Origin of the sequence: Streptomyces glaucus (genome assembly GCF_039533365.1) — a bacterium.
GTDB lineage: Bacteria > Actinomycetota > Actinomycetes > Streptomycetales > Streptomycetaceae > Streptomyces > Streptomyces glaucus.
In genome coordinates this window covers 130,660-319,929 of sequence record NZ_BAAATK010000001.1, presented here as the reverse complement: position 1 = coordinate 319,929, position 189,270 = coordinate 130,660, and the positions used below count along the sequence as shown (strand labels likewise).

The window sequence follows — 189,270 nt, the reverse complement described above, 5'->3', positions numbered from 1 at the left end:
CCGCCCGGCGCGGCGCCGGGCGCCCCCGCCGCGGGGCCGGTCCCCGGCGCGGCGCGCCGGCCCGTGCCGCCCGGCGGAACGCGGGTTCATCCCCCCACGTGCGCCGTGACCGCCCGCTCGACCGCCGCCGGGTCGGCGGCGTCGGCCGCCCAGGCCACGTAGCCGTCGGGCCGCACCAGCACGGTCGTACGGCGGCCGCTCGCCCAGCGCTCCACGGCCAGCCGGTCCCCGCGGCCGTCGCCGCCCGGGTACGCCTCCGGGGTGATCAGGACGAACCGGCCGCCGCGCAGGGCCTCGTGCAGGCGTTTGCCCGCGAGGGCGACGTCGGGGACGCGGGTGCCGGTCAGGCGGTGGGCGCCGCGGGGAGCGGGATACCGGTAGCCGACGCCGGTGATCCGGGCGACCACCGCGCGGTGGGCCGGGCCGACGTGGTCGAGGACGGTGGTGAGCGCCGCCCGCAGCGCCCGCGTCCAGGGGCGCGCGGCCATGGCGAGGCGGACGATGGCGCCGCTGCTGCGCAGGACGGAGCGGCCCACGGGGTGGCGCTCGGCCTGGTAGGTGTCGAGCAGCTCCGGGCGCGCGTGCCCGCGGAGGACGGCCGCCAGCTTCCAGCTCAGGTTCGCCGCGTCCTGCAGTCCGGTGTTCATGCCCTGTCCGCCGGCCGGGGTGTGCACGTGCGCGGCGTCGCCGGCGAGGAAGACCCGGCCCGCGCGGTAGGCGGGCGCCTGCCGTTCGTCGCTGTGGAAGCGGGACGTCCAGCGGGCGTCGTGCATCCCGAAGTCACGGCCGAGGGCGAGCCGGGCGATCTCCCTGACCTCGTCCAGGTCGACGGGCCGGTCGTCGGGGACGTCGCGCCCGCGGTGCCAGGCGATCACCCGGTGGTAGCCGTCGCCGAAGGGCGCGAGGAAGGCGAAGGCGTCCCCGGCGGCGTCGGCGGTGAGCAGGTCCTCGGGTTCCTCGGCGAGCCGCACGTCCGCGAGGACGACGGACCGGATGACGGAGCGGCCGGGGAAGGGCAGTCCGACGGCCCGCCGCACGGTGCTGCGCATGCCGTCGGCGCCGACCGCGTACGCCGCGCGCAGCGTCCCCGGCGCGCCGTCCGGTCCGCGCACCTCGACGGTCACGCCGTCCGCGTCCTGGGTCAGGCCGGTCACCTCGGTCTCGTGGCGGAAGACGGCGCCCGCCTCGACGGCCCGCCGCTCCAGGATCCTCTCCACCTCGTACTGCGGGACGACGAGCAGGTGGCGGAAGCGGGAGGGGAGGCCGGCCAGGTCGACGGTGAGCCGCCCGAAGAGGCGGAGCCGGTCCAGGGGGCGGCCGACGGCCTCCAGCGCGTCGGCGAGGCCGCGGGCGTCGAGCTGTTCGAGGGTGCGGGCGTGCACGACGAAGGCCCGGGAGAGGTTGCTGATCCGGTGCGGGCGCTTTTCGAGGACGGTGACCGGGACACCGGCGGTGGCGAGGTCACCGGCCAGGAGGAGCCCGGTGGGGCCGGAGCCGACGACGATCACGGAGGACGGGGTGCCGTTCATTGCGGCCTCCTCTTGCCGACGATCGTAGGCCAACACTTGTTGGCCAACACTTGTTGGCCAACGCTTGTTGTCCAGCGTAGGAGGGGCCGCGGAAGGAGTCAACGGGTGTTGGCCAACCGATGTTGGCTTACGGTCGACGGGCCAACGCTGGTTGGCCCACACGTGTGGGCCTACGCTCGTCGCCATGAACCGCCCCCACACCGGCACCCCCGGCACCCCCGGCACCGGCAGCACCGGCGCCCCCGCCCCCCGCCGCCGCTCCGCGGCCACCCGCGACGCGATCCTCGCCGCGGCCCGCGAGCGCTTCGCCGCGGACGGCTACGAGCGGGCCACCATCCGCGCCATCGCCAAGGACGCCGACATCGACCCGTCGATGGTGATGCGCTACTACGGCAGCAAGGAGGGCCTGTTCGCGGCGGCCGTCGCCGTCGACCTGAAACTGCCCGACCTGGGCGCGCTGCCCCGCGCCGAGGTCGGGCACGCGCTCGTGACGCACTTCCTCGCCCTGTGGGAGCAGAACGAGGTGCTCACGGCCCTGCTGCGGGTCGGCGCCGCCGGCGGGGCCGGGGCCGAGCGCATGCAGGGCGTCTTCCGGGACCAGCTGCTGCCGGTGGCCCGGCAGGTGTGCCCGGACCCGGAGCAGGTCCCGGTGCGGGCCGCGCTCGTCGCTGCGCAGCTGCTCGGGGTGGCGCTCACCCGGTACGTCCTGCGCCTCCCGCCGGCCGTCGCGCTGGCCCGCGAGGACCTCGTGGCCTGGCTGGCCCCCACGCTCCAGCGCTACCTCACGGCGCCGGGTCCGTGATCCGCCGCCGGAACGCCCCCGAGGACGCGCCGAGGGCGCCGGCCACGCCCACGTACGGCGGATGCGCGTACGTGCGGCGGGGCCGGCGCCCTCGGGGAGCGTGCGGGAGGAGCCCGGCGCGGGCGGTCCCGGTCAGGCCTTGACGTCGGCCTTGGTCGCGACGTTCCGGCTGGTCACCCGGTGCTTCTCGTGGGACTTGTCCAGGACCATCACCAGGCCGGCGATGACCGCGAACAGCACGATCGGGGCCACGACGAACTGACCCAGCGTCTCGATGACGCTCAGGCCCGTGCCGGGGTCGTCGCCGTCGTCGCGGGTGAGCGCGAGCGCGGGGGACGACATGAGCAGCATCATCAGCGTCGTACCGGCGGCCAGGGTGCCGGCGCGCAGGGCGTTCTTCTTGTCCACGGTGTCAAACGTAGCGAACGCCGATTCCGGGTGCGCGTCCGGGGTGCCGTACGGGTCCGCTACGGCGCCGGGCCGTCCCCGTCGGAATCGCCGCCGGGACGGCCGGCGGCCGCCCGCACCGCCTCCATCAGCGCCCGCAGCCTCGGCGAGTCCGCCAGCTCCTCCAGCGTCATCGGCCGCCCCTCGGCGTCGGCGACCGGCAGCCGCCAGTTCGGGTACTGGTCCCAGGTCCCCGGCAGGTTCTGCGGGCGGCGGTCGCCCACACCGTCGGGGAGCCACACGCCGACCATGCGGGCCGGGGTGCGCAGCAGGAAGCGGTGGACGGCCTGGATCCCGGCCTCCTCGGCGGCGGCGCCGGCGTCGCCGCCCGGGCCGGGCAGCAGGCCGAGCCGGGCGAGGAGTTCCAGCCACTCCGCCGTGTCCGCCGCCGCCTCGGCCCGTTCCTCCCGGAGCGGGCGGGTGAGCAGGCCAAGGCCGTGCCGGAGCTCGACGTGCTCGCCGGTGAGGCGGGCCGCGGTGGGCGGCAGGTCGTGGGTGGTGGCGGTGGCCAGGCAGTCGGCGCGCCAGCGGTCGGGGGGCAGGGGGCGGCCGTCGCCCTCCCAGTCCCGTTCGAACCACAGCACCGAGGTGCCGAGCACCCCGCGTTCGCGCAGCCGCTCGCGCACGCCGGGCTCGACGGTGCCCAGGTCCTCGCCGATCACCACGGCGCCGGCCCGGGAGGCCTCCAGCACCAGCACGGCGAGCATGGCCTCGGCGTCGTAGCGGACGTAGGTGCCCTCGGTCGGGGGGTGGCCCTGCGGGACCCACCACAGCCGGAACAGGCCCATCACGTGGTCGATGCGCAGCGCGCCGGCGTAGCGGAACAGGGCGCGCAGCAGGCTGCGGAACGGGGCGTAGCCGGACGCGGCGAGCCGGTCCGGGCGCCACGGCGGCAGGCCCCAGTCCTGGCCACGGGCGTTGAAGGCGTCCGGGGGCGCGCCCACCGACATCCCGGCCGCGAAGAACTCCTGCTGGGCCCAGGCGTCGGCGCCGCCGGGGTGCACCCCGACCGCCAGGTCGTGCACCACCCCGACCGGCATCCCGGCCTCGCGCGCGGCGCGCTGGGCGGCGGTGAGCTGGGCGTCGGTGAGCCAGGCGAGCCGGCGGTGGAAGTCCACCCGGTGCGTCAGCCCGGACCGGGCGCGGGCCACCTCCTGCGAGCGCGGATCGCGCAGGCCCTCGGGCCACCGGTGCCAGTCCGGGCCGTGCGCCTCGGCGAGCGCGCACCAGGTGGCGTGGTCCTCCAGGGCCTGGCCCTGCTCGGCGAGGAAGTCGCGGTAGGCGGCGCGCCGGCCGGGCCCGAGCGGCACCTCGGCGACCGCCTCCAGCGCCTGGCGCTTCAGCTCCCACACCGCGTCCCGGTCGATCAGCTCCCCCTTCTCCAGCACCGCCGCGCGCAGCCGCCCGGCCCGCTCCAGCAGGGAGCGGACGCGGTCGGGGTCCGTGACGTACGCGAACTCGGGGACGTCCTCGATCCGCAGGTGCACCGGGTCGGGGAAGCGGCGGGAGGAGGGCCGGTACGGGGAGGGGTCGGTGGGCGTGCCGGGCACGGCCGCGTGCAACGGGTTGACCTGCACGAACCCGGCGCCGAGCGCCCGCCCGGCCCACGCGGTCAGCTCACCGAGGTCACCGAGGTCGCCCATGCCCCAGGAGCGCCGCGACAGCAGGGAGTAGAGCTGGACGAGCAGGCCGTACGAGCGGCCCCGCGGGGCGGGCAGCCGGGGCGGGGCGGCGATCAGGTGCGCGGCGGCCGTGCGTCCGTCGGGGGCGGTGGCGGTCAGGCGGTGCACGCCGGGCGGGAGTCCGCGGGCGTCGGCGCGGGTCTCGCCCTGCTCGGTCTCGACGCGCAGCCGGGTGCCCGCGGGCAGCGCGGCCAGCGCCTCGGGCGTGCCGCCGCCCCAGCACACCACCGTCGGCGGCAGCAGCCGCTCGCGCAGTTCCCGCTCCCGGGCGGCGAGCGCGGCGCGCACGGCGCCGGGGCCGCTCGCGTCGACGCCGAGGGCGGCGAGGGCGCGGACGACGGCGGTGGCCGAGGCCGCGACCGTACGGTCCGGGGACGGCTGGTAGGAGGTGGCCACGCCGTGCAGTTCGGCGAGCCGGGACAGGTCCTCGGCGGGGGGCTCGGCCGGTCCGGTCATCTACGGCCTCGTGAAGTCCGCGGCGGCCACGGCGGGCTCGCTGGTCAGCGGCGCGGCGTCGGCGAGCGGTGGCTCGCTGGTCAGGGGCTCGGCGTCGGCGAGGGGCGGCTCGCTGGTCAGCGGGGCCTCGGCGCGGGCGCCCTCGGCGCTGAAGACGCGCGGCCGGGGGCGGCCGGGGGCGGCGGACGGCTCCGCCCCGGGTTCGGGCGGGGCCGGGAACGGGGGATGCGCGGGTGCAGCCACGGGGGCCTCCTCGTCGGGCACGGCGGCGGGGTCCCCCCGCCCGGCCTGCGCCGGGAGCGGAGAGAGGGTTACCGCAGCCCTACCCAGCGGGCGCGGCGGCAGACGCGCGAAAAAAGAATCAGGCACCCCTTCGTCACATTCCGCCCGTCCGGACGCCCCCGGGATTCCGGCAATTCCGTCACTTGGGCCACGGCCGTTGACATGTTCCTCGCACCGGTGGTGGGCTCGATGCCGCTGTGAGAGCCGGACACGGACATCGACCGACGGGGAGGGGGCCTGTGCAGCCACGGCGTGGGAGGAGGGCGGCCGCCCTCGCGTTCGCCGTCGTCGCCGGCACCCTGGGCGCCGCCCCCGCCTCCGTGGCGGCCCCGCCGCCCCCCGGTACGGCCCCGGCCCCCTCCGGCACGGCCGCGGCGGCCCCCGAGGCGGCCGGCCCGGGGACCTCCGTCTGGCCCCGCCCGCAGTCCCTGCGCCCGAACGGCGCCCCGGTCCCGGTCACCGGCCAGGTCGCGCTGCGCGCGGACCCGGCCGCCGACCCGTACGCCCTGGACGCTTTGCGCGCGCTGCTGCGGCGGGCGGGGGCGCACCGGATCACCCCGCTCGCCGCCGGCGATCCGCCGCCCGCGGGCGCGCTGGTGGTGCGCGCGCGGACCGAACCGCCCCGGCGGGACACCCGCCACGGCCTGCCGTCCGGCGGCTACCGGCTGACCGTCGCCCCCGGCGCCGTGACCCTCGCCGGCAGCGGCCCGGACGGCCTGTTCCACGCCGTGCAGACCCTGCGCCGGCTCGTCCGCCCCGACGGGCGGATCACCGCCGTCGACGTCCGCGACTGGCCCGGCACCGCCGTGCGCGGCATCACCGAGGGCTTCTACGGCACCCCGTGGACGCACCGGCAGCGGCTCGCCCAGCTGGACTTCATGGGCCGCACCAAGCAGAACCGCTACCTGTACGCCCCCGGCGACGACCTCCACCGGCAGGCCCGCTGGCGCGAGCCGTACCCCGCCGGGCAGCGCGCGCGGTTCCGGGAGCTGGCCGAGCGGGCCCGCCGCAACCATGTGACGCTCGGCTGGGCGGTGGCCCCGGGCCAGGCGATGTGCTTCGCCTCGGACGCCGACGTACGGGCGCTGACGCGCAAGCTCGACGCGATGTGGGCGCTGGGCTTCCGCGCCTTCCAGCTGCAGTTCCAGGACGTCAGCTACAGCGAGTGGCACTGCGCCGCGGACGCGGACCGCTTCGGCTCCGGGCCCGGGGCGGCGGCGCGGGCGCAGGCGCGCGTGGCGAACGCGGTCGCCCGGCACCTGGCGGAACGCCGTCCCGGCGCGGCGGCCCTGTCGCTGATGCCGACCGAGTTCTACGAGGACGGGCCGACCGCGTACCGGCGGGCGCTGGCGCACGCCCTGGACGAGGACGTCGAGGTGGCCTGGACCGGGGTCGGCGTCGTGCCGCGGACCATCACCGGGAGCGAACTGGCCGGGCTGCGGTCGGTGTTCGCCGGCCACCCGCTGGTCACCATGGACAACTACCCCGTCAACGACTACGCGCCCGGCCGGGTCTTCCTCGGCCCCTACCAGGGCCGCGAACCGGCCGTCGCCACCGGCTCGGCCGCCGTGCTGGCCAACGCGATGGCGCAGGCCGAGGCCTCCCGCATCCCCCTGTTCACGGCCGCGGACTACGCCTGGAACCCGCGCGCCTACCGCCCCGAGGAGTCCTGGCGCGCCGCGATCGACGACCTGGCGGGCGGCGACGCGCACCGCGAGGAGGCGCTGACCGCGCTGGCGGGCAACGACGCCTCGTCGGTCCTCGACCCCGAGGAGTCGGCGTATCTGCGCCCGCTGCTGGAGGAGTTCTGGCGCGGCCGGACGGGGGCGGCGCGGGGGACGGCCGAGGAGAGCGGGGCGCGGCGGCTGCGGGAGGCGTTCGCCGTCCTGCGCGCGGTGCCGGACCGGCTCGCGGGCAGCGGGCTCGGCGCCGAGGTCGCCCCCTGGTCCGAGCAGCTGGCCCGCTACGGCGAGGCGGGCACCGCCGCGCTCGACATGCTGCGCGCGCAGGACGCCGGGGACGCGGCGGCGGCCTGGACGGCGTACCGCACGCTCGGCCGGCTGCGCGCCCGGCTCGCGGACGCGCCGGTGACCGTCGGCAAGGGCGTGCTGGACCCCTTCCTGCGGCGGGCGCAGCGGGCGTACGAGGCGTGGGCGGGAGCCGACCGCGCGCCGGCCGTGACCGCCGGCGGCGCGGACGGCGGCCGCACGGTCCGCTTCCCGCACGCCCGCCCCCTGGCCGCCGTGACGGTCCTGGCCGACCCCGGCACCGAGGGCGAGGTGGAGGCCCACGTCCCCGGCGAGGGCTGGGTCCGCGTCGGCGCCCTGGCCGCGGCGGCCGGCGCCACCGAGTTCACGCCCCGCCGCCCCGCCGGCGGCCCCTCCGCCGGTCTCCGCGCCGACGCCCTCCGGGTCACCGGCCCGAACCCCGCCGGCGTGCGGCACCTCGTCCCGTGGTTCGGCGACTCCCCGGACGCCTCCCTGGAGCCGGCCCGCGAGCGGGTGGACGCCGAGATCGGGAGCACGCTGCGGACGACGGCCCGGCTGCGGTCGCTGCGGCCCGCCGACGTCCGCGGCAGGCTCACCGTCCAGGCGCCCGAGGGCGTCCGGGTGCGCGTCCCGGCGGCCCCGCTGACGCTCCCGCGCGGCACGGCGGTGGAGGTTCCCGTCGAGGTGACCGTCGCGCCGGGCACGCCGGTACGGCCGTACGACGTCCGGCTCTCGTTCGGCGGGGCCACCCGCACGCTGACGGTCCGGGCCTTCCCCCGCACCGCCGGGCCCGACCTGGCCCGCGCCGGCACCGCGCGTTCCTCGGCCGACGAGACCCCCGACTTCCCGGCCGCGGCGGCCAACGACGGCGACCCCGGCACCCGCTGGTCCTCCCCCGTCGACGACGGCGCCTGGTGGCAGGTGGAGCTGGCCCGTCCGGCCCGCCTCGGCCGCGTCGTGCTGCGCTGGCAGGACGCGCACCCGTCCGCGTACCGCGTCCAGGTCTCCGCCGACGGCCGCCGCTGGCGCACGGCGGCCGCGGTGCGGGACGGCCGCGGCGGCCGGGAGGAGCTGCGCATGGACGAGCGGGACGTGCGGTTCCTGCGGATGCAGGGCGAGAGGCGGGCCACGCCGTACGGCTACTCGCTGTGGTCGGTGGAGGCGTACGCCGTCGCGGAGTGAGCGCGGCCCCCGCCCGCTCCCCCGGGTTTTTCCCGGCCGACTATTCACTCAGTACATGTACTCAGTACATAATGATCGCCATGAGCACCCGCCACATCCTGCTGGGGCTGCTCGCCTCGGGGCCGAGCCACGGCTACGACCTGAAGCGACGCCACGACGAGCGTTTCCCGCAGGCGCGCCCCCTGGCCTACGGGCAGGTCTACACGACCCTGCAGCGCCTGGTCCGCGACGGCCTCGCCGAGATCGAGGGCACCGACTCGGACGGCGGCCCGGAGCGGACGACGTACCGCGCCACGGACGAGGGGACGCGCGAGCTGGCCCGGTGGGCCGGCGAGATCGCCCCGCCGGCGCCGTTCGTGACGAACGAGATCTTCGCCAAGGTCGTCGTCTCCATCCTGGCCGGCGGCGACCCGGCCGCCTACCTGCGGGCCCAGCGCGCCGCCCACATGGCGCGGATGCGGGAGCTCACGGCCGTGAAGTCGGCCCGGGGCGCGGACCTGGCGACCGTGCTCTCGGCGGACTACGCCCTCAACCACCTCGACGCCGACCTCCGCTGGATGACCACGACGGCGGCCCGGCTGACCCCCCTGACCGCGGAGGTCGACGCGACATGAGCACACCAAAGGGACCGGACGAGGCGGTGCCGCTGCTGGCGGCCCGCGACCTCGTCAAGGCGTACGGCGGGACCCGGGCCCTGCGCGGCGCCTCGGTCGAACTGCGCGCCGGCGAGATCCTCGCCGTCACCGGCGCCAGCGGCAGCGGGAAGTCGACGCTGCTGCACTGCCTGGCCGGGATCGTCCGCCCGGACTCCGGGTCGGTGACGTACCGCGGGGAGCGGCTGGACCGGCTGCCGGAGAAGCGGCTGAGCGAGCTGCGCCGCACCGACTTCGGCGTGGTGTTCCAGTTCGGGCAGCTGATCCCCGAGCTGACGGCCCTCGACAACGTCGCCCTGCCGCTGATGCTGGCCGGCACCGCCCGGGCCACGGCCCGGGCGCGGGCCGCTGAGTGGCTGGAGCGGTTCGGGGTGCGCGGCCAGGGGGAGCTGCGGCCGGGCGAGATGAGCGGCGGCCAGGCGCAGCGCGCCGCGCTGGCCCGGGCCCTGGTCACCGGCGCCCGGGTGGTCTTCGCCGACGAGCCGACCGGCGCGCTGGACTCCCTGGCGGGCGAGCAGGTGATGGCGGCCCTGGCGCACACGGCCCGCGAGTCGTCCACGGCGGTGCTGCTCGTCACGCACGACGCCCGGGTGGCGGCCTACGCCGACCGCGAGGTGCAGCTGCGGGACGGCTCCGTGACGCCGCTGGAGGTGCCCGCGTGAGACCCGGCACCCCCACGGCCCCGGCGGCACGCCCCGGCGGCGGCCGCGCGAACCCGTGCCCGCCCACCGCCCCGCGCCCCGCCCCGGAGGTCACCGCATGATGTCCGACCTGCGCCTCGCCTGGGCGCTCACCCGCGGTTCCGACCGCCGGGAGTGGTGGCGGATCCTCCTCACGGCGGCCGGCGCGGCGCTCGCCACCGGGTGCGCGCTCGCGGCCGCCGTCCTCGCCTCCCTCCGGGGCGCCTACCGCGTCCCCGTCGGCCACGGCCTGCTGGACCAGCCCGGTACCCGCGCCGGGGTGATCACCGGCCTGCTGCTCCTGCTGGTTCCGGTGCTGGGCTTCCTCGGCCAGTGCGCCCGGATCGGCGCCGTGCACCGCGACCGGCGGCTGGCCGGGCTGCGGCTGGCCGGGGCGACACCCCGGCAGGTGCGGCGGATCGCCGCGCTGGAGACCGGTCTGGCCTGCCTGCTCGGCTCGGCGGTCACGGCCGCCGTCTGCGTGCCGCTCCTGCTGCGCCTGTGGGACCGGCCGGCCGCGTCCGCGTGGGCGGGGATCGCGCTGGTGGCCGTCGGCGTGCCGGTGCTGGGCGCGGCGGCGGGCGCGCTGGCGCTGCGCCGGGTGGCGGCCTCGCCGCTCGGCCGGGTGCGCCGGACGCGTCCGCGCCCGGGACGGGGGCCCGCGCCGGCGTTCCTGGCGGGGGCGCTGCTGGTGGGCGTGGCGGCGCTGCTCGCGGTGGCCGCCACGTCCGCGGGCCCCGCCGGACGGTCCGACGGGAGACCGGCGCTGACGCTGCTGGGGGTGCTCCTCGCGGGCGGCGCGGGCGCGGTCTGGCTCTCCGGGGCCGCGGCGCGGCTCACCGGGCGGCTGCTCGCGGACCGGGCCCGGTCGGCGGCGACGCTGATCGCGGCGGAACGGCTGCGCGACGATCCCTGGGCGGCGGCCCGCACGCACGCGGCGGTGCTGCTGGTGACGCTGGCCGGCACCGCGTTCGTGGGCGTCCGGCACGCGTTCCTGGAGGCGCTGCGCTCGAACCGGCCCCTGGCCGGGGACCCCTCGTACTACACCACCGGTCTCGACCTGACGGCCGCGGCCGTCACGGCCGGCCTGCTGATCGCCCTGTCCGGTCTCGCCGTCGGCGCCGCCGAGTCCCTGGCCGCCCGCCGCCGGGCCCTGGCCGCGCAGGCCGCCGCCGGGGTGCCGCGCGCGGTGCTCGGCCGGGCGCTGCTGCTGGAGACCGCGCTCCCGCTGGCCCCGGCGGTGCTGCTCGCGGGCGTCGCGGGCGCGGCGATCGGCACGGGGTACGCCGTCCTCACCGGCGACGGCGGCCGGCCGGTGCCGTGGACGTCGCTGCTCGTGCCCCTCGCCGTCTACGCCGCCTGCCTGGCGGCGGCGGCCACCGCGCTGCCCCTGCTGCGCCGCTCGCTGCACCCGGCGGAGCTGCGCCACGCATGACCGCCGGCCCCGGGGCACGGGGGTCCCCGGGGCCGGCGGCGGCCGTGCGCGGCAAGACGAGGGCCCGGATCGTCGTCAGGCGGAAACGCCGTCGATCCGGGCCAGGACGTCGTCCGCGCCGTACGGCTGCAAGTACGGCAGCCAGCGCGGGTCCCGGTGGCCGGTCCCGATGATGCGCCAGGCCAGGCCGGTGGGAGGGGCGGGTTTGTGCCGCAGCCGCCAGCCCAGTTCGAACAGGTGACGGTCGGCCTTGACGTGGTTGCAGCGGCGGCAGGAGGCCACCACGTTGTCCCAGACGTGCTTGCCCCCGCGGCTGCGCGGGACGACGTGGTCGACGCTGGTTGCGACGCCACCGCAGTACATGCACCGGCCCCCGTCGCGGGCGAACAGCGCCCGGCGGGTCAGGGGGACGGGTCCCCGATAGGGAACCCGGACGAATCGCTTGAGCCGGACCACGCTGGGTGCGGGGACTGTGACGGTCGCGCTGTGCAGATAGGCGCCGGACTCCTCGAGGCACACGGCCTTGTTTTCCAGGACGAGGACGAGCGCGCGGCGGAGCGGTACGACGCCGAGGGGCTCGTACGACGCGTTGAGGACCAGGACATGCGGCACGGATGCCTCCTTGTACGCCGGCGGCGCGTGGCTCGCGCCGGGACGATGCGTAGTCAGTCTCCCCTCATGCCAGGCGGAAACGCCACCACGTCCGGATAACGGGCCGGGAGTGTTTTCGACCACACCCGATGCATCCCCGGAATCCGGGCGGGTTCATCCCACCAGTTCGTTTCGAGGATGCGCGCGGTCCCTCCTTCGAACTTCGCGCGAATCCACACACACTGCCCCGTTAGTGTGGTGGAGCTGCCCGTCCGGTGACCTTTCCGTGATCTCACCGTGAGCGACCCCCGTGCCGGAGGGCGGCCCGCTGCACCTGGAGGTACCTGCCGTGTCCCTGTCCGCCGTCCTACCGGCCGCCGGAGCCTCGCCGTCGCCGTCCCCCTCGGAGACGGCCCCGGCCGTGCCGACGCTCCAGGACGCCCAGGAGAGCGCGACCAACGCCGCCGGCTGGGTCGAGGAGAACTGGTCCACGTGGCTCGCGATCGGGCTCAGGGTCCTGCTGATCCTGGTGATCGCGACGGTGCTGAGAGTGGCCGTGCGGCGGGCCATCACCAAGCTGATAGACCGTATGAACCGCACCGCGCAGGCGGTCGACGGGACGGCGCTGGGCGGCCTGCTGGTCAACGCCGAGCGCCGCCGCCAGCGCTCGCAGGCCATCGGCTCGGTGCTGCGCTCGGTCGCGTCCTTCCTGATCATGGGGACGGCCGCGCTGATGGTGCTGGCCACGTTCCAGATCAACCTGGCGCCGCTGCTGGCGTCCGCCGGTGTCGCCGGCGTCGCCATCGGTTTCGGCGCCCGCAACCTGGTCACGGACTTCCTCTCCGGCGTCTTCATGATCCTGGAGGACCAGTACGGCGTCGGCGACACCATCGACGCGGGCGTGGCCTCCGGCGAGGTCATCGAGGTCGGCCTGCGCGTGACCAAGCTGCGCGGCGAGAACGGCGAGATCTGGTACGTCCGCAACGGCGAGGTCAAGCGGATCGGCAACCTCTCGCAGGGCTGGTCGACGGCCGGGGTGGACGTGACGGTCCGCGCCGACGAGGACCTCGACAGGGTGCGGGCCACCCTCGACGCGGTCGCCGAGCGGATGAGCAGGCAGGAGCCCTGGAACGAGCTCCTGTGGGGCCCGATCGAGGTGCTGGGCCTGGAGAGCGTCCTCCTGGACTCGATGGTGGTCCGCGTCTCCGCCAAGACCATGCCGGGCAAGTCCCTGCCGGTGGAACGCGAGCTGCGCTGGCGCATCAAGCGCGCCTTCGACGCCGCCGCCATCCCGATCGTGGGCGGCGCCACGGCCGCGGTCCCGGAGGAGCCCCCCGCCGACCCGACGGCGAACACGGCGCCCCCGTCGGCGTACGCCAACGCCTCGTCCCCGCAGGCCCAGGCGGCCACGCCGCTGACGCCGCCGAGCGTGTCGAAGTAGGACCGCGGCCCCGCCCCCGGAGGCGGTCCGGCGGGCGGCCACGGCCCGGCCGCGGACCGTCGCGGGCGTCCGCCCGACGCCCCGCGCGGGCCGCCGCGGGCGCACGCCCCGGCGCCCGCCCGCCCGTTCCCCCCGGCCGCTTCCCGGGAACCGAACCGGTTCCACCGGCGTGTCGATGGGCGGGGGGTGGTGCGAGACGTCGCGGTCCGACCAGGATCCGGCCAAGGCCGGTGCGGATGCCGGTCCCGCCAGCGATACTTGCGGCGACGGACGACCACGGGGGGAGGTCAGCAGTGGCTCGGCAGCCGAGGAGCAACGCGGCACCCCACCCCGGCCCGTCCACGCCGCCGGCCGTGCCGTCCCGGCCCCCCGGCGCCGGGGCGGGCCCCCTCGTTCCCGGCCCGCCCCGCCGCACCGCCTTCGCCGAGGGCGCGGACCGCCTGCGCGCGGCCGCCACCACCGAACCCGGCCGCCTCCGCCTCATCGGCGCCCTCCTCGCCCTCCTCGTCGTCTCGTTCGGCGCCGTCGCCGCCTGGCAGACCACCACCCGCGCCGCCGCGGCCGGCGACGTCCTCGACAGCAGCCAGCCCCTCAGTTCCGACGCGGCCGACATCTACCGCTCGCTCGCCGACGCCAACACCGCCGCCTCCAGCGGCTTCCTCGTCGGCGGTCAGGGGACCAGGGCCTCCGACGACCGGTACGAGGAGGACCTGCGCACGGCCGCCGCCAAACTCGTCAAGGCCGCCGCCGGCTCCGATCCCGGCTCCCCCTCCGCCGAGACGATCACCAGGCTCAACCGCCTGCTGCTGGAGTACAAGGGCCTGGTGGAGCGCGCCCGCACCTACAACCGTCAGGGCTTCCCCGTCGGCGGCGCCTACCTCCGCTACGCCGACGAGACCATGCGCAAGGACATGCTCCCGGCGGCGGAGGACCTCCACCGGAGGGAGAACCAGCGCCTGCGCGCCGACTACGCCGACGCCACCGCCCGCCCGCGGGCCGCCCTCGCCCTCGGCGTCCTCGCCCTCGCGGCCCTGGCCTGGGCCCAGCACCGCACCTACCGGCGCACCAACCGCGTCCTGAACCCCGGCCTGGTCGCGGCGACGGCGGCGACGGCGGCGGCCCTGCTGTGGCTCGCCGCCGGTCACGGCGTCGCCCGCGCCGGCCTCGACGACTCGTACGACCACGCCGTCCGCTCCCTGGACGTCCTGCACGACGCCCGCGTCGCCTCCCTCAGGGCCCGCGGCAACGAGAACCTGACCCTCGTGGCCCGCGGCGCGGAGACGGTGAAGGTGGGCGGCGAGACCGTCGACGCGTACGACCACGAGTTCCGCAAGGACATGGACGCCCTCGGCAGGGGCCTGGCCCGGGCCCGGGAACTGGCCGACGACCAGGCCGGCGAACAGCCGGTCGCACGGGCCCTCGGCGATGTGACGGAGTGGCGGGAACGCCACGCGTCGGCCCGCGCGGAGGACGAGAACGGCAACTACCGGCAGGCCTTGGACAGGGTGATCGGCGCCGAGGGGACCACGGGCGAGTGCTTCGACAGCGTCGACGGCCGTCTCGCCCAGGCCCTGGAACACGAGGAGAACGAGTTCGAGCAGGCGGCCGGCGACGGCCGGGACGCGATGGCGGGGCTGCCGGCCGGCGTCGCCGCCCTCACCGTCCTGGGCGCGGCCGGCGCGGTGCTGGGCATCGGACGCAGGCTGTCGGAGTACCGGTGAGACCGGCGTACCGGAGGCGGGGATGCCGGTGAGAGGGGGCGTGACGATGCGTGCGCGGCGGCTGCGGGCCGGCCTCAGGGGCTGGGGCGGTGTGGGTGCGATGGCGGTCGTCTGCGCCCTGGCGGCGCTCCTCGCGCTGCTGCTGCCGGCGGCCCGCTCGCACCACGACGGCGGCACGGGCGGCCGGGGCGCCGCCCGGGGCGGCCAGGCCCGGGCCGGGGAGGAGTGCGCGGACCCGGAGAAGCAGACCCTGTCCCCGTCCGGCGCGGACGGCCCCACGATCGAGGCGATCAGGAACCGCGAGGGCGGGAAGCGCAAACTGGTCGTCGGCGTCGACCAGAACAGCTACCGCTGGGGCTACCGCGACCCCAACGGCGGCACCAGCGGGAAGCTGGAGGGCTTCGACATCGACCTGGTGCACCGGATCGCCGAGGACATCCTCGGCGACCCGGACGCGGTGCAGTTCAAGGCGATCCCCACCGACCAGCGCATCCCGGCGATCCGGCAGGGCCGGGTCGACATGGTCGTGCGCACGATGACGATCAGCTGCGACCGCCTGCGGGACGTCGCCTTCTCCGCACCGTACTTCCGGACGGGCCAGCAGGTCCTCGCCCCCAAGTCCTCGCCCGTCACGGGCTACGACGACACCCTCGCCGGCAAGAGGGTCTGCACGGCGGAGGGTTCCACGGCGAACGCCGTGCTGACCGCCGCCAGGAAGGCGAACGAGTTGCCCGCCTCCACCGACATCTCCACCACCGTCCCCAACCAGCTCGACTGCCTGGTGCGGCTGCAGCTCGGCCGGGTCGACGCGGTGGTCACCGACGGCGCGCTCGCGGCCAGCCAGGCCGCGCAGGACCCGACGGTCGAACTCAAGGGCGAGCCCTTCACCACCGATTTCTACGGTGTGGCGATGCACAGGGACGCCGACGACCTGGTCCGCCGGGTCAACCGGATCCTGGTGGACTACCACGAGGACACCGCGAACGGCTGGCAGAGGTCGTACGGCAGGTGGCTGTCGGCGACACTGGGCAGGGACCCGGCGGCCTCGAAACCGCCGACACCCCTTTACCTGCGCGAGAACTGACTATCCGTCAAGGACACCGCCGGGAAACACGACCGGGAACCAGCCGGGACCCGGCACCCGGTGGACCAGCCGACAACCCCCCGGAGAAGACCAGCCGACAACCCCGGAGAGGACCAGCCGACAGCCCCCGGAGAAGACCACCGGGCACCCTTTCGGAAGACCGCCGAACCGAATCCGCACCCACCCCCACACGACACAACACGCAGCGAGAGGTGATCGATGGGCGTCACGGGGCCCGCCGGGCCGGTGATGGACCGGGACGAGGTGGACCGTGCGCTGGCGCGGCTCGGCGCGGAGCACGAGGCGATCGAGACCTCGCTCCTCGCGCTGCAGGACCACGCGGGCCGCAGGCTCCTGGAGGGCGCCGAGCTCACGGGCGTCACCGAGGAACGCTGGGCGGCCGCGGAGGCGTCCATCACGCTGCTGTGGACGTACTTCGACGCCTACACGCAGACCCTGCGCACCGCCCGCCGGATCCGCGCCCGCCGCCGCTGGTCCAGCCACGAGGACCTGGTGGAGCTGACGGAGCTGCTGCGCGGCGAGTCCGTCACGGTGGCCGGCTCCGCGCACGCGGGCGCACCCGCCCTGAGCGCCGTCCCGGGCGGACTGAGCGAGCGTTTCTCGCTCACCGCCCTCGTCGACCGGATGAACGAGCTGTACGCGTCGTCGCTCGACGTGGTCGTCGCCGCCGACGCGGTCTGGTCGGCGCTGCCCGCCCGCATCGATCTGCTCGCCGCCGAGCTCCGGCGCACCCGCCGGCTCGCGCACTCCGTCGGCGTGCGCCCCGGCGAGCACCCGGCGGGCGACGACCTGGAGCGGATCACCTGCACGCTGACCCGGCTGCGCGAGCAGGTGGTGTCCGACCCGCTGGCGTTCTGGATCCCGGCCGAGGGCAGCGCGGCCCCGGGCGGCGGCAGGCCGGACACCACGGTGTACGACCGTGAGGCGCGCGCCCTGGAGGACGTGCGCCGGGAGATCGACGCCGTCCTCGCCGTCCGCAAGGACGCCGAGCAGCGGATCGTCCGGCTGCGGGACGTCCTCAACCGCGCGGACCGCACCCTGGCCGAGGCGCGGACCGCGCGCGGCGAGGTGCTGGCGAAGATCGCCGCGACGGAGGTGCCGGTGGTCAGCGGGCCGCCGACCGCGCTGCAGGAGCAGCTGGCGACGGCCGCCGAGTACCGCCGGCAGGCCCAGTGGCACCGCCTGTCGCCGCTCCTGGAGTCCCTGGAGCAGAAGGCGGAGGACGAGCTGATGCGCGCCCGCGAGTCGCTGACCGCGGTCACCGCGCCCCTGGCGATCCGCGCCGAACTGCGCGGCCGGCTCGACGCGTACCGGGCGAAGGTGGCCCGGCACGGTCTGGCGGAGGATCCCGAACTGGTCGAGAGGTACGAGAAGGCGCGGCGGATGCTGTGGAGCGCGCCCTGCGACCTGCGCGTCGCCGAACAGGCCGTGCTGCGCTACCAGCGGGCGGCGGCCGAGCTGCTGGGCCCCGCTCCGGGGGCGCCGGGACCGGGCGGCGGTCCCGGGGACCGCAGGGAGGCCGACGCGTGAGCGACGAGGGGGAGGCGGCCGCATGAGCCAGGCGGAGGGTCCCGCGCGGCACACCTGTCAGCGGCCCGGCTGCGCGGGGACGTACGAGGACGTGGGCGGCGGCGAGCTGTACTGCGACACCTGCGGTCTCGCCCCGGTCGTGTCGGCGCGGGGCCTGGCCGGCTCGGCGCCGACCGGCGTGGCGGGCGGCGGGGGCTCGGCGGGCAGCGGCGGTTCCCGTTCCGGCAGCCGCGGTGCGCGTACGTCGTCGCAGTCGTCGAGGTCGCGGCGTTCGGTGTCGGGACGGCTGTCGCGCTCGCGGTCGGGCCGGTCCGCGGGCCGCTCGGTGTCGGTGCGCAGCTCGGGTTCCGCCACCGGCTCCTCCGGCCGCGGCCGGCTCGGCGCCGGCCTGGTGGAGGTGCCCCCGGTCCCGCGGCCCGACCCGCGCGCGATGGTGCTGCGGGACCCGCGGGTGCCGGAGCGGAAGCGGTTCTGCTCGCGGTCGGACTGCGGGGCGCCGGTGGGCCGGGCCCGCGCGGGCCGCCCGGGCCGCACGGAGGGCTTCTGCACCAAGTGCGGGCACCCGTACTCGTTCGTGCCGAAGCTGAGGGCCGGCGACGTGGTGCACGGCCAGTACGAGGTGGCCGGCTGCCTGGCGCACGGCGGCCTGGGCTGGATCTACCTCGCCGTGGACCGGGCGGTCTCCGACCGCTGGGTGGTGCTCAAGGGCCTGCTGGACACCGGCGACCAGGACGCGATGGCCGCCGCGATCTCCGAGCGGCGCTTCCTCGCGGAGATCGAGCACGCCAACATCGTGCGGATCTACAACTTCGTCGAGCACCTCGACCAGCGCACCGGCTCCCTCGACGGCTACATCGTCATGGAGTACGTCGGCGGCAGGTCGCTGAAGGAGATCGCCGACGCCCGCCGCGCCCCGGACGGCCGGCGGGACCCGCTGCCGGTGGAGCAGGCGTGCGCGTACGGCATCGAGGCGCTGGAGGCGCTCGGTCACCTGCACAGCCGCAACCTGCTGTACTGCGACTTCAAGGTCGACAACGCCATCCAGACCGAGGACCAGCTCAAGCTGATCGACATGGGCGCGGTGCGCCGGATGGACGACGAGGAGTCGGCCGTCTACGGCACGATCGGCTACCAGGCGCCGGAGGTCGCCGGGGCCGGCCCGTCGGTGGCGAGCGACCTGTACACGGTCGGCCGGACGCTCGCGGTGCTGACCTTCGACTTCCAGGGCTACACCAACGTCTACGCCGACTCGCTGCCCGACCCCGACACCATCGAGGTGTTCCGCCGGTACGAGTCGTTCTACCGTCTGCTGGTCCGCGCCACCGATCCGGACCCGGCCCGCCGGTTCGCCTCCGCGCAGGAGATGAGCGAGCAGCTGACGGGCGTGCTGCGCGAGGTGGTGTCGCTCCGGACGGGCCGCGCCCGGCCCGCCCTGTCCACGCTGTTCGGGCCCGAACTGAGGGTGCCGGACACGGAGTTGTTCCCGGAACCGGACGGCGAGGTGTCGCGGCTGGGCGCGCGGACGGCGCCGCCGGGGCGGTGGCGCCGCAGGGCCGCCGTCGCCCCGCCGCCCCCCGCCGCGTCCCCGGCGCTCCCCGCGGGCGCCGGACGGCCGCACGCGCCCGCCGGCCCGCCGGGCCTGGTCCGGCCCGTCCCCGCCCCCGCGGCCGCGCTCGCCCTGCCCGTCCCGCACGTCGACCCGGCCGACCCGCACGCCGGTTTCCTCGCGGGCCTGCTGACGTCCGCGCCGGGGGAGCTGCTCGGGGCGCTGGCCGCCGTGCCGGCGCCGTCGACCGAGACCCGGCTGCGGCAGATCCGGGCCCTGCTGGAGAGCGGCGACCCGCCCGCCGCGCTGCGGGTCCTGGAGACGGTGGAGGCGCGGCAGCCCGACGACTGGCGGGTCGTGTGGTACCGGGGCGTGGCCGCGCTGGTCACCGGCGACCACGAGGGCGCGGCGCTCGCCTTCGACGCGGTCTACGACGCCTTCCCCGGCGAGATCGCCCCCAAGCTGGCGCTCGGGCTGTGCGCGGAGGTGCTGGGGCAGCTCGACAACGCCGCCGAGTACTACCGGCTGGTGTGGTCGACCGACCCGAGCCAGGTGAGCGCCGCGTTCGGGCTGGCCCGTGTCCGGCTGGCGACCGGGGACCGGCACGGTGCGGTGCGCACGCTGGAGTCGGTTCCGGAGTCGTCCGTCCACTGCACGGCCGCGCGGGTGGCGGCCGTGCGGGCCCGGCTGAGACAGCGCGCGGCCGCCGCGGCCGATCCCCTGTTCCTGGACGACCTGACCGCCGCCGCCCGGCAGGTCGAGGCGCTGGAGGCGTACGGTCTCGATCCGGCGCGCCGCGAGCAGTTGTCCGCCGAAGTCCTCGGCTGCGCCCTGGACTGGGTACTCTCCGGGGGCCGGGGTTCTGTCCCCTACGCCTCCGGGGGACGGACTCTGCTCGGCAGCGGACTGGACGAACGGGACCTGCGGTTCGGCCTGGAGCGTTCGTACCGCACGCTGGCCCGGCTGGCGCGGGGCGGCGAGGAGAGGATCGATCTGGTGGAACGTGCCAACCGTTACCGCCCTCGGACGTGGGTGTGATTGATGTCGCAGATGTCCCGGTTGTCCGCCTGCCCGAGCTGCGAGGAACCCCTCGAGTCGGGTGACCGTTTCTGCGGGGCGTGCGGATACGACCTGTCCGCCGTGCCCGCCCGGCCGGAGGACTGCCCGACGATCGCCCCGAACGGCTCGGTGCCCGCGCCGGCGGCGGGGCGTCCCGCCCCCGCGGCGCCGCCCGCCGGCGCGGGCGGCCTCCCTCTGCCGCCGCAGCCACCGTCGCCGCCGCCCCTGCCGCCGCAGCCGCCTCAGGCCCCGGCCCCGGAAGGCCCCGCGGCCCCCGAGGCCGCCGCCTCCGGTGTCCGCTTCGACCGTCCCGCGGAGCCCGACGAGTACCTCCTGCAGGCACCCGACCCGCGCGTGGCCGCCGACCTGGCGGCACCGGCCGCGGGCGCCCGGGTGTGCGTGGCCTGCCGCGCGGGCCGGGTCGACGGCGACGGCTACTGCGAGCACTGCGGGCACGCCCAGCCCCGCGAACGCGACCACCTGGAACAGGAGTCCGGCCCGGTCGCCGCGGTCAGCGACCGGGGTCTGCGCCACCACCGCAACGAGGACGCCTTCGCCGTCGGCCACACGGTCCTGCCCGACGGCTCCCCCGCGGCCGTGGCGGTCGTCTGCGACGGCGTGTCCTCCGCGACCCGCCCGGACGACGCCTCGCTCGCGGCGTCGAGGGCGGCGAGCGCGACGCTGCTCGCCGCTCTCCCGCGGGGCGTCCACCCGCAGCAGGCCATGCACGACGCGATCGTCGCCGCCGCGCGGGCCGTCGACGCGCTGGCGGACGAGCCCGCCACGGCCCGCGAGCACGCCCCGCACCAGAACGCCCCGGCCTGCACGCTGGTCGGCGCGGTGGTGACCAGCGGCCTGCTGGTCGTCGGCTGGGTCGGCGACAGCCGCGTCTACTGGATCCCGGTGGACCGGAGCGCGCCCCCGGCCCGGCTCACCGAGGACGACTCGTGGGCGGCGCAGATGGTCGCCGCGGGCCTGATGAGCGAGGCCGAGGCGTACGCCGACGAACGCGCCCACGCGATCACCGGCTGGCTCGGCGCGGACGCCTACGAACTGGAGCCGCACACCGCCTCCTTCGAGCCGGACCGGCCGGGTGTGGTGGTGGTGTGCACGGACGGCCTGTGGAACTACGCCGAGACGGCCGAGGAGATGGCCGGGGTCGTGCCCCTCGACGCCGCGGTGCGCCCGCTGCACAGCGCCCGGGTCCTGGTCGGCCACGCCCTGGACGGCGGGGGCCACGACAACGTAACAGTGGCCGTCCTGCCGTTCCCCGCCCCGCCGCAGGGGGCAGGATCGGCCTGAGGCCGCGTGCGGGGAGGCCTCGACGGACCGCAGGGGGCGGTCCGCAGGGGGGCCGTCCCGGCACCGGGCGGTCCGCGCCGTCGTCTCCTCACCTCGTGAGGACGCCAAGGGGGATCGATCGGGCATGGCCAATTTCTCGAAGCCGAACGTGCCGCAGTTCTCGGTGGACGTGTACCAGAACGAGTACCTGCCGGAGGGCGGCCGCGAGGTCGACGCCATCGTCACCGTGACCGCGACCGGGGGCGGCACGATCGGGGGCGCGGTCGCGGCGCCCCACCCGTACGCGCCGGGCCGGGGCCCGTCCGCCGCCGTGGCGGTCATGGTGGACTGCTCGGGGTCGATGGACCACCCGCCGGCCAAGATGCGCAACGCCCGCGACGCGACGGCCGCCGCGATCGACACCCTGCGCGACGGCGTGCACTTCGCGGTGATCGGCGGGACGCACGTGGCCCAGGAGGTCTACCCGGGCGGCGGCCGCCTCGCGGTCGCCGACGCCACCACCCGCGACCAGGCCAAGCGGGCCCTGCGCAGGCTCGGCGCGGGCGGCGGCACGGCCATCGGCACCTGGCTGAGGCTCGCCGACCGCCTGCTGTCCTCCGCGGACGTCGCCATCCGGCACGGCATCCTGCTCACCGACGGCCGCAACGAGCACGAGTCGCCCGGGGACCTGAAGGCCGCCCTCGACGCCTGCGCCGGGCGCTTCACCTGCGACGCCCGCGGCGTGGGCACCGACTGGGAAGTGAAAGAAGTCACAGGGATCGCCTCCGCCCTGCTCGGCACCGCCGACATCGTCGCCGACCCGGCCGGCCTCGCCGCGGACTTCACGCGGATGATGGAGACGGCGATGGGCAAGGAGGTAGCGGACGTCGCCCTGCGCCTGTGGACCCCCGTCGGCGCCACGGTGAAGTTCGTCAAGCAGGTCGCGCCCACCGTCGAGGACCTGACCGGCCGCCGCGCCGAGGCGGGCCCGCGCGTCGGCGACTACCCCACCGGTTCCTGGGGCGACGAGTCCCGTGACTACCACGTCCGCGTGGAGGTGCCGCCCGCGGACATCGGCCGGGAGATGCTGGCCGCCCGGGTCTCCCTGGTGATCCCGCAGCCCGGGGACGCCGCCCGCCCGGGCCCGGCCGAAAGCAGGGCGGGCAGCGCGCAGGACCTCGGCGCCCAGGGCCTGGTACGGGCCGTGTGGACCGACGACACGGCCGCCTCCACCTCGATCGACCCCCAGGTCGCCCACTACACCGGGCAGGCCGAACTGGCCCAGGCCATCCGGCAAGGACTCGATCTTCGCAAAGCGGGCGACATCGATGGAGCAACGGCCGAACTGGGCCGGGCCGTTCAGCTCGCCGGCGCCTCCGGAAACGCGGATACTGCGAAACTGCTTGCGAAGGTGGTGGACGTGGTCGACGCCGCGACAGGTACTGTGCGACTGAAGGCGAAGGTCGAGGAGGCCGACGAGATGACGCTGGAGACCCGGTCGACGAAGACCGTTCGTGTAAAGAAGTGACCTGAGCACGACCCGCACGACCCACCGCACAACACTCTGACGAACAGCGAGCCTGACCCCTTGGGGTTGGAGAAATCCGGCCGGACCGGCCGGAAAAGGAAAGGGGGAAGCGCCGACATGCCGACCTGCCCGAACGGACACCAGTCGGGTTCCGACGACTGGTGCGAGGTCTGCGGTCACCGCATGGCCGGTGCCGTGCCGCCGCCCCCGCCCCCGCCGCCCCCCGTCGGCGGATACGGCTTCCCGCCGCCCGGCGGCTCCGGCGGTCCCGGCGGCTCCGGCGGTCCCGGCGGTCCCGGCGGGCGCCCGCATCCGTCCGCCGCTCCGGAGCCGGAGCTGTGTCCGCAGTGCCGCACGCCGCGCGAGGGCGGCGCGCCGTTCTGCGAGGAGTGCCGGTGGAACTTCCTGACCAACACGGCGACCTCGTACACCCCGGCCGCCCCGCGCCCGCCCGCGCCCGGTCCGGGCGCCCGCTTCCCGCAGCCGCCCGGACCGTCGTACGGCGGTGACGCGTACGAGTACCAGAGCTCGCGCCCGTCGCAGGTGAACCGGCCCGCCGAACCGATTCCGCCGAACCCGTCCTTCGGCGGCGGACCGTCCGGCCCGCCGAGCCCGCCCGGCTTCGGCGCCGCCCCCTCGCGGCCGGTTCCGCCGCCGCCCGGCCCCACCCCGCCCGGTCCCGGCGCGCCGGGGGGCGCCCCGCAGGCGTTCCGGCAGTCCGGCCCGCCGGCTCCGCCCGCGTTCCCGCAGGAGACGAACCGGCCGCAGCCGGGCGGCCCGTCCTTCGGCGGCGACGACGACTGGGTGATCTCCCCGCCGTCGGCGGGCCCCGGCGGCCCCGGCGGCCGGCCGGAGGGCTACGGTCCTCCGCAGTCCGGCGGAACCCAGGCCCCGCCTCCGCCTCCGCCCGCCCCCGGCTTCCCGCAGTCGCCGCAGCAGCCCCAGCAGCCCCAGACGCCGCAGCGGCCCGCGACCTGGACGGCGACCATCGGCCCGGACCGCGAGTACTTCATGGCGATGATGCAGCGCTCCGGCCCGGAGGCCGCGGGCCTGAACCTGCCCGCGTACTCACCGGAGCAGCAGCGCACCCTCACGGGCAACCAGGTCACGATCGGGCGCCGCCGGCACTCCACCGGCGACACCCCCGACATCGACCTGTCGGTGCCGCCGGAGGACCCGGGCGTCTCGCACCAGCACGCGGTGCTGGTCCAGCAGCCGGACGGCGGCTGGGCGATCGTCGACCAGAACTCGACGAACGGCACCACGGTCAACGGCTCGGAGGAGCCGATCCAGCCGTTCGTGCCGGTGCCGCTGCAGGACGGGGACCGGGTGCACGTCGGCGCCTGGACCACGATCACGATCCGCCGGGGCTGAGGCCGGAGCGGGATCAGGACGGCAGGGGCCAGGCGTACGGCCCCTCCGGATCGTCCAGCCACGCCCACTCGCGCCCGTCGCTGACGGTGATGCCGTACCGCTCGCGTCCGGGCATGCCCTCGCGCTCCCACAGCGCGTACGCCTCCTCGGGGTCGAGGCGGCCGCGGGTCAGGGCCAGCAGGAACCGGAACAGCTCGTGCTGCCTGGCCCGCTGCGGCACCCCGCCCAGCGGCACCGGCCCGGCCGCGGGACCGCCCTGGCCGCGCAGCGGCACGAAGTAGGCGGGCGTGTCCAGGAACCGCCCCTCGGCGTGCCCGGCGTCGCGCACCTCCAGGACGACCAGGCCGGTGGCGAGCGGGGTGAGGATCCGGCCGCCGGGGCGGGTCTGGGCGAGCCAGGCGGGCGGGATCGAGGGCAGGGCGCAGGTCGCGATGATCCGGTCGAAGGGGGCGCGTTGCGGCACGCCGCGCGCCCCGTCCCCGGTGACGACGACCGGGTGGTACCCGGCGGCGGCCAGGTGCCGGCGGGCCGACTCGGTGATCTCCGGATCCAGGTCGATGGTGGTGACCAGGTCGTCGTCGCCGAGCCGGTGGGCGAGCAGGGCCGCGTTGTAGCCGCTGCCGGCGCCGATCTCCAGGACCCGGTCGCCGTCCTCGACCCCCAGCTCGGCCAGCATCGTCGCCATCAGCGAGGGCTGACTGGAGGAGGAGACCAGCTCGCCGTCGCGCAGCCGGGTGGCCAGCGGGGCGTCGGCGTAGGCGCCGCGCAGCCAGCGCTCGCGGGCCACCGGGTCGGGGTGCTCGCCCCAGCGGCGTTCGTAGCCGCCGAGGACGCCGACGTAGTAGTACGGCACGAAGAGGTGGCGCGGGACCGCCGCGAAGGACTCCCGCCACACCGGGTCGGCCGCCCAGGCCCCGCTCAGCTCGATCTCCCGCACCAGCGCGGCACGCGCCGCCGCGGCCGCCTCGTCGAGACCGCCGCCGTCGCCTTCGTCACCTTTGCCGTCCTTGTACAGGAAGCGCCCGCCCATGGGTCCAGGGTGCTGCGGCCGGGGCCGCGAGGCGAGTACCCCGGCCCGCGGGAGCCGGGTCGTACGTCCCGAGTCCTCCGTCCCCCGGTCTGAGACCATGGAGGGCGTACTGCGTTTCCCGGGGACCATCCCCGGGCCCCCGGCCGAACAGCCTCGGGGCGGACCGGCATGAGATTGGTGAGGCAGACCCACGTGACGGAGATTCGGCGCGGCACGCTTCAGGAGCAGTCCTTCTACGAGCAGGTCGGCGGGGAGGAGACCTTCCGCCGGCTCGTGCACCGCTTCTACCAGGGCGTCGCCGAGGACCCGCTCCTGCGGCCCATGTACCCGGAGGAGGACCTGGGACCGGCGGAGGAGCGGCTGACGCTGTTCCTGATCCAGTACTGGGGCGGCCCGACCACGTACAGCGCCAACCGCGGCCACCCCCGGCTGCGCATGCGCCACGCCCCGTTCCAGGTCGACCGGGCGGCGCACGACGCCTGGCTGAAGCACATGCGGGTCGCCGTCGACGAGCTCGGCCTGTCCGAGGAGCACGAGCGGACCCTGTGGAACTACCTGACGTACGCGGCGGCCTCGATGGTGAACACCCCGGGCTGACGGCCCGTTCGGACCCCCTCGGCATCGGTCCGCCGCCGGCGGCGTCGCCCGCGCTCGCCCCGCCGTACCGGACCGCGCGGGCCGTCCCCGGCACCCGCCGGGCGCACCCGGCCCCCGGGCACGCGCGCCCACTGGCGCCGGAACCGGAACGGGCCCCTCACCGGGCGGCCGGACGGCAGCCGGAACGACGGGGGAAGGAACCCGGCCGACGGGGCGCGGACGACAGGGGAGAAACCGGCCGACGAGGTGAGAACGACAGGCGGAGGAGCCGGCCGACGCGGCGCGGACGACAGGCGGAGGAGCCGGCCGACGGGGCCGGGCGGAGCCGGGCGGGGCTCAGCGCACGCTGAGCCCCAGCGCTCCGACGCCGCCCTGCCGGACCGCCACCGACCCGTACGGCGTGCGCAGCCGCAGCCACGCCCCCGAGGAGAACAGCCCGATCTCCCGCTCACCGGGCCGCAGGAACCCCAGCGACTGCGCCGCGTGCACGGCCCGCACCGGAAGCCGGGCTTCCCCGACCGTCCGGGACCAGATCTCCCGGCCGATCCGGTCCAGCTCGGCCCGCGTACGCCCCTCGGGCGGCAGTTCCTGCGTCCGGGACCGGAACTCGCCGACCGCGGCGGCGACGAGCGCCCGCAGCGCGTCCGGCGCCGGCAGCCCCGGCTCGGCCCGCCAGCCGCCCCGCGGCGGCAGCAGGCCCGCCCACGGCGGGCCGGTCACCGAGGCCGGCACGGCCGCGGTGACCGCCGCCTCGTCCACCGTCTCCAGCAGTTCCCCGGCGGACACGGTCACGTCCAGCGTGACGTCGAGCCCGTTCTCGTACGGCTTCGCCAGCCGTACCGCGCGGATCGCCAGCACCTCGAAGGACGGCGGCCGCCCGAAGACGGCGAGCGCCGTGCCGGCCGCCTGCAGGCGCACCGCGGCCGAACGGTCGTAGTGGAGCAGCCGGGAGAGGAAGGCCGCGAGATCCGCCGCCTCCCCCTCGTCGGCGAGGTGGAGCACCGTCATGCGGCGACGGCCCCCTGCTCCGAGGCGTCGTCCATGTACTCCTTGAGGAACGCGCGTTCCTCGTCGGTGATCCGGCGCGGCCGCTGCTGCTCGAAGTCGAACGGCACGATGACGGTCTTCGCGCGGACGTAGATCCGGTCGTCGTCCTTCACCTCGTAGGCGAGGGTGAAGGACGCCGCCCGGATCTCCGTGACCCACAGTTCGATGTCCACGGGCGCGTGCCGGTGGACCAGCTGCCGCTTGTAGTCGATCTCGTGGCGCGCCACCACGGACCCCTGCTGGAAGTCCTTGTCCGGGCGGAACAGGAAGTCGATACGGGCCTCCTCCAGGTAGCGGAGGAACACCACGTTGTTGACGTGGCCGTACGCGTCCATGTCCGCCCAGCGCAGCGGGCAGCGGTAGAGGTGCCGCAAGATCAGCCCCGGGTCAGCTTCTTGTAGGTGGCGCGGTGCGGACGCGCCGCGTCCGGGCCGAGCCGCTCGATCTTGTTCTTCTCGTACGACTCGAAGTTGCCCTCGAACCAGAACCACTTGGAGTCGCCCTCGTAGGCGAGGATGTGCGTGGCGACGCGGTCCAGGAACCACCGGTCGTGGGAGACGACCACGGCGCAGCCGGGGAACTCCAGCAGCGCGTTCTCCAGGCTGGAGAGGGTCTCGACGTCGAGGTCGTTGGTCGGCTCGTCGAGCAGCAGCAGGTTGCCGCCCTGCTTCAGGGTCAGCGCCAGGTTCAGCCGGTTGCGCTCACCGCCGGAGAGCACGCCCGCCGGCTTCTGCTGGTCCGGACCCTTGAACCCGAAGGCCGACACGTACGCCCGGGACGGCATCTCGACCTGGCCGACGTTGATGTAGTCGAGCCCGTCGGAGACGACCTCCCACAGCGTCTTCTTCGGGTCGATGTTCTCGCGGCTCTGGTCGACGTAGGAGATCTTGACCGTGTCGCCGACCTTGATGGTGCCGGAGTCCGGGGTCTCCAGGCCCTGGATCATCTTGAACAGCGTGGTCTTGCCCGCGCCGTTCGGACCGATGACGCCGACGATGCCGTTGCGCGGCAGCGTGAACGACAGATCGTCGATCAGCACCTTCTCGCCGAAGGCCTTGTGGAGGTTCTCCACCTCGACGACCACGTTGCCCAGCCGCGGCCCCGGCGGGATCTGGATCTCCTCGAAGTCCAGCTTCCGCATCTTGTCGGCCTCGGCGGCCATCTCCTCGTAGCGGGCCAGACGCGCCTTGGACTTGGCCTGCCGCCCCTTGGCGTTGGACCGCACCCACTCCAGCTCTTCCTTGAGCCGCTTCTGCCGCTTGGCGTCCTTCTGGCCCTCGACCTTCAGACGGGCGGCCTTGGTCTCCAGGTACTTGGAGTAGTTGCCCTCGTAGCCGTGCAGCCGGCCGCGGTCGACCTCGCAGATCCAGCCGGCGACGTTGTCGAGGAAGTACCGGTCGTGGGTGACGGCCACGACGGTGCCGGGGTACTTGGCCAGGTGCTGCTCCAGCCAGTTCACCGACTCGGCGTCGAGGTGGTTGGTGGGCTCGTCGAGCAGCAGCAGGTCGGGCTGCTCCAGGAGCAGCTTGCACAGCGCGACGCGGCGGCGCTCACCACCGGAGAGGTTGGTGACGGGCCAGTCGCCGGGCGGGCAGCCGAGGGCGTCCATGGCCTGCTCCAGCTGGGCGTCGAGGTCCCAGGCCTCGGCGTGGTCCAGCTCCTCCTGGAGCTTGCCCATCTCCTCCAGCAGGGCGTCCGAGTAGTCGGTCGCCATCAGCTCGGCGATCTCGTTGAACCGGTCGAGCTTGCCCTTGATCTCGGCGACACCCTCCTGCACGTTCTCCAGGACGGTCTTCTCCTCGTTCAGCGGCGGCTCCTGCAGCAGGATGCCGACGCTGTAGCCGGGGGACAGGAAGGCGTCGCCGTTGGACGGCTGCTCCAGCCCGGCCATGATCTTGAGGACGGTGGACTTACCGGCACCGTTCGGACCGACGACGCCGATCTTGGCACCCGGCAGGAAGTTCAGGGTGACGTCGTCGAGAATCACCTTGTCGCCGTGCGCCTTGCGCGCCTTGCGCATGGTGTAAATGAACTCAGCCAAGAGAAACCGTCCGGCAGCTTGAAATCTGGCAGTGGGCAGATACACCCCATCTTGCCGTACGGCCACCCCTGGGCGGAAACGCGTGCGGTCGGTGGGCTCTGACCTGGGGATTCGTGGTTGAGGCCGGGACTCGTTCGTCACCGCCGGTCATCGACGGTCGGCCTCGGGCGCCCTCGCACGGCCCGGAGACGGCCCAGAGACGATCATTCGGCAGCCCGCACCGGAGGGAGCTCCGCCACTACCACGCGTGATCGCAGGGATGACCACCGTCGCCGCTCGAGGACGCCGCCGCACTCAGCGGACTGCCGTAGCCCGCACTCGAAAGACGTGCGCCTACCGGTTGACCGGGATCTCGTAGACGATCTCGCAGCGGGCCGCGGGCACCACGATGTCCGCCGTCTCCACGGGCCGCCCGTCGTCGCTGTAGTACGTCCGCCGGATGTGCGTGACGAGCGCCGCCTTCTGGATGCCCGGAAGCGAGGCCTCTTCGGCGGCCGCCTGTCGCGGCTCCGGCTCCGGCGTGCGGCCCTCCTTCAGGGAGGACGACGAGAGTGCCGGCGGTGAGGTCGTACGGCTCCCAGCTCGTCGACAGTTGCACCGGCCTGCCGCCGGCCAGGAACTCGTACGTCGTCCTGACACACGGGTCACCCTCGGCGATGCCCAGCCGGGCCGCGATGCCGGCCGGGGCCGGCACCTTGGCGTCGGTCCCGCTCTCCCAGTCGCCTTGCTTGCCCACGGCCTTCATGTCCGCACGGAAGGGCGGCCCGTCGGGCTGCTCGCGCGCCGACGACCGGACGATCCGCACCCGCTGCCGGGGTTCGGCGACATACGTGAGCGACAGGAGCTGACCAGCGTGTCCAACCGTATCCGCCGTGCCGTGGCTCTCACCAGAGCACGGCATCTCCCCAAGGGCAGGCACCGCCACACCTCAAGGCTCTCCCGGCCGCCGATCACCCCCACTGGCTCGGCATCCGTCGACGAGCCGACAGACGTTCTGCCGCGAGTCGTCGACAAGGCAAGTCACCCGCACTCGTCCAGGGGCGAGGAAGTTGCACTCGTCCGTACGTACCGGTGCATGAAGAGCGTGCCCGACGGCACCCGACGGCCGTCGTTGCTCCCTGCCTGCCGACCGACACCTGGTCGGCTCTCCTGGGGGTTCACTGATGTCCTCGCGGCGGCAGACTCTTGGCCCGGACACTTCAGCCACCTCGTACCGCTCGGCTGCTTGCCAGATCGGCACGCACCACGCCTGCGTGGAGTCCACTCCGGATTTGGCGCCGGTCGACCTCCCCTCGATCTACGAGGCTTGCGGTTGCCTGTGCCACTCGGTATCCGACCAGTCAGAGCTCGGAGGTGACGACACAGGATGAGCTGGGACTTCTCCATGGGTGGGGCCGGACGGCAAACCGTGCTACCTGAGCACCGACGACCAAGGCGGCTGCGTGTCCCGTCTGGCGGACCACATCGAGGCGTTCCAGCTCGGGACGGCATCCCGACTGCTGGAGCATGCACGTCGGATACTCGACAACAACACCAAAGATTTAAAGGGCTTGCACCTTCTTGCCGCCCAGTTGACCAGCGCTTTGCGGGATGTGCTGCGTGCAGCGAAGAGCCGCGGAGGCAGGCCAGCTGCCCCTGGGCACCCGTGAGGGGTCTGAGCAGCAACCATGTGTAGTACGGCAGGGAGCCTCGGAGCCGGTCCGGGACTCCCTGTTCCCGTCCGGCGTGCACTTGGCACGCCCGCGGTAAGGCTGAGCTTGTGGCCACTGCTTTAGGAGTTCGATCAACAGGTGCCGCTGCATGCCCCGGTGAAGGGTGCGGTGACACGGCGGACCGTTGAGGGCCGTGGTCGTGCACCGTCGTTGATGTCAGGTGCGGATGTCGGACAGGCTTGGGCAGGACGCTCACCGCGCGGTGATCATGCCCATCCTGCTTGGAGTCGGGGACTTCCCGAGCGAGATCAACCTGCTGCCCGAGCGGCAGGGTGCGGAAGCCGGCCATCTGGATGCCGGTGCAACAGCCGAAGCAGATGCCGGGGGCCTCAGAGGAGTCGAGCGCTCTCCACCTTTCCTCGCCGCTCCACTCGTGGACGATCACAGTCACCATGGGGGGACCCTGCGGGCTCCGTATGTGACGACGGGCTGTCGACGCTTGCCGACACTTAAGGAGAACCTTAAGGTCGGTATCGGTGTCGAAGGGAGTCCTCTTGAGCTGGGCGATCAAGGTCACCGATGAGTACGCGGAGTGGTTCAGGCTTCTGATCAAGGAGGATCTGAGCTCGGCCTCTCAAGTCGCGCAGGCTGTGGCTGCCCTGCGCGAAGCGGGACCGGCCTTGGGACGCCCTCTCGTGGACCGGTTGAAGGGCTCGGAGCTGCATCATTTGAAAGAGCTGAGGCCGGGATCGGGCGGGCGTACTGAAATCCGAATCATCTTCGCTTTTGATCCGACACGCTCGGCCCTGCTGCTCCTGGGTGGTGACAAGGCCGGAAACTGGGATCGCTGGTACCGCGACCACATTCCACTGGCCGAGCAGCTCTACCACGATTACGTCGGCGACGAGGACTGAGGGAGTAGTCATGCCCAAGAAGGCTGCGCAGGACTGGGAAACTCTGGAGCAGGAGCTGTACGCGGCTGGTGTGGAGCCCGCCGAGGTGGAGGCAGGTTCTCGCCGGCTTCTCGCCGAGGCGCGTGGCCACCAGCTCGCCGAGGCGCGCAAGCAGTCAGGGCTGACCCAGCGGGACGTGGCGACTCGGATGGGAGTCAGCGTCGCCCGGATCTCCCAGATCGAACACGGTGAGGGGGCCACTCTGGATGTCATCGCCCGCTACGTGGAGGCGCTCGGGGGAAGGCTCGATCTGGTCGCGGACTTCGGCGACCACACCCTACGCATGCCGGCCAGTGGCCATCAGGGCAGTGCGGCGGCGTAGTCGTCTCCGGGCGGCGGGTCTGGCGCGACCGTGAGCGCCCGGAGTCGGGACGGTCAGGGGTTTCTCCCGGGCTGCTCTTGCTCTGCCCCGTACCGGGCCGGGCGAGGGGCTCGGTGCCTGGGCACGACAAAGGGCCAGCCTGAGAGGAAACCTTTCCTGAGCCGGCCCTTTTCCTGTGCCCTCGGCAGGATTCGAACCTGCGACACCCGCTTTAGAAGTTCGATCCGAGCGCGGTTCGGAGCTGTCGTCGACTGGTACGACGGTTGGGCAGGGGCGCTTGCGTACGCTCCCGTCCAGCGTCGTGGATGTCAGAAGCCTTCTGATCCGTAGCTGTACGGAGACCGGTCGGGGACGGTCATACCGGTTGCTCGGGAGTGTCTGAGGGAGGTTGAGGGTCGGGGGCGGTGGCTGGAGTTGCTGTATCCGGTTGCTGTACAGCTGCCGCAGCCTCACGGGCGCGGGTGAGGCTGTTGCGGGCTCTGAGGGTGGCGGGGTGGTCGGGGCCCAGGAGCCGCTCCCGATCGGCCAGGACCCGCTCGCGCAGATCGAGGGCTTCCTGGACCCGCCCGGCAGCACCGTAGGAGACGGCGAGGTTGTGGCGGGCAGTGAGGGTGTCGGGGTGGTCGGGGCCCAGGACCCGCTCGCAGTCGGCCAGGACCCGCTCGCGCAGATCGAGGGCGTCCTGGACCCGCCCGGCAGCACCGTAGGAGACGGCGAGGTTGTGGCGGGCTCTGAGGGTGTCGGGGTGGTCGGGGCCCAGGACCCGCTCCCGGTCGGCCAGGACCCGCTCACCGAGGTCGAGGGCGTCGTGAATGCACCCGGCATCGCTGTAGGAGGCGGCGAGGTTGTTACGGGCTTTAAGGGTGTCGGGGTGGTCAGGGCCCAGGACCCGCTCCCGATCGGCCAGGACCCGCTCGCGCAGATCGAGGGCGTCCTGGACCCGCCCGGCATCGCCGTAGGAGGTGGCGAGGTTGTGGCGGGCAGTGAGGGTGTCGGGATGGTCGAGACCCAGGACCCGCTCCCGATCGGCCAGGACCCGCTCACCGAGGTCGAGGGCTTCCTGGGCCCGCCCGGCAACACTGTAGGAAGCGGCGAGGTTGTGGCGGGCACTGAGGGTGTCGGGATGGTCGGGACCCAGGACCCGCTCCCGGTCGGCCAGGACCCGCTCGCGCAGGTCGAGGGCGTCCTGGACGCGCCCGGCAGCACTGTAGGAGACGGCGAGGTTGTGGCGGGCACTGAGGGTGTCGGGGTGGTCGGGGCCGTGAATGCGGCTGCTGAGGCGGAGGACGGTTTCGTCGTACTCGATCGCCTGGTGGTACAGGCCCGCTTCGATGAGGCCGCTGCTGACCTTGTAGATGCATGGGTGGATGGTGGGCTGCCACAGGGCCGGGCGGGTGAGCTGGTCGAGGTGGACCACGTTGGCGCGCAGCAGGGCGGCCAGTTCCCGGTTTTCGTGGTCGTGGCGGGGCCACAGGCGGGTGAGGGCGTCGGCGGCGGTGCGGGCGGTGGCGGGCAGTAGGCCGGTTGGGATGGTTTCCCGGACGGCGCGGGCGGTCAGGGCGTGCATGCGCAGGGGGGCGGTGGCGGTGTCCTGGGTGATCAGGGCGTAGGTGCGCAGGTGTTCCAGGGCGTTGTGTACTTCCGTTTCGGTGACGGGCGGGTGGTGTTTGCGCAGCCGGCGGCGCTGTGGGGGGCGTGCGGTGCGCAGGTGGTCCAGGGCTTGGGGTGTGGTCCATGCGGTGGCGGGGTGGCCGAGGGGGTCCATGAGGGAGGCGAGGTGGAGCAGGGGCCGGGCCAGGTGGCTGGTGTCGGCTTCCTCGACGGCGTCGAGGGAGAGCAGCAGGGAGGCGGTGACGGGCCGGCCGTAGCCTTCGGTGTCCGCGCTCGCCGGCAGCAGCTCGCCCAGCCGGCTGCCGGTGTCGCGCAGCAGGGCGAGGTAGTCGGCCATCGTGCACCGCTTGTTGATCAGGTACGCGGCGGCGTGGCCGAGCGCGAGAGGGAGGTGGCCGAGTTCGGCCGCTATCTCGTCCGCCCGGTCGGGGTCGTGCAGGTGGGCGTGGCTGGCATCGGTGAGCCGACGCTTCAGATAGGCGCGGGCCTCGGCATCGGTGTAGAGGCCGATCCGGACCAGGGCGCGGCCCTGGCCGCTGAGCTGGGCGTCCTCACGGCGGCTGGTGGCCAGGACCCAGCCGCGGCCGCTCCCGCTGTCGGGCCACCACTGCCGGACGGCAACCGGGTCGCTGATGTCGTCCAGCACCACCAGCCACCGCCGCCCGGTCGCCGCAAGCCACCGCAGAAACCGCCGCGCCGCCTCGTCCTCGTCGTCCGGGACCGCTCCGGGAAGCTGCAACCGGCCGGCCGCTTCCGCATACGCGCTGATGACCTGATCAATGCTGGTGGCGCGCACCCACACCAGCACGTCCAGCCCGGCCTCACCGGAACGCTCCTGATCCCGCAGCTCCCGCGCCAGCGACGCCGCGAGCTGGCTCTTGCCCACCCCGCCAAGGCCGGACAGCACCACATCACGGCCCTCGCCACGAGCCGCCTTCACCTTCTTGCGCACCTGGGTACGCGGCTGGAAAGCCGCGGCCGGACGCGGCACATCCCCCACCCACACCGGCCACTCGGCCGACGAACCCCGCACCGGCGCGGGATACACATGCATATCCCCCGCCACCTGCATCACATCCCCGTGGGCCCGCGCCGTCTGCCGCGTACGCCGCTGACCCGAGCCAGCCGACACCATCCCCGCCCCCTTGCCTCAAACCCGGTCCCCGCCGACCTGATCGATGTCCCCCGCACCCTCGGAACGGGCCTTTTGCCGCACGTCCTCCCGCACCGCGCCACCCGGCACCCGGGCCCCTGCGCCCTGGCTGCCGCCCGTCTGCCGAATGCGGCCCCCGCCGCGGGCGTACTGCCGCACCCGGCGCGTCCCGGCCCCGCCGGCCTGCGACGCCCACCAGCCCAGAGCCGCCAGCACCCCCGCCGCCACCACACCCGCCACCGGACCGATCACATCCCACGGATCATCACCCCCCTCGGCCAGCACCGCCCACGGCACCGCCACCCCGGCGAACGCCAGCGCCGAACCCACCACCGCCACCAGCCACCGCACAGCAGCCCGCACAACCCACCCCCGAGAAAGATCCGCCATGAGCCTCCGGACCGACCATGCTGGCACGCACAGCCCCCCGCCCACCGTACGAACCCACAAACCCCGGCCAACACGCGACACCACGTCACCCCGAGCGGCGAAGCATCAAAAGACGAGTGACGACCCGTCTTCTTGCCCCAGGTCTTGTCGGGGATCTTGATGACCTGCGTTTTTCCTGCTCAGGGACAGTGGTCCCATGCGCCTGGTGGTCGTCGTCGGCCGTCATCGACCACTGTCGAGCGACCCCGGACGGCCCAGGGACGGCCCAGCTCCGCCGCACTCGGCTGATGGCCAGCGCCCTCGATGCGCCCGGTCCGAACCTCAGCCGACGACAGCCCGTCACGACGGCGGATGCGCCGACCGACCACGCACGCGTGTGCCTCGCTGCACCCTCGCCGGCCTCAGCCACGCTGCCTGTTTCGACGGCCAGCGCCCGACGGCGGCAACCGGCCGAGCCCTCAGCTTGGGAAGCTCGGTTTCCTTGACGGCGGTTGCTGCGCTGACCTGCGGCGAAGCGGCGGGAAGGCCAGCCTGGTCGCTGCCCAGCGAGCGATCCAGGGTGCTGATCACTCGGCCCAGCCGCTCGCTGGCCTTCGTAGGGGGTGGGGCCCCGCCAAGGCGTCGGCGTGTCGCTTCGCCGGCTCCGCGTGCAAGGATCACCTCGTGGTCATGTGCGAGTACTTTTCGGCCTCCGACGACGATGCCGCCGTCCGAGTGCTGGACCAGCCCGGTGGCCCTCACCGGTCTGCGTTTGATGTGGTCCCGCTCAAAGGGTTCGATCCGGTGGTGGTGATGGCTCGCCTGGAAGCGATCCTCACCGGGTGCACTTACGAGGAGGCCTCGGAGCGGCCTCGCTCTGGACAGGTGCTGTCGTCCCCGGAAGCCGAGAGCGCGTTCGTCCTCAGCGTTTCCGACAGTCTGCAGGAGGCGCTGGCGTCGGCCTCGCACACATCCCTGATCGACGCCGCTGGGCGGTGGGCCGAAACCGATGAACTGCGGCAGTCCGGAGTCGCCCCTGAGACCGCGCTGGAAGCACTGGTCCAACTTGGCGGGCTGGCCGACCGGGCGCGGTCGGCAGGGTTCCGGTTGTTCTGCTGGTGGGCGCTCTGAGATTCGCGGGCCGCAGCGTTTGTGGCACGACTCGCACTGCCGGCGGGCATGAGGAAGCCCACGGTTCTGACCAGTTCAGATGCCGTGGGCTTCTGTCGGTGTCGGTCGGCGTTGGGCGGCCCGGTGGCGGATCCGCTCGCTCAAGAAGCCGGGTCGCCACCGCAGCTGTTCGCGGTAGAGCCAGGTGAAGGTGGGGTCCGGCTCGAGGTGCGCGTCTCCCCGACGGATCACGTGGATGCCGCTCTCCGGGTCGGCGGCGCAGGAGAGGCACACCACCAGCTTCGTGGAGGCGTCCGGCGCCTCGAAGGTCTCGTGCAGCTCCTCGTACTCCTCGGTCGTGTACTCGTCGCCCAGGGGAAAGCGGCCTTCCCGCGGCTCCGCCCCATGACTCAGGATGCGGCGGCGGGTAGCGGAAGAGCGCCTGGTCGTTGATGAGGGCGTACGCGCAGCCGCGTACGTCCGCCGGGAACGGATCTGCCGGGCTGTCCGGCGCAGACCGTGGTGGCCCGGCTCACCGCCGAGCAGGGGCCGGTGGCGCCCGGTCCGCCCGTGGTCGGGACGAGCTGCGGTTTCTTCGGCCCGCCGGACGCCAGGGACCCCGACGCCCTGGTGGTCACCGCGCTGCTGCCGCCGGCGAACTGGCGGCCACGCCCGCGACGGTCCTGGTCATGCGTCCGGGCAGCGCCCGGACCCGGCCGAAGCCGCCGTTCGGTGACACCGGAACCGGCGGTGCGGACGCGGCCGGCTCCGGCCGTGTGGCCCGGATGCGCGGCGTGACGGGCGCGGGCTTCGAGGTGCACGCGGGGCGGGACGTCCTGCTGGACACCGCCCGGGCCTTCGTCCGGGCGCGGGTGGCGCCCCACCCGGCCGGGGAGACCCTGGCCGGGTGCGTGCGGAACTGCGCCGGGCGGGTGAGGAGCCGTTCAGGGACGCGGAAGTGGCGGACGCCCGGAAGTTCTGCGCGGCCCAGGCGCCGGGTGCGTTCGACTCCCCGGCCGCCCAGGCCGATCTGCTGCGCCGGCCGACGGCCTCGGGGCGCGACCCGCTGGGGTTGCCGCGCCCTCCGCGGCTGCTGCACGAGGTGCCCGGCGAGACCGTGGCCCGGGCGGGCCGTGCGCTGTTCGCCGCCGCCATGGACACGGTCCTGCTCGGCGCCGACGCCCCGGGCGAGTTCACGAAGCCGGGGGTGCTCCCCGGAGCACGGGCGGGGGCGTCCGCTCGGCGGTGACGTCGAAGTATCACGCGACGAGGGCCGTGCCGTGCGGCCCTGCACCGCCCCGCTGTACGACCCCGGTGTGCCGCCGAGGAGCACACCGGGGTCGTACGGTCTCCCCTCCCCCGCGGCCACCGGGTCGCGCGGGAGTCCGGCTACTGCTGCGCCGGGTCGGCGAGTGCCGCGATGCGCCGCAGCTCTGCCAGGTGTCCGGCGAGAGCGGCGCGGCCCGCGTCGGTGAGGGCGAGCCAGGTGTGGGTCCGGGAGTTCATGGGCGCCTTCCTGACGGTGGCGTAGCCGGCCGTCTGCAGCACTTTCATCTGTTTGCTCAGGACGGAGTCGCTCACCCCCAGGGCGTCGCGCACCGCCGAGAACTCCATGGATTCCACCGCGGCGAGCATGGCGCAGATCCGCAGCCGGTGCGTCGGGTGGATCACCTCGTCGAGACCGGACGCGGTCATGGCCGGCGCAGGAGGTCGTGGCGCAGGGCGTCGTCGTTGCGCCTGCTGACGTGGATGGTGAAGGCCAGAGCCGCGAGGCCCGCCACCGACATGGCGCCCGGCAGGGCCGCGGCCAGCTTGAGGACCAGGCCCAGCCCGCCGAGGACGATGAGCGTGATCAGGTACAGGCCGTTGAGCTGACGGGTGCCCGGCGCGGACAGGGAGCGGTTGACGGAGACGCCCCGGGAGCGGGCGACGGTCAGGGTGAGCGCGGCGGGCAGCAGCACTCCGCCGACGAGGACGCCCGTGGGCACCATGCTTCCGCCGACGTCGATCGAGAGGAAGGCGAGGCCGACACCCAGGCCGAGCCCTGCGTGGTACCACCAGGGGGCGACGGCGCGGTCCGCGACCGCGGCACGGGCGTCGGCGGCGCTGTCGAGGGCGGCGCGGGCGTCGGCGGGCCCTTCGGGCCTGATGTTTTCCATGTTGGAAAGCCTACCCCGACTTTCCAACATGGAAAGTATCTCGGCGGGGTCGGATCCAGCCCCGCTCGCGGACCAGAAGCACGGCCCGCGGACGGCTCGCGGCATCGAGGATGTGCAGGATGCCGGCCGCGCCCGGCGGTCTCGGTGCAGGGGGCGGGGAAGGCCGGAAGGTCCTCGGGGCGCCGCGCGCGATCTTCACACCGGCCTGCTCCGCCTTCGTCACGTTGCGCCGCCACTGCCGGTTCGGGCCGCGGTGGACTTCCCCCAGGGTCCGCCCGGCAAGCGGCACCCGGAAGCGGAAACGCATGCGGTCGGGCGGCCCTGACCCGGAGTTCCGCCGGTGCGGCCGGGGCACTCGCCGATGCCGGCCGCGACCAGCGCGCGGACGCCCGCGATGCGGCCGCCCCCGCGGACTCGTACCCGGTCCTCCCTCCGGCGCCGGGGCGGACACCCGGACCGGGCGGGAGTCGTGCACCGCTTGCGGAATCGCAATCCCCCACCGCCGCCCCTGCGTGCGGACCCGCGCGGCGGGCCCACGGGCGGCCGCGCGGGGAGATGACGCCGGCCACCGGGGTCCCGCGTCGCTCGGAATGTCAGCGCACGGCCACGCGCCGTCGGCTCGGCAGGGGGCGGTGCCGTTCAGTCCTGGACCGGCGTGTCCTTGCGGCGGATGACGAGCAGGGTCGCGCCGCCGGTCACGACCAGGGCGAGGGCGATGCCGGCGATCAGGGGGGTGACGCCCGAGCCGCCGGTCTCGGCGAGGTTGGTGCCCGTGGGCGCGCCGCCCGCCGTGGCGGGGCTCGGCTCGCCGAGGGTCTGCGTGGACTCGCCGCCTCCGGCACCCTGCGTCCGGCAGTCGAGCACGCCGGTGAAACGTTTCTTGAAGCCGCTCGGCGCCTTGATCGTGAAGTCGTACGCCTGGTCCTCCGGCAACGGGACCGTCACCGTGCGGGACTCGCCCGCCGCGATGCCGTACCCGGCTCCCATCAGGTCGAAGGCGAACGCCTCGTCGCCCGCGTTGGCGACGGTGATGTCCAGGCCGCCCTCGGCGCAGTTCCGCACCGCGGACAGCGCGGGTATCGCGCCCGTCCCGGCCCAGGTCGCGCTCGCCGTGGCCGAGACCGTCGACTCGCTGGAGCCCGCCAGGATCTGGGTCTGGCTGCGGCTCTCGGAGGTGAAGGCCCGGCCGACCGGCACCGTGGTCGAGGCCTGCACGGTCAGCTCGGCCGTGCCGGCGGCGGCGTCCTCCGGCACCTCGAAGAACACCTGGCTGCCGTCCGCCGCGGACGTGACGGCCCTGCCGTTCGCGTCGACGATCCGCACACCGCTCGTGGCGGCGTCCGCCGGCGGCGTCAGGGTCACGCCGTCCGCGTTGGTGTGCACGGTCACCGGGCCGAGCCGCTCACCGGGGCGTCCGGAGACCGCGGGCGGGTCGAGGGTCAGCGACGCCTCCGGTTCGGCCAGGTCGCGGGCGCTCTTCTCCAGGTAGTCCGCGAGCTGCTCGGCCTGCGGGTCGACGGCGTCGACGTCCGCGTCGTCCGAGTGGCGCCAGATGGCCACCTGGGTGCCGGCCGCCGCGTCCTGCTCGGTGAGACCGCCGCGGACACCGGCCTTCTCGGCGAGCGCCGCGAGGTCGTTCACCTGCGGGTAGGAGTTCTGCAGGATCCAGCGGATCCGGCCGGCGTCCTTGTTCGAGCCCAGCGAGGTCCCGCTCCACGGGGTCTCGTGGTACCTGGCGTCCTTCTGCGTGGGGGTGTGGAGGTCGACGCAGTACGTCTGCAGCATGCCGCCGCCCTCGACCTCCATCTCGAACAGGCCGGCCGACACCTCCAGATCCCCGGAGTCGGTGTGCACCACGGCCGCGCCGTACGTCTTCAGGCCGCCGATGGTGGCGGTCGCCCCGCCCTGGCTCTGCGGAGTCCCGTCGGCGGCGGCGGTGCCGGCACCGGCCAGCACACCGGCGGCGACGAGTCCGGACACCAGCGTCGCGGCGGCGAGGCCGGCCGGCCCTCGCCCGCGCGCCGGGAGCGCAGAGAACGATGCAAACACCACATTCCCCTTCGAGCAGGACCCGTTGATGTGGGGGGTACGGTCCCACCAGCAGAATCTTCGGCCCGAGGGCCATGCCCGGCATCCTAGGGACGCGGCGTGCCCCGGCTTCCCGGTGGGGCTGTCCGGGCGATGATCCGACTCGGAATCGTTATCGCCAGGACCGCCCGCGAGCAGGACTTGTCGACAAATCCACCCGGCTCGCCCGGTGCGCGTGCGCCGACGAGCCGCGGTTCGCCCCGGTGCGCGCACCGGGTGACCTCACGTCACCACCGCGGAGAGGGACGGCTGTTGCGGCTCCGCCTCCCCGGTCTCCGCCTCCCCGGTCTCCTCCTCCGGTGTCCGCCAGTCGGGCTCCGGCCGCGGCGGGGAGGCGGCCGTCTCGGGCCTGCTGACGCGCCGGAACGCCGACGTGCCCCGCGCCAGGTCGTGGCCGATCGCCATCGCGTCGATCTCCGCCGACAGCCGGTTCTGCCCCTCACGGGCGTCCGTGCGCACCTTCAGCCTGCCCTGCACGACGACCGGGTCGCCGAGGTTCAGCGACGCCGCCGCGTTGACGGCGAGCTGCCGGCCGGCCCAGACCGTGAAGAAGTTGGTGTGCCCGTCCGTCCACACGTTCTTCTCCCGGTCCAGGTAGCGCGGGGTCACCGCCAGCCGGAACCGCGCGGACGGTCCGCCGGCCAGTTCCCGGTACACCGGCCGCGTCGCCACATTGCCCACCGCGCAGATGATCGTCTCGTTCATCCCGGAATCCCTCCCCTGCCCGGGCGCACGCCCCGGGCGGATGCGTGTACGGGCCCGTCCCGTACGGCTGTGTCCGCCGCGGCGAGCGCGTCCTTCGCGATCGCCGCGCAGCCAGACTGCCTCCGCCGGGCCGGACCCGCCGGGCGCTGTGGACCACCGCCCGCCTGTGGAGAACTCCGCCGCCCGTACGGGTGAGGCGGCCCGGGCCGCCTCAGCTCCCCCCGGCCTCCGCCCCCGTCCCCGTCCCCACGACCCTCCCGTACTGCTCCCGGACCTCCCGGTACCGCAGCAGCTCCGCCGCCACGGGGTCCAGGACGCGGGCCCGGCCGCATCCGGCGGCCGCCTCCCGCAAGCGGCGTTCCGCCTCCAGGCCGTATCTGCGGGCCGGGCCGCGCGCCGCCATCCGGCAGCTCCACTCGACCAGGGGGCCGCCGACGATCCCGATCACCATCAGCAGCACCGGCACGCCGAGGTTGGGCGACATCACCCCGACGATCTGGCCCAGCAGCCACAGTCCGCCCACGAACTGAAGGACCGTCATCGACGCCTGGGTCAGCACGGCCACCGGCCACCACCCCGGCCGCGGCGGCCGCCCGGGCGGCGGTCCGTGCCGCGCCGCCAGCTCGTCCAGCGCCTCGGGCAGCCCCTGCGCGCCGCGTGCGGCCGCCTCGCGCACCGCCTGCGCCCAGGGCGCGGGCAGCCCGGCCGACGCGCGGTCGGCCACCGTGCGCACCGCCTGTTCGACCCGTTGCCGGGCCGTGGTCTCCTCGTCCGCCCGGGCGCGCGCGGGGAGTCGTCCGGTGGGCGGCTCCCCCCGGTCCTGGTACCAGTGCCACAGCCGCAGCCAGGGCGTCCCGCAGGCGCGGTTGGCGTTGCGCAGCCACGCGCGTTCGGCCGCCTCGCCCGCCGCGGTGGCGCCGACCGCGTCCGCGAGGCGGGCCGCGAACTCCTCCCGCGCCTGCTCGCTCAGCCCGGTCCGCCGCCCGGTGACGTAGACGGGCCGCAGCCGCCACGCGGCGGCGTCCACGTCGGCCGAGATCCGGCGGGCCGGCGCCGTCCGCTGCGCCACGAACTGTCCGAGCGCCTCGCGCAGTTCGCCGACCCCGTCCCCGGTGAGCGCGGACAGCGCGAGCACGGTCGCGCCCGGTTCGCCGTACTCCCCCAGGGCGATCCCGTCCTCGTCGAGCAGGCGCCGCAGGTCGTCGAGGACCTGCTCGGCGGCCTCCCCGGGCAGCCGGTCGATCTGGTTGAGGACGACGAACATGACCTCCGCGTGGCCCGCCATGGGCCGCAGGTAGCGCTCGTGCAGGACGGCGTCGGCGTACTTCTCGGGGTCGACGACCCAGATCACCGCGTCGACGAGCCTGAGGATGCGGTCCACCTGCTCGCGGTGGTGCACGGCGGCCGAGTCGTGGTCGAGCAGGTCGACCAGGACGAGTCCGCGCAGCTGGGGGTCCGCGTCCCCGTTCTGCAGGGGGCGCCGCCGCAGGCGGGGCGGGATGCCGAGCCGCTCGATGAGGCTGGCCGCGCCGTCGCTCCAGCTGCACGCGATGGGCGCCGTGGTGGTCGGCCGGCGTACGCCCGTCTCCGAGATCGGCACGCCGGCGAGCATGTTGAACAGCTGCGACTTGCCGCTCCCGGTGGCGCCCGCGATGGCGACGACGGTGTGCTGCCCGGAGTGCCTGCGCCGCGCGGCGGCCTCGTCCAGCACCCGGCCCGCCTCGGCGAGGGTCCGGTTGTCCAGCCGGGCGCGGGAGAGCCCCACCAGTTCGCGCAGCGCGTCGAGCCGCGACCGCAGCGGCCTGTCGTACACCATCGGCGTCGTGGCCGGCCCACCGGGCGGCCGGTTCTCCACGGCGGTGAACTGCTCGGCGTTCTCCCCCTCGGCCACCCGCCGCGCGATCAGCCCGTCGTCCCAGGCGCCCGCGGGTCCCCCACGGCCGGGGGCGTCACCGGGCGGGGCGCCGGAGGGGCGGGGGGAGCCGCCGGGGGAGTCCTCGTCCGTACGGCCGGGCATGTCGGCCTCCTTCCCGTGCGTGTGGGGCGTCCGGCCCGTCTCCTTCTCCGCGCGCCCGGGCCCGGAGCCGTCCTGTGCGGGGGGCCGGTCCCCGGAGTGCTCGCCCGCGGGGGCCGCGGTCCCCGGGTGACCGGGGTGCTCGGTGTGGTCCTGGTCAGTGGCGGCGGTCACCGGTCACCTCTCCTTCAGCAGTACGGACAGCGCGGCGATGAGTCCGGCCTGGGACCCGGGGTGCACGTCGAGCGCGTCGAGCGGGGCGAGCCGGCGTTCGCGTTCGGCGCGCAGGACCCGGTCGACGAGCCCGGTCAGGAGCCGTCCGCCCCGGTCGCGCAGCCGCAGCGCCCCGTGCGCGCCGATCCGCTCGGCGAGCCGCTCGCCCGAGCCGCGCGCCCGCCGGCCGCCCAGCAGCGCGGTGGCGACCAGGGCGGTGACCGCCTCGGGATCCGGCGCGACGCTGCGGTCGAGCTCGCGCACCTCCTCCTCGGCGTACTCCTCCAGCTCCCGCCGCCACCGCCGTACGGCCAGCTCGACACGGTGCTCCAGGCCTTCCGCGGACCGCTCGGGCCGCGCCAGCTCCGGGGCGGCCGCGGCCGGTTCGCGCCGCCAGGCCTCGTCGACGCGTTCGTCGGCGGCGGTGACGGCGCACAGCAGCAGCGTGCTCAGGCTCTCCGTCAGCGAGTCGAGGAGTTCCCCGGCGGAGCAGTCCAGCGGGAAGGCCCGCCACCGCTTCAGGGCGTCCCCGGCGAGCACGGCCCCGCCCCGCAGCCGGCCCCGCACGCGCGCGTGCTCGGCGTCGTACGCCCCGTCGACGGCGGCGGTCAGGCGCAGCGCGGCCGCGTACTGGGCGGCGGCGGCGCCGGCCAGTTCGGGCGTCCGGGACCTGAGCGAGTCGAGGACTCCGCGGGCGGTACGGGCCATGACGTGCTGCCGGGCCGCGGGGTCCTGCGTCTGGTGGACGAGCCAGGTGCGCAGCGGCGCCACGGCGGTGGCCGGCAGCAGCCCGCCGCCCCAGGCGGACTCGGGCAGTTCGGGCACGGTGAAGCGGGGCACGTCGCCGAGCCCGGCCCTGGTGAGCAGTGCCCCGTACTGCCGCGCCACCTCGGTCACCACCTGGTGGGGCACCCGGTCGAGCACCGTGACCAGGGTGACGTCGTACTCCTTGGCGGCGCGCAGCAGGTGCCAGGGCACGGCGTCGGCGTAGCGGGCGGCGGTGGTCACCATCACCCAGATGTCGGCCGCGCAGATCAGTTCGGCGGCCAGGACGCGGCTGTCGGAGACCAGGGAGTCGACGTCGGGCGCGTCGAGCAGGGCGAGACCGGGCGGCAGCGTCTCGACGGTCTCGATCCGCAGCAGGCGCGCGGGGTCCTCGCCCGGCAGCAGCAGGTCGTCCGCGGGATCGCGCTGCGGCACCCACACGCGCGTGAGGCCGGGCAGCACCCTCATCCCGCTGAACCAGTGGTGGTCCTCCGGATGGCAGACCAGCACCGGAGTCCGGGTCGTCGGCCGCAGCACGCCCGCCTCGCTGACCCGCCGCCCCACGATCGAGTTCACCAGCGTCGACTTCCCGGCTCCGGTGGATCCCCCGACGACGGCCAGCAGCGGCGCTTCGGGCTCTTTCAGCCGGGGCACCAGGTAGTCGTCGAGCTGCGCGAGCAGTTCGTCACGGTCGGCACGCGCGCGTGGGGCCCCCGCCAGGGGCAGCGGGAAGCGTGCGGCCGCGACACGGTTGCGCAGGGTGAGGAGTGCGTCGAGCAGCTGAGGCCGTACGTCCAAGGTCACCACATGCGAAGAATGCCCAATTTTAGGGGAATTCTGAAGCATATGAGCATGTCTGCGCGCCGACAGAACAGAAGGGGCGGAAGGGGCGAGTCGGGCGCGGGCACAGCCCAGGCATAACGAGTGCACAACACCCGGGGCGGGAGGCGCCAAAAGCGGTGCGCGATTCGCACCTGCCTGCGATTATCAGGACCGCTTCACCGAACCTCCACATCGAGCCACGGAGGCGAAGCGGCAGGGACAAGGAGTCGGGAGCCCTATCCTTGTCCCCGGCAACGTCACGGATCGGCCCACACCCGGGCACCACGACAGAGGCCACCACACCAGGCCCCCGTAGCTCAGTGGATAGAGCAGGCGCCTTCTAAGCGCTTGGCCGCAGGTTCGAGTCCTGCCGGGGGCGCATACAGCCTCTCACCTGCGGAAACGCGTGAGGGGCTTTTTCGTGTCCGGATGCACATCGCTCCAGAGCAGGCGCCTTCGCCTGTCCGCAACCGCGGGAACGGCGTAGCACCGGGTAGCACACCTTCGCTATCGTGGACAGCATGACAGCGCAGCCGGAGATCACTCAGCGCGATCTGCGCACCCGCTCCAAAGAGATCATGGACGCCGTCCAGGGAGGACAGGCGTTCACCGTCACCCGCGACGGGCACCGTGTCGGCGAGCTGATCCCGCTCCGCCGCCGTCGCCGCTTCGTTCCCCGCGCCGAGTTCGCGGCCATGTCACGCACCGCCCCCGACATCTCGCTGGACGCCTTCCGCGACGACCAGGACGCCGTCGTCGAGCAGGAGTTGGACGACCCGTATGCCCGTTGAGCACGAGCAAGGCCTGCTCGACACCAACATCATGATCTTGCGCAAGTGGATCGACGCCGACGAGCTGCCCGCCGAGATGGCCATCAGCGCCATCACTCTCGCGGAACTCTCGGCAGGCCCCCACCAGGTACGCGGCAGCGACGAGCAGAGCGACTACGACGAACACGCCGAGCGGGCCCGCCGCACGGACGTCCTGCAGCGCGCCGAGAATGAATTCGACCCCATCCCCTTCGACGTGGAGGCCGCTCGTATCTACGGCAGAATCTGCGCCGCCGTCGTCTCCGCAGGCCGCAAGCCCCGCCGTCGTGTGGCCGACCTGATGATCGCCGCCGTCGCGGCCGCCGAGGGACTCCCCCTGTTCACTACCAACCCCGACGACTTCAAGGGCCTCGACGACTTGATCACCATCGTGCCCGTCACCCGGCCCGAGATCCTGCACGACCGGTAGTAACCGTCCGCCCCGCCCCGCCCCGCCCTGCGCCGGAAGCCAAGGTGGTTCCACTCCCGGTCGCGGACACCACCGCCCGTCACCAACTCACGTCACGCGGGAACTCGATATACACGGAGATGGCGCCCGGAGCCTCGGTGCCGGCACGTGCCCATACAGTTACCCGATGACGCCGATCAGGAAGTTCCAAGTCACCTTCGACTGCGCAGAACCCGAGCGGCTCGCTCGTTTCTGGTGCGAGGTGCTGGGGTACGTCATACCGCCGCCGCCCGCGGGTTTTGTCACTTGGAGCGACCGGCGAAGACGCAGGTGAGCCCATCGCTCGATCCTGACACCTTCTAGCCCCGATCTTGCATGAGGGTCCGTCAGCTTGCTGACGGACCCTTTCTGCTCGTTCAGGGCGGGGATTTCTGCTTGTGGGCAGGCTGCTGGCCCGGCTGTCGCGCCGGGTGGACGCCGGGTTCCACGGCTCCGGGGTGTGCTTGCTGCTCGTAGGGGCGGAACGCTGCTGGTCAGCCGGGGTTCGGGAGGGCTTCAAGCCGGGCGAGCGCGTTGGTGATCACGTCGGTCCAAGGCCAGTGGTGTGCCAGGCGGAGGATGCGGCGGCGGCCGGTGGTGACGAGCTGTGCGGCGGTGGTGAACAGCCGCAGGCGCAGGCGGCGGGGCTCCCGGAGCCGAGCTTTGGCGGTCAGGGCCAGAAGGGGCATCCAGGCCAGCAGGTCCAGGGCGATCTGGACGATCTCCAGCCAGATCTGGTTCTGTGCGCTGTCGTGCAGGGGCAGGTTGCGCAGGCCGGTGGCCCTCGCGGCGCGGATGCGGTCCTCGGCGCGGGCCCGCTGGCGGTGCCGCAGTTCCAGCTCGGCGATCGGGGTGTGCTTGGTGTTGGTGGCGAAGCAGGTCAGCCGCGTCCCGTCGGCGTCGGTGAACCGCAACTGGGCGCCCGGGTGCGGGCGTTCCTTGCGGGCGATCAGCCGTATCCCCTTCGGCCAGCCGGTCAGGCAGTCGCTGCTGGCGTCGATCTCGGCGACCCAGGCGCCGTCGCGGATCTCGCCGTCCGGCTCGACGGCGGGTGTCCACGCTGAGGCGGGGATCTGCAGAACTGCCTGGCGGATGGCGGCGGTGATGGTCACCCCGATCGTGCGGTGGCCGCGGGCCATAGCGCAGACCCTGCCCGGTGGCGGGCGATGTTCGACCAGGCTATGGCCCGAATCGCTGGCCGGTTCCGACGGGTGGAACCTCGGGCGACCGCCCGCGCGTACCTGCTCGGGCTGCTGTCCGGCGGCGAGCGCAAGAACTGCTGACGGCTGGCCGAACAGGCAGGTCACGCCCGTCCCGGGCCTATGCAGCGTCTGCTGTGAAGCGCCCGCTGGGACGCCGATGCCGTCCGCGACGAGGTCCGCGCCTAGGCCGTCGAGCACCTCGGCACCGAAGGTGGAGTACTGATCGTCGACGAGACCGGCTTCGTGAAGAAGGGCCGGTCCTCGGCGGGCGTGCAGCGGCAGTACACCGGCACCGCGGGACGCGTCGAGAACAGCCGGGTCGGCGTCTTCCTCGCTTACGCCACCAGCCGGGGGAGGGCACTGATCGACCGTCGGCTCTACCTGCCCGAGCATTCCTGGTGCGGTGACACCAAGCGCCGGGACGCGGCCGGAGTGCCCGGCGATGTGCAGTTCGCGACCAAGCCCCGGCTGGCCTGGGAGATGATCACCGCCGCACCGGACGCCGGGGTGGAGGCACCGTGGGTGACCGGCGACGAAGCATACGGGCAGGACCCGCAGCTTCGTGCCGCCCTGGAAGCACGCGGAACGGGTTATGTCCTGGCCGTCGCCTGCTCCGTCCGGGTCCGGATCAACTCCGGCCGCACCCCGATCCGCGCGGACACGGTCGCCGGCCGCCTGCCCGAGGCCGCTTGGCACCGGCAAAGCGCCGGAGCCGGGGCAAAGGGCCCGCGCCACTACGACTGGGCCTGGATCGGCATCAGCACCGACAAGCACCGCCACCCGCTGATCCGTCGCAACCCCACGGGGGGATTCACCTTCTGCCTGTGCTGGTCACCCACCGCAGCACCGCTGGCTGAACTCGTCCGTGTGGCCGGCACTCGCTGGAGCGTCGAAGAATGCTTCCAGGCCGCCAAGGGCCAAGTCGGCCTGGATCACTACCAGGTGAGGCACTGGAACGGCTGGCACCGGCACGTGACACTCGCCATGCTCGCGCTGGCCTTCCTCGTCGCTGTCACCGCCGACGCAGCTCCCAACCGGGCGGAAGAACCGCATCACGACACCCGCGGCAGCGACCCGATCGCCCTGACCGTCCCGGAAATCCGCCGTCTGTTCGCCGCCGCCCTCAACCCACCAGTCGTGGCCCCGGCCAGACTGCTGCACTGGTCAGACTGGCGCAGACGCCACCAGGCAACAGCCCGGCGCAGCCACTACCGACGACGGTCAGCCGACGAGACCAGCGGATAGATCACGAAACCGCACTGGAGCGCTAAGCGCTTGGCCGCAGGTTCGAGTCCTGCCGGGGGCGCCGCCTCCCGCCCTCCCGGGGAGGGCGTCTTCGCCGGAGGGCGTCCTCACCGTCCGCGACCGGTCCGGGTGAAGTGCGACTCGCGCGTACGAATACCTCGCCCGGCACGGCGCCCGCCGTATGATCAAGCAGGAAATCGGCCACCGTCCGAGGCGGTGCGCCACCGGTGCGATCCACCGTCCTCCGCCGCATGCGCCCCACCGTCGAGCCGCCCCCGGACGTTCGACGACCCGCCGAAAGTCCACAGCTCCCCTCCGCCCGGCACTCCGCGGAGCCGTCCGGGAACGCCGAATGGCCGGATCCGGGGGAACGGATCCGGCCATCTGGCCGTTCGAACAGCCGCCGTCCAGGGCGTCACGGCCGGGGGCACGTCGGCCGGGCAGGGGTCAGGACGGCTGCCGCGAGGAGGCGTCGGCGCCTCCGGTCGGATCAGGGGTGGTGATCGGATCAGGGGTGGTGAAGAGAGCAGTCCACGGTGCTGCCCTTGACCGCGCAGGCCTCTCGCCGGACCACGACGTGGACGCGCCGGCCGTTGTCGTCGACGTACCGGTACTCACGCTTCTGTCCGCAGTGCTTGTCGCCGGCCTTCTGGTCACAGGCGGGCAAGCCGGCCTCATGGGCCTGGGCGGTGCCGAGCCCCGCCAGAGCGGTCCCTCCCAGGATTCCCGCCACCACTGCGATCTTCTTCAAGTTGTGCATCCGCCAAGTCCTTTGCGGTAGATCCCCCAGGCGCTGTACGTCTCGAACCACGCGGCCACTGCGTGCAGGTCCCCGGAAGAGAGGGCGCGAGGTCAACGCTCGGGTTGTGAGGAGTGTCAGGGAGAGGTCCCGGGGCTCGCGCCCCGGGACCTGCCCTCAGTTGTCTGCTCGGCTATCAGCCGGTGAAGCCGCGGGTGGAGCAGTCAACGGTGTTGCCCTGGTCCAGCTTCTGGGCGCCGTCCTGGTCCTCACCGAAGTGCAGGATGCCGGAAACGATGCCACCGTTCAGAATGCCGACGTTGCTGAGGATGGCGATCGAGTCGCTCTCCACCTTGCAGCCGCCGCCCGAGACCTCGAAGCTGACGTCCTTGCCCTTGTCGGCCGCGAGAGCGGTCGGGGCACCCAGGGCGCCGACGCTGCCGACCATGGCCACAACGACAGCAGCCTTCTGGAACTTGCGCATTACTGCTCCGTTCTTGTACGAGTCGACACGGCCCGTAACGGGCCGGTCACTGACAGTTGAAAACTATAGGCGACCGTCACGGCCCATCGGCACACGAAACACCCAACTGCGAAATTTTCTTGAAAACTCTCTTCTGTGCTCCGTTGTGGATGAATCGGACGAATGCGTCTGGAGGCCCGGCGTGCCCGGAAACCGTTGCTGAGCAGCGGTTCCTCACAGGGGGGCGGCCGGTGGCGCACGCGGCCCGGCAGGCGTCGGAGCCGCTTCGGGCGGAACGGCGCGGCGTGTCGCCGGGGTGGCGGCGTCGCCGGGCGGTGGCGTCGTCGAGGTGGTGGTCGTCCGCCGTCTCCGGTGCCGGCGACACCGGAGACGGCGGGGGCCGCGGAGGGCGCCGGGCGGACGGCGGCGGGGGCGGCTACGGCGGCCGGCGCGTCGCCCCGGTCCGGGAGCCCCGGCGCCCTCCGGCGCCGGGGCTCTCCCCGCGCCCCGCGCCGCCTCACGCGTACCGGTAGATGTCGCTGACGTCCTCCAGCTCGTCCGGTGTCACGTCCCACGGCGGCAGCTTCTGGTGCCGTGCCACGATCCGGTCGCGCTGCTCGTCGCCGGGGCCCGGCGGTGCGGCGGGGAGGTAGCGGGCTCCTCGGTGCCGGCGCTGCCAGCGGTACCACTGCAGGTCCACGAAGGCGTGGTGCAGCCAGAAGACGGGGTCGTTGACGGAGGCGCCGCCGAGCATCGCCCCGCCGATCCAGCGGTGCACCCGGTTGTGGTTGCGCCAGGACGCGCTGCCCCGGCCGGTGCCCCAGCCCTCCAGCTTGTTGCGGAAACCCCGGGTGACCGTCGAGTCCCAGGGCGCCACGTCGTAGACGGGGTCCTGCAGCGCCCACTCCAGCTCGTTCCTCGTGGGCAGGTCGATCGGATCGCGCCGGCGGCCGAGGTCCCGGGTGAGGAACGCCTCGTCGGTCACCCCCACCCTGAGGGTCCAGTTGCCCTCCCCGTAGGCGAACGGGCCGGTCATGACCCGGTGGTCGGAGCGGCGCCCGTTGCCCCCGAGCAGGTCCGCCGTCCAGGGGACGGAAGCGGTCGTGCGATCGCGTGTCCAGTCCCAGTACGGCACGGTCACCGACGAGTCCACCCGGCGCAGCGCCTCCTCCAGATCGAGCAGGAAGCGGCGGTGCCAGGGCAGGAAGGAGGGCGCCATGTGCGCGGCGCGCAGTCCGCGTTCGCCGTCGGGGGAGAAGTACTCGACGTGCATCCGTACGAACTCGTCGTACTCGCCGCGCCGTTTGACCTCCAGCAGCGCGTTGACGAACCGGCGCTTCTCGGCCGCGGTGAGCGTGCGGGCGTCCTTACGCACGTACGCCATGCCGGCCTCCCGTGTGCGGGTGTGCCGTGCCGGCCGGTCCCGGGGCCAGGTCGCGCAGCCGCCGGCCGGGGCCGAGTTCGTCGACGGCGGCGCGGGCGGCCTCCAGCGGTGTCGGGTACGAGCAGTAGTGGTCGACCATGGTCAGCCAGGTGCCGTCGGCGCGGCGCATCAGATGCAGGGGCCGGCCGTCCACGGTGACGTGCCACCGGCCGTCCCCGGCGGTGCCGCACGCCGAGGTCCGCACACCGCGGATGCGGCGGCCGCGGTAGGTCTGGTCGAAGGCGGTGCCGCCCGCGGTGCTGCGGGGTCCGGGGCCGGGGCCGGGGCGCTGCGGCCGGGAGGCGGCGACCACCGGGGCCAGGGCGGCGGCGAGCGCGCAGGCGCCCAGGCCGCGCGCCACGTGCCGTCGCGTTCTGGCCTCCGGCCCGGGTCCCGCCGGGCGGTCCGGTGCTCCGTCCTCGGCACCCACCGGTGTCCCGCCTGCGCTGACGACCATGGTTTCCTCCTTCGTCCGGTTCGGTTGTCCGCAGCCGTAACCGCCGAGCGTCCCGTACGGTCACCGCCGCGCGGCCGGGACGGCGGCCGTCACCGGCCGCGCACCCGAGGAGGACAGGGGAAAGGCGCGAAAGGAGGGGCGGCCCCCGGCTCAGCCGGGGGCCGCCCCTCCTCGTGCGGCGTGGTCTCAGCCCCGCTGCCGCGGACCGCCCTGGGGCGCCCGGTGGTGGTCCAGCGCGGCCGGGGTCTTCCGCACCGTTTCGATCAGCGAGTTCTCGTCCGCGTAGAGCGCCTTCGCCCCGTCCGGCAGCGGCACGTCGAGAACGGTCACGTTCCTGAGCGGGCTGATGGCGTTGAGGCCGGCGGGCGCGGGCCCGGAGTGGGCGAACGCGGGCGCGGCGGCACCGGAGGCGATCAGGGACCCGGCGAGGACGGCGGCAGCCTTCAGGGGCTTCATCGTGTTCCTTTCTTCGGCACCGCGGGGTGCCGGAGGGGAATTGTGTCGCCGTGCCCAACGATTCCCTGCCGGGACGGAAACCGGAGGTACCGGAGATCGCCGATTGCTCATATGAGATTTCCGCGCACGAAATCTTTCCGCACGATTCTCCCCCTCATCGGATTTCCGCGTATGGAATTTCCGCATATGAGATGTTCAGGAAAAGGGGACCTCGGGGGGAGGAAGCCCGGGAGGGAACCGGAGGGGGCGGGAAGAACGACGGTCGTGGTGCCGGCCCTCGGGGGCCGGCACCACGACCGGACGGGCCGGCGCCGGGCCGTACGGCGCTCGCGCACCTCTCACGAGGCCGGCAGCAGTACCGCCGGCAGCGGCGTGGCGGCCGGCAGCGCCGGGAGCGTCACGGCCGGCAGCGAAGGCGCCGGTGCCGGGGCCGACGCGCCGGGCGACTCCTCCGGTTCGGGCAGGAGCAGCTTCGAGAGGTCGGCGCCGCCCAGCGCGTCGAGGAGGTCGTCCAGCTCGGTCAGCAGGTCGTCGACCGACGAAGTCACCTCGTCGACGCTGTCGGTGTCGTCGGTGTCGTCGACGTCGTCGGTGTCGGTGTCATCGGTGTCGGTGTCGTCGGCGTCATCGGTGTCGGTGTCGGTGTCGGTGTCAACGGCGTCATCAATGTCGTCGACGTCGTCGGTGTCGTCGGTGTCGGTGTCGGCGGTGCCGGCGACGTCCTCGGCGGTGGCCGCGTCCAGAAGGCCTTCGAGGGCTTCCTGGACGGCCTTCAGCACGTCCTCCAGCACATCGTCCGGGGCGATGGCGCGCCGCCCGGACTCCCCGGGCCCGGCAGTGGGTCCGGCGGTGGGCCCGGCGGTGGGTCCGGCGGTGGGCCGGGCGGGAGCCGGCGGCAGGGCGCCCGTCGCGGGGGCCGACGCCGTCGGCGCGGCCGAGCGCGCCCGGGCCTTCGCGACCGCGTCGGCCAGGGCGGCCCGTGCGGCGGCTCCCAGTTCCTCGGCCTCGCGGGGCGACAGCCGGCCGCCGTCCTCCTCGAGCACGGCGGTCAGCAGGTCGGCGACCGGGGCGAGACCGCTCCGGTCGAGTTCTCCGGTCACCGCCAGACGCGCGTCCGCGCCGGTGAGCCGGGTGCCGGCCGAGGCCGCGCGGCCGTGCTCCCGGGCCGAGTCGGCCGCCATGGCGGCGGGGCCGGTGATCCCGACCAGGAGGGCGGCGCACAATGCGCTGGACGCGATACGCCGGGCGGGCAGAGCACGCATGGGGATTCCTTTCGGCGGGCGTTGGATCTGAACCCACCGTGAAAGCACCCGCGGGCCCCCGCAACCGCTCGTAGGCCCTTCGTGACGCCTCCGCTTTCCCGTCCGCGCCGTCCGGCCGGCCGGACGGCGCGTCAGACGGAGCGGACATGGCGGCCGTCGGGGAGGGCGGCGGCGGTCACCCGTCGCGGCGGACCGCCGGGAGAGCGCCGGCGCCGGGCTGGACGCGCCGCACCGTTCGGCGGTGTCCGTACCTCCGAACGCGTGAAGCCGGAGAGGGAATCGGCTTCACCATTCCGACACACTTTCCATGTTTCGTCAGGTTTGTCCGTTTGGTGGCTAGAGTTGCGGACCTCCCACCCCTTCGCCCGGCGGACACCGCGCACGTGTGCCGCCCTCCGCCACCCCGAACCGTTTTCGAAAGGGCACCGACGGTCATGTGCCATTCCCTGGGTCCGCTGCTGCACCGCGCAACCGTGGGCGTCCTCGCCCTCGCCGCGATGTGGACGCCCGTCGGCGCCCCGGCCGCCGCGGCGGCCGCGCCCCCCGCGCCGGAGGCGGACGCCCTCGCGTTCACCCGGCGGTACCACGCGCTGCAGCACGGCGGCATCGTGCGCGCGGCCAACGCGTCCATCAGCTGCCGCACCGCCCCCCAGGCGCCGGACCCCGGGCGGGACACGGCGTCCGCGTGCTCGTCCGCGCGGGCGGGCGGAGCCGGCGCGAACGGCGACTTCGACATGTTCTACACCGATGTCGACCACGACCCGAACACCTACAACTCCTCCCGCGCGGAGGTCCGCCTGCCCGCCGGCGCGCGGGTGACGTACGCGCGCCTGTACTGGGGCGGCAACCTGCGCGTGGGCGAGCAGAAGCCGCCGGAGGACAACGGGCGGGTGCTGATCGCCGAACCCGGCGGGGCGTACAAGGAACTGCTCGCGGACACGGTCGTCGGACACCGCGTGGCGGACGGCGCGGACGCCTTCCAGGCCTCGGCGGACGTCACGCCGCTGGTGCGGGACAGCGGGCCGGGCCTGTACACCGTGGCGCAGGTCAACGTGGCCATGGGCAGGTCGGCGGCCGGCGCGTGGGGCGGCTGGACGCTGGTGGTGGCGTACGAGAACCCGGCGGAGCCGCTGCGGCACCTCGCGCTCTGGGACGGCTTCGCCCCGCTGCGGTCCGGCGGGGACCAGGAGGTCCGGCTCGACGGCGCGGGCTTCCCCGCGGGCGCGGGCGGCCGCGCGGGCCTGGTGGCGTACAACGGCGACCGCGGCACCGCCGGCGACTCGCTCACGCTGACGGCCGGATCCGCCTCCACCGCGCTCGCCGACTCCGCCAACCCCCGCGACGACGTGCTGAACTCCACCATCAGCGGACCCGGAGCCGATCCGGTGCGGGTGCCCGCGTACGCCAACACCCTGGGCTACGACTCCGACGTGTTCGACCTCGGGGGCGGGCTGCCGCACGCCGGGGACCGGCTGGCCCTCCGGCTCCGGTCCTCGCGGGACACGGCGTGGGCCGGCGTGCTCTTCGTGGCCGCCGACGCCCGGCAGTGAACCCGGTGCCGACCGCCCCGAGCATCCCCGTGAGCGAGGAGACCGCACCCGTGCACGCGTCGTCCGCCTCTTTTCGGCCCCGGGTCCTGCACGTCACCCAGCCGGTCGACGGCGGGGTCGCGCGCGTCGTGACGGACCTGGTCCGGGCGCAGCTGGCAGACGGCCTGGACGTCACCGTGGCCTGCCCCGGCGGCGCGTTCGCCGACGGGGTGCGGGCGCTCGGCGCGGCGGTGCGGCACTGGCCCGCGACGCGGTCGCCGGGCTCCTCCCTGGCCCGGGAGGTGCGGTGCCTGGCGCGCGTGGCCGGCGAGGTGCGCCCCGACCTGGTGCACGCGCACAGCGCGAAGGCCGGACTCGCCGGGCGGCTCGCGGTGCGCGGGCGGATCCCGACGGTCTTCCAGCCGCACGCCTGGTCGTTCGAGGCGGTCGGCGGGGGCACCGCCGCCCTGGCGCTGCGGTGGGAGCGATGGGGCGCGCGGTGGGCCGGGCGGGTGGTGTGCGTGAGCGAGGCCGAGCGCGCGACCGGCGTGCGCGCCGGGATCGCCGCCCGCTGGGCCGTCGTCCCCAACGGCATCGACCCCGAGCGCTTCCGCCCGGCCGCCGCCGGCACCGCACGGGCCGGGCTCGCGCCGCTCGCCGGCCTCGACCCGGCGGCGCCGCTCGCGGTCTGCGTGGGCCGGCTGTGCCGGCAGAAGGGACAGGACGTCCTGCTGCGGGCCTGGGAGGCGGTCGTGCGCCGGGTGCCCGGCGCCCGCCTGGTGCTGGTCGGCGACGGACCGGACCGCGACCGGCTGCGCGCGGACGCCCCCGGGTCCGTGCTGTTCGCGGGCGCCGTCCCCGACGCCACCGCGTGGTACCAGGCCGCCGACCTCGTCGTCCTGCCGTCCCGCTGGGAGGGCATGGCGCTGGCCCCGCTGGAGGCGATGGCCTGCGGGCGGGCCGTGGTGGTCACGGACGTCGACGGCGCCCGCGAGAGCCTGCCGCCCGCCCTCGCCGCCCGGTGCCTGGTCCCGCCGGAGCAGCCGGCCCGGCTGGCCGCGGCCGTCGCCGAGTTGCTGCTCGACCCGCCGCTGCGCGCGTCGCTCGGCGACCGGGGCCGCCGGCACGTGCTGTCCGCCCACGACGTGCGGCACGCCGCCGAGCGGATCGCGGACGTCTACCGCGACCTGCTCGACGCGGCGCCCGCCGGCCGAAGCCCGCGCCCGCCCCGGGCGGGGATCCCCCCGTTCGGGCGGAGCCGGGGGCGGGGGAGCACCGAGGCCCGCGGCGCCGCACCCGGCCGGCCGCTCGACACGGGCCGAGGCGTCCAAGCGCACCCGGCACCCCAGCACGCCGAGTCCGAGCACAGGGAGTCCATCCACTCGTGAGTGCCGAACGTACCGTCCCCTCCCCCGGCGTGCAGCCGTGGGACCGCGGGCCCTCCTCCGTCTCGGTCATGCCGCCGCGCGGCGCCGCCACCGGTCCCCGGTTCCCCGTCCCGCGGCGCCCGGCCCGGCCGGCCTCGCCGCTCCCGTTGCTCGTCGCGGACGGCGTCGCCGCCGTGGCGGGCACGCCGGCGCTGACCGAGGCGCAGCGCCAGCCGCTGCTCGTCACCCTGCTGATCGCCGTGTCGCTGCTGCTGCGCCCGCGCGGGGCCCGGCCGCCGGTGCCGGGGCTGCTGGACGAACTGCCCGCCGTGTGGAGCCGCGTCGTGGTCGCCTGGCTGGTGCTCGCGGTGGTGTGGACGGCCTGCCGGCCGGAGCACGCGCTGTCCGCCGGCACCGTGCTGGCGGGGCTCGCCCTGCAGGCGTCGGCGGCCTGCGCGCTGCGCGGGGCCGTGCACGGGCGGCGGCGCGCGGCGCTGCTGCGCCGTCCGCACACCGCGCTCGTCGTCGGCCCGGCGGCGACCGCGCAGCGCGTGGCCGCCGCCGTGCTGCGCCACCCGCGGTGCGGGGTGCGGCCGGTGGGGGTCGTCGCCGAGCAGCCGGACGGCGCCGAGGGTCTGCCGGTGCTGACGACCGGCGAGGAGGTCGAGCGCGCGGTCATCCAGAACGGGGTGCGGGCGGTGCTGACCGTGCACCCCTCCGTCCGCGCCGACCAGGGGCCGCTGCTGCGGGAGCTGGCCGAGTCGGGCTGCGTGGTCTGGGAGGTCGACGCCGACGCCCCGTCGTACGCGGCGCGGGAGCGGCTGGCCGGTTTCGCCTGCCGGCGGCTGGAGCTGGGCCCGCGGCGCCGGGGCGGCGCGGGCAAGCGGCTGCTCGACGTCCTCGTGTCGGGCACGCTGTTGCTGCTGGTGAGTCCGCTGATCCTGGCGTGCGCGCTGGTGCTGCGGGTCAGCGACGGGCCGGGCGTGGTGTTCCGGCAGGAGCGCATCGGCCGGGACGGGCGGCCGTTCACGCTGCTGAAGTTCCGCACCCACCGCCCGGCCGACGAGCACGAGTCGGCGACCCGGTGGAGCGTGGCGAACGAGAACGAGATGCGCTGGTTCTGCCGCATGCTGCGGCGCACCTCGCTGGACGAGCTGCTCCAGCTGTGGAACGTGCTCCGGGGCGACATGAGCCTGGTCGGGCCGCGGCCCGAACGCCCCTACTTCGTGGCGCAGTTCAGCCAGGCCTACCCCGGCTACGCGGCCCGCCACCGGATGCGGACCGGTGTCACCGGCCTCGCCCAGGTCCACGGGCTGCGCGGCGACACCTCGATCGAGGACCGCTGCCGGTTCGACAACGCCTACATCGACGACTGGTCGCTGTGGCAGGACGTGTGCATCCTGCTGCGCACCGCGGCCACGCTGGTGCGTCCGACGGGGAGCTGACCGACGTGAGCCACGTCCTGACCCCGCTCTCGCGCCGGGCCGCCGCCGCGGCGCCGGTCCTGCCCCTGGTGGCCGTGCCCGCCGTGCTGGCCCTGCCGCCGGCGTCGGACGGCGCGGGGCCCGCCGACGTGGTCTCGGGGCTGGCGGTGGGGTACTGCGTGCTCCTCGTCCTGCGCGAGCGGCGGGGGCGGCGCCCGCTCGCGCCCGCCGCGGCGGTGGTGCTGGGCCTGCCGGTCGTGGGGCTGGCGCTCGCCGCCATGGGGGCGTCCTCGCCCCAGGCCGGGCTGACCGGCCTGGGGCGCTATCTGCAGGTCTTCGTGCTCGTCCCGGCGGCGGTGCTGCTGCTGGTCCGCCGCCGGTCCGACTTCCGGCTGCTGGCCTGGTCGTTCGTCGGGCTCGGGCTGTGGCAGGGGGCCGTCGGCGTGCACCAGTACGTCACCCGGACCGGCGCCTCCTACCAGGGGGAGAACATCCGGGCGGTCGGCACCTTCGGGCCGCACGACGTGATGGGCATGGCGACGGCGGTCTCCCTCGGCCTGATGTGCGCGGCCGGGATCGCGCTGGGCCCGGCGTCCGTACGGCAGCGGACGCTGGCCGCCGGGTGCGCCGTGGCCCTGCTGCCGCCGCTCGCGCTCTCCTTCAGCCGGGGCGCCTGGATCGCGACCGCCGTGGCGGGCGCCGTGCAGCTGGTGCTGGCCGGGCCGCGGCGCGCGCTGAAGGTGGCCGCCGCCGCGGCCGCCGCCGGCGTGGTCCTGGTGGGCGGGTTCGGCGTGGGCACGGACTCGCTGCAGCAGCGCATCGACAGCATCGCGCGGGTCGCCGACGCCCCCGACCAGTCCGTCGTCGACCGGTACACCCTGTGGGGGGCCGCCGCCGGCATCTGGCGCGAGCATCCGCTGACCGGCGTCGGGCTGAAGGGCTTCCCCGAGCACCGGGACGGGCACGCCACGCTGGCGCTGTCGTCGGGCAGCGACATCGACGGCGCGGGGGTGACGTACCAGAGGCAGGCGCTGCTGTCGCCGCACAACATGTACCTGCTGGTGCTGAGCGAGCAGGGCCTGGTCGGGCTGCTCGCGCTCGCCGGGAGCTGGCTGGCGCTGCTGGTGCGCGGGGTGCGGCGGCTGGTGCGCGGCCGCCGCCGCGCCCGCGGTCCGGGGCCGGACTGCGGGCTCGTCGCCTGCGGGCTGCTGGTCTGGCTGCTGACCGACTTCGGGTACGGGGACATCGGCGGCCCCTCGACCGTGCTGACCGCCGTGGCCCTGGGGCTCGTGGCGTGGTGGGCGCTGGCCGGCGACGCGCGGGCGGACGGGGAGCGGACCGACGGGGAGCGGGCCGGGGCGCGCGGGCGCGTCGAGGAGGCCCCGGCGCGATGACGGTGGTGCCCCCACGATCCCCCGGTCCCGGCACGGACGGCACGGCGACCGTCCCCGCGGCACGGACCGCCGCCACCGCCGGGGCCGGCGCCGACCCGGCCCCCGCCTCCGGGCGGTTCCTCGCCCGGGCCGCGCTGGTGACGGCGGCGCTGTCCGTCGCCGGCTCCCTGCTCGGCCTGGTGCGCGACCAGGCGCTGGCGCGGCTGTTCGGGGCCGGGAGCGACACGGACGCCTTCCTGGTCGCGTGGACCGTGCCGGAGCTGGCCGCCACCCTCCTCATCGAGGACGGGCTGTCGATCGCGCTGATCCCGGCGTTCAGCATGGCGCTGGCCCGCCGTGCCCGGGGCGCCGCGGGCGACCCGGTGCGCGCCCTGGTCGCCGCCACGCTGCCCCGGCTGTGCCTCGCCTTCGCCGCGGTGGCCGCGCTGGTCGCCGGCACCGCCCCCCACCTGGTCCGGGTCCTCGCGCCCGGCCTGCCCGACCCCGGTCTGGCCGCCGACTGCACCCGGCTCACGGCGACCTGCGTGCTGGCCTTCGGGCTCGCCGGGTACTGCAGCGCCGCCCTGCGGGCGCACCGCCGCTTCGTGGCGCCCGCCGCGATCTACGTCGCCTACAACACCGGCATCATCACCGCGATGTTCCTGTTCGGCGAGCGCTGGGGCGTGCGCTCCGCCGCGGCCGGGGTCGCGGCGGGCGGCTGCCTGATGGTGGCGGTGCAGCTGCCGTCGCTGTGGCGGCAGCTGAGGTCGCGTACGCCGGCCCCGGGCGAGGCCGGCCCCGATGCCGGGGAGCGGCCGATGCGGCCGGCCCTGGTCGCCGCCGTGCTGCTGTTCGCGCTGTGCCGCCAGTCGCAGGTCCTCGTCGAACGCTTCCTCGCCTCCGACCTGCCCGCCGGGGCCATCTCGCACCTGAACTACGCGCAGAAGGTCGCCCAGATCCCGATGACGTTGTCGCTGATGCTGTGCACCGTCACCTTCCCCGTGGTGGCGCGGGCGCTCGCGGACGGCGACACCGAACGGGCGCGCAGCCGGGTGGAGCGGGACCTGGCGCTGGCCTCCGGCCTGGTGCTGCTGGGCATGTGCGCGGTGATCGCCTGTGCCCCGCAGATGATCGAACTGCTCTTCCAGCGGGGCGCGTTCACCGCGGACGACACCGCGGCGACGGCGGACGTCATGCGCGTGTACGCGCTCGGGCTGCTGGGCCAGACCCTGGTGGGTGCCCTGGTCCGCTCGTACTTCTCGGCGGGCCGGCCCAGCTGGTACCCCGTGGGCGTGATGGCCGTGGGCGTCGCGGTGACGTGCGCGCTCGGCGTCGTGACCGCGGGCGCCTGGGGCGTGGCGGGGATCGCCGCCGCCAACGCCCTCGGCATCACCGTCACGGCCGCCCTGCTGCTCACCGGCCTGCGCACCACGCGGCGCACCGGCCCCCGCGGCGTCTCGGTCCGTGTCCGGCCGGTGCTGGCCGAACTGGGCAGGCCCGGGTGCGCGGCGGTCGCCGCCACCCTCGCCGGGGCGTTCGCCGCCGGCCGGTTCGCCTCCCCGGCGGCGGGGCTGGCGGCCGGCTGCCTGACCGTGACCGCCGTGTTCGTCCCGCTCGCCTGGGCCCTGGGCGCCCAGGGCTCCGCATCCGCTGCGCGCTCCGTACGCGCCGTCACGAGAAGGCTCACCCATGGCTGCTTCCGTCGGTCCCGTTGACTCCGCCCCCGCCGGCGGGCTCCCCGCCCCGCGCCCGGGCCCGGTCCCGTGGGTGGCGATGTACCACTCGGTGGGCGACTGCTCGGACGACCCGTACCGCATCACGGTCACGCCCGAGCGGCTCGGCCGGCAGCTGGCCTGGCTGCGCCGGCGCGGGCTGCGCGGCGTGTCCGTGGCCGAGCTGCTCGCCGCCCGCGCCCGGGGCGCGGGGCGGGACCTGGTCGGGCTCACCTTCGACGACGGGTACGCCGACTTCGTCACCGCCGCCCTGCCGCTGCTGCGCCGCTGGGAGTGCACCGCCACCCTCTTCGTGCTGCCCGGGCGGCTCGGCGGCGACAACGCCTGGGACCCGCTCGGCCCGCGCAAGCCGCTGCTGGACGCGGACGGCGTCCGGCGGGCGGCCGCCGAGGGCGTGGAGATCGGCTCGCACGGGCTCACCCACGTCGACCTCACCGAGGCGGACGACCTCACCCTGAAGGCCGAGGTCGTCGAGAGCCGCGCCCGGCTCGCGGAGCTGACCGGCGCCCCGGTGGACGGCTTCTGCTACCCGTACGGCACGGTCGACGCCCGCGCCGTCGCGGCCGTGCGGGAGGCCGGGTACGCCTACGCCTGCGCCATCGACCCCGGCCCGCTGACCGGTCCGCACGCCCTGCCGCGGGTGCACGTCGGGCAGCACGACACGGCCTGGCGGCTGTACCTGAAGCACCGGCTGCACCGGCTGCGGCGGCGCCCGGTGGAGGGCCTGTGAGATGAGGGCCCTGCACATCATCACCGGTCTCGGCGTCGGCGGGGCCGAGCAGCAGCTGCGCCTGCTGCTGCGTCACCTGCCCGTCGACTGCGACGTCGTGACGCTCACCAACCCCGGTGCGGTCGCCGAGGGGCTGGCCGCCGACGGGGTGCGCGTCACGCACCTGGGCATGGGCGGCAACCGCGACCTGGCCGCGCTGCCGCGCCTGGTCCGGCTGATCCGCGCCGGCGGCTACGACCTGGTGCACACCCACCTGTACCGGGCCTGCGTCTACGGCCGGCTCGCCGCGCGGGCCGCCGGAGTCCGCGCGGTCGTCGCCACCGAGCACTCCCTGGGCGAGTCGCAGATGGAGGGCCGCAGGCTGACGGCGGGGGTGCGGGCGCTGTACCTCGCCAGCGAGCGGCTCGGCCGGACGACGGTCGCCGTCTCCCCGGCGGTGGCCGGCCGCCTCGAACGCTGGGGCGTGCCCGCGCCCCGCATCGAGGTCGTCCCGAACGGCATCGACCTGGACCGCTTCCGCTTCGACCCGGAGCGGCGCGAGCGCACCCGCCGGCGCCTCGGGCTGCCCGGGGACGCGTACGTCGTCGGCGGTGTCGGGCGGCTCGCCCCGGGCAAGCGGTTCGACGTCCTGGTCCGCGCGCTCGCCCGGCTCCCGGACGACCACTGGCTGCTGCTGGTGGGCGGCGGCCCCGAGGAGCACGTCCTGCGCCGCACCGCCCACGAGGCCGGTGTGGCCGGCCGTGTCCTGTTCACCGGCGAGCGCCCCTACGTCCCCGACGGCTCCCCGGGCCCCGACCTGCCCGCGCTCGCCTGCGCGATGGACCTGCTGGCGTCCCCGTCCGCGGAGGAGGCGTTCGGCCTGGCGGCCGTGGAGGCGCTGGCGTCCGGCCTGCCCGTGCTCTACGCCTCCTGCCCGGCGATCGAGGACCTGCCGCCGTCGGCCGTCACCGGGGCCCGGCGCGTGCGCGGCGGCCCGGAGGCGTACGCCCGTGCGATCGCCGGGGTCCGCGCGGCGGGTCCGGGGCCGCGCACGGCGCCGGAGGCCGCGCACCGCTACAGCATCACCCGCAGCGCGGCCCGCCTCATGGACGTGTACGCGGCAGCGGTCCGCAGTTCGTCGTCGTCCCTCTCACCTCTGGGAGTCAGTCCCTCATGACCGACACTCCGCCCCGTCAGCGCCGCCTGTCCCTTGACCGCGTCAGGGGGCTGCCGTCCTGGTCCGTGCTCGCGGCCGGCGTCTTCGCCGGGGGCCTGCTCGGCGGCGCGTACGGCGTGTTCACCCCCCCGGCGTACACGGCCACCAGCTACGTCGTCGCCGTGCCGACCGCCAGGTCCACCCCGGACGCCGCCCTCGGTTTCGCGCAGGCGTACGGCCGGGTCGCCACGCAGCTCGCGGTGCTCGGGGACGCGCAGGTGTGGGCGGGCGTGCCGGTGCGGACCCTGCAGCGCAGCGTGCGCACGGCGACCTCGCCGGACGCGCCGATGGTCGCCGTCTCGGCCACCTCCGAGCACCCCGGCCTCGCCGTCGACATGGCCAACGCCGTCTCCCGGGCGCTGACCCGGCACGCGGACGACAGCCGGAGCAGCACCCAGGTCCGGCTGGTGCAGTTCTCGCGGGCGGTCGAGCCGAGCGAGCCGGCGTCCGCGTCGTCGGGGGTGACCGCGCTGGTGGGCGCGAGCGCGGGCGGGCTGCTGGGCGGGCTGGCCCTGCTGGCGCGGCCGCGCGGGACCGGCCGGGACGGCGATCCCGGCCCCACCGCCTCGGTGCCCGGCCCGGCGGCCGCCGCCGACGCGCGGGGGCAGCGGTGACGCCGGCGGGCCCGGCCGGGCCCGCTCCCGCGGAGCGCGGCGCCCGTGCCGAGCCGGCCCCGGACCGGAAGCGGCCGTGCGGGCGGCGCCGCCCGGTGGTGACGGCGGGTTCCGGCACGGACCGGCCGCCGCAGGCCGGTCCGCTAGCGGTCACGCGACCACCAGTCGAAGCGGAGGCAGAGTTTCCCGCCGAGCCAGTGCTCCACCCAGCTGCCCAGGTCCAGCGGCGTGCAGCCCTCCGGGGGCGGCGGCACGGCGGGCCCGGCGGGTGCGGCGGGCCCGGGTGTGGGCGTGGATGCCGGGGCCGGGGTCGCCCCGTCGGCGCCGCCGGCGAGGAAGGACCGGTAGAGCTCGGCCGACCGCGGGTTGTCGGCGCACCGCCACACACCGTGCGGGCAGTAGTCGGTCAGCGTGTGGTAGAGCGGCCGGTGCTCGGCGATCCACGCGAGCATGCGCCGCATGTACTCGGGGTTGTCGCCGTTGCGGAAGAGTCCCCACTCGGGATACGAGACGGCCTTGCCGTGGGCCTTCGCGAACTCCACGTGCGCCCGCAGCCCGTAGGGCTCGTCCACCTGCCGGTCGAACGGCATTCCGGCCGGCTGGTCGTAGGAGTCCATGCCGATGATGTCGACCGTGTCGTCCCCCGGGTAGCACTCCGTCCAGGGAACGGCGTCCCTGCCGCGGCTCGGCGCGAAATCGAACCGGAACCTCTGCCCCGGCACCGACCGCATGGTGGTGACGATCCTGTTCCAGTACGTCTTCCAGGCCTGCGGGTCCGGCCCGCAGCGATGGGTGTACGTGGTGCCGTTCATCTCCCAGCCGAGCACGAGGACCGTGTCCGGCACCCCCAGGCCGACCAGCCGCTCGGCGAGGGCGCGGAAGTGGTGGTCGAACTCCCCGGCCGCGCCCTGCCGCAGCAGCCGCCGGACCTCGTCGTCGGAGACGCCCTCCTCGTTGCGCTCCTGCAGGGGGACGTTGAGGACGAGCATCCGGTCGGGATCCTGGTTGCGCCAGTGCGCCCACGCGTCGAGGAAGCCGGGGGCGCCCTCGATGTCGCGCCAGCGGTGGCCGGGCAGGTAGGTGTGGCCGACGCGGAGCTCGGCGCCGCCCAGCCAGTGGCTGAACAGCGGCATGCGGGCCACGCCGCGGGCGTCGGAGCCGAGGAAGGCGCCGAAGGCCGGGGGCCGCTCGCCCCCCGCCGGGGTGGTCGCCGGGGCCGGGACCGGTGCCGGGGTGGTCGCCGGGGCCGGGACCGGTGCCGGGGCGCGGGCGTCGTCGGCCGGTACCACCCCCACTCCGGCCCGGGGGCCGGACGCCAGGGCGGCCGACGCGGCGACCACCACCGCGCCCGCGGCCAGCCGGCCGGCCCGGACCCGCTTGTGGTGTGGAGCCATGCCTGCACCTCTCCTCTCTCTCGTCCGGCCCTCAGCCCTCGTCTCCCTGCTGACCAGCCGTCACAGGAAGTCAGACACAGGGGAACCGGCGGCGCCACCGCCGTTGGGGCTTTCGAGTGCCGCGCCCGCCCGTGCGGGTGAGCCGGCCCCGAAGAAACCCGCCAGGAAGGAACCGGCCCGGGAGAAGCCGGCCCGGCGGAAGCCGATCCGCGGGAAGCCGGCCCGGGAGAGGCGAAGCGAAGGAAGCCGGTCCGCCGGAAACAGGTCCGGCGGAGGCCGGTCCGGTGAATCCGCCCAGGAGAAAGAGAGAATCGTGTCGTTCCTCGACACCCGCGTCCCCGCCGTACTGCTGCGGATCGATCAGAATCCCTTCCACCACGGCACGCTGGGCGCCGTGCGCTCGCTCGGCCGGGCCGGGGTGGAGGTGCACGTCGTCGCCGACGCGGTGAGGAGTCCGGTCCACCGGTCGCGTTACGTGCACCGGATGCACCCGCCGCCGCTGCCGGGCGCGTCCCCCGACGACGTCCTCGCCGTGCTGCGCCGCGTGGCCGGCCTGATCGCGCGCCCCGCCGTCCTGGTCCCGATGGACGACGCCGGCGCCGTCGCCGTGGCCCGCCTGCGGGACGCGCTGACGCCCTCCTACCTGCTGCCGGCGATGCCGCCCGCGCTGCCCGAGCGCGTCGCGGACAAGGCGGAACTGGCCGCCGTGTGCGCGTCCGCGGACGTCCCGCACCCGCTGACGCTGGTCCCGGACAGCGCGGCGGAGGCCGCCGCCGACGCGCGGCGGCTCGGGCTGCCGCTGGTGGCGAAGTGGAGCCGGCCCTGGCTGCTGCCGGCCGGCAGCGGGCTGCGCAGCACGGTGCTGGTGCGCTCCGAGCAGCAGGCCCGGGAGCTGTGTCTGCGCACCGGGGAGGCGGGCAGCCGGCTGCTGCTGCAGGCGTACCTGCCGCCGGGGCCGGACCGGGACTGGTTCTTCCACGGCTACGCCGACCACGCGGGCACCGTGCGGGCGGGCGGCCCGGGCCGCAAGGAGCTGGCCTGGCCGCGCGGGGCGGGGCTGACCGCGGTGGGCCGCTGGACGCCCAACCCGCAGGTGCGGGCGGCGGCCGAGCGGCTCGTCGGCGCGCTGGGCTACCGCGGCGTCCTCGATCTCGACTTCCGCCGCTGCGGCACCACGGGCCGCTACCACCTGCTCGACTTCAACCCGCGCCCCGGCGCCCAGTTCCGGCTCTTCGCGGACGGCGCGGGCCTGGACGTCGTCCGGGCCCTGCACCTGGACCTGACGGGCCGCCCGCTGCCGGACGGCGTCCCGGTGCCGGGGCGGACGTTCGTGGTGGAGAACTACGCGCCGCTCGCCGCGCTGCGCACGGCGCCGGGCGGACGCGAACTGGCCTGGTACGCCCGGGACGACCGCGGCCCCGGATGGGCGATGTGGGCCCAGTGGTGCCGCCATGTGTCCCGCCGGCTGCGTGAGCGGATCGGCGCGGGCACGCCGGCGCCGGCGCCGGCGCCGATCCCCCGGGCGGCCTCGCCCTCCCTGACCGACGACGAGAAAGCGAGCAGTTGACGATGTACGACCTTCTGGTGGTGGGCGCAGGCCCGTACGGACTGTCGATCGCGTCCCACGCCGCGGCCGCCGGGCTGAACCTCCGGGTGTTCGGCCGGCCCATGGCGTCCTGGCGGGACAACATGCCCCGCGGCATGTTCCTGAAGTCGGAGCCGTGGGCGTCCAACCTCTCCGATCCGGCCGGGCGCTGGCGCCTGGACGCGTACTGCGCGGAGCACGGCCTGACGGCGCGTCACGCGCGGCCGATCCCGGTGGAGGAGTTCGCGGCGTACGGCCTGTGGTTCGCGCGGCACGCCGTGCCGGAGGTGGACGAGCGCACGGTGACCCGGGTGGCGTCCGGCCCCGGCGGCTTCACGGCTCTCACCGAGGACGGGGAGGAGCTGCGCGCGCGGACGGTGGCGCTGGCGGTCGGGGTGATGCCGTTCGTCGAGGTGCCGCGGGCCCTGCGCGGACTGCACCCCGCCCTGGTGACGCACAGCAGCCACCACAGCGATCTCGACCGGTTCCGCGGCCGGGACGTCACGGTGATCGGCGGCGGCCAGGCGGCGCTGGAGACCGCGGCGCTGCTCGCCGAGCAGGGCACCCGCGTGCGGGTGCTGGCGCGGGCGGAGCGGCTGGTGTGGAACGACGTGCCGCCGCCCTGGGAGCGCCCCTGGTGGCAGTCGGTCCGCTCCCCGCACAGCGGTCTCGGCCCCGGCTGGCGGAACTGGTTCTACGCCGAGCGCCCCGGCCTGTTCCGGCGGCTGCCGGAGCCGACCCGGGCCCGCATCGCGACGACGGCGCTGGGGCCGGCGGGCGCCTGGTGGGTGCGGGGCCGGGTGGAGGGCGTGGTGGAGCTGCTGCCGGGCCACGAGGTCGCCGCGGCCTGCGCGGTGCCGGACGGGGTGCGGCTGGAGACGGTGGACCGCGGGGGCGCCCTGCGCACTCTGGAGACCGAGCACGTCATCGCCGCCACCGGGTTCCGGCCGCGCTGCGACCGGCTCGGCCTGCTCGACGGCGGGCTGCGCGGGACGCTGGCGGCGCTGCCCGACGGCTCCCCGGCGGTCGGGCGGGACTTCGAGTCCTCCCACCCGGGCCTGTTCCTGGCGGGGCTGGTGACCGCCTCCGGTTTCGGCCCGGCCATGCGTTTCGTCCATGGCGCGACCTTCACGGCGGCGACCCTCGTCCGCGGGGTGCGCCGCCGGCTCGGGGCGCTCCCCGCGGGCCGGGCGGTCCCCGCGCCGGGTGGCAACAGCCGCAGCGAGTCGCCGTCGCCGGTGCGCGGCTGACCGGGCACCGCCCGGGGAGGGGGGCGGGTGCCGGGCGCGTCGCGTCCGGCACCCGGGAGCGGCTACCGGCGGGCGGCGGCGCGGCTGCGGCGGTAGAGCACCACACCGCCCGTGATCAGCGCGGCGCCGGCGGCCGAGGCCGTCAGGAGTTCCGCGCTGCCGGTCTTGGCCAGCTGGGGCGCGGCGGGCTGCCGCGCGCTGACGGTCGTGATCGTGGACGGCGTCTGGGCGGCCCGCGTGGGGGGAGGCGTGTGCCGCGGCGTCTTGCGCTCCGGCTCGGGGGACGGGGTGGGGGTGCCGGTGGCCGGCGGCGTGCTCGGCGCCGGGGGCGTGCTCGGCGCCGGCGTCTCGTCCTCGTCCCCGTAGCCGTATCCGTATCCGTAGCCGTCGTCGCCGTACGAGGACTCGGAGGAGTCGTCCGCCCCGTACGAGGCGTTGCCGCAGTGGTTGCCGACCGCGCGGCTGATGGCCGCGGCCGCGCCGACGCTGTTGCCGCACAGGTTCACCGGCACGGAGACGGGCACCTGCACGCTGTTCCCGGACAGCGCACCGGAGGATTCCTGGGCGACCGCGGTCGCTTCCGTGTCGGCGAGGGCGGGGCTGCCGGTCAGGGACAGAATGCCCGTGGCGGCGGCCGCCGCGAACACTCCCCTGCTCAGGGTCTGTCGCAATGTGGTTGTCTTCCTGCTTGGAGAAGTGGGAAAGCCGGCCCTGGAACGGAGATCGACGTCCAAGGCCGGCCATGACACAGCCGGAAGGCTGGTGCGTTGGGCGGTCAGTCGTTACATGAACTCGCTGCCGATCGCCGGGTTCAGCACGGTGATGAAATTGACCCGGCCACCGCACCCGTGGGTCGCACTGTGCGCGGGGACCCGGCTGACGTTCGCCCTGCTTCGGGCAGGCGCGTCTGCTTCATCAACCCGGCGCACGGGGATTGGTTGCGCGGGTTCACCCGATCGGCCCGCACCGCACCGCGAGGGGAGAGTCCCCGGAATTCACCGGGCCGGGCCGGTGCTGCCGGCGGGGCGCCGGGGGCGCCGCGCGATCACGACACCACGTCCTTGCGGGCGAAACCGCGGAAGGCCAGGGCGAACAGCACGAGCGCGTAGGTGACCGACAGGGACGTGCCCTGGATCATGTCGGTCCACTCCGGCCGCGGCCGGACGGCGTCGAGCCAGGCGTACTGCCAGTGCGCGGGCAGGACGCTGCGCCAGTCGCCGAGGGCGGTCACCTCGTCGAGGACGCTGCCGATGATGGTCAGGCCCACCGCGCCGCCGACCGCGCCGAGCGGGGCGTCCGTCCGGGTGGACAGCCAGAACGCCAGGGCGGCGGTGACCAGCTGGGACACGAAGAGGTACGCGGTGACGACCAGCAGGCGCCATACGGCGGTGCCGGTGGGCAGGGCGCCGCCGGTGGGCAGTTGCAGCGGGCCCGGGCCGTAGGCCGCCGTGCCGACGGCGTAGGCGACGAGCGGCAGCAGCACGATCGCCGCCAGGCTGAGGACGAGCCCGACGACGAGCTTGGACCACAGCAGGCGGGCCCGCGGCACGGGCGCCGCGAGCAGGTAGCGCAGGGACGACCAGCTCGCCTCCGAGGCGACGGTGTCCCCGCAGAACAGCGCGACGGGGACGACGAGCAGGAAGCCCGCGGCGGCGAAGAGGTTGACGGCGGCGAAGTTCGCCCCGGACACCGTGGCGGTGTCCATGAGGTTGATCCGGTCGTTGCCGCCGCCCGGTTCGCCGCCGACCTGGAAGGCGACGAGCAGGACGAACGGCAGGGCGAACAGGATGCCGCCCATGACGAGGGTGCGCCGCCGCTTCAGCTGCCGGACCAGTTCGACCCCGAGGGGCAGCGTACGGCCCGCCCGGTAGCCGTCGGCCGCCTCGGCGCGGTCGGCCAGCGTGCTCATGCGGGGTCTCCGATCAGGGTGAGGAAGGCGTCTTCGAGGCGGCGGTGGGGGCCCACCGATTCCACGGGCACGTCCAGCCGCACGAGGTCGGCGATCAGCCGCCGGGCGCTGCCGCCGGTGTCGAGCCGGACCACCAGGCCGTCGTCGGCGCGTACCGCCGAGGCCACGCCCGGCAGTGCGGCGATCTTCTCGACGACCGGCGCGTCCACCGGCCGGGCCGTGCCGACCAGCAGCGTGTCGCCGGAGCCGACGATCTCCCGGACCGGGCCCGCCTGGACGAGGCGGCCGTGGTCCATCACCACCAGGTGGGTGCAGGTCTGCTCGACCTCCGCCAGGAGGTGGCTGGAGACGATCACCGTGCGGCCGGCCGCCGCGTAGCGGATCATCACCTCGCGCATCTCGCGGATCTGGGGCGGGTCGAGGCCATTGGTCGGCTCGTCGAGGATGAGCAGGTCGGGCAGGCCGAGCATGGCCTGGGCGATGGCCAGGCGCTGGCGCATGCCCTGCGAGTAGGTGCGGACCGCGCGGGCGAGGGCGTCGCCGAGGCCGGCGATCTCCAGGGCCTCGTCGAGGCGGGCGTCCTCGGGCGGGCGGCCGGTGGCCCGCCAGTACAGCTGGAGGTTCTCGCGTCCGGACAGGTGCGGGAGGAAGCCCGCGCCCTCGACGAACGCGCCGACGCGGGAGAGCACCGGGGCGCCGGGCACGATCGCGTGGCCGAAGACGCGGATCTCGCCGCCGTCCGGTGCGATCAGGCCCATCAGCATGCGCAGGGTGGTCGTCTTCCCGGCGCCGTTCGGGCCGAGCAGGCCGAGCACCTGGCCCTTCTCCACGCGGAAGGACAGGTCCCGCACGGCGTACCGGTCGCTGGACTTCGCGTACCGCTTGGTCAGGCCGGTGATCTGCAGCGGGACGTCGGCCAGCGCGGGGTCGGGGGCGGGCGCCGCGGTGCGGCGGCGGGCGGTCAGCAGCAGGGCCAGGGCGGCGGCCGCGCCGGCGAGCGGGGCCCACCACACCCAGGCGGGCAGGGAGGCCGCCGGCTTCTCCGGGCCGAGGGCCGTCGGCACCGCCAGGTCGCCCTTGAGCGAGACCGTGTACGTGGCGGGGGCCGTCGGGGAGGCGTAGCCGAGGTCGGTGGAGGACAGCACCAGCCGCAGGCGGTGGCCGGCCTCGACCCGGTGGTCGACGGCGGGCAGGGCGATCGTGACGTCCTTGCCGGCCTTCGCGCCGGTCACGCGCAGGGGTTCGACCAGCTGGGCGGGCAGCACCGGCCGGGTGCCGTCCGGGCCGACGTCGTACACCTTGGCGAAGAGCACGGCGTCGTCGCTCGTCGACCGCACGTGGACGGTCACCCGGGGCGAGCCGGTGACCTGGAGGTCGTCCTCCAGGGGGGCCGAGTCGAACGCGGCGAACTGGCCCGGGAAGTCCAGGGAGACGCCGACGCCGAGCGAGGACAGCTGGGACAGGCCGGCCGAGGAGCCGAGGCCGGGCAGGGCGGAGACGGCGGGCGGGCTGGCGCCGGCCGGGTTGGCGAAGCTCTGCTCGCGGCCGGTGAGGGCGAGCGGGCGCGGGTCGCCGTGCAGGCCGGGGTAGGCGTCGGCGCCCGTCCCGGCGAGGCGGGGCTCGCCGTCGCCGGTGCCGGTGCCCAGGGTGCGGGTGACGCGGAAGGCGGGGCCGGTGCCGGCCGTCTCGTCGTCCTTCAGGTAGCGGTCGAACCAGGCCGCGACGCGGGACTGGACGCGGCCGCTCTCCAGGTCGCCGCCGTCGTGCCCGCCCGCGATCCAGTCGACGGCGACGGGGGCGCCGTTGGCGCGGATCGCGCGCGCGGCGGCGTCGGCCTGGCCGAGCGGGAAGAGGGAGTCGGTCTGGCCCTGCACCAGCAGGGTCGGCACCTCGATGCGGTCGCCGACGGCCGCCGGGGAGCGCTCCTGGAGCAGGGCGCGGGCCCGCGCGTCCGGCACGCCGGACGCGGCCACCCGCTCGTACATCCGGCACAGCAGCGGCTCGAACCTCGCGCAGCCGCCGCCGGAGTTGACGAAGATCCCGGCCCACAGCTTCTTGAAGACGCCGTTCGGGAACAGGGCGTCCGCGAGGTTCCAGTAGGTGATCGCCGGGGCGATGGCGTCCACCCGGTCGTCGTGCCCGGCCGCCAGCAGCGCGACCGCGCCGCCGTAGGAGGCGCCCGCCACGCCCACCCGCGGGTCGCCGGACCGGTCGAGGGCGACCTGCGGCTGCCGCGCCAGCCAGTCGATCAGCCTGGAGACGTCGGCGACCTCGCCGTCGGGGTCGTTCAGCCCGATCCGCCCGGTCGACTTCCCGAAGCCGCGCGCCGACCAGGTCAGCACCGCGTAGCCGTCCTCGGCGAGGCGCTCCGCCTGCTGCCGCACGTCGTCCTTGCTGCCGCCGAAGCCGTGCGCCAGCAGGACGGCCGGGCGCCGGCCGCCGGGGCCCGCGGTGAAGTACGAGGTGTCCAGGCGCACCCCGTCGCCCACGGTCACGACCCGGTCGGTGCGGTGCACCGCGGGCGCCTCGTCGGAGGCGGTGGCCGTCCACGTGCCGAAACCGGCGAGGACGGCCACCGCGGCCCCGGCGGCCAGCAGGCGCCGGGGCCCCCGCAGCCGTCCGGACAGACGTCCGGGCAGTCGAAGATCCATGCGTCAACGGTACGGGGTGAACCTGTCGGGAAGGTGTCGGCCGGGGGCCGGAGCCCGGACCCTCCCGCGGGCGTACCGGCTCCTGCCGCGTACTGCGCCCGCGGTACGCGGGCGGGCGAGGACGGGCGGACGGCGGGACGCACGCGGTCAGCTCCGGGCGTCCTCCGGGATCGTCACCAGCCAGCGGCTGCCGGGGCGGGGGCGCAGGTACAGGGCCCAGTAGAGGGTGGCCGCGGCCGTGATGCCGCCGGTCAGCAGCAGGTGGCCCGTCTCCTGCCGGCTCAGGACGTAGGCGAGCACCGCGATCAGCAGCACCGGCGTCGCGGGCCACAGCGGCATCCGCCAGGCGCGGGCGTGCCGGTGGGCGCCGCGCCGGGCGAGCAGGGCGGCGACCGCGACCAGCAGGTACATGCCGGTGACGGAGACGCCCGTGACGCCGTACAGGGTGTCCAGGTCCACGAAGCACAGGGCCGCGCCCGGCACGCCCACGGCGAGCGTGGAGACCCACGGGGAGCCGGACCGGCCGAGCCGGGAGAAGAGGGCGTTGACCGGCTCGGGCCAGGCCCTGTCGCGGGCCGAGGCGAACAGCACGCGCGAGTTCTGGATGACCATGACGATGCCCGCGTTGACGATCGCCAGGGCCACGCAGAGGCTGACGAAGGCGCCGACGGCGGAGCCGGACCAGGCGGTGACCATGCCGCTCAGGTCGCCGGCGGTCAGCTCCTCGACGCTGGACGCCCCCAGGGTGAGGGCGACGACCGGGACCAGGATGATCACGGTGGAGACGGCGAGGGTGGCCAGGACCGTGCGGGCGACGTCGGTGCGCGGGTTCCGCAGTTCCTCGGAGAGGTAGACGGCGGTGGAGAAGCCCTGGGTGACGAAGAGGGCGATGGCGAGCCCGGAGACCACCAGCAGGGCCGTCACGGGGTCCGTGCCGCCGCCCGTCCCGGCCACCTGCATCGAGACCAGGCTGCCGGGGCCGCGCTCGGCGTGGGCGAAGCCGAGCACCGCCACGACGGCCGCCGCGACGACCTCCAGGACCAGGAAGACGCCGGTGATCCAGGCGTTGGCGCGCAGGTCGAGCAGGCCGGCGAGGGTGGCGAGCAGCATCACCGAGGCGCCCGCGACGGCGGGGTCGAGGTGCACGACCGGCGCCAGGTAGTCGGCCGTGCCCATCGCGATCACCGGCGGGACGATCACGACGACCAGCAGGGACAGGACGAAGACCAGCCAGCCCGCCAGCCGCCCGGCCAGCGTCGACACCATGGCGTACTCGCCGCCCGCGCTGGGGACGAGGGTGCCCAGCTCCGCGTAGCAGAACGCGACGGCGACGCAGAGCAGCGAGCCGACGGCGATCGTCAGGGCGGTGGCGGTGCCGAGCGTGCCGAACAGGTCGGGGACGACCACGAAGAGGGTGGAGGCGGGGGTCACGCACGACAGCGTCAGCAGGGTGCCGCCGACGACCCCGATGGAACGTCTGAGTCTGCGGGAACCGTCCGGGGCCGGCGGGACTGGGGTCTCGGCAGGGCGGAGCGTGTCGGTCATGCGGCGGTTCCGATCGACTCGTGCGGCAGGAGATGACGGCCGGGAGCGCTATCGCCTCCGGTGGATCAGGTCGTACGGGTGGGGTCCGCTCCCGGTTGCGGAGAATGGAATCCGACGGAAACCGTGACGTCAATGGGTGTTCTTCTACGGAATTCGTTGCGTTCAAGCCGCCTCAGTGGCCATCCGGACACAACGCGGCATCAGGGAGGCCGTCATGCCCCCCTGCGGGAACCGCAGGGCCGGCCCGCAAAAAAAGGGGCCGTCCGCATGGCGGACGGCCCCTGGGGTGCTGCCGGGGTCAGTGGTTGCGCGGGAACCCGAGGTCGACGCCGGCCGGGGCCTCGGACGGGTCCGGCCAGCGGGTGGTGACGACCTTGCCGCGGGTGTAGAAGCGCGTGCCGTCGTTGCCGTAGACGTGGTGGTCGCCGAAGAGGGAGTCCTTCCAGCCGCCGAAGGAGTGGTAGCCGACCGGGACCGGGATCGGCACGTTCACGCCGACCATGCCGGCCTCGACCTCCAGCTGGAAGCGGCGGGCCGCGCCGCCGTCCCGGGTGAAGATCGCGGTGCCGTTGCCGAACGGGGAGGCGTTGACGAGGGCGACGCCCTCCTCGTAGGTGTCGACGCGCAGCACGCACAGCACCGGGCCGAAGATCTCGTCCCGGTACGCCTTGGCGCTGGTCGGCACCTTGTCGAGCAGCGAGACGCCGATCCAGTGGCCGTCCTCGTAGCCCTCGACGGTGTGGCCGGTGCCGTCCAGGACGACCTCGGCGCCCTCGGCCGCCGCGTTCGCCACGTACGAGGCCACCTTGTCGCGGTGGGCCTTGGTGATCAGCGGGCCCATCTCGCTCGCCGGGTCGTCGCCGGGACCGATCCTGATCTTCTCGGCGCGCTCGCGGATCTTCTCCACCAGCGTGTCGCCGATCGCGCCGACCGCGACGACGGCCGAGACGGCCATGCAGCGCTCGCCCGCGGAGCCGTAGGCCGCCGAGACGGCCGCGTCGGCCGCCGCGTCCAGGTCGGCGTCGGGCAGGACCAGCATGTGGTTCTTGGCGCCGCCGAGCGCCTGGACGCGCTTGCCGTTCGCGGAGGCGGTGGCGTGGACGTGTCGGGCGATCGGGGTGGAGCCGACGAAGGAGACGGCCTTGACGTCGGGGTGGGCGAGCAGGCGGTCCACGGCCACCTTGTCGCCGTGGACGACGTTGAACACCCCGTCCGGCAGGCCCGCCTCGGCCAGCAGTTCGGCCAGGCGGACGGAGGCCGACGGGTCCTTCTCGCTCGGCTTCAGCACGAAGGTGTTGCCGCACGCGATGGCGATCGGGAACATCCACATCGGCACCATCGCCGGGAAGTTGAACGGCGTGATGCCGGCGACCACGCCGAGCGGCTGCCGGATGGAGGCCACGTCGACCCGGCCGGCGACCTGCGTGGACAGCTCGCCCTTCAGCTGCACCGGGATGCCGCACGCCAGGTCGACGATCTCCAGGCCGCGCGCCACCTCGCCGAGCGCGTCGGAGTGCACCTTGCCGTGCTCGGCGGTGATCAGCCGGGCGAGTTCGTCGCGGTGCGCGTCGAGCAGCGCGCGGAACCTGAACAGGACGGACGTGCGCTGCGCCAGGGACGACTGCCCCCAGGCCGCGTACGCCTCCTTGGCCGCCGCGACCGCCGCGTCCACCTCCTCCACGGAGGCGAACGCCACCTTCGCGGTGACCGCGCCGGTCGCCGGGTCCGTCACCGGGCCGTAGGTGCCCGAGGCGCCTTCGGCGGTCCGCCCGCCGATCCAGTGGTGGACGATCTTCGTCATGACCGAGAACTCCTTCACAGAGGGCGGCGTCGGGTCGCCACGCGCCGTTCGTACAGCTCACCCGCCTCGACCGCCGACGGTCCCGTCGCGGTCTCGGCCCCGGGTCCATCCCACCAGTCCCGTCCCGCGGGCGCGCCCGACACAGTGTCTGCGGTTCGGGCCCCGGCGTAGACACCTGTGGGAGCGGCGGCGGCCCGCGGCCCCGGCGGAAACGGCCCGCGCGGTTCCGGCGGGGCGCCGGTGCCGGCGCCCGGACGGCGTACCGGCCGGGCGTACGCCTCGGCCCGCGCGGCCCGGGGCGGCGCGGACGTCCGCCACCGGGCGCCCCCGGACGTACGGACCTCCGGCGCGGGGCCGCGGCGGGCGGGGAGTCGTCGCTCGCACTTCGCTCCTGCCAGGGCGAAGAGGACTCCCGCGCCGGAGGCGCTCTCGGGCCGGACCCTGCGGCCCGGCGGGTGCGGGGACACGCCGGTCACGGGAGCGCCTTCACCGCGGTCCCCCGGCGGCGCCCGCGGCGCTTTCCGCATCCCCTCGGCATCGTCACCGGCTTCCCCTCGCGTCGGCTCTCCCGGCTTTGTAGTCCCGCGCGCGAACCCCTGTCAACGCTTTGTCCGGACATTCGGACGAGATCTTGACGGTGCCTCCGGGGGAAGCCGCAGGACGCAGGCACGGGGGCCACGGAGGCTGTCACCGCACGCCACCCTCCCCTCTCGCGCCACCCGCGCCGCCCTCCCCTCCCGCACCGCTCTCCCCTCCCGCGCCACCCGCGTCTGTCAACGCGCCACGCCCCGTGCCGGCGCCCGCCTGTGCGTCATCTGTGTCACAAACTCCCCCCTCATGTCACACATGTCGCACGGAGGTGGGCCTTCCGTCACACCCGCGCACGGCCCCTGTCCCGCTCCCGCTCCGCGTCGTTCACCGGGCACAGGCTTGTTGATCACCAGCGCAGCGCCCGGCTCCCCCGGACGGCCGTCCCCCGGCCGCCGCCGCGGCGCGCGCAGGAGAGGGGCACCTCGTGACCGACCGAAGGCTCTGGACCTACAAGGACATCGCCGCCCACATCCGGGTCCAGCCGGACACCGTGCGCTCGTACCGCAAGCACGGCCTGCTGCCCCCGCCCGACCTGGTGCAGGGCGGCAGGCCCTACTGGTACGCCGAGACGATCCGGGCGTGGGTGGCGTCCCGCCCGGGCAACCGGAACCGCCGGGGGGACTGACCGCCGGGTTCCGCCGCCCCGCCGCGGCACGTCCGCGGGGGCGGGCCGGTCAGCTCCACGGTTCGACGACCGTCACGCCCGCCCCCGGCGCGGCGCCCATCGCGGCCAGCGCGGCCGGGACCGCGTCCAGCGCGATCGTGGACGTCACCAGCAGGTCGGGCCGCAGCACGCCCGTCCGGACCAGTTCCAGCATCGGCGGATAGGTGTGCGCGGCCATGCCGTGACTGCCGAGGAGTTCCAGCTCCAGGGCGATGGCGCGGGCCATCGGGACGGGCGTCGTCCCGGCCGGCGAGGGCAGCAGCCCCACCTGGACGTGGCGGCCGCGGCGCCGCAGGCCGTTCACGGACGCGGCGCAGGTGGCGGGCGAGCCGAGGGCGTCGAGGGAGAGATGGGCGCCGCCGCCGGTGAGCTCGCGGACCGCCGCCGCGGTGTCCCGCGTGCGCGAGGCGTCCACGCACTCCGCCGCCCCGAACCTCCGTGCCAGGTCCAGCGCCCCGGCGGACACGTCGACGGCGACGACCCGCGCGCCCGAAGCGGCCGCGATCATCACCGCCGACAGGCCCACCCCGCCGCAGCCGTGCACCGCGACCCACTCCCCCGCCGCCACCCGGCCCTGCTGCACCACCGCCCGGAACGCCGTGGCGAACCGGCAGCCCAGCGAGGCCGCCGTCGGGAACGACATGTCGTCGGGCACGGCGACGAGGTTGACGTCGGCGTGGTCGAGCGCCACGTACTGGGCGAAGGAGCCCCAGTGGGTGAAGCCCGGCTGGGTCTGCCGCTCGCACACCTGCTGGTCGCCCGCCGCGCAGGCGGGGCAGCCGCCGCAGGCGCAGACGAAGGGCACGGTGACCCGGTCGCCGGGCCGCCAGCCGCTCACCCCGGCGCCGGTCTCCTCGACGATCCCGGCGAGTTCATGACCGGGTACGTGCGGCAGCGTGATGTCCGGGTCGTGCCCCTGCCATCCGTGCCAGTCGCTCCGGCACAGCCCGCTCGCCTCGACCCGCACCACGACCCCGTGCTCGGCGGGGCGGGGGTCCGGCACGTCCCGCACCTCGGCCGGCTCTCCGTACCGCTCGAACACGACCGCGCGCATCGTCGACTCCACCTTCCGGGCCGCCATGGTTTCCGGGGGAACGCTAGCCCGGCGGCCGGACCCGCGGTCGGCCGAGGGGTGCGTTCGGCGACGGCGGACCGGGACGGCCGGGGTCCTCCCCGGGAGGGGGAGGCGGGCGCCGGGGACGCGGACCGGGCCGCGCTCCGGGCCGTGGGCGTCGAGCGCGAGGCGTACGCCCAGAGCCGGGGAGCGTCCTCGTGCGCCGCCCCGGGTCACTGGCCGCCGGCCGGCCGGGTACCCGCACCGGCACCACCGCCCCGTCGGGCCCCTCCTGGATTAATACCCCCTAGGGGTATAGTCTGAGGACGGAAGGAGGGACCCGCCGGTCCCCCCTCGACCCACCCGCCTCGACGAGGAGCAACGACATGACCACCCAGACCGACACCCCGGGTTCCGTCACCACCGTCTACCGGGTGAGCGGGATGAGCTGCGGACACTGCGAGGGCGCCGTCTCCGGCGAGATCTCCCGGATCCCCGGCGTCAGCTCGGTGAAGGCCGTCGCCTCGACCGGCGAGGTCACCGTCGTGTCCGAGGCCCCGCTCGACGAGGAGGCCGTGCGCGCCGCCGTCGACGAGGCCGGTTTCGAACTCGCCGGCCAGGCCTGATCCCCCATCCCACGAGCCCTTCGCACGGGCCGCGCGGGCCCGCACCGGCCCGCGCGGCCCGGCCCGTCGCCCGGAGCCCGACCCATGACCAGCACCACCACAGACACCCCTACGGACACCGCGCCGGCGCTCTCCGAGGTCGAGCTGCTCATCGGCGGGATGACCTGCGCCTCCTGCGCGGCCCGCATCGAGAAGAAGCTCAACCGCATGGACGGCGTCACCGCCACGGTGAACTACGCGACGGAGAAGGCCCGGATCACCCATCCCGCGGGCATCGGGGTCGCGGACCTGATCGCCACCGTGGAGAGGACCGGGTACACCGCCCGGGAACCGGTCCGCGCGGAGGACGCCCCCCGGCAGGACGGCGGGGAGGACGCCCGGACGGCCACCGCGGACGACCCCGAGCTGTCCGCCCTGCGCCGGCGCCTCACCGTCTCCGCCCTCCTCGCCGCCCCCGTCGTGCTGCTCGCGATGGTCCCGGTACTGCAGTTCGACAACTGGCAGTGGCTCTCGCTCACCCTCGCCGCGCCGGTCGTCGTCTGGGGCGGGCTGCCCTTCCACCGGGCCGCCTGGACGAACGCCCGGCACGGCGCGGCCACCATGGACACGCTGGTCTCGATCGGCACCCTGGCCGCGTTCGGCTGGTCCCTGTGGGCGCTGTTCCTCGGCCACGCGGGCATGCCCGGCATGCGGCACCCCTTCGAGCTGACCGTCTCCCGCACGGACGGCGCCTCGACGATCTACCTGGAGGTCGCCGCCGGCGTCACCGCCTTCATCCTGCTGGGCCGCTACCTGGAGGCCCGCTCCAAGCGGCGCGCGGGAGCCGCGCTCAGGGCGCTGATGGAACTGGGCGCCAAGGACGTGGCGGTGCTGCGGGACGGCCGCGAGGTGCGGATACCGGCGGACCGGCTGGCCGTCGGCGACCGGTTCGTCGTACGGCCCGGCGAGAAGATCGCCACCGACGGCACCGTCGTCGAGGGCGCCTCCGCCGTGGACGTCTCCATGCTGACCGGCGAGTCCGTCCCGGTGGACGTGACCGTCGGCGACCCGGTCACCGGCGCCACCGTCAACACGGCCGGCCGGCTGGTCGTCGAGGCCACCCGGGTGGGGGCCGGCACCCGGCTCGCGCGGATGGCGAAGCTCGTGGAGGACGCCCAGAACGGCAAGGCCGAGGTGCAGCGGCTCGCCGACCGGATCGCCGGGGTCTTCGTGCCGGCGGTGCTGCTGATCGCGGTCGCCACCTTCGGGATCTGGCTCGCCGCCACCGGCGACACCGTCGCCGCGTTCACCGCCGCCGTCGCCGTGCTGATCATCGCCTGCCCGTGCGCGCTGGGGCTGGCCACGCCGACCGCGCTGCTGGTCGGCACCGGGCGGGGCGCCCAGCTCGGCATCCTGATCAAGGGCCCGGAGGTGCTGGAGTCCACCCGGCGCGTCGACACGGTCGTCCTGGACAAGACCGGCACCGTCACCACCGGACGCATGACCCTGCACGAGGTGTACGCCGCCCGCGGCACCGACGAGAAGCAGGTGCTGCGGCTCGCGGGCGCCGTCGAGCACGCCTCCGAGCACCCCGTCGCCCGGGCGGTCGCCGCCGGCGCCGCGGAGCAGGCCGGCCCGCTGCCGGCCGCCGAGGACTTCGAGAACGTGCCCGGGCGGGGCGCACGGGCACGCGTGGCGGGCCACCGGGTGGCCGTGGGGCGGCTCGCCGAGAACGCCGGGCTCCCCGAGGAACTGGCCCGGGCCAAGGAAGAGGCCGAGCGGGTCGGCCGCACGGCCGTCGTGGTCGGCTGGGACGGCGCGGCGCGGGGGGTCCTCGCCGTCGCGGACGCGGTGAAGGAGACCAGCGCCGAGGCGGTGCGCGAGCTGCGCGCGCTGGGACTCGCACCGGTGCTGCTGACCGGGGACAACCGGACGGTGGCCGAGGCGGTGGCGCACGCCGTGGGCATCGACCAGGTGATCGCGGAGGTCCTGCCCGAGGACAAGGTCGACGTCGTACGGCGGCTGCAGGCCGAGGGGCGGTGCGTCGCCATGGTCGGCGACGGCGTCAACGACGCCGCCGCGCTCGCCACCGCCGATCTGGGCCTGGCGATGGGCACGGGCACGGACGCGGCGATCGAGGCGGGCGACCTGACGCTGGTGCGCGGGGACCTGCGGGTGGCCGCGGACGCCATCCGGCTGTCCCGCAGGACCCTCGCGACGATCAAGGGCAACCTCGTGTGGGCCTTCGGCTACAACGTCGCCGCCCTGCCGCTGGCCGCCGCCGGGCTGCTGAACCCGATGATCGCGGGGGCCACGATGGCCTTCTCGTCGGTGTTCGTGGTGACGAACAGTCTCCGGCTGCGGGCCTTTCGCTGAGGTCTCGAAGCCCGAGCCCCCCCCTGGAGTCCGGCAGGAGCCTCACATAAGCTCTTCACAAGACTCACGCATCGTCCTTACGCTTGAGCCCCGTTCGACGTATCGGGGTTCTTGCGCATCTACCGGACATGTGCAAGAGACGCAGATCACAGTGATGCGAACGTAACCATCGAAGGGGCTCGAAGGTCTAAGTTGGCGATGTCGGGCAGCGTCTTGGGGGGCGCTTCCTGGCATCTGGGGATGTCTTGGGGGACTTCCTCAGTCGGAGGTACCTCCCTGCTCGCACATGGGTGAGAGCTCGGGGGAGCGTTGCCGGGACACGTGCACCGGGAAGCTTTGAGCGGCCCTCCCGGGCGTGCGCTGTCCCGGCAGACCGCACAACCACACAGGTGGGACGGGTTCTGCTCGTTCTGCTCGCACAGCACAGCGATTCAGGCGCTGTCCTCACAGACGCCCGGCCGGATCCCGTGGGGGGAATCCGCACCGGGACATGGGAAGGCGCCCTGGCCGCCGGCCCGTGGGGGGACCGGCGCACCGGGGCGCCTTCTGCTGTCCGCCCGCACCCGGACCTCCGCCCACGCACGGGACCTCCGGCACGCGCGCAAGGCTTCCGCACGCGGCCCTGGACCGGCGCCGCGGGCGCCCCGGAGGCGCGCACGGGGCGCCCTACGGGGCCGGCCACGGCCGTGCCGGCCGGGTCCGCGCGCACGAGGACGCCCGCAGGCCCCGCACGGCCTGTACGGCCCGTACGGCCGCACGGCGAGGCCCCGCACCGGCGGATCGGTGCGGGGCCCGGAAAGCGTCGGTCAGCGCTCCTCGACGGGAACGAAGTCGCGCTCGACCACGCCCGTGTAGATCTGGCGCGGACGGCCGATGCGGGAGCCCGGCTCCTTGATCATCTCCTGCCACTGGGCGATCCAGCCCGGCAGGCGGCCGAGGGCGAACAGGACCGTGAACATCTCGGTCGGGAAGCCCATGGCCCGGTAGATCAGACCGGTGTAGAAGTCGACGTTCGGGTAGAGCTTGCGCTCGGTGAAGTAGTCGTCGGAGAGCGCGTGCTCCTCCAGCTTCAGCGCGATGTCCAGCAGCTCGTCGGACTTGCCGAGGGCGGACAGCACGTCGTGCGCGGCAGCCTTGATGATCTTGGCGCGCGGGTCGAAGTTCTTGTAGACCCGGTGGCCGAAGCCCATCAGGCGGACGCCGTCCTCCTTGTTCTTCACCTTGCGGATGAAGGAGTCGACGTCGCCGCCGGCGTCGCGGATGCCCTCCAGCATCTCCAGCACGGACTGGTTGGCGCCGCCGTGCAGCGGACCCCACAGGGCGTTGATGCCGGCGGAGATCGAGGCGAACATGTTCGCCTGCGAGGAGCCGACCAGGCGGACCGTGGAGGTCGAACAGTTCTGCTCGTGGTCCGCGTGCAGGATCAGCAGCTTGTCCAGCGCGGAGACCACGATCGGGTCGAGCTCGTACTCCTGCGCGGGGACCGAGAAGGTCATGCGGAGGAAGTTCTCGACGTAGCCGAGGTCGTTGCGCGGGTAGACGAACGGGTGGCCGATCGACTTCTTGTACGCGTACGCCGCGATCGTCGGGAGCTTGGCGAGCAGACGGATGGTCGAGAGGTAGCGCTGCTCCTCGTCGAACGGGTTGTGGCTGTCCTGGTAGAAGGTGGACAGCGCCGAGACGACCGAGGACAGCATGGCCATCGGGTGGGCGTCGCGCGGGAAGCCCCGGTAGAAGTTCTTGACGTCCTCGTGCAGCAGGGTGTGCTGCGTGATGTCGTTGCGGAACGCGGTGAGCTGGTCGACGGTCGGCAGCTCGCCGTTGATCAGCAGGTAGGCGACCTCCAGGAAGGTGGAGCGCTCCGCCAGCTGCTCGATCGGGTAGCCGCGGTACCGGAGGATGCCCGCCTCACCGTCCAGGTAGGTGATCGCGGATTTGTAGGCGGCGGTGTTGCCGTAGCCGCTGTCCAGCGTCACCAGACCGGTCTGGGCGCGGAGCTTGCCGATGTCGAAGCCCTTGTCGCCGACGGTACTGTCGATCACCGGGTAGGTGTACTCGTTGCCGTCGTACCGCAGTACTACAGAGTTGTCGCTCACGTCTTCCCTCACCGACGTTGTGCCTCATCTTCGAGGTGCCCTGACTGTCTCTACCTTCCCCCAACCGGCTCAGGAGAGTGCACTCGGGGTCGACCATCGGGCCTAGTGGCGGCACTCAGTGCCGTCAACTTGCCCATCCTGCCCCCTCCGCCCCCCTTCGGGAAGGGCTCTGTGACCTTCACGACTCATTTGATCGATCATTTTCCGTGACGCCGGTCCCGGGGAGGCCGTGGGCCCCGTCCCCGCGGGCGCGCCCGGTCCTCGGGGTCCGGCTCCCGCGGCCTCAGCCCTCCAGAGGGCGGGGGGAGAGCCGGAAGTCCAGTGCCGTGCAGCGCCGGCCCGCCGACACGGTGCGCACCGCCTGTCCGATCGCCTTGCGCGAACCGACGAGGACGACCAGCTTCTTGGCCCGGGTGACCGCCGTGTAGAGCAGGTTGCGCTGGAGCATCATCCAGGCGCCCGTGGTGACCGGGATGACGACCGCCGGATACTCGCTGCCCTGGGAGCGGTGGATGGTCACCGCGTACGCGTGGGCCAGTTCGTCCAGTTCGTCGAATTCGTACGGAACCTCCTCGTCCTCGTCCGTCAGCACCGTCAGGCGCTGGTCGACCGGGTCGAGCGAGGTGACCACGCCCACGGTGCCGTTGAAGACGCCGTTCTCGCCCTTCTCGTAATTGTTGCGGATCTGGGTGACCTTGTCCCCGACGCGGAAGACCCGGCCGCCGAACCGCTTCTCGGGCAGGTCGGGACGGGCGGGGGTGATGGCCTGCTGGAGCAGGCCGTTCAGGGTGCCGGCGCCCGCGGGACCCCGGTGCATGGGGGCCAGGACCTGCACGTCGCGGCGCGGGTCGAGGCCGAACCGGGCCGGGATGCGGCGGGCCGCCACGTCCACGGTGAGCCGGCCGGCCGCCTCCGTGTCGTCCTCGACGAAGAGGAAGAAGTCCTTCATGCCGTCGGTGACGGGGTGCTGCCCGGCGTTGATGCGGTGCGCGTTGGTCACCACCCCGGACTGCTGGGCCTGGCGGAAGACCCGGGTGAGGCGCACGGCGGGCACCGGGCCGCCGTCGGCCAGGAGGTCCCTGAGCACCTCCCCCGCGCCGACGCTGGGCAGCTGGTCCACGTCCCCGACGAAGAGCAGGTGGGCGCCCGGGGGGACGGCCTTGACCAGCTTGTTGGCGAGCAGCAGGTCCAGCATGGAGGCCTCGTCGACCACCACCAGGTCGGCGTCCAGCGGCCGGTCCCGGTCGTAGGCGGCGTCGCCGCCGGGCCTGAGCTCCAGCAGGCGGTGCACGGTGGAGGCCTCGGCGCCGGTGAGCTCGGCGAGGCGCTTGGCGGCGCGGCCGGTGGGGGCGGCGAGCACCACCTTCGCCTTCTTGGCGCGGGCCAGCTCCACGATCGAGCGGACCGTGAAGGACTTGCCGCAGCCGGGGCCGCCGGTCAGCACGGCGACCTTCTCGGTGAGCGCCAGCTTGACGGCCGCCTCCTGCTCGGGCGCCAGATCGGCCCCCGTCCGCCCCTTGAGCCAGCCCAGCGCCTTGTCCCAGTCGACTTGGCGGAAGGCGGGCATCCGGTCCTCGTCCGTGCGCAGCAGGCGCAGCAGCTGGGCGGAGAGGGACAGCTCGGCCCGGTGGAAGGGGACCAGATAGACGGCCGTCACCGGCTCGCCGCCGTCCGGACCGGGTACCCGCTCCCGTACGACACCGGGGTCCCCGCCGTCCTCCGGGGGCTCCGCCAGCTCCGCGAGGCAGTCGATGACCAGGCCGGTGTCGACCTGGAGCAGCTTGACCGCGTCCTTGATCAGCTGTTCCTCGGGCAGGAAGCAGTGGCCCTGGTCGGCGGACTGGGACAGGGCGTACTGCAGGCCGGCCTTGACCCTGTCCGGGCTGTCGTGCGGGATGCCGACGGACTGCGCGATGCGGTCGGCGGTGAGGAAGCCGATGCCCCAGACGTCGGCGGCGAGCCGGTACGGCTGGTTCTTCACGACGGAGATGGAGGCGTCGCCGTACTTCTTGTAGATCCGCACGGCGATCGACGTGGACACCTCGACGGTCTGGAGGAAGAGCATGACCTCCTTGATCGCCTTCTGCTCCTCCCAGGCGTCGGCGATCTTCTTCGTCCGCTTCGGGCCGAGGCCGGGGACCTCGACGAGCCGCTCCGGCTCCTCCTCGATGATCTTCAGGGTGTCCAGGCCGAAGTGCTGCGTGATGCGGTCGGCGAAGACCGGGCCGATGCCCTTGACCAGGCCCGAGCCGAGGTAGCGGCGGATGCCCTGGATCGTGGCCGGCAGCACGGTCGTGTAGTTCTCGACGTGGAACTGCTTGCCGTACTGCGGGTGCGAGCCCCAGCGGCCCTCCATCCGCAGGGACTCCCCCACCTGGGCGCCGAGCAGCGCGCCGACCACCGTGAGCAGATCGCCGGCGCCTCTGCCGGTGTCGACGCGGGCGACGGTGTACCCGTTCTCCTCGTTGGCGTACGTGATGCGTTCCAGGACGCCTTCGAGGACGGCGAGCCGTCGTTCACCGGGGGCGGCCGCGGACTGGTTGGACATGGGTCCGACGGTACCGGGGGGCTGTGACACGGGTGGCCCTGCGGGCCCGGCCGCAGTCCCCGGTGCGCGGTCCCGGCGGCCCGGCGCCCGCTCCCGCGCCCTCCGCGGCGCCGGGCCGGCGAAGAACGCCGGGACGGGGGCCGTACCGTCCGGCGGCCGGCGCACCGGGGCGGACCCGGCCGGTGCCGGGCCGTGCCCGACGAGGACGACCCGCGCCGGGCGTCCCTGCGCCTACGAGGCCAGCCGCTCCCGCGCCGGCCGGCCGGCGCCGGCCGGGGCGAGGGCGGCGGGCTCCGGCCGGCTGATCTCGGCCCACACCGCATCGAGGGAGAGGCCGAGGACGTCGGCGATCGCCGCGATGGTCGGGAAGGCGGGGGTGGCCACGCGGCCCGTCTCGATCTTCCGGAGGGTCTCCGGCGAGACATGGGCGGCGAGCGCGACATCGAGCATCGAACGCTCCCCCCTGGCCCGTCGCAGGAGGGCGCCGAGGCGCTGTCCGCGTTCCACTTCGGCGGGGCTGAGCGGCAGTCTGACCATGGCGCCGATTCTAATACCGGTACAGTAAGGCCGGTATTGTTATTGGAAACCGGAGAAGGCCGCCGCATGATCGAGATCCTGAACCCCGCCCTGCTGGCCCGGGCGAGAGACACCGGCGCCCTGGTCGCCGACATCCTGCACACGCTGAAGGACCGCAGCGCGGTCGGCACCAACCTGCTGGACATCGACCGGTGGGCCAAGGCCATGATCGCCGAGGCCGGAGCCACCTCCTGCTACGTCGACTACGCGCCGTCCTTCGGACGCGGCCCGTTCGGCCACTACATCTGCACGGCCGTCAACGACGCCGTGCTCCACGGGCGGCCGTACGACTACCCGCTCGCCGACGGCGACCTGCTGACCCTCGACCTCGCCGTCTCCCGGGGCGGAGTCGCCGCCGACGCCGCCATCAGCTTCATCGTGGGCGACGCCAGGCCCCCGGAGAGCGTCGCGCTGATCAGCGCGACCGAACGCGCGCTGGCCGCGGGGATCGCCGCCGCCGGTCCCGGGGCCCGCATCGGCGACGTCTCCCACGCCATCGGCACCGTGCTCAGCGAGGCGGGGTACCCGATCAACACCGAGTTCGGAGGCCACGGCATCGGATCGACGATGCACCAGGACCCGCACGTCCCGAACACCGGACGGCCGGGCCGCGGTTACCGGCTGCGCCCCGGGCTGCTGCTGGCGCTGGAGCCGTGGGTCATGGCGGACACCGCCCGACTCGTCACCGACGCCGACGGATGGACGCTCCGCAGCGCCACGGGCTGCCGGACGGCCCACAGCGAGCACACCATCGCCATCACCGAGGACGGAGCCGAGATCCTCACCCTGCCGAAGGGGGCGCGGAGCGAGCAGGCGCTGCGGGGCGCGGCGATCTGACCGACTCGCCCCCACGCGCGCGCCGCGGGAGCACCGCGTCCAGGCGTTCGACCCGCTCCCCGAGTCCCGCCGCGGCCCTCGGCGGGAGCGTGCGCGGCACTTCCCGCCGCTCGTCCCGGGCCCGGCCCTCCCCCGCGGCGCGGGCCGGTGGACCCGGCCTCCCACCGCCTCCACCGGCGCTCGCCGCCGTGGACGCGCACGGACCACACGCCCGGCGCCATGGACACGCCCCCCGGGGCCGGCCGCTCCCGCGGCGAGGACGCGGACGGTGGCGTTCGCCGCTCCCGGGAGGCGCGGGGCGCCGCGGAACGGCTCCGGCGGCGCCGGGTCCGGGCCGGGCGTGGCGCCGGTCCCGGGCGGCCGGTCCGCGTGGCGGTGGCGGGCCGGGCCGAGCGGCGCCGTGACGGCTGCCGGGCCGTCGGTCCTGCGCGCCTTCGGCGGATCACGGCGTGTCACGCCACCGACCGCGCGATCTCGCCACGGTCACGATTGAGTTTCGGCCACTCCGGGGTCTTGTCACGCACCCGTGTAATCGTTTCCAATCCTCCGTGTAATCGATTCCACGAGGAGGTGGAAACGGCGATGGCGAGCATCAAGGACGTCGCCGCCGCGGCGGGGGTCTCCGTCGCGACGGTGTCACGCGCCCTGAACGGTCATCCGTCGGTCAGCGCCGCCGCGCGGGCGCGGGTGCTGGCCGCCGTCGAGGAGCTGGGGTACCGGCCGAACGCCGTCGCCCGGTCGCTGCGCACCGACACCACCCGCACCCTCGGGCTGGTCATCAGCGACGTCATGAACCCCTACTTCACCGAGCTGGCCCGGTCCGTGGAGGAAGAGGCCCGCGCGCTCGGGTACAGCGTGATCATCGGCAACGCCGACGAGCGGCCCGACCTGCAGGACCACCACGTCACGACGCTGCTGGACCGGCGGATCGACGGGCTGCTGGTCTCCCCCACCGACGGCGGCTCGCCGCGGATGCTGGAGGCCGCGCGGGCCGGGACGCCGATGGTGTTCGTGGACCGGTGGATCCCGGGCGTCGACGTGCCGGTGGTGCGGTCGGACGGGCGGGCGGCCGTGCGGGACCTCGTGGCGCATCTGCACGGGCTCGGGCACCGGCGGCTGGCGATCATCGCCGGGCCGGCGGCGACCACGACCGGGCGGGAGCGCGTGGACGCCTTCCGGGAGGCGCTCGGCGCGTTCGGGCTGGAGCTGCCCGCCGCCTACACCGGGCAGGGCGACTTCCGGGCGGCCAGCGGGCGCCGGGTCACCGAGGGCTTCCTCGACCTGCCCGAGCCGCCCGAGGTCGTCTTCGCCGCCGACAACCTGATGGCGCTCGGCGCCCTGGACGCCGTCCGCGCGCGCGGACTGCGGGTGCCCGACGACCTCGCCCTGGCCGCGTTCGACGACATCCCCTGGTTCGTGCACACCGACCCGCCCGTCACCGCCGTCGCCCAGCCCACGGGCGAGCTGGGCCGCGCCGCCGTGCGCGCCCTGGTCGACCGGATCGAGGGCCGGACGGCCGAGTCCGTCACGCTGCCCGCCCGGCTCGTCGTCCGCCGCTCGTGCGGCGAGCCGGAACCCCCGTCCCCCTCCCCCGTACGAAGGAGTACGACGTGAGCAACCCGGAGGAGTTGCTGCGCATCGAGGGCATCCGCAAGACCTTCCCCGGCGTGGTCGCGCTCGACGGCGTCGACTTCGACCTGCGCCGGGGCGAGGTGCACGTGCTGCTCGGCGAGAACGGCGCGGGCAAGAGCACCCTCATCAAGATGCTGTCGGGCGCCTACACGCCCGACGCCGGACGGATCCTGGTCGGCGGCGAGGAGGTGCGCATCGACGGTGCGCAGGCCTCCGAGCGGCTCGGGATCGCCACCATCTACCAGGAGTTCAACCTGGTCCCCGAGCTGACGGTCGCCGAGAACATCTTCCTGGGGCGGCAGCCGCGCCGGCTGGGGATGATCGACCGCCGGAGGATGGACGCCGACGCCGAGGTGCTGCTGAAGCGCGTCGGGGTGGACGTCTCCCCGCGGGCGCGGGTGCGCGACCTCGGCATCGCACGGCTGCAGATGGTCGAGATCGCCAAGGCGCTCAGCCTGGACGCGCGGGTGCTCATCATGGACGAGCCGACCGCCGTGCTGACCTCCGAGGAGGTCGAGAAGCTGTTCGCGATCGTGCGGCGGCTGCGCGAGGACGGGGTGGGCGTCGTCTTCATCACCCACCACCTGGAGGAGATCGCCGCCCTCGGCGACCGCGTCACCGTCATCCGGGACGGCCGCAGCGTCGGGCAGGTGCCCGCCTCGACGCCCCAGGACGAACTGGTACGGCTCATGGTCGGGCGGTCCATCGAACAGCAGTACCCGCGCGAGCGCGCGAAGGCCGGTGAGGCGCTGCTCAGGGTCGAGGGGCTGACCCGGGACGGCGTCTTCCACGACGTGGGCTTCGAGGTGCGGGCCGGTGAGGTCGTCGGCATCGCGGGGCTGGTCGGGGCCGGGCGGACGGAGGTCGTCCGGGCCGTGTTCGGGGCCGACCCGTACGACGCCGGGGCCGTGCACGTCGGCGGCGAGCGGCTGCGCGGTCACGACGTGAACGCCGCCATGGCGGCCGGCATCGGGTTCGTGCCCGAGGACCGCAAGGGGCAGGGGCTGATCCTCGACGCCTCCGTCGAGGAGAACCTCGGCCTGGTCACCCTCCGGTCCGCCTCCCGCGCGGGGCTCGTCGACCTCAGGGGGCAGCGCGAGGCGGCGGCCCGGATCGCCGGACAGCTCGGCGTGCGGATGGCGGGCCTGGGCCAGCACGTGCGGACGCTCTCCGGCGGCAACCAGCAGAAGGTCGTCATCGGCAAGTGGCTGCTGGCCGACACGAAGGTGCTGATCCTCGACGAGCCGACCCGCGGCATCGACGTCGGCGCGAAGGTCGAGATCTACCAGCTGATCAACGAACTGACGGCCGCGGGCGCCGCCGTGCTCATGATCTCCAGCGACCTGCCCGAGGTGCTCGGCATGAGCGACCGGGTGGTCGTCATGGCGCAGGGGCGCGTCGCGGGCGAACTGGCCGCCGAGGAGGCCACCCAGGACGCCGTGATGGCACTCGCCGTCAGCACTCCCCACAGCAACGGAACGGAGGCCACCGGTGGCCACTGACACGCTCAAGAGCAAGCCGGGCGCGCGGGGCGGCGCCTCGGGCGGCCTGCGCCGCCTGCTCCTGGACAACGGCGCGCTGACCGCGCTCATCGTCCTGGTCGTCGCCATGTCGGCGCTGTCCGGGGACTTCCTGACCGCCGACAACCTCCTCAACGTCGGCGTCCAGGCCGCCGTGACCGCGATCCTCGCCTTCGGCGTCACTTTCGTGATCGTCTCCGCGGGCATCGACCTGTCGGTCGGCTCGGTCGCCGCGCTGTCCGCGACCGTGCTGGCGTGGAGCGCGACCGAGGCCGGGATACCGGTCGTCCCGGCGGTCCTCCTCGCCCTCGCGACGGGCATCGCCTGCGGCCTGGTCAACGGCTTCCTGGTCTCGTACGGCAAGCTGCCGTCGTTCATCGCGACGCTCGCCATGCTGTCGGTGGCGCGCGGCCTGTCCCTGGTGATCTCGCAGGGCTCCCCGATCGCCTTCCCCGACTCCGTCTCGCACCTCGGGGACACCCTCGGCGGCTGGCTGCCGGTGCCGGTCCTGGTGATGATCGTCATGGGGCTGGCCACGGCGTTCGTCCTGGGCCGGACCTACCTCGGCCGCTCCATGTACGCCATCGGCGGCAACGAGGAGGCCGCGCGGCTGTCGGGCCTGCGGGTGAAGCGGCAGAAGCTCGCCATCTACGCCTTCTCCGGCCTGTTCGCCGCCGTCGCGGGCATCGTGCTCGCCGCCCGGCTGTCCTCCGCGCAGCCGCAGGCCGCGCAGGGCTACGAACTGGACGCGATCGCCGCGGTCGTCATCGGCGGCGCCTCCCTGGCGGGCGGCACCGGCAAGGCGTCGGGCACGCTGATCGGCGCGCTGATCCTGGCGGTGCTGCGCAACGGGCTCAACCTGCTGTCCGTGTCCGCGTTCTGGCAGCAGGTCGTCATCGGTGTCGTCATCGCGCTGGCGGTGCTGTTCGACACCCTGCGGCGCAAGGCGGGCGCGACCACCCCGGCGGCCGGCGCGTCCGGCGGCGGGCACCGGGGCAGGCAGGCACTCACGTACGTGCTCGCGGCCGTCGTCGCCGTCGCGGTGGTCGGCGCGACCTCGCTGCTGCACAGCGGGGCCTCGGCGGGCGGGACGCAGCGGATCGGCCTGTCGCTGTCGACGCTCAACAACCCGTTCTTCGTGCAGATCCGGGCCGGGGCCGAGGAGGAGGCGAGGAAGCTGGGCGTCGACCTGACGGTCACCGACGCGCAGAACGACGCCTCCCAGCAGGCCAACCAGCTGCAGAACTTCACCAGCGGCTCGCTGTCCTCGGTCATCGTCAACCCGGTGGACTCCGACGCGGCCGGTCCCGCGGTGCGCGGCGCGAACAAGGCCGGCATTCCCGTCATCGCCGTGGACCGCGGCGTCACCAAGGCGGACACGGCCGCGCTGGTCGCCTCCGACAACGTCGAGGGCGGCGCGCTGGGCGCCAGGGCGCTCGCCGAGAAGCTCGGCGGCAAGGGCAGGATCGTGATCCTGCAGGGCCAGGCCGGCACCTCCGCCAGCCGCGAGCGCGGCGCGGGCTTCGCCGAAGGGCTGAAGGACTACCCGGGCATCGAGGTCGTCGCCGAGCAGCCCGCGGACTTCGACCGCACCAAGGGCCTGGACGTGATGACGAACCTGCTCCAGGCGCACCCCGACATCGACGGTGTCTTCGCCGAGAACGACGAGATGGCGCTCGGCGCGATCAAGGCGCTGGGGGCGAAGGCCGGAAAGTCGGTGCAGGTCGTCGGCTTCGACGGCACGCCGGACGGGCTGAAGGCGGTCGAGGCGGGCACGCTGTACGCCTCCGTCGCGCAGCAGCCGTCGGAACTCGGCAGGATCGCGGTGCGGAACGCGCTGCGCGCCGCCGACGGCGAGAAGGTGGAGAGCACGGTGAAGGTGCCGGTGAAGGTGGTCACCCGGGAGAACGTGGCCGGCTTCGAGGGCTGACGCCGAACGCGGGGACGCTCAGGCACACGGGGCGGGCGGTCGTGTCGACCGCCCGCCCCGCACTCGGATCCACTCGACTTCACTCGGGGATCCACTCGGGAACTCACTCGGATCGGGGAGCGATTCATGTACGCATACGACCTCCTGGTCGTCGGGTCGGCCAACGCCGACCTGGTGATCGGCGTCGAGCGCCGGCCGGCGGCCGGGGAGACGGTGCTCGGCTCCGACCTGGCCGTCCACCCGGGCGGCAAGGGCGCGAACCAGGCGGTCGCCGCCGCCCGGCTGGGGGCCCGCACGGCCCTGCTGGCCCGGGTCGGCGACGACGCCCACGGCCGGCTGCTGCTGGACGCGCAGCGCGCGGCCGGCGTCGACACGGTGGGCGTCCTGGTGGGCGGCGCGCCGACCGGGGTCGCGCTGATCACGGTGGACCCGTCCGGGGACAACAGCATCGTGGTCTCGCCCGGCGCCAACGGCCGCCTCACCCCCGCGGACGTGCGGGCCGCGGCCAGCCTCTTCCACGCCTCCCGGGTGGTCTCGGCCCAGCTGGAGATCCCCCTGGAGACGGTGGTGGAGGTGGTGCGGAGCCTCGCCCCGGGCAACCGGTTCGTCCTGAACCCGTCGCCTCCGCGCCCCCTTCCGGGCGAGGTGCTGGCGGCCTGCGATCCGCTGATCGTCAACGAGCACGAGGCGAAGGTGATCCTGGGCGCGGCGTGCGTGAGCGAGGAGCCCGCCGACTGGGCGCGGCTGCTGCTGGCGAAGGGCCCGCGCTCGGTGGTGGTGACGCTGGGCGCCCAGGGCGCGCTGGCGGCCTCGGCGGAGGGCGTCGTCCGCGTCCCGTCCGTGCCGGTGGACGCGGTGGACACCACGGGCGCGGGCGACGCGTTCACCGCGGCGCTGGCCTGGCGGCTGGGCACGGGCGCGACGCTCGAGGAGGCGGCGGCGTACGCGGCCCGGGTCGGGGCGGTGGCCGTCACCCGGGAGGGCGCCCAGGAGTCCTTCCCGACGGCGGCGGAGGTCGACGCGCTGTGAAGAAGGCCGGGATCCTGAACCGCCGGCTCGCCGGCGCGCTGGCCGAGCTGGGGCACGGGCACGGGGTGCTGGTGTGCGACGCCGGCATGCCGATCCCCGACGGTCCGCGCGTGGTGGACCTGGCGTTCCGGGCCGGGGTGCCGTCGTTCGCCGAGGTGGTCGAGGGGCTGCTGGAGGAGCTGGTGGTCGAGGGCGCGACGGCGGCGGCCGAGGTGCGGCGGGCCAATCCGGCGGCGGCCGAGCTGCTGGCGGGGCACTTCCCGCACCTGGAGCTGGTGCCGCACGAGCGGCTCAAGGAGCTGACGGCCGGCGCGCGGCTCGTCGTCCGCACCGGCGAGGCCCGGCCGTACGCGAACGTGCTGCTGCGGTGCGGGGTGTTCTTCTAGCGTCCGCCCGCCGGGGCGCTGGGACCGCGGCCGCGCGGACGGCGCGGTCACGCGGGCGCCGGCGGCTCCGAGCCGCCGGCTTCGGGGGCCCGGTTCACCGAACCGGGCCCCCCGGTTTCCCCTCCCGCCGGAACCCCCGTGATCCCCCCGGATCCCCCGTCGGGGTGTTCCGACGCCCAGTACGACCCGCGGGCGCCGGGAACGGTTGCACGGGTGCGGGGATTTTTTCCGCCCGGTCCTCCTGCGACGGTCCGGACGAGCCGGGCGGTGCGCGTGGGGGGCCATGCGAGTGCAGGAATTCCGGACCGACGGGGTGCCGGCCGCCGAGCGGTGGGGACTCCGGCGGGAGACGACGGCCCGGACCCGCCTGCCCGCCCTGCCGCGCAGCGCGCGCGAGGACGGCTTCCGCGCCCGTGTGCGCGTGCTGCCGCTGGGCGACGTGCGGGTCCCCCTGCCGGCCTTCCCTCACCCGGAGGCGGCGCGCACCTCGCGCGTCGTCCGCCGGTCCGACCCCGACGGACGTCGGAACCGGCACCGCGCGCCGGCCCGTCCCGGGCGCGGCGGGCCGGCCGGGGAGCGGATCAGAGCGCGTGCCGCGCGAACCGGGCCGCCGTCTCGGCCAGCACCTCCCGCCCGTCCCGCGCCCACAGCTCCTCGTTGAACAGCTCGACCTCGATGGGGCCGGTGTACCCGGCCGCCTCCACATACCCCTTCCACTCCCGCATGTCGATCGAGCCGTCCCCGATCTGGCCGCGGCCGTTGAGCACGCCCGCCGGCAGCGGGGTGGTCCAGTCGGCGAGCTGGAAGGTGTGGATCCGGCCCGCGGCGCCGGCCCGGGCGATCTGGGCGGGGGCCGTGTCGTCCCACCAGATGTGGTACGTGTCCACCGTGACGCCGACCTGGTGCGCCGGGAAGCGCTCGGCGAGGTCCAGGGCCTGGGCGAGGGTGGAGACCACGCACCGGTCGGCGGCGAACATGGGGTGCAGCGGCTCGATGGCCAGGCGCACGCCGTGGGACTCGGCATAGGGGCCCAGCTCGGCCAGCGCGTCCGCGATGCGTTCCCGGGCGCCGCGCAGGTCCTTGGAGCCCGCGGGCAGGCCGCCGGAGACCAGGACCAGGGTGTCGGTGCCCAGAGCGGCCGCCTCCTCGACCGCCCGGCGGTTGTCGGCGAGGGCGTCGGCCCGCTCCCGCGGATCGATCGCGGTGAGGAAGCCGCCGCGGCACAGCGTCGTCACCGCCAGTCCCGCGTCCCGCACCAGTTTCGCCGCCGCGTCCACGCCGTACGCCTGGACCGGCTCGCGCCACAGGCCCACGTTCCGTACGCCCAGGTCCCGGCAGGCGTCGACCAGTTCGGGCAGGCTCAGCTGCTTGACCGTCATCTGGTTGACGGAGAAGCGCTCCGGAGTCCGGCTCATCGGGTCACCCCGTACAGGCTCAGCAGGGTCCGCATCCGCTCCTCCGCGAGCTTCGGGTCGGGGAACAGGCCGAGGCCGTCGGCGAGTTCGTAGGCGCGGGCGAAGTGCGGCAGGGAGCGGGCCGACTGCAGCCCGCCGACCATCGTGAAGTGGGACTGGTGCCCGGCGAGCCAGGCCAGGAAGACCACGCCCGTCTTGTAGAAGCGCGTCGGCGCCTGGAACAGGTGGCGGGACAGCTCCACCGTCGGGTCGAGCAGGGCGCGGAAGCCCGCCGTGTCCCCCGTGTCCAGGACCCGCACCGCCTCGGCCGCCAGCGGGCCGAGCGGGTCGAAGATGCCGAGCAGGGCGTGGCTGAAGCCCTGGTCGTCGCCCGCGATCAGCTCGGGGTAGTGGAAGTCGTCGCCCGTGTAGCAGCGCACCCCCTCGGGGAGCCTGCGGCGCAGGTCGACCTCGCGCCGGGCGTCCAGCAGGGAGATCTTGACGCCGTCGACCTTGTCGGGGTGGGCGGCGACGACCTCCAGGAAGGTGGCGGTGGCGGCGTCCAGGTCGCTGGAGCCCCAGTAGCCCTCCAGCGCGGGGTCGAACATCGGGCCCAGCCAGTGCAGGACCACCGGTTCGGCGGCCTGGCGCAGCAGGTGGCCGTAGATCTCCAGGTAGTCCTCGGGTCCCTCGGCGGCGGCCGCGAGGGCGCGGGAGGCCATCAGGATCGCCTGGGCGCCCGACTCCTCCACGAGCGCGAGCTGCTCCTCGTAGGCGGCGCGGATCTCCCGCAGGCCGTGCGGGCGGCCGCCGGCGAGCTGGTCGGTGCCCACCCCGCAGGCGATCCGGCCGCCCACCGCCCTGGCCTCGGCGGCGCTGCGCCGGATCAGCTCCGCCGCTCCCGCCCAGTCCAGGCCCATGCCGCGCTGGGCGGTGTCCATGGCCTCGGCGACGCCGAGCCCGTGGGACCACAGGTGGCGGCGGAAGGCGAGGGTGGCGTCCCAGTCGACGGCGGCGGGCGCGTCGGGGGTGACGTCGGCGTACGGGTCGGCGACGACGTGCGCCGCCGAGAAGACCGTGCGGGAGGTCAGGGGGGCGCCGGGGGTGAGGGCGAGGGGCTCGGTGCGCGGCTCGTAGGCCCGCAGTCCGCCCGCGCCGTCGGGCAGGTGGATGGTCACAGCGAGATCTCCGGTACGTCGATGCGGCGGCCCTCGGCCGAGGACTTCAGGCCCAGTTCGGCGAGCTGGACGCCGCGGGCGCCGGCCAGCAGGTCCCAGTGGTAGGGGGCGTCGGCGTAGACGTGCTTGAGGAACAGCTCCCACTGGGCCTTGAAGCCGTTGTCGAACTCGCCGTTGTCCGGGACCTCCTGCCACTGGTCGCGGAAGACCTCGGTGGCGGGGATGTCGGGGTTCCACACCGGCTTGGGGGTGGCGCTGCGGTGCTGCACGCGGCAGTTGCGCAGGCCGGCGACCGCGGAGCCCTCCGTGCCGTCCACCTGGAACTCCACCAGCTCGTCCCGGTTGACGCGCACCGCCCAGGAGGAGTTGATCTGGGCGATCGCGCCGCCCTCCAGTTCGAAGATGCCGTACGCGGCGTCGTCCGCCGTGGCGTCGTAGGGCTTGCCGTTCTCGTCCCAGCGCTGCGGGATGTGGGTGGCGGTCAGGGCCTGGACGGACCTCACCCGGCCGAACAGCTCGTGCAGGACGTACTCCCAGTGGGGGAACATGTCGACGACGATGCCGCCGCCGTCCTCGGCGCGGTAGTTCCACGAGGGGCGCTGGGCGGCCTGCCAGTCGCCCTCGAACACCCAGTAGCCGAACTCGCCGCGCACCGACAGGATGCGGCCGAAGAAGCCGCCGTCGATCAGCCGCTTGAGCTTGAGCAGGCCGGGCAGGAAGAGCTTGTCCTGCACCACGCCGTGCTTCACGCCCTGCGCGGCGGCCAGCCGGGCCAGGTCCAGGGCGCCTTCGAGGCCGGTGGCCGTCGGCTTCTCGGTGTAGATGTGCTTGCCCGCCGCGATCGCCTTCTTGATCGCCTCCTCGCGGGCCGAGGTCACCTGGGCGTCGAAGTAGATCTCGACGCTCTCGTCGGCCAGGACGGCGTCCAGGTCCGTCGAGACGTGCTCCAGGCCGTGCTTCTCGGCCAGCGCCCTGAGCGCGTGCTCGCGGCGGCCGACCAGGACCGGCTCCGGCCACAGCACGGTGCCGCCGCCGAGGTCGAGGCCGCCCTGTTCGCGGATGGCCAGGATGGAGCGGACCAGATGCTGGCGGTAGCCCATGCGTCCGGTCACGCCGTTCATGGCGATGCGCACCGTCTTGCGTGTCACGTCGTTCCCTTCGTACGCGGTCCGCGCGCCGCGTACCCCCGCCCTCCGCCGGTGGCCCGGCGAACGCCGACGAGCGATGCAGCAAGCGCTTTCTATCCCTGGAGAAGCTAGCCTCTGAACTGCGCTCCGGACAAGACCGCGGCGAGGAAGAGCTGCCCGATGGGCAGGCCGGGGTCCGGGCCGTAAGGTCTGCTCGGAACCACGGCCGTGGGCCCGGGTGTGTACCAGGGCGTACGACGAGACGCGCGACCGGAGGACGAGGACATGACGGTGACCCTGGCGGACGTGGCGGCCCGCGCCCAGGTCTCCCCCGCGACGGTGTCGCGCGTGCTGAACGGCAACTATCCCGTGGCCGCCGCCACCCGGGAGCGGGTGCTGAAGGCGGTCGACGAGCTGGACTACGTGCTCAACGGGCCCGCCAGCGCCCTGGCCGCCGCCACCTCCGACCTGGTGGGGATCCTGGTCAACGACATCGCCGACCCGTTCTTCGGGATCATGGCGAGCGCGATCCAGTCCGAGATCGGGGGCCCGGGCGGCAGAGCGGGCGGCGAGAGACTCGCGGTCGTCTGCAACACGGGCGGCTCCCCGGAGCGCGAGCTGACCTACCTGACCCTGCTCCAGCGCCAGCGCGCGGCGGCCGTCGTGCTGACCGGCGGCGCGGTGGAGGACGCGCCGCACAAGGCGGCCGTGGCGGCGAAGCTGCGCAAGCTGGAGGCCGCCGGCACCCGGGTGGTCCTGTGCGGCCGGCCCCCGGCGCCGGACACCGGGGCGATCGCCCTGACCTTCGACAACCGCGGCGGCGGCCGGGAACTGACCGAGCATCTGATCGGCCTCGGCCACCGGCGGCTCGGCTACATCGCGGGCCCCGAGGAGCGGACCACCACCCGCCACCGCCTGGAGGGCCACCGGGCCGCCCTGGCGGCGCACGGCATCGAGGAGGACCCCCGCTGGACGGTCCACGGCCGCTACGACCGCCGGTCCGGCTACGAGGCCACGCTGGAGCTGCTGCGCCGCGACCCGACGCTGACGGCCGTGGTCGCCGCGAACGACTCCGTCGCCCTCGGCGCGTGCGCCGCGCTGCGCGACTCCGGCCGGCGCATCCCCGACGACGTGTCCGTCGCCGGCTTCGACGACCTGCCGTTCAGCATCGACGCGGTCCCGGCCCTGACGACGGTCCGGCTGCCCCTGGCGGAGGCGGGGGCGCGGGCCGGCCGTATCGCGATGGGCCGGGAGGAGCCGCCGCCCGGGGGAATCGCGACGGTGCGGGGCGAACTGATGGTGCGGGGTTCCTCCGGAGCCCCGCGGGCCTGAGCCGCCCCTCCCGCGCGCCACGGGAGCGAGCCCGTCCCCCCGGCACGACCGCACGTCCGCCGGGGCGGGCGGGGGGCGAGCCGGGCGGCGCCCCGCGCCGGAGCCGCGCGGGGCGCCTGAGGCGCCCCGCGCCCCGCCGCCGAAGGACCGGGCCGCTCCGCCCGCCGAGGACCCCGCGGGCGAAGACGGCGGCCGCCCACCGATGAGTTTTCTCCCGCGCACCGGTCCTCACCGTCGTGACGCACCCCGACCAGCGCCTCAGGAGCACCTTCCATGCGCATCGTGATCAGTGAGTTCATCAGCCTCGACGGTGTCGTGCAGGCCCCGGGCGGCCCCCGGGAGGACACCGACGGCGGTTTCGCGCACGGCGGCTGGACGCACCCGTTCTTCGACCCGGAGGTCGTCGGCGGCGCCTTCGACGCGGCGGCGGCCGGGGCCGACGCCTTCCTCTTCGGCCGCCGCACCTGGCAGGCGATGGCGGGCGCGTGGCCCGAGCGGGCCGGCGACCCGTTCGCCGACCGGCTGAACGCCCTCCCGAAGTACGTCGTCTCCCGCACCCTCACCGACGCCGACCTGACCTGGAACAACACCACCCGCATCCCCGGCGACGAGGCCGTCGCCCGCCTCCGTGAGCTGCGCGCGGCCGACGGCCGCGGCCTGCTGCTCATGGGCAGCCCCACCCTCGCCCGGACGCTGCTGGGCGAGGGCCTGGTGGACGAGTTGCGGCTCGTCGTGATGCCGGTGGTCCTCGGCGGCGGCAAGACGATCTTCCCCGCCGACGGCGTCCTCCGCGCCTTCGAACTGGTCTCCGCGACCACCGCCCCCACCGGTGCCCAGGTCTGCGTCTACCGGGCGGCGGCCCCCGCCGAGGACTGAGCGCGGGAAGGGCGCCGGCGCCCGGGGTCCGACGACGTCCCCGCCGGCGCCCCGGCTCCGCCCCGGGCGGCCCGGCGGCTCCCGTCGGCTCCGGCGGCCCTGGGCGCCCCCGGGTGGCGAAGAGGAGTCCCGGACGGCCTGGCGGGTAGGGTCCGTACACATGAAGCTGGCGTTCTCCACCCTCGGTGTCCCCGGCCTGCCCCTGTCCGACGTGCTGCGGCTCGCGACCGAGCACGGCTACCACGGTGTCGAACTGCGCGCGCACCCCGAGGAGCCGGTGCACCCCGGCCTCACCCCCGGCGAACGGGACGCCGTCGCCGCCGAGTTCAAGGCGGCCGGCGTCGAGGTCCTGGGCCTGGCGGGCTACGCGCGCGTCGCCGCGCCGGGCGCCGACGAACCCGTGCTCGCCGAGGTCCGCGCCCTCCTCGACCTCGCCCGCGACCTGGGCGCCCCGTACGTCCGGGTCTTCCCCGGCGGCGACGGCCGAAGCCCGGAGGAGGCCGACGCGACGGCCGCCCGGCGCCTGGGCACGGCCGCCGAGTACGCCGCCGGTCTCGGGGTGCGCGTCCTGCTGGAGACGCACGACTCGCACCGCACCGGCGCCGACGTGATCCGCGTCCTCGGTCCGGTCGGCCACCGCCAGGCCGGCGCGCTGTGGGACGTGATGCACACCTGGCTCGGCGGCGAGCAGCCCTCGGAGACCTACGCGGCCCTCGCCCCGCACCTCGGCTACGTCCAGGTCAAGGACATCGCCTCCGCCGACGACACCGCCCCGCTGCCGCTCGGCGCCGGCGTCCTGCCGCTGGCCGAGTGCGTGGAGGTGCTCTCGCGGCACGGCTGGGACGGCTGGCTGTGCTGGGAGTACGAGAAGCGGTGGTACGAGTCGGCGGCCCCGCTGCCCGGCCTCCTGCGCGCCGGGCGGGAGCATCTGGCCCGGCTGCTCAACGACTCGGCGTGACCGGCCCGCCGCCCGGCCGCCCGCCCCCGGGCACGGCGGCGGGCCGGCGCCCGGTGCCGCGTCAGGACGCGATCAGGTCGTCCGGGGCGGACCGGGCGAGACCGGCCAGGGTGGCCAGCGCCCGGGACAGGTCGTCCGCGGACGGTGAGGCCAGGCCCAGCCGGACCGCGTTGGGGGCGTGGTGGCCGCCGACGGTGAACGCGGCGGCGGGCGCCACCGCGATGCCGTGCCGCGCGGCGGCCGCGACGAAGGTGTCGGCGCGCCACGGGCGGGGCAGCCGCCACCAGCAGTGGTACGACCGCGGGTCGCCGCGCACCGCGAAGGCCCCGAGGTGCCGGGCGGCGATCTCCTGCCGCGCGGCGGCCTCCCGCTGCTTGGCCCGCACGAGCTGTTCCACGATGCCGTCCCGCTGCCAGCGGGCGGCCGCCTCCAGGGCGAACCGCCCGGGCCCCCAGCCGCCCGAGCGCAGCGCCGCGGCGATGTCGCCGGCCACCGGCCCGGGGGCCACCACGAACCCGAGGGTGAGGCCGGGGGCGACGCGCTTGGACAGGCTGTCGACGAGGACGGTCCGCTCGGGGGCCAGGGACGCGAGCGGCGGCAGTTCGTCGCGGAGGAAGGCCCAGACGGCGTCCTCGATCGCGGGGATCCCCAGCCGCAGCAGCACCTCGGCGAGCCGCTCCGCCCGCTCCCGGGGCATGGTGAGCGACAGCGGGTTGTGCAGCGTGGGCTGGACGTAGACGGCGCTCAGCGGGCCGGCGCGGTGCGCCTCCTCCACGGCCCGCGGGAGCAGCCCGTCCTCGTCCATGGCCAGGGGCACCAGGGTGACGCCGAGCCGGGCGGCGACGGCCTTGACGACGGGGTAGGTCAGCTCCTCGACGCCGAGCCGGGCGCCCGGCGGCACCAGGGCGGTGACGGCGGCGGCGACGGCCTGGCGGCCGTTGCCCGCGAAGAGCACCCGGGCCGGGTCGGGGCGCCAGCCGCCGCGGGCCAGCAGGTCGGCGGCGGCCTCGCGGACGGCCGGCGGGCCCGCGGCGCCGGTCGGCCGCAGCGCCTCCGCCAGGGCGTCGGGGCGCAGCAGCGCGCCGAGCCCGTCGGCGAGCAGCGCCGCCTGCCCGGGCACGGCGGGGTAGTTCAGCTCCAGGTCGACGCGGCTGCCCGCGGGTTCGGTGAGCGCGGGCGCGGCGGCCGGGGGCACCGCGCGGACGAAGGTGCCGCGTCCCACCTCGCCGACGGTCAGGCCCCGGCGGGCGAGTTCCCGGTAGACCCGGGCCGCGGTGGAGTCGGCGATGCCGTGCTGCCGGGCGAACCTGCGCTGCGGGGGGAGGCGGTCGCCCGGCCGGAGGCGGCCGGTCCTGATCTCCTCGGCCACCGCGTCGGCGACGCTCCGGTAGTCCGTCACGGCGCGCTCCTCTCGTTCCCGGGCCGGCATCCAAGCACAGAATTGCACCGAGCGCAATATTAAGATTGCATGGAGCTTTTTCCCCTCCTATGCTCACTGCATTCACCGCCGGAGCCCGGCCGCCGCACGCGGGACACGTGCCCGCTCTTTCCCGAACCGATCGGTGCAATTCTCGAAAGCGAACGAGGGATGCTCATGGTGGAAACGAGCGGGGTTCTCGGCGTGGTGGCCGTGGCCCTCGGAATGGTGCTCACCCCGGGCCCGAACATGATCTATCTCGTCTCCCGCAGCGTCACCCAGGGCAGACGGGCCGGGATCGTCTCCCTCGGCGGGGTGGCCCTGGGGTTCCTGGTGTACCTGGTGGCCGCGAACCTGGGCCTGGCGGCCGTCTTCACCGCGGTGCCCGAGCTGTACCTGGCGGTGAAGCTGGCCGGCGCGGCGTACCTCGCCCACCTGGCCTGGAACGCGCTGAAGCCGGGCGGCGTCCCGGTCTTCGCCCCGCGGGACGTCCCGCACGACTCGCCGCGCAGGCTGTTCGCGATGGGGCTGACGACGAACCTGCTGAACCCGAAGATCGCCCTGATGTACGTCTCGCTCATCCCGCAGTTCGTCGACCCGGACGCGGGCCACGTCCTGCTGCAGGGCCTGGTGCTCGGCTCGGTCCAGATCGCGGTCAGCGTCGCCGTCAACCTCGCCATCGTGCTGGCGGCCGGCGCCATCGCCGTGTTCCTCTCCCGCCGCCCCTCCTGGCTCCGGGTGCAGCGCTACCTGACGGGCACGGTGCTCGGCGCGCTCGCCGTCACGGTGGCGGCGGACACCTCGGCCCCGGCGCGGACCGGCTGACCCGCGGCACCGCCGACGGCGGGCCGCCCCGCTGTCGGCGCGCCCCCTCACCGCTGCGCCGGCGGCGGCCCGTTCCCGGTTACTGTGCACTCCCTTGACCGGCGGAAACTTCCCGGATATTGGTGACTCCTCGGAAGTTTCTTTCAGCGGATCCCGCGTCCGCCCGCGGCGGACGACCTCCGGAAGGAGCGCACGTGCCCGACTCCAGCACGGGAAACACCGCGACCCCCGCGAGACGTACGGTCCTCGCCGCCACGGCGGGCGTCACCGCCGCGCTCGCGGTCGCCGGGCGCTCCCCCGCGGCGGCCGCCCCCGACGACGACCGGCTGCGCGCCCTCGTCTCCGGCATGACGCTCCAGGAGAAGGTCGGCCAGCTGTTCGTGATGCGGGTCTACGGCCACTCGGCCACCGCCCCCGACCAGGCCGACGCCGACGCCAACCTGAAGGAGATCGGCGTCCGCACGGCCGCCGAGCTGCTCGCGAAGTACCGGGTCGGCGGCATCGTCTACTTCTCCTGGGCGCACAACACCCGGGACCCGCACCAGATCGCCGAGCTGTCGAACGGCATCCAGAAGGCGTCCCTGGAGCTGCCGCGCGGACTGCCCGTGCTGATCTCCACCGACCAGGAGCACGGCATCGTGGCGCGGGTGGGCGCGCCCGCCACCCTGTTCCCCGGCGCGATGGCGATCGGCGCGGGCCGCTCGCGCTCCGACGCCCGCACCCTGGGCCGCCTCGCGGGCCGCGAGCTGCGCGCGCTGGGCATCCGGCAGGACTACGCGCCCGTGGCCGACGTGAACGTCGACCCGGCCAACCCGGTGATCGGCGTACGGTCCTTCGGCGCCGACCCGGCGGCGGTGGCCGCCCTGGTGGCCGCCGAGGTCCGCGGATACCAGGGCTCCGGGGTGGCCGCCACCGCCAAGCACTTCCCCGGCCACGGCGACACCGACGTCGACAGCCACACCGGCCTCCCCACCATCACGCACAGCCGCGAGCAGTGGGAGACGCTGGACGCGCCGCCCTTCCGGGCCGCGATCGCCGCCGGCATCGACTCGATCATGACCGCGCACCTGAGGGTCCCGGCGCTGGACGGCTCCGGCGACCCGGCCACCCTCTCCCGCCCGATCCTCACCGGCATCCTGCGCGAGGAACTCGGCTACGACGGGGTGGTGGTCACCGACTCCCTCGGCATGGAGGGCGTGCGGACCGGGTACGGCGACGACCGGGTGCCGGTGCTGGCGCTGAAGGCGGGCGCCGACCAGCTGCTCAACCCGCCGGACCTGGACCTGGCCTGGAACGCGGTCCTGGACGCCGTCCGGGGCGGCGAGCTCACCGAGGCCCGGCTCGACGAATCGATCCTGCGCATCCTGCGGCTGAAGGCGAAGCTGGGACTGTTCCGCGACCCGTACGTCAGCCCGGCCGGCGTCGACCGCGCGGTGGGGACGACGGCGCACCGGGCGGCGGCCGACCGGATCGCCGAGCGGACGACCACGCTGCTGGTCAACGAGGGCGGCCTGCTGCCCCTGTCGCGCCGCAGGCACCCCCGGATCCTCGTGGTCGGCGCCGACCCCGCCTCGCCGTCGGGGACGACGGGCCCGCCGACCGGCGTGCTCGCGGACGCGCTGACCGGACTGGGCTTCACGGCGACCGCCCTGCCGACCGGCACGGCGCCGTCCGCGGCGACCGTCGACCGGGCCGTCGCGGCGGCCCGGGACGCGGACGCGGTGGTGGCCGGGACGTACAACGTGACGGCGGGCAGCGGCCAGCAGACGCTGGTGCGGGCCCTGCTGGCGACCGGGAAGCCGGTGGTGGCCCTCGCCCTGCGCAACCCCTACGACGTGGCCCACCTGCCGGACGTCCGGGCCTGCCTGGCGTCGTACTCGTGGACCGACGTCGAACTGCGGGCGGCGGCCCGGGTGATCGCGGGCCGGGTGCGGCCGCGCGGAAAGCTGCCGGTGCCGGTGATGCGGGCGGACGACCCGACGCAGGTGCTGTATCCCCTCGGGCACGGGCTGTCGTACTAGGCGTACGCCCCCTGCCGGGCGCACCGTCGCCGAGGTGCGCAAAACGTCCCGGATGTCTGGCGTGGGCCCGTCGCGGCGGGCCACGCTGGACGGGGGTGCCCGGGGGATGGCGATGCGTGGGAAAGGGTCCGTGGGGGTGGCGTGCGCGGTGCCGGCGCTGCTCGCCGCGGTGCTGGCGGCGTGCCAGTCGCCGTCGGGGGGCGCGGCGCAGGACGGACGGTCCGGCGCGGGCACACCGGCCCCGGCGGTCCGGCCCTCCGGATACGGGGCGGTGTTCCTCGACGTCGGCGAGTGCAGTTCGTCCGGTACGACGAGCTCCACCGAGGTGCCGTGCGCCGGCGAGCGGGCGGCGGCGCGGGTCGTGGCCCGGCACGACGGCCGGGCGGACGACGGGCCGCCGTGCCCGGGGACCACCGACTTCGTCCTGCACCTCAGCGAGCGGCGCCCGTCCTTCGACGAGGACGGCGACGGGGTGGTGCCGCGGGGCTACGCCTGCATGCGCAATCTCCGGCCGCCGCACCCCGGCGACCCCGGCGGCGGGGGCGGCCCGCGCACCGTCGTCGGCGACTGCGTCCGCGGCCTCGGCGACGGGCGGGTCCGCGAGACCGCCTGCGACGGCACGGGGCGGCGGAAACCGCAGTACGAAGTGGTGCGGGCGGTGGACACCCGGGCCCGCTGCCCGGCGTCCACGGCCCTGTACGTCCGGCTCGACGGCCCGTCCCCGGTGGGCTGCGCCCGGCCGGTGTGAACGGCTCGTGCCCGCTGCCCGGCAGGCGCTGGGAGACGGCGGTCGTCCGGGCGGCCGGCCGGGGACACGGCCGCGGTGCGCCGCCCGGCCGTGGGCGAGGCGGCGCACCGCGATCGGGTCGTCTACGGGCGCAGCGCGTGCTCGCGCTCCACGTCCCTCTTGTCCAGCTTGGCGTCGAACCGGGCCAGCGGCTTGGCCGCCGACGGGTCCGCCTGCACGGCGGCCGGGGCGACGCCCGCCCACTCCAGGATCCTGGCCGTGGCCAGGGCCTTCTCCTCGGGCACCAGGCCGGCCACGTTCGCCCCGTGGTTCAGGCCCGGCGCGGTGAAGACGTAGGAGTCCTTCGCGCCCTTGTCCACGCGGAACGGCTCGGCGCCCCACGGGTCGTTCTCGCCGTACACGAAGAGCATGTGCCGCGCGTGGTGCCGCACCCAGGTGTCGATGTCCCGCATCGTCCACGGCTGGAACCTCATCGGGATCTCGCGCGGGACGAAGTTGCGCGGCGGCTGGTAGCCGTAGCGGAGGTACTTCTTCTCGATGTGCGGGAAGTGGATGGTCGGCGCGCCGAGCTGCGTACCCGCCTGGTAGTAGTACGGCGTGTAGGTCTCCAGGCCCTGGTCGGTGTAGGCGGAGAAGCCGGAGATCGCGTCGATGGAGTCCCAGATCTCCTGGTCGGTGGCGTTCTTGGCGTCGGCCGGGATCTCGCCGCAGTCCTTCACCAGGCTGTACTGCCAAAAGCCCCAGGCGTAGTCCAGGACGACGGCCTCGTAGGCGCGGTCCAGGCTGCCGATGGTGTCGAAGGTGTAGCCGTTCTCGGCCGCGTACGCCCGGTACTTCTTCTCCAGCGGCTCGCGGCGCACCAGCGCCTCGCGCTGCACCGCGTTCAGCCGGTCGCGGCACTCCTGGGTGCCGACCCGGGCGAAGAACCGGTCGTAGGCCGAATCCTCCTTGTCCACCACGTCGTTGGGGGCGACGTAGGCGACCACGCCGTCCATGTCGCGCGGGTAGAACCGCTCGTAGTAGGTGGCGGTCATGCCGCCCTTCGAGCCGCCCGTGGAGATCCAGTTCTCGGGGTAGAGCGGCTTGAGCGCCTCGAAGATGCGGTGCTGGTCGCTGGCCGCCTGCCAGATGTCCAGCTTGGACCAGTCGGCCGGGGCGGGCCGGGACGGGGTGAAGTAGCGGTACTCCATGGAGACCTGGTTGCCGTCCACGATCTGCGTCGGCTCGCGGCGGCTGGGCGTGGTGGAGACGTTGTAGCCGCTGGTGTAGAAGACCGTCGGGCGGGCGGCGTCCTTGTGCAGCACGGTGATCCGCTGCTGGAACGTGCCCCTGGCCGGGTGCCGGTGGTCCACCGGCTGGGTGTAGGTGAGGACGAAGAAGCGGTAGCCGGGGTACGGCTTCTCCTCGACCAGGCTCATGCCCGGTATGGCGAGCAGCCGGTCCTTGATGTCGGTGGTCTCCGGCTCGGCGGCGGTGGCCGCTCCCGCCGTGCTCAACGTGCCTATGAGCACCGTGAGCGCCAGCAGCCATCTGAGCGCCTTGCGCATGCACACTCCCCTGTGAGACAGATGTGCGCCGGAAGCTATCGGAGCAACTCGCCCGCGCACCAGGGGATATGGGGAAAACCCTGTACGGCCGCGCGTGTTGGGCGGCTCAGCAGAGGATCCAGCCGGAGCCGACCGACCCGCCGCCCACCCGTCCCGTCACCCGCACGCACCGCTGTCCGGCGTGCACGGTCACCGGTCCGGCCCGGTCCTCGTACGTCCCGGTGTCCACGACCGGCCGGCCGCCCCGCGCCTGCACGCCGACCGACATCGTCCGCCCGGCGCCGGGGTGCGCGGGGGCGGTGACGGCGCAGACGTAGCCGCCGCGCCGGTGGACGGACACGGAGCCGGTGGCGAACGGGAGCGTCCTGACCACGCGTCCCGCGCAGGACGCGGCGGCCTCGGCCGTGTCCGGCGCCGCGACGGCGAGCAGCCCGGACACGGTCAGCACGGCCGTCCCGAGCGCCAGCCGCCGCCGTACCGCACCCCTGTCCACAGACACCCCTCCCCCACGCGCATCGGCGTACGGGAGTACGGACGCGGGACGTATGCCGGATGGTTGCACGGTCGTCAGCGGGACGCGCCGACCGGCTCCTCCGGCTCGGTGGCCCCGACGAACGTCCGCCACAGGCCGGCGTACCGGCCGCCGCGCGCGAGCAGTTCCTCGTGCGTGCCGTCCTCGACGACCCGGCCGTGGTCCATCACCACGACCCGGTCCGCGCGGGCGGCGGTGGTCAGCCGGTGGGCGACCACCAGTGTCGTGCGGCGGCCCGCGAGCCGGTCCGTGGCCTGGTTGACCTGCGCCTCGGTCGCCAGGTCCAGCGCCGCCGTCGCCTCGTCGAGGAGCAGGACGTCCGGGTCGACCAGCTCGGCGCGGGCCAGCGCGATCAGCTGCCGCTGCCCGGCGGAGAGGTTGCGGCCGCGCTCGGCGACCTCGTGGAGGTAGCCGCCCTCCAGGGTGGCGATCATCTCGTGCGCGCCGACCGCGCGGGCGGCCGCCTCCACCTCGGCGTCGGTGGCGTCCGGGCGGCCGTAGGCGATGGCGTCGCGGACGGTGCCCGGGAACAGGTAGGCCTCCTGCGGGACGACGCCGAGACGGTGCCGGTACGAGGTGAGGTCCAGGGCGCGCAGATCGGTGCCGTCGACGGTGACACGGCCCCGCGTCGGGTCGTAGAACCGGGCCACGAGCTTGACGAGGGTGGACTTGCCGGCGCCGGTCTCGCCGACGAAGGCGACGGTCTGCCCGGCCGGGACGCGCAGGTCGACGCCGCCGAGCGCCTCCTCCCCGTCGCCGTACGCGAAGTGCACGTCCTCGAAGGCGATCTCGCCGCGCAGGGAGAGCACTTCGAGGGGTTCGTCGGGCGCCTTGGTGGAGGCCGGCTCGCGCAGCAGCTCCTGGATGCGGCCCAGGGAGACGGTGGCCTGCTGGTAGCCGTCGAAGACCTGGGAGAGCTGCTGGACGGGCGCGAAGAACAGGTCGATGTAGAGCAGGTACGCGACCAGCGCGCCGGTGGTCAGCGTCCCGTCGTCGACCCGCGCCCCGCCCACGACCAGCACCGCCGTCGCGGCGGCCGACGACAGCAGCTGCACGAAGGGGAAGTACACCGAGATCAGCCGCTGCCCCCGGATGCGCGCCCGGCGGTAGCCGTCGCTGCGCTCGGCGAACCGCCGCCCGCCGTCCCGCTCGCGCCGGAAGGCCTGCACGATCCGCAGCCCGGAGACGGTCTCCTGGAGGTCGGCGTTGACCGCCGAGACCCGCTCCCGGGCCAGTTCGTACGCCTTCACGCTCGCCCGGCGGAAGAAGTACGTGGCGACGATCAGCGGCGGCAGCGTCGCGAACACGACGAGCGCGAGCTGCACGTCGATCACCAGCAGGGCGGCCATGATGCCGAAGAAGGTGACGACCGAGACGAACGCGGTGACCAGGCCCGTCTGCAGGAACGTGGACAGCGCGTCGACGTCCGTGGTCATCCGCGTCATGATGCGCCCGGTCAGCTCGCGCTCGTAGTAGTCGAGGCCGAGCCGCTGGAGCTGGGCGAAGATCTTCAGCCGCAGCGCGTACAGCACCCGCTCCCCGGTGCGTCCGGTCATCCGGATCTCGCCGCTCTGCGCCGCCCACTGCACGGCCACCGTGAGCAGGGCGAGCAGCGAGGCCGCCCAGACCCCGCCGAGGGCGAACCGCGTGACGCCGTCGTCGATGCCGTGCCGGATCAGCACCGGCAGCAGCAGGCCCGTGCCGGCGTCGACGGCGACGAGGGCGAGGCTGGCCAGCAGGGGCAGGCCGAAGCCGGCCAGCAGCCTGCGCAGGCCGTAGGACTCCTCCGGCCGCACGGCCCGCGCCTCGTCGACGTCCGGGGTGTCGGTCGCCGGGGGCAGCGCCTCGACCTGGGCGAGGAGTTCCGGGGTGGCCGGGGAGCCGCTGAGCGCGGTGTCCTTCGGCTCGCGCTCCCCCGCCCACAGCTTGGGGGTGATGCCGCGCTCGGCGTCGAACTCCGCGTCCAGCTCCTCCCGCACGGAGGTGTCCTCGCGCGGCGCGGCGGGCCGGGCGTGGCCGGGCGAGACGCCGCCGAGTTCGTCCGGGTCGGTCAGCAGGCGCCGGTACAGGGCGCACCGCTGCTGGAGCTCCTCGTGGGTGCCGATGTCGGCGAGGCGGCCGGCGTCGAGGACGGCGATGCGGTCGGCGAGGCCCAGGGTGGAGCGGCGGTGGGCGATCAGCAGGGTGGTGCGGCCCCGCATGACCTCCTTCAGCGCCTCGTGGATCTCGTGCTCCACGCGGGCGTCGACGGCGGAGGTGGCGTCGTCGAGGACCAGCAGCCGGGGGTCGGCGAGGATCGCGCGGGCGAGCGCGATGCGCTGGCGCTGGCCGCCGGACAGGGTCAGGCCGTGCTCGCCGACCGCGGTGTCGTAGCCGTCGGGGAGATCCCGGATGAACCGGTCCGCCTGGGCGGCGCGGGCGGCGGCCTCGATCTGCTCGTCGGTCGCGTCCGGACGGCCGTAGGCGATGTTGTTGCGCACGGTGTCGGAGAAGAGGAAGGAGTCCTCGGGCACCAGCCCGATCGCGGCCCGCAGCGAGTGGAGGGTGAGCTCGCGCACGTCGTGGCCGCCGACGAGGACGGCGCCGCGCGTCACGTCGTAGAAGCGCGGCAGGAGCAGGGAGACGGTGGACTTGCCGGAGCCGGAGGAGCCGACGACGGCGAGGGTCTCGCCGGGGCGGATCTCGAAGGAGAGGCCGTCGAGGACGGGGTGGGCGGGGTCGTAGCCGAAGGAGACGTCGTCGAACTCGACGGTCGCGGGGGCGTCGGCGGGCAGTTCCCGGGTGCCGTCGGCCAGCGACGGCTCGGTGTCGATCAGCTCCAGGACCCGTTCGGTGGAGGCGCGGGCCTGCTGGCCGACGGTGAGCACCATGGCGAGCATGCGCACCGGGCCGACGAGCTGGGCGAGGTAGGTGGAGAAGGCGACGAAGGTGCCGAGGGTGATGTGTCCGCGCACGGCGAGCCAGCCGCCCAGCGCCAGCATGGCGACCTGGCCGAGGGCGGGGACGGCCTGGAGGGCCGGGGTGTAGCGGGCGTTGAACCGGACGGTGCGCAGCCGCGCGGCGAACAACCGCCGCCCGACCTCCCTGAGCTTGCCGGTCTCCTGCTCCTCCTGCCCGAACCCCTTCACCACGCGGACGCCGCTGACGGCGCCGTCGACCACGCCCGCGACGGCGGCGGCCTGGGCCTGGGCGTACCAGGTGGCGGGGTGCAGTCTGGTGCGGCTGCGCCGGGCGATCCACCACAGCGCGGGGGCGACGGCCAGCGCGACCAGCGTCAGCGGCGGCGACAGCCACGCCATGATCCCCAGGGAGATCAGGAACAGCAGGACGTTCCCGATGGTCATCGGGAGCATGAACAGCAGGCCCTGGATCAGCTGGAGGTCGCTGGTGGCCCGGCCGACCACCTGCCCGGTGGACAGCTCGTCCTGCCGGCGGCCGTCGAGCCGGGTGATCGTCGCGTACATCCGCGTCCGCAGGTCGTGCTGGACGTCGAGGGCGAGACGTCCGCCGTAGTAGCGGCGGACGTAGGTGAGGACGTAGACGACGAGGGCGGCGCCGATGAGCAGGCCCGCCCAGACGGCCATGCTCCGGCTGTGCTCGCCGATCACGTCGTCGATGATCACCTTGGTGATCAGCGGGACCAGGGCCATGACGGCCATGCCCGCCAGGGACGAGCCGAGGGCCAGGACCACGTCCTTGGGGTGGCGCCAGGCGTAACCCCACAGCCGTCGTGCCCATCCCCGTTGCGAACTCACGCCGGTGCCCTCCGATCGTCCTGATCTGCCGGAAGGCACCAACGCGGACGGAAGCGGATTTCATCCCTCCGCAATGATCGGAAGCCGATCGGGGGAACGTCCGGGGCCGGCCGGACGAGCGGACGGGCACGTCAGGAGCCGGCCGGCCGGACGAGCGGCCGCGCGCCCGGCCGGGTGTCCGGCCGGGCGGCCGGGTCCGCGCCCGCGGGGAACGGTCAGGTCCGCACCCGCAGGAAGTAGAAGCGCGTGGTCTGCGTCGCGCTCTGGTTGTCGTCGCTGACCAGCAGCACCTTCAGACGGCCCCGCTCCCGGCCGGTGACCGCCATGCCCTCGATGTTGTCCAGCAGCGGGTTCGGCTGGGGCTGCTTGGCGGTGGCGCCGAGCGACGGGCACGCGGCGAGATCGGCGAGCAGGGTCTTCCTGATCAGCCGTACGCCGCTGTGCCCGGTCAGGTTCTCGACGCCGCCGGTGTCCGTGGCGTGCCGCGGGTCGGCCAGGTACAGGCGGACGGTGTTGCCGACGCCGGAGGTGAAGCCGCGCTCCAGGACCAGCAGGCGGCCGTCGGGGGTCGCGGTCACCTCGGGGACGCCGAGGCCGGCATCGGCCCGGTAGGCGTACTGGGCGCCGAGCGCGAAGCCCCCGCGCGTGCGGTTCCAGGTCTGGAAGCGCACGATGCCGGCGCTGTCGCCGGCCAGGGCGTACTCCATGGCGGCGAGCAGGGTGCGGCCGCCGGGCAGCAGGGTCAGGCCCTCGAAGGTGCCGTTGGAGACGGCCCGCCCGGCCGGGGCGACCCGGAGCGCGGACGGCACCGGCAGCCGGTCCAGGACCGTGCCGTCGGCGCCGTGGCGGCGGACGGCCGGCTCGGTCTCGGAGCTGATCAGCAGGGTGCCGTCGCGGTCGATCACCAGGCCCTCGGAGTCCAGCGCGCCGCCCTGCTCGTCGGCGAGCCGCGCCACGCCCGTCGGCCGGAGCGTGCGCCCGTCCAGGCGGAACAGCGCGGAGCGGTCGGAGACGGCGGTGAGCGAGCCGTCCCGGCCGGCGGCGAGCGCGGAGAGGTTGCCGACGAAGGCGCCCTCGTACGTCGTCTTGTCGAGCGCGTCGGAGAAGCGGTCGACGGCGACGGACGGCGAGCAGGCGTGGCCGGTCCGCGCGTCGGCCTGCCGGGCGGTGGCGGGCCCGGCGGCGGTCAGACAGGCGGCCGCCGCCAGGCCGGCGGTGACGGTGGCGAGGAGGGTCTTCAGGCGCATGGACGTCACCGTAGGACGGATCGGTGACGCGGGGTGGGCCGCACCGTTAAGGATCAGCTCGCCGCCAGGTCCCGGTGAACGGCCTTGGCGACGCCCTGGATGGTGGTGATGCCGTAGTTCATGGTGCTGTTGCCGTGCGTGAGCACGGTGATCGTGTAGTCGTGGCCGCCGCCCTTGAAGGCGCCGACGCTGTGCACCCGCCAGCCGTGCGTGGAGCGCTGCAGCCAGCCGTTCTTCACGTGCACCGACACCCCGGACGGCGCCCCGTACGGCGTCCCCCAGCGCTGCGCGGAGACGACCTGGCCCATCAGCTTCAGGATGTAGGCGCGGGAGTTGTCGCTGAGGACGGTGTTCTTGCCGGTGACCAGTTTGAGCAGCTTCTGCTCGTCGGTGACCGTGATCTGGGTCAGGCCCCAGTAGCCGTTCGCGCCGGGCTTGGTCTGCGTCATGCCGGCGGCGGCGAGGAAGCCCTTGATCTTCGTCAGGCCGAGCTGCTTCCACAGGGTGGAGGTGGCCGCGTTGTCCGACTTGGTGATCATGGCTTTGGCGAGGGACGCCTCGCGGTCGGTCAGGTACCGGCCCCGCTTCTTCGCGTCCCACAGCAGCGCGGCGAGGACGGTGACCTTCACGACGCTGGCCGAGTCGTAGGCGGTGGAGGGTCTGAGGGTGCAGGTCGTCCCGGTGGTGCGGTCGTGGAGGCCGACGGCGACCGTGCCCTTGCGGTTCGCGAGCGCGGCCGTGATGTCCTTCTTCAGCTTGGCGGCGAGGCCCGCCCGGGCGGACGTGCAGCCGACCGCGGGTGCGGTGGCCGCCGCCGCCGGGCCGGCGGCCACGCCGGGTATGAGTATTCCGATGCCGAGACCGGCGGCGAGCACGCCCGCCCGCCGGGATGTCCACAGAGTCATGCACCCTTGACCCACGAGCCCGGGGCAAGGGTTGCAACCCCTGGGGAGCACTTGACGAAATGTCACCGTTGCCTGGCGCATTCACAGGCGGCGGCCAGGTGCGGCACAGCGCCCGCCCACCCCCGCTGTGCACGATGCGCGGGTGACCTCCGCCACTGACTCCCGCCCCGACACCGCCGTGACCCCCGACCCGCCGGAACCGCCGCCGGGTACGGCCCCCCGCTGGTCGCCGCCCGCGCTCCTGGCGATCCTGGCCCTGGCGGCGGTGCTGTACTCCTGGAACCTGTCCGCCTCCGGCCTCAACACCTTCTACAGCGCCGCCGTGCTCAGCGGCACGCAGAGCTGGAAGGCCTGGTTCTTCGGCTCGCTGGACGCGGGCAACTTCCTCACCGTCGACAAGCCGCCGCTGGCGCTGATGGTGATGGGCCTGTCGTGCCGGCTCCTCGGATACGGCACCTGGCAGATGATGGCGCCGATGATCGCGGCGGCGCTGGCCACGATCTGGATCCTGCACGCGTCCGTGAAGCGGGTGTGGGGGCACGGCGCCGCGGCCGTCGCGGCGCTCGTCCTGGCCCTGACCCCGATCACCGTCGCCATCAACCGCGACAACAACCCCGACACGCTGCTGGTGTTCCTGATGGTGGCGGGCGCGGCCCTCGCGCTGCGCGCCGCGCGCGACGGCAGGCTGCTGCCGCTGCTGGGCTCCGCCGTCTGCTTCGGGCTGGCCTTCAACACCAAGATGCTCCAGGCGTGGATCGCCCTCCCGGCCGTCTTCGTGGTCCACCTGTACGCGGCCCGGCCGGCCCCGGGGAGGCGGATCGCGCACCTGCTGCTCGCGGGCGTCGCGCTCGCCGCCTCCAGCTTCTGGTGGGCGGCGGCCGTCTCGCTGGTCCCGGCCTCCGAACGCCCCTACATCGGCGGCTCGACGGACGGCAGCGCCTGGGACCTGATCATGGGCTACAACGGCCTCGGCCGGATCCTCGGCGGCGAAGGCAACGGCGGGGGCGGCGGAGGCGGGGGCGGCGGCTTCTCCGGCACCGCGGGCCTCGGCCGGCTCTTCAACGACATCCTGGGCGGCCAGATCTCCTGGCTGCTCCCCTTCGCGGGCATCGCGCTCGTCGCCGGCCTGGTCCTGCGCGGCCGCGCCCCGCGCACCGACCCGGCCCGCGCCGCGCTGGTCCTGTGGGGCGGCTGGACCGTCCTGCACTACCTGACGTTCGCCCTGGCCGAGGGCACGATGCACCCGTACTACACGACCGCCCTGGCGCCCGGGATCGCGGCGCTGTGCGGGGGCGGCGGCGCGATGCTGCTGCGCGCGTTCCGCGCCGACCGCCGGTGGGTGTGGGCGCTGCCGCTCGCCCTGGCGGTGACGGCGCTGTGGTCCGTGGTGCTGCTGCGGCGGGCCTCCGGCTGGAACACCTGGCTGTGGCCGACGGTCGCGGTGGTGATGGCGCTGGCCGTCACCGGCCTGCTCGTCTTCCGCTCCGGCAACCGGGCACGGCTGCTGGCGGCCTCCGTGGCCGCGGCGGTCGTCGCGGCGGTGGCGGGCCCGGCGGCGTACGCCTGGTCGGTGCCGTCCGGCTCGGGCGGCGGCATGGGCGGCACGAACCCGACGGCGGGCCCGGCCACGGGCAGCGGCACGGGCGGGCCCGGGGGCGGCGGCCGGGGCGGCTTCGGCGGCACCGGCGGCCCCGGTGAGGGCGGCGAACTGCCGGGCGGCGCCCGGCAGGACGGCCAGGCGGGCGGCTTCCCGGGCGGCGAGATGCCCGGTGGAGTGCCGAGCGGCGGTGCCGACGGCTCCGGCGGTGCTGACGGCTCCAGTGGTTCCGGCAGTGCCAGTGGCTCCGGCGAGGGCGCCGCGCCCGGCGGCGCGCCCGGTGCCGCGGGCGGCGGCCTGGGCGGTGGCGGCATGGGCGGCGGCCTGGGCGGTGCGAGCACCGAACTGATCGCGTACCTGAAGAAGCACCAGGACGGCGCCACCTGGCTGCTGGCGGTGGCCGACTCGCAGAGCGCGGCCCGGCTCATCGTCGGCAGCGGCGAGCCCGTCATCTCCATGTGGGGCTGGTCCGGCTCCGACAAGGCGATGACCCTGGCCAGGCTCAAGGAACTGGTGAGGAACGGCGAGCTGCACTACATCCAGCTCAGCGGCGGCATGGGCGGCGGCCCCGGCGGCGGCTCCACCCTCGGCACCGAGGTCGCGCAGTGGGTGCAGGAGCACGGGACGGCCGTGGAGGAGAGCGAGTACAGCTCCGTCTCCGGCGCTTCTTCTTCCGGCTCCTCCGGTTCCGGCACCTCCGACTCCGGCGCCTCCGGATCGGACTCGGCGTCCGGTTCCCGGTCGGACCAGGCCACGATCTACCGCCTGGACCCGTCGGACGTCGACTGACACCCGTCGAGTCCCCGGCGTTCCGACGGCCCCCGGCCCTCCGGCCGGGGGCCGTCGAGGTGTACCGGACCGGCCACGGCGTCCCCGCCGACGCAGCCGGCTCCCCCATTTCCGACACGCAACCGACACCCCTCGTTCACACCTTCGCCCGCATGTCCATGTCACGCTCCCTCTACCCGCCCCCCTCAACCCGCGTAGAACGGACGCCCCATGGCCGCGAGCCCCGTACGGACCCCCCGCCGGAAGACCCTGGCGCTCACCGTGTCGACCGCGCTGCTCGCCCTCACCGCGCCGGCGGTGACCGCGACCCCGGCCGCCGCGACGACCACCGCCTACGACTCGACGTACTACAGGAACGCCGTCGGCAAGACCGGCACGAGTCTGAAGTCCGCGCTGCACACGATCGTCAGCAGCCAGACCAAGCTGTCGTACTCGGCGCTCTGGGAGGCCCTCAAGGTCACCGACCAGGACCCGGCCAACAGCGCCAACGTCGTCCTGCTGTACTCCGGCAAGTCCCGCAGCAAGAGCCTCAACGGCGGCGACGTCGGCGACTGGAACCGCGAGCACGTCTGGGCGATATCCCACGGCGACCTGACCACCTCGACCGGTCCGGGCACCGACCTGCACCACATCCGCCCCGAGGACGTGACGGTCAACTCCATCCGCGGCAACAAGGACTTCGACGAGGGCGGCAGCGCGGTCGGCGGGACGTCCACCAGCTACACCGACTCCGACTCCTTCGAGCCCCGCGACGCCGTCAAGGGCGACGTGGCCCGCATGATCCTCTACATGGCCGTCCGCTACGAGGGCGACGACGCCTGGGCCGACCTGGAGCCCAACGACAAGGTGGGCAACGGCAGCAACCCGTACACGGGCCGCCTGTCCGTCCTCAAGCAGTGGAACGAGCAGGACCCGCCGGACGCCTTCGAGGAGCGCCGCAACCAGGTCATCTACGACAGCTACCAGAAGAACCGCAACCCGTTCATCGACCACCCGGAGTGGGTCGAGGCGATCTGGTAGGGCCACAGGCCCGGCCTCCCGTCACCGAGGCCGGCTCCACCCCCGGACCCGGGGCGTATCACCGGATGAGACGACTTCTTCGCTCACACCGGTGATGCCGCTCCTCCGTCCGGGCGCGTCGCCGCCCGCCGCCGGGAGCATGGGATTGCCTCGGCCGATCGGCCGAGGCGATCCCGACCCACGGTTCCGGAGGCTCCGTTGAAGCTTCGTTCCTGGTCCTGTGCCGCCGCCCTGACCCTGACCGCGCTCCTGCTGCCGGCCCCCGCCGCGTCCGCCGCGCCGGCCGCGCCCCCGTCCTGTCCCAGCGGCTCCGTGTGCTTCTGGAGCGGCGAGAACTTCCGCGGCAGCAGCTGGGAGTGGCCCGCCCGCAGCGGCTACCGCGACATGCCGCCCTTCCTCCACGACCACGTGGGCTCGTTCGTCTCCAACACCCGCGCCTGCTTCATCAACTGGCAGCCGCAGCAGAAGCGCAACGTGTTCAACGGCGACTGGCGCGCCCGCTACCTCGGCGACTTCGGCGGCCGTATCGACGGCGTGGGGCCGGGCGGCTGCTGAGCCCCGGGCCCGGCACCGGGTTCCGGCCCCGGGCCGGGACCCGGCCCGGGGCCGAGGCTCACCCCCGGTGCGTCGGCGCGAACATCCGCAGCACGGCGGGGAGGACGACCACGGACGGCCCCGGCGTGGCCAGCGCCTTCGCCAGGTCGTCCGCCAGCGTCTCCGGAGTCGTCCGGACCCCGGGGACGCCGAAGGACTCCGCCAGCGCCGCGTAGTCCGGGCGGGTCAGCTCCGTCCCTGTCGCCCGGCCGAAGGCGTCCGTCATGTACTCGCGCAGGATGCCGTAGCCGCCGTCGTCGACGATCAGCCAGGTGACGTCCAGGCCGTACTGGCGGGCCGTGGCCAGCTCGGCGACCGAGTACAGGGCGCCGCCGTCGCCGGACACCGCCAGCACCGGGCGGGTGGGGTCGGCGACGGCCGCGCCGAGGGCCGCGGGGAAGGCGTAGCCGAGGCCGCCCGCGCCCTGCGCCGAGTGCATGGTGTTGGGCCCCTTGGCGTCGAACGCCGACCAGGCCCAGTACGCCAGGATCGTCATGTCCCAGAAGGAGGGGCAGGCGGCGGGCAGCGCCCGGCGCACCGACGCCAGCACCTGCTGCTCCAGGGTCAGCTCCTGGGCGGCGATCCTCGCCCGCACCCGGTCGAGCAGCGCCCGCACGCGCTCCGGGGCCGTCGGGTCGTCGCGCTCCCGGACCGTCTCCAGCAGCGCCTGGAGCGCGAGGAAGGCGTCCGCGTGGATGCCGAGGGCCGGGTGGTTGGACTCCAGCTTGCCGAGGTCGGCCTCGATCTGGATCACCCGGCCGCGCGGCCGGAAGGTGTGGTAGTTGGAGGAGAGCTCGCCGAGTCCGGAGCCGACCACCAGCAGGACGTCCGCGTCCTCCAGGAAGTCGGTGGTGTGCCGGTCCTCCAGCCAGGACTGCAGGGACAGGGGGTGTTCCCAGGGGAAGGCGCCCTTGCCGCCGAAGGTGGTGACGACGGGGGCGTCGAGCCGTTCGGCCAGTTGCCGCAGCTTCTTCGACGCGTCGGCCCGGACCACTCCCCCGCCCGCGATGATCGCCGGGCGCTCGGCGCGCGACAGCAGGTCGGCCGCCACGGCCGTCAGCTCGGGGCGGGGCGGCAGCTCGTCCGGGGTCGCGTCCACACCCGTCACCACCGGCAGAAGGGTCCGCGCCGCCAGCACGTCCTGCGGGATCTCCACCCACACCGGGCCGTGCGGGACGGTCAGCGCCGACTTCCAGGCCGCCGCGATCGCGGACGGGATCTGCGACGGGGTGCGGACCGGGTGCACGGACTTCACCACGCCCCGGAACGAGGCCGCCTGGTCGGGGAGTTCGTGCAGATAGCCGTGGCGGCCGCCGCCCAGGCCCGCCGTCGGGACCTGGCTGCCGATCGCCAGCACGGGGGCGGAGGCCGCCGCCGCCTCCTGCAGCGCCGCCAGCGAGGTCAGCGCGCCCGGGCCGGTCGACAGCAGCAGCGGGGCCGCCTCGCCGGTGATCCGGCCGTAGGCGTCGGCCGCGAAGGCGGCGTTGTTCTCCACCCGCAGGCCGACGTACCCGAGGTCCGAGCGGCGCAGGGCGTCGAACATGCCGAGGGCGTGCTGGCCGGGCAGGCCGAAGACGGTGGTCGCGCCCAGCCCGGCCAGGGTCTCCACGACCAGGTCCCCGCCGGTGCGCCCCGGGGGCGGGTTCAGCGCGGCCTCGGTCTGCGCGGCGGTCGGACGGAGCACCAGGTCGTGGTCGTGGGTCACTGCGCTGCCTTCTCCCGGGCGATCCGGCGGGTCATGATCGTCGTCAGTTCGTACGCCGTGTGGGACGCGGCCACCGACGTGATCTCGGCGTGGTCGTAGGCGGGCGCCACCTCGACGACGTCCGCGGACACCAGGTTGCACGACGCCAGGCCGCGCAGGATCTCCAGCAGCTCCCGGGAGGTCATGCCGCCGGCCTCGGGGGTGCCGGTGCCGGGCGCGTGGGCCGGGTCGAGGCAGTCGATGTCGACGGAGATGTACAGCGGGCGGTCGCCGATGCGCTGGCGGAGCTGGTCGGCGACCTCGTCGGCGCCGCGGCGGTAGACGTCCGCCGAGGTGACGATGCCGAAGCCCATCTTCTCGTCGTCGGTGAGGTCCTGCTTGCCGTACAGCGGGCCGCGGGTGCCGACGTGGGAGAGGGCCGAGGTGTCGAGGATGCCCTCCTCCACCGCGCGGCGGAACGGGGTGCCGTGGGTGTACTCGGCGCCGAAGTAGGTGTCCCAGGTGTCCAGGTGGGCGTCGAAGTGCAGCAGGGCGACCGGGCCGTGCTTCTTCGCCACCGCGCGCAGCAGCGGCAGCGCGATGGTGTGGTCGCCGCCCAGCGTCATCAGGCGGGCGCCGGTGCCGAGCAGGCCGTCGGCGGCGGCCTCGATCGTCTCGACGGCCTCGTGGATGTCGAACGGGTTGACGGCGATGTCGCCGCCGTCCGCGACCTGGGCGAGCGCGAACGGGGAGGCGTCCTGCGCCGGGTTGTAGGGGCGCAGCAGCCGGGACGCCTCGCGGATGGCGTTGCCGCCGAAGCGGGCGCCCGGCCGGTAGGAGACGCCCGAGTCGAACGGCACGCCCACCACGGCGACGTCGGCGCGGCCGACCTCGTCCAGGCGGGGCAGCCGGGCGAAGGTCGCGGGGCCGGCGTACCGCGGGACGCGGGAGGAGTCGACGGGACCGCGGGGCGTCTCGGTGCTGCTCATCGTCAATTGCCTTCTTTCTCACGCTTCATCGCGTATGTACTGCTTGTCCTTCGACTCTACTGGTGAGCCGGGACCGGTTCGGACACGGGTTCGGGGGACCGTCCGGCGAGGCGTTCGCGCCAGGCGGCGAGCACGGCCGCGTCGGTCGGCCGGGTCGCCAGGGAGACGGCGACGTAGGCGGCCAGGGACGCCGGCAGGCCGTAGAAGACGGGCTCGTCGGCGAGGACGCCGTACGCCGCCATCAGGACGATCACCGCGAGGCCGCCGACCGCGACGGAGGCCAGGGCGCCCTGCGCGGTGCCGCGCTTCCACAGCAGCCCGCCGAGGATCGGCACCAGGAGGCCGCCGACGAGCAGGTTGTAGGCGACGGTCAGCGCCTCGACGACGTCGTTCAGCGCGATCGCCGCGCCGATGACGGCGACGCCCATGACCAGGATGAAGGCGCGGTTGCCCCGGACCTCGTCGGGTTCCGCGCCCGAGGGCCGCACGGCGCCGCGCAGCCGGGCCCAGATGTCGTTGTTGGCGACGGTGGCGCAGGCGATCAGCGCGCCCGAGGAGGTCGACATCACGGCGGCCAGGGCGGCGGCCAGCACCAGCCCGCGCACGCCGACGGGCAGTTCGTCCCGGACGATGGTCGCGAAGGCGTCGTCGGCGCTGCCGAGCTTCGGGTAGAGCACCTTGGCCGCCGTGCCGATGACGGCGCCGGCGAGGGCGTAGGCGAGGCAGTAGGTGCCGGCGACCGTGCCGCCCCAGCGCGCGGTGCGGTCGCTGCGGGCGGTGAAGACGCGCTGCCAGACGTCCTGCCCGATGAGCATGCCGAACGTGTAGACCAGCACATAGGTGAAGATCGTCTCGCCGCCGATGCCCAGCGGGTCGAAGTACGAGGTCGGCAGCTCGGCCCGCATCCCGTCGAACCCGCCGGCCCTGACGACCGCGATCGGCAGGAGCAGCAGGAGCAGGCCGACGGTCTTCACCACGAACTGCACCATGTCGGTCAGCGTGATGGACCACATGCCGCCGAGCACGGAGTAGGCGACGACGATCGAGCCGCCCAGGACGATCGCGAGGGTGCGGTCGAGGTCGAGGAGGACGTCGAAGATCGTGGCGTAGGCGATGGTCGAGGTGACCGCGAGCATCAGCGTGTACGCCCACATCACGACGCCGGAGACGACGCCCGCCCGGCCGCCGTAGCGCAGGTCGAGCATCTCGGAGACGGTGTAGACCCGCAGCCGGGCGATGCGGGCGGAGAAGAAGACGCTCAGCGCCAGCAGGCCGAGGCCGATGGTGACCACCATCCAGGCGCCGGACAGGCCGTACTGGTAGCCGAGGCCGACGCCGCCGATGGTGGACGCGCCGCCCAGCACGATCGCCGCCATGGTGCCGGAGTACATCGCGGGTCCGAGGCGGCGCCCGGCCACCAGGAACTCGCTCTTGGACCGGGCGCGGCGCATGCCCCACCAGCCCATGGCCAGCATGCCGGCCAGATAGGCGGCGATCACCAGGTAGTCGACGGCCATGCGGGCCCCTCCCTCGTTCACTTCTCGGTGGCGTGTCGTGCGGGTGGAAGTCGTCCGGCGGCGCGTCGCGGGGACATCCGCCCGTACCCGCGGCTGCCGGTCCCGACCGACAGTAGGTGGCCGGAAAGCGGCTGCGAAGTGTATGTTTCATCCATCTGGGCCGAACGAACCGGAGGAAACGTCCACCATGCCGGACCCCGCCGTTCCGCCCACGCCGCCCGTGCCCCTGGCGGCGCTGCTGGCCCGCGAGGACCTCGCCCTGCGGCAGATCGCCGGGCCCGCCGGCGCCGGCGTCACCGTCCGCGGGGCGCACGCCTCGGAGATGCCCGACCCCTACCCGTACCTGCTGGGCGGCGAGCTGCTGCTCACGGCGGGCGTGCACATCCCGGAGGCGGCGGGGCCGGGCACCTGTTCCGACGACTACGTGGCCCGGATCGTGGCGGCGGGCGGGGCGGCCCTCGGCTTCGGCGTGGCGCCGGTGCACGACACGGTGCCGCGGGCGCTGGTCGCGGCCTGCGAGACGTACGGGCTGCCGCTGCTCGAGGTGCCGCCGCGGACCACGTTCGCGGCGGTGGCCCGCGCGGTCTGGCAGCTGATGGCCCAGGTCCGCCTGGCCGAGCTGCGCCGCGTCTCGGAGGCCCAGCACAGCCTCGCCGCCGCGGCCTCCCGCCCCGACCCCGTCCCGTCGGTCCTGCGCCGGCTGGCCCAGTGTCTCGACGGCTGGGCGGCGCTGTACGGCCCGGAGGGCACGCCGGTCGCGGCGGCGGGCCGGGAACCGGAGGGCGAGGTGGTCCGGGCGCTGACGGGGCTGGCGCGGGTCGTCACCGGCCGCGCCTCCAGCACCGCCAGCGACACCGTCGCCGGCGTCCACCTGTCCGCCTACACCCTCGGCACCGGCCGGGGCCTCGCGCTCGGCGCGGCCGCCCCGCGGCGGGACCCCGGCGACCACACCATCGCCTCGGTCGCCGCCGTGCTGCTCACCCTGCTCACCGGCGAGCACCTCAGCGGCACCGGCGCCGCCCGCTCCTCCGCGCTGGTGCGGCTGCTGCTGGGCGCCCCGCCCGAGGAGGTGGCGCCGCTGCTCGGACCGGGGGCCGGCGAGGCCGCGGACGGAGCGCAGCGGTGGCTCGTCGTGCACGCCCGGCCCGACACGGGCGTCCCCGACCCGGTGGCGGCCTCCGCGCTCGGCGCCGCCCTCGGCTCCCCGCTGGTCGACCCGGGCCGGGACGCCGTACGGGTCCTGCTGCCCGCCGGCCGGGAACCGGCCCCGCAGCCCGGGTGGACCCTGGGCGTCAGCGCCCCCGCCACCCCGCCCCAGTGGCCGGCCGCCGACGCGCAGGCGGCCCGCGCCCTGGCCCGGGCCCGCGCCACCCGCACCCCGCTGGTCCGCCACAGCGCCCGCCGCGGGCTCGCCGACCTGGTCCCCGGCGACGAGGCCGAGGCGCACGCCCACGCGCTCCTCGCCCCCCTCACGCCCGCGCTCGCCGAGACCCTGCGCACCTGGCTGTCCCTGCACGGCAGCTGGGACCGTACGGCCGTCGCCCTGTCCGTGCACCGCAACACCGTGCGGCAGCGCATCGCCCGGTGCGCGGCCCTGCTGGAGGCCGACCTGGACGACGCGGACGTGCGGATGGAGCTGTGGTTCGCGCTGCGCCGGCTGGAGCGGTGACCCGCGTCCCGGCGCGCGACGCACCGGCCGCGGACGGCGACGGCTGCCCCACAATGGGAGCCATGCCGATACCCGGGACCCCCAGCCGCGCCGAACTCGTCGACCACCTCGTCAGAACGCGTATCGCGGGCGACGTCGCCACGCCCCGCGAGAACAACCTCTCCCACTACCGCAAGCTGGCCAACGGCGACCGCCACTACTGGCTCGGCCTGGAGCTGGGCGACCGCTGGAACGACGAGCAGGACGTGCTCGCGGTGATGGCGGAACGGGTCGGCGTCATCGACGACCCCGAGTACCGGTACGGGCAGGACACCATCGACCCCGAGCTGACCGTCGCCGCGCTGGAGCGGATGGCCGGGCGGCTGCGCAAGGCGGCCGACGGCGGGCAGCGGGTGCTGTTCGCCACCGGCCACCCCGGCGGCCTGCTGGACGTGCACCGCGCCACGGCCGCCGCGCTGCGCGCCGCCGGCTGCGAGATCGTGGTGATCCCGGAGGGGCTGGCCACGGACGAGGGGTACGTGATGCAGTTCGCGGACGTGGCGGTGCTGGAGCACGGCGCCACGCTGTGGCACACCCACTCCGGCGAGCCGATGAAGGCCGTCCTCACCGGCCTGGAGCGCGCGGGCCGCCCGCTGCCCGACCTGGTCGTCGCCGACCACGGCTGGGCGGGGTACGCCGGACAGCACGGCGTGGACTGCGTCGGCTACGCCGACTGCAACGACCCGGCGCTCTTCCTGGCGGAGGCCGAGGGGACCGTGCAGGTCACGGTCCCCCTCGACGACCACGTGGTCAGCCCCCGCCACTACGACCCGATGACGGCGTACCTGCTGGCGCAGGCGGGGCTGGACTAGGACTTGTCCGGGCGATCAAGCTCGCAGCCAGATGACAAGGGCTGCTGCTGTGGCGGTGCCGAGGAAGACGTAGCCGCGCTTGTCGTAGCGGGTGGCGACTGCCCGGGACTGCTTCAGGCGGTTGATCGCCCGCTCGACGGTGTTGCGCTTCCTGTAGCGGTCTTCGTCGGAGCCGGGCGGTCGTCCGCCGCGTGAGCCCTTGCGCAGGCGGGCGGCCTGGCTGTCGGTCTTCTCAGGGATCGTGTGCCGAATGCCCCGTCGCCGCAGGTACTCGCGGCAGGGCCCGTTGCTGTAGGCCTTGTCTGCCGCCAGGCTGTCGGGCTTCTTGCGCGGCCTACCCGGACCGCTCCTGGGGACGCGAATCTTCTCCAGGACCGGCTCGAACCGGGTGCAGTCCGCCCGCTGTCCGCCGGTGACCACCAGGGACAGCGGGCGGCAGCGGCCGTCCGCGCTCAGGTGGAGCTTGCTGGTGAACCCGCCCCGCGAGCGGCCCAGGCCCTCACCTCCCGCACCACCTCCACCAGGCGGGCGACCAGGCTCTGCCACGGCGTCTCGCCCTGGTGTTCCACCTCTTCGGCCCCCTTTGACGCGGGTACCGGCGGAGGTTCGGCCCGAGCGCCGGCAGCGTGCTGATGAGCGCGCACGACGGTGGAGTCGACCGCGATGTCCCAGTCGGTCTCACCTGCCGCGTCGGCCTCGGCCTGGACCTGCTGGAGCAGGCGTTCCCAGGTTCCGTCCGCCGACCACAGACGGTGGCGTTCATAAACCGTCTTCCACGGACCGAACCGTTCGGGCAGGTCACGCCACTGCACGCCGGTCCGCACCCGGTGCAGAATCCCGTCGATCACCTGCCGGTGATCCCGCCACCTGCCGCAACGCCTGTTGCTGACCGGCAGGAACGGCCGAAGCCGTTCCCACTCGGCATCCGTCAGATCACCCCGCCCCATGCCCACACCAACGACACGGATGCGAAGTAGTCACATGATCGGCCGGACAAGTCCTAGGGGGCCGGTAGGTCGACCCGCCTGCCGCTCCGGAACGTGTGTGGAGTTGGAATGCGGCTGCCGCCAAGGAGACGGTCGAGGCGATGGAGACCACCGCGCTCGCCCTGCGCGGCACGCACCGGCCTCCGCCACGGCGATGAACACGGTCGCCCAGGTCCTGGCCCGGTCCGCCGCGATACCGCCGCCGCCAAGGGGCGGCTGTACCGGTGGTGTGTTGTGCGCCGGGTGATGCGGCGTGTGCACTTGTGCGCCCCTTCGGTATATCGCCTCTGCGGCCGGTGCGGGGATAGCTTCGTTGCCTATTCCAAGTGGCGGGCCGGGCCCGCCGGACTGGAGGGAGTGCTGGCTTGCTGAAGCGTGCGGGGTTGTCGGTGGCTGCGGCTGCCGTGCTTGCTGGGGCTGTGGTGCCGGTTGGTCTGGCGGGTGAGGCTTTCGCCGCTGGGGCCAAGGCGGGGGTGTGCAAGTCGTCGGTGGACGGTACGTACTGCGGCTACTACTCGGGGTCGGCGTACACCGATCGCGGTGATGCGGGGGCCAAGGTGAAGGAGATCCAGGCGCTGCTGATCCAGCATCACGGCTACTCGGTGGGCCCGAAGGGTGTGGACGGCTACTTCGGGGCGGGAACGGAGTCGGCTGTGAAACGACTCCAGAAGCGCCATGGGTTGAAGGCCGACGGCATTGTGGGTGCGAAGACGTGGGGCGCGCTGCGTGGGGAGCCGTTGGATCACTGAGGGCGATCTTCTCCGGCTGAGCCCCCGTTGCTGACGGGCTGTGTGTGCGACGGGGATTGGGGATCGGTGGACCAGCCGTTAACGGCTGGTCCACCGATCCCCAATCCCTTAGGAGCTGTCCGGTCGATCACGGTCGTGGGTGGTCCGGCATGATGCCGGGGTGAGCATCATCGTCGAGTTCTTCGCGGCTTCGGATGACGCGTCAGCGGCTCTGGCTCTTCAAGCCGGGCCGCGACGTGCATTCGAGTCGCTCTCCTTCGGCAACTTCGATCCCGGAGAGGCTGTGGTCGAGTGGGAGTGCCTGCTTGCCGGCGGCAGCTTCGAGGAACTCGTCGAAGCCGGTGAGCCTCGTCTCGTCGCCGGCCAGGACGATGACGGGTGCGTCGTCTTCGCGATCTCGCCTCGCCTGTCCGCCGCACTTGCCGAGGCCGAGCGGTCCGAGTTGAAGGATGCCGCTGTCGCGTGGTCCTTGCAGCGGGCGGAGGACGGCGAGGACATCGGCACGGAGATCGCCGAAGTGATCCTGGGCGATCTGGCCGCTCTCGTCAGCAGCACCCGAGGCCAGGGCCAGGACGTCTACTGCTGGGTCGCGTAGGGGTTCACGCTCGGAGCCAGATCGCGGCGGACGCCGCGGTGGCGGTGCCGAGGAAGACGTAGCCGCGCTTGTCGTAGCGCGTGGCGACCGCTCGGGACTGTTTCAGACGGTTGATCGCCCGTTCAATGGTGTTGCGTTTCTTGTAACGGTCCTCGTCGAACCCGGGCGGCCGTCCGCCGCGTGAGCCTTTCCGCAGGCGGGCCGCCTGGCTGTCGGTCTTCTCCGGGATCGTGTGCCGAATGCCCCGCCGCCGCAGGTACTCCCGACATGGCCCGTTGCTGTATGCCTTGTCCGCGGTAAGGCTGTCCGGCTTCTTGCGCGGCCTCCCTGGGCCTGGTCTGGGAACACGGATCTCCTCCAGAACCAGCTTGAACTGGGTGCAGTCTGCCCGCTGACCTGGAGTGATGACCAAGGACAGCGGACGGCAGCGGCCGTCCGCGCTCAGATGGACCTTGCTGGTGAACCCGCCCCGCGAACGACCCAGCCCCTCACCTCCAGCACCACCTCCACCAGGCGGCCGACGAGGCTCTGCCACGGCGTCTCGTCCTGGTGTTCCACCTCGCCGCCCCCCCTTTGAGCCGGGCGCCGGGGGCGGATCGATGCGAGCGCCGGCCGCATGCTGATGCGCGCGGACGATGGTGGAGTCCACCGAGATGTCCCAGTCGATTTCACCCGCCTCGTCAGCCGCGGCCTGGACCTGCTGCAGCAGACGTTCCCAAGTGCCGTCGGCCGACCACAGCCGGTGGCGTTCGTAGACGGTCTTCCACGGGCCGAACCGTTCGGGCAGGTCACGCCACTGCACCCCGGTCCGCACCCGATGCAGAATCCCGTCGATCACCTGCCGATGATCCCGCCACCGGCCACAACGCCCGTTGCTGACCGGCAGGAACGGCCGCAGCCGTTCCCACTCGGCATCCGTCAGATCGCCCCGCCCCATGCCCACACCAGCGACCCAGGCACGGACGAGTCACATGATCGGCCGGACAAGTCCTAGCCGCGCGGGACGCGGACCACGCCCTCCTGGATCACGGTGACGGCGAGCCGGCCGTCCTGGGTGTAGATGCGGGCCTGGCCCAGGCCGCGCCCGCCGTGCGCCGACGGGGACTCCTGGTCGTACAGCAGCCACTCGTCGGCGCGGAACGGCCGGTGGAACCACATCGCGTGGTCCAGCGAGGCCCCGACCACGTCCCCGACGGCCCAGCCGCCGCGGCCGTGCGCGAGCAGCACGGAGTCCAGCAGCGTCATGTCGGAGACGTAGGTGGCCAGGACGACGTGCAGCAGGGGGTCGTCGACGTCGCGGTCCAGCTTGCCGTTGGTGCGGAACCACACCTGGGAGTGCGGCTCGCGCGGCTCGCCGTAGCGGCCGAACGGCGGCTCGTCGACGTAGCGCAGGTCCACCGCGGCCCGCGCCTCGACGAACCGCTCCACGATCTCCGGGTCCAGGTGCGCGTAGCCGCGCAGCCGCTCCTCGGAGGTGGGCAGCGTGGCGGGGTCGGGCGCGGACGGCATCGGCGCCTGGTGGTCCAGGCCCTCCTCGTGCGCCTGGAAGGACGCCGAGAGGTGGAAGATCGGCTTGCCGTGCTGGACCGCGACCACCCGGCGGGTGGTGAAGGAGCGGCCGTCGCGGATGCGGTCCACGGTGTAGACGATGGGCGCGCCGGGGTCGCCGGGGCGCAGGAAGTACGCGTGCAGGGAGTGCGCGGGCCGGTCGGCGGGGACCGTCCGGCCCGCGGCGACCAGCGCCTGTGCCGCGACCTGGCCGCCGAAGACGCGGGGTATGACGGCGGGGCGGGACCGGCCGCGGAAGATGTCCTCCTCGATCTGCTCCAGGTCGAGCAGATCGAGGAGGTCCTGTAGTGCCTGACTCATGGGGTCAGTTGTATACGGCAGGGATTTCGCGGGGCTTACAGCCCCATGTCCTTGGCGATGATCGTCTTCATGATCTCGCTGGTGCCGCCGTAGATGCGGTTGACGCGGTTGTCCGCGTACAGGCGGGCGATCGGGTACTCGTTCATGTAGCCGTAGCCGCCGTGCAGCTGGAGGCAGCGGTCGATGACGCGGTGCGCGACCTCGGTGCAGAACAGCTTGGCGCTGGCGGCCTCGGCGGGGGTGAGCTCACCGGCGTCGAGGGCTTCGAGCGCGCGGTCGGCGACGGCCTCGGCCGCGTCCACCTCGGCCTGGCAGGCGGCCAGTTCGAACTTGGTGTTCTGGAAGTGGGCGACCGGCTTGCCGAAGACGGTGCGCTCCTGCACGTACTGCTTGGCGAACCGGACGGCGGCCTTGGCCTGCGCGTAGGCGCCGAAGGCGATGCCCCAGCGCTCGGAGGGCAGGTTGGCGCCGAGGTAGGAGAAGCCCTTGTTCTCCTCGCCGAGCAGGTCCTCGGCGGGCACCTTGACGTCGACGAACGCCAGCTCGGCGGTGTCGGAGACCTTCAGGCCCAGCTTGTCCAGCTTGCGGCCGACGGAGTAGCCCTCGGACTTGGTGTCGACGGCGAACAGGGATATGCCGTGGCGGCGGTCCTCGGCGGTGGGCGGCGCGGTGCGGGCGCAGACGATGACCCTGTCGGCGTGGACGCCGCCGGTGATGAAGGTCTTGGCGCCGTTGAGGACGTAGTGGGTGCCGTCCGCGGAGAGCTTGGCGGTGGTCTTCATGCCCGCGAGGTCGGAGCCGGTGCCCGGCTCGGTCATCGCGATGGCCCACATCTCCTCGCCGGAGACGAACTTGGGCAGGTAGCGCTTCTTCTGCTCCTCGGTGGCGAGCATCTTGATGTACGGCAGGGCGAGCAGCACGTGCACCCCGGAACCGCCGAAGGTGACACCGGCGCGGGCGGTCTCCTCGTACTGGATCGCCTCGAACTTGTGCGTCTCCAGACCGGCGCCGCCGTACTCCTCGGGGACGTTGATGCCGAACAGGCCCAGTTCGGCGAGCTTGTAGTAGAACTCGCGCGGCGCCTGGCCGGCCTGGAACCACTCGTCGTACACGGGTACGACCTCGGCCTCGATGAAGGCGCGAAGGGTCTCCCGGAACGCCTCGTGATCCTCGTTGAACACCGTACGGCGCACGCCGCCACCTCCACGTACCTCGGCATGTCCAAGCGCTTGCTCAGAGTCAAGGTACCGGCGGGTAGGCGAAGGCGTCCAGAGCGCCGGCCGGGTAACGCTCGTCACGCCGGCGACGGTGGTGGATCCGGCGGACGAGGGCCCGGCCGGGGGCGCCCCCGGCCGGGCCCTCGTCCGTCCTGACGGGCACTCACGCCTCCCCGGACAGCTCCTGCGGGTCGGCGGCCGTGAGGACACGGTCGAACCAGGCGCCGAGGACGTCCGGACCGGAGCAGCCGGTGATGCGCTCCCGGGCGGCCCCGGGGACGCCGGCGCCGCGGAGCCGGAGGACGCGGAGGACGTCCTCGGTCCTGGCCCTGCCTCCGGCGATGCCCCTGTCGACGGATTCCCCGATGACGGCGCCGCGTCCGGGGAAGCGGGGGGTGCGCACGACCATCAGGTTCCTCCGGAGTGCGCGGGCCGGGGTGTCGCCCGGACCGGTCCCGGTGCGTTCCGTCCGGCCCTGCGCGGCCTCGTCCCGGTGAGGCCGGTGTCCAGCGGCTCGATCACCACGGGTCCGGACGGGGCGCCGCCGGCCCCCGGCAGGGCCCGGACGGACAGCCCGGGGCCCCGGAGGATCCGGTGCATCGCCTCGCGCGCCGAGCCGGCCGTGTGACGGAACGCAGCGGCCGGTGAGCGCGGCGCCGGGTGGGGCGAGGCGGCTTCAGCCCTTCGGGTGATTTTGCCGTCGGCCTGCGCCAGGGAGTCCGCGAGGCCGACGGTCCGCCGCCCCGCTCGCCCCGTTCGTCCCGCTCACTCCGCCGCGCCCGCCGCCGCGAACGCCCCCCGCGCCATCCGGTGCAGCAGCTCCGCCGTCGCCCCCCGCCCCGGCAGCGAGCCGGGACGGCCCAGGTGCGGGGTGGAGTTCAGCAGGCCGAAGACCGAGTGGACCGCCGAGCGGGCGGTCGGCTCGGCGAGGGCCGGGTACACCTCGCGCACCACCTCCACCCACAGCTCGACGTACTGCCGCTGGAGCTGCCGCACCAGCTTGCGGTCGCTGTCCCGGAGGCGGTCCAGCTCGCGGTCGTGCAGGGTGATGAGCGGGCGGTCGTCGAGCGCGAAGTCGATGTGCCCCTCGATGAGCGAGTCGAGGACCGCCTCGGGCGCCACCCCGTCGGCCTCCGCCAGCCGCCGCTTGGCGCCCGTCAGCAGCTGACCGCTGATCCCGACCAGCAGCTCGGCGAGCATCGCGTCCTTGCCGGCGAAGTGCCGGTACAGGCCGGGCCCGCTGATGCCGACCGCGGCGCCTATCTCGTCGACTCCGACGCCGTGGAAACCGCGTTCGGCGAAGAGCCGGGCGGCCTCCTTGAGGATCTGCTCGCGGCGGGTGGGGGCGTCGGTTCTGGTGGCCATGGCATCGATTCTAGACAGCGGAGGTTAGCGGTCGTTAACCCGAGGGAAATGCGTTAACGCTCATTAACAGGTGAGGGGACCGCAGGATGGACGAGGCACCGGAGCTCCACAGCGCGGCGGATCCCGCGTCGGAGGCCTTTCGGGCCAACGAGGAGGCGCATCGCGCGCTCGTCGGGGAGCTGCGCGCCAAGCTGGCCGCGGCCCGGCTCGGCGGCGGCGAGAAGGCGCGGGCCCGGCACACCGCGCGCGGGAAGCTGCTGCCGCGCGACCGCGTGGACACGCTGCTCGACCCGGGATCGCCGTTCCTGGAACTGGCCCCGCTGGCCGCCGACGGGATGTACGACGGGCAGGCCCCGGCCGCCGGCGTCATCGCGGGGATCGGGCGGGTCAGCGGACGCGAGTGCGTGATCGTCGCCAACGACGCCACCGTCAAGGGCGGCACGTACTACCCGATGACGGTGAAGAAGCACCTGCGCGCCCAGGAGGTGGCCCTCGACAACCGCCTCCCGTGCGTCTACCTCGTCGACTCCGGCGGCGCCTTCCTGCCCCTGCAGGACGAGGTCTTCCCCGACCGGGACCACTTCGGGCGGATCTTCTACAACCAGGCCCGCATGTCCGGCGCCGGCATCCCGCAGATCGCCGCCGTCCTCGGGTCCTGCACGGCCGGCGGGGCGTACGTCCCGGCGATGAGCGACGAGGCCGTGATCGTGCGCGGCCAGGGCACCGTCTTCCTGGGCGGCCCGCCCCTGGTGAAGGCCGCCACCGGCGAGGTCGTCACCGCCGAGGAGCTGGGCGGCGGCGAGGTCCACGCGCGCGTGTCGGGCGTCACCGACCACCTCGCGCAGGACGACGCGCACGCCCTGCGCATCGTCCGGGACATCGTCGCCACGCTCCCCGCGCGCGGGCCCCTGCCCTGGGAGGTCCGGCCCTCCGTCGAGCCCAAGGTCGACCCCTCCGGGCTGTACGGCGCGGTCCCGGTCGACCCCCGCATCCCCTACGACGTGCGCGAGATCATCGCGCGCCTGGTCGACGGCTCCCGCTTCGCCGAGTTCAAGGCCGAGTTCGGGCAGACCCTGGTCACCGGCTTCGCCCGGATCCACGGCCACCCGGTCGGCGTCGTCGCCAACAACGGCATCCTGTTCTCCGAGTCCGCCCAGAAGGGCGCCCACTTCATCGAGCTGTGCGACCAGCGCGGGATCCCGCTGGTGTTCCTGCAGAACATCTCCGGCTTCATGGTGGGCAAGGACTACGAGGCCGGCGGCATCGCCAAGCACGGCGCCAAGATGGTCACGGCCGTGGCGTGCACCAGGGTCCCGAAACTGACCGTGGTGGTCGGCGGGTCGTACGGCGCCGGCAACTACTCCATGTGCGGCCGGGCCTACTCCCCCCGCTTCCTGTGGATGTGGCCGGGCGCCAAGATCTCCGTCATGGGCGGCGAGCAGGCCGCCTCCGTCCTCGCGACCGTCAAGCGGGACCAGATGGAGGCCCGCGGTCAGGACTGGCCGGCCGAGGAGGAAGAGGCCTTCAAGGCGCCGATCCGCGCGCAGTACGAGCGCCAGGGGAACGCCTACTACGCCACCGCCCGCCTGTGGGACGACGGCGTCATCGACCCGCTGGAGACCCGCCAGGTGCTGGGCCTGGCCCTGACCGCGTGCGCCAACGCGCCCCTGGGTGACCCCCAGTTCGGCGTCTTCCGGATGTGACAGGGGGACTTGGACTCATGTTCGACACCGTGCTCGTGGCCAACCGGGGCGAGATCGCCGTCCGCGTCATCCGCACGCTGCGCTCGCTCGGCGTGCGCTCGGTGGCCGTGTACTCCGACGCGGACGCCGACGCCCGGCACGTGCGGGAGGCCGACACGGCGGTGCGGCTCGGACCGGCGCCGGCCGCCGAGAGCTACCTGTCGGTGGAGCGGCTGCTGGCCGCCGCCGCCCGCACCGGCGCCCAGGCGGTCCACCCGGGATACGGCTTCCTCGCCGAGAACGCCGGTTTCGCGCGCGCGTGCGCCGAGGCGGGCCTCGTCTTCATCGGGCCGCCCGCGGACGCCATCGCCCTGATGGGCGACAAGATCCGCGCCAAGGAGACGGTGCGGGAGGCCGGGGTGCCGGTGGTCCCCGGCGGGCGCGATCCCCACCTGGCCGAGGCGGCCCGCGACCTGGGCGCGCCCGTGCTGCTGAAGCCCTCGGCGGGCGGCGGCGGCAAGGGCATGCGGCTGGTGCGGGACCTGGCCCGGCTCCAGGAGGAGATCGCCGCCGCCCGCCGCGAGGCCCGCGCCTCCTTCGGCGACGACACGCTCCTGGTCGAGCGGTGGATCGACCGCCCCCGGCACATCGAGATCCAGATCCTGGCCGACGGCCACGGCAACGTCGTCCACCTGGGCGAACGCGAGTGCTCCCTGCAGCGCCGCCACCAGAAGATCGTCGAGGAGGCGCCGAGCGTGCTCCTCGACGAGGCGACCCGGGCCGCGATGGGCGAGGCGGCGGTCCAGGCGGCCCGCTCCTGCGACTACCGGGGCGCGGGCACGGTGGAGTTCATCGTCCCCGGCGGCGACCCGACGTCGTACTACTTCATGGAGATGAACACCCGCCTCCAGGTCGAGCACCCGGTCACGGAGCTGGTCACGGGCCTGGACCTGGTGGAGTGGCAGCTGCGGGTGGCGGCGGGCGAGCCGCTGGCCTTCCGGCAGGAGGACGTCCGCCTCACCGGACACGCGATCGAGGCCCGCATCTGCGCGGAGGACCCGGCGCGCGGCTTCCTGCCCTCCGGCGGCACGGTGCTGAAGCTGCGCGAGCCGGCCGGCGAGGGCGTCCGCACCGACTCCGGGCTCAGCGAGGGCACGGAGGTCGGCAGCCGGTACGACCCGATGCTGTCCAAGGTGATCGCGTACGGCCCCGACCGCGCCACCGCGCTGCGCAGGCTCCGGGCGGCCCTCGCGGAGACGGTCACCCTCGGCGTGCAGACCAACGCCGGTTTCCTGCGGCGGCTGCTGGCGCACCCGGCGGTGGTGGCGGGCGAGCTGGACACGGGGCTGGTGGAGCGGGAGGCGGACGGCCTCGTCGCCACGGACGTCCCCGAGGAGGTGTACGAGGCGGCGGCGGCCGTACGGCTCGACGCGCTCACCCCGCAGGGCGACGGCTGGACGGACCCGTTCTCGGTGCCGAGCGGCTGGCGGCTCGGCGGCGAGCCGAAGCCCGTGACCTTCTCCCTGCGAGCCGGCGGCGACCCCGTGGAGCACACCCCGCGCGGCACCCGCACCGTCACCGACGGCCAGGTGTCCGTGACCCTGGACGGCGTCCGCCACACCTTCCACCGGGCCGGCGACTGGCTGGGCCGCGACGGCGACGCCTGGCACGTCCGGGACCACGACCCGGTCGCCGCGTCCCTGACCCGCGCGGCCCACGCGGGCGCCGACTCGCTCACCGCCCCCATGCCGGGGACGGTGACGGTGGTCAAGGTCGCCGTCGGCGACGAGGTGGCCGCCGGGCAGAGCCTGCTGGTGGTGGAGGCGATGAAGATGGAGCACGTCGTCTCCGCCCCGCACGCCGGCACGGTCACCGAACTGGGCGTCGCGCCGGGTGCCGCGGTCGCCATGGACCAGGTGCTGGCGGTCGTCGCACCGCACGAGGAGGCGGCGGAATGACAGTCGAGGGTCTCCCCATGACCGTCCCGGCCGCGGACCTGCCCGCCCGCGTCCGGATCCACGAGGTCGGCGCGCGCGACGGCCTGCAGAACGAACGGGCGACGGTCCCGACGCAGGTCAAGGCGGAGTTCATCCGCCGCCTGGCCGACGCGGGCCTGACCACGATCGAGGCGACCAGCTTCGTCCACCCCCGGTGGGTGCCCCAGCTGGCCGACGCCGAGGAGCTGTTCCCGCTCGTCCGCGACCTGCCGGTGGCGCTCCCGGTCCTGGTGCCGAACGAACGCGGCCTGGACCGGGCGCTCGCCCTCGGCGCCGGCCGGATCGCCGTCTTCGCCAGCGCGACGGAGTCCTTTGCGAAGGCCAATCTCAACCGCACGGTCGACGAGGCCCTGGCCATGTTCGACCCGGTGGTGGCCCGGGCGAAGGCGACGGGCGTCCACGTCCGCGGCTATCTGTCGATGTGCTTCGGTGACCCGTGGGAGGGCGCGGTCCCGATCCCGCAGGTGGTCCGCGTCTGCCGGGCCCTGATCGACCTGGGCTGCGACGAGCTGAGCCTCGGCGACACCATCGGCGTGGCCACCCCCGGCCAGGTGACCGCGCTGCTCACCGCCCTCGGCGAGGCGCGCATCCCCACCGCCGCCCTGGGCGTGCACTTCCACGACACCTACGGCCAGGCGCTCGCCAACACCCTCACCGCCCTCCGGCACGGCGTGACGACCGTCGACGCCTCGGCCGGCGGCCTGGGCGGCTGCCCGTACGCGAAGTCGGCCACCGGAAACCTGGCCACCGAGGACCTGGTGTGGATGCTGCGGGGCCTCGGCATCGACACCGGCGTCGACCTCGGCCGTCTCGTCGCCACCAGCGCGTGGATGGCCGCCCGGCTGGGCCGCCCCAGCCCGTCCCGCACCGTCCGAGCCCTGTCCCACAAGGACCTTCAGGACCCCGAGGAGCAGTGACCGCCATGGACCACCGTCTCTCCCCCGAACTGGAAGAACTCCGCCGCACGGTCGAGGAGTTCGCGCACGACGTCGTGGCGCCGAAGATCGGCGACTTCTACGAGCGGCACGAGTTCCCGTACGAGATCGTCCGGGAGATGGGCCGCATGGGCCTGTTCGGGCTGCCGTTCCCGGAGGAGTACGGCGGCATGGGCGGCGACTACCTGGCCCTCGGCGTGGCGCTGGAGGAACTGGCCCGGGTCGACTCCTCCGTCGCCATCACCCTGGAGGCCGGGGTCTCCCTGGGCGCGATGCCGATCCACCGCTACGGCACCGAGGAGCAGAAGCGCCGGTGGCTGCCCCGCCTGTGCGCGGGCGAGATCCTGGGCGCGTTCGGCCTGACGGAGCCGGACGGCGGCTCGGACGCGGGCGCGACCCGCACCACCGCCCGCCTGGACGAGGCGACGGACGAATGGGTGATCAACGGCACCAAGTGCTTCATCACCAACTCGGGCACGGACATCACGGGCCTGGTCACGGTCACGGCGGTCACCGGCCGGGAGCCGGACGGCAAGCCGCGGATCTCCTCGATCATCGTCCCGTCCGGCACGCCGGGCCTCACGGTGGCGCCCCCGTACTCGAAGGTCGGCTGGAACGCCTCGGACACCCGCGAGCTCTCCTTCGACGACGTCCGGGTCCCGGCGGCGAACCTCCTGGGCGAGGAGGGCCGGGGCTACGCCCAGTTCCTGCGCATCCTCGACGAGGGCCGGGTCGCCATCGCGGCGCTGGCCACGGGCCTGGCCCAGGGCTGCGTGGACGAGTCGGTGAAGTACGCGAAGGAGCGTCACGCCTTCGGCAGGCCCATCGGCGCCAACCAGGCCATCCAGTTCAAGATCGCCGACATGGAGACGAAGGCCCACACGGCCCGCCTCGCCTGGCGCGACGCGGCCAGCCGCCTGGTCGCGGGCGAGCCCTTCAAGAAGCAGGCGGCCCTGGCGAAGCTCCACTCCTCCACGATCGCGGTGGACAACGCCCGCGACGCCACCCAGATCCACGGCGGCTACGGCTTCATGAACGAGTACCCGGTCGCCCGCATGTGGCGCGACTCCAAGATCCTGGAGATCGGGGAGGGGACGAGCGAGGTGCAGCGGATGCTGATCGCACGGGAGCTGGGGCTGGCGGGCTGAGCGTCACGGTCCGGGCGCGGCCGTGTCGGCGGTGCGCGTCCCGCCCCTCCGGCGGAGCAGGGGGTTCATGATCCGTTCACAGCGAGCAAAGAGGGGGGTCATGGTATTTTCACATCTCCTTTGGCGCGCTGCCCGGATGAAGGGCCACGAACGGAACAGCGAGGCCGGTCAGCGAACCGGGCGCGCCCCGTGATACCTGGAGAGTGTGCGGACATGGCCGACCCCGTCGTCTCGGTGATCGTCGCGGCGTACAACGCGATGCCGTATCTCACGCGTTGCGTCACATCCGTCGCCGACCAGAGCATCGGGCAGGGCGCCTTGCAGCTCATCGTCGTCGACGACGGCTCGACCGACGGCACGGGGGACGAGCTCGACCGTCTGGCCGAGGCGTACCCGGACCTGCTCCAGGTGATCCACCAGCCCAATTCCGGCGGCCCGTCCGCGCCCCGCAACGTCGGCCTGGACCACGCCCGGGGCGAGTTCGTCTTCTTCCTCGACGCCGACGACTACCTGGCCCCCGAGGCGCTGGAGCGCATGGTGGCGATGGCCGAGAAGAACGGCACCGACGTCGTGCTCGGCAAGATGGTCGGCGTCGGCGGGCGCGGGGCGCCCACGTCGATGTTCCGGCGCAACCAGCCGCGGACCGACGTCTTCTCGTCCCGGGTGTACTGGACGCTCAACCCCATGAAGCTGTTCCGCCGGGAACTGCTGGAGCGGCTGGGGCTCCGCTTCCCGACGGACCTGAAGATCGGCGAGGACCAGCTCTTCGTCGGCCCCGCCTACATCCACGCGGCCGGCATCTCCGTACTCGCCGACTACGACTGCCTGTTCTGGGTCGAGCGCGAGGACAGCGGCAACATCACCCTGCGCACCGGCGGCACGGAGCCGAGGCTCGCGTTCCTGCCCCGCGTGGTCGACATGCTGCTCGAGAACGTGCCGCCCGGCCCGCACCGCGACCACCTGGCCCACCGTCACCTGACCGTCGAGGTGCAGCAGTTGCTCGGCCACCTCGCCCGTGAGCCCCGCCCCCAGCAGGAGAAGGCCCTCGCCCGTCTCGCCGAGACCATCGCCCCGCTGTGGCACGAGGGCATGGACGACCGCCTGTCGGCGATGGCCCGGCTGCGTCTCCACCTCGTCCGGCACGAGATGCTCGACGAGGTACTGGAACTGGTCCGGTTCGAGAAGGAGCTGGGGCGCCGCAAGGTGGCCACCCCGGTCCACGTCGAGGACGGCCGCGCCTACGCCCGCTACCCCTTCTTCCGCGACGCCGCCCGGGCCGTCCCCGACGCCTGCTACGACGTCACCGCCCAGCTCGCCGTGCGGCACCACGTCGCCCGCGCCGAGCTGCGCGGCACCACGCTGCACCTGGCCGGGCACGGCTATCTGCACCGCGTCGCCACCGAGGACGTGACCACCGGCCTCGTCCTGCGCGAGCGCGACAGCGGCACCGAGTACCGGCTCCCCGTCACGCACACCCCGACCCCCGGCCTCGGCGCCGACGAGGACGAGGGACGGTACGCCTACGAGCGGGCCGGGTTCGAGGCCCGTGTCGACCTCACCACCGCCGCCGACGGCGAGCCGCTCCCCGACGGGCTCTGGGACATCTCCCTCGCGGTGGGCGCGCAGGGGCTCACCCGCGAGGTGCGTATCGGCAGCAAGCGGGCCGGCACCGTGGCGGGCGAGCCCGCGACCCATGTCGTGGACACCGCCGAGGGACTGCGCGCCGTCACCCTCTACACCACCAAGCCCTACGGCAACTTCACGCTCGACATCGGCGAGCGCAAGCACGAGGTGCTGTCCCGCCTCGGTCTCGACACGGCCGGCTGGGCGCCGGACGCGCCCGCGGAGCTGGAGCTCACCGGCCGCTGCACTCTCGCCGCCCGTCCGGACGGCGCCCTCACCGTGACCCTGGAGGACGGCGAGGGCCACAGCGCCGCCTTCCCCGTGCGCGACTTCGCCGGGGACCGCTTCACCGTACGGGTGCCCGTCACCGGTCTCCCCGCCGGCGTCTGGCGCGGCCGGCTCCGGCTCGGGGACTGGACGATGCCCCTGCCGGGGCTGCCCAAGGGCATGGCGCCGGCCAAGTGGCGCCGCCGGGGACTGCCCTGGTACGCCAAGCCCGCTCCCGCGCGCGACGGGAAGTTCGCGCTGCGCGTCGCGCGGATCGAGCTGCTCAAGGCCGTGGCCCGGCGCATCAGGCCCTGACGCCGCGGACGCGGGCGGCTGCGACCCACCCCCTCTGGACAAGTTCTGAGGTTAGGCTAACCTACCTTCGAACTCGTCCGGCGGACGCTCCGCCCCGTTCGAAAGCAGCCACACCATGTCCAATGCCAGAGCTACCCACCTCACCCGCCGTGGAATCCTCGCCGCGGGCGGCGCCCTCGGCCTCGGTGCCGTGCTCGCAGCCTGCGGGGACGAGGACGCGAAAAGCGGTGGCTCGGGCGACGGGACGGCCGCCGCGCAGTCGGGTCCCTGGTCCTTCGAGGACGACCGCGGCCGGACCGCGAAGGCCGACAAGGTCCCGTCGAACATCGTGGCGTTCGTCGGTGTCGCCGCCGCGCTGTACGACTACGGCGTCCAGGTCAAGGGCGTCTTCGGCCCGACCACGACCAAGGACGGCAAGGCCGACGTCCAGGCCGGCGACATGGACGTCAGCAAGCTGACCGTCCTCGGCAACGAGTGGGGCCAGTTCAACATCGAGAAGTACGCGGCCCTCGCCCCGGACCTGCTCGTCTCCACGATGTTCGACGACACCGGCACCCTCTGGTACGTCCCGGAGGAGTCGGCGAAGAAGATCGAGGCCGTGGGCGCCCCGAGCGTCGGCGTCTCCGTCTACGACCGCCAGCTGACCGAGCCGCTGCAGCGCATGCTGAAGCTCGCCGAGTCCCTCGGCGCCGACGTGACCTCCAGCAAGGTCACCGACGCCAAGAAGCGCTTCGAGGACGCCTCCGCCCGGCTGCGCGCCGCCGTCAAGGCCAAGCCGGACATCAAGGTGCTGGTCGGTTCCGCCAGCCAGGACCTGTTCTACGTCTCCGGCACCAACCTCTCCGTCGACCTGGAGTACTTCAAGGCCCTCGGCGTGAACTTCGTCGAGCCCCCCGAGAAGGCCAAGGCCCAGGGCGGCGGCTGGTACGAGTCCCTGAGCTGGGAGAACGTCGACAAGTACGACGCGGACATCATCATGATGGACGACCGCTCCTCGGCCATCCAGCCCGCCGACATCACCGAGGGCACCTGGAAGAAGCTGCCCGCGGTCAAGGCCGGCCAGGTCATCCCCCGCTCCCCCGAGCCGATCCTGTCGTACGACAAGTGCGTCCCGATGGTCGAGAACCTCGCGAAGGCCATCGAGGACGCCGAGAAGGTCAGCTGACCCGCACCCTGACGCGAACTCAGGAGCCCCCATGACGACGGCCGTAGCCGCCCCGTTCCGTTTCTTCTCCCTCCAGGTCGCGCGGACGAGGCGGCTCGGCCCGTCCCTGGTCCGTGTCACCTTCACCGGGCCCGACCTGCACGCCTTCCACTCCGACGGGCACGACCAGTCCCTGTCCCTGTTCCTGCCGCACCCCGGCCAGAGCGAGCCGGTCGTCCCGCTGGAACTGGGCGACGGCTGGTGGCAGGGCTGGCGCGAGCTCCCCGACGACGTGCGGGCGGTGATGCGGTCGTACACCCTGCGGGCGCTCCGGCGCGACGCCCACGGGCACACGGCCGAGATCGACATCGACTTCGCGCTGCACGGCGTCGAGCCGGGCGCCACCACCCAGGCGGGTCCCGCCTCCCGCTGGGCCTCCCGCGCCACCGCCGGCGACCGGGTCCTGCTGCTGGGCCCGGCGATCGCCGACAACCGCGCGATCCGCTTCCGGCCGCCCGCGGACACCGACCTGGTGGTGATCTGGGGCGACGAGACCGCCGTGCCGGCCGCCTCGGCCATCGTCGAGGCGCTGCCGGCCGGCACCCGCGCCCGGGTCTGGCTGGAGGTGCCGCACGCCGGGGACGTCCAGGACCTGGTGAGCGAGGCGGACGCGGAGATCACCTGGCTCGTCCGGGACGCCGCCGGGGAGTGTCCCGCGGCCCTGGACGCCCTCCGCGCCGCGGAGCTCCCGCCCGCCGAGCGGCCGTACGTCTGGATCGCGGGCGAGTCGAACTGTGTGAAGGCGCTGCGCCGGCACTTCGTGGGCGAGCGCGGGATCGACCGCCGCCGGGTGACGTTCGTGGGCTACTGGCGGCAGGGGCTGACCGAGGAGGAGCTGCGCGCGCGGGAGTGACCCCGGCGGCCTCCGCGAGAAGCACCGCCGGCCGCCCCGTGCCCCCGCCGGCCGCCCCCGGAAGCACCACCGGCCGCCCGGGAGCGGAGTCCGTCGCCGCACGCCCCGCCGACCGGCCCGCGTGCGGCGCCGACTGCTGTGCGCTCCGTGCCGGCCGGGCACGGAGTGACGGTGGTCACGGGGGGTCCCGGGTTTCGACGGAGTTAATTAGGTTAGGCTTACCTAAGTTTGTGTCCGGGCTCCGCCCTCTCCCGTCCCTCACGGACCGTCCCCACCGGAGGACTCCCCCATGCGCTCGCACCTGCTCAACGACACCACCGCGGAGCACTACCGCCGCTCCGTGACCGAAGGAGTCGAGCGGGTGGCCGCCAAACTCGCCGCCACCGAACGTCCGTTCACCGGCGTCACGGTCGACGCCCTCGCGCCCCGCATCGACGAGATCGACCTGGACCGGCCGCTGCACGACACCGCCGCGGTGCTCGACGAACTGGAGGACGTCTACCTCCGGGACGCGATCTACTTCCACCACCCCCGCTACCTGGCCCACCTCAACTGCCCGGTCGTCATCCCGGCCGTGCTCGGCGAGGCCGTCCTGTCCGCCGTCAACTCCTCCCTGGACACCTGGGACCAGTCGGCCGGCGGCACCCTCATCGAGCGCAAACTGATCGACTGGACGGCCGGCCGCATCGGCCTCGGCCCGGCCGCCGACGGCGTGTTCACCTCCGGCGGCACCCAGTCCAACCTCCAGGCGCTGCTGCTGGCCCGCGAGGAGGCCAAGACCGACGACCTGGCGAAACTGCGCGTCTTCGCCTCCGAGGTCAGCCACTTCAGCGTGAAGAAGTCGGCCAAACTGCTCGGCCTCGGCCAGGACGCCGTCGTCCCGATCCCCGTCGACCACGACAAGCGCATGCAGACCGTCGCCCTCGCCCGCGAGCTGGAGCGCTGCGCGCGGGACGGCCTCGTCCCGATGGCCGTCGTCGCCACCGCCGGCACCACCGACTTCGGCTCCATCGACCCGCTGCCCGAGATCGCCGAGCTGTGCGAGCAGTTCGACACCTGGCTGCACGTGGACGCCGCCTACGGCTGCGGACTGCTCGCCTCCCTGAAGTACCGGGACCGCCTGAACGGCATCGAGCACGCCGACTCGGTCACCGTGGACTACCACAAGTCCTTCTTCCAGCCGGTGAGTTCCTCCGCCGTCCTGGTCCGCGACGCCGCCACCCTGCGCCACGCCACCTACCACGCCGAGTACCTCAACCCGCGCCGCATGGTGCAGGAGCGCATCCCCAACCAGGTGGACAAGTCCCTGCAGACCACCCGCCGCTTCGACGCCCTCAAGCTGTGGATGACGCTGCGCGTGATGGGCGCCGACGGCATCGGGCAGCTCTTCGACGAGGTGTGCGACCTGGCCCGGGAGGGCTGGGAGCTGCTCGCCGCCGACCCGCGCTTCGACGTGGTGGTCGCGCCGGCCCTGTCCACCCTCGTCTTCCGCTACGTCCCGGCCGCGGTCACCGACCCGGCCGAGATCGACCGCGCCAACCTCCACGCCCGCAAGGCCCTGTTCGCCTCCGGTGACGCGGTCGTCGCGGGCACCAAGGTGGCCGGGCGCCACTACCTGAAGTTCACCCTGCTGAATCCCGAGACCACGCCGGCCGACATCGCCGCCGTCCTCGACCTGATCGCCGGCCACGCCGAGCAGTACCTGGGAGAATCCCTTGACCGCGCTTCCTGAAGCCGCTGTGTCCGCCGACAAGACCTACGACTTCGTGGGGATCGGGCTCGGCCCCTTCAACCTCGGACTGGCCTGCCTGACCGAGCCCATCGCCGAACTGGACGGCGTCTTCCTGGAGTCCAAGCCGGACTTCGAGTGGCACGCGGGGATGTTCCTCGACGGCGCCCACCTGCAGACCCCGTTCATGTCGGACCTGGTCACCCTCGCCGACCCGACGTCCCCGTACTCCTTCCTCAACTACCTGAAGGAGAAGGGGCGGCTGTACTCGTTCTACATCCGCGAGAACTTCTACCCCCTGCGGGTCGAGTACGACGACTACTGCCGCTGGGCCGCGTCGAAGCTGAGCAGCGTCCGCTTCGGCGCCACGGTCACCGAGGTGACGTACGAGGACGAGCTGTACGTCGTGCGGACGGCCGCCGGCGACGCCTACCGGGCCCGCCACCTGGTCCTCGGCACCGGCACCGTGCCCTTCGTCCCCGAGCCGTGCCGCGGCCTGGCGGGCGACCTGTTCCACAACGCGCAGTACATGCACCGCAAGGCGGAGCTGCTCACCAAGAAGTCGATCACCATCGTCGGCAGCGGCCAGAGCGCGGCGGAGATCTACCACGAGCTGCTCTCCGGGATCGACACCCACGGCTACCAGCTCAACTGGGTCACCCGCTCCCCGCGGTTCTTCCCGCTGGAGTACACCAAGCTGACGCTGGAGATGACCTCCCCGGACTACATCGACTACTTCCGCGCGCTGCCCGAACAGACCCGCTACCGGCTGGAGAAGCAGCAGAAGGGCCTGTTCAAGGGCATCAACTCGGACCTGATCGACGCGATCTTCGACCTGCTGTACCAGAAGAACGTCGAGAGCGGCGGCCGGGGCGTGCCCACCCGGCTGCTGACCAACTCCTCCCTGACCTCCGCCCGGTACGAGGACGGCGGCTACACGCTCGGCTTCCACCAGGACGAGCAGGACAAGGACTTCGAGATCCGCACCGAGGGCCTGGTGCTGGCCACCGGCTACCACTACGAGCCGCCGGCCTTCCTCGACCCGGTCCGCGACCGCCTCCGCTTCGACGGCCACGGCCGCTTCGACGTCGCCCGCAACTACGCCATCGACGTCACCGGCAGAGGGGTGTTCCTGCAGAACGCGGGCGTGCACACGCACAGCGTCACCTCCCCCGACCTGGGGATGGGCGCCTACCGCAACAGCTGCATCATCCGTGAGCTGCTCGGCAGCGAGTACTACCCGGTCGAGAAGTCCATCGCGTTCCAGGAGTTCTCCGTATGAGCATCCCCACCGGTTTCGAGCACGAGCTCGGCACCTTCACCCTGCGCCCGCTCGACCCGCCCGGGGACGCCGGGCTGCTGCACCGCTGGGTCACCCATCCGAAAGCCGCGTTCTGGATGATGCAGGACGCGAGCGTGCGGGACGTCGAGCGCGCGTACCGCCGGATCGCGGCCGACGAGCACCACCACGCCTACCTCGGCCTGCACGACGGGGAACCGGCCTTCCTGATGGAGAAGTACGACCCGGCCCACCGCGAGCTGGTCGGCCTGTACGAGCCGGAGCCGGGCGACGTCGGCATGCACTTCCTGGTCGCGCCGACCGACCGGCCCGTGCACGGCTTCACCCGGGCCGTCATCACCGCCGTGATGGCCCACCTCTTCGCCGACCCGGCCACCCGCCGCGTGGTCGTCGAGCCGGACGTGTCCAACAAGGCGGTGCACGCCCTGAACGAGGCCGTCGGCTTCGTGCCCGTACGCGAGATCCAGAAACCGGAGAAGAAGGCGTTGCTGAGCTTCTGCACCCGGGAGCGGTTCGAGAAGGCGGTGGGCGCATGAGCCTCGCCGACGCCGTCGCCCACCTGACCCCCGAGCGCTGGGAGCAGGCCAACCGCCTGCTGGTCCGCAAGGCGCTCGCCGAGTTCGCCCACGAGCGGCTGATCACCCCCGAGCCGGACGGGCGGGGCTACGTCGTCCGCAGCGACGACGGCCAGACCGCGTACCGCTTCACCGCCGTCCGCCGCGCCCTGGACCACTGGCAGGTGGACGCCGGCTCCATCACCCGGCACCGCGACGGGGCCGAGCTGCCGCTGGCCGCGCTGGACTTCTTCATCGAGCTGAGGCGGTCCCTGGGCCTGAGCGACGAGATCCTGCCCGTCTACCTGGAGGAGATCTCCTCCACCCTCTCCGGCACCTGCTACAAGCTCACCAAACCGCAGGTGACCTCCGCCGAGCTGGCGGCGAGCGGCTTCCAGGCCATCGAGACCGGCATGACCGAGGGCCACCCCTGCTTCGTCGCCAACAACGGGCGGCTCGGCTTCGGCGTCCACGAGTACCTGTCGTACGCGCCGGAGACCGCGAGCCCGGTCCGCCTGGTCTGGCTGGCCGCCCACCGCTCCCGGGCGGCGTTCACGGCCGGCGCCGGCATCGAGTACGAGTCCTTCGTCCGGCAGGAACTGGGCGAGGCCACCGTGGAGCGGTTCCACGGCGTCCTGCGCGCCCAGGGCCTGGACCCGGCCGACTACCTGCTCGTCCCGGTCCACCCCTGGCAGTGGTGGAACAAGCTCACCGTCACCTTCGCCGCCGAGGTGGCCAGGAAGCACCTGGTGTGCCTGGGCGAGGGCGACGACGAGTACCTGGCCCAGCAGTCCATCCGGACCTTCTTCAACACCACGCACCCGGAGAAGCACTACGTCAAGACGGCCCTGTCCGTCCTCAACATGGGCTTCATGCGCGGGCTGTCGGCCGCCTACATGGAGGCCACCCCGGCGATCAACGACTGGCTGGCGCAGCTCGTCGAGGGCGACCCGGTGCTGAAGTCGACGGGCCTGTCGATCATCCGCGAGCGGGCGGCCGTGGGCTACCGGCACCTGGAGTACGAGCAGGCGACCGACCGCTACTCGCCGTACCGCAAGATGCTCGCCGCCCTGTGGCGGGAGAGCCCGGTGCCCTCGCTGCGGGACGGCGAGTCGCTGGCCACCATGGCGTCCCTGGTCCACGTCGACCACGAGGGCGCGTCCTTCGCGGGCGCGCTGATCGCGCGGTCGGGGCTCACGCCGACCGAGTGGCTGCGGCGCTACCTGCGGGCGTACTACACCCCGCTGCTGCACAGCTTCTACGCCTACGACCTGGTGTTCATGCCGCACGGCGAGAACGTCGTCCTGGTGCTGAAGGACGGGGTCGTGCAGCGCGCGATCTACAAGGACATCGCCGAGGAGATCGCCGTCATGGACCCGGACGCGGTGCTGCCGCCCGAGGTCCGGCGGATCCGCGTGGAGGTCCCCGAGGACAAGAAGCTGCTGTCGATCTTCACGGACGTCTTCGACTGCTTCTTCCGCTTCCTCGCCGCGAACCTCGCCACCGAGGGGATCCTGGAGGAGGACGACTTCTGGCGCACGGTGGCGGAGGTCACCCGCGAGTACCAGGAGTCGGTGCCCGAGCTCGCCGACAAGTTCCGGCAGTACGACATGTTCGCCCCCGAGTTCGCGCTGTCCTGCCTCAACCGGCTCCAGCTGCGCAACAACAAGCAGATGGTGGACCTGGCCGATCCCTCCGGCGCGCTCCAGCTCGTCGGCACTCTGAAGAACCCGATCGCGGGGCGGTAGGCCCCTCACGGACGGGCGGGCACCCCGGTGTACGGTCCACCGGGGTGCCCGTCGGCATGTCCGGCCCGCCCGGCCACCCGCCCGGGCCGGGCGCACCGCGCGGCGTCCCGACCAGGGCGGCGGACCGGGCGGCTCCCGGACAGGAACCCATGAGAATCTCCACGCTCCTCCCAGGGTTCCCCACAGCCCCCTGCCCGAAATCGGGCAAGATTCTTGCGAAACCGCCGCCGGTACTCCAGGATCTACCGGGTGCACGACGAACTCGTTGATCATCTGACGCGCTCCACCCCCCTCGACCGGGGCGAGGCGCTGCGTGTGGTCCAGGACGTGCTCGCCTACTTCGACGAGACGACCGAGGAGTACGTCCGTCGCCGCCACCGCGAGCTGCAGGCCCAGGGCCTGGTGAACGCGACGATCTTCGAGCGGATCGGGGCGGACCTGAAATACCGGGCGGTGGCACCGCCGGAGCTGACGCTCCGCCAGCTGCGCCGCATCGTCTACGGCTGAGGAATACACCTACATGTGCGGAATTGTCGGATACATCGGGAAGCGTGATGTGGCGCCCCTGCTGCTGGAGGGTCTGCAGCGGCTGGAGTACCGCGGCTACGACTCCGCGGGCATCGTCGTCACGTCCCCGAAGACGACCGGCCTGAAGATGGTCAAGGCCAAGGGCCGGGTCCGCGACCTGGAGGCCAAGGTCCCGGCGCGTTTCAAGGGCACCACCGGCATCGCCCACACCCGCTGGGCCACCCACGGCGCCCCCTCCGACGTCAACGCCCACCCGCACCTGGACGCCGAGGGCAAGGTCGCCGTCGTCCACAACGGCATCATCGACAACGCCGCCGACCTGCGCCGCAAGCTGGAGGCGGACGGCGTCGAGTTCCTCTCCGAGACCGACACCGAGGTCCTCACCCACCTCATCGCCCGCTCGCCGGCCGAGAAGCTGGAGGACAAGGTCCGCGAGACCCTGCGGCTGATCGAGGGCACGTACGGCATCGCCGTGCTGCACGCCGACTTCCCCGACCGCATCGTCGTCGCCCGCAACGGCTCCCCGGTCGTCCTCGGCATCGGCGAGAAGGAGATGTTCGTCGCCTCGGACATCGCCGCCCTGGTCGCCCACACCCGGCAGATCGTCACCCTCGACGACGGCGAGATGGCCACCCTCAAGGCCGACGACTTCCGGACCTACACCACCGAGGGCACCCGCACCACCGCCGAGCCGACCACCGTGGAGTGGGAGGCGGCCTCCTACGACATGGGCGGCCACGACACCTACATGCACAAGGAGATCCACGAGCAGGCCGACGCCGTGGACCGCGTGCTGCGCGGCCGCATCGACGACCGCTTCTCCACCGTGCACCTCGGCGGCCTGAACCTGGACGCCCGCGAGGCCCGCCGGATCCGCCGCGTGAAGATCCTCGGCTGCGGCACCTCGTACCACGCGGGCATGATCGGCGCCCAGATGATCGAGGAGCTGGCCCGCATCCCCGCCGACGCCGAGCCGGCCTCCGAGTTCCGCTACCGCAACGCCGTCGTCGACCCCGACACCCTCTACGTCGCGGTCTCCCAGTCCGGCGAGACCTACGACGTGCTGGCGGCCGTCCAGGAGCTCAAGCGCAAGGGCGCGCGGGTGCTCGGCGTGGTCAACGTCGTCGGCTCCGCGATCGCCCGCGAGGCGGACGGCGGCATCTACGTCCACGCCGGCCCCGAGGTCTGCGTGGTGTCGACGAAGTGCTTCACCAACACCTGCGTCGCCTTCGCGCTGCTCGCCCTGCACCTGGGCCGCACCCGCGACCTGTCCGTCCGGGACGGCAAGCGGATCATCGACGGCCTGCGCCGCCTGCCGGAGCAGATCTCCGAGATCATGAAGCTGGAGGAGGAGATCGAGAAGCTGGCCGGGCAGTTCGCCGAGGCCCGCTCGATGCTCTTCATCGGCCGTGTGCGGGGCTACCCGGTGGCCCGCGAGGCCTCCCTGAAGCTCAAGGAGGTCTCCTACATCCACGCCGAGGCCTACCCGGCCTCCGAGCTCAAGCACGGCCCGCTGGCGCTGATCGAGCCCGCCCTGCCGACGGTCGCGATCGTGCCGGACGACGACCTGCTGGAGAAGAACCGCGCGGCCCTGGAGGAGATCAAGGCCCGCAGCGGCCGCATCCTCGCCGTCGCCCACCAGGAGCAGGAGAAGGCCGACCACACGATCGTCGTCCCGAAGAACGAGGACGAACTCGACCCGATCCTCATGGGCATCCCGCTCCAGCTCCTCGCCTACCACACGGCCCTGGCGCTCGGCCGGGACATCGACAAGCCGAGGAACCTCGCCAAGTCGGTGACGGTGGAGTAGCCCGCCCCCGCCACCGGCGGAGCGGGCCCCGCGGGCGCCACCGGCCCCAGGGGTCCGCTCCCCGCCCGGCGCGGCGGATGCGCAAAGGGGGCTACGGGATGACGACGACCGGCCGCCGCGCCCGCTTGGCGAGCCGCCCGGCGACGGAGCCGAAGATGCGTCCCACGACGCCGTGCGTGGAGCCGACCACGATGGCGTCCGCCTCGTACTCCCGCCCCACCTCTTCGAGTTCGTGGCAGATGTCGCCGCCGCGCTCGACCAGGATCCACGGCACCTCGGCGAGGTAGTCGGCGCAGGCGAGCTCCAGGCCGAGCACCTCGGTGCGGTGGTCCGGCACGTCGACGAAGACCGGCGGCTCGCAGCCCGCCCACACCGTGGTCGGCAGCCGGTTGGCGACGTGAACGATGATCAGGCCGGCGCCGGAGCGCCGCGCCATGCCGATCGCGTACGCGAGGGCGCGCTCGCTGGACGTGGAGCCGTCGAAGCCGACGACCACCCCGTGCCTGAAAGCGGGGTCGCACGCATGGCGTGGCTCTTGCGCCGCCAGCGGATCGGCCGCCGTAGGATCGGCGACCGGCCGCTTGCGGTCCGCGGGTTCGAAGAATTCGTGACCGGCCATGGCTGTCTCGGCGTTGTGATCCTTGTCGGGTGGGACGACGGTGCGCGGCGGAGCCGTGTCCGGGAGTCGTCTTCCCCACCCCATACCCTCAAGGGTACGGCGGCACGCATCCTCGGCCCAGATCCCGCGCACCGTCCGTGGCGGTTCCCCGGAGCATGCACGAGGGGACGCCCGTAACGCAATGGTTGCTGCGCCGTACAGCCGGTTCGCCCAGGATTCACCTGGCCGGTCGCCCGGCACGGCGCCCCGTCCGTGACCCGCCGCCCGGGCCGGCGTTGAACCCCGGTGAGCCACGCCCCAGGGAGCACGCACGTGTCCGGACCCAGCCATCCCGCCAAGGACCCCAGCACGGCCCCCCGGCCCCAGCCCGCCCCCACCACGACCGCCACCGGGCTGATCCGCTGGGCGGCCTTCAGCTGCCTCCTCGTCCCGGTCGTCCTGCTCTGGTACGGCACCTCCCTCGCCGGCGCCGCCGGCACCGCCCTCGGTCTCGCCGCCGTCACGGGCGCCTGCCGGCTCCTGCTGCGCCGGTCCGAACGGCTCGCGGCCCGCGGGGGCGAGCGGCGCGACGGGGAGAACACACCGGTCGGCTGACCGGTTTTCACACCCTCGCCCGCTTCTTTTCAGCCAACTTCTGGTTCTCGTGCATCACCGGCCGGAACCACCCCCCGACCCCCGTTCCACCTGCACGGAAAGGACCTCGGGGGGCTTGCGCACCCTACGCGGATTGGCCACTGCGACAAGGCGCACTTCCCTGCGCGCCCCACGAGTGCAACGCTTCGTGATCGAATGCTTTACGCCAAGTTGCCATGTCGACAATGTGCCGCGTGCCGAACCGGCCACGCCGGCATGGCGCGACACAGTAGATTCGATCTTGACTGTCTACGGCGGGGGACTCGTGCAGGACCGAGGGGAAACGTGCAGGAGCGACACAACCGAGGAGCCGCGACCACCGAGGGGGGCTTAGCAGTATGAGCCACGACTCCACTGCCGCGCCGGAAGGCGCAGCCCGGAAGCTGTCCGGGCGACGCCGCAAGGAGATCGTCGCGGTGCTGCTGTTCAGCGGCGGCCCCATCTTCGAGAGTTCCATACCACTGTCGGTGTTCGGGGTTGACCGCCAGGACGCCGGCGTGCCGCGCTACCGACTACTGGTGTGCGCCGGCGAGGACGGCCCGCTGCGGACCACAGGGGGCCTGGAACTCACCGCACCGCATGGCCTGGAGGCGATCTCACGCGCCGGCACGGTCGTCGTGCCGGCCTGGCGCTCGATCACCTCGCCGCCGCCGGAGGAGGCGCTCGACGCGCTGCGCCGGGCCCACGAGGAGGGCGCCCGCATCGTCGGGCTGTGCACCGGCGCCTTCGTCCTCGCGGCGGCGGGCCTGCTGGACGGCCGCCCCGCGACCACACACTGGATGTACGCGCCGACGCTGGCCAAGCGCTACCCGTCGGTGCACGTGGACCCACGAGAACTCTTCGTGGACGACGGCGACGTCCTCACGTCCGCGGGCACGGCGGCCGGCATCGACCTGTGCCTGCACATCGTGCGCACGGACCACGGCAACGAGGCGGCCGGGGCACTGGCCCGCCGCCTGGTGGTCCCGCCGCGCCGCAGCGGCGGCCAGGAGCGCTACCTCGACCGGTCTTTACCGGAGGAGATCGGCGCCGACCCGCTCGCCGAGGTCGTCGCCTGGGCGCTGGAGCACCTCCACGAGCAGTTCGACGTGGAGACGCTGGCGGCCCGCGCGTACATGAGCCGCCGTACCTTCGACCGCCGTTTCCGCTCGCTGACCGGCAGCGCGCCGCTGCAGTGGCTGATCACGCAGCGCGTGCTGCAGGCGCAGCGCCTGCTGGAGACGTCGGACTACTCGGTGGACGAGGTCGCGGGCCGCTGCGGCTTCCGCTCGCCGGTGGCGCTGCGCGGCCACTTCCGCCGGCAGCTGGGCTCGTCCCCGGCCGCCTACCGGGCCGCGTACCGCGCACGCCGGCCGCAGGGCGACAAGCCGGCGGACGGCGACGGGCAGCAGAACACCGTCCCGGTCCCCGGCTCCGCCGGGAGCACCGGTACGCCGGGGCAGCCGGCCGTCCCGCTCCCCCCGGAGAGCCAGGTGCCGTTCCAGACCCGCCGCACGGCCGCGAACGCGGTCGGCTCACCGGCCTCCCTGTCCACGGCGCCGTCGGACAACGGCCGCGACCGCGAGTACGTGCCGAGCCGGGCGAGCCTGCCGGGGCAGCGGAGCGCCACCTGAGAAACGGGTGACGACGCGGACCGACCGGGGTCCACCGGGGCGCCAGGCCCGGGTGGACCCCGGTTCGCCGTGCGGCGCGGTGGACCGCCCCGGCGGCCGCGGCCAAGCGCCGGGCACCCCTGCGCGCAAGGTCACACCGGCCGCGGCCCCGCCCGCGGCGGCGCGCCGTAGGGTTGGGCACATGAACGATCGCATGGTGTGGATCGACTGCGAGATGACCGGCCTCTCGCTGTCCGACGACGCGCTCATCGAGGTGGCCGCCCTCGTCACCGACTCCGAGCTGAACGTGCTCGGCGAGGGCGTGGACATCGTCATCCGGCCGCCGGAGCGGGCGCTGGAGACGATGCCGGAGGTGGTGCGCCAGATGCACACCGCGTCCGGGCTGCTCGCCGAGCTCCCGAACGGCACGACCCTGAAGGACGCCGAGGAGCAGGTCCTGGCGTACGTGAGGGAGCACGTCAAGGAACCCGGCAGGGCCCCGCTGTGCGGCAACTCGGTCGGCACCGACCGCGGCTTCCTGCTCCGCGACATGCCGACGCTGGAGGACTACCTCCACTACCGCATCGTCGACGTCTCGTCGATCAAGGAGCTGGCCCGCCGCTGGTACCCGAAGGCGTACTTCAACAGCCCGGAGAAGAACGGCAACCACCGCGCGCTCGCCGACATCAAGGAATCCATCGCGGAGCTGCGCTACTACCGGGAGGCCATCTTCGTCCCCCAGCCGGGCCCCGACTCCGACACCGCCAAGACGATCGCCGCCAAGCACGTCCTGCCTGCTCAGCGGGGCTGACAGGGCGCATCGGAGGGGCGCCGCGAGAGCCTGGCGCGAGCACCCCTTCGGACCCTGTACACTTTTTCTCGGCCGGTCGGGGAAATCACTGATCTCAACAGCCGGTCGTGGTGGGTGTAGCTCAGCTGGTAGAGCACCTGGTTGTGGTCCAGGATGTCGCGGGTTCGAGTCCCGTCACTCACCCTCCTCGAAGAGGCCGCCGGCCTGCGAAAGCAGGCCGGCGGCCTCTCTCGTGTCCCGGGCGGTTCCCCCGGCGGCCCCCGGACTCCCGGGAGGGTCCCGGCCGTCCGGCCGTACGGAAACCACCGCCCCCGGCCGGGCGATCGGGCGAGGAAGGGCGGGCGCGGCCGCCGGTGTCAGGACGACGCCCGCTCCACCAGTTCCGTCGCCAGCACCACCTGCCGCCGCTCCAGTTCCCGGGACACCGCCGGACGGCGGTCGGCGATCTCCGTGAGGAGGAGGTCGATCATGCGGCGGCCCATCTCCTGGATGGGCTGGCGGACGGAGGTCAGGGGCGGCTCCATGTGGCGGGCTATGGCCGAGTCGTCGTAGCCGACCAGGGCCACGTCGTCGGGGATGCGGCGGCCCGCCTCGCGCAGCACCTGGCGGGCGCCGGCCGCGGTCACGTCCGAGGCGGCGAAGACGGCGTCCAGGTCGGGGCGGCGCTCCAGCAGCGCGGCCATCGCGCGCCGGCCGCCCTCCTCGGTGAAGTCGCCGGGCTCGATCAGGGCCTCGTCCACGGCGTGGCCCGCGTCGCGCAGGGCCTCGCGGTAGCCGTCGACACGGCGCTGGGCGCCGTAGACGTCGAGGCGGCCGGTGATGTGGGCGACCCGGCGGCGGCCCCGGGAGAGCAGGTGTTCGACGGCCTGGCGGGCGCCGCCGTAGTTGTCCGAGTCCACGGACGCCAGCGTCTCCGCGGCCGACCGCGGGCCGCTGATCACCGCGGGGATCTCCAGCTGGGCCAGGAGGTCGGGCAGCGGGTCGTCGGCGTGCACCGAGACCAGCAGCACGCCGTCCACGCGATGCGCGGCGAGGTACTGGGCGAGGCGCCGCCGCTCCCGGTCGCTGCCCGCGAAGATCAGCAGCAACTGCATCTCCGTCTCGGACAGTTCCGAGCCGACGCCGCGCAGCATGTCCGAGAAGTACGGCTCCGCGAAGAAGCGGGTCTCCGGCTCGGGGACGACCAGCGCGATCGCGTCCGTGCGGTTGGCCGCCAGGGCCCGCGCGGCCGTGTTCGGCACGTACCCCAGCTCCGCGACCGCCGCCTCCACCGCGGCGCGCGTCGCGTCGCTGACCCGGGGCGAACCGTTGATCACCCGGGAGACCGTGCCGCGGCCGACGCCGGCGCGCGCCGCCACCTCTTCGAGGGTGGGCCGGCCGCCGCTCCGGCTCCGCGCTCCGTGGCCTGCCATGGGCTTCGCCTCCCGCCGTCGTCGTCACGCTGGCCTGGAATCTAACAGCCGCGCCGGTGAGGGTGACCTTCCCCGCCGCCGTCGTCTCCAGATTCCGCTACCGTCGGACCGGTCCCGAGCCCGGCTTCCGCCGGGGGTGGGTCGGGTCCAGTTAACGGCCCGATAACTGAACGGATCTCTGGGCGTCGACTCCCTTGACACCCCCGGCCGGACCCGAGACCCTTCAACACATCACCGGTGGGAGCGCTCCCACGGTACCTGACACATACACATCCCGCACGTTCCCCGCCCGAGCCGCAGCGCCGAACGCAAGACAACTAACGGGCCCAACAATGCCGTTGGCCGGGGGGTCGGCACGTCAGGGCAACAGGAGGACGCAATGCGAGCACGTACCCTCCCCCACGCTCGGCTCCGTTCGAGCGGGGGAACCCCCCTCGCCCGCAAGGCGCTGGCCCTCGCGGCCGTGGTGTCGCTGGGCACCGGGCTGCTGGCCGGCTGCGCCGACGACGGTGACGACGGCTCCGGCTCGTCGGCGGACGGCGGCAGCGGCAAGACCAAGATCACCCTGGGGCTCTTCGGCACCTTCGGCTTCGAGGAGGCGGGCCTCTACAAGGAGTACGAGAAGCTCCACCCGGACATCGACATCCAGCAGACGGTCGTCGAGCGCAACGAGAACTACTACCCGGCGCTCGTCAACCACCTGACCACCAACAGCGGTCTGCAGGACATCCAGGGCGTCGAGGTCGGCAACATCGCCGAGATCGTCCAGACCCAGTCCGACAAGCTGCTGGACCTGTCCAAGTACGGCAAGAAGAGCGACTTCCTGGACTGGAAGTGGCAGCAGGCCACCACCAAGGACGGCCAGACCGTCGGCCTCGGCACCGACGTCGGCCCGATGGCCATCTGCTACCGCAAGGACCTCTTCGAGAAGGCCGGTCTGCCCACCGACCGCGAGGAGGTCGGCAAGCTGTGGGCGGGCAGCTGGGAGAAGTTCGTCCAGGTCGGCGAGGACTACCAGAAGAAGGCGCCGAAGGGCACCACCTTCGTCGACTCCCCCGGCGGCCTGCTGAACGCGATCCTCAGCAGCGAGAAGAAGCGCTTCTACGACTCCTCCGGCAAGGTCGTCTACAAGACGAACCCGGCCGTCAAGGCCGCCTTCGACCTCACCGCCAAGGCGGCCGAGGACGGGCTGGTCGGCAACCAGACCCAGTTCCAGCCGGCCTGGGACACCACGATCGCCAACAGCAAGTTCGCCGCGATCTCCTGCCCGCCGTGGATGCTCGGCTACATCAAGGGCAAGTCGAAGCCGGACGCGGCCGGAAAGTGGGACGTGGCCGCGTCCCCGAAGGCCGGCAACTGGGGCGGCTCCTTCCTGACCGTGCCCAAGTCGGGCAGGAACGCGGAGGAGGCCGCGAAGCTGGCCGCCTGGCTGACCGCGCCCGAGCAGCAGGCCAAGCTCTTCGCCGTCCAGGGCAGCTTCCCGAGCGCGCAGACCGCGTACGGCCTGCCCGAGGTGAAGAACGCCAAGAACGAGATGACCGGTGACGCCCCGATCGGCGAGATCTTCGCGGCGGCCGCCGAGACCAGCCCGGTCCAGATCATCGGCCCGAAGGACCAGATCATCCAGCAGGGCCTGACGGACAACGGCGTCATCCTCGTCGCCCAGGGCAAGTCGCCCGAGGAGGCATGGAAGACGGCCACCAAGACCATCGACAACAACCTGGACCAGTGACCGGAATGGCGACCAGGCACGACACCGCCGCGCTCCCCTCGAAGGAGGGGAGCGCGGCCCCGGGCCGTCCCCCGGCCGGCGCGGCGGACCCCGAGGCGGCGAGGAAGCGGGCCCGGCTGTCCCGGCGCTGGCAGCGGGACATGCGGTGGAGCCCGTACGCGTTCGTCTCGCCGTTCTTCCTGCTCTTCCTGGCCTTCGGGCTGTTCCCGCTGGTCTACACCGGCTGGGCCTCGCTGCACCAGGTGGAGCTGACCGCGCCCACCGACATGACGTGGGTGGGCCTGCGCAACTACACCCGGATCTTCGACGACGACTTCTTCTGGAACGCGGCGAAGAACACCCTGACCATCGGCATCATCTCCACGGTCCCGCAGCTGCTGATGGCGCTGGGCATCGCCCACATCCTCAACTACAAGCTGCGCGGCTCGACCTTCTACCGGGTCGTGATGCTCGCGCCGTACGCGACCTCGATCGCCGCCGCCTCGCTGGTGTTCGTGCTGCTCTTCGGCCGCGACTACGGCATGATCAACTGGGCGCTGGGCGCGGTCGGGATCGACGGCATCGACTGGCAGAACGACAAGTGGCCCTCGCAGATCGCCGTGGCGACCATCGTCATCTGGCGCTGGACCGGCTACAACGCGCTGATCTACCTGGCGGCGATGCAGGCGATCCCGCAGGATCTGTACGAGTCGGCGGCGCTGGACGGCGCCAACCGCTGGCAGCAGTTCTTCCACGTCACGCTGCCCTCGCTGCGGCCGACGATCCTGTTCACCTGCGTGGTGTCCACCATCGGCGCCTCGCAGCTGTTCGGCGAGCCGCTGCTGTTCGACGCGAACAAGGGCGCCTCGGGCGGTTCGCAGCACCAGTTCCAGACGCTCGGGCTGTACCTGTACGAGCAGGGCTGGGTCAACCAGCACCTGGGCCGCGCCTCCGCGATCGCCTGGACGATGTTCCTGATCCTCATCGTGATCGGGATCGTCAACTACGTCATCTCGCGCCGGCTGCGCGCCAGTAGTTAAGGAGAACCGGCCGTGACGACGACATCGACCGAGGCGGATCCGGCCGCCCCCGGGACCTTTGGAAAGAAGCCGGAGCGCGTGCTGCGGCCCAGGGCGGCGCGTGCGGGCGGGACGCTGCACGCGGGCCCGATCGCGTACGTCATCCTCGCCCTGTTCACCGTCGGCTCGCTGTTCCCGCTGGTGTGGACGGCGATCGCCGCCTCGCGGGACAACCAGCGCCTGGCGCAGACCCCGCCGCCCTTCTGGTTCGGCTCCAACCTGATGGACAACCTGGAGATCGCCTGGAAGGACGCCAACCTGGGGGAGGCGTTCCTCAACACCACCTTCGTGGCGGGCGTGTCGGCGGCGACCATCGTCGCCCTGTCCACGATCGCCGGGTTCGCCTTCGCCAAGCTGCGTTTCAAGGGCCGCAACGCGCTGATGCTGGTGGTGATCGGCACGATGATGGTGCCGCCGCAGCTCAGTGTGATCCCGCTGTACATGATGGTCGCCAAGCTGGACTGGTCCGACCAGCTGCAGGCGGTGATCTTCCCGTCGCTGGTGAGCGCGTTCGGGGTGTTCTTCATGCGGCAGTACCTGATCCAGGCGCTGCCGGACGAGCTGATCGAGGCCGCCCGGGTCGACGGCGCCGGCAGCTGGCGCATCGTCTGGCACGTGGTGTTCCCGGCGGCGCGGCCCGCGATGGCGGTGCTGGGGATGCTGATGTTCGTGCAGACCTGGAACGACTTCCTGTGGCCGTTCCTGGTGCTGACGCAGAACGGCAGCCCGACCGTGCAGGTGGCGGTCGCGGGCCTGGGCCGCGGCTACACCCCCGACCAGTCGCTGATCATGGCGGGCGCGCTGCTCGGTACGCTGCCGCTGCTGCTCGTCTTCGCGATCTTCGGCAAGCAGATCGTGGGCGGCATCATGCAGGGCGCCGTCAAGGGCTGACGCCCGCTCGCGGGGGCCGGGTCACCGCCGCCTCGGCCCCCTCCCTCCCCTCCCCTTCCCTCCTACCCGTCGATCTCCTCGACTCCATGGGAGCGCTTCCATGCCTGACTCCGCCACACCGGTGACCCCGGTGACCTTCCCCGCCGCCTTCCTCTGGGGCGCGGCGACCTCCGCCTACCAGATCGAGGGGGCGGTACGGGAGGACGGCCGTACGCCGTCGATCTGGGACACCTTCAGCCACACGCCGGGCAAGACGGCCGACGGCGAGACCGGTGACGTCGCCGTCGACCACTACCACCGCTACCGCGAGGACGTGGCGCTGATGGCGGAGCTGGGGCTGAACGCCTACCGCTTCTCCGTCTCCTGGCCGCGGGTGCAGCCGACCGGCCGGGGCCCCGCCGTCCAGCGCGGTCTGGACTTCTACCGGCGCCTGGTCGACGAGCTGCTCGCGCACGGCATCAAGCCGGCCGTCACCCTCTACCACTGGGACCTGCCGCAGGAGCTGGAGGACGCGGGCGGCTGGCCCGAGCGGGACACGGCGTACCGCTTCGCGGAGTACGCGCAGATCGTCGGCGAGGCGCTCGGCGACCGCGTGGAGCAGTGGATCACGCTCAACGAGCCGTGGTGCAGCGCGTTCCTGGGCTACGGCTCCGGGGTGCACGCGCCGGGCCGTACGGACCCGGCGGCGTCGCTGCGGGCCGCGCACCACCTGAACCTGGCGCACGGGCTGGGCACCGTGGCGCTGCGCTCGGTGATGCCGGCCCGCAACTCGGTGGCGATCAGCCTGAACTCCTCGGTGGTGCGGCCGCTGTCGCCGCGGAACCAGGAGGACCTGGCGGCGGTCCGCCGGATCGACGACCTGGCCAACGGCGTCTTCCACGGGCCGATCCTGCACGGCGCGTACCCCCGGTCGCTGCCGGCGGCGACCGCGTCGGTCACCGACTGGTCGTTCGTCCAGGACGGCGACCTGGCCACCATCCACCAGCCGCTGGACGCGCTGGGCCTGAACTACTACACGCCGACCCTGGTCTCGGCGGCGGACGCGGACGCCTCCGGTCCGCGTGCGGACGGGCACGGCAGCAGCGCGCACTCCCCGTGGCCGGCCGCGGACGACGTTGCCTTCCACCAGACGCCGGGCGAGCGCACGGAGATGGGCTGGACGGTCGACCCGACCGGCCTGCACGAGCTGATCATGCGGTACACGCGCGAGGCGCCGGGCCTGCCGCTGTACATCACCGAGAACGGCGCGGCCTACGACGACAAGCCCGACTCCGACGGCCGCGTCCACGACCCGGAGCGCATCGCCTACCTGCACGGCCACCTGTCGGCGGTGCGCCGGGCCATCACGGACGGCGCGGACGTCCGCGGCTACTTCCTGTGGTCGCTGATGGACAACTTCGAGTGGGCGTACGGCTACGGCAAGCGCTTCGGCGCGGTCTACGTCGACTACGCCACCCTGGCCCGCACCCCGAAGTCGAGCGCCCGCTGGTACGCCGAGGCGGCCCGGACGGGGACGCTGCCGCCGGTGGAGTTCGCCGGGTAGGACCACTGTCCGGGGGAGCGGGGGACGGGCGCGGCATCCGACGGGGGGTGCCGCGCCCGCCTGCGTCAGCGGGAGAGAGCCACGACGAGGGCGGCGGCGAGGGCGAGGAGGACGAGGGCGGCCGAGGCCCGGGCGGTGACGTGCAGGACGCGCTGCCGGGAGGGGAGGCCGACGACGTCGATGCCGCCGGAGCGGACGGGGAAGGCGTAGTAGACGCGGTGCGGGTCGTCGCGGACGGTGACGCGGGCGAGGGGGAGGCGGCGGACGGTCACGCGGCGGCGCACCTCCCCGTCCCTGACGGCCAGCTCGGGTTCGAGCAGGGCGCGGTGGGCGGGGTCGAGGTCGTCGGGAAGCTTGTCGGTGACGCTGGTCAGGCGGGTCTCGCGCCAGTCGCCGGTGGCGTCCGTCGGCATCCGGACGACGAGCGGGGCGAGCCGCTTGACCTCCTTCGCGTCGGGGGTGTGCCGGATGATCCCTTCGGTCCAGACGGTGAAGTGGCCGGTGCCGGCGCACGGGGTGTGCCGGATCCGTTCGCGGCCCCCGCAGCCGCGGCACGGGACGCGGCCCGACCGGTCGCAGACCGGGCAGTCCAGGTGCCGTCGGCCGAGGCACTTGGGGCAGGCCACCTCGGGGCGTTCGCACCGCGCGCAGGTGGCTCGCTTCGCCGCGTCCTGGGGGCGCGGCCGGGCCGCCCGGGCGGCGCCGCGGGTGCGCGGGGTGCCCGTGCCGTCGCACTCCCAGCACGCGTCGGGGCCGCCCTCGCAGACGTCGCAGTCGACGTAGCGGGGGCAGTCGCGCCCGCCGCGCCCCCCGCACGCCTCGCAGTCCCTCGTCCCGCCCTCGCAGCCCTCGCAGACGATCTCGTCGAGCGAGCCCGCGCGCACCAGCGTCAGCGTGCGGGAGCGGGCCGGGTCGTCGGGCGGGTCGACGGGGTGGGCGGCGAGGTCGGTGCAGGCCGGGCGCTCGGCGATCTCGGCGCGCCGCAGGCCCGGCACCCGCCTGTCACGCGTCTCGCGCGTCTCGATGCAGCGGACGATGCGCGCGTCCAGCAACTGCTGCCGGTCGAGCGCTGCCGCGCCGGGGAGGGTGAGGCGTACGGTGCCGCCGCGCCCAAAGACATGCTCCTCGACGGCCTGGAGGAACTCCTCGTCCGACGGATCCGTGGCCAACGCAGCTCCCCCCAGTCGCGGATGCCGGAAGAGCAGGGTAGGAGCCGGCCGGGCGGGCGACAAGAGGGCCGAATCGTACTGAAGTGCGGCGTCTTGGGGGCCGGCGGCGTGGCCGGCCCCCTGGAGCGCCGGCCGTCCCCTACCGGTAGGCGGCGAACGCCGCTTTCCGGGCGGGCGTCGATGATCTCAGGGCGCGCTCAAGGAAGGGATCGGGACCGGTTGAAGGCGGCGGCCGGCGCGAGGCGCCGACGCCGTCGTACGGCTCCCCGGTGCCCCTTGCGCACCGGCTTGCGCCCGTCCAGCTGGATCCAGACCCGCACCTCCGTGCCGCCCAGCACCGACGAGCCGATCCGCACGTCCCCGCCGGTCGACTCCGCGAGCCGGCGCACGATGTCCAGGCCCAGCCCGGTCGAGCCGTCGCAGCCGGAGCCCCGGCCGCGGGCCATCGCCGCCCGGGGGTCGGGTATGCCGGGGCCCGCGTCCGAGACGAGCACGATCACCGCGTCCTCGGCGTTGTGCACGTCGACCGCGAAGGCCGTGCCCTGCGGGGTGTGCCGGAAGACGTTGCCGAGCAGCGCGTCGAGGGCGGCGGCCAGATCGGCGCGGGCCACGGGGATCCGCACCGGCCGGTCGGCGCCGGCCACCCGCCAGGTGCGGCCCTCGTCCTCCGCGAGCGCCGACCAGAACGCCATCCGCTCCCGGACCACCTCGGCCGCGTCGCACCCGGCGCCCGGCCCGGCGGCGGCCGTCTGCGGCTTGGCCTCCCGGGCGGTACGGATGATCGTGTCCACCTCGCGCTCCAGCTGCTCGACCGCGGCCCGGGTCTGCTCGGCGGCGGGCCCGTCGCCGAGCGAGGCCGTGTTCAGCCGCAGCACGGTCAGCGGGGTGCGCAGCCGGTGGGACAGGTCGGCCGCCAGCTCCCGTTCGTTGGCGAGCAGTTCGACCACCTGGTCGGCCATGGAGTTGAACGCGGCCGCCGCGAGCCGCAGTTCCTTCGGCCCCTCCTCCGGCACCCGCACCCCGAGCTTGCCCTCCCCCAGGCCGTGCGCGCTCTCGGCCAGGTGCTGCGCGGGCCGCACCATCCGTACGCCCAGCCGGTCGGCGACCGCGACCGAGCCGACGACGAGGGCCGCGCCGACCGCGGCGAGCACCGCCCAGGCCGTGCCGACGCCCTGGCCGACCTCGGCCTCGGGGACGTACACCTCGACGACGGCGATCGTGCCGGAGCCGAGGGCGACCGGCTGAAGCAGCGTGGAGCCGCCGGGCACCTCGACGGTGGAGGCGCGGCCCAGTTCCCGTACGGCCGCGATGTCCTCGTCGGTGGCGTGCCGGCGGCCGATGTCGATGCCGTCCCCGCCGCCCTGGGCCGGCAGGTGCACGGCCATCGCGGCGTCCGCGCCCGCGGCGGCGACCACGCGCTCCAGCTGGTCGCGGTCGGTGGTGATGGACAGGGCGGGGGCGACGGCCGCGGCGTGCCGTTCGGCGTTGGAGAAGGCGCGGTCGCGGGCCATCTCCCGGATGACGAGCCCGAGCGGCACCGCGAAGGCCACCACGACCATCGTGGTCACCGCCAGCGACACCTTCACCAGCGCCCATCTCATCGCGGCGGCTCCGCTCGCGCGGAGTCCGCGGCCGGCGGCTCCAGCTTCACGCCGACGCCCCGCAGGGTGTGCAGATAGCGCGGACTGGCGGCCGTCTCCCCCAGTTTCCGCCGCAGCCAGGACAGGTGGACGTCGATGGTCTGGTCGTCGCCGTAGGACTGCTGCCACACCTCGGCGAGCAGTTCCTTGCGGGGCACCACGACGCCGGGCCTGCGGGCCAGGAAGGCGAGCAGGTCGAACTCACGGCGGGTCAGATCGAGCCGTATACCGTCCAGTTCGGCCTGGCGGCGCAGCGGGTCGACGGTCAGCCCGCCGACGCGGAGCACGGCCGGCGGCGCCGCGCCGGCGGCGCCGGCCCGGGCGCGGCGCAGCACCGCCGCCATCCGCGCCGACAGGTGCTCCACGGAGAACGGCTTGGTGAGGTAGTCGTCCGCGCCGGCGTTGAGCAGCCGGACGATCTCCGCCTCGTCGTCCCGCGCGGTGGCGATGATCACCGGCACGTCGGTGACGCCGCGCAGCATCTTCAGGGCCTCGGAGCCGTCCAGGTCGGGCAGTCCGAGGTCCAGGATCACCACGTCGAAGCGGAAATGGGCGACCTCGCGCAGCGCCTCCAGCGCCGTACCGACGCTGCGCACGGTGTGCGAGGCGTCGGTCAGGTGCCGGATGAGCGCCGAGCGTACGAACTGGTCGTCCTCGACCACGAGCACACTTGCCATGGGCGGCACCGTACGCCATGCGCCGCGGCCGAGCAGTGGCCTGTGGACAACTCCGAGTGAGCGACACGGATGTGACGGGTGTGACGGGTGAGGCAGTATGGCGGTGATGCGCAGAGGACTCGTACACGTACTGGCCTGGCTGCTCGCCACGGGCGCGGCGGTCACGTTGTCGTGGTGGGGCGTCCACACGGTCATGGCGGGCACGGCGTACGACCCGCCCCGCGCGCTGCCCGTCACCGCGGCCGGCGCGACGGCCCGGGAGTCGGAGCCGCTGGCGTCCTCGACCTCGCGGCCGTCCCCGACGCGCAGTCCCTCGCCGGAGCCGTCCCCGACCCGCGGGCCGAGCACCCCGGCCGCCCCGGCTCCCCCCGGGACCCCGACGGCTCCCTCCGCCTCCGCCTCCTCCTCCGCCCCCGCCGCCGCGGCCACGGCCACCGGCGAGGTCAGGCGCTACGACACCGAGGGCGGCCGCGCGGTCTTCGACATCGGCACGGCGTCCGCGACGCTCGTCTCCGCCACGCCGGGCGCGGGCTGGTCGATGCAGGTGTGGAAGACGCAGGCGTGGATCCGGGTGGAGTTCGCCTCGGGCGCGGACCGGGTGTCGGTGTTCTGCACCTGGCACGACGGCCCGCCGCGGGTGGAGATCGGGACCTACTGAGCCGGGCGGGTCTGCGCCGGGTCAGGTGAAGACGGACGGCGGGGGCGCCGGTGAGGCGACCGCCGCGGCGTCCGTCACGGGTACGGCCCCGCCGGCGAAGTCGGTCAGTGCCCGGCCGTGCTCGACGCGGCCGGGATGCGGGTCGGAGGCGGCGCGGCGGGTCAGCTCGGCGACCGGCAGCGGCTGGTCGGAGGCGACGAGGACCGCGTTGCCGAAGCGCTTGCCCCGCAGCACGGCCGGGTCGGCGACGAGGGCGAGGTCCGCGAAGCGGGCGGCGGCGGTGGCGATCTGGCCGCGCAGATGGGCGAGCGGCGGGCCGTCGGCGAGGTTCGCGGCGAAGACGCCGCCGGGACGCAGGGCCCTGCGGACCTCGTCGAGGAACTCCGTCGAGGTCAGGTGGGCGGGGGTGCGGGCGCCGCTGAACACGTCGGCGACGACGAGGTCGGCCCAGCCGTCGGGCACCTTGGCGAGGCCCTCCCGCGCGTCCGCCGACCGCACCCGGATCCGCGCGTTCGGGTCCAGCGGCAGTGTCCGGCGGACCAGTTGGACCAGGGGCGCGTCGCGTTCGACGACCTGCTGGGTGGAGCGGGGGCGGGTGGCGGCGACGTAGCGGGCGAGGGTGAGGGCGCCACCGCCGAGGTGCACGGCCCGGACCGGCTTGCCCGGCGGGGCGGCCAGGTCGATGACGTGCCCGAGGCGACGCTGGTACTCGAACGACAGGTACGCCGGGTCGTCGAGGTCGACGTGCGACTGCGGCGCCCCGTCGATCAGCAGCGTCCAGGCGCGCGGCCGGTCCCGGTCGGGGATCAGCTGGGCGAGGCCGCCGTCGACGTTCTCGGCGACGCGCTCCCCGCCGGCCGACCTGCGCCGGGCGTTCCTGGACGACTTTCCCATGCGGGCATTGTCGCAGGGGCGGCCGGCCGGACGCGGGCCGCCCGGACCGGTGACGGCGATCGGCTGCCGACGGCGGCGAGCGGAGGAAGCGGGCGGCGGGGGCGGCCGGCGACGGCGGTCAGCCGCAGTTGTCCGCCGCCTCGATCAGCCGGGCCGCCTCTCCGAGCGCGGCCCGCAGCACCGCCGGGTCCGTCGCCAGGTCGGCGTCCCCGGGCGGCAGCAGCCAGTCGGAGCCCTCCACGGGGGGCTCGGAGGGCAGGCGCGGGCCGCGTCCGCCGGTCGCCGTGCACGTGCTGCCCGGCACGTCCCACACGGCGGCCGTCCCCGGCGGCACCAGGAAGCCCAGGAGCCCGCAGCCGCCGTCGTGCAGGACGGGCCCCACCGCGTCGCCGGCGCCGCGTCTGAGGATGTCGACCGCCTCCAGGCCCTGGCGCGTCGGCACGGTGACGAGCTCGCGGACGGCTTCCGCGCCGGGCGGCGCACCGGGGCCCGGGCCCGGCGCGGCCGGCGTACGGGAATCGTCGCTCCGGCTGGTCGTCACCATCGCGGCCTCCACCACGGAACCCTCCTTGGACGAGCGGGGCGGGAGGCGGGCCTCCCGGTCCACGGGGTTCAACGCGCGAGAGCGTCAACGGCTACGGCCGAAGTCGCCGCAAAGGATGGCACTTCATGGCGGATCTCGCACGGTGTCTCCGATTTGTGGCCGAACCCGGCGTGGCGGGTCCGTCACAGCAGGTACGTTCTTGCTCGCCGGAAACGGGGCGTCACGCTGAAAAACAGTCGGTACGCCCCGAATCCGGCATGGTTCGACGGTTCGCACGAGAGGACCCGGCCATGGCGTCGTCAACGGTGACCCCACCCCAGCCCGAGCGGCCGCCGCGGCCGAACCTCGCCTTCCGGCGGTTGCGCGGCCGGCGCTCGCCGGCCGAGTTCGCCGCGGCGGTGCGCCGGGCCGCCCGCGAGATCGGCGAGCGGGTCGGCTGCGACGCGCGCTATGTCCACCGGGTCGAGGCAGGCGAGATCCGCTGCCCCAACTACGCGTACGAACGGGTGTTCCTGCACATGTTCCCCGGCCGCACGCTCGCCGACCTGGGTTTCGCGCCCCGCTCGTCCGTACGCGGACGCCGGGCGCCCACCGCTCAGGACGAGCCCGCCGGAAGCGAGTCGCGGGGCGGGCCCGGGCCGTACGACACGAGGAACCCGCAGGAGCCGCGGCACCCGCACCGGACGCGGCCCCCGCACCGGACGCACGACAACTACGAGGAGAGCGACGTGCTGCGTCGCGCATTCATGACCGGCGGAGGCGCCACGGTGGCCGCCGCCTCCCTGGACCCCCTGGGCTTCGCCCACCGGGCCGCGGCGGCCGAACGCGCCGTGCGCCGTGCCGGAACGGGCGACGCAGGCGCCCTCGAGGAAGCCGTCCGACAGATCCGGCTGCTCGACGACCGGCACGGCGCCGACGGCCTCTACCAACGCGCGGCCGCCCCGCTGCGCGCCGCGTACGCGCTGCTGGACGCCGGCACGACCCGGCGGACGACGGCGGACCGGCTGTACTCGGGCGCCGGCGAACTGGCCCTGTCCGTGGGCTGGCTGGCGCACGACTCGGGCCGCTTCGACGACGCGCGCTCCCACTACGCGGAGGCGCTGGCCACCGCCCGGACGACCGGCGACGCCGCGCTGGAGGCGCACGCCTTCTGCAACACCGCCTTCCTCGCCCGCGACGCGGGCCGGCCCCGGGAGGCGGTACGGGCGGCGCAGGCCGCGCAGCGCGTCGCGCGGCCCCTCGGCTCGCCGCGCCTGATGTCGCTGCTCGCGCTGCGCGAGGCGGGCGGCTGGGCGGGGCTCGCCGACCGCGTCGCCTGCGAGCAGTCGCTGGCGCGGGCGCGGGCCCTGCACGAGCGCGGCCGCTCCGACGCCGACCCCGAGTGGATGACCTTCTACGGGGAGGCCGAACTGGAGGGCCTGGAGGCGCAGTGCTGGTCGGCGCTGGGCGACTGGACACGGGCGGCACGGCACGCGCGGCGGGCGGCGGAGCTGCAGGATCCGCACTTCACCCGGAACATCGCGCTGTACACGGCGGAACTGGCGGACGACCTCGCGCGCGGCGGCCGTCCGGACGAGGCGGCCGCCGCGGGCATGCGGGTCCTGGACCTGCTGGTCGAGGTCCAGTCGTCCCGCGTCCAGACGATGCTGGCGGGAACGGCGCGGGTCCTGCTGCCGCACCGGCGCACCCCGGGGGTGTCGGCGTTCCTGGAGCGGCACGCCGCGTCGCCGCGTCCCGCCCGGGCGGTGCCCGGGTAGTCCCGGCGCGCGCCGGGACTACCCGGGCAGGTGCCCCAGGTCGTTCCAGCTCTCGATCGCCGGCTCCCCGTACGCCCAGCCCAGGACCGACAGGGACGTCGGGTGGAGGCGGATGCGGGCCGCGAAGTCGACCGGCAGGCCCAGCCACCGCGCGCCGATGGCCCGCAGGATGTGCCCGTGGGCGAAGAGCAGCACGTCGCGGTCGGCGGAGCGCGCCCAGGAGACCACCTCGTCCGCCCGGGCCGTCACCTCGGCCGGGCTCTCCCCCTGCGGGACGCCGTCCCGCCAGATCAGCCACCCCGGCCGGACGGCCTGGATCTCCTGCGGCGTCATGCCCTCGTAGGCGCCGTAGTCCCACTCCATGAGCGTGTCCCAGGGGCGCGCCCGCTCGCCGAAGCCGGCCAGTTCGCAGGTCTCGCGCGCGCGGGAGAGCGGGCTGGTGCGCACCTCCGCGCCGGGGAGGCCGTCGAACGGCGCCCGGTGCAGGCGTTCGCCGAGCAGCTTGGCGCCGCGCCGGCCCTCCTCCAGGAGCGGCACGTCGGTCCTGCCGGTGTGCTTGCCGGACAGCGACCACCGGGTCTGTCCGTGCCGGGCCAGCAGGATGCGCGGTGCCATGAGGGACCTTCCAGGGAAATTTCAGGGAAACCGTGGGCGGAACCTCTCCATCATCGCGCACGCCGCCGGCGGGCAACCCGGGGGGCGATCTCCGCGTCTCCCTGGGCCGGAGGCGTTCCACGGGGAACACGCACGTACGCCGTAAAGTGACACGACCGGCCCGCCGGGTGCCGCGCGAGAACGAAGGGGGAGGGCGATCGGATGCCGCGCACCGAGACACCGGGCACCGAGGCGGTTCCCGAGCCCCGGCTGCGCTGGTGGACCGAGCTGCCGCTGATCCTGCTGGTGTACGCGTGCTACTCGGCCGGCCGGCTCCTCGCCCGCGGCGACGTCTCCCACGCCGTCGACCACGGACTGGCGATCCTGCGCATCGAGAAGGCGCTGCACCTCAACGCGGAGCATCCGCTCAACCGGCTGTTCACCCGCGAGCCCTGGCTCGGCGTACCGGCCGACTTCTGGTACGCCTCGCTGCACTACCTGGTCACCCCGGTGCTCCTCGTCTGGCTGTTCCGGTCGCGGGCCGTGCGCTACCGCGCCGCCCGCACCTGGCTGATGACGTCCACCTTCATCGGGCTGATCGGGTTCACGCTGCTGCCGACCTGCCCGCCCCGCCTGCTCGACGCGAGCCACGGGTTCGTGGACACGATGGCGCACTACAGCGCGTACGGCTGGTGGGGCGGCGAGGCGAGCGCGCCGCGCGGCCTGGGCGGCATGACGAACCAGTACGCGGCCATGCCGAGCCTGCACGTGGGGTGGGCGCTGTGGTGCGGCGTCGTCCTGTGGCGGTACGGCGGCACGCGGGCGGCGAAGGCGGCCGGCGTCGGCTATCCGCTGGTGACGACGATCGTGGTGATGGGCACCGCGAACCACTACTTCCTGGACGCGGTCGCGGGCGCGGCCGTGATGGGCGCGGGGCTGCTGCTGGCACCGCTGGTGACGCGCGGCGTGGACCGGGTGCGGGCCCGGATCGTGCCGCGCGTCGCGGACGTCACACCCGGCTCCCGCGCCGCGAGTTCACCGGTTGTCAGTGCCGGATGCCAGACTTCGGCGGGTGAGCGAATTCCACGGCAGCGCGAGTCACGGTTCGGACCGGGAGCCGAGCCGGACGCCTCCTCCGCGGACGCGGGAGACGGCGCTCCGGCACCGGCTCGCTGAGCTGCGCGGCCCCGGCGTGCCGGCCAAGGCGCTGGACGCGCGCGCCCTGGCGGCCCTCGCCGCCAACCCGGGATGCCGGCGGCGCGCGGTCCTCGACGGCGCCGGGGTGGACAAGACGGCGCTGGCGAGCGCGCTGGGCTCGCCGTCGGTCTTCGGCCGGTCGCAGTTCGCGTTCATGCGGGGCCACGCCTTCGAGTCCCGGGTCAAGGCGGACGGCGGCGCGGTCCTGCTGCGGCTGGTGCACGAGAAGCTGGACCCGGGCGCCGAACCGCCGGACTCCGACGCGCGCGTGCCCGACCTCTCCGCCCCCGGCCCCGAGGGCCGCACGGCCCGTACGGCGCTGGCGCTGCGGGAGGCGACCGGCGCCGGCGGCTGGACGCTGCTGGACCATCCGATGCTCGCGCTCGACGTGGCGGGTTCCCCCGCCTTCCTGGAGCCGGACGCGGTGGTGGTGCACCCGGACGGCAGCTGGACGGTCGTCGAGATCAAGTCCTTCCCGATGCTGGACGGTTCCGCCGACCCGGCGAAGGTGGGCGCGGCGGCGCGGCAGGCCGCGGTGTACGTGCTGGCGCTGGAGGAGGCGGCCGCCCGGCTCGAAGCGCGGCCGGAGGGGGCGGCCGGGGCGTCCCGGGACCACGGCGCCCGGGGCGGCGCGCCGGTCCCGCGCGTGCGGCACCGGATCCTGCTGGTGTGCCCGAAGGACTTCTCCAACCTGCCCACCGCGTCCGCCGTCGACGTGCGCAGGCAGCGCGCGGTGACCAGCCGTCAGCTGGCCCGCCTCACCCGCGTCGCGGACATCGTCGACACCCTTCCCGAAGGCACCTGCTTCTCGCCGGAGCTGCCCGCCGAGGAGCTGACGGCCGCCGTCGAGTCGGTGCCCGCGGTGTACGCGCCGGAGTGCCTGTCCGCCTGCGAGCTGGCCTTCCACTGCCGTGCCCGCGCCCGCGCGGCCGGCGCGGTGACCGCCCTCGGCCGCCCGGTGCGCGCCGAACTGGGCGGCCTGGCCACCGTCGACGACGTCCTGGCCGCGGTGCGCGGGGAGACCGGCGACCCGCGGGACCCGGCGGTGGCGGCCCTGCGGCGCGCGGCGGCCCTGCGGGCGGAGGCGCTGGAGGCGGCGTGTCGCTGATCGCCGCCCTCGCCCGGCTGGAGGCCGTGCGCACCGGCCGGGCCCAGCCCGCCGCCACCGTCCGGCACCGGCATCTGTCCGACCGGCCGCTGGTGTTCGTCCCGCTCATCACCGCCGGGGAGGCCGGCGCCCCGCTCGGCGCGCTGGTCGGCACGGACCGCGACGCCCCGCGTCTGCTGGTCGTGCCGCAGCCGGGCGACCGCGACCTCAGGTTCGCGTTCCTCGCCGAGCTCGCCGACGTCGTCCTGCCCCACATCGACGCCTACGCGGACGTCGTCGAGGCCGCCGAGCGCACCGAGACCGACCCGGAGACCGGCAAGCGGGTCAAGGTCGAGGTCGACCTGTGCGCGGACGCGCCCCAGCTGCTCGTGCCGAGCCGCGCGGGCATCGAGTTCGTCCGGCTGCTCGGGCGCTCCATGCGCTTCCGGCGCACCGCCGAGCAGGACCCCGAGGCGCCGTATCCGGCACCGCCCCGGGTGCCGTTGCTGGGGCGGTGGCTGACGCACTACGGGGAGCGGTCCCGGGTGCCCGGCTCCTCGCTGCTGCTGGCCATGACGGACCTGCTGTCCCGGCACTGGGCGACCGGGCAGTCCTCCCTGGAGGACCAGCACCTGGGGGCCCTGCTCGCCTGGATCGACCCGCCGGAGGGGCTCACCGGCGCCGAGGCCGCGCTGCGCGCCGAGCTCGACCGGGACGCGGACGGCCAGCTGCGGTGCCCACCCGCGGGCCCCGCCACCGACCCGGCGTTCGACAACAGGCTGCTCGCCCCGGCCATCGCGCGCTACGACCGCGCCCGCCACGCGCTCGCCGCCGCCGCGGACGGCCTGGAGGCCGACGCCCGGCTCACCGCCGTCACCGCCGCCGAGCGGGAGATCCGCGCTCTCGTCGAGAGCCGCACCCGGCCCACCTGGGACGCGGTGTGGCGCGGGTTCGACCTGCTGCGGGAACTGCCCGAGGGGGCGCGTGTGGCGGAGCGCTGGACCCGCGACCGCTGGTCGTTCACCGGCCACCGTGACCGCGTCCTGGCCGGGGAGCCCCCGCAGCCGCGCCGCGACGACGCGGTCACCGCCGCGAACAAGCTGGCCGCCCGGGAGCGGGAGCAGGCCCGGCTGGAGGCCCAGGAGGCCCTGGACGACCCGCTGGTGATGGCCGGCCGGCGCCTGGCGGGCGAGGCGTTCGCGGGCGAGGTCACGGACGTCGTCATGGCGTACGGCGAGGGCCGGCGGCCGAGCCCCCGCCCGCTGGTCACGGTCCGCACCGACGACCGGCCGCACCTGGACGAGCGGACCAGGGTCCACCGCTCGCTGAACGGCAGGCCCCAGGCCGCCGAGTTCGTGGGGTGCGAGGACGACGGCGCCCTGATCGTGCTGCGGATCGTCGACCGGATGGGCCGCGGCAAGGAGCCCGAGCCCGGATCCGTGCCCGAGAAGGGCGACCGGGTCTGCTTCACCCTGTTCGAGCACGAGCAGCGGGGCGGGCCGAAGCTGCCCGACCCGGAGCGGACGCCGTGGACGCACGGCGGGCCGCCCGGCGAGGCGCCGCCCGAGCCCGCCGACCCCGTGACCGAGGAGGACGTGCTGTGACCACCGAGGCCGCCTTCGACCCCGGTGCCGAGGCCGCCCGCGCCACCGACGCGATCCTGCACGACACCCTGCACGGCCCGCGCGGTGTCGTCGTCGACTCCCCGCCCGGCGCCGGCAAGTCCACGCTGGTGGTCCGGGCGGCCCTGGAGCTCGCCGGGGCCGGCCGGCCGCTGATGGTCGTGGCGCAGACCAACGCCCAGGTCGACGACCTGGTCCTGCGCCTCGCCGAGAAGAACCCCGAGCTGCCGGTCGGCCGTCTGCACAGCAGCGACGCCGACCCGTACGACAAGGCGCTCGACGACCTGCCGAACGTGCGGACCTCGGCGAAGGCCGCCGACCTCGCCGGGGTGCCGGTCGTGCTGTCGACCGCCGCCAAGTGGGCGCACGTGAAGGTCGACGAGCCGTGGCGGCACGCGATCGTCGACGAGGCCTACCAGATGCGCTCCGACTCCCTGCTCGCGGTGGCCGGGCTGTTCGAGCGGGCCCTGTTCGTGGGCGACCCGGGCCAGCTCGATCCGTTCTCGATCGTGGGCGGCGAGCAGTGGGCGGGCCTGTCGTACGACCCGTCCGCGTCGGCCGTCACCACCCTCCTCGCGCACAACCCGGACCTGCCGCAGCACCGCCTGCCGGTGTCGTGGCGCCTGCCGGCGTCCGCGGCGCCCCTGGTCTCCAGCGCCTTCTACCCGTACACGCCGTTCCGCAGCGGCACCGGCCCCGGGGACCGGCGCCTGGTCTTCGCCGTCCCGTCGGACGGCTCCGGCCCGGACCGGGTGATCGACGAGGCCGCCGCGTCCGGCTGGGGCCTGCTGGAGCTGCCCGCCCGGCACACCCCGCGCACGGACCCGGAGGCGGTGGGGGCGGTCGCCGCGGTCGTGCGGCGGCTCCTGGACCGGGGCGGTGCGGCCGCCTCGGAGCGCTCGCCGGACCCGGTACCGCTGACCGCCGCCCGGATCGCCGTCGGCACGGCCCACCGGGACCAGGCGGCGGCGGTCCGCGCCGCGCTGGCCGCCCTCGGGGTCGCCGGTGTGGTCGTGGACACGGCGAACCGGTTGCAGGGGCGCGAGTACGACGTGACGGTTGTGCTGCATCCGCTCTCCGGCCGCCCCGACGCCACCGCGTTCCACCTGGAGACCGGCCGCCTGTGCGTGCTGGCCTCCCGGCACCGGCACGCGTGCATCGTGGTGTGCCGGGCGGGCGTGGGCGAGCTGCTGGACGACTACCCGTCGACGGAGCCGGTGCAGCTGGGCACGCTCGTGAAGTTCCCCGACGGCTGGGAGGCGAACCACGCGGTCCTGGCCCACCTGGCGGAACACCGGGTGTCGTGGCGCCCGTGACCGGCCCGGCACCGGGCGCCCCGCACGGCCCGCGGGGTTCCCGCGCCGGGCGCCCGCGGGCGCGCCGGAAGCCGGCCGCCGCGCCGCTCCCGCGGGGCGGCGCGGACCGTCCGAGGCCACTTGCGCGGGCGCGGGACAATGGACGGTGGCCCGCTTTTCCCCGGGGGTGCCCCCCGTGTGCGGGGGGAGGGTCATTCGCGACGTACGGAGGAGGAGAAGACATGGCGGAGCCCACGCCGCGTCGGAACGAACCGCGGCTACGCCCCGCGCCCCTGCTCTTCGAGCCTGCGGCGGCGGCCGCCGACCCGGAGCACTTCTTCGACCTGGAGTCCATCGACGACCCCCGGGCGCTGCTGGACCGGGCGACGGAGCTGACGCAGGCGTTCCGCGCGGCGGCGGACCGCGCCCTGGAGTTCCAGGCGATGGCGGCGGCGCAGCTCGCCGACCCGCGGCGGTTCGACCGGCTGACGCCCGCGGACATCGCCGAGCGGGCCGAGTGGACCGAGGACTACGCGAAGAAGATGGTCGAGTTCGGCCGGGACCTGATGCGGGGCGGCGACGGGCGGGGGGACGTCGACCCGGTCTAAACCCGCCCCGGGCGCTCACCCGTGGCATATGCGGAGCGCGCAGATTACTCCTTCTGGCCGTTTCCTGCCCCGAATTCCGGCAACCGTGTGGAACGGACCGCTCACTGCCGGTAGACGTGGACTCCATGAGCTGCTCACGGAATGTCTCGGACGTCACCTCGGACGGTGCCGCCTGGCTGGCCTCGGCAGGAACGTATCCGCGTAGCACCCTCGCGTTCTGGGAGGAGCGGCCGGGCGCCCCGGTGGTGCTGCCCTGCGGTTCCGCCTTCGACGTGGTGAACGCCCCGGCGATCTTCGGGCGCCGGATGCTGGACCGGCTGTGGGACGAGGGCCCCGGTTCGGGGCCGGTGGCGGAGTTCCGGGGCCGGATGCTGCTGTTCGCCGCACCGGGCACGGCGCAGCGGCTGCCCTCGCTGCTGGAGTGGGAGGAGTGGGGCGCGCGCGGCCGGACGGACGGCCGTACGAGCGCGGTGCCGCCGCTGCTGTGCCACGGCACCGGCGACGCGGTCACCGTGCCGGCGCCGACCGGCGGCCCCGACACCCGGTCCGGTTCCCGCTGGCTGGTCGCCCCGGACACCCGTCAGCCCTGGTTGCCGGGCCCCGAGGTGCTGATGTGGGCGGCCGTGCGGGCGGCCCGCTCAGCTGTGCGGATATCGATTTCTCCTCCCGCCGACCAGGGTGCTAAGGTCTACGACGTCAGCAGGCGCCGCTAGCTCAGTTGGTTAGAGCAGCTGACTCTTAATCAGCGGGTCCGGGGTTCGAGTCCCTGGCGGCGCACCATGACGACGGGGGGACGGTTCGCGTACAGCGCGAACCGTCTCGCCGTTTCCGTCGCCGTACGGCTTCGCCGCGCGTGGGCGGGCTCCGTACCCACCCCGCTCCCCGCCCGCGCCGCCCCGCCGCCCGCCGTGGAGGATCCGTCGCCCGCGACTCCTCCCGCAGGTCCCGGTGACCACATTCCCTCCCACCGGTTCCGATGACCACGGCTCCCCCACCGGTCCCGCCGGTCACACCTCCTCCCACCGGCCCCGGTAACCGTCGGCCCCGGTCTCACCCCGCGGCGATCTTCACGGTCCACGCCCCCGACGCCGTCCGTCCCTCCACCTCCACCCGGACGTCCTCCCCCGGCACGGTGAAGCTCTCGCCGAGGGCGACCGGGGCGTCGGCGAGCGGGGGGTAGACCGACTCCTCCCAGCAGGCCCCCGTGCGCGGGTGGGCGTCGATCACCTCGATCGGCCCGCTCCCGGACTCGGCCCGGCTGCGCACCCGGTACACCAGCACCCCGGCCCGGCAGGCGGACGCGTCGTCGCCGACCGGCCCGCGCGCCTCGAAGGCGAGGGCGCTGTCCGCCCCCGTGCGCACGACCGCGAGCTTCGTGCCCCGTCCGAGGCCGAAGGCGGGCGTCCCGGCGGCGCCCGTCACCGGCACCCCCGGTCCCGCCCCCAGCGGCTCCAGCGTCAGCCGCGTCGGCCCGGCGCCCCGGACGCACGCCACCTGCCGCGGTTCCAGCCAGCCCAGCTTCCACTTGTGCCAGGCGAACAGGTCCGGCGCCAGCCCGAACTGGCTGCCCATCAGGTCCCAGTCGCCGACGTAGGTGTCCCAGTCGCCCTTGCCGTCGACGGGCCGCTGGTACAGGTCCGGCAGGTCGAAGACGTGCCCGGTTTCGTGGGCCAGGACCAGCCGGTCCGGCGGATGGTTCTCGAAGACGGTGACCACGCGCCGGATGTCCGTGCCGTCGGCCCGCAGCGGTGTGTCCAGGTTGACCACCTTCGTCGCGTCCGAGTCCACGCCGGGCGCGTCCGGATCGGCGACGAAGTAGACGACGTCGTAGCGCGAGAAGTCCACGTGCGCGTCGGCCGCGGCGAGCGCGTCGCGCAGGTACGCGGCCCGGTGGGCGAGGCTCCAGTCGCGCTCTATGGCGTAGGCGGTGGACGGCCGCGGCATGGGCAGCCAGTACGGCAGCGGATGCGGGCGGAGCGTGAACCTGCCGTAGGAGGCCCGCTGGAAGAACCGGGTGGTGGCCGGGAAGTGGTCGGCGGCCAGGTCCCGGGGGGCCGTCAGGGGGTGCGAGTCCGGGAAGGACAGGAACACCATCACCGCGTCCAGCCGGCGGGTGGGACGCGGATAGGCGGTGTTCCAGGTGTCGACGCCCTCCGAGTGGTGCGCGTCGGTGCGTTCGAGGGCGCAGGGCTTCGGGGAGAACGACTCGGCGATCGAGGGAGCGGTCACCAGGGAGGTCGCGGCCAGCGCCGACAGGGTGGTGAACATCGCCGTCGTGCTGCGCAGCCGGGTCCGCGCCCCCTCCCGGGTGAGCCCGCCCAGGGCCTCACGGGTCAGTCGCCTCAAGGGGAGCCGACGCGGCACGGGGACCTCCGGATGCGGTTGGCGGGACACCGCACCCAGCTTGTGAGTATTTGTAGTATTACGCCCTGTTCGCCTGCACCAGACGGGTGAGCGACCCCGAAGAATTCGCGGCAGTCGCCGCCCCGAATCACTCACGGAACGTCACAACTGGTCGGTGGCCTGAAGAACCCGTCCAGGCGCGAGCAGAAACGATCTGTCGCAACGGCCGGTTGTTCCGGGACACTGGACAGCGGGTGGAAGGCCCGTGGGCCAGGCCCTATGATCGGCACACTTTCCTGCACGGACAGAGATCGAGTGCACTGCGGGAGCGAGCGGTGAGCGGAACGTCCGAAGGGCCGACGCCCGCGGCAGACCTCGACCGGTCCGCCGTCACAGACAGTGATGCCGGTGCGTCTCCCCGTACCGGTCCCCCGGTGTCGGGCACCGCGCCCGCGGCGCCGCCGGACGCCTCCGCGGCGCCGCCCGGCGAACCGCCGACGCCCCCCGGGGAGCCCCGGACCCGCCCGCCGGCTCCCGGCGGGCCCCCGGACCGGCCCTCCGCCCCCGGCGAACCCTCGACCTACCGTTCCGTCTTCTCGGCCGCCCCGCTCGCCATGGCCGTCGTCGACCGGGAAGGCCTTGTCGTCAGCGCCAACGGCACCCTCGGCGCCCTGCTCGGCAGCGACCCGGACGCGCTGACCGGGTGCCCCGTCGCCGACCTGCTGGACCTGGCCTCCGACACCCGCATCTGGCACGCCTACCGCGAGGTGCTGAGCGGCCGTCAGGACCGGCTGCACTGCACCCGGCGCCTGAAGCGGTCCGACGGCCGGCGCCTGTGGGTCCAGGTCACGGTCGCGCCCCTGCCCGGCGGCGAGCCGGGCGTTCTGCTGTCCGTCGCCGACATCAGCGCCCGCCGTGAACTCCAGGCCCGGCTGCGCCACTTGCAGATGCACGACCCGGTGACCCTGCTGCCCAACCGCACCCTGTTCTTCGAACGCCTCACGGCCGCGCTGGACCCGGAGGCGTACGAACACGCCGGCACCGGCCGGATCGGGCTGTGCTACCTGGACCTGGACGGCTTCAAGGCCGTCAACGACACCCTCGGCCACCGTGTCGGCGACCGGCTGCTGGCCGCCGTGGCCGAACGCCTCACCCGCTGCGCCGACGAGGCCGGTCACACCCGGACGGGCACCCCGCTGGTGGCCCGGCTCGGCGGCGACGAGTTCGCCCTCCTCGTCGAGGACTCCACGGGCACCGAACAGCTCGCCGACCTCGCCGAGTCGGTGCTGGCGGCCCTCCAGGAGCCGTTCGACCTGGCCGGTCAGCGACTGTCGGTCTCCGCCTCGATCGGCGTCGTGGAACGCCACGCGGCCGGCACCACCCCGACCCAGCTGATGCAGGCCGCCGACACGACCCTGTACTGGGCCAAGGCCGACGGCAGGGCCCGCTGGACGCTGTTCGACCCGGAGCGCAACGCCCACCGCATGACCCGGCAGGCCCTCGCCTCCACGCTCCGCCCGGCCGTCGAGCGCGGCGAGTTCGCCCTGGAGTACCAGCCGCTGGTGGGCATGGAGGACGGACGGGTGCGGGGCGTCGAGGCGCTGGTGCGCTGGAACCATCCGCAGTTCGGCATCCTGACGCCGAATCGGTTCATCGCACTGGCGGAGGAGGACGGCACGATCGTCCCCCTGGGCCGCTGGGTGCTGCGCACCGCCTGCCGGCAGGCCCGGCGCTGGCAGCTCGACCACCCCGGCGAGCCGCCGCTCTTCGTCAGCGTCAACGTGGCGGTCCGCCAGGTCTGGGACTCGGACCTGGTGGCGGACGTGGCCGAGACCCTGGCGGAGACCGGCCTCGCGCCGCACCTGCTGCAGCTGGAGCTCACCGAGTCGGCCGTGATGGGCTCGGCGGGCCGCCCGCTGCAGGCGCTGAAGGCCCTCAGCGACATGGGCGTGCGCATCGCCATCGACGACTTCGGCACGGGGTACTCGAACCTCGCGTACCTCTCCCGCCTGCCGGTGTCCGTCCTGAAGCTGGACGGCTCCTTCGTCCGGGGCTTCCAGTACGACGACCGGGACGCCGCCGCCCGGCCCAGTCCGGCCGACGAGGTCATCGTCGAGGCGATGATCCAGCTCGCCCACCGGCTCGGGCTGACCGTGACCGCCGAGTGCGTCGAGACGTCGGCGCAGGCCACCCGGCTGCGCCGGATCGGCTGCGACACCGGGCAGGGGTGGCTGTACTCCCGCCCGGTGCCGCCGGACCGCATCTCCGCGCTACTGGCGGCGCCGGGGGCTCAGGCGGACGCGCCGAAGCCGTAGGCGTCGGCGATGAGCTCGTAGGAGCGCAGGCGGACCTCGCCGCCGTGGGCGTTGGCGGTGATCATCAGCTCGTCGGCGCCGGTGCGCTTGTGGAGGTCGTCGAGGCCGGCGCGGACCTCGTCGGGGGTGCCGTGGACGACGTTGGCGTTCCAGGAGTCGACGAAGTCGCGCTCCAGCTCGTTGAACTGGTACGCCTCCGCCTCCTCCGGGGTGGGCACCAGGCCGGGGCGGCCGGTGCGCAGCCGGATCATGTTCAGCGCGGCGGCCCGGACCTGGCGGCGGGCCTCCCGCTCGTCGTCGGTGGCCAGGGCGGCGACGCCGATCAGGGCGTACGGCTCGTCCAGGACGGCGGACGGCTTGAACGACTCCCGGTACAGGTCGAGGGCCGGGATGGTGTTCTGCGCCGAGAAGTGGTGGGCGAACGCGAAGGGCAGGCCGAGCAGGCCGGCCAGGCGCGCGCTGAAGCCGGAGGAGCCCAGCAGCCAGATCGGCGGGCGGTGCGGGGACTGGACGCCGCCCGGGGAGGTGGCCTGGACCGGGCCGGGGACGGCGTGGATCCGGCGGTAGGGGTGGCCGTCGGGGAAGTCGTCGTCCAGGAAGCGGGTCAGCTCGGCGAGCTGCTGGGGGAAGTCGTCGGCGCCCTCGTTCAGCCGGTCGGTGCGGCGCAGGGCGGCGGCGGTGGCCCCGTCCGTGCCGGGGGCGCGGCCGAGGCCGAGGTCGATCCGGCCCGGGGCCATCGCCTCCAGCGTCCCGAACTGCTCGGCGATCACCAGCGGGGCGTGGTTGGGCAGCATCACGCCGCCCGAGCCGAGCCGGATGCGGTCGGTGTGGGCGGCGAGGTGGGCCAGGATCACGGCGGGCGAGGAGGAGGCGACGCCGGGCATGGAGTGGTGCTCGGCGACCCAGTACCGGTGGAATCCCCGGGCCTCCGCGAGGCGGGCGAGGGCGACGCTGGTGCGCAGGGCGTCGCCGGCGGTGTACCCGGCGCCGACGGTGACCAGGTCCAGCACGGAGAGGGGGACGGGGGCGGTGCCGCGTGCTTCGCCCCGGATCTCGTCCGGGGTCCGCGCCGCTTCGCCTCGTGTCTGGTCTGCCGCCACGATGGGGTGCCTCCTGCTGTGTGCCGTGCGCTGGGGTGCGGGGTCGCGCGGGTCCCGCGGGTCGTACGGGAGCGCTCGGGGGACAACAGGGGACTGTCTCCGGTTATTCCCCGGGGACGAGGGCGGGTGCCGGCGGGGGCCTTCAGGCCGCCCGCCCCCAGTCGCCCGGCACCTCCTCGACCTCGTCGGCCGGTGAACTCCGGGCCGCCTTCTCCCGGGCGCGCAGAACGACCCAGGCGAGGACGGACGCCCCGGTGAGCCACCAGGGCAGCGGCCACGCGGTGTGCCACCAGCGAGCCGGCGGCTCGAAGACGGCGTCCACGGCGGCGGTGACCATGCCCGCCGCCAGGCTCCAGCACAGGAGACGCTCGGCGAACCGGGCGGCGCGGGAGCGGACCATGGGCAGGGCTCTGCCCGACTCGGTCATCAAGAGACCGTCCTTCAGGGGGAAGTGACTGATTACGGCCGCGGCCAGTGTGCATTCCGCGAAGGGCCCCGCCCAGGAGGGAGCGAGGCGGGACACGCCGCTTAAGACAACTTTCAAGTACCCGCATTTCCCCCCGAAACGCCCTGCCCGCCGAGCAGAAGAGGTCGGGCGCGACGCAACACCGGCATGAGATTGGCCGAAATCAGTCAGTCAAGCGCCCCAATCGACACTTGAAGTGCGACAGGAAGGCGTTTTGAGCCAACCGGGAACCCCGGAGAGTGAGAGGAATTGACCATTCCCCTCCTTCCGGTGCGCCATCCATTCCCTTGTGGGGGAGTTTGTCCCAGCCAAGGGGTAGGGCCGATTCCGGCCCGCATGAGCAAGACGATCGCGGGCATGCCGCGCCGTTCCGCGTGCTTCCCGTGACAGGACGTGCGGTCCTGGCAGCCGCCGGGCCACCGCTCCGGCGACGGCGGCGCGGCACGCGGCACACCGGGGCCGCCGGCCCGGACCCGGGCCGACGGCCCCTCGGCCCCTCGGCCCCGGGCCGGTCCCCCCCTCACGCTCACGCCTGCACCAGCGGCTCCCTCGTGAACAGCGCTCCCAGCTCCGGCGCGTTCACCCGCCGGTCCGCGAGCCGCAGCGCCTCCCAGACGGTGACCTGGTTGGCGGTGAGGACCGGCTTGCCCAGCTCCTTCTCCAGGGCCGTGATGTGGGCGGCCGTGTGCAGGGCCGTGCCGGGGAGCAGGAGCGCCTCCGCCTCCGGGCGGTCGGCCGCGCGGGCCAGTGCGAACACCTCCCTCTCGCCCCACGCGCCGGCCTCCGCCGCCGTGCGGGTCCCCGCGCCGTGGACGCCGGCCACCTCGATGCCCGCGTCGCGCAGGAAGTCCGCGAACAGCGAGGCCACGTCGTCCGGGTAGGCCGCCCCGACGGCGACCCGCCGCACCCCCAGCTCCCGTACCGCGTGCACGAAGGCGAGGGAGGTCGACGAGGCCGGCAGGCCGGCCGCCTGCGCCAGGGCGCGGACCTGTTCCCGGGCGCCCTCCCAGCCGGGCACGAAGCTGCCGCTGGTGCACGCCCACACCACCGCCTCGGCGCCCGCGTGCCGCAGCTCCTGGACCCCGGCCGCCAGCCGCTCGGGCGTGCCCAGCTCGCGCAGCGCGTCCACCCGCTGCGCGTCCTCGCTCAGGTCGGTGTGCACCAGGTCCACCCGGATGTCGCTGCCCAGCAGCTGCTCGATGCGCGGATAGTCGTCGGCGGCGGAGTGGCCCGGGTAGAGGAATCCCAGTGCTGTCATGTCCAGCCTTCCTGCTTCTCTTCCTGCTCTTCGTTGCGGCAGCGGCTGCTGCCCTTCGTCCGGCGGTACGGGACCGGACCGGGCCGGCGGACCGCCCGGCGCCCGGCGCGCTCCCACCGCCCGGGTACCCCGTCGGCGCGGCGCCGCCCACCTGGCCACCTGGTTGGCCGAGATGATCCGGGCCGCGCGCCTCGTCCGCCTCCGGCCGGGACACGCCGCACCTGCCCGGCGGGGTGACACCCGTCTCGGCCGGGTGCTCCTCCCGGCCTTCCGCGGTCCGCGCCCTCGTCCGGGCCGTGCCGGACGGCCGGAGACCGCGGGGCGGGGACGATCCGCGGCCCGCCCGGGCCGGGACCGGTGTCGCAGACACCGACAAAAAGGCGTAAACCTCATTGCGTGTGTACTTCATGCGGCGGGCGCCCCGGTGAGCGGCGGGACCTCCCGACGGCAGCGCGGACGGACCGGGCCCGGCCGTCGGGAGCCGGACCGTCGGGAGCGGGACCGCGTCGAGGACCGTGCGGGCGACAGGGAGACCCGGATGAAGCGATCAGCCGTGGGCCCCGGGCGGCGGGCACGGCCTCCCGGGGCCGGGAGCACCCCGGGTCCGTGCGGGGCTGGAGAAGATCCGCGTGACGCGCGTCCGACCGGGTAGCCGCGCGCCCGCTCCCCCACGGGGAACCCCGCCGCCGGCACGATCCGGCCGGCCGCCCGGCCCCACCCGCCGGTCGCTGCTCGCGGGGGTCGCGGGGGTCGCGGCGCTCGGCGCGCTGGGGACCGCCGGCTGTTCCCGGGTGCCCGCCGCCTCGGGCGCGGGGGGCGGCGACCTGCTGGACCGGCTCCGGGCGCAGGGCGTCGTACGGCTGGGGATCGCCGGTGAGATCCCGTTCGGGTACATCGACCGGAACGGCGAGCTGACCGGCGAGGCGCCGGAACTCGCCAAGGTCGTCTTCAAGCGGCTCGGGGTGGACCGGGTGCAGCCCGTGCCGACCGAGTTCGGCTCCCTCGTCCCGGGGCTGAACTCGCAGCAGTTCGACGTCGTCGCCGCCGGGATGTACATCACCCCCGAGCGCTGCGAGCAGGTCGTCTTCTCCGACCCCGACTACCAGATGCTCGACTCCTTCATCGTCCGCAGGGGCAACCCGCTGGGGCTGCGCGACTACCGGGACGTCGTCGCGAAGAAGGCCAGGTTCGCGACCGGCACCGGGTACGCCGAGATCCGGTACGCCGTCGAGGCGGGGTACCGGGAGAGCGACATCCTCATCGTCCCCGACCAGGTCGCCGGGCTGAACGCCGTGGAGGCCGGCCGGGTCGACGTCTTCGCCGGCACGGCGCTCACCACGCGCGAGGTGGTGAGGAAGTCCGCCACGGCGGAGGCGACCGAGCCGTTCGCGCCGCTCGTCGACGGCGAACCGCACGTCGACGGGGGCGCCTTCGCGTTCCGGCGGACCGAGACGAAGCTGCGGGACGCCTTCAACGCCGAGCTGCACGCGCTCAAGAGGAGCGGCGAGCTGTTCCGGATCCTGCGGCCCTTCGGGTTCACCGAGGCCGAGATGACGGATCTGACCGCGAAGGAGCTGTGCGGCGGATGACCCCGGGACTGTGGGAGCTGGTGCTCGAGGGCGTCTGGGTGACGCTTCAGCTGCTGTTCCTCAGCGCGCTGCTGGCGGCCGTGGTGTCCTTCGCCGCCGGGATCGCGCGCACCCACCGGCGGTGGACCGTCCGCTTCCTCGCGGGCCTGTACACCGAGGTGTTCCGCGGCACCTCGGCGCTGGTCATGATCTTCTGGGTGTTCTTCGTGCTGCCGGTCGCCTTCGGCTGGCAGCTGGTGCCGATGTGGGCGGGCACCCTGGCGCTCGGGCTGACCTACGGGGCGTACGGCGCGGAGATCGTGCGCGGCGCGCTCGCCGCCGTCGACCCCGCGCAGCAGGAGGGCGGGATCGCGCTCGGCTTCACGCCCTGGCAGCGGATGCGGCTGATCCTGCTGCCGCAGGCGGTGCCGGAGATGGTCCCGCCGTTCGCCAACCTGCTGGTCGAGCTGCTCAAGGGCACCGCGCTGGTGTCCGTCATGGGCATGGGCGACCTGGCGTTCAGCGGCAACCTGGTCCGGCTGGCGCTGCAGGAGAGCGCGGAGATCTACGCGTACGTCCTGCTGATCTACTTCGTGATCGCCTTTCTGCTCACCCGCGGGATGCGCGGGCTGGAGAAGCGGCTGAAGGCGGAGGTGGGCGGGGCGCCGCGGAAGCCGGTGGCCGCCGTGCCCGCGCCCGAGGGGGGTGGTCCGCGGTGACCTGGGACTGGAGCGCGGTCTCCGCGTTCCTGCCGTACTTCCGGGACGGCCTGCTGGTCACCCTGCAGGCGCTGGTCCTCGGCTCGCTGATCTCGTTCGGGCTGGGGCTGGTGTGGGCGCTGTCGGCGCGGGCCCGGGCCCGGTGGGTGCGCTGGCCGGTCGGGGTCCTCACCGAGTTCGTGCGGAACACCCCGCTGCTGGTGCAGCTGTTCTTCCTCTTCTACGTGCTGCCCGAGTGGGGCCTGACTTTCTCGGCGCTGGTCACCGGCGTGGCCGGCATCGGGCTGCACTACTCGACGTACACCATGCAGGTCTACCGCGCCGGCATCGAGGCGGTGCCGGCCGGCCAGTGGGAGGCGGCGACGGCGCTGAGCCTGCCGCGGCGGCGGACGTGGACCGCGGTGATCCTGCCGCAGGCGGTCCGCCGGGTGGTGCCGGCCCTCGGCAACTACGTCATCGCCATGCTCAAGGACACGCCACTGCTGATGGCGATCACCGTGCTGGAGATGCTCGGCCGGGCCCGCCTGTTCTCCCAGCAGAACTTCCGGTTCACCGAGCCGCTCACGGTGATCGGCGTGGCCTTCGTGGTCATCTCCTACCTGGCCTCCCTTCTCCTGCGAGCCCTGGAGCGACGCCTTGCCCACTGACACCCGCCCCGCCCCCGGCCGCCCCGCCGAACTGGTGCGCCTGGAGCAGGTCACCAAGCGGTTCGGCGACCGCACGGTCCTCGACCGGCTCGACTTCTCCGTGGACGCGGGCCGGCACGTCACCCTGATCGGGCCGTCCGGGTCGGGCAAGACCACGATCCTGCGACTGCTGATGACGCTGACCGAGCCCGACGAGGGCCGGATCACCGTCGACGGGGAGCTGCTGTTCCCCGCGCCCGAGAAGCGGGTCCGCGAGATCCGCAAGAAGATCGGCATGGTCTTCCAGCAGTTCAACCTGTTCCCGAACATGACCGTGCTGAGGAACATCACCGAGGCGCCGGTCACCGTGCTCGGTCTGTCCAGGGACGCGGCCGAGGAGCGGGCGCGGGAGCTGCTGGAGCTGGTGGGACTGAGCGAGCACCTGGACAAGCGGCCCGCCCAGCTGTCCGGCGGGCAGCAGCAGCGGGTGGCGATCGCCCGGGCGCTGGCGATGCGGCCGCAGGTGCTGCTGCTCGACGAGGTGACCTCCGCGCTGGACCCGGAGCTGGTCGCGGGCGTCCTCGACGTCCTGCGGGACATCGCCCGCTCCACCGACATCACGATGCTCTGCGTGACCCACGAGATGGGCTTCGCCCGGGACATCTCGGACCAGGTCCTGATGTTCGACGCCGGCCGGGTCGTCGAGGCGGGCCCGCCGGAGAAGATCTTCAGCGAACCGGAGCACCACCGGACCCGGGAGTTCCTCAGCGCGGTCCTGTGACCCCGGCGGGGGCCTGTGACCACGGCGCGGTCCCGTGACCACGGCGGGAGCCTGTCCCGGCGCTCCGGACCAAGCCACCGGGACATGCTCAAGGCATATGCCAGAGGGCCGGCACCCCAGGTGGCGGCCACCGGAATCTCGCCGGCAAGCGCCCGTCCCCGGCCCCCCGCCCGTTATCGTGAAGGGGTTTCCGCCGACCGGATGACGGCCACAGAGCGAGCGCAGGGGGAACCGTGGCGCCGAAGCACGAGCCGACCGCTCCGCACCACTCGGCACAGGAGGCGCTGCGCGTCCTGGAGACGGTGGCGCGGCACTCCACCGGGACCACCGACACCGAACTGACCCGCCTGACCGGCCTCGCCCCGGAGCGCCTGACCACGCTCCTGCGCATGCTGCGCCGCGAGGGCTACGTCGAGCAGGCCGCCGACGGGACGTACGTCACCGGGCAGGCCCTCGACCGGCTGGGCTCCGCGCAGCAGCGGCAGGAGGCCCTGCGCGACAAGCTCCAGCGCACCCTCGACCGGCTGCGCGACTCCGTCGGCGCCGCCGTCTACCTCAGCCGGTACGTCGACGGCGAGGTCAGCGTCGCCCAGTACGCCGACGGCCCGGCCACGCCCCGGGTCAACGAGTGGGTCGACTTCCGCTGCTCGGCCCACGCCACCGCGGTCGGCAAGAGCCTGCTCACCCAGCTCGACCACGCGGCCCGCCGCGACCACCTCGCCCGGCACAGGATGGCCCGTCTCACCTCGCACACCATCACCAGCGACAAGGTGCTGCTCTCCCGCCTGGCGGCCCAGCCGCCCACCGCGCCCGTCCTGGACCTGCAGGAGTACGCCGTCGGCACGGTCTGCGCGGCCGTCCCGGTCACGGCCGGCTCCACCGTGGGCTGCCTCGCGCTGTCGCTGCCGGTGGAGCACGCGCACCGGCTGCGCCGGGCCGCGGACACCCTCAGCCGGAGCGCGGCCCCGGTGCTGCTGTCCCTGACGATCTAGTGCCCGGACGACCGGGGGCGCGTGGTCGGGAGCACCCCCTCGGACCAGGTAGTATTTCTCTTGTCGCCGGCCGCGGGAAGCGGACGGCGGGAGTCATGCGCCGCTAGCTCAGTTGGTTAGAGCAGCTGACTCTTAATCAGCGGGTCCGGGGTTCGAGTCCCTGGCGGCGCACCGGTGAAGGGCCTCTCGCGGGAGCGAGAGGCCCTTCGGCGTTTCCGGGTCCTGCGAGACCCCGGCGTTCCGGTCGCCCCGGCCGCTCCCGAGGTCCCCGGCGTCCGGGTCCGTCAGAACGTGACGTCGGAGCAGGCGTAGAACGCGTTGCCCGTGTCGGCGACCGTCCACACCGCGAGGATGACGTGGTGCCCGCTCAGCCCGGTCGGCAGGGTGCCGCTGTGGGAGAGGGTGGACGGCGGACGCTGGCCGTTGTACGGCACCGTGAGGAACGGCGTGAGGTTGAGGTCGGACCGGGACAGGTTGTGGTTCTGGTTCCAGCCCTGCTTGGTGACGTAGTACTTGAAGTCGGTCGTGGCGTGCATCGCCGTGAACTGCCAGCGGAACGTGTAGCTCTGGCCGCCGGTCACCTTCGTGGTGGGCCAGGCGCCGCCCGAGGGCGTGCGCGGGCTGTCGAGCTGGGCGAACCGCGTGTTGTTCCCGGAACAGAGCTGCCCGTCGGCCGGTCCGGACGCCGGGAAGCCCTTGGGGCCCTCGACGCTCTGCGGCTCCCACTGGATCGCGCCGCAGTTGGTGACGGTGCCGTTCTGGCAGAACTTCTGCCGGCTGACGGGCAGGTCGGTGTAGCCGTGGCCGCTGGCGCCACCGGAGGAGAGCACGAGGGCTCCGGTGGTCGCCAGTCCCACCGCGGCGGCGTACAGCTTGGTCCGTGTGCGCATGCTGCTGCTCCTGGAGACGTGGGGGAGGTTTCAGTGAGCTTGCAGGTAGGTCTAGACCAAGGCTCAGATTATTGCCGCCAGTTGAACATGTCCATACCAATCGGGGGACGAGCTCTCCGGCCGTCCCCGGGACGGTTCACGGCCCGGTCTCCCCGCGCCCCGCGCAGAACGCCACCGTCAGGTCCTTGACCAGCACCTTGCGCTCGTAGTCGTCCAGCTCCACCAGCCCGCGCATGGTGAGCCGCGTCACCGTGTCCTCCACCGAGTCGACCACCGACGTCAGCACGCTCGCCCGGTGCTGGGCGTCCAGCGCCGCGATCCGGCGGCGGTGCATCGCCGCGGCGACCTCGGGGGCGTATTCCACCCGCACCGGCTGCACCGAGAACACCTCCAGGCCCACCGGCGCCGTGTCCGCCACCACCTGCCGGGTCAGCGCGTCGCAGGTCGCGTCCGCCGCGCTCTTCGTGCCGCCGGGCATCTCCACCGGCACCCGGGCGAGCGCCGCCTCCACGCACTCGCGCAGATACGTCTCGTGGTCCTCGACGCCCAGCGTGGCCCGCGCGGCGTCCCGCACCCGCCACACCACCAGCACCACCACCCGCAGCGCCACCCCGTTGCCGTCCGCCGCCGGCACCGGCTCGCTGCGCCAGTGCCGCAGCCGCACGTCGACCCGGCGGCGCAGCAGCAGCGGGTTCACCCACAGCAGGCCGGTCCGCCGGACGGTTCCCCGGTAACGGCCGAACAGGCCGAGCACCCAGGCCCGCCCGGTCCGCCCCCGGGCCAGCCCGCCGAACCCGAACAGGCCGAGGGCTCCCGCCCCCGCGTACGCCGCCCACTGCGCCGGACCGAGCCCGGCCCCCGCGTACGCCGGCAGCCGCAGCGCCTCCGCGGCGACCGGCGGCAGCAGCCCCGCCCACCAGGAGGCGGCCACGCAGCCGGCCACCCCGCACGCCCCGGCCAGCACCCCCACCGCTCCGGGCAGCACCCGGGCCGGCCGCTCCACCAGGGCCGGATCGACCCGCGGCACCGGCCGCGGCCGCACCGGCGACCGGCCCCTGACCCGGGGCCGCTCCCGCGCCGGCCGGTCCGGGCGCGGGGGAGGCCCCTCCCCCGTCCTCGGCCGGCGGTCCACCACCGCGGGCTCCAGCGGCACCGGCGGCGAGCCGGAGTCGTCACGGAACAGCAGGTGGACGGGGATCTCGGTGGTCGCCTCGTTCCGGATCAGCCGGGTGGGCCGCGCCGCGCCCCCGCCCGGATCCCCGGACTCGGGCGGGGGTGACGTGGTCGTACTCATACGTGCCTCCAGCCTCCGCGCCAGATGCGTCACAACAGGTCGTCTCGGAACAACGGGCCGTCCCGGCGCGCCGGGCGGCCCCGGGGCGCCCCGCGCTCCCCGGGGCGCCGGGCGCGGCCCCGGAACGCACGGCGCCCCGGGCCCTAGGAGAAGAGCCGCCGCCAGGTCTCCGGCCCCGGATAGCCGTCCGCCGCGCCACCGCGCCAGCCCTGGGCGCGCTGGAAGTCCTCGACGTTGCGCCGGTCCGCCTCGCTCCAGCGGGGCCCCGGCCCGGTGGTGTAGTGCCGGCCGAACCCCTTCCGCACCAGCTGCCGGCCGAGCTGCTCGACGTACCGGTTGTGCGCGCCGGGCCGGAACATCGCCCGGCCCGGGTAGCCGGGCACCCCGTGCGAGGAGGCCGGGAGGAAACCGGAGGGCGTGGCGGGCCCCGGCGTCTCCGCCGGGATGTCCCTGCCCCCTCCCGACACCAGCAGCTCCCAGGTGCGCGGTCCGGGCAGTCCGTCCGCGGCCGGGCCCCGCCAGCCCTGGGCCAGCTGGAAGGCCCGGGTCGCCCTGCGGTCCGCGTCCGTCCAGCGCGAGCCGGGCGCGAAGCCGTAGAAGCGGCCGGCGCCGCGCGCGACGAGCATGCGGCCGAGCTGGGTGACGTAGGCGTTGTCGGCCCCGGGGCCGAAGAACGACGCCCCCGGGAAGGGCGTCGCGGCCGGCGCACCGGGGCTGGCGGTGCCCGGCTCGCCGCCCGCCGCGCTCGTCGTGACGCCCCGGTAGCGGTAGGGCACGTACCGGTCGGAGTCGTTCCAGTAGGGGTACGGGGTGGTCCTCCGGCGGGTGTGGGGGCGGGTCTGCTCGTAGGCGGTGTAGGAGGTGCGCGTGTCGTCCGTCCAGCCGCCGAAAATCACCACGTGCGACCCGCTCTCGGGATTCGCCGGATTGTGGAACAGCAGAATGTCACCGGGTTGGAGCTCCTCCTTGGAAATCCGCACGCCGTACTGGCCGAGGCTGCCCGTCCATTCGTTTCCGGGCAGTTTCCAGGCCATCGAGACATAGCCCGAGCAGTCCTGCCGGTAGCCGTCGGACCAGTAGTCGTCCATGCGGTACGGCACTTTCGCGGCGACCCAGGTCATGGCCCGAGCGACGATCTCCGCGCGAGTGATCCCACGGGGCACGGCCGGCGCCGCCTGCTTCGCCGGCCGCCCGCCCGGACCGTGCAGCGGAGCCTTGCGCCCCTGGGGAGTGCCGCGCTCCTCACCTGCGGGAACGTCCGGCGACCGGGGTGCGTGGGCGGCGGCCGGGACGGTGGCCGCCACGCCCGCGCCGAGCGCGGCGGAGGCGGCGGCCGCCACGGTCACGGCCCGGTGGGCGGCCGGGCGGCCCGGGAGGCGGCCGGCCGGGGCGCGCGGCGAAAGGCGCCGCCGGTGACGGCACCCGGGGCAGTCGCAGTCGCTCGCGGGATCGAATTCCTCGAATACCGGAGTCGCCATGCGATTCCCCTCACACTTCGGATGAAAACGGCCGCGGCGGTGCACGAGCGTCAGTTTCTCAACGGTCTTCAGCACGCGCATGTTGACGGTCCGAATGATGTACGGCGGCCCCCGCGCCGCGGGTCCCGCGCCGGGCGTGGTCCGGAGCACCCCCGGACGTCGGGTAGAGTTGATGACGTCAGCAGGCGCCGCTAGCTCAGTTGGTTAGAGCAGCTGACTCTTAATCAGCGGGTCCGGGGTTCGAGTCCCTGGCGGCGCACCATGACGAGGGCGAGACGGTTCGCGGACAGCGCGAGCCGTCTCGCCCTTTCCGTCGTCGCACGGCTTCGCCGCGTCCTGCGGGGACCCCGTGCCCCGCCCCCGGTGCCGGAGCGGCCGGAGGCGAGGACGCTCGCCGATTGGCCGGATACCCTCTGGCCATGGCAGCGCGAGATCTCCAGGAGCGGATCAAAAGGCTCATCATCGACCGCCGGCTGCCCTCCGGGGCCCCGCTGCCGCCCGAGCCCGCGCTGATGGAGTACCTCGGCGCGAGCCGGAACTCGGTGCGCGAGGCGCTGAAGGCGCTCCAGGCCATGGGCATCGTGGAGATCCGGCACGGCTTCGGCACCTACGTCGGTCCCATGTCCCTGGCCCCGATGATCGAGGGCCTCGCCTTCCGCACGGTCGCCGGGCACTACCGGGGCGAGGACTCCCTGCTCCAGCTCCTGGAGCTGCGCGAGGCGGTGGAGACGGGGCTGGTCTCCCGGCTGGCCGGCCGGATCCCCGAGGCCGACCTCGTCGAACTGGACGCGCTCGTGGACCGCATGGAACACCAGGCCGCGCGGGGGGCCGGCCTCGCCGAGACCGACCGGGCCTTCCACGCCACCCTCTACCGAGGGCTGGACAACGCACTGCTGAGCGAGGTCCTGGAGGCGTTCTGGGACGCCTTCCACCGGGTGCGCACCGACCTC

Annotated in this window: 153 protein-coding genes, 5 tRNA genes and 7 pseudogenes (1 of these 165 only partly in view); 95 read left to right on the top strand and 70 right to left on the bottom strand. The window is 74.1% G+C overall.

Features of this window, described 5'->3' with window-relative positions; translation table 11 throughout:
• Nucleotides 1-86: 86 nt before the first annotated feature.
• Nucleotides 87-1,529: an FAD-dependent monooxygenase gene (locus ABD363_RS01415; protein ID WP_344599465.1), complete on the bottom strand. Its 1,443-nt coding sequence runs from the start codon at nt 1,527-1,529 to the stop codon at nt 87-89.
• 184 nt (nt 1,530-1,713) lie between these two features.
• On the opposite strand from ABD363_RS01415, the gene ABD363_RS01410 reads away from it, so the two are divergent.
• Nucleotides 1,714-2,331 carry a TetR/AcrR family transcriptional regulator gene (locus tag ABD363_RS01410; RefSeq protein ID WP_344599464.1) on the top strand — a complete coding sequence of 206 codons (618 nt, stop codon included), beginning with the start codon at nt 1,714-1,716 and terminating at the stop codon, nt 2,329-2,331.
• Nucleotides 2,332-2,463: 132 nt separating this feature from the next.
• Here the strand turns inward: ABD363_RS01410 and ABD363_RS01405 are convergent, their stop codons facing one another.
• Genes ABD363_RS01405 through ABD363_RS01395 form a run of 3 tightly spaced genes read right to left on the bottom strand, consistent with a single transcriptional unit; the run spans nt 2,464 to nt 5,159 of the window.
• Complete coding sequence (locus ABD363_RS01405; protein WP_344599463.1) at nt 2,464-2,739, bottom strand: hypothetical protein; 276 nt, start codon at nt 2,737-2,739, stop codon at nt 2,464-2,466.
• A gap of 59 nt (nt 2,740-2,798) precedes the next feature.
• Complete coding sequence (malQ, locus tag ABD363_RS01400) at nt 2,799-4,916, bottom strand: 4-alpha-glucanotransferase (protein WP_344599462.1); 2,118 nt, start codon at nt 4,914-4,916, stop codon at nt 2,799-2,801.
• Nucleotides 4,917-5,159: a hypothetical protein gene (locus tag ABD363_RS01395; RefSeq protein ID WP_344599461.1), complete on the bottom strand. Its 243-nt coding sequence runs from the start codon at nt 5,157-5,159 to the stop codon at nt 4,917-4,919.
• A 278-nt stretch (nt 5,160-5,437) separates the two neighbouring features.
• Between ABD363_RS01395 and ABD363_RS01390 the strand changes: the two genes are divergently transcribed.
• The 4 genes from ABD363_RS01390 (at nt 5,438) to ABD363_RS01375 (ending at nt 11,136) form a co-directional block, all read left to right on the top strand.
• Nucleotides 5,438-8,368, top strand: coding sequence for a beta-N-acetylglucosaminidase domain-containing protein (locus ABD363_RS01390; protein WP_344599460.1), 2,931 nt, complete (start codon nt 5,438-5,440; stop codon nt 8,366-8,368).
• A gap of 80 nt (nt 8,369-8,448) precedes the next feature.
• Nucleotides 8,449-8,982 (top strand): PadR family transcriptional regulator, encoded by a 534-nt coding sequence (locus tag ABD363_RS01385; RefSeq protein WP_344599459.1) that lies wholly within the window; start codon nt 8,449-8,451, stop codon nt 8,980-8,982.
• Entirely contained in the window at nt 8,979-9,683 is a 705-nt protein-coding gene (locus tag ABD363_RS01380) for an ABC transporter ATP-binding protein (RefSeq protein ID WP_344599458.1), read from the top strand. The genes ABD363_RS01385 and ABD363_RS01380 overlap by 4 nt, the downstream gene beginning before the upstream one ends.
• Before the next feature lie 97 nt (nt 9,684-9,780).
• Nucleotides 9,781-11,136: an ABC transporter permease gene (locus ABD363_RS01375; protein WP_344599457.1), complete on the top strand. Its 1,356-nt coding sequence runs from the start codon at nt 9,781-9,783 to the stop codon at nt 11,134-11,136.
• A 75-nt stretch (nt 11,137-11,211) separates the two neighbouring features.
• Here ABD363_RS01375 and ABD363_RS01370 read toward each other — a convergent pair whose 3' ends face one another.
• Entirely contained in the window at nt 11,212-11,748 is a 537-nt protein-coding gene (locus ABD363_RS01370; RefSeq protein ID WP_344599456.1) for an HNH endonuclease, read from the bottom strand.
• 328 nt (nt 11,749-12,076) lie between these two features.
• Here ABD363_RS01370 and ABD363_RS01365 point away from each other — a divergent pair, with 328 nt between their 5' ends.
• The 4 genes from ABD363_RS01365 (at nt 12,077) to ABD363_RS01350 (ending at nt 17,524) form a co-directional block, all read left to right on the top strand.
• Nucleotides 12,077-13,168: a mechanosensitive ion channel family protein gene (locus ABD363_RS01365; protein ID WP_344599455.1), complete on the top strand. Its 1,092-nt coding sequence runs from the start codon at nt 12,077-12,079 to the stop codon at nt 13,166-13,168.
• Between the two features lie 236 nt (nt 13,169-13,404).
• Nucleotides 13,405-14,889, top strand: a complete 1,485-nt coding sequence (locus ABD363_RS01360) for a hypothetical protein (protein WP_425577921.1) — start codon at nt 13,405-13,407, stop codon at nt 14,887-14,889.
• A gap of 46 nt (nt 14,890-14,935) precedes the next feature.
• Complete coding sequence (locus ABD363_RS01355; protein WP_344599482.1) at nt 14,936-15,973, top strand: glutamate ABC transporter substrate-binding protein; 1,038 nt, start codon at nt 14,936-14,938, stop codon at nt 15,971-15,973.
• Nucleotides 15,974-16,192: 219 nt separating this feature from the next.
• Nucleotides 16,193-17,524, top strand: coding sequence for a hypothetical protein (locus tag ABD363_RS01350; RefSeq protein WP_344599453.1), 1,332 nt, complete (start codon nt 16,193-16,195; stop codon nt 17,522-17,524).
• Between the two features lie 57 nt (nt 17,525-17,581).
• Here ABD363_RS01350 and ABD363_RS32520 read toward each other — a convergent pair whose 3' ends face one another.
• Entirely contained in the window at nt 17,582-17,878 is a 297-nt protein-coding gene (locus ABD363_RS32520; protein ID WP_425577920.1) for a hypothetical protein, read from the bottom strand.
• Here ABD363_RS32520 and ABD363_RS01345 point away from each other — a divergent pair.
• The 4 genes from ABD363_RS01345 (at nt 17,856) to ABD363_RS01330 (ending at nt 24,312) form a co-directional block, all read left to right on the top strand.
• Nucleotides 17,856-20,108, top strand: coding sequence for a serine/threonine-protein kinase (locus ABD363_RS01345; protein WP_425577919.1), 2,253 nt, complete (start codon nt 17,856-17,858; stop codon nt 20,106-20,108). The two genes, ABD363_RS32520 and ABD363_RS01345, sit on opposite strands and share 23 nt — an antisense overlap.
• Nucleotides 20,109-20,111: 3 nt before the next feature.
• Nucleotides 20,112-21,431: a PP2C family protein-serine/threonine phosphatase gene (locus ABD363_RS01340; protein WP_344599451.1), complete on the top strand. Its 1,320-nt coding sequence runs from the start codon at nt 20,112-20,114 to the stop codon at nt 21,429-21,431.
• A gap of 124 nt (nt 21,432-21,555) precedes the next feature.
• Nucleotides 21,556-22,938: a vWA domain-containing protein gene (locus ABD363_RS01335; RefSeq protein WP_344599450.1), complete on the top strand. Its 1,383-nt coding sequence runs from the start codon at nt 21,556-21,558 to the stop codon at nt 22,936-22,938.
• A 117-nt stretch (nt 22,939-23,055) separates the two neighbouring features.
• On the top strand, nt 23,056-24,312 hold the full coding sequence (locus ABD363_RS01330; protein ID WP_344599449.1) for an FHA domain-containing protein: 1,257 nt from the start codon (nt 23,056-23,058) through the stop codon (nt 24,310-24,312).
• A gap of 13 nt (nt 24,313-24,325) precedes the next feature.
• On the opposite strand, the gene ABD363_RS01325 is transcribed toward ABD363_RS01330, so the two are convergent.
• Nucleotides 24,326-25,342, bottom strand: coding sequence for a methyltransferase domain-containing protein (locus ABD363_RS01325; RefSeq protein WP_344599448.1), 1,017 nt, complete (start codon nt 25,340-25,342; stop codon nt 24,326-24,328).
• A 192-nt stretch (nt 25,343-25,534) separates the two neighbouring features.
• Here ABD363_RS01325 and ABD363_RS01320 point away from each other — a divergent pair, with 192 nt between their 5' ends.
• Entirely contained in the window at nt 25,535-25,939 is a 405-nt protein-coding gene (locus tag ABD363_RS01320) for a globin (RefSeq protein ID WP_344599447.1), read from the top strand.
• Nucleotides 25,940-26,275: 336 nt separating this feature from the next.
• On the opposite strand, the gene ABD363_RS01315 is transcribed toward ABD363_RS01320, so the two are convergent.
• The 4 genes and pseudogenes from ABD363_RS01315 to ABD363_RS01300 form a co-directional block, all read right to left on the bottom strand.
• Nucleotides 26,276-26,947 (bottom strand): DUF8185 domain-containing protein, encoded by a 672-nt coding sequence (locus tag ABD363_RS01315; protein ID WP_344599446.1) that lies wholly within the window; start codon nt 26,945-26,947, stop codon nt 26,276-26,278.
• Complete coding sequence (locus tag ABD363_RS01310; RefSeq protein WP_344599445.1) at nt 26,944-27,360, bottom strand: acyl-CoA thioesterase; 417 nt, start codon at nt 27,358-27,360, stop codon at nt 26,944-26,946. The genes ABD363_RS01315 and ABD363_RS01310 overlap by 4 nt, the downstream gene beginning before the upstream one ends.
• A 2-nt stretch (nt 27,361-27,362) precedes the next feature.
• The gene (gene ettA / locus ABD363_RS01305) at nt 27,363-29,027 is read right to left on the bottom strand and encodes an energy-dependent translational throttle protein EttA (RefSeq protein ID WP_344599444.1); all 1,665 of its coding nucleotides are present in this window, start codon (nt 29,025-29,027) and stop codon (nt 27,363-27,365) included.
• 333 nt (nt 29,028-29,360) lie between these two features.
• A pseudogene (locus ABD363_RS01300) lies at nt 29,361-29,877 on the bottom strand (UTRA domain-containing protein); the annotation flags it as partial.
• 503 nt (nt 29,878-30,380) lie between these two features.
• On the opposite strand from ABD363_RS01300, the pseudogene ABD363_RS01295 reads away from it, so the two are divergent.
• The 3 genes and pseudogenes from ABD363_RS01295 to ABD363_RS01285 all read left to right on the top strand — a co-directional run bounded on the left by ABD363_RS01295 (nt 30,381) and on the right by ABD363_RS01285 (nt 31,954).
• Nucleotides 30,381-30,676, top strand: a pseudogene (locus tag ABD363_RS01295) (hypothetical protein).
• Between the two features lie 557 nt (nt 30,677-31,233).
• Nucleotides 31,234-31,593 carry a type II toxin-antitoxin system RelE/ParE family toxin gene (locus ABD363_RS01290; RefSeq protein ID WP_344599443.1) on the top strand — a complete coding sequence of 120 codons (360 nt, stop codon included), beginning with the start codon at nt 31,234-31,236 and terminating at the stop codon, nt 31,591-31,593.
• A gap of 10 nt (nt 31,594-31,603) precedes the next feature.
• Nucleotides 31,604-31,954: a helix-turn-helix domain-containing protein gene (locus tag ABD363_RS01285; protein WP_344599442.1), complete on the top strand. Its 351-nt coding sequence runs from the start codon at nt 31,604-31,606 to the stop codon at nt 31,952-31,954.
• A gap of 355 nt (nt 31,955-32,309) precedes the next feature.
• On the opposite strand, the gene ABD363_RS01280 is transcribed toward ABD363_RS01285, so the two are convergent.
• On the bottom strand, nt 32,310-34,619 hold the full coding sequence (locus ABD363_RS01280) for a tetratricopeptide repeat protein (RefSeq protein ID WP_344599441.1): 2,310 nt from the start codon (nt 34,617-34,619) through the stop codon (nt 32,310-32,312).
• A gap of 96 nt (nt 34,620-34,715) precedes the next feature.
• Nucleotides 34,716-35,057, bottom strand: a complete 342-nt coding sequence (locus ABD363_RS01275) for a hypothetical protein (protein WP_344599440.1) — start codon at nt 35,055-35,057, stop codon at nt 34,716-34,718.
• Between the two features lie 720 nt (nt 35,058-35,777).
• Between ABD363_RS01275 and ABD363_RS01270 the strand changes: the two genes are divergently transcribed.
• The gene (locus ABD363_RS01270; RefSeq protein WP_344599481.1) at nt 35,778-36,218 is read left to right on the top strand and encodes a hypothetical protein; all 441 of its coding nucleotides are present in this window, start codon (nt 35,778-35,780) and stop codon (nt 36,216-36,218) included.
• 886 nt (nt 36,219-37,104) lie between these two features.
• On the top strand, nt 37,105-37,446 hold the full coding sequence (locus ABD363_RS01265; RefSeq protein ID WP_344599439.1) for a peptidase M16 family protein: 342 nt from the start codon (nt 37,105-37,107) through the stop codon (nt 37,444-37,446).
• Between the two features lie 140 nt (nt 37,447-37,586).
• Here the strand turns inward: ABD363_RS01265 and ABD363_RS01260 are convergent, their stop codons facing one another.
• The 6 genes from ABD363_RS01260 to ABD363_RS01235 all read right to left on the bottom strand — a co-directional run bounded on the left by ABD363_RS01260 (nt 37,587) and on the right by ABD363_RS01235 (nt 44,948).
• The gene (locus ABD363_RS01260) at nt 37,587-37,892 is read right to left on the bottom strand and encodes a transcriptional regulator (protein WP_344599438.1); all 306 of its coding nucleotides are present in this window, start codon (nt 37,890-37,892) and stop codon (nt 37,587-37,589) included.
• Entirely contained in the window at nt 37,889-38,356 is a 468-nt protein-coding gene (locus ABD363_RS01255) for a hypothetical protein (protein ID WP_344599437.1), read from the bottom strand. The genes ABD363_RS01260 and ABD363_RS01255 overlap by 4 nt, the downstream gene beginning before the upstream one ends.
• A 639-nt stretch (nt 38,357-38,995) precedes the next feature.
• The gene (locus ABD363_RS01250; protein WP_344599436.1) at nt 38,996-40,405 is read right to left on the bottom strand and encodes a Cys-Gln thioester bond-forming surface protein; all 1,410 of its coding nucleotides are present in this window, start codon (nt 40,403-40,405) and stop codon (nt 38,996-38,998) included.
• 261 nt (nt 40,406-40,666) lie between these two features.
• Nucleotides 40,667-41,149, bottom strand: a complete 483-nt coding sequence (locus ABD363_RS01245; RefSeq protein WP_344599435.1) for a single-stranded DNA-binding protein — start codon at nt 41,147-41,149, stop codon at nt 40,667-40,669.
• 211 nt (nt 41,150-41,360) lie between these two features.
• A complete protein-coding gene (locus tag ABD363_RS01240) occupies nt 41,361-43,337 on the bottom strand; it encodes a GTPase (protein WP_425577918.1) in 1,977 nt (658 codons plus the stop codon).
• Nucleotides 43,338-43,340: 3 nt separating this feature from the next.
• The gene (locus ABD363_RS01235) at nt 43,341-44,948 is read right to left on the bottom strand and encodes a dynamin family protein (protein WP_344599434.1); all 1,608 of its coding nucleotides are present in this window, start codon (nt 44,946-44,948) and stop codon (nt 43,341-43,343) included.
• Nucleotides 44,949-45,269: 321 nt separating this feature from the next.
• Between ABD363_RS01235 and ABD363_RS01230 the strand changes: the two genes are divergently transcribed.
• From ABD363_RS01230 to ABD363_RS01215, 4 genes and pseudogenes are all read left to right on the top strand, one after another.
• A tRNA-Arg gene (locus ABD363_RS01230) sits at nt 45,270-45,342 on the top strand.
• Nucleotides 45,343-45,484: 142 nt separating this feature from the next.
• The gene (locus tag ABD363_RS01225) at nt 45,485-45,754 is read left to right on the top strand and encodes a type II toxin-antitoxin system Phd/YefM family antitoxin (protein ID WP_062145112.1); all 270 of its coding nucleotides are present in this window, start codon (nt 45,485-45,487) and stop codon (nt 45,752-45,754) included.
• Entirely contained in the window at nt 45,744-46,202 is a 459-nt protein-coding gene (locus tag ABD363_RS01220; RefSeq protein ID WP_344599433.1) for a type II toxin-antitoxin system VapC family toxin, read from the top strand. Before ABD363_RS01225 ends, ABD363_RS01220 begins: the two co-directional genes overlap by 11 nt.
• A 166-nt stretch (nt 46,203-46,368) precedes the next feature.
• Nucleotides 46,369-46,506: pseudogene (locus ABD363_RS01215) on the top strand (VOC family protein); the annotation flags it as partial.
• A gap of 208 nt (nt 46,507-46,714) precedes the next feature.
• Here ABD363_RS01215 and ABD363_RS01210 read toward each other — a convergent pair.
• Nucleotides 46,715-47,335 (bottom strand): annotated as a pseudogene (locus ABD363_RS01210) (transposase); the annotation flags it as partial.
• Nucleotides 47,336-47,386: 51 nt separating this feature from the next.
• On the opposite strand from ABD363_RS01210, the pseudogene ABD363_RS01205 reads away from it, so the two are divergent.
• Nucleotides 47,387-48,693: pseudogene (locus tag ABD363_RS01205) on the top strand (IS701 family transposase).
• A gap of 482 nt (nt 48,694-49,175) precedes the next feature.
• On the opposite strand, the gene ABD363_RS01200 reads toward ABD363_RS01205, so the two are convergent.
• From ABD363_RS01200 to ABD363_RS01175, 6 genes are all read right to left on the bottom strand, one after another.
• Nucleotides 49,176-49,427: a hypothetical protein gene (locus ABD363_RS01200; protein ID WP_344599432.1), complete on the bottom strand. Its 252-nt coding sequence runs from the start codon at nt 49,425-49,427 to the stop codon at nt 49,176-49,178.
• A 175-nt stretch (nt 49,428-49,602) separates the two neighbouring features.
• Nucleotides 49,603-49,890 (bottom strand): hypothetical protein, encoded by a 288-nt coding sequence (locus ABD363_RS01195; protein WP_344599431.1) that lies wholly within the window; start codon nt 49,888-49,890, stop codon nt 49,603-49,605.
• Nucleotides 49,891-50,386: 496 nt separating this feature from the next.
• Complete coding sequence (locus ABD363_RS01190; protein WP_344599430.1) at nt 50,387-51,253, bottom strand: tyrosinase family protein; 867 nt, start codon at nt 51,251-51,253, stop codon at nt 50,387-50,389.
• On the bottom strand, nt 51,237-51,749 hold the full coding sequence (locus tag ABD363_RS01185) for a tyrosinase family oxidase copper chaperone (protein ID WP_344599429.1): 513 nt from the start codon (nt 51,747-51,749) through the stop codon (nt 51,237-51,239). The genes ABD363_RS01190 and ABD363_RS01185 overlap by 17 nt, the downstream gene beginning before the upstream one ends.
• Before the next feature lie 186 nt (nt 51,750-51,935).
• Entirely contained in the window at nt 51,936-52,205 is a 270-nt protein-coding gene (locus ABD363_RS01180) for a hypothetical protein (protein ID WP_344599428.1), read from the bottom strand.
• Between the two features lie 338 nt (nt 52,206-52,543).
• On the bottom strand, nt 52,544-53,467 hold the full coding sequence (locus tag ABD363_RS01175) for a hypothetical protein (protein ID WP_344599427.1): 924 nt from the start codon (nt 53,465-53,467) through the stop codon (nt 52,544-52,546).
• A gap of 434 nt (nt 53,468-53,901) precedes the next feature.
• Here ABD363_RS01175 and ABD363_RS01170 point away from each other — a divergent pair, with 434 nt between their 5' ends.
• From ABD363_RS01170 to ABD363_RS01135, 8 genes are read left to right on the top strand one after another with little or no spacing between them, the layout of a single operon-like run.
• A complete protein-coding gene (locus ABD363_RS01170) occupies nt 53,902-55,017 on the top strand; it encodes a DUF3344 domain-containing protein (protein WP_344599426.1) in 1,116 nt (371 codons plus the stop codon).
• 50 nt (nt 55,018-55,067) lie between these two features.
• Nucleotides 55,068-56,384, top strand: a complete 1,317-nt coding sequence (locus tag ABD363_RS01165; protein WP_425577924.1) for a glycosyltransferase — start codon at nt 55,068-55,070, stop codon at nt 56,382-56,384.
• Nucleotides 56,381-57,808: an exopolysaccharide biosynthesis polyprenyl glycosylphosphotransferase gene (locus ABD363_RS01160; RefSeq protein ID WP_344599424.1), complete on the top strand. Its 1,428-nt coding sequence runs from the start codon at nt 56,381-56,383 to the stop codon at nt 57,806-57,808. The genes ABD363_RS01165 and ABD363_RS01160 overlap by 4 nt, the downstream gene beginning before the upstream one ends.
• 5 nt (nt 57,809-57,813) lie before the next feature.
• Complete coding sequence (locus ABD363_RS01155; RefSeq protein WP_344599423.1) at nt 57,814-59,181, top strand: O-antigen ligase family protein; 1,368 nt, start codon at nt 57,814-57,816, stop codon at nt 59,179-59,181.
• Nucleotides 59,178-60,875 carry a murein biosynthesis integral membrane protein MurJ gene (murJ, locus tag ABD363_RS01150; protein WP_344599422.1) on the top strand — a complete coding sequence of 566 codons (1,698 nt, stop codon included), beginning with the start codon at nt 59,178-59,180 and terminating at the stop codon, nt 60,873-60,875. Before ABD363_RS01155 ends, murJ begins: the two co-directional genes overlap by 4 nt.
• Nucleotides 60,850-61,623 (top strand): polysaccharide deacetylase family protein, encoded by a 774-nt coding sequence (locus ABD363_RS01145; RefSeq protein WP_344599421.1) that lies wholly within the window; start codon nt 60,850-60,852, stop codon nt 61,621-61,623. Before murJ ends, ABD363_RS01145 begins: the two co-directional genes overlap by 26 nt.
• 1 nt (nt 61,624) lies before the next feature.
• Nucleotides 61,625-62,779, top strand: a complete 1,155-nt coding sequence (locus ABD363_RS01140) for a glycosyltransferase (RefSeq protein ID WP_344599420.1) — start codon at nt 61,625-61,627, stop codon at nt 62,777-62,779.
• A complete protein-coding gene (locus ABD363_RS01135; protein WP_344599419.1) occupies nt 62,776-63,432 on the top strand; it encodes a YveK family protein in 657 nt (218 codons plus the stop codon). The genes ABD363_RS01140 and ABD363_RS01135 overlap by 4 nt, the downstream gene beginning before the upstream one ends.
• 143 nt (nt 63,433-63,575) lie before the next feature.
• Here ABD363_RS01135 and ABD363_RS01130 read toward each other — a convergent pair whose 3' ends face one another.
• Nucleotides 63,576-64,826 (bottom strand): glycoside hydrolase family 26 protein, encoded by a 1,251-nt coding sequence (locus ABD363_RS01130; RefSeq protein WP_344599418.1) that lies wholly within the window; start codon nt 64,824-64,826, stop codon nt 63,576-63,578.
• A gap of 313 nt (nt 64,827-65,139) precedes the next feature.
• On the opposite strand from ABD363_RS01130, the gene ABD363_RS01125 reads away from it, so the two are divergent.
• The gene (locus ABD363_RS01125; RefSeq protein ID WP_344599417.1) at nt 65,140-66,393 is read left to right on the top strand and encodes a carboxylate--amine ligase; all 1,254 of its coding nucleotides are present in this window, start codon (nt 65,140-65,142) and stop codon (nt 66,391-66,393) included.
• Nucleotides 66,394-66,395: 2 nt separating this feature from the next.
• Nucleotides 66,396-67,661 (top strand): NAD(P)-binding domain-containing protein, encoded by a 1,266-nt coding sequence (locus tag ABD363_RS01120; RefSeq protein ID WP_344599479.1) that lies wholly within the window; start codon nt 66,396-66,398, stop codon nt 67,659-67,661.
• Nucleotides 67,662-67,723: 62 nt separating this feature from the next.
• Here ABD363_RS01120 and ABD363_RS01115 read toward each other — a convergent pair whose 3' ends face one another.
• From ABD363_RS01115 to ABD363_RS01090, 6 genes and pseudogenes are all read right to left on the bottom strand, one after another.
• Complete coding sequence (locus tag ABD363_RS01115; RefSeq protein ID WP_344599416.1) at nt 67,724-68,332, bottom strand: chaplin; 609 nt, start codon at nt 68,330-68,332, stop codon at nt 67,724-67,726.
• A gap of 374 nt (nt 68,333-68,706) precedes the next feature.
• Nucleotides 68,707-69,570 (bottom strand): ABC transporter permease, encoded by an 864-nt coding sequence (locus ABD363_RS01110; protein ID WP_344599415.1) that lies wholly within the window; start codon nt 69,568-69,570, stop codon nt 68,707-68,709.
• Nucleotides 69,567-72,221, bottom strand: a complete 2,655-nt coding sequence (locus ABD363_RS01105; RefSeq protein ID WP_344599414.1) for a CocE/NonD family hydrolase — start codon at nt 72,219-72,221, stop codon at nt 69,567-69,569. Before ABD363_RS01105 ends, ABD363_RS01110 begins: the two co-directional genes overlap by 4 nt.
• Before the next feature lie 147 nt (nt 72,222-72,368).
• Nucleotides 72,369-73,766 (bottom strand): APC family permease, encoded by a 1,398-nt coding sequence (locus tag ABD363_RS01100; RefSeq protein ID WP_344599413.1) that lies wholly within the window; start codon nt 73,764-73,766, stop codon nt 72,369-72,371.
• Between the two features lie 298 nt (nt 73,767-74,064).
• Entirely contained in the window at nt 74,065-75,567 is a 1,503-nt protein-coding gene (gene mmsA / locus ABD363_RS01095) for a CoA-acylating methylmalonate-semialdehyde dehydrogenase (protein WP_344599412.1), read from the bottom strand.
• A gap of 14 nt (nt 75,568-75,581) precedes the next feature.
• Nucleotides 75,582-75,764, bottom strand: a pseudogene (locus ABD363_RS01090) (hypothetical protein); the annotation flags it as partial.
• A gap of 818 nt (nt 75,765-76,582) precedes the next feature.
• Between ABD363_RS01090 and ABD363_RS01085 the strand changes: the two are divergent.
• Entirely contained in the window at nt 76,583-76,783 is a 201-nt protein-coding gene (locus tag ABD363_RS01085) for a helix-turn-helix transcriptional regulator (RefSeq protein WP_344599411.1), read from the top strand.
• 49 nt (nt 76,784-76,832) lie between these two features.
• Here ABD363_RS01085 and ABD363_RS01080 read toward each other — a convergent pair whose 3' ends face one another.
• Entirely contained in the window at nt 76,833-77,876 is a 1,044-nt protein-coding gene (locus ABD363_RS01080) for a zinc-dependent alcohol dehydrogenase family protein (RefSeq protein ID WP_344599478.1), read from the bottom strand.
• A 386-nt stretch (nt 77,877-78,262) separates the two neighbouring features.
• Here ABD363_RS01080 and ABD363_RS01075 point away from each other — a divergent pair, with 386 nt between their 5' ends.
• Nucleotides 78,263-78,502, top strand: coding sequence for a heavy-metal-associated domain-containing protein (locus ABD363_RS01075; protein WP_344599410.1), 240 nt, complete (start codon nt 78,263-78,265; stop codon nt 78,500-78,502).
• Nucleotides 78,503-78,586: 84 nt separating this feature from the next.
• Nucleotides 78,587-80,857 (top strand): heavy metal translocating P-type ATPase, encoded by a 2,271-nt coding sequence (locus tag ABD363_RS01070; RefSeq protein ID WP_344599409.1) that lies wholly within the window; start codon nt 78,587-78,589, stop codon nt 80,855-80,857.
• A gap of 806 nt (nt 80,858-81,663) precedes the next feature.
• Here ABD363_RS01070 and ABD363_RS01065 read toward each other — a convergent pair.
• The 3 genes from ABD363_RS01065 to ABD363_RS01055 form a co-directional block, all read right to left on the bottom strand.
• Nucleotides 81,664-82,953, bottom strand: a complete 1,290-nt coding sequence (locus ABD363_RS01065) for a citrate synthase (RefSeq protein WP_344599408.1) — start codon at nt 82,951-82,953, stop codon at nt 81,664-81,666.
• A 283-nt stretch (nt 82,954-83,236) separates the two neighbouring features.
• The gene (gene recD2 / locus ABD363_RS01060) at nt 83,237-85,501 is read right to left on the bottom strand and encodes an SF1B family DNA helicase RecD2 (RefSeq protein WP_344599407.1); all 2,265 of its coding nucleotides are present in this window, start codon (nt 85,499-85,501) and stop codon (nt 83,237-83,239) included.
• A gap of 231 nt (nt 85,502-85,732) precedes the next feature.
• Nucleotides 85,733-86,038: a helix-turn-helix transcriptional regulator gene (locus ABD363_RS01055; protein ID WP_344599406.1), complete on the bottom strand. Its 306-nt coding sequence runs from the start codon at nt 86,036-86,038 to the stop codon at nt 85,733-85,735.
• Nucleotides 86,039-86,104: 66 nt separating this feature from the next.
• Here ABD363_RS01055 and map point away from each other — a divergent pair, with 66 nt between their 5' ends.
• The 6 genes from map to rbsD all read left to right on the top strand — a co-directional run bounded on the left by map (nt 86,105) and on the right by rbsD (nt 93,411).
• On the top strand, nt 86,105-86,914 hold the full coding sequence (map, locus tag ABD363_RS01050) for a type I methionyl aminopeptidase (protein ID WP_344599405.1): 810 nt from the start codon (nt 86,105-86,107) through the stop codon (nt 86,912-86,914).
• Nucleotides 86,915-87,496: 582 nt separating this feature from the next.
• Entirely contained in the window at nt 87,497-88,528 is a 1,032-nt protein-coding gene (locus ABD363_RS01045) for a LacI family DNA-binding transcriptional regulator (protein ID WP_344599404.1), read from the top strand.
• The gene (locus tag ABD363_RS01040) at nt 88,525-90,048 is read left to right on the top strand and encodes a sugar ABC transporter ATP-binding protein (protein ID WP_344599403.1); all 1,524 of its coding nucleotides are present in this window, start codon (nt 88,525-88,527) and stop codon (nt 90,046-90,048) included. The genes ABD363_RS01045 and ABD363_RS01040 overlap by 4 nt, the downstream gene beginning before the upstream one ends.
• Nucleotides 90,038-91,996 (top strand): ABC transporter permease/substrate-binding protein, encoded by a 1,959-nt coding sequence (locus ABD363_RS01035; RefSeq protein WP_344599402.1) that lies wholly within the window; start codon nt 90,038-90,040, stop codon nt 91,994-91,996. The genes ABD363_RS01040 and ABD363_RS01035 overlap by 11 nt, the downstream gene beginning before the upstream one ends.
• A gap of 126 nt (nt 91,997-92,122) precedes the next feature.
• Nucleotides 92,123-93,025, top strand: a complete 903-nt coding sequence (locus ABD363_RS01030) for a ribokinase (protein WP_344599401.1) — start codon at nt 92,123-92,125, stop codon at nt 93,023-93,025.
• On the top strand, nt 93,022-93,411 hold the full coding sequence (gene rbsD, locus ABD363_RS01025; protein WP_344599400.1) for a D-ribose pyranase: 390 nt from the start codon (nt 93,022-93,024) through the stop codon (nt 93,409-93,411). The genes ABD363_RS01030 and rbsD overlap by 4 nt, the downstream gene beginning before the upstream one ends.
• 581 nt (nt 93,412-93,992) lie before the next feature.
• Here the strand turns inward: rbsD and ABD363_RS01020 are convergent.
• Genes ABD363_RS01020 through ABD363_RS01010 form a run of 3 tightly spaced genes read right to left on the bottom strand, consistent with a single transcriptional unit; the run spans nt 93,993 to nt 97,131 of the window.
• Nucleotides 93,993-94,826, bottom strand: a complete 834-nt coding sequence (locus ABD363_RS01020; protein WP_344599399.1) for a sugar phosphate isomerase/epimerase family protein — start codon at nt 94,824-94,826, stop codon at nt 93,993-93,995.
• The gene (locus ABD363_RS01015) at nt 94,823-95,983 is read right to left on the bottom strand and encodes a dihydrodipicolinate synthase family protein (RefSeq protein WP_344599398.1); all 1,161 of its coding nucleotides are present in this window, start codon (nt 95,981-95,983) and stop codon (nt 94,823-94,825) included. The genes ABD363_RS01020 and ABD363_RS01015 overlap by 4 nt, the downstream gene beginning before the upstream one ends.
• Nucleotides 95,980-97,131 (bottom strand): Gfo/Idh/MocA family protein, encoded by a 1,152-nt coding sequence (locus tag ABD363_RS01010; protein WP_344599397.1) that lies wholly within the window; start codon nt 97,129-97,131, stop codon nt 95,980-95,982. Before ABD363_RS01010 ends, ABD363_RS01015 begins: the two co-directional genes overlap by 4 nt.
• Before the next feature lie 264 nt (nt 97,132-97,395).
• On the opposite strand from ABD363_RS01010, the gene ABD363_RS01005 reads away from it, so the two are divergent.
• From ABD363_RS01005 to ABD363_RS00995, 3 genes are all read left to right on the top strand, one after another.
• Nucleotides 97,396-98,442 carry a LacI family DNA-binding transcriptional regulator gene (locus ABD363_RS01005; protein ID WP_344599396.1) on the top strand — a complete coding sequence of 349 codons (1,047 nt, stop codon included), beginning with the start codon at nt 97,396-97,398 and terminating at the stop codon, nt 98,440-98,442.
• A 273-nt stretch (nt 98,443-98,715) separates the two neighbouring features.
• The gene (locus ABD363_RS01000) at nt 98,716-99,318 is read left to right on the top strand and encodes a dihydrofolate reductase family protein (RefSeq protein WP_344599395.1); all 603 of its coding nucleotides are present in this window, start codon (nt 98,716-98,718) and stop codon (nt 99,316-99,318) included.
• 160 nt (nt 99,319-99,478) lie between these two features.
• On the top strand, nt 99,479-100,276 hold the full coding sequence (locus ABD363_RS00995; RefSeq protein ID WP_344599394.1) for a sugar phosphate isomerase/epimerase family protein: 798 nt from the start codon (nt 99,479-99,481) through the stop codon (nt 100,274-100,276).
• A gap of 61 nt (nt 100,277-100,337) precedes the next feature.
• Here the strand turns inward: ABD363_RS00995 and ABD363_RS00990 are convergent, their stop codons facing one another.
• Nucleotides 100,338-101,675, bottom strand: coding sequence for an aminotransferase-like domain-containing protein (locus ABD363_RS00990; RefSeq protein ID WP_344599393.1), 1,338 nt, complete (start codon nt 101,673-101,675; stop codon nt 100,338-100,340).
• Between the two features lie 195 nt (nt 101,676-101,870).
• On the opposite strand from ABD363_RS00990, the gene ABD363_RS00985 reads away from it, so the two are divergent.
• The 3 genes from ABD363_RS00985 to ABD363_RS00975 all read left to right on the top strand — a co-directional run bounded on the left by ABD363_RS00985 (nt 101,871) and on the right by ABD363_RS00975 (nt 105,287).
• Entirely contained in the window at nt 101,871-102,518 is a 648-nt protein-coding gene (locus tag ABD363_RS00985) for a LysE family translocator (RefSeq protein WP_344599392.1), read from the top strand.
• A 194-nt stretch (nt 102,519-102,712) separates the two neighbouring features.
• Entirely contained in the window at nt 102,713-104,539 is a 1,827-nt protein-coding gene (locus ABD363_RS00980; protein ID WP_344599391.1) for a glycoside hydrolase family 3 protein, read from the top strand.
• Nucleotides 104,540-104,651: 112 nt separating this feature from the next.
• Nucleotides 104,652-105,287 (top strand): hypothetical protein, encoded by a 636-nt coding sequence (locus ABD363_RS00975; protein ID WP_344599390.1) that lies wholly within the window; start codon nt 104,652-104,654, stop codon nt 105,285-105,287.
• 122 nt (nt 105,288-105,409) lie between these two features.
• Here the strand turns inward: ABD363_RS00975 and ABD363_RS00970 are convergent, their stop codons facing one another.
• The 5 genes from ABD363_RS00970 to ABD363_RS00950 form a co-directional block, all read right to left on the bottom strand.
• Nucleotides 105,410-106,834 carry a S28 family serine protease gene (locus ABD363_RS00970; RefSeq protein ID WP_344599389.1) on the bottom strand — a complete coding sequence of 475 codons (1,425 nt, stop codon included), beginning with the start codon at nt 106,832-106,834 and terminating at the stop codon, nt 105,410-105,412.
• 106 nt (nt 106,835-106,940) lie between these two features.
• A complete protein-coding gene (locus ABD363_RS00965; RefSeq protein ID WP_344599388.1) occupies nt 106,941-107,327 on the bottom strand; it encodes a hypothetical protein in 387 nt (128 codons plus the stop codon).
• Between the two features lie 74 nt (nt 107,328-107,401).
• A complete protein-coding gene (locus ABD363_RS00960; protein WP_344599387.1) occupies nt 107,402-111,121 on the bottom strand; it encodes an ABC transporter ATP-binding protein in 3,720 nt (1,239 codons plus the stop codon).
• A 215-nt stretch (nt 111,122-111,336) separates the two neighbouring features.
• Nucleotides 111,337-112,368 carry an esterase-like activity of phytase family protein gene (locus ABD363_RS00955; RefSeq protein ID WP_344599386.1) on the bottom strand — a complete coding sequence of 344 codons (1,032 nt, stop codon included), beginning with the start codon at nt 112,366-112,368 and terminating at the stop codon, nt 111,337-111,339.
• A 53-nt stretch (nt 112,369-112,421) separates the two neighbouring features.
• On the bottom strand, nt 112,422-113,273 hold the full coding sequence (locus ABD363_RS00950; protein WP_344599385.1) for a serine hydrolase: 852 nt from the start codon (nt 113,271-113,273) through the stop codon (nt 112,422-112,424).
• A gap of 142 nt (nt 113,274-113,415) precedes the next feature.
• On the opposite strand from ABD363_RS00950, the gene ABD363_RS00945 reads away from it, so the two are divergent.
• The 3 genes from ABD363_RS00945 (at nt 113,416) to ABD363_RS00935 (ending at nt 117,234) form a co-directional block, all read left to right on the top strand.
• Nucleotides 113,416-115,659 (top strand): ArnT family glycosyltransferase, encoded by a 2,244-nt coding sequence (locus tag ABD363_RS00945; protein WP_425577917.1) that lies wholly within the window; start codon nt 113,416-113,418, stop codon nt 115,657-115,659.
• 210 nt (nt 115,660-115,869) lie between these two features.
• On the top strand, nt 115,870-116,679 hold the full coding sequence (locus tag ABD363_RS00940) for an endonuclease I family protein (RefSeq protein ID WP_344599384.1): 810 nt from the start codon (nt 115,870-115,872) through the stop codon (nt 116,677-116,679).
• Between the two features lie 198 nt (nt 116,680-116,877).
• On the top strand, nt 116,878-117,234 hold the full coding sequence (locus ABD363_RS00935; RefSeq protein WP_344599383.1) for a peptidase inhibitor family I36 protein: 357 nt from the start codon (nt 116,878-116,880) through the stop codon (nt 117,232-117,234).
• Between the two features lie 58 nt (nt 117,235-117,292).
• Here the strand turns inward: ABD363_RS00935 and ABD363_RS00930 are convergent, their stop codons facing one another.
• The 3 genes from ABD363_RS00930 to ABD363_RS00920 are packed head-to-tail and all read right to left on the bottom strand — an operon-like array spanning nt 117,293 to nt 121,463.
• Complete coding sequence (locus ABD363_RS00930) at nt 117,293-118,978, bottom strand: thiamine pyrophosphate-binding protein (protein ID WP_344599382.1); 1,686 nt, start codon at nt 118,976-118,978, stop codon at nt 117,293-117,295.
• Entirely contained in the window at nt 118,975-119,946 is a 972-nt protein-coding gene (speB, locus tag ABD363_RS00925) for an agmatinase (protein WP_344599381.1), read from the bottom strand. The genes ABD363_RS00930 and speB overlap by 4 nt, the downstream gene beginning before the upstream one ends.
• A 56-nt stretch (nt 119,947-120,002) precedes the next feature.
• Nucleotides 120,003-121,463 carry a sodium:solute symporter family protein gene (locus ABD363_RS00920; protein ID WP_344599380.1) on the bottom strand — a complete coding sequence of 487 codons (1,461 nt, stop codon included), beginning with the start codon at nt 121,461-121,463 and terminating at the stop codon, nt 120,003-120,005.
• A 187-nt stretch (nt 121,464-121,650) separates the two neighbouring features.
• Here ABD363_RS00920 and ABD363_RS00915 point away from each other — a divergent pair, with 187 nt between their 5' ends.
• The gene (locus tag ABD363_RS00915; protein WP_344599379.1) at nt 121,651-123,132 is read left to right on the top strand and encodes a PucR family transcriptional regulator; all 1,482 of its coding nucleotides are present in this window, start codon (nt 121,651-121,653) and stop codon (nt 123,130-123,132) included.
• 62 nt (nt 123,133-123,194) lie between these two features.
• On the top strand, nt 123,195-123,983 hold the full coding sequence (locus ABD363_RS00910; protein ID WP_344599378.1) for a phosphatase: 789 nt from the start codon (nt 123,195-123,197) through the stop codon (nt 123,981-123,983).
• A 15-nt stretch (nt 123,984-123,998) separates the two neighbouring features.
• Here the strand turns inward: ABD363_RS00910 and ABD363_RS00905 are convergent.
• Nucleotides 123,999-124,930 (bottom strand): annotated as a pseudogene (locus ABD363_RS00905) (IS5 family transposase).
• 404 nt (nt 124,931-125,334) lie between these two features.
• Between ABD363_RS00905 and ABD363_RS00900 the strand changes: the two are divergent.
• Complete coding sequence (locus ABD363_RS00900) at nt 125,335-125,718, top strand: peptidoglycan-binding domain-containing protein (RefSeq protein WP_344599377.1); 384 nt, start codon at nt 125,335-125,337, stop codon at nt 125,716-125,718.
• Nucleotides 125,719-125,878: 160 nt separating this feature from the next.
• The gene (locus ABD363_RS00895) at nt 125,879-126,313 is read left to right on the top strand and encodes a hypothetical protein (RefSeq protein ID WP_344599376.1); all 435 of its coding nucleotides are present in this window, start codon (nt 125,879-125,881) and stop codon (nt 126,311-126,313) included.
• A 4-nt stretch (nt 126,314-126,317) separates the two neighbouring features.
• Here the strand turns inward: ABD363_RS00895 and ABD363_RS00890 are convergent, their stop codons facing one another.
• From ABD363_RS00890 to ABD363_RS00870, 5 genes are all read right to left on the bottom strand, one after another.
• Nucleotides 126,318-127,250, bottom strand: coding sequence for an IS5 family transposase (locus ABD363_RS00890; protein WP_344599476.1), 933 nt, complete (start codon nt 127,248-127,250; stop codon nt 126,318-126,320).
• A gap of 53 nt (nt 127,251-127,303) precedes the next feature.
• Complete coding sequence (locus tag ABD363_RS00885) at nt 127,304-128,182, bottom strand: acyl-CoA thioesterase (protein ID WP_344599375.1); 879 nt, start codon at nt 128,180-128,182, stop codon at nt 127,304-127,306.
• 35 nt (nt 128,183-128,217) lie between these two features.
• A complete protein-coding gene (locus ABD363_RS00880; RefSeq protein WP_344599374.1) occupies nt 128,218-129,375 on the bottom strand; it encodes an acyl-CoA dehydrogenase family protein in 1,158 nt (385 codons plus the stop codon).
• Nucleotides 129,376-129,562: 187 nt separating this feature from the next.
• Nucleotides 129,563-129,808, bottom strand: a complete 246-nt coding sequence (locus ABD363_RS00875; protein ID WP_344599373.1) for a hypothetical protein — start codon at nt 129,806-129,808, stop codon at nt 129,563-129,565.
• A gap of 356 nt (nt 129,809-130,164) precedes the next feature.
• Nucleotides 130,165-130,764 (bottom strand): SACE_7040 family transcriptional regulator, encoded by a 600-nt coding sequence (locus ABD363_RS00870; protein WP_344599372.1) that lies wholly within the window; start codon nt 130,762-130,764, stop codon nt 130,165-130,167.
• Between the two features lie 86 nt (nt 130,765-130,850).
• Between ABD363_RS00870 and ABD363_RS00865 the strand changes: the two genes are divergently transcribed.
• The 13 genes from ABD363_RS00865 (at nt 130,851) to glmS (ending at nt 148,457) form a co-directional block, all read left to right on the top strand.
• Nucleotides 130,851-132,467: a carboxyl transferase domain-containing protein gene (locus ABD363_RS00865; RefSeq protein WP_344599371.1), complete on the top strand. Its 1,617-nt coding sequence runs from the start codon at nt 130,851-130,853 to the stop codon at nt 132,465-132,467.
• A 17-nt stretch (nt 132,468-132,484) separates the two neighbouring features.
• The gene (locus ABD363_RS00860; protein WP_344599370.1) at nt 132,485-134,404 is read left to right on the top strand and encodes an ATP-binding protein; all 1,920 of its coding nucleotides are present in this window, start codon (nt 132,485-132,487) and stop codon (nt 134,402-134,404) included.
• Nucleotides 134,401-135,360 carry a hydroxymethylglutaryl-CoA lyase gene (locus ABD363_RS00855; RefSeq protein WP_344599369.1) on the top strand — a complete coding sequence of 320 codons (960 nt, stop codon included), beginning with the start codon at nt 134,401-134,403 and terminating at the stop codon, nt 135,358-135,360. Before ABD363_RS00860 ends, ABD363_RS00855 begins: the two co-directional genes overlap by 4 nt.
• A gap of 5 nt (nt 135,361-135,365) precedes the next feature.
• Complete coding sequence (locus tag ABD363_RS00850) at nt 135,366-136,526, top strand: acyl-CoA dehydrogenase family protein (RefSeq protein ID WP_344599368.1); 1,161 nt, start codon at nt 135,366-135,368, stop codon at nt 136,524-136,526.
• A gap of 213 nt (nt 136,527-136,739) precedes the next feature.
• The gene (locus tag ABD363_RS00845) at nt 136,740-138,731 is read left to right on the top strand and encodes a glycosyltransferase (protein WP_344599367.1); all 1,992 of its coding nucleotides are present in this window, start codon (nt 136,740-136,742) and stop codon (nt 138,729-138,731) included.
• Nucleotides 138,732-138,846: 115 nt separating this feature from the next.
• Nucleotides 138,847-139,896, top strand: coding sequence for an ABC transporter substrate-binding protein (locus tag ABD363_RS00840; RefSeq protein WP_344599366.1), 1,050 nt, complete (start codon nt 138,847-138,849; stop codon nt 139,894-139,896).
• A 31-nt stretch (nt 139,897-139,927) separates the two neighbouring features.
• Nucleotides 139,928-140,788: a siderophore-interacting protein gene (locus ABD363_RS00835; RefSeq protein ID WP_344599365.1), complete on the top strand. Its 861-nt coding sequence runs from the start codon at nt 139,928-139,930 to the stop codon at nt 140,786-140,788.
• A 289-nt stretch (nt 140,789-141,077) separates the two neighbouring features.
• The gene (desA, locus tag ABD363_RS00830) at nt 141,078-142,520 is read left to right on the top strand and encodes a lysine decarboxylase DesA (protein WP_344599364.1); all 1,443 of its coding nucleotides are present in this window, start codon (nt 141,078-141,080) and stop codon (nt 142,518-142,520) included.
• Nucleotides 142,504-143,799 carry a lysine N(6)-hydroxylase/L-ornithine N(5)-oxygenase family protein gene (locus ABD363_RS00825; protein ID WP_344599363.1) on the top strand — a complete coding sequence of 432 codons (1,296 nt, stop codon included), beginning with the start codon at nt 142,504-142,506 and terminating at the stop codon, nt 143,797-143,799. The genes desA and ABD363_RS00825 overlap by 17 nt, the downstream gene beginning before the upstream one ends.
• On the top strand, nt 143,796-144,353 hold the full coding sequence (locus ABD363_RS00820; protein ID WP_344599362.1) for a GNAT family N-acetyltransferase: 558 nt from the start codon (nt 143,796-143,798) through the stop codon (nt 144,351-144,353). Before ABD363_RS00825 ends, ABD363_RS00820 begins: the two co-directional genes overlap by 4 nt.
• Nucleotides 144,350-146,119 (top strand): IucA/IucC family protein, encoded by a 1,770-nt coding sequence (locus ABD363_RS00815; protein WP_344599361.1) that lies wholly within the window; start codon nt 144,350-144,352, stop codon nt 146,117-146,119. Before ABD363_RS00820 ends, ABD363_RS00815 begins: the two co-directional genes overlap by 4 nt.
• A 249-nt stretch (nt 146,120-146,368) precedes the next feature.
• Nucleotides 146,369-146,626, top strand: a complete 258-nt coding sequence (locus tag ABD363_RS00810; protein WP_344599360.1) for a hypothetical protein — start codon at nt 146,369-146,371, stop codon at nt 146,624-146,626.
• Between the two features lie 13 nt (nt 146,627-146,639).
• Complete coding sequence (gene glmS / locus ABD363_RS00805) at nt 146,640-148,457, top strand: glutamine--fructose-6-phosphate transaminase (isomerizing) (RefSeq protein WP_344599359.1); 1,818 nt, start codon at nt 146,640-146,642, stop codon at nt 148,455-148,457.
• Between the two features lie 91 nt (nt 148,458-148,548).
• Here the strand turns inward: glmS and ABD363_RS00800 are convergent, their stop codons facing one another.
• Entirely contained in the window at nt 148,549-149,076 is a 528-nt protein-coding gene (locus ABD363_RS00800; protein ID WP_344599358.1) for a universal stress protein, read from the bottom strand.
• A 312-nt stretch (nt 149,077-149,388) separates the two neighbouring features.
• Between ABD363_RS00800 and ABD363_RS00795 the strand changes: the two genes are divergently transcribed.
• From ABD363_RS00795 to ABD363_RS00780, 4 genes are all read left to right on the top strand, one after another.
• Nucleotides 149,389-149,670, top strand: coding sequence for a hypothetical protein (locus ABD363_RS00795; protein ID WP_425577916.1), 282 nt, complete (start codon nt 149,389-149,391; stop codon nt 149,668-149,670).
• Between the two features lie 377 nt (nt 149,671-150,047).
• On the top strand, nt 150,048-151,322 hold the full coding sequence (locus tag ABD363_RS00790) for a helix-turn-helix domain-containing protein (RefSeq protein WP_344599357.1): 1,275 nt from the start codon (nt 150,048-150,050) through the stop codon (nt 151,320-151,322).
• Nucleotides 151,323-151,503: 181 nt separating this feature from the next.
• A complete protein-coding gene (orn, locus tag ABD363_RS00785; protein ID WP_344599356.1) occupies nt 151,504-152,112 on the top strand; it encodes an oligoribonuclease in 609 nt (202 codons plus the stop codon).
• A 110-nt stretch (nt 152,113-152,222) separates the two neighbouring features.
• Nucleotides 152,223-152,295, top strand: a tRNA-His gene (locus ABD363_RS00780).
• A 173-nt stretch (nt 152,296-152,468) separates the two neighbouring features.
• Here ABD363_RS00780 and ABD363_RS00775 read toward each other — a convergent pair.
• A complete protein-coding gene (locus ABD363_RS00775) occupies nt 152,469-153,524 on the bottom strand; it encodes a LacI family DNA-binding transcriptional regulator (RefSeq protein ID WP_344599355.1) in 1,056 nt (351 codons plus the stop codon).
• A 379-nt stretch (nt 153,525-153,903) separates the two neighbouring features.
• Here ABD363_RS00775 and ABD363_RS00770 point away from each other — a divergent pair, with 379 nt between their 5' ends.
• From ABD363_RS00770 to ABD363_RS00755, 4 genes are all read left to right on the top strand, one after another.
• Nucleotides 153,904-155,256 (top strand): ABC transporter substrate-binding protein, encoded by a 1,353-nt coding sequence (locus ABD363_RS00770; RefSeq protein ID WP_344599354.1) that lies wholly within the window; start codon nt 153,904-153,906, stop codon nt 155,254-155,256.
• A 5-nt stretch (nt 155,257-155,261) separates the two neighbouring features.
• Nucleotides 155,262-156,275, top strand: coding sequence for a carbohydrate ABC transporter permease (locus tag ABD363_RS00765; RefSeq protein WP_344599353.1), 1,014 nt, complete (start codon nt 155,262-155,264; stop codon nt 156,273-156,275).
• Between the two features lie 12 nt (nt 156,276-156,287).
• On the top strand, nt 156,288-157,205 hold the full coding sequence (locus ABD363_RS00760; RefSeq protein WP_425577915.1) for a carbohydrate ABC transporter permease: 918 nt from the start codon (nt 156,288-156,290) through the stop codon (nt 157,203-157,205).
• Between the two features lie 100 nt (nt 157,206-157,305).
• Nucleotides 157,306-158,748, top strand: coding sequence for a GH1 family beta-glucosidase (locus ABD363_RS00755; protein ID WP_344599352.1), 1,443 nt, complete (start codon nt 157,306-157,308; stop codon nt 158,746-158,748).
• Between the two features lie 65 nt (nt 158,749-158,813).
• Here ABD363_RS00755 and ABD363_RS00750 read toward each other — a convergent pair whose 3' ends face one another.
• The 3 genes from ABD363_RS00750 to ABD363_RS00740 form a co-directional block, all read right to left on the bottom strand.
• Entirely contained in the window at nt 158,814-159,917 is a 1,104-nt protein-coding gene (locus tag ABD363_RS00750; protein WP_344599351.1) for a hypothetical protein, read from the bottom strand.
• A 197-nt stretch (nt 159,918-160,114) separates the two neighbouring features.
• Nucleotides 160,115-161,518, bottom strand: a complete 1,404-nt coding sequence (locus tag ABD363_RS00745) for a sensor histidine kinase (protein ID WP_344599350.1) — start codon at nt 161,516-161,518, stop codon at nt 160,115-160,117.
• A complete protein-coding gene (locus ABD363_RS00740) occupies nt 161,515-162,234 on the bottom strand; it encodes a response regulator transcription factor (protein ID WP_344599349.1) in 720 nt (239 codons plus the stop codon). Before ABD363_RS00740 ends, ABD363_RS00745 begins: the two co-directional genes overlap by 4 nt.
• Before the next feature lie 106 nt (nt 162,235-162,340).
• Here ABD363_RS00740 and ABD363_RS00735 point away from each other — a divergent pair, with 106 nt between their 5' ends.
• Entirely contained in the window at nt 162,341-162,892 is a 552-nt protein-coding gene (locus ABD363_RS00735) for a hypothetical protein (RefSeq protein WP_344599348.1), read from the top strand.
• Between the two features lie 21 nt (nt 162,893-162,913).
• On the opposite strand, the gene ABD363_RS00730 is transcribed toward ABD363_RS00735, so the two are convergent.
• Nucleotides 162,914-163,786 (bottom strand): spermidine synthase, encoded by an 873-nt coding sequence (locus ABD363_RS00730; RefSeq protein WP_344599347.1) that lies wholly within the window; start codon nt 163,784-163,786, stop codon nt 162,914-162,916.
• A gap of 118 nt (nt 163,787-163,904) precedes the next feature.
• Complete coding sequence (locus ABD363_RS00725; RefSeq protein WP_425577923.1) at nt 163,905-164,330, bottom strand: hypothetical protein; 426 nt, start codon at nt 164,328-164,330, stop codon at nt 163,905-163,907.
• Nucleotides 164,331-164,620: 290 nt separating this feature from the next.
• Between ABD363_RS00725 and ABD363_RS00720 the strand changes: the two genes are divergently transcribed.
• Nucleotides 164,621-166,087 (top strand): NsdA family TPR-like regulatory protein, encoded by a 1,467-nt coding sequence (locus ABD363_RS00720; protein WP_344599345.1) that lies wholly within the window; start codon nt 164,621-164,623, stop codon nt 166,085-166,087.
• An 18-nt stretch (nt 166,088-166,105) separates the two neighbouring features.
• Here the strand turns inward: ABD363_RS00720 and ABD363_RS00715 are convergent, their stop codons facing one another.
• Nucleotides 166,106-166,702 carry a histidine phosphatase family protein gene (locus ABD363_RS00715; RefSeq protein ID WP_344599344.1) on the bottom strand — a complete coding sequence of 199 codons (597 nt, stop codon included), beginning with the start codon at nt 166,700-166,702 and terminating at the stop codon, nt 166,106-166,108.
• Nucleotides 166,703-166,903: 201 nt separating this feature from the next.
• Between ABD363_RS00715 and ABD363_RS00710 the strand changes: the two genes are divergently transcribed.
• The 7 genes from ABD363_RS00710 (at nt 166,904) to ABD363_RS00680 (ending at nt 173,270) form a co-directional block, all read left to right on the top strand.
• Entirely contained in the window at nt 166,904-167,857 is a 954-nt protein-coding gene (locus ABD363_RS00710) for a phosphatase PAP2 family protein (protein WP_344599343.1), read from the top strand.
• Nucleotides 167,754-168,986: a hypothetical protein gene (locus ABD363_RS00705; RefSeq protein ID WP_425577914.1), complete on the top strand. Its 1,233-nt coding sequence runs from the start codon at nt 167,754-167,756 to the stop codon at nt 168,984-168,986. The genes ABD363_RS00710 and ABD363_RS00705 overlap by 104 nt, the downstream gene beginning before the upstream one ends.
• A complete protein-coding gene (locus tag ABD363_RS00700) occupies nt 168,977-170,569 on the top strand; it encodes a hypothetical protein (protein ID WP_344599342.1) in 1,593 nt (530 codons plus the stop codon). The genes ABD363_RS00705 and ABD363_RS00700 overlap by 10 nt, the downstream gene beginning before the upstream one ends.
• A complete protein-coding gene (locus ABD363_RS00695) occupies nt 170,566-171,903 on the top strand; it encodes an AAA domain-containing protein (protein ID WP_344599341.1) in 1,338 nt (445 codons plus the stop codon). The genes ABD363_RS00700 and ABD363_RS00695 overlap by 4 nt, the downstream gene beginning before the upstream one ends.
• A 221-nt stretch (nt 171,904-172,124) precedes the next feature.
• A complete protein-coding gene (locus ABD363_RS00690; RefSeq protein WP_344599340.1) occupies nt 172,125-172,490 on the top strand; it encodes a hypothetical protein in 366 nt (121 codons plus the stop codon).
• Between the two features lie 125 nt (nt 172,491-172,615).
• On the top strand, nt 172,616-173,203 hold the full coding sequence (locus ABD363_RS00685) for a bifunctional DNA primase/polymerase (RefSeq protein WP_344599339.1): 588 nt from the start codon (nt 172,616-172,618) through the stop codon (nt 173,201-173,203).
• Nucleotides 173,194-173,270, top strand: a tRNA-Lys gene (locus ABD363_RS00680). Before ABD363_RS00685 ends, ABD363_RS00680 begins: the two co-directional genes overlap by 10 nt.
• Nucleotides 173,271-173,540: 270 nt before the next feature.
• Here the strand turns inward: ABD363_RS00680 and ABD363_RS00675 are convergent.
• Complete coding sequence (locus ABD363_RS00675) at nt 173,541-174,884, bottom strand: M6 family metalloprotease domain-containing protein (protein ID WP_344599338.1); 1,344 nt, start codon at nt 174,882-174,884, stop codon at nt 173,541-173,543.
• Nucleotides 174,885-175,168: 284 nt separating this feature from the next.
• Between ABD363_RS00675 and ABD363_RS00670 the strand changes: the two genes are divergently transcribed.
• Nucleotides 175,169-177,148 carry a putative bifunctional diguanylate cyclase/phosphodiesterase gene (locus ABD363_RS00670; RefSeq protein WP_344599337.1) on the top strand — a complete coding sequence of 660 codons (1,980 nt, stop codon included), beginning with the start codon at nt 175,169-175,171 and terminating at the stop codon, nt 177,146-177,148.
• Here the strand turns inward: ABD363_RS00670 and ABD363_RS00665 are convergent.
• The 3 genes from ABD363_RS00665 to ABD363_RS00655 all read right to left on the bottom strand — a co-directional run bounded on the left by ABD363_RS00665 (nt 177,124) and on the right by ABD363_RS00655 (nt 179,972).
• Nucleotides 177,124-178,248 (bottom strand): LLM class flavin-dependent oxidoreductase, encoded by a 1,125-nt coding sequence (locus ABD363_RS00665; RefSeq protein WP_344599336.1) that lies wholly within the window; start codon nt 178,246-178,248, stop codon nt 177,124-177,126. The genes ABD363_RS00670 and ABD363_RS00665 overlap by 25 nt on opposite strands.
• Nucleotides 178,249-178,390: 142 nt before the next feature.
• The gene (locus ABD363_RS00660; protein ID WP_344599335.1) at nt 178,391-178,675 is read right to left on the bottom strand and encodes a hypothetical protein; all 285 of its coding nucleotides are present in this window, start codon (nt 178,673-178,675) and stop codon (nt 178,391-178,393) included.
• Nucleotides 178,676-179,240: 565 nt separating this feature from the next.
• Nucleotides 179,241-179,972, bottom strand: coding sequence for a maleate cis-trans isomerase family protein (locus ABD363_RS00655; protein ID WP_344599334.1), 732 nt, complete (start codon nt 179,970-179,972; stop codon nt 179,241-179,243).
• Between the two features lie 728 nt (nt 179,973-180,700).
• Between ABD363_RS00655 and ehuB the strand changes: the two genes are divergently transcribed.
• The 6 genes from ehuB to ABD363_RS00625 all read left to right on the top strand — a co-directional run bounded on the left by ehuB (nt 180,701) and on the right by ABD363_RS00625 (nt 184,829).
• Complete coding sequence (gene ehuB, locus ABD363_RS00650) at nt 180,701-181,561, top strand: ectoine/hydroxyectoine ABC transporter substrate-binding protein EhuB (protein WP_344599472.1); 861 nt, start codon at nt 180,701-180,703, stop codon at nt 181,559-181,561.
• On the top strand, nt 181,558-182,259 hold the full coding sequence (gene ehuC / locus ABD363_RS00645) for an ectoine/hydroxyectoine ABC transporter permease subunit EhuC (RefSeq protein WP_344599333.1): 702 nt from the start codon (nt 181,558-181,560) through the stop codon (nt 182,257-182,259). Before ehuB ends, ehuC begins: the two co-directional genes overlap by 4 nt.
• Nucleotides 182,256-182,906, top strand: coding sequence for an ectoine/hydroxyectoine ABC transporter permease subunit EhuD (gene ehuD, locus ABD363_RS00640; protein WP_344599332.1), 651 nt, complete (start codon nt 182,256-182,258; stop codon nt 182,904-182,906). Before ehuC ends, ehuD begins: the two co-directional genes overlap by 4 nt.
• Nucleotides 182,896-183,666, top strand: coding sequence for an ectoine/hydroxyectoine ABC transporter ATP-binding protein EhuA (gene ehuA, locus ABD363_RS00635; RefSeq protein ID WP_344599331.1), 771 nt, complete (start codon nt 182,896-182,898; stop codon nt 183,664-183,666). The genes ehuD and ehuA overlap by 11 nt, the downstream gene beginning before the upstream one ends.
• Nucleotides 183,667-183,899: 233 nt before the next feature.
• The gene (locus ABD363_RS00630) at nt 183,900-184,658 is read left to right on the top strand and encodes an IclR family transcriptional regulator (RefSeq protein ID WP_344599330.1); all 759 of its coding nucleotides are present in this window, start codon (nt 183,900-183,902) and stop codon (nt 184,656-184,658) included.
• A 97-nt stretch (nt 184,659-184,755) separates the two neighbouring features.
• Nucleotides 184,756-184,829 (top strand) — tRNA-Lys (locus ABD363_RS00625).
• Between the two features lie 113 nt (nt 184,830-184,942).
• On the opposite strand, the gene ABD363_RS00620 is transcribed toward ABD363_RS00625, so the two are convergent.
• The 3 genes from ABD363_RS00620 to ABD363_RS00610 form a co-directional block, all read right to left on the bottom strand.
• Nucleotides 184,943-185,548: a lytic polysaccharide monooxygenase auxiliary activity family 9 protein gene (locus tag ABD363_RS00620; protein ID WP_344599329.1), complete on the bottom strand. Its 606-nt coding sequence runs from the start codon at nt 185,546-185,548 to the stop codon at nt 184,943-184,945.
• Between the two features lie 136 nt (nt 185,549-185,684).
• Entirely contained in the window at nt 185,685-186,842 is a 1,158-nt protein-coding gene (locus ABD363_RS00615) for an SPFH domain-containing protein (protein WP_344599328.1), read from the bottom strand.
• 143 nt (nt 186,843-186,985) lie between these two features.
• Nucleotides 186,986-188,320 carry a peptidoglycan-binding protein gene (locus ABD363_RS00610; protein ID WP_344599327.1) on the bottom strand — a complete coding sequence of 445 codons (1,335 nt, stop codon included), beginning with the start codon at nt 188,318-188,320 and terminating at the stop codon, nt 186,986-186,988.
• A gap of 185 nt (nt 188,321-188,505) precedes the next feature.
• On the opposite strand from ABD363_RS00610, the gene ABD363_RS00605 reads away from it, so the two are divergent.
• Nucleotides 188,506-188,582: transfer RNA gene (locus tag ABD363_RS00605), tRNA-Lys, on the top strand.
• A 157-nt stretch (nt 188,583-188,739) separates the two neighbouring features.
• Nucleotides 188,740-189,270 carry the 5' portion of a FadR/GntR family transcriptional regulator gene (locus ABD363_RS00600; protein WP_344599326.1) on the top strand. 183 nt of this gene lie beyond the right edge of the window, so only the first 531 of its 714 coding nucleotides appear in the window; its start codon is at nt 188,740-188,742; its stop codon lies off the right edge, out of view.

Excerpts from the sequence above, each read along its gene's own strand:
- ABD363_RS01000 (WP_344599395.1), top strand. The coding sequence starts at position 98,716 with ATGCGCATCGTGATCAGTGAGTTCATCAGCCTCGACGGTGTCGTGCAG.
- ABD363_RS00745 (WP_344599350.1), bottom strand. The coding sequence starts at position 161,518 with ATGAGATGGGCGCTGGTGAAGGTGTCGCTGGCGGTGACCACGATGGTC.
- ABD363_RS00890 (WP_344599476.1), bottom strand. The coding sequence starts at position 127,250 with ATGGGGCGGGGCGATCTGACGGATGCCGAGTGGGAACGGCTGCGGCCG.
- ABD363_RS00660 (WP_344599335.1), bottom strand. The coding sequence starts at position 178,675 with ATGACCGAGTCGGGCAGAGCCCTGCCCATGGTCCGCTCCCGCGCCGCC.
- ABD363_RS01325 (WP_344599448.1), bottom strand. The coding sequence starts at position 25,342 with ATGGGCGGGCGCTTCCTGTACAAGGACGGCAAAGGTGACGAAGGCGAC.
- ABD363_RS00835 (WP_344599365.1), top strand. The coding sequence starts at position 139,928 with ATGACGACGGCCGTAGCCGCCCCGTTCCGTTTCTTCTCCCTCCAGGTC.
- ABD363_RS01140 (WP_344599420.1), top strand. The coding sequence starts at position 61,625 with ATGAGGGCCCTGCACATCATCACCGGTCTCGGCGTCGGCGGGGCCGAG.
- ABD363_RS01175 (WP_344599427.1), bottom strand. The coding sequence starts at position 53,467 with ATGCGTGCTCTGCCCGCCCGGCGTATCGCGTCCAGCGCATTGTGCGCC.
- ABD363_RS01030 (WP_344599401.1), top strand. The coding sequence starts at position 92,123 with ATGTACGCATACGACCTCCTGGTCGTCGGGTCGGCCAACGCCGACCTG.
- ABD363_RS00910 (WP_344599378.1), top strand. The coding sequence starts at position 123,195 with ATGCCGATACCCGGGACCCCCAGCCGCGCCGAACTCGTCGACCACCTC.
- ABD363_RS01335 (WP_344599450.1), top strand. The coding sequence starts at position 21,556 with ATGGCCAATTTCTCGAAGCCGAACGTGCCGCAGTTCTCGGTGGACGTG.
- ABD363_RS00755 (WP_344599352.1), top strand. The coding sequence starts at position 157,306 with ATGCCTGACTCCGCCACACCGGTGACCCCGGTGACCTTCCCCGCCGCC.
- ABD363_RS01260 (WP_344599438.1), bottom strand. The coding sequence starts at position 37,892 with ATGACCGCGTCCGGTCTCGACGAGGTGATCCACCCGACGCACCGGCTG.
- ABD363_RS00685 (WP_344599339.1), top strand. The coding sequence starts at position 172,616 with ATGAGCTGCTCACGGAATGTCTCGGACGTCACCTCGGACGGTGCCGCC.
- ABD363_RS00620 (WP_344599329.1), bottom strand. The coding sequence starts at position 185,548 with ATGCGCACACGGACCAAGCTGTACGCCGCCGCGGTGGGACTGGCGACC.
- ABD363_RS01135 (WP_344599419.1), top strand. The coding sequence starts at position 62,776 with ATGACCGACACTCCGCCCCGTCAGCGCCGCCTGTCCCTTGACCGCGTC.
- ABD363_RS00800 (WP_344599358.1), bottom strand. The coding sequence starts at position 149,076 with ATGGCCGGTCACGAATTCTTCGAACCCGCGGACCGCAAGCGGCCGGTC.
- ABD363_RS00955 (WP_344599386.1), bottom strand. The coding sequence starts at position 112,368 with ATGCGCCTGAAGACCCTCCTCGCCACCGTCACCGCCGGCCTGGCGGCG.
- ABD363_RS00840 (WP_344599366.1), top strand. The coding sequence starts at position 138,847 with ATGTCCAATGCCAGAGCTACCCACCTCACCCGCCGTGGAATCCTCGCC.
- ABD363_RS01080 (WP_344599478.1), bottom strand. The coding sequence starts at position 77,876 with ATGCGCGCGGTCGTGTTCGAGCGGTACGGAGAGCCGGCCGAGGTGCGG.
- ABD363_RS00870 (WP_344599372.1), bottom strand. The coding sequence starts at position 130,764 with ATGGCCACCAGAACCGACGCCCCCACCCGCCGCGAGCAGATCCTCAAG.
- ABD363_RS00845 (WP_344599367.1), top strand. The coding sequence starts at position 136,740 with ATGGCCGACCCCGTCGTCTCGGTGATCGTCGCGGCGTACAACGCGATG.
- ABD363_RS00975 (WP_344599390.1), top strand. The coding sequence starts at position 104,652 with ATGCGTGGGAAAGGGTCCGTGGGGGTGGCGTGCGCGGTGCCGGCGCTG.
- ABD363_RS00690 (WP_344599340.1), top strand. The coding sequence starts at position 172,125 with ATGGCGGAGCCCACGCCGCGTCGGAACGAACCGCGGCTACGCCCCGCG.
- ABD363_RS01075 (WP_344599410.1), top strand. The coding sequence starts at position 78,263 with ATGACCACCCAGACCGACACCCCGGGTTCCGTCACCACCGTCTACCGG.
- ABD363_RS01190 (WP_344599430.1), bottom strand. The coding sequence starts at position 51,253 with ATGGCGTACGTGCGTAAGGACGCCCGCACGCTCACCGCGGCCGAGAAG.
- ABD363_RS00720 (WP_344599345.1), top strand. The coding sequence starts at position 164,621 with ATGGCGTCGTCAACGGTGACCCCACCCCAGCCCGAGCGGCCGCCGCGG.
- ABD363_RS01180 (WP_344599428.1), bottom strand. The coding sequence starts at position 52,205 with ATGAAGCCCCTGAAGGCTGCCGCCGTCCTCGCCGGGTCCCTGATCGCC.
- ABD363_RS01005 (WP_344599396.1), top strand. The coding sequence starts at position 97,396 with ATGACGGTGACCCTGGCGGACGTGGCGGCCCGCGCCCAGGTCTCCCCC.
- ABD363_RS01105 (WP_344599414.1), bottom strand. The coding sequence starts at position 72,221 with ATGGATCTTCGACTGCCCGGACGTCTGTCCGGACGGCTGCGGGGGCCC.
- ABD363_RS00885 (WP_344599375.1), bottom strand. The coding sequence starts at position 128,182 with ATGAGTCAGGCACTACAGGACCTCCTCGATCTGCTCGACCTGGAGCAG.
- ABD363_RS01410 (WP_344599464.1), top strand. The coding sequence starts at position 1,714 with ATGAACCGCCCCCACACCGGCACCCCCGGCACCCCCGGCACCGGCAGC.
- ABD363_RS00790 (WP_344599357.1), top strand. The coding sequence starts at position 150,048 with ATGAGCCACGACTCCACTGCCGCGCCGGAAGGCGCAGCCCGGAAGCTG.
- ABD363_RS01280 (WP_344599441.1), bottom strand. The coding sequence starts at position 34,619 with ATGCATGTGTATCCCGCGCCGGTGCGGGGTTCGTCGGCCGAGTGGCCG.
- ABD363_RS00820 (WP_344599362.1), top strand. The coding sequence starts at position 143,796 with ATGAGCATCCCCACCGGTTTCGAGCACGAGCTCGGCACCTTCACCCTG.
- ABD363_RS00765 (WP_344599353.1), top strand. The coding sequence starts at position 155,262 with ATGGCGACCAGGCACGACACCGCCGCGCTCCCCTCGAAGGAGGGGAGC.
- ABD363_RS01055 (WP_344599406.1), bottom strand. The coding sequence starts at position 86,038 with ATGGTCAGACTGCCGCTCAGCCCCGCCGAAGTGGAACGCGGACAGCGC.
- ABD363_RS01100 (WP_344599413.1), bottom strand. The coding sequence starts at position 73,766 with ATGACCGACACGCTCCGCCCTGCCGAGACCCCAGTCCCGCCGGCCCCG.
- ABD363_RS01340 (WP_344599451.1), top strand. The coding sequence starts at position 20,112 with ATGTCGCAGATGTCCCGGTTGTCCGCCTGCCCGAGCTGCGAGGAACCC.
- recD2 (WP_344599407.1), bottom strand. The coding sequence starts at position 85,501 with ATGTCCAACCAGTCCGCGGCCGCCCCCGGTGAACGACGGCTCGCCGTC.
- ABD363_RS00610 (WP_344599327.1), bottom strand. The coding sequence starts at position 188,320 with ATGGCGACTCCGGTATTCGAGGAATTCGATCCCGCGAGCGACTGCGAC.
- ABD363_RS01330 (WP_344599449.1), top strand. The coding sequence starts at position 23,056 with ATGCCGACCTGCCCGAACGGACACCAGTCGGGTTCCGACGACTGGTGC.
- ABD363_RS01170 (WP_344599426.1), top strand. The coding sequence starts at position 53,902 with ATGTGCCATTCCCTGGGTCCGCTGCTGCACCGCGCAACCGTGGGCGTC.
- ABD363_RS01225 (WP_062145112.1), top strand. The coding sequence starts at position 45,485 with ATGACAGCGCAGCCGGAGATCACTCAGCGCGATCTGCGCACCCGCTCC.
- ABD363_RS00615 (WP_344599328.1), bottom strand. The coding sequence starts at position 186,842 with ATGAGTACGACCACGTCACCCCCGCCCGAGTCCGGGGATCCGGGCGGG.
- ABD363_RS01200 (WP_344599432.1), bottom strand. The coding sequence starts at position 49,427 with ATGCACAACTTGAAGAAGATCGCAGTGGTGGCGGGAATCCTGGGAGGG.
- ABD363_RS01355 (WP_344599482.1), top strand. The coding sequence starts at position 14,936 with ATGCGTGCGCGGCGGCTGCGGGCCGGCCTCAGGGGCTGGGGCGGTGTG.
- ABD363_RS00865 (WP_344599371.1), top strand. The coding sequence starts at position 130,851 with ATGGACGAGGCACCGGAGCTCCACAGCGCGGCGGATCCCGCGTCGGAG.
- ABD363_RS00775 (WP_344599355.1), bottom strand. The coding sequence starts at position 153,524 with ATGGCAGGCCACGGAGCGCGGAGCCGGAGCGGCGGCCGGCCCACCCTC.
- ABD363_RS00920 (WP_344599380.1), bottom strand. The coding sequence starts at position 121,463 with ATGGCCGTCGACTACCTGGTGATCGCCGCCTATCTGGCCGGCATGCTG.
- ABD363_RS01375 (WP_344599457.1), top strand. The coding sequence starts at position 9,781 with ATGATGTCCGACCTGCGCCTCGCCTGGGCGCTCACCCGCGGTTCCGAC.
- ABD363_RS01360 (WP_425577921.1), top strand. The coding sequence starts at position 13,405 with ATGCCGGTCCCGCCAGCGATACTTGCGGCGACGGACGACCACGGGGGG.
- ABD363_RS00995 (WP_344599394.1), top strand. The coding sequence starts at position 99,479 with ATGAAGCTGGCGTTCTCCACCCTCGGTGTCCCCGGCCTGCCCCTGTCC.
- ABD363_RS01385 (WP_344599459.1), top strand. The coding sequence starts at position 8,449 with ATGAGCACCCGCCACATCCTGCTGGGGCTGCTCGCCTCGGGGCCGAGC.
- ABD363_RS00725 (WP_425577923.1), bottom strand. The coding sequence starts at position 164,330 with ATGGTGACGACCAGCCGGAGCGACGATTCCCGTACGCCGGCCGCGCCG.
- ABD363_RS01270 (WP_344599481.1), top strand. The coding sequence starts at position 35,778 with ATGTGCGAGTACTTTTCGGCCTCCGACGACGATGCCGCCGTCCGAGTG.
- ABD363_RS01070 (WP_344599409.1), top strand. The coding sequence starts at position 78,587 with ATGACCAGCACCACCACAGACACCCCTACGGACACCGCGCCGGCGCTC.
- ABD363_RS00875 (WP_344599373.1), bottom strand. The coding sequence starts at position 129,808 with ATGGTCGTGCGCACCCCCCGCTTCCCCGGACGCGGCGCCGTCATCGGG.
- ABD363_RS01315 (WP_344599446.1), bottom strand. The coding sequence starts at position 26,947 with ATGACGGTGCTCCACCTCGCCGACGAGGGGGAGGCGGCGGATCTCGCG.
- ABD363_RS00715 (WP_344599344.1), bottom strand. The coding sequence starts at position 166,702 with ATGGCACCGCGCATCCTGCTGGCCCGGCACGGACAGACCCGGTGGTCG.
- ABD363_RS01185 (WP_344599429.1), bottom strand. The coding sequence starts at position 51,749 with ATGGTCGTCAGCGCAGGCGGGACACCGGTGGGTGCCGAGGACGGAGCA.
- ABD363_RS00855 (WP_344599369.1), top strand. The coding sequence starts at position 134,401 with ATGACAGTCGAGGGTCTCCCCATGACCGTCCCGGCCGCGGACCTGCCC.
- ABD363_RS01130 (WP_344599418.1), bottom strand. The coding sequence starts at position 64,826 with ATGGCTCCACACCACAAGCGGGTCCGGGCCGGCCGGCTGGCCGCGGGC.
- mmsA (WP_344599412.1), bottom strand. The coding sequence starts at position 75,567 with ATGACGAAGATCGTCCACCACTGGATCGGCGGGCGGACCGCCGAAGGC.
- map (WP_344599405.1), top strand. The coding sequence starts at position 86,105 with ATGATCGAGATCCTGAACCCCGCCCTGCTGGCCCGGGCGAGAGACACC.
- ABD363_RS00860 (WP_344599370.1), top strand. The coding sequence starts at position 132,485 with ATGTTCGACACCGTGCTCGTGGCCAACCGGGGCGAGATCGCCGTCCGC.
- ABD363_RS01110 (WP_344599415.1), bottom strand. The coding sequence starts at position 69,570 with ATGAGCACGCTGGCCGACCGCGCCGAGGCGGCCGACGGCTACCGGGCG.
- ABD363_RS01220 (WP_344599433.1), top strand. The coding sequence starts at position 45,744 with ATGCCCGTTGAGCACGAGCAAGGCCTGCTCGACACCAACATCATGATC.
- murJ (WP_344599422.1), top strand. The coding sequence starts at position 59,178 with ATGACGGTGGTGCCCCCACGATCCCCCGGTCCCGGCACGGACGGCACG.
- ABD363_RS00970 (WP_344599389.1), bottom strand. The coding sequence starts at position 106,834 with ATGCGCAAGGCGCTCAGATGGCTGCTGGCGCTCACGGTGCTCATAGGC.
- orn (WP_344599356.1), top strand. The coding sequence starts at position 151,504 with ATGAACGATCGCATGGTGTGGATCGACTGCGAGATGACCGGCCTCTCG.
- ehuC (WP_344599333.1), top strand. The coding sequence starts at position 181,558 with ATGACCCCGGGACTGTGGGAGCTGGTGCTCGAGGGCGTCTGGGTGACG.
- ABD363_RS01020 (WP_344599399.1), bottom strand. The coding sequence starts at position 94,826 with ATGAGCCGGACTCCGGAGCGCTTCTCCGTCAACCAGATGACGGTCAAG.
- glmS (WP_344599359.1), top strand. The coding sequence starts at position 146,640 with ATGTGCGGAATTGTCGGATACATCGGGAAGCGTGATGTGGCGCCCCTG.
- ABD363_RS01255 (WP_344599437.1), bottom strand. The coding sequence starts at position 38,356 with ATGGAAAACATCAGGCCCGAAGGGCCCGCCGACGCCCGCGCCGCCCTC.
- ABD363_RS00735 (WP_344599348.1), top strand. The coding sequence starts at position 162,341 with ATGCGCAGAGGACTCGTACACGTACTGGCCTGGCTGCTCGCCACGGGC.
- ABD363_RS00950 (WP_344599385.1), bottom strand. The coding sequence starts at position 113,273 with ATGACTCTGTGGACATCCCGGCGGGCGGGCGTGCTCGCCGCCGGTCTC.
- ABD363_RS01195 (WP_344599431.1), bottom strand. The coding sequence starts at position 49,890 with ATGCGCAAGTTCCAGAAGGCTGCTGTCGTTGTGGCCATGGTCGGCAGC.
- ABD363_RS01045 (WP_344599404.1), top strand. The coding sequence starts at position 87,497 with ATGGCGAGCATCAAGGACGTCGCCGCCGCGGCGGGGGTCTCCGTCGCG.
- ABD363_RS01120 (WP_344599479.1), top strand. The coding sequence starts at position 66,396 with ATGTACGACCTTCTGGTGGTGGGCGCAGGCCCGTACGGACTGTCGATC.
- ABD363_RS00850 (WP_344599368.1), top strand. The coding sequence starts at position 135,366 with ATGGACCACCGTCTCTCCCCCGAACTGGAAGAACTCCGCCGCACGGTC.
- ABD363_RS00710 (WP_344599343.1), top strand. The coding sequence starts at position 166,904 with ATGCCGCGCACCGAGACACCGGGCACCGAGGCGGTTCCCGAGCCCCGG.
- ABD363_RS00985 (WP_344599392.1), top strand. The coding sequence starts at position 101,871 with ATGGTGGAAACGAGCGGGGTTCTCGGCGTGGTGGCCGTGGCCCTCGGA.
- ABD363_RS01350 (WP_344599453.1), top strand. The coding sequence starts at position 16,193 with ATGGGCGTCACGGGGCCCGCCGGGCCGGTGATGGACCGGGACGAGGTG.
- desA (WP_344599364.1), top strand. The coding sequence starts at position 141,078 with ATGCGCTCGCACCTGCTCAACGACACCACCGCGGAGCACTACCGCCGC.
- ABD363_RS00740 (WP_344599349.1), bottom strand. The coding sequence starts at position 162,234 with ATGGCAAGTGTGCTCGTGGTCGAGGACGACCAGTTCGTACGCTCGGCG.
- ABD363_RS00815 (WP_344599361.1), top strand. The coding sequence starts at position 144,350 with ATGAGCCTCGCCGACGCCGTCGCCCACCTGACCCCCGAGCGCTGGGAG.
- ABD363_RS01245 (WP_344599435.1), bottom strand. The coding sequence starts at position 41,149 with ATGAACGAGACGATCATCTGCGCGGTGGGCAATGTGGCGACGCGGCCG.
- ABD363_RS01380 (WP_344599458.1), top strand. The coding sequence starts at position 8,979 with ATGAGCACACCAAAGGGACCGGACGAGGCGGTGCCGCTGCTGGCGGCC.
- ABD363_RS00730 (WP_344599347.1), bottom strand. The coding sequence starts at position 163,786 with ATGGGAAAGTCGTCCAGGAACGCCCGGCGCAGGTCGGCCGGCGGGGAG.
- malQ (WP_344599462.1), bottom strand. The coding sequence starts at position 4,916 with ATGACCGGACCGGCCGAGCCCCCCGCCGAGGACCTGTCCCGGCTCGCC.
- ABD363_RS00655 (WP_344599334.1), bottom strand. The coding sequence starts at position 179,972 with ATGACAGCACTGGGATTCCTCTACCCGGGCCACTCCGCCGCCGACGAC.
- ABD363_RS01415 (WP_344599465.1), bottom strand. The coding sequence starts at position 1,529 with ATGAACGGCACCCCGTCCTCCGTGATCGTCGTCGGCTCCGGCCCCACC.
- ABD363_RS01285 (WP_344599442.1), top strand. The coding sequence starts at position 31,604 with ATGCCCAAGAAGGCTGCGCAGGACTGGGAAACTCTGGAGCAGGAGCTG.
- ABD363_RS00940 (WP_344599384.1), top strand. The coding sequence starts at position 115,870 with ATGGCCGCGAGCCCCGTACGGACCCCCCGCCGGAAGACCCTGGCGCTC.
- ABD363_RS01145 (WP_344599421.1), top strand. The coding sequence starts at position 60,850 with ATGGCTGCTTCCGTCGGTCCCGTTGACTCCGCCCCCGCCGGCGGGCTC.
- speB (WP_344599381.1), bottom strand. The coding sequence starts at position 119,946 with ATGAGCAGCACCGAGACGCCCCGCGGTCCCGTCGACTCCTCCCGCGTC.
- ABD363_RS00915 (WP_344599379.1), top strand. The coding sequence starts at position 121,651 with ATGCCGGACCCCGCCGTTCCGCCCACGCCGCCCGTGCCCCTGGCGGCG.
- ABD363_RS00770 (WP_344599354.1), top strand. The coding sequence starts at position 153,904 with ATGCGAGCACGTACCCTCCCCCACGCTCGGCTCCGTTCGAGCGGGGGA.